Annotated in this window: 202 protein-coding genes, 8 tRNA genes, 2 pseudogenes and 2 riboswitches (2 of these 214 running past the window's edge); of the genes and pseudogenes, 113 read left to right on the top strand and 99 right to left on the bottom strand. The window is 58.6% G+C overall.

The genetic code is table 11. The features are described from left to right. The 4 genes from GKKCFE_RS19505 to rluB all read left to right on the top strand — a co-directional run. Positions 1-688, top strand: the 3' portion of a protein-coding gene (locus GKKCFE_RS19505; RefSeq protein WP_160893268.1) for a segregation and condensation protein A. The gene continues 11 nt to the left of window position 1, outside the view; only the last 688 of its 699 coding nucleotides appear in the window; its start codon lies beyond the left edge, outside the window; the stop codon is at positions 686-688. A gap of 11 nt (positions 689-699) precedes the next feature. Further along, positions 700-1659 carry an SMC-Scp complex subunit ScpB gene (gene scpB / locus GKKCFE_RS19500; RefSeq protein ID WP_139049333.1) on the top strand — a complete coding sequence of 320 codons (960 nt, stop codon included), beginning with the start codon at positions 700-702 and terminating at the stop codon, positions 1657-1659. Between the two features lie 135 nt (positions 1660-1794). Continuing rightward, the gene (locus tag GKKCFE_RS19495; RefSeq protein WP_047226978.1) at positions 1795-1986 is read left to right on the top strand and encodes a DUF1289 domain-containing protein; all 192 of its coding nucleotides are present in this window, start codon (positions 1795-1797) and stop codon (positions 1984-1986) included. Between the two features lie 142 nt (positions 1987-2128). Beyond that, complete coding sequence (gene rluB / locus GKKCFE_RS19490; RefSeq protein WP_047226977.1) at positions 2129-3364, top strand: 23S rRNA pseudouridine(2605) synthase RluB; 1236 nt, start codon at positions 2129-2131, stop codon at positions 3362-3364. A gap of 220 nt (positions 3365-3584) precedes the next feature. Here rluB and GKKCFE_RS19485 read toward each other — a convergent pair whose 3' ends face one another. Beyond that, on the bottom strand, positions 3585-4550 hold the full coding sequence (locus GKKCFE_RS19485) for a leucyl aminopeptidase (protein WP_139049334.1): 966 nt from the start codon (positions 4548-4550) through the stop codon (positions 3585-3587). Between the two features lie 90 nt (positions 4551-4640). Then, positions 4641-4778, bottom strand: a complete 138-nt coding sequence (locus tag GKKCFE_RS19480) for a hypothetical protein (protein ID WP_003178782.1) — start codon at positions 4776-4778, stop codon at positions 4641-4643. 647 nt (positions 4779-5425) lie between these two features. On the opposite strand from GKKCFE_RS19480, the gene GKKCFE_RS19475 reads away from it, so the two are divergent. Together GKKCFE_RS19475 and arfB are read left to right on the top strand one after the other, a co-directional pair. Beyond that, on the top strand, positions 5426-6847 hold the full coding sequence (locus GKKCFE_RS19475) for an amino acid permease (RefSeq protein ID WP_139049335.1): 1422 nt from the start codon (positions 5426-5428) through the stop codon (positions 6845-6847). Between the two features lie 222 nt (positions 6848-7069). Continuing rightward, the gene (arfB, locus tag GKKCFE_RS19470; protein ID WP_047226974.1) at positions 7070-7483 is read left to right on the top strand and encodes an alternative ribosome rescue aminoacyl-tRNA hydrolase ArfB; all 414 of its coding nucleotides are present in this window, start codon (positions 7070-7072) and stop codon (positions 7481-7483) included. Here the strand turns inward: arfB and GKKCFE_RS19465 are convergent. The 3 genes from GKKCFE_RS19465 to GKKCFE_RS19455 form a co-directional block, all read right to left on the bottom strand. Then, positions 7480-8679: an MFS transporter gene (locus GKKCFE_RS19465; RefSeq protein WP_139049336.1), complete on the bottom strand. Its 1200-nt coding sequence runs from the start codon at positions 8677-8679 to the stop codon at positions 7480-7482. The two genes, arfB and GKKCFE_RS19465, sit on opposite strands and share 4 nt — an antisense overlap. An 83-nt stretch (positions 8680-8762) precedes the next feature. Then, positions 8763-8972 carry a hypothetical protein gene (locus GKKCFE_RS19460; RefSeq protein WP_445576993.1) on the bottom strand — a complete coding sequence of 70 codons (210 nt, stop codon included), beginning with the start codon at positions 8970-8972 and terminating at the stop codon, positions 8763-8765. A 72-nt stretch (positions 8973-9044) separates the two neighbouring features. After that, positions 9045-9188, bottom strand: coding sequence for a hypothetical protein (locus GKKCFE_RS19455; protein WP_171061326.1), 144 nt, complete (start codon positions 9186-9188; stop codon positions 9045-9047). Positions 9189-9503: 315 nt separating this feature from the next. On the opposite strand from GKKCFE_RS19455, the gene GKKCFE_RS19450 reads away from it, so the two are divergent. Then, positions 9504-11129, top strand: coding sequence for a methyl-accepting chemotaxis protein (locus tag GKKCFE_RS19450; protein ID WP_445576992.1), 1626 nt, complete (start codon positions 9504-9506; stop codon positions 11127-11129). Positions 11130-11207: 78 nt separating this feature from the next. Here the strand turns inward: GKKCFE_RS19450 and GKKCFE_RS19445 are convergent, their stop codons facing one another. Together GKKCFE_RS19445 and GKKCFE_RS19440 are read right to left on the bottom strand one after the other, a co-directional pair. After that, positions 11208-11513 (bottom strand): PepSY domain-containing protein, encoded by a 306-nt coding sequence (locus tag GKKCFE_RS19445; protein WP_188251986.1) that lies wholly within the window; start codon positions 11511-11513, stop codon positions 11208-11210. Positions 11514-11594: 81 nt separating this feature from the next. Then, on the bottom strand, positions 11595-12722 hold the full coding sequence (locus GKKCFE_RS19440; protein ID WP_316912114.1) for a glycerophosphodiester phosphodiesterase: 1128 nt from the start codon (positions 12720-12722) through the stop codon (positions 11595-11597). A gap of 244 nt (positions 12723-12966) precedes the next feature. Between GKKCFE_RS19440 and GKKCFE_RS19435 the strand changes: the two genes are divergently transcribed. Further along, positions 12967-13293 (top strand): DUF2025 family protein, encoded by a 327-nt coding sequence (locus GKKCFE_RS19435; protein WP_076383729.1) that lies wholly within the window; start codon positions 12967-12969, stop codon positions 13291-13293. Positions 13294-13962: 669 nt separating this feature from the next. Here GKKCFE_RS19435 and GKKCFE_RS19430 read toward each other — a convergent pair. Continuing rightward, positions 13963-14277 (bottom strand): antibiotic biosynthesis monooxygenase family protein, encoded by a 315-nt coding sequence (locus tag GKKCFE_RS19430; RefSeq protein ID WP_445576991.1) that lies wholly within the window; start codon positions 14275-14277, stop codon positions 13963-13965. Beyond that, a complete protein-coding gene (locus GKKCFE_RS19425) occupies positions 14274-14984 on the bottom strand; it encodes a CTP synthase C-terminal region-related (seleno)protein (protein ID WP_445576990.1) in 711 nt (236 codons plus the stop codon). Before GKKCFE_RS19425 ends, GKKCFE_RS19430 begins: the two co-directional genes overlap by 4 nt. Before the next feature lie 14 nt (positions 14985-14998). Between GKKCFE_RS19425 and GKKCFE_RS19420 the strand changes: the two genes are divergently transcribed. Beyond that, positions 14999-15946, top strand: coding sequence for a LysR family transcriptional regulator (locus GKKCFE_RS19420; RefSeq protein WP_445576989.1), 948 nt, complete (start codon positions 14999-15001; stop codon positions 15944-15946). A 92-nt stretch (positions 15947-16038) separates the two neighbouring features. Next, positions 16039-16572, top strand: a complete 534-nt coding sequence (locus tag GKKCFE_RS19415) for a DUF1003 domain-containing protein (RefSeq protein WP_047228806.1) — start codon at positions 16039-16041, stop codon at positions 16570-16572. 25 nt (positions 16573-16597) lie between these two features. On the opposite strand, the gene GKKCFE_RS19410 is transcribed toward GKKCFE_RS19415, so the two are convergent. Then, positions 16598-17209, bottom strand: a complete 612-nt coding sequence (locus tag GKKCFE_RS19410; protein ID WP_047228799.1) for a TetR/AcrR family transcriptional regulator — start codon at positions 17207-17209, stop codon at positions 16598-16600. Between the two features lie 186 nt (positions 17210-17395). On the opposite strand from GKKCFE_RS19410, the gene GKKCFE_RS19405 reads away from it, so the two are divergent. Beyond that, positions 17396-18451: an MBL fold metallo-hydrolase gene (locus tag GKKCFE_RS19405; protein WP_047228798.1), complete on the top strand. Its 1056-nt coding sequence runs from the start codon at positions 17396-17398 to the stop codon at positions 18449-18451. A gap of 23 nt (positions 18452-18474) precedes the next feature. On the opposite strand, the gene GKKCFE_RS19400 is transcribed toward GKKCFE_RS19405, so the two are convergent. Both GKKCFE_RS19400 and GKKCFE_RS19395 read right to left on the bottom strand, forming a co-directional pair. Next, positions 18475-18792 (bottom strand): helix-turn-helix domain-containing protein, encoded by a 318-nt coding sequence (locus GKKCFE_RS19400; protein ID WP_047228797.1) that lies wholly within the window; start codon positions 18790-18792, stop codon positions 18475-18477. An 83-nt stretch (positions 18793-18875) separates the two neighbouring features. Further along, positions 18876-19652: an AraC family transcriptional regulator gene (locus tag GKKCFE_RS19395; protein WP_439125183.1), complete on the bottom strand. Its 777-nt coding sequence runs from the start codon at positions 19650-19652 to the stop codon at positions 18876-18878. Positions 19653-19765: 113 nt separating this feature from the next. On the opposite strand from GKKCFE_RS19395, the gene GKKCFE_RS19390 reads away from it, so the two are divergent. Continuing rightward, positions 19766-20578, top strand: coding sequence for a sulfite exporter TauE/SafE family protein (locus GKKCFE_RS19390; RefSeq protein WP_439125182.1), 813 nt, complete (start codon positions 19766-19768; stop codon positions 20576-20578). A gap of 5 nt (positions 20579-20583) precedes the next feature. Here GKKCFE_RS19390 and GKKCFE_RS19385 read toward each other — a convergent pair whose 3' ends face one another. The 7 genes from GKKCFE_RS19385 to GKKCFE_RS19355 form a co-directional block, all read right to left on the bottom strand. Further along, complete coding sequence (locus GKKCFE_RS19385) at positions 20584-21570, bottom strand: hypothetical protein (RefSeq protein WP_445576988.1); 987 nt, start codon at positions 21568-21570, stop codon at positions 20584-20586. An 863-nt stretch (positions 21571-22433) separates the two neighbouring features. Beyond that, positions 22434-24704: a TniQ family protein gene (locus GKKCFE_RS19380; RefSeq protein WP_445576987.1), complete on the bottom strand. Its 2271-nt coding sequence runs from the start codon at positions 24702-24704 to the stop codon at positions 22434-22436. Then, positions 24701-25633: a TniB family NTP-binding protein gene (locus GKKCFE_RS19375; RefSeq protein ID WP_052742326.1), complete on the bottom strand. Its 933-nt coding sequence runs from the start codon at positions 25631-25633 to the stop codon at positions 24701-24703. The genes GKKCFE_RS19380 and GKKCFE_RS19375 overlap by 4 nt, the downstream gene beginning before the upstream one ends. After that, positions 25626-27551 (bottom strand): DDE-type integrase/transposase/recombinase, encoded by a 1926-nt coding sequence (locus GKKCFE_RS19370; RefSeq protein ID WP_445576986.1) that lies wholly within the window; start codon positions 27549-27551, stop codon positions 25626-25628. Before GKKCFE_RS19370 ends, GKKCFE_RS19375 begins: the two co-directional genes overlap by 8 nt. A gap of 479 nt (positions 27552-28030) precedes the next feature. Further along, entirely contained in the window at positions 28031-28690 is a 660-nt protein-coding gene (locus GKKCFE_RS19365; protein ID WP_445576985.1) for a hypothetical protein, read from the bottom strand. A gap of 123 nt (positions 28691-28813) precedes the next feature. Then, complete coding sequence (locus GKKCFE_RS19360) at positions 28814-29209, bottom strand: hypothetical protein (protein WP_445576984.1); 396 nt, start codon at positions 29207-29209, stop codon at positions 28814-28816. Then, positions 29206-29805 (bottom strand): hypothetical protein, encoded by a 600-nt coding sequence (locus GKKCFE_RS19355; protein ID WP_445576983.1) that lies wholly within the window; start codon positions 29803-29805, stop codon positions 29206-29208. Before GKKCFE_RS19355 ends, GKKCFE_RS19360 begins: the two co-directional genes overlap by 4 nt. A gap of 248 nt (positions 29806-30053) precedes the next feature. On the opposite strand from GKKCFE_RS19355, the gene GKKCFE_RS19350 reads away from it, so the two are divergent. After that, on the top strand, positions 30054-30965 hold the full coding sequence (locus tag GKKCFE_RS19350) for a hypothetical protein (RefSeq protein ID WP_445576982.1): 912 nt from the start codon (positions 30054-30056) through the stop codon (positions 30963-30965). Between the two features lie 95 nt (positions 30966-31060). Here the strand turns inward: GKKCFE_RS19350 and GKKCFE_RS19345 are convergent, their stop codons facing one another. From GKKCFE_RS19345 to GKKCFE_RS19335, 3 genes and pseudogenes are all read right to left on the bottom strand, one after another. After that, a complete protein-coding gene (locus GKKCFE_RS19345) occupies positions 31061-32077 on the bottom strand; it encodes a DNA-binding protein (protein ID WP_445576981.1) in 1017 nt (338 codons plus the stop codon). A 127-nt stretch (positions 32078-32204) separates the two neighbouring features. Beyond that, positions 32205-32944, bottom strand: a pseudogene (locus tag GKKCFE_RS19340) (SIR2 family NAD-dependent protein deacylase). Between the two features lie 100 nt (positions 32945-33044). Continuing rightward, complete coding sequence (locus GKKCFE_RS19335) at positions 33045-33404, bottom strand: hypothetical protein (RefSeq protein WP_445576980.1); 360 nt, start codon at positions 33402-33404, stop codon at positions 33045-33047. A gap of 336 nt (positions 33405-33740) precedes the next feature. On the opposite strand from GKKCFE_RS19335, the gene GKKCFE_RS19330 reads away from it, so the two are divergent. After that, complete coding sequence (locus tag GKKCFE_RS19330; protein WP_423519627.1) at positions 33741-34643, top strand: site-specific integrase; 903 nt, start codon at positions 33741-33743, stop codon at positions 34641-34643. A gap of 117 nt (positions 34644-34760) precedes the next feature. After that, a complete protein-coding gene (locus tag GKKCFE_RS19325) occupies positions 34761-35249 on the top strand; it encodes an antitoxin Xre/MbcA/ParS toxin-binding domain-containing protein (RefSeq protein WP_445576979.1) in 489 nt (162 codons plus the stop codon). 40 nt (positions 35250-35289) lie between these two features. Here GKKCFE_RS19325 and GKKCFE_RS19320 read toward each other — a convergent pair whose 3' ends face one another. Together GKKCFE_RS19320 and GKKCFE_RS19315 are read right to left on the bottom strand one after the other, a co-directional pair. After that, positions 35290-35769, bottom strand: coding sequence for a lipocalin-like domain-containing protein (locus GKKCFE_RS19320; protein ID WP_445576978.1), 480 nt, complete (start codon positions 35767-35769; stop codon positions 35290-35292). Positions 35770-35778: 9 nt separating this feature from the next. Continuing rightward, positions 35779-36543, bottom strand: coding sequence for an SDR family oxidoreductase (locus GKKCFE_RS19315; RefSeq protein WP_445576977.1), 765 nt, complete (start codon positions 36541-36543; stop codon positions 35779-35781). A 102-nt stretch (positions 36544-36645) separates the two neighbouring features. Between GKKCFE_RS19315 and GKKCFE_RS19310 the strand changes: the two genes are divergently transcribed. From GKKCFE_RS19310 to GKKCFE_RS19300, 3 genes are all read left to right on the top strand, one after another. Then, entirely contained in the window at positions 36646-37581 is a 936-nt protein-coding gene (locus GKKCFE_RS19310) for a LysR family transcriptional regulator (RefSeq protein ID WP_445576976.1), read from the top strand. Between the two features lie 151 nt (positions 37582-37732). Beyond that, complete coding sequence (locus GKKCFE_RS19305; protein ID WP_445576975.1) at positions 37733-38842, top strand: alcohol dehydrogenase catalytic domain-containing protein; 1110 nt, start codon at positions 37733-37735, stop codon at positions 38840-38842. A gap of 103 nt (positions 38843-38945) precedes the next feature. Next, positions 38946-39950, top strand: a complete 1005-nt coding sequence (locus tag GKKCFE_RS19300) for an AraC family transcriptional regulator (RefSeq protein ID WP_445576974.1) — start codon at positions 38946-38948, stop codon at positions 39948-39950. Positions 39951-40371: 421 nt separating this feature from the next. On the opposite strand, the gene GKKCFE_RS19295 is transcribed toward GKKCFE_RS19300, so the two are convergent. The 5 genes from GKKCFE_RS19295 to srpA all read right to left on the bottom strand — a co-directional run bounded on the left by GKKCFE_RS19295 (position 40372) and on the right by srpA (position 46800). Next, positions 40372-40665 carry a LysR family transcriptional regulator gene (locus GKKCFE_RS19295; RefSeq protein WP_423519616.1) on the bottom strand — a complete coding sequence of 98 codons (294 nt, stop codon included), beginning with the start codon at positions 40663-40665 and terminating at the stop codon, positions 40372-40374. Then, entirely contained in the window at positions 40652-40972 is a 321-nt protein-coding gene (locus GKKCFE_RS19290; protein WP_039591830.1) for an antibiotic biosynthesis monooxygenase, read from the bottom strand. The genes GKKCFE_RS19295 and GKKCFE_RS19290 overlap by 14 nt, the downstream gene beginning before the upstream one ends. Before the next feature lie 114 nt (positions 40973-41086). After that, positions 41087-42499 (bottom strand): solvent efflux RND transporter outer membrane subunit SrpC, encoded by a 1413-nt coding sequence (gene srpC / locus GKKCFE_RS19285; RefSeq protein ID WP_445576973.1) that lies wholly within the window; start codon positions 42497-42499, stop codon positions 41087-41089. Then, positions 42489-45638 carry a solvent efflux RND transporter permease subunit SrpB gene (gene srpB / locus GKKCFE_RS19280; RefSeq protein WP_445576972.1) on the bottom strand — a complete coding sequence of 1050 codons (3150 nt, stop codon included), beginning with the start codon at positions 45636-45638 and terminating at the stop codon, positions 42489-42491. Before srpB ends, srpC begins: the two co-directional genes overlap by 11 nt. A gap of 13 nt (positions 45639-45651) precedes the next feature. Then, the gene (gene srpA, locus GKKCFE_RS19275; RefSeq protein WP_445576971.1) at positions 45652-46800 is read right to left on the bottom strand and encodes a solvent efflux RND transporter periplasmic adaptor subunit SrpA; all 1149 of its coding nucleotides are present in this window, start codon (positions 46798-46800) and stop codon (positions 45652-45654) included. A gap of 224 nt (positions 46801-47024) precedes the next feature. Here srpA and srpS point away from each other — a divergent pair, with 224 nt between their 5' ends. Both srpS and GKKCFE_RS19265 read left to right on the top strand, forming a co-directional pair. Continuing rightward, the gene (srpS, locus tag GKKCFE_RS19270) at positions 47025-47804 is read left to right on the top strand and encodes a solvent efflux transporter transcriptional repressor SrpS (RefSeq protein ID WP_039591833.1); all 780 of its coding nucleotides are present in this window, start codon (positions 47025-47027) and stop codon (positions 47802-47804) included. Positions 47805-47809: 5 nt separating this feature from the next. Further along, a complete protein-coding gene (locus GKKCFE_RS19265; RefSeq protein ID WP_039591834.1) occupies positions 47810-48460 on the top strand; it encodes a TetR family transcriptional regulator in 651 nt (216 codons plus the stop codon). An 18-nt stretch (positions 48461-48478) separates the two neighbouring features. Here the strand turns inward: GKKCFE_RS19265 and GKKCFE_RS19260 are convergent, their stop codons facing one another. The 9 genes from GKKCFE_RS19260 to mhpB all read right to left on the bottom strand — a co-directional run bounded on the left by GKKCFE_RS19260 (position 48479) and on the right by mhpB (position 59873). Further along, positions 48479-50122 carry an acetolactate synthase large subunit gene (locus GKKCFE_RS19260; protein WP_445576970.1) on the bottom strand — a complete coding sequence of 548 codons (1644 nt, stop codon included), beginning with the start codon at positions 50120-50122 and terminating at the stop codon, positions 48479-48481. Positions 50123-50316: 194 nt separating this feature from the next. Next, on the bottom strand, positions 50317-52065 hold the full coding sequence (locus tag GKKCFE_RS19255) for an FAD-dependent oxidoreductase (protein WP_039591836.1): 1749 nt from the start codon (positions 52063-52065) through the stop codon (positions 50317-50319). Positions 52066-52475: 410 nt separating this feature from the next. Next, on the bottom strand, positions 52476-53744 hold the full coding sequence (locus tag GKKCFE_RS19250; RefSeq protein WP_445576969.1) for an OprD family porin: 1269 nt from the start codon (positions 53742-53744) through the stop codon (positions 52476-52478). A gap of 41 nt (positions 53745-53785) precedes the next feature. Beyond that, positions 53786-55000: a 3-(3-hydroxy-phenyl)propionate transporter MhpT gene (mhpT, locus tag GKKCFE_RS19245; RefSeq protein ID WP_445576968.1), complete on the bottom strand. Its 1215-nt coding sequence runs from the start codon at positions 54998-55000 to the stop codon at positions 53786-53788. Between the two features lie 268 nt (positions 55001-55268). Further along, positions 55269-56279: a 4-hydroxy-2-oxovalerate aldolase gene (gene mhpE, locus GKKCFE_RS19240; protein WP_445576967.1), complete on the bottom strand. Its 1011-nt coding sequence runs from the start codon at positions 56277-56279 to the stop codon at positions 55269-55271. 11 nt (positions 56280-56290) lie between these two features. Further along, positions 56291-57229 (bottom strand): acetaldehyde dehydrogenase (acetylating), encoded by a 939-nt coding sequence (locus tag GKKCFE_RS19235; RefSeq protein WP_445576966.1) that lies wholly within the window; start codon positions 57227-57229, stop codon positions 56291-56293. A 13-nt stretch (positions 57230-57242) separates the two neighbouring features. Then, a complete protein-coding gene (gene mhpD, locus GKKCFE_RS19230; protein ID WP_445576965.1) occupies positions 57243-58037 on the bottom strand; it encodes a 2-keto-4-pentenoate hydratase in 795 nt (264 codons plus the stop codon). Between the two features lie 11 nt (positions 58038-58048). Continuing rightward, positions 58049-58906, bottom strand: coding sequence for an alpha/beta fold hydrolase (locus tag GKKCFE_RS19225; RefSeq protein ID WP_173880905.1), 858 nt, complete (start codon positions 58904-58906; stop codon positions 58049-58051). Positions 58907-58928: 22 nt separating this feature from the next. After that, positions 58929-59873 carry a 3-carboxyethylcatechol 2,3-dioxygenase gene (gene mhpB / locus GKKCFE_RS19220; protein ID WP_445576964.1) on the bottom strand — a complete coding sequence of 315 codons (945 nt, stop codon included), beginning with the start codon at positions 59871-59873 and terminating at the stop codon, positions 58929-58931. A gap of 325 nt (positions 59874-60198) precedes the next feature. On the opposite strand from mhpB, the gene GKKCFE_RS19215 reads away from it, so the two are divergent. Then, complete coding sequence (locus GKKCFE_RS19215; protein ID WP_445576963.1) at positions 60199-60864, top strand: GntR family transcriptional regulator; 666 nt, start codon at positions 60199-60201, stop codon at positions 60862-60864. Here the strand turns inward: GKKCFE_RS19215 and GKKCFE_RS19210 are convergent. The 4 genes from GKKCFE_RS19210 to GKKCFE_RS19195 form a co-directional block, all read right to left on the bottom strand. Continuing rightward, entirely contained in the window at positions 60859-61776 is a 918-nt protein-coding gene (locus GKKCFE_RS19210; protein ID WP_445576962.1) for a SphA family protein, read from the bottom strand. The two genes, GKKCFE_RS19215 and GKKCFE_RS19210, sit on opposite strands and share 6 nt — an antisense overlap. A 22-nt stretch (positions 61777-61798) precedes the next feature. Continuing rightward, positions 61799-62338 carry a cupin domain-containing protein gene (locus GKKCFE_RS19205; protein ID WP_445576961.1) on the bottom strand — a complete coding sequence of 180 codons (540 nt, stop codon included), beginning with the start codon at positions 62336-62338 and terminating at the stop codon, positions 61799-61801. A 45-nt stretch (positions 62339-62383) separates the two neighbouring features. Further along, positions 62384-63499: an alcohol dehydrogenase catalytic domain-containing protein gene (locus GKKCFE_RS19200; protein ID WP_423519589.1), complete on the bottom strand. Its 1116-nt coding sequence runs from the start codon at positions 63497-63499 to the stop codon at positions 62384-62386. A gap of 1059 nt (positions 63500-64558) precedes the next feature. Beyond that, positions 64559-65572, bottom strand: coding sequence for a hypothetical protein (locus GKKCFE_RS19195; RefSeq protein ID WP_445576960.1), 1014 nt, complete (start codon positions 65570-65572; stop codon positions 64559-64561). A 937-nt stretch (positions 65573-66509) separates the two neighbouring features. Here GKKCFE_RS19195 and GKKCFE_RS19190 point away from each other — a divergent pair. The 4 genes and pseudogenes from GKKCFE_RS19190 to tnpC all read left to right on the top strand — a co-directional run bounded on the left by GKKCFE_RS19190 (position 66510) and on the right by tnpC (position 70909). Further along, entirely contained in the window at positions 66510-68363 is a 1854-nt protein-coding gene (locus GKKCFE_RS19190) for an NACHT domain-containing protein (protein ID WP_445576959.1), read from the top strand. Between the two features lie 278 nt (positions 68364-68641). Continuing rightward, positions 68642-68974 carry an IS66-like element accessory protein TnpA gene (tnpA, locus tag GKKCFE_RS19185; protein WP_445576958.1) on the top strand — a complete coding sequence of 111 codons (333 nt, stop codon included), beginning with the start codon at positions 68642-68644 and terminating at the stop codon, positions 68972-68974. Further along, positions 68971-69306 (top strand): IS66 family insertion sequence element accessory protein TnpB, encoded by a 336-nt coding sequence (gene tnpB / locus GKKCFE_RS19180; RefSeq protein ID WP_445576957.1) that lies wholly within the window; start codon positions 68971-68973, stop codon positions 69304-69306. Before tnpA ends, tnpB begins: the two co-directional genes overlap by 4 nt. Before the next feature lie 61 nt (positions 69307-69367). Beyond that, positions 69368-70909: pseudogene (gene tnpC, locus GKKCFE_RS19175) on the top strand (IS66 family transposase). Positions 70910-70941: 32 nt separating this feature from the next. Here the strand turns inward: tnpC and GKKCFE_RS19170 are convergent. The 9 genes from GKKCFE_RS19170 to GKKCFE_RS19130 form a co-directional block, all read right to left on the bottom strand. After that, entirely contained in the window at positions 70942-71475 is a 534-nt protein-coding gene (locus GKKCFE_RS19170; protein WP_445576956.1) for an NUDIX hydrolase, read from the bottom strand. A gap of 92 nt (positions 71476-71567) precedes the next feature. Next, positions 71568-72419 (bottom strand): universal stress protein, encoded by an 852-nt coding sequence (locus GKKCFE_RS19165; protein ID WP_445576955.1) that lies wholly within the window; start codon positions 72417-72419, stop codon positions 71568-71570. 11 nt (positions 72420-72430) lie between these two features. Next, positions 72431-73918 (bottom strand): SulP family inorganic anion transporter, encoded by a 1488-nt coding sequence (locus GKKCFE_RS19160; protein WP_445576954.1) that lies wholly within the window; start codon positions 73916-73918, stop codon positions 72431-72433. A 530-nt stretch (positions 73919-74448) separates the two neighbouring features. Further along, the gene (locus GKKCFE_RS19155; RefSeq protein WP_445576953.1) at positions 74449-75210 is read right to left on the bottom strand and encodes a hypothetical protein; all 762 of its coding nucleotides are present in this window, start codon (positions 75208-75210) and stop codon (positions 74449-74451) included. A 728-nt stretch (positions 75211-75938) separates the two neighbouring features. Then, entirely contained in the window at positions 75939-76484 is a 546-nt protein-coding gene (locus GKKCFE_RS19150; RefSeq protein WP_445576952.1) for an ImmA/IrrE family metallo-endopeptidase, read from the bottom strand. A gap of 4 nt (positions 76485-76488) precedes the next feature. Beyond that, a complete protein-coding gene (locus tag GKKCFE_RS19145) occupies positions 76489-76863 on the bottom strand; it encodes a helix-turn-helix domain-containing protein (protein ID WP_342624495.1) in 375 nt (124 codons plus the stop codon). A 281-nt stretch (positions 76864-77144) separates the two neighbouring features. After that, positions 77145-78395 (bottom strand): ribonucleotide-diphosphate reductase subunit beta, encoded by a 1251-nt coding sequence (locus GKKCFE_RS19140; RefSeq protein ID WP_417695946.1) that lies wholly within the window; start codon positions 78393-78395, stop codon positions 77145-77147. A 489-nt stretch (positions 78396-78884) separates the two neighbouring features. After that, a complete protein-coding gene (locus GKKCFE_RS19135; protein ID WP_047228793.1) occupies positions 78885-79100 on the bottom strand; it encodes a hypothetical protein in 216 nt (71 codons plus the stop codon). Between the two features lie 29 nt (positions 79101-79129). Continuing rightward, positions 79130-79393, bottom strand: coding sequence for a DUF2790 domain-containing protein (locus GKKCFE_RS19130; protein WP_047228792.1), 264 nt, complete (start codon positions 79391-79393; stop codon positions 79130-79132). Positions 79394-79955: 562 nt separating this feature from the next. Between GKKCFE_RS19130 and acs the strand changes: the two genes are divergently transcribed. From acs to astE, 13 genes are all read left to right on the top strand, one after another. Beyond that, positions 79956-81911 (top strand): acetate--CoA ligase, encoded by a 1956-nt coding sequence (gene acs, locus GKKCFE_RS19125; protein ID WP_047228791.1) that lies wholly within the window; start codon positions 79956-79958, stop codon positions 81909-81911. Between the two features lie 710 nt (positions 81912-82621). Next, entirely contained in the window at positions 82622-83395 is a 774-nt protein-coding gene (locus tag GKKCFE_RS19120; RefSeq protein ID WP_188251976.1) for an ABC transporter substrate-binding protein, read from the top strand. A gap of 90 nt (positions 83396-83485) precedes the next feature. Beyond that, positions 83486-84175, top strand: coding sequence for an ABC transporter permease (locus GKKCFE_RS19115; protein ID WP_047228789.1), 690 nt, complete (start codon positions 83486-83488; stop codon positions 84173-84175). Further along, positions 84172-84870 (top strand): ABC transporter permease, encoded by a 699-nt coding sequence (locus GKKCFE_RS19110; protein WP_047228788.1) that lies wholly within the window; start codon positions 84172-84174, stop codon positions 84868-84870. The genes GKKCFE_RS19115 and GKKCFE_RS19110 overlap by 4 nt, the downstream gene beginning before the upstream one ends. A 56-nt stretch (positions 84871-84926) precedes the next feature. Next, positions 84927-85691, top strand: a complete 765-nt coding sequence (locus GKKCFE_RS19105) for an ABC transporter ATP-binding protein (RefSeq protein WP_047228787.1) — start codon at positions 84927-84929, stop codon at positions 85689-85691. Positions 85692-85804: 113 nt separating this feature from the next. Next, positions 85805-86785, top strand: coding sequence for a transcriptional regulator ArgR (gene argR, locus GKKCFE_RS19100; RefSeq protein WP_047228786.1), 981 nt, complete (start codon positions 85805-85807; stop codon positions 86783-86785). A 297-nt stretch (positions 86786-87082) separates the two neighbouring features. Then, entirely contained in the window at positions 87083-88303 is a 1221-nt protein-coding gene (locus GKKCFE_RS19095) for an aspartate aminotransferase family protein (RefSeq protein WP_047228785.1), read from the top strand. Between the two features lie 235 nt (positions 88304-88538). Next, positions 88539-89558, top strand: coding sequence for an arginine/ornithine succinyltransferase subunit alpha (aruF, locus tag GKKCFE_RS19090; RefSeq protein WP_047228784.1), 1020 nt, complete (start codon positions 88539-88541; stop codon positions 89556-89558). A 54-nt stretch (positions 89559-89612) separates the two neighbouring features. Continuing rightward, the gene (astA, locus tag GKKCFE_RS19085) at positions 89613-90638 is read left to right on the top strand and encodes an arginine N-succinyltransferase (RefSeq protein WP_076383737.1); all 1026 of its coding nucleotides are present in this window, start codon (positions 89613-89615) and stop codon (positions 90636-90638) included. After that, positions 90635-92104, top strand: a complete 1470-nt coding sequence (gene astD, locus GKKCFE_RS19080; protein ID WP_316913246.1) for a succinylglutamate-semialdehyde dehydrogenase — start codon at positions 90635-90637, stop codon at positions 92102-92104. The genes astA and astD overlap by 4 nt, the downstream gene beginning before the upstream one ends. Before the next feature lie 132 nt (positions 92105-92236). Beyond that, a complete protein-coding gene (gene astB / locus GKKCFE_RS19075; protein ID WP_076383739.1) occupies positions 92237-93583 on the top strand; it encodes an N-succinylarginine dihydrolase in 1347 nt (448 codons plus the stop codon). Positions 93584-93653: 70 nt separating this feature from the next. After that, positions 93654-93941, top strand: a complete 288-nt coding sequence (locus GKKCFE_RS19070; protein ID WP_047228780.1) for a hypothetical protein — start codon at positions 93654-93656, stop codon at positions 93939-93941. Positions 93942-93952: 11 nt separating this feature from the next. Further along, entirely contained in the window at positions 93953-94960 is a 1008-nt protein-coding gene (gene astE, locus GKKCFE_RS19065) for a succinylglutamate desuccinylase (protein ID WP_445576951.1), read from the top strand. Positions 94961-95082: 122 nt separating this feature from the next. Here the strand turns inward: astE and GKKCFE_RS19060 are convergent, their stop codons facing one another. Beyond that, a complete protein-coding gene (locus tag GKKCFE_RS19060; protein ID WP_173406647.1) occupies positions 95083-95592 on the bottom strand; it encodes a 6,7-dimethyl-8-ribityllumazine synthase in 510 nt (169 codons plus the stop codon). Between the two features lie 100 nt (positions 95593-95692). After that, a riboswitch (FMN riboswitch) is annotated at positions 95693-95860 on the bottom strand. A gap of 263 nt (positions 95861-96123) precedes the next feature. Between GKKCFE_RS19060 and ltaE the strand changes: the two genes are divergently transcribed. The 7 genes from ltaE (at position 96124) to GKKCFE_RS19025 (ending at position 102088) form a co-directional block, all read left to right on the top strand. Beyond that, positions 96124-97128 carry a low-specificity L-threonine aldolase gene (ltaE, locus tag GKKCFE_RS19055; protein WP_188251974.1) on the top strand — a complete coding sequence of 335 codons (1005 nt, stop codon included), beginning with the start codon at positions 96124-96126 and terminating at the stop codon, positions 97126-97128. A 146-nt stretch (positions 97129-97274) separates the two neighbouring features. Continuing rightward, a complete protein-coding gene (gene alaS, locus GKKCFE_RS19050) occupies positions 97275-99899 on the top strand; it encodes an alanine--tRNA ligase (protein ID WP_047228776.1) in 2625 nt (874 codons plus the stop codon). Between the two features lie 89 nt (positions 99900-99988). Continuing rightward, complete coding sequence (locus GKKCFE_RS19045) at positions 99989-101230, top strand: aspartate kinase (RefSeq protein ID WP_047228775.1); 1242 nt, start codon at positions 99989-99991, stop codon at positions 101228-101230. Positions 101231-101412: 182 nt separating this feature from the next. After that, complete coding sequence (csrA, locus tag GKKCFE_RS19040; RefSeq protein WP_003178872.1) at positions 101413-101601, top strand: carbon storage regulator CsrA; 189 nt, start codon at positions 101413-101415, stop codon at positions 101599-101601. Positions 101602-101663: 62 nt separating this feature from the next. Further along, a tRNA-Ser gene (locus GKKCFE_RS19035) sits at positions 101664-101754 on the top strand. 108 nt (positions 101755-101862) lie between these two features. Beyond that, positions 101863-101939: transfer RNA gene (locus GKKCFE_RS19030), tRNA-Arg, on the top strand. A gap of 72 nt (positions 101940-102011) precedes the next feature. Beyond that, positions 102012-102088, top strand: a tRNA-Arg gene (locus GKKCFE_RS19025). A gap of 19 nt (positions 102089-102107) precedes the next feature. Here the strand turns inward: GKKCFE_RS19025 and GKKCFE_RS19020 are convergent. Continuing rightward, positions 102108-102632: a SmpA/OmlA family outer membrane lipoprotein gene (locus GKKCFE_RS19020; RefSeq protein WP_047228774.1), complete on the bottom strand. Its 525-nt coding sequence runs from the start codon at positions 102630-102632 to the stop codon at positions 102108-102110. A gap of 322 nt (positions 102633-102954) precedes the next feature. Here GKKCFE_RS19020 and mgtE point away from each other — a divergent pair, with 322 nt between their 5' ends. Then, positions 102955-104397: a magnesium transporter gene (gene mgtE / locus GKKCFE_RS19015; protein WP_047228773.1), complete on the top strand. Its 1443-nt coding sequence runs from the start codon at positions 102955-102957 to the stop codon at positions 104395-104397. Between the two features lie 121 nt (positions 104398-104518). On the opposite strand, the gene GKKCFE_RS19010 is transcribed toward mgtE, so the two are convergent. Continuing rightward, positions 104519-104845 (bottom strand): Arc family DNA-binding protein, encoded by a 327-nt coding sequence (locus GKKCFE_RS19010; protein WP_047228772.1) that lies wholly within the window; start codon positions 104843-104845, stop codon positions 104519-104521. 525 nt (positions 104846-105370) lie between these two features. Between GKKCFE_RS19010 and GKKCFE_RS19005 the strand changes: the two genes are divergently transcribed. From GKKCFE_RS19005 to GKKCFE_RS18990, 4 genes are all read left to right on the top strand, one after another. Further along, a tRNA-Arg gene (locus GKKCFE_RS19005) sits at positions 105371-105447 on the top strand. 356 nt (positions 105448-105803) lie between these two features. After that, positions 105804-107510, top strand: a complete 1707-nt coding sequence (locus GKKCFE_RS19000; RefSeq protein ID WP_445576950.1) for a ShlB/FhaC/HecB family hemolysin secretion/activation protein — start codon at positions 105804-105806, stop codon at positions 107508-107510. Between the two features lie 39 nt (positions 107511-107549). Continuing rightward, positions 107550-115316, top strand: a complete 7767-nt coding sequence (locus GKKCFE_RS18995; protein WP_445576949.1) for a two-partner secretion domain-containing protein — start codon at positions 107550-107552, stop codon at positions 115314-115316. An 8-nt stretch (positions 115317-115324) separates the two neighbouring features. Then, positions 115325-115963 (top strand): hypothetical protein, encoded by a 639-nt coding sequence (locus GKKCFE_RS18990; RefSeq protein WP_047228770.1) that lies wholly within the window; start codon positions 115325-115327, stop codon positions 115961-115963. Between the two features lie 155 nt (positions 115964-116118). Here GKKCFE_RS18990 and GKKCFE_RS18985 read toward each other — a convergent pair whose 3' ends face one another. Next, positions 116119-116556: a hypothetical protein gene (locus GKKCFE_RS18985; RefSeq protein ID WP_047228769.1), complete on the bottom strand. Its 438-nt coding sequence runs from the start codon at positions 116554-116556 to the stop codon at positions 116119-116121. A gap of 435 nt (positions 116557-116991) precedes the next feature. Here GKKCFE_RS18985 and GKKCFE_RS18980 point away from each other — a divergent pair, with 435 nt between their 5' ends. The 5 genes from GKKCFE_RS18980 to GKKCFE_RS18960 all read left to right on the top strand — a co-directional run bounded on the left by GKKCFE_RS18980 (position 116992) and on the right by GKKCFE_RS18960 (position 122716). Beyond that, complete coding sequence (locus GKKCFE_RS18980) at positions 116992-117201, top strand: hypothetical protein (protein WP_223194580.1); 210 nt, start codon at positions 116992-116994, stop codon at positions 117199-117201. A 284-nt stretch (positions 117202-117485) separates the two neighbouring features. Then, the gene (locus GKKCFE_RS18975) at positions 117486-119093 is read left to right on the top strand and encodes a tetratricopeptide repeat-containing response regulator (RefSeq protein WP_139049353.1); all 1608 of its coding nucleotides are present in this window, start codon (positions 117486-117488) and stop codon (positions 119091-119093) included. Beyond that, on the top strand, positions 119086-119778 hold the full coding sequence (locus tag GKKCFE_RS18970; protein ID WP_445576948.1) for a sensor histidine kinase: 693 nt from the start codon (positions 119086-119088) through the stop codon (positions 119776-119778). Before GKKCFE_RS18975 ends, GKKCFE_RS18970 begins: the two co-directional genes overlap by 8 nt. 254 nt (positions 119779-120032) lie before the next feature. Then, positions 120033-121274, top strand: coding sequence for a glutamine synthetase family protein (locus GKKCFE_RS18965; protein ID WP_281460141.1), 1242 nt, complete (start codon positions 120033-120035; stop codon positions 121272-121274). A gap of 68 nt (positions 121275-121342) precedes the next feature. Continuing rightward, positions 121343-122716, top strand: coding sequence for an MFS transporter (locus tag GKKCFE_RS18960; protein WP_139049356.1), 1374 nt, complete (start codon positions 121343-121345; stop codon positions 122714-122716). A gap of 62 nt (positions 122717-122778) precedes the next feature. Here GKKCFE_RS18960 and GKKCFE_RS18955 read toward each other — a convergent pair whose 3' ends face one another. From GKKCFE_RS18955 to flgA, 4 genes are all read right to left on the bottom strand, one after another. Further along, positions 122779-123525 carry a flagellar brake protein gene (locus GKKCFE_RS18955; RefSeq protein WP_316912100.1) on the bottom strand — a complete coding sequence of 249 codons (747 nt, stop codon included), beginning with the start codon at positions 123523-123525 and terminating at the stop codon, positions 122779-122781. A gap of 89 nt (positions 123526-123614) precedes the next feature. After that, positions 123615-124082, bottom strand: coding sequence for a flagella synthesis protein FlgN (locus GKKCFE_RS18950; RefSeq protein WP_305388638.1), 468 nt, complete (start codon positions 124080-124082; stop codon positions 123615-123617). A gap of 48 nt (positions 124083-124130) precedes the next feature. Next, positions 124131-124445: a flagellar biosynthesis anti-sigma factor FlgM gene (gene flgM / locus GKKCFE_RS18945; RefSeq protein WP_047228762.1), complete on the bottom strand. Its 315-nt coding sequence runs from the start codon at positions 124443-124445 to the stop codon at positions 124131-124133. A 173-nt stretch (positions 124446-124618) separates the two neighbouring features. Continuing rightward, positions 124619-125383 carry a flagellar basal body P-ring formation chaperone FlgA gene (gene flgA, locus GKKCFE_RS18940; RefSeq protein WP_047228761.1) on the bottom strand — a complete coding sequence of 255 codons (765 nt, stop codon included), beginning with the start codon at positions 125381-125383 and terminating at the stop codon, positions 124619-124621. A 78-nt stretch (positions 125384-125461) separates the two neighbouring features. Here flgA and GKKCFE_RS18935 point away from each other — a divergent pair, with 78 nt between their 5' ends. From GKKCFE_RS18935 to flgE, 6 genes are all read left to right on the top strand, one after another. Further along, positions 125462-126388, top strand: coding sequence for a chemotaxis protein CheV (locus tag GKKCFE_RS18935; RefSeq protein WP_047228760.1), 927 nt, complete (start codon positions 125462-125464; stop codon positions 126386-126388). A 53-nt stretch (positions 126389-126441) separates the two neighbouring features. Continuing rightward, positions 126442-127269, top strand: a complete 828-nt coding sequence (cheR, locus tag GKKCFE_RS18930; protein ID WP_139049357.1) for a protein-glutamate O-methyltransferase CheR — start codon at positions 126442-126444, stop codon at positions 127267-127269. A 360-nt stretch (positions 127270-127629) separates the two neighbouring features. After that, complete coding sequence (gene flgB, locus GKKCFE_RS18925) at positions 127630-128037, top strand: flagellar basal body rod protein FlgB (RefSeq protein WP_047228758.1); 408 nt, start codon at positions 127630-127632, stop codon at positions 128035-128037. Between the two features lie 3 nt (positions 128038-128040). Further along, positions 128041-128484 carry a flagellar basal body rod protein FlgC gene (gene flgC / locus GKKCFE_RS18920; RefSeq protein ID WP_014339780.1) on the top strand — a complete coding sequence of 148 codons (444 nt, stop codon included), beginning with the start codon at positions 128041-128043 and terminating at the stop codon, positions 128482-128484. A 15-nt stretch (positions 128485-128499) separates the two neighbouring features. After that, positions 128500-129222 carry a flagellar hook assembly protein FlgD gene (flgD, locus tag GKKCFE_RS18915; RefSeq protein ID WP_316912099.1) on the top strand — a complete coding sequence of 241 codons (723 nt, stop codon included), beginning with the start codon at positions 128500-128502 and terminating at the stop codon, positions 129220-129222. Between the two features lie 30 nt (positions 129223-129252). After that, positions 129253-130560, top strand: coding sequence for a flagellar hook protein FlgE (gene flgE / locus GKKCFE_RS18910; RefSeq protein ID WP_339490984.1), 1308 nt, complete (start codon positions 129253-129255; stop codon positions 130558-130560). A 342-nt stretch (positions 130561-130902) separates the two neighbouring features. Here the strand turns inward: flgE and GKKCFE_RS18905 are convergent, their stop codons facing one another. Continuing rightward, positions 130903-133794 (bottom strand): ribonucleoside-diphosphate reductase subunit alpha, encoded by a 2892-nt coding sequence (locus GKKCFE_RS18905; protein WP_139049360.1) that lies wholly within the window; start codon positions 133792-133794, stop codon positions 130903-130905. Between the two features lie 793 nt (positions 133795-134587). Here GKKCFE_RS18905 and GKKCFE_RS18900 point away from each other — a divergent pair. After that, positions 134588-135310 (top strand): response regulator, encoded by a 723-nt coding sequence (locus GKKCFE_RS18900; protein ID WP_339490980.1) that lies wholly within the window; start codon positions 134588-134590, stop codon positions 135308-135310. Further along, a complete protein-coding gene (locus GKKCFE_RS18895) occupies positions 135307-136917 on the top strand; it encodes an ATP-binding protein (RefSeq protein ID WP_047228753.1) in 1611 nt (536 codons plus the stop codon). The genes GKKCFE_RS18900 and GKKCFE_RS18895 overlap by 4 nt, the downstream gene beginning before the upstream one ends. 113 nt (positions 136918-137030) lie before the next feature. Here the strand turns inward: GKKCFE_RS18895 and GKKCFE_RS18890 are convergent, their stop codons facing one another. Both GKKCFE_RS18890 and GKKCFE_RS18885 read right to left on the bottom strand, forming a co-directional pair. Continuing rightward, positions 137031-137756 (bottom strand): 4'-phosphopantetheinyl transferase family protein, encoded by a 726-nt coding sequence (locus GKKCFE_RS18890; protein WP_230682629.1) that lies wholly within the window; start codon positions 137754-137756, stop codon positions 137031-137033. 206 nt (positions 137757-137962) lie between these two features. Further along, positions 137963-138754, bottom strand: coding sequence for a dienelactone hydrolase family protein (locus tag GKKCFE_RS18885; RefSeq protein ID WP_047228751.1), 792 nt, complete (start codon positions 138752-138754; stop codon positions 137963-137965). Between the two features lie 153 nt (positions 138755-138907). Between GKKCFE_RS18885 and GKKCFE_RS18880 the strand changes: the two genes are divergently transcribed. The 3 genes from GKKCFE_RS18880 (at position 138908) to GKKCFE_RS18870 (ending at position 141635) form a co-directional block, all read left to right on the top strand. Further along, positions 138908-139507 (top strand): hypothetical protein, encoded by a 600-nt coding sequence (locus GKKCFE_RS18880; RefSeq protein ID WP_107321731.1) that lies wholly within the window; start codon positions 138908-138910, stop codon positions 139505-139507. Between the two features lie 107 nt (positions 139508-139614). Then, positions 139615-140292 carry a response regulator gene (locus tag GKKCFE_RS18875; protein WP_047228749.1) on the top strand — a complete coding sequence of 226 codons (678 nt, stop codon included), beginning with the start codon at positions 139615-139617 and terminating at the stop codon, positions 140290-140292. Continuing rightward, positions 140289-141635 (top strand): ATP-binding protein, encoded by a 1347-nt coding sequence (locus GKKCFE_RS18870; RefSeq protein WP_047228748.1) that lies wholly within the window; start codon positions 140289-140291, stop codon positions 141633-141635. The genes GKKCFE_RS18875 and GKKCFE_RS18870 overlap by 4 nt, the downstream gene beginning before the upstream one ends. Positions 141636-141790: 155 nt before the next feature. On the opposite strand, the gene GKKCFE_RS18865 is transcribed toward GKKCFE_RS18870, so the two are convergent. After that, positions 141791-142789 (bottom strand): AraC family transcriptional regulator, encoded by a 999-nt coding sequence (locus GKKCFE_RS18865; protein WP_445576947.1) that lies wholly within the window; start codon positions 142787-142789, stop codon positions 141791-141793. Positions 142790-143122: 333 nt separating this feature from the next. Here GKKCFE_RS18865 and GKKCFE_RS18860 point away from each other — a divergent pair, with 333 nt between their 5' ends. Then, a complete protein-coding gene (locus GKKCFE_RS18860; protein ID WP_047228746.1) occupies positions 143123-144457 on the top strand; it encodes a dicarboxylate/amino acid:cation symporter in 1335 nt (444 codons plus the stop codon). A 169-nt stretch (positions 144458-144626) separates the two neighbouring features. After that, the gene (locus tag GKKCFE_RS18855; protein WP_339490970.1) at positions 144627-145808 is read left to right on the top strand and encodes a CaiB/BaiF CoA transferase family protein; all 1182 of its coding nucleotides are present in this window, start codon (positions 144627-144629) and stop codon (positions 145806-145808) included. A gap of 120 nt (positions 145809-145928) precedes the next feature. Here the strand turns inward: GKKCFE_RS18855 and GKKCFE_RS18850 are convergent, their stop codons facing one another. Next, positions 145929-146423: a SprT family zinc-dependent metalloprotease gene (locus tag GKKCFE_RS18850; RefSeq protein WP_047228744.1), complete on the bottom strand. Its 495-nt coding sequence runs from the start codon at positions 146421-146423 to the stop codon at positions 145929-145931. 174 nt (positions 146424-146597) lie between these two features. Continuing rightward, positions 146598-147200, bottom strand: a complete 603-nt coding sequence (locus GKKCFE_RS18845; RefSeq protein ID WP_047228743.1) for a Yip1 family protein — start codon at positions 147198-147200, stop codon at positions 146598-146600. Positions 147201-147591: 391 nt separating this feature from the next. Between GKKCFE_RS18845 and ttcA the strand changes: the two genes are divergently transcribed. Together ttcA and GKKCFE_RS18835 are read left to right on the top strand one after the other, a co-directional pair. Then, positions 147592-148416: a tRNA 2-thiocytidine(32) synthetase TtcA gene (gene ttcA / locus GKKCFE_RS18840; RefSeq protein ID WP_047228742.1), complete on the top strand. Its 825-nt coding sequence runs from the start codon at positions 147592-147594 to the stop codon at positions 148414-148416. A gap of 81 nt (positions 148417-148497) precedes the next feature. After that, on the top strand, positions 148498-149172 hold the full coding sequence (locus GKKCFE_RS18835) for a DNA-3-methyladenine glycosylase I (protein WP_076383753.1): 675 nt from the start codon (positions 148498-148500) through the stop codon (positions 149170-149172). Positions 149173-149262: 90 nt separating this feature from the next. On the opposite strand, the gene GKKCFE_RS18830 is transcribed toward GKKCFE_RS18835, so the two are convergent. Genes GKKCFE_RS18830 through arsC form a run of 3 tightly spaced genes read right to left on the bottom strand, consistent with a single transcriptional unit; the run spans position 149263 to position 150636 of the window. Beyond that, positions 149263-149688 (bottom strand): DUF2069 domain-containing protein, encoded by a 426-nt coding sequence (locus GKKCFE_RS18830; protein ID WP_076383754.1) that lies wholly within the window; start codon positions 149686-149688, stop codon positions 149263-149265. Further along, positions 149681-150286 carry an NAD(P)H:quinone oxidoreductase gene (gene wrbA, locus GKKCFE_RS18825; protein ID WP_047228739.1) on the bottom strand — a complete coding sequence of 202 codons (606 nt, stop codon included), beginning with the start codon at positions 150284-150286 and terminating at the stop codon, positions 149681-149683. Before wrbA ends, GKKCFE_RS18830 begins: the two co-directional genes overlap by 8 nt. Beyond that, a complete protein-coding gene (arsC, locus tag GKKCFE_RS18820; protein ID WP_445576946.1) occupies positions 150283-150636 on the bottom strand; it encodes an arsenate reductase (glutaredoxin) in 354 nt (117 codons plus the stop codon). Before arsC ends, wrbA begins: the two co-directional genes overlap by 4 nt. Before the next feature lie 127 nt (positions 150637-150763). Here arsC and GKKCFE_RS18815 point away from each other — a divergent pair, with 127 nt between their 5' ends. After that, positions 150764-151231, top strand: coding sequence for a TlpA family protein disulfide reductase (locus GKKCFE_RS18815; RefSeq protein WP_445576945.1), 468 nt, complete (start codon positions 150764-150766; stop codon positions 151229-151231). Between the two features lie 101 nt (positions 151232-151332). Here GKKCFE_RS18815 and GKKCFE_RS18810 read toward each other — a convergent pair whose 3' ends face one another. From GKKCFE_RS18810 to GKKCFE_RS18795, 4 genes are all read right to left on the bottom strand, one after another. Continuing rightward, a complete protein-coding gene (locus tag GKKCFE_RS18810) occupies positions 151333-151737 on the bottom strand; it encodes an META domain-containing protein (protein WP_047228736.1) in 405 nt (134 codons plus the stop codon). Next, on the bottom strand, positions 151737-152171 hold the full coding sequence (locus tag GKKCFE_RS18805; protein ID WP_047228735.1) for a hypothetical protein: 435 nt from the start codon (positions 152169-152171) through the stop codon (positions 151737-151739). The genes GKKCFE_RS18810 and GKKCFE_RS18805 overlap by 1 nt, the downstream gene beginning before the upstream one ends. A gap of 169 nt (positions 152172-152340) precedes the next feature. Beyond that, complete coding sequence (locus tag GKKCFE_RS18800) at positions 152341-153330, bottom strand: 2-hydroxyacid dehydrogenase (protein WP_139049366.1); 990 nt, start codon at positions 153328-153330, stop codon at positions 152341-152343. Between the two features lie 79 nt (positions 153331-153409). Beyond that, entirely contained in the window at positions 153410-156160 is a 2751-nt protein-coding gene (locus GKKCFE_RS18795) for a response regulator (protein WP_445578057.1), read from the bottom strand. A gap of 295 nt (positions 156161-156455) precedes the next feature. Between GKKCFE_RS18795 and cysM the strand changes: the two genes are divergently transcribed. From cysM to GKKCFE_RS18770, 5 genes are all read left to right on the top strand, one after another. After that, entirely contained in the window at positions 156456-157358 is a 903-nt protein-coding gene (cysM, locus tag GKKCFE_RS18790) for a cysteine synthase CysM (RefSeq protein ID WP_047228733.1), read from the top strand. Continuing rightward, positions 157358-158728, top strand: coding sequence for a 23S rRNA (uracil(1939)-C(5))-methyltransferase RlmD (rlmD, locus tag GKKCFE_RS18785; protein WP_445576944.1), 1371 nt, complete (start codon positions 157358-157360; stop codon positions 158726-158728). Before cysM ends, rlmD begins: the two co-directional genes overlap by 1 nt. 100 nt (positions 158729-158828) lie before the next feature. Next, positions 158829-161075: a GTP diphosphokinase gene (gene relA / locus GKKCFE_RS18780; RefSeq protein ID WP_047228731.1), complete on the top strand. Its 2247-nt coding sequence runs from the start codon at positions 158829-158831 to the stop codon at positions 161073-161075. A gap of 171 nt (positions 161076-161246) precedes the next feature. Next, on the top strand, positions 161247-162080 hold the full coding sequence (mazG, locus tag GKKCFE_RS18775) for a nucleoside triphosphate pyrophosphohydrolase (protein WP_445576943.1): 834 nt from the start codon (positions 161247-161249) through the stop codon (positions 162078-162080). A 26-nt stretch (positions 162081-162106) separates the two neighbouring features. Further along, positions 162107-162646: a DUF2058 domain-containing protein gene (locus tag GKKCFE_RS18770; protein WP_030142404.1), complete on the top strand. Its 540-nt coding sequence runs from the start codon at positions 162107-162109 to the stop codon at positions 162644-162646. 123 nt (positions 162647-162769) lie between these two features. Here GKKCFE_RS18770 and GKKCFE_RS18765 read toward each other — a convergent pair whose 3' ends face one another. The 4 genes from GKKCFE_RS18765 to purM form a co-directional block, all read right to left on the bottom strand. Continuing rightward, a complete protein-coding gene (locus tag GKKCFE_RS18765) occupies positions 162770-162964 on the bottom strand; it encodes a hypothetical protein (RefSeq protein ID WP_047228729.1) in 195 nt (64 codons plus the stop codon). Positions 162965-163377: 413 nt separating this feature from the next. Further along, positions 163378-164091: a DUF3108 domain-containing protein gene (locus GKKCFE_RS18760; RefSeq protein WP_047228728.1), complete on the bottom strand. Its 714-nt coding sequence runs from the start codon at positions 164089-164091 to the stop codon at positions 163378-163380. A gap of 8 nt (positions 164092-164099) precedes the next feature. Continuing rightward, positions 164100-164762: a phosphoribosylglycinamide formyltransferase gene (gene purN, locus GKKCFE_RS18755; protein ID WP_047228727.1), complete on the bottom strand. Its 663-nt coding sequence runs from the start codon at positions 164760-164762 to the stop codon at positions 164100-164102. Continuing rightward, positions 164762-165820, bottom strand: a complete 1059-nt coding sequence (purM, locus tag GKKCFE_RS18750) for a phosphoribosylformylglycinamidine cyclo-ligase (protein WP_092457205.1) — start codon at positions 165818-165820, stop codon at positions 164762-164764. Before purM ends, purN begins: the two co-directional genes overlap by 1 nt. Before the next feature lie 365 nt (positions 165821-166185). Between purM and GKKCFE_RS18745 the strand changes: the two genes are divergently transcribed. The 5 genes from GKKCFE_RS18745 (at position 166186) to GKKCFE_RS18725 (ending at position 170772) form a co-directional block, all read left to right on the top strand. Next, positions 166186-167244 carry a DUF2066 domain-containing protein gene (locus tag GKKCFE_RS18745; protein ID WP_445576942.1) on the top strand — a complete coding sequence of 353 codons (1059 nt, stop codon included), beginning with the start codon at positions 166186-166188 and terminating at the stop codon, positions 167242-167244. Between the two features lie 31 nt (positions 167245-167275). Continuing rightward, positions 167276-168349 (top strand): AI-2E family transporter, encoded by a 1074-nt coding sequence (locus tag GKKCFE_RS18740; RefSeq protein WP_047228724.1) that lies wholly within the window; start codon positions 167276-167278, stop codon positions 168347-168349. A 181-nt stretch (positions 168350-168530) separates the two neighbouring features. Continuing rightward, positions 168531-169235, top strand: coding sequence for a DnaA regulatory inactivator Hda (gene hda / locus GKKCFE_RS18735; protein ID WP_003178999.1), 705 nt, complete (start codon positions 168531-168533; stop codon positions 169233-169235). Positions 169236-169446: 211 nt separating this feature from the next. Further along, complete coding sequence (locus tag GKKCFE_RS18730) at positions 169447-170073, top strand: C40 family peptidase (protein WP_047228723.1); 627 nt, start codon at positions 169447-169449, stop codon at positions 170071-170073. 165 nt (positions 170074-170238) lie between these two features. Continuing rightward, entirely contained in the window at positions 170239-170772 is a 534-nt protein-coding gene (locus tag GKKCFE_RS18725) for a C40 family peptidase (RefSeq protein ID WP_417695908.1), read from the top strand. A 100-nt stretch (positions 170773-170872) separates the two neighbouring features. Here GKKCFE_RS18725 and GKKCFE_RS18720 read toward each other — a convergent pair whose 3' ends face one another. Further along, the gene (locus GKKCFE_RS18720) at positions 170873-172183 is read right to left on the bottom strand and encodes a PQQ-dependent sugar dehydrogenase (protein ID WP_047228721.1); all 1311 of its coding nucleotides are present in this window, start codon (positions 172181-172183) and stop codon (positions 170873-170875) included. Positions 172184-172250: 67 nt separating this feature from the next. Beyond that, positions 172251-172835 carry a hypothetical protein gene (locus tag GKKCFE_RS18715; protein ID WP_047228720.1) on the bottom strand — a complete coding sequence of 195 codons (585 nt, stop codon included), beginning with the start codon at positions 172833-172835 and terminating at the stop codon, positions 172251-172253. Positions 172836-172994: 159 nt separating this feature from the next. After that, a riboswitch (cobalamin riboswitch) is annotated at positions 172995-173232 on the top strand. Between the two features lie 78 nt (positions 173233-173310). Between GKKCFE_RS18715 and cobO the strand changes: the two genes are divergently transcribed. The 13 genes from cobO to GKKCFE_RS18650 all read left to right on the top strand — a co-directional run bounded on the left by cobO (position 173311) and on the right by GKKCFE_RS18650 (position 184812). Beyond that, the gene (gene cobO, locus GKKCFE_RS18710; RefSeq protein ID WP_047228719.1) at positions 173311-173922 is read left to right on the top strand and encodes a cob(I)yrinic acid a,c-diamide adenosyltransferase; all 612 of its coding nucleotides are present in this window, start codon (positions 173311-173313) and stop codon (positions 173920-173922) included. Beyond that, complete coding sequence (locus GKKCFE_RS18705) at positions 173919-175313, top strand: cobyrinate a,c-diamide synthase (RefSeq protein WP_445576941.1); 1395 nt, start codon at positions 173919-173921, stop codon at positions 175311-175313. The genes cobO and GKKCFE_RS18705 overlap by 4 nt, the downstream gene beginning before the upstream one ends. Beyond that, positions 175310-175960, top strand: coding sequence for a 5,6-dimethylbenzimidazole synthase (gene bluB / locus GKKCFE_RS18700; protein ID WP_139049372.1), 651 nt, complete (start codon positions 175310-175312; stop codon positions 175958-175960). Before GKKCFE_RS18705 ends, bluB begins: the two co-directional genes overlap by 4 nt. Further along, a complete protein-coding gene (gene cbiB / locus GKKCFE_RS18695; RefSeq protein WP_076383759.1) occupies positions 175957-176865 on the top strand; it encodes an adenosylcobinamide-phosphate synthase CbiB in 909 nt (302 codons plus the stop codon). Before bluB ends, cbiB begins: the two co-directional genes overlap by 4 nt. Beyond that, entirely contained in the window at positions 176858-177850 is a 993-nt protein-coding gene (cobD, locus tag GKKCFE_RS18690) for a threonine-phosphate decarboxylase CobD (protein WP_316912090.1), read from the top strand. Before cbiB ends, cobD begins: the two co-directional genes overlap by 8 nt. After that, positions 177847-179298 carry a cobyric acid synthase gene (locus GKKCFE_RS18685; RefSeq protein WP_445576940.1) on the top strand — a complete coding sequence of 484 codons (1452 nt, stop codon included), beginning with the start codon at positions 177847-177849 and terminating at the stop codon, positions 179296-179298. Before cobD ends, GKKCFE_RS18685 begins: the two co-directional genes overlap by 4 nt. Before the next feature lie 133 nt (positions 179299-179431). After that, positions 179432-179953, top strand: a complete 522-nt coding sequence (cobU, locus tag GKKCFE_RS18680; RefSeq protein ID WP_188252294.1) for a bifunctional adenosylcobinamide kinase/adenosylcobinamide-phosphate guanylyltransferase — start codon at positions 179432-179434, stop codon at positions 179951-179953. Next, a complete protein-coding gene (cobT, locus tag GKKCFE_RS18675) occupies positions 179950-181005 on the top strand; it encodes a nicotinate-nucleotide--dimethylbenzimidazole phosphoribosyltransferase (RefSeq protein WP_445576939.1) in 1056 nt (351 codons plus the stop codon). The genes cobU and cobT overlap by 4 nt, the downstream gene beginning before the upstream one ends. Continuing rightward, entirely contained in the window at positions 181002-181586 is a 585-nt protein-coding gene (gene cobC / locus GKKCFE_RS18670) for an alpha-ribazole phosphatase family protein (protein ID WP_445576938.1), read from the top strand. The genes cobT and cobC overlap by 4 nt, the downstream gene beginning before the upstream one ends. Positions 181587-181588: 2 nt before the next feature. Further along, positions 181589-182326, top strand: coding sequence for an adenosylcobinamide-GDP ribazoletransferase (locus GKKCFE_RS18665; RefSeq protein ID WP_076383764.1), 738 nt, complete (start codon positions 181589-181591; stop codon positions 182324-182326). Between the two features lie 85 nt (positions 182327-182411). After that, positions 182412-182816: a MarR family winged helix-turn-helix transcriptional regulator gene (locus GKKCFE_RS18660; RefSeq protein ID WP_047228709.1), complete on the top strand. Its 405-nt coding sequence runs from the start codon at positions 182412-182414 to the stop codon at positions 182814-182816. 52 nt (positions 182817-182868) lie between these two features. Next, positions 182869-184077, top strand: coding sequence for an MFS transporter (locus GKKCFE_RS18655; protein WP_076383765.1), 1209 nt, complete (start codon positions 182869-182871; stop codon positions 184075-184077). Between the two features lie 183 nt (positions 184078-184260). Then, complete coding sequence (locus GKKCFE_RS18650; protein ID WP_417695897.1) at positions 184261-184812, top strand: glutathione peroxidase; 552 nt, start codon at positions 184261-184263, stop codon at positions 184810-184812. A gap of 90 nt (positions 184813-184902) precedes the next feature. On the opposite strand, the gene GKKCFE_RS18645 is transcribed toward GKKCFE_RS18650, so the two are convergent. The 3 genes from GKKCFE_RS18645 to GKKCFE_RS18635 all read right to left on the bottom strand — a co-directional run bounded on the left by GKKCFE_RS18645 (position 184903) and on the right by GKKCFE_RS18635 (position 187306). Continuing rightward, positions 184903-186177, bottom strand: coding sequence for an OmpP1/FadL family transporter (locus tag GKKCFE_RS18645; protein ID WP_445576937.1), 1275 nt, complete (start codon positions 186175-186177; stop codon positions 184903-184905). A 144-nt stretch (positions 186178-186321) separates the two neighbouring features. Further along, positions 186322-186804: a hypothetical protein gene (locus GKKCFE_RS18640; RefSeq protein ID WP_173406659.1), complete on the bottom strand. Its 483-nt coding sequence runs from the start codon at positions 186802-186804 to the stop codon at positions 186322-186324. A 277-nt stretch (positions 186805-187081) separates the two neighbouring features. Then, a complete protein-coding gene (locus GKKCFE_RS18635; protein WP_007898912.1) occupies positions 187082-187306 on the bottom strand; it encodes a hypothetical protein in 225 nt (74 codons plus the stop codon). Between the two features lie 966 nt (positions 187307-188272). Here GKKCFE_RS18635 and GKKCFE_RS18630 point away from each other — a divergent pair. Continuing rightward, positions 188273-188596 carry a hypothetical protein gene (locus GKKCFE_RS18630; RefSeq protein WP_076383767.1) on the top strand — a complete coding sequence of 108 codons (324 nt, stop codon included), beginning with the start codon at positions 188273-188275 and terminating at the stop codon, positions 188594-188596. Between the two features lie 178 nt (positions 188597-188774). Beyond that, positions 188775-190157 carry a DNA recombination protein RmuC gene (gene rmuC, locus GKKCFE_RS18625; protein WP_445578056.1) on the top strand — a complete coding sequence of 461 codons (1383 nt, stop codon included), beginning with the start codon at positions 188775-188777 and terminating at the stop codon, positions 190155-190157. Between the two features lie 58 nt (positions 190158-190215). On the opposite strand, the gene GKKCFE_RS18620 is transcribed toward rmuC, so the two are convergent. Both GKKCFE_RS18620 and GKKCFE_RS18615 read right to left on the bottom strand, forming a co-directional pair. Then, entirely contained in the window at positions 190216-193686 is a 3471-nt protein-coding gene (locus GKKCFE_RS18620) for a hybrid sensor histidine kinase/response regulator (RefSeq protein WP_445576936.1), read from the bottom strand. 252 nt (positions 193687-193938) lie between these two features. Continuing rightward, the gene (locus GKKCFE_RS18615) at positions 193939-194478 is read right to left on the bottom strand and encodes a TetR/AcrR family transcriptional regulator (protein WP_076383769.1); all 540 of its coding nucleotides are present in this window, start codon (positions 194476-194478) and stop codon (positions 193939-193941) included. Between the two features lie 103 nt (positions 194479-194581). Here GKKCFE_RS18615 and GKKCFE_RS18610 point away from each other — a divergent pair, with 103 nt between their 5' ends. The 4 genes from GKKCFE_RS18610 to GKKCFE_RS18595 all read left to right on the top strand — a co-directional run bounded on the left by GKKCFE_RS18610 (position 194582) and on the right by GKKCFE_RS18595 (position 199322). Continuing rightward, positions 194582-195766, top strand: coding sequence for an MFS transporter (locus GKKCFE_RS18610; protein ID WP_445576935.1), 1185 nt, complete (start codon positions 194582-194584; stop codon positions 195764-195766). A 37-nt stretch (positions 195767-195803) separates the two neighbouring features. Continuing rightward, positions 195804-196115, top strand: a complete 312-nt coding sequence (locus tag GKKCFE_RS18605; RefSeq protein ID WP_339490930.1) for a cupin domain-containing protein — start codon at positions 195804-195806, stop codon at positions 196113-196115. Positions 196116-196218: 103 nt separating this feature from the next. Then, complete coding sequence (locus tag GKKCFE_RS18600) at positions 196219-197367, top strand: TDT family transporter (RefSeq protein WP_445576934.1); 1149 nt, start codon at positions 196219-196221, stop codon at positions 197365-197367. Between the two features lie 80 nt (positions 197368-197447). Next, positions 197448-199322 carry an MFS transporter gene (locus GKKCFE_RS18595; protein ID WP_445576933.1) on the top strand — a complete coding sequence of 625 codons (1875 nt, stop codon included), beginning with the start codon at positions 197448-197450 and terminating at the stop codon, positions 199320-199322. Between the two features lie 145 nt (positions 199323-199467). Here GKKCFE_RS18595 and sugE read toward each other — a convergent pair whose 3' ends face one another. The 3 genes from sugE to rdgC form a co-directional block, all read right to left on the bottom strand. After that, entirely contained in the window at positions 199468-199782 is a 315-nt protein-coding gene (sugE, locus tag GKKCFE_RS18590) for a quaternary ammonium compound efflux SMR transporter SugE (RefSeq protein ID WP_047228696.1), read from the bottom strand. 118 nt (positions 199783-199900) lie between these two features. After that, positions 199901-200866, bottom strand: coding sequence for a bile acid:sodium symporter family protein (locus tag GKKCFE_RS18585; RefSeq protein WP_445576932.1), 966 nt, complete (start codon positions 200864-200866; stop codon positions 199901-199903). 145 nt (positions 200867-201011) lie between these two features. After that, positions 201012-201932, bottom strand: coding sequence for a recombination-associated protein RdgC (rdgC, locus tag GKKCFE_RS18580; protein WP_445576931.1), 921 nt, complete (start codon positions 201930-201932; stop codon positions 201012-201014). A gap of 160 nt (positions 201933-202092) precedes the next feature. Between rdgC and GKKCFE_RS18575 the strand changes: the two genes are divergently transcribed. The 4 genes from GKKCFE_RS18575 to GKKCFE_RS18560 all read left to right on the top strand — a co-directional run bounded on the left by GKKCFE_RS18575 (position 202093) and on the right by GKKCFE_RS18560 (position 202609). Beyond that, positions 202093-202168 (top strand) — tRNA-Val (locus GKKCFE_RS18575). Positions 202169-202188: 20 nt separating this feature from the next. Further along, positions 202189-202265 (top strand) — tRNA-Asp (locus GKKCFE_RS18570). A 174-nt stretch (positions 202266-202439) separates the two neighbouring features. Continuing rightward, positions 202440-202515: transfer RNA gene (locus GKKCFE_RS18565), tRNA-Val, on the top strand. A 17-nt stretch (positions 202516-202532) separates the two neighbouring features. Then, positions 202533-202609, top strand: a tRNA-Asp gene (locus GKKCFE_RS18560). Positions 202610-202768: 159 nt separating this feature from the next. Here GKKCFE_RS18560 and GKKCFE_RS18555 read toward each other — a convergent pair. Then, positions 202769-203278, bottom strand: coding sequence for an Lrp/AsnC family transcriptional regulator (locus tag GKKCFE_RS18555; RefSeq protein ID WP_047230462.1), 510 nt, complete (start codon positions 203276-203278; stop codon positions 202769-202771). A gap of 198 nt (positions 203279-203476) precedes the next feature. On the opposite strand from GKKCFE_RS18555, the gene GKKCFE_RS18550 reads away from it, so the two are divergent. Further along, on the top strand, positions 203477-204493 hold the full coding sequence (locus GKKCFE_RS18550; protein ID WP_047230463.1) for a 1-aminocyclopropane-1-carboxylate deaminase: 1017 nt from the start codon (positions 203477-203479) through the stop codon (positions 204491-204493). A 118-nt stretch (positions 204494-204611) separates the two neighbouring features. Here GKKCFE_RS18550 and GKKCFE_RS18545 read toward each other — a convergent pair whose 3' ends face one another. The 8 genes from GKKCFE_RS18545 to GKKCFE_RS18510 form a co-directional block, all read right to left on the bottom strand. Further along, the gene (locus GKKCFE_RS18545) at positions 204612-205076 is read right to left on the bottom strand and encodes a transketolase (RefSeq protein ID WP_339490922.1); all 465 of its coding nucleotides are present in this window, start codon (positions 205074-205076) and stop codon (positions 204612-204614) included. Between the two features lie 36 nt (positions 205077-205112). Next, on the bottom strand, positions 205113-206267 hold the full coding sequence (locus GKKCFE_RS18540; RefSeq protein WP_160894122.1) for a M20 family metallopeptidase: 1155 nt from the start codon (positions 206265-206267) through the stop codon (positions 205113-205115). Beyond that, positions 206264-207688 (bottom strand): M20 family metallopeptidase, encoded by a 1425-nt coding sequence (locus GKKCFE_RS18535; protein WP_173406660.1) that lies wholly within the window; start codon positions 207686-207688, stop codon positions 206264-206266. Before GKKCFE_RS18535 ends, GKKCFE_RS18540 begins: the two co-directional genes overlap by 4 nt. After that, positions 207685-208674 (bottom strand): ABC transporter ATP-binding protein, encoded by a 990-nt coding sequence (locus GKKCFE_RS18530; protein ID WP_047230467.1) that lies wholly within the window; start codon positions 208672-208674, stop codon positions 207685-207687. Before GKKCFE_RS18530 ends, GKKCFE_RS18535 begins: the two co-directional genes overlap by 4 nt. Next, positions 208671-209687, bottom strand: coding sequence for an ABC transporter ATP-binding protein (locus GKKCFE_RS18525; RefSeq protein ID WP_288913223.1), 1017 nt, complete (start codon positions 209685-209687; stop codon positions 208671-208673). The genes GKKCFE_RS18530 and GKKCFE_RS18525 overlap by 4 nt, the downstream gene beginning before the upstream one ends. A 22-nt stretch (positions 209688-209709) precedes the next feature. Next, positions 209710-210612 (bottom strand): ABC transporter permease, encoded by a 903-nt coding sequence (locus tag GKKCFE_RS18520; protein WP_047230469.1) that lies wholly within the window; start codon positions 210610-210612, stop codon positions 209710-209712. Positions 210613-210621: 9 nt separating this feature from the next. Further along, complete coding sequence (locus GKKCFE_RS18515) at positions 210622-211539, bottom strand: ABC transporter permease (RefSeq protein ID WP_047230470.1); 918 nt, start codon at positions 211537-211539, stop codon at positions 210622-210624. Positions 211540-211641: 102 nt separating this feature from the next. Continuing rightward, the gene (locus GKKCFE_RS18510) at positions 211642-213162 is read right to left on the bottom strand and encodes an ABC transporter substrate-binding protein (protein WP_047230471.1); all 1521 of its coding nucleotides are present in this window, start codon (positions 213160-213162) and stop codon (positions 211642-211644) included. A gap of 187 nt (positions 213163-213349) precedes the next feature. On the opposite strand from GKKCFE_RS18510, the gene GKKCFE_RS18505 reads away from it, so the two are divergent. Next, positions 213350-214267, top strand: coding sequence for a LysR substrate-binding domain-containing protein (locus tag GKKCFE_RS18505; RefSeq protein ID WP_139049386.1), 918 nt, complete (start codon positions 213350-213352; stop codon positions 214265-214267). 90 nt (positions 214268-214357) lie between these two features. Here GKKCFE_RS18505 and GKKCFE_RS18500 read toward each other — a convergent pair whose 3' ends face one another. Together GKKCFE_RS18500 and GKKCFE_RS18495 are read right to left on the bottom strand one after the other, a co-directional pair. Beyond that, a complete protein-coding gene (locus GKKCFE_RS18500; protein ID WP_047230473.1) occupies positions 214358-215494 on the bottom strand; it encodes a catalase family protein in 1137 nt (378 codons plus the stop codon). A gap of 31 nt (positions 215495-215525) precedes the next feature. Further along, positions 215526-217331: a di-heme-cytochrome C peroxidase gene (locus GKKCFE_RS18495; protein ID WP_445576930.1), complete on the bottom strand. Its 1806-nt coding sequence runs from the start codon at positions 217329-217331 to the stop codon at positions 215526-215528. A 271-nt stretch (positions 217332-217602) separates the two neighbouring features. On the opposite strand from GKKCFE_RS18495, the gene GKKCFE_RS18490 reads away from it, so the two are divergent. From GKKCFE_RS18490 to GKKCFE_RS18460, 7 genes are all read left to right on the top strand, one after another. Beyond that, positions 217603-218316 (top strand): FKBP-type peptidyl-prolyl cis-trans isomerase, encoded by a 714-nt coding sequence (locus GKKCFE_RS18490; RefSeq protein ID WP_076383781.1) that lies wholly within the window; start codon positions 217603-217605, stop codon positions 218314-218316. Positions 218317-218608: 292 nt separating this feature from the next. Beyond that, positions 218609-219064, top strand: a complete 456-nt coding sequence (locus GKKCFE_RS18485; protein ID WP_076383782.1) for a YkvA family protein — start codon at positions 218609-218611, stop codon at positions 219062-219064. A gap of 113 nt (positions 219065-219177) precedes the next feature. After that, positions 219178-219519 carry a helix-turn-helix domain-containing protein gene (locus GKKCFE_RS18480; RefSeq protein WP_076386572.1) on the top strand — a complete coding sequence of 114 codons (342 nt, stop codon included), beginning with the start codon at positions 219178-219180 and terminating at the stop codon, positions 219517-219519. Then, positions 219516-219887, top strand: a complete 372-nt coding sequence (locus tag GKKCFE_RS18475; RefSeq protein ID WP_003179080.1) for a hypothetical protein — start codon at positions 219516-219518, stop codon at positions 219885-219887. The genes GKKCFE_RS18480 and GKKCFE_RS18475 overlap by 4 nt, the downstream gene beginning before the upstream one ends. Beyond that, complete coding sequence (locus GKKCFE_RS18470) at positions 219888-220289, top strand: hypothetical protein (protein ID WP_047230478.1); 402 nt, start codon at positions 219888-219890, stop codon at positions 220287-220289. It begins immediately after the preceding gene. 213 nt (positions 220290-220502) lie between these two features. Beyond that, the gene (locus GKKCFE_RS18465; protein WP_445576929.1) at positions 220503-225302 is read left to right on the top strand and encodes an RHS repeat-associated core domain-containing protein; all 4800 of its coding nucleotides are present in this window, start codon (positions 220503-220505) and stop codon (positions 225300-225302) included. After that, positions 225299-225718 (top strand): hypothetical protein, encoded by a 420-nt coding sequence (locus GKKCFE_RS18460; protein WP_322833861.1) that lies wholly within the window; start codon positions 225299-225301, stop codon positions 225716-225718. The genes GKKCFE_RS18465 and GKKCFE_RS18460 overlap by 4 nt, the downstream gene beginning before the upstream one ends. Before the next feature lie 122 nt (positions 225719-225840). On the opposite strand, the gene GKKCFE_RS18455 is transcribed toward GKKCFE_RS18460, so the two are convergent. After that, positions 225841-227100: an IS256 family transposase gene (locus GKKCFE_RS18455; RefSeq protein WP_139051243.1), complete on the bottom strand. Its 1260-nt coding sequence runs from the start codon at positions 227098-227100 to the stop codon at positions 225841-225843. A gap of 198 nt (positions 227101-227298) precedes the next feature. Then, positions 227299-228871, bottom strand: partial view of a bifunctional diguanylate cyclase/phosphodiesterase gene (locus GKKCFE_RS18450; RefSeq protein ID WP_445576928.1) — the 3' portion only. The gene runs 209 nt beyond the window's last position; the window shows 1573 of its 1782 coding nt (coding positions 210-1782); its start codon lies beyond the right edge, outside the window; the stop codon is at positions 227299-227301.

Below are 228871 nucleotides of genomic sequence, written 5' to 3'. Positions count from 1 at the left end.
CCTTGAAGCCTTCGAAGGCCCGCTGGACCTGCTGCTGTACCTGATCCGCAAACAGAACATCAACATCCTCGACATCCCCGTGGCGGAAATCACCCGCCAGTACATGGGCTACGTCGAGCTGATGCAGTCGGTGCGCCTGGAACTGGCGGCCGAATACCTGGTGATGGCGGCCATGCTCGCCGAGATCAAGTCGCGAATGCTGCTGCCACGCTCGGCAGAGATCGAGGAGGAGGAAGACGATCCGCGCGCCGAACTGATCCGCCGCCTGCAGGAATACGAACGCTTCAAGGTGGCGGCCGAAGGCATCGATGGCTTGAGCCGGGTCGGGCGCGATGTGGTGGTGCCCAAGCTCGATGCACCCGAGGCGCGAGCGCGCAAATTGCTCCCGGATGTCAGCCTCGAAGAGTTGCTGATGTCCATGGCCGAGGTGCTGCGCCGGGGCGACATGTTTGAAAGTCACCAGGTCAGCCGCGAAGCCCTGTCCACCCGCGAGCGCATGAGCGATGTGCTGGAGCGGCTCAAGGGCGGCGGCTTTGTGCCCTTCGTCGAGCTGTTCACCGCCGAGGAAGGGCGGCTAGGCGTGGTGGTGACGTTTATGGCGGTCCTGGAATTGGTCAAGGAATCCTTGGTCGAGCTGGTGCAGAATGAGCCGTTCGCAGCGATCCACGTGCGGGCACGAGCCGAATAACGAGCAAATCAATGAATCTGACTGAACCCCGCGAGCTGGCGCCGTTGCTTGAAGCTTTCCTGTTGGCCTCGGGAAAACCGCAATCGATGGAGCGCTTGTTCGAACTCTTCGAAGAAGGTGAACGGCCCGAGCCGGCCGTGTTCAAGAAAGCCCTGGTGCTGCTGGGTAAGTCCTGCGAGGGGCGGGCGTTCGAACTCAAGGAAGTGGCTTCCGGCTACCGCCTGCAGATCCGCGAGAAATTTTCGCCCTGGGTCGGGCGTCTGTGGGAAGAGCGGCCTCAGCGCTATTCCCGTGCCATGCTCGAAACCATGGCATTGATCGCTTATCGCCAACCGATCACCCGAGGTGAAATCGAAGATGTGCGGGGCGTGGCGGTCAACAGCCACATCGTCAAGACGCTGCTTGAGCGCGAGTGGATCCGGGTCGTCGGCTATCGCGACGTGCCGGGTAAACCGGCGATGTTTGCCACCACCAAGGCCTTTCTCGATCACTTCAACCTCAAGAACCTTGACGACCTGCCGCCGTTGGCCGAACTGCGGGAGCTGGAACCCGAGCCGATGCTGGAGTTCGACGACGCCCCCGTGCCCCAAAGCTTGCAGGAGCTGGCCGACGCCAGCGCCGAGCCGGAGGAACCCAAGGAAGAAACCAGTTTCCATTCGTTGTTGCTGGAACTGGACACCATGGAAGAGGGGCTCAAGACCGATTTCGACGATCTGCTGCGTGAGGCAACGGAGCTTGACGGCGAAACGGATGAGCCCGCGCAACCGGGCAGCGAAGTTGAACTTCAGGCCGAACCTGACCCCGAACCAGAAGAAGACATTCTTGGCGTAGCCGCGGCCCGGGAAAAACTGCTGGCCGCCGTGGCCGCGCTCGAACCACGCGAACCCGAGCCTGAGCTCAGCGATGAAGAAGCCGAAGCCCGCGCCCTGGCCGAAGCGATTGAAAACGAACGACGCCAGTTCGACGATTGATCACGGCTGACACAGCGCCGCCCCATTGTGGGAGCGAGCCTGCTCGCGATGGCGGTCTGTCAGCCAACATCATTTTTGAAGGTGAAATCGCTATCGCGAGCAGGCTCGCTCCCACATTAAGTCATGCGGTGCACCATGAGTTCCACCAAAGACCCCTGCATCAGCCTCTGCAAGTTCGACGACGACATCTGCATCGGCTGTGGCCGCAGCAAGCGCGAGATCAAGGCCTGGAAGAAACTCGACAAGGATGACAAGCGCACGGTGTTGGCCGAAGCGGCCCTGCGCCTGATCAAACTGGGCGCCACCGGTCGGCGGAAAAAGCGCTGAAGGTTCGTCGATCAGCTAGTCTCTGATGCGCAAATGCCTTAACGAGCGTATGATTCGCGACCCTTTGGCGATCCCTTCGTCATAGACCCGTTTTCAAAGTGTCAGGCCACGCCTGACCCGACCACACCGGGAGGTGCCCAGAATGAAAGACCAAGACCAGAACGACAGCCAGGAAATCGGCCCAGCAGGCGAGAAACTGCAAAAAGTCCTCGCCCGTATCGGCGTCGGCTCGCGCCGCGACGTGGAAACCTGGATCACCCAGGGCCGGATCAAGGTCAACGGCAAAGATGCCACCTTGGGCCTGCGTGTCGACATGCATGACGCCATCACCATCGATGGCAAGGTGATCAAGCGCGAAGAGGCCGCCGAAACGGTGCGCCGCGTGATCATGTACAACAAACCCGACGGCGAGATCTGCACCCGTGACGACCCGGAAGGCCGTCCGACCGTGTTCGACAAAATGCCGCGTCCGAAAGAAGGCCGCTGGATCAACATCGGTCGCCTGGACATCAACACCACCGGTTTGCTGATGTTCACCACCGACGGTGAGCTGGCCAACCGCTTGATGCACCCGTCCTACGAGATGGACCGCGAATACGCCGTGCGTGTACGTGGTGAAGTCGACGACGAAATGATCGAGCGCCTGAAGGCCGGCGTTGTGCTGGAAGACGGCCCGGCGCGTTTCACCGACATCAAGCAGGCGCCCGGTGGTGAAGGCTTCAACCATTGGTACCACTGCGTGGTGATGGAAGGCCGCAACCGTGAAGTACGGCGCCTGTGGGAATCCCAGGGGCTGGTGGTCAGCCGCCTCAAGCGCGTGCGTTTCGGTCCGGTGTTCCTCAACTCCGACCTGCCGATGGGCCGCTGGCGCGAAATGAGCCAGTACGAAGTCGACATCCTGGCGGCCGAAGTCGGCCTCAAGCCGGTAGCGATGCCGCAGATGACCGCCAAGAGCAAGGACAAGCTGGAGCGCATGCAGCGTAAATCCTCGCGTCCGATGGGCAAGACCGAGCGCGTGCGTACGCTGCGTCCTGCCGCTGATGGCCCGGCCGCAGGTCCGCGTCCGTCGCGCGAGCCGCAGATCGAAGGCGAACGCCCGGCCCGCAAGCCTGCGCCACGTCAGGACGGCGAACGCGGCCCGCGCACGCCACGCCCGGCCAACGGTCGTACCGAGCGCGGCGAAGGTCGCGGTGCTCCGGCCGGTCGTGGTACGCCGGTAGCGGATCGCCCGGCCGACACCAAGCGTCCGGCCAAACCCGCAGCGAAAAAGCGCCCGGGCATCGTCCTGGTCGACCGCGACACGCCATCGGGCAAACGTCGCGGTGCCCCAGCGGGTTCGGGGCAGCGTCCGGGGTTTGGGCGTCGTAAGCCGGAGTGAGGCAGTTGTGAGGTTCTAGCTGCAAGAAAAAACGCCAACCCCTTGTGGTTGGCGTTCTTTTTGGCTTGGTTTTAGTGATGCGGTACAGATAGTCCGCCATCGCGAGCAAGCTCGCTCCCACACTGGGACGGTGTCGGTCGCAGATCTTCCATTCGCTGAAGCTCAACCGTGGGAGCGAGCTTGCTCGCGATGGCGGCATCAGCCTTACAGAAATCCCAACCTAAAGCACAAACCGCCCATCAAACATCGGCTCGTTATCCAACGCCAACACACCGCTCTCGAAAATCAGATCCAGATGATGGCTGCCCTTGGCCCCGCCACCCAGCCCCAGGTGCAGGCCGCAATGGCGCTCCTCGAAACCGGCATTGCGGGCATAGAGGCTCTTGACCCCTTCGTTGGTGCCGATGCCCAGTTCCTCGATACGCCGGTTGGACGGGTTGGCGTCCAGGTATTTATTGAAGTCGTGTTCCAGGCCCGGCACATCGCTGGCGATTTTCTGAATGGTGGAGTCTTCGATCCACAACTCCAGCGGCGATTGCAGTACGCCGTATTTGCGGGCGAACGGGATGGTGCTCAGGAAAGTGCCGACGAACTTCACCTGACCGTTAATGGTGTCGCTGTGGGTAGCGATTTCGCCGGGTGCCAGGTCGTAGTTGCCAACACCGTTGATGTCGGTCCATTTCTTGACGCTGTTGAGGGCCGTATCGAAATACGAACCGTGGTCATCCTGAAAACTCAACGTCGTTGCTTGGGACATGCGCCGGATCAGGTGACTGTTGAGCCCGGCGATGCGCTGAGGAATCACGCTGAAGGTGTCGTAGAAATAATCGCCGTAGTCCTTGAACAGCAGCGATTTCTTCCAGTTGTCCGCCATCACGCCTTGCAGCGCGCGAACAAAGTCCGGGCCGTCGGGGCGTGGGGTGGGCAGGGTGGAAGAGTCGTAGAAGAAAATGTACAGATCGCTGTCGGCAATCGCCTTGGACAGTCGCTCCGTGGATTCAAGGTCCAGGCGCATGGTGCTGAACCGGAAGGGTGAACCGCTGCCAGCCTGTTCGGCAATGGCCCCGGTCAGTGCTTCGTAGTCGGCGGTATGGCCGAGCAACACCTTGGCTGGCTGGATGCCGGCCAGGGCGGGATGATGTTCAAGGTAGTAAAGGAAATGTGAGATGGCTCGTTGCGTGTCCATGCTTATTCTTCCCTGACAGTGGTGTTTGGCTTCCCTGAAATCTGCAAAGTGGCGGAGCCGACCGGCCGGATCGCCTCCGCCGGGCGATGCTTACAGAGGCCACATCGCCGTGCCGAACGGAACAACGGCGTCGGCTTGCATCATTTCAACTGCGGCTTCGTGGGTCGGTGCTTCAAACCATTCGTCCAGTTGCAGTTCGGTTTCCAAGTCTTTGTCCAGTGCTTGCATAGTGAATCTCCTAGATGACTTTTACGGAAAATTGCGAAGTCGATTCCGCGATGGAGAACTGACCGGAAGCGGCTGCGCAAAACCTGCCGGCACGACGCCTTGGCAAGTCGCTGAAAACCTAGTCGAGGGTTTTTTGGAATGCAAAAAAATATTTTATTTTTTTCGTTTGAACTTTTTATTCCATTTTTACCGAAGAAATTAGTTATTCAAAAACAGTTGGCTGTGTAGTTTTTTGCTTAGGTAGCTAGCTACCGTCAATTTGCAGTCAGCTTACAGAAAATTCCCACACGGAAAGTTTGCGTTACGGTTTGTAAAGAAATGCTGACGATTTTTGCCTATCAAGCCGGTCTGTACCGGCGTTTGGCTGCGCTGTAAGAAAAAACTGCCGAGGAGGTCGATTTGACGGGGTTTCCGACACTTCGCAGCGCTTGTTTCAAACCGGCGGGACGGGTCAGATGCGCGGCAGACCTGAAGTACGGGGTGCGCAGGTGTCTGGTCGCAGTGGGGCAGCGGTGTACAATGCGCCGCGTTTTACTGTGACCCTTCGCGTACCCACGCATTTTCAAGGTTATCCGCCTTGTTCACTCCGCCACGCCACGAGCGTGTCGGGTTCGATTTCGTCACAGATAAAAACAAATAGGTGACGCATGACCGTTGTAGAAAATACGCATTCAGGCGAGCTGAAACGCGGCCTGAAAAATCGACACATTCAACTGATCGCCCTCGGCGGCGCGATCGGTACAGGCCTGTTCCTCGGCTCGGCGGGGGTGCTGAAGTCAGCCGGCCCGTCGATGATCCTCGGTTACGCCATTTGCGGCTTCATTGCTTTCATGATCATGCGCCAGTTGGGCGAGATGATTGTCGAAGAGCCAGTGGCCGGCTCCTTCAGTCACTTTGCCCACAAGTATTGGGGCGGTTTCGCCGGCTTCCTGTCGGGCTGGAACTGCTGGATTCTCTACATCCTGGTGGGCATGTCGGAACTGACCGCGGTCGGCAAGTACATCCACTACTGGGCGCCGGACATCCCGACCTGGGCTTCGGCGGCAGCATTCTTCGTCCTGATCAACGTCATCAACCTGGCCAACGTCAAAGTCTTTGGCGAGGCCGAGTTCTGGTTCGCGATCATCAAGGTCGTGGCAATTGTCGGCATGATTGCCCTGGGCAGCTATCTGCTGGTCAGCGGTCACGGTGGCCCACAAGCTTCGGTGACCAACCTTTGGGCTCACGGTGGATTCTTCCCCAACGGCGTGAGCGGTCTGGTGATGGCGATGGCGATCATCATGTTCTCCTTCGGTGGCCTGGAAATGCTCGGCTTCACCGCTGCCGAGGCCGACAAACCGAAAACCGTGATCCCCAAGGCCATCAACCAGGTGATCTACCGGATCCTGATTTTCTACATCGGTGCCCTGGTGGTGCTGTTGTCCCTGACCCCATGGGACAGCCTGCTGAACACACTCAATGCCTCCGGCGATGCCTATAGCGGCAGCCCGTTCGTGCAGGTGTTCTCGATGCTGGGTAGTAATACGGCGGCGCACATCCTCAACTTCGTAGTGCTGACCGCCGCGCTGTCGGTGTACAACAGCGGCACCTACTGCAACAGCCGCATGCTGCTGGGCATGGCCGAACAGGGCGATGCGCCCAAGGCCCTGGCCAAGATCGACAAGCGTGGCGTGCCGGTGCGTTCGATCCTGGCTTCTGCTGCGGTCACGCTGGTGGCGGTGCTGCTTAACTACCTGATCCCGCAGCATGCGCTGGAGTTGTTGATGTCGCTGGTGGTCGCGACCCTGGTGATCAACTGGGCGATGATCAGCTATTCGCACTTCAAGTTCCGTCAGCACATGAACCAGACCCGCCAGAAACCGCTGTTCAAGGCGCTGTGGTATCCGTACGGCAACTATGTCTGCCTGGCGTTCGTGGTGTTCATTCTTGGGGTGATGTTGCTGATTCCCGGCATCCAGATATCGGTCTACGCGATTCCGGTATGGGTGGTGTTCATGTGGGTGTGCTACCTGATCAAGAACAAGCGCAGTGCCCGGCAGGACATGGCTGTGGCCGCTGCTGCCAAGTAAGCATCCTTGAAATACAACAAACCCGGCACTTGGCCGGGTTTGTTGTATTCAGACTCATGCTGATCCCTGTGGAAGCGAGCCTGCTCGCGATGGCGCCAGCACATTCAGCATTGATGCAAGCTGACCCACCGTCATGGCGAGCAGGCTCGCTCCCACAAGGGTTGGTCGCTGTCTTGGGGATTCGCGGTATTCTGTGGGTCCTGATACCGGACCTCTTTTTCCATGCTGGCAATTTCCAACACTGTGCACATCCCGGACGCCGAGATCGAACTGACGGCCATCCGCGCCCAAGGCGCCGGCGGGCAGAACGTCAATAAGGTGTCCAGCGCCGTGCACTTGCGCTTCGACATTGCGGCCTCGTCCTTGCCCGATTTCTACAAGGAGCGGTTGCTGGCGCTGCGCGACAGTCGCATCACCAGCGACGGCGTGTTGATCATCAAGGCCCAGCAATACCGCACCCAGGAACAGAACCGGGCCGATGCCCTGGAACGCCTGACCGAGCTGATCCTCAACGCCACCAAGGTCGAAAAGAAGCGCCGTCCGACCAAACCGACCCTGGGCTCGAAGAAACGTCGCCTGGAATCCAAGACCAAGCGCGGTTCGATCAAAGCCGGGCGCGGCAAGGTGGACTTCTAGTTTTTCTCCCGCTCCTGGCGATGCTTCGGCGCCTGGCGGTACAGATAGAGACTCAGCAACAACCCGCCCAAGGCCGCCAGCGCGGCGAACAAAAAGATCGAAGCAAAACCGAAACCTGCGGCAATCGCACCGGCCAACGGCCCGGTAATCCCCAGGGACAAGTCAATAAACAACGAGTAGGCGCCCACCGCCGCGCCACGGCTGGAGGCGGGTACCAGGTTGACCGCTTCCACCCCCAGCGCCGGGAACACCAGGGAAAAACCGAAGCCGCTCAATGCCGCGCCGGCCAAGGCCCAGTGCGCATCAGGCGCCAGCCAGAGCAACAACAAACCCAGGGTTTCCACCGACAGGCAGGCAATCGCCACCCGGAAGCCGCCCAGGCGGTTGATCAAATTACCGAACAGCAAGCGCGCGCCGATGAAGCTGGCGCCGAACAGGCTCAGGCACAGCACAGCGTTGTCCCACTGCTGCGTGGCGTAATACAGGGTGATGAACGTGGCGATGGTGCCAAAACCGATGGAGCCCAGGGCCAGGCCGCAGCCATGGGGCAGGACGCGTCCGAGAACATGCATGAAAGGCAGCCGTTCGCCAGTGACAATGGGCGCCGCCGTTTTCGGCCAGGCCAGCGCCAGCCCCAGCAACGCCAGCAAAATAATGCTGACGCCCATGCTCCACAGCCCCAGGGATTTCACCAGCCACACCCCCAACGGCGCGCCAATCGCCAGCGCGCCGTAGCTGGCGATACCGTTCCAGGAAATCACCTTGGCGGTGTTCGCCGCGCCGACCCGGCCGATGCCCCAGCCAATCGATCCCGAGCCTACCAGGCTTTCGGCGCTGCCCAGCACCAGGCGGCCAATCAGCAGGCTGATCAGGCTCAGCGTCGGTAGGTTTGACGTCCAGGCAGACGCCAGCATGAACACACCGCTCAGCCCGCAACCGGCGAGGCCGAACATGACCGCGCGCTTGCTCCCCAGGTTGTCGATGATCCGTCCGGCATAAGGACGACTGAGGAGGGTGGCCAGGTACTGGACGCTGATTACCAACCCGGCGATCACCGCGCCAAAACCCAGTTCGCCGTGGACGAACCCGGGCAACACGGCGAGGGGAATGCCGATATTCAGGTAGCCAATGAAGGTGAACAGAACGATGGAAACGACTTGCAGCGTGACCGCCAAGGGGCGCTGGGTATCTGGCATGGGTAAAGAGTCCACGGAGCAGCAGGATAGATAGGCTGCTTATGATAGCGGTGCCTGCGACCGTGAAGCGTGGAAAAGTAAAACTATTTGCCGGTTGGCGCTGGGTTGCCGTCTTGTCCGGCCACCAGGTGGGTGGTGACCAATGCAGCGATGGCGTTTTCTTCAGTTTCGAAACGTGCCAGCAGGGCAGCTTGTTTCTCCGGGGAAAGGCGCGTCCAGATATCGACCATCTTTTCGGCGGTGCCGATCAGGACGCTGGCTTGGGCTTCGCTGAAGGTAGGGTCATCGGTCATGGGGGCTCAGGATTCAGGCAGTGTGGAAAGCGCATCTTAGCGCTTTCCACACGGTCTGGTCGTGCGGGTGAATCAGTCTTCGCTGTCGGCCTGGCGGCGTTCAGTGGCTTCTTTGGGCTCGGGTTGCTGGGCGTCTGGTTGCCCTCCGGCTTGTAGCGGGGTCGTCTGCTCAGTTTCGTGCAGGCTAGGGAAGGGGAGATTAGGAATCTCGTGCATATCGCGCTCCTCGCAAAGTCTGTTGGTAGATCTGGTAGATCCGCGCTTTTACAAAGCTTGGGCAGGATACAGCAGAAGAAATGACAAAAAGACTTTTAAGTTCCGTTGCGGCGACAAAAGGGCTTGTCTGGACAGGACATGTCCAATCATCAAACACCTGCTACCGGTCGTCGCGAAGGCTCAAGAATACGCCCCGCGGGTCGATGGCTTGTACATATCCCGCATTCGGTTGCGACACTGCAAACCACGAACATGGAGGTCGGGACGTGTCGTCCGTGAGCTTGGCTCTTTCTTCTTTTCAAGAGATTTCCCTCCATGTTTCTACAAAAATCCCTGAGAGCGCAGATTCTCGCCTTGCTCAGTGGCAGCCTGCTGGCGATGTTGCTGATTGCCCTGGCGTCTTTCCATTTCCTCTCCAACGGCGTCCAGAACTATCGCAACCTAATCGATGGCCCGTTGCGTGCGTCGCAGTTGATCGATGAGGCCAACCTGCAATTCAAGGTGCAGGTCCAGGAATGGAAGAACGTTCTACTGCGCGGCAAGCAGCCGGCAGACCTGGCTAAATACTGGAAGCAGTTCGAAGATCGCCAGCATGATGTCCAGGGCATTCTTGGCCAGTTGATCGCCCTTGAAGGGGTTGCGACACCCATCAAGACTCGGATCGAGGGTCTGCGAGACGAACACCGTCAATTGGGTGCGGCCTACCAGAAGGGCCGTGATGCGTTTGAGACGGCGGGCGGCGATGCGGCGGCGGGTGATGCGGCGGTCAAAGGTGTGGACCGCGCGGCCAGCGAGCAAATGAGTGCGCTGGTGGTGGAGTTGCGCAAGCTTGCCAGCGAACAATCGGCGCAGATCAGTGCCGGTGCCGATCGCACGATTATGCTGGGCACTGTGATCATGCTGGTTTCCGGCCTGCTGATCGGGCTGTTCAGCCTGTGGCTGGTCAATCGCAACCTGGTGCAGCCGATCCGCAACCTGATCGAATACGTGACCCAACTGAGTCGCGGCCGTTTCGCCGAGCGGGTAGTCAGCAACCGGCAGGACGAATTGGGTGACCTGGCGCTGGCCGCCAATACCCTGCGCGACTTTCTCGCCGAAACCTTCTCGCGTCTGCAGCGCAGTGCCACGGAACTGGACAGTGCCAGCGGCGAGCTTAATGCCATCGCCAGCCTGATGAGCCAAGGCACCAGCGAGCAATTCGAACGCACCGACCAGGTGGCGACGGCGATGAACGAAATGTCCGCCACCGCCCAGGAAGTCGCTCGCCATGCCGCCGACGCGGCACAGGCCGCCGATGACGCCGATCACTCGGCGCAGCAGGGCGAGAAGGTCATGCAAGGGACCATTCATACCATCACCCGCATGCGCGGTGAAATCGCCAACACGGCCACGGTCATCCGCCAGTTGGAAACCGATAGCGGGCGCATTGGCAAGGTGCTGGAAGTCATCCGCGGTATCGCCGAGCAGACCAATCTGTTGGCCCTCAACGCTGCCATCGAAGCGGCGCGGGCTGGCGAGGCTGGACGCGGTTTCGCGGTGGTTGCCGATGAGGTGCGCAGTCTGGCCCAGCGCACCGCCTCGTCCATCATCGAGATCAACCAGATTATCCAGACCGTGCAAACCGGTGCGGTGGACGCAGCCCAGGCCATCGAGAGCGGTCAGTCGCGCAGTGAAGAGAGCGTGGAGCAGGTGACTCAGGCCGGTGTGATGCTCGAACGCATTACCCAGGCCGTGGAAGCGATTCGCGACATGAATCGTCAGATCGCCACTGCCGCAGAAGAGCAGACCTCGGTGGCTGAAGACATCTCGCGCAACCTGACCGAAATCACCTGCATCGCCAGCACTAACCTGGACAATGTGCAGCGCACCGAAGCCGCGAGTCGGAACCTGCACGGTTTGTCGGGGCAGTTGAATGAAGTGACGGCGCGGTTGAGTGCCTGATCACTGTGAGAGTCAGTTGTTCGAAGACGTAAAAAAAGCCGCGCAACCTTAAGGTTGCGCGGCTTTTTTGTTGTTCAATCAAGTGTCCTGTTTGTTGGACAGAACTTTGCCGGTAGTGGCGTCGAAGTCAACATCAAACTCTTTGCCATCGGCGGTTTTCAGTTCAACTTCATATTCGTAACCGTTGAAGTGGTTGTCCAGGTCGGTGTCGGTGATGGTTGCGCCTGGGTGCAACTTCAGGGCTGCTTGGTTCATCTCTTCCAGCGGCTTGATTTTTTCGTTCTTGACCAACTCAGGAATCTGGTCGACTCGAACATCAGCCTGGGCCAGGCCAGCGGTGAGGGTCAGGGCTGCGGCGGTGAACAGGGCAGTCAAAGTTTTCATGTGTTCTTTCCTTGCTGTGATTAAGGGGTGTGTCGTTTAAGTGGCTTCAGATTAACTTTGGCAACTTAATTCACCCTTAATTCAGTAACCGTTGTTCTCCAGCACCTGCGCCACGCTGCCTGTTTCGGGACGCTTCAAGTATTTGAGCAGTTCGCTGGCGCGGTTGGTAAAGATGCCATCCACTCCGGCCTCCAGCACTTTTTTGAAGTCCACCGCTTCATCCACCGTATAAACGTGCACCAACAAACCCTGGTCATGGGTGTATTGGTTCATCCACGGCTGCACCAAGTCCGAATAACTCTGGCTGCCGCCTTGAGTCAACGCGGCGGACGGCCCGGTGCCGATAGCGCCTTGTGCCTTGGCAAATTGGACCCATTGTTCAAACTCGGCGTTGTCCTTGGGCTGCTGTTTGGCGTAATAGGCCGCCTTGTCCGTTTCGCCGGACTCGGCAAACGTCACCTTCGACTTGGCCTCGATGTAGCCATCGCCCACCCACAACAGCAGGACTTTTGGCACGTTCGGCATTTCTTTTTGCAGCAGTTCGAGGCTGCTCTTTTCGAAGGTTTGCAACACCACTTTACCTTTGCCCTGACCTACACCGGTGGCGCGTTTGGCGAGCTTGGAGCCCGACGGGCTCAACCAGCCGCGGTCCTGCAATTTATCCTTCAGGTCGCGCTCGATGCCGGGGAACAGCTTCGGCTCCTTGGTTTCGATGTACAGCCCCGGTTTGTGCAGCGGGTTGCCTTCGGCGATGTTGATGACTTCATCGAGGGTGAGGATTTTCAGGCCCACGAACGATGGGCGGGCGCGGTCCGGGTAGGCGGTGTTGAACCAACTGCCGGCATCGAGGGTTTTGAGTTCCGCCATGGTGAATTCGTTGGCGGTGCTGTCCTTGCGCTCGGGGAATTTGGTCGCGACATCGGTGGTGCGCAGCAGGCTGTCGTCGTGCAGCACGAACAGTACGCCGTCCTTGCTGCGTTGCAGGTCCAGTTCCAAGTAGTCGGCGCCCAGGTCGCGGGCCAGTTTGTAGGCCGCGGCGGTGGTTTCCGGCGCGTCAAACGAGGCGCCGCGGTGGGCGATCACCGCTGGGTGAGGAATGCCCTGAAGGGCCGCGAGGGACTTGGGGGGCGCGGCTTCGCCGGCCTGTGTCTGGCCGAAGCCAAGCAGCAGGCTCAGCATCAGGGCACTACGGGTGAAGGTGACAGGCATGCTCGAGATCCTTTCGTGGGTTTCGCAAAGACCTATCTTTTAACAACTGAACGTTCCTGGCGCTATCGCTATACCGACATAAAAATGCGCAAAGCAGATTTTTCCCACGCTTTTCCAGGTCGCTTTGCAGTACGCTTGGCCGCACCAGTTTCCCCGGCAGAGGGAAACCCGAAGACAGCATCCAATTGCCCTGCGTGTAAACCATCGATCAGACGTCCTGCGGGACGCATCCATGAGGTTTACCATGCGAACCACTTCGACATTCATCTGCCAGGCCGCCGACCAGCTCAAGGGTTTTGTCGGCCTGAACCGCAAAACCGGCCAGTACATCGTGCGCTTCAGCGAAGATGCCTTTGGCATGGACGTGGCCGACGACGGCATCATCCCCACCTGCGAATTTGTCTGGACTCCGGTGGCAGACGGCACCATGGCCTTGAGTCGCCAGCGCATCCAGCTGCTGCTGGACCAGAACATCGACGACCGGATCAACCTCACCGAACCGTTGCGGGTTTACATGGCCCGTAGCGACCTGCCGGAAATTGTTGCAGTGCGCCAGTTGGTGGAAGGCTAAAGCCACGCCGATTATGAATGGGCTGAAAAAAACTGTGGGAGAAAGGCTTGCCCGCGATGACGGCGGCACCTTCAGCATGGATGCAAGCTGACCCAGCGCTTTCGCGAGCAAGCTCGCTCCCACAAGGGATTTGCGGTGAGCACCGAATCGGTTAGCCCTGAAAAACCACTGTGGGAGCGAGCCTGCTCGCGATGACGGCGGCACCTTCAGCATGGATGCAAGCTGACCCAGCGCTATCGCGAGCAGGCTCGCTCCCACAAGGGATTTGCGGTGAGCACCGAATCGGGTAGCCACGAAAAATCACTGTGGGAGCAAGGTTTGCCCGCGATGGCGACGGCACATTCAACACTGATGCAAGCTGACCTGCCGCAATCGCGAGCAGGCTCGCTCCCACAAGGGATTTGAAGTGGACACTGAATCGGGTAGCCCTGAAAAACTAATGTGGGAGCGAGCCTGCTCGCGATGACGGCGGCACCTTCAGCATGGATGCAAGCTGACCCAGCGCAATCGCGAGCAGGCTCGCTCCCACAAGGGATTTGCGGTGAACACCGAATCGGTTAGCCCTGAAAAACCACTGTGGGAGCAAGGTTTGCCCGCGATGGCGGCGGCACATTCAGCATGGATGCAAGCTGGCCCAGCGCTTTCGCGACCAGGTTTTGTAGGCTGGCATCAGGTTTGGCGCTGGAAGGCATAGTCCCGTTCGACCTTGCACACCCGCGTGTGGCAATGGGCGTACCAGGTCGAGCGACCGCGTTCGCGGATTGCGCTGTGTTCGGGGTGCTGCTTCCAGGCCAGGATCGCCGCTTCGCTGCTCCAGTAGGACACGGTGATGCCCAAGCCGTCTTCGCCACGGGCCGATTCGACGCCGAGGAAGCCCGGCTGCTCTTGAACCAGAGTCAGCATGCGCTCAGCGGCTTGGGCGTAGCCCTGGTCCCCCGCAGTGCGCAGGGAGGTGAAAATCACCGCGTAATACGGGGCGCTCATGATGCTGTCCTCCGGCAAGCTTCGATAAACGCACTGACCAGCGACGGCACACGTCCTTCCAACGCTGCGCGCTCAGGCTGGAACAGGGTCGCGACAAAAAAAGGATGATCAGCCAGCTCCACGGCCCGTAAATTGCCAGCCGAATCCCGGGCCACGGCGTGCAAGCGGTCACTCAGCAAGTCCCGCTCAAACTGTGGATTGACCCCAAAGCTGCACCGATATCCTTCGGAAACCTTAAGGCGACCATAGGCCTTGGCAATCAACGAATCGGCGTCAAGCTCAAGACAGTCGATGGTTTCGATCAGCGCACAGCTTAACGGCGTCAGCAGTGCCCGTTCAGCCTCGGGAGCTGTTTCGCCATGGGCTGCGTCGGCCCAGCCCATCACATTGCGCGCGTATTCCAGCACGGCATGCTGAAAACCGCCGCAGGTGCCGAGGAAAGGGCGACGCTGTTCGCGGGCAAAACGAATGGCTTGCAGCGCGCCATTTTCGTTTCGGTAAGGGCTGCCTGGCACGCACCAGACTCCGTCGAAATCATTCAGGACGACGCTTTCGGTGATGAGGTCGGTGCCCAGCCATTGAAAACCAATGTGATGACCGGTTTGCTTGCTGACCAGTTCGAGTGCGATGGGGATGGCCCGATGGGCTGTTATTTGAGGGTCATAGTCGCCGACCAGGGCGATGTGCAAAGAACGCTGGTTTTCCATGAGAGGCTCGCCGCTTGTTGATTCCTGGTCGCCACTATAGATTGGCGTTCACGCAATCAATATTGGCGTTTGCCCAAGTGATCAATGCATCGACGCACTATCGTCTGGACTATCCCGATCTGTCCCTGATCTTGGCGCTGGTCCGTGGCGGTTCGCTGGCCCGAGCCGCGCGCTTGCTGCACGTGGATGTGTCCACGGTCTTCCGCTCGGTACGGCGGCTGGAGGCCGCCCTGGGCCAACCCTTGTTCGAAAAAAGCCGTGCAGGGTATTTGCCCACGAGCCTGGCCCAGGCGCTGGCTGAGCAGGCCGAGCGCGCCGAACAAGCGTTGGAGGCGGCGCGTGTCGGGGTGGAGCAGGGCGGTGAGGTCGTCAGCGGCACGGTGCGCCTGACCTGCACTGACTCGGTCCTGCAAGCATTGTTGCTGCCGGCTCTGGCGCGGTTCATGCCTGCTTACCCCGCGCTGTCCCTTGAGCTGAGCACCTCGAACGACTTTGCCAACCTGAGCCGCCGCGACGCCGACATCGCCTTGCGACTGACCCGTACGCCGCCGGAACATCTGGTCGGGCGGCATCTGGGTAATGTGGTTTATCGGGTATGTGCCGACACCCGCTATCTGCGTTCGGTAAATACGGATGATCTGGCCGCCATGACCTGGATCGCGCCGGATGACTTTCTCCCCGATCACCCCACTGTGGCTTGGCGCCGTCAGCATCTTCCTGGCGTGGTGCCGGCCTATCGCTGCAACAGCATGCTTTCGGTCACCGAGTTGGTTCGAGCCGGGCTGGGCGTGGCGGCGTTGCCGGACTTTCTAATCGGCGAAAACAAGGGCCTTACCCCCATTGGCGAACCGCTGGTGGGGTATGACACGGCCCTTTGGCTGCTGACCCGGCCCGACTGTCGCGCCTTGCGCTCAGTGGTGACATTGTTCGATGAACTCAGGTGCAATCTGCGCTTGCACTGACTTTTGTCCAACAGGGCGTTGATGGCTCAATCGAGGAGGATCTCCCGGCGGTATAGTGACTTGAGCCCCAGCCTCAGGCAGAGAACATCATGATGACAGAATCGTCGCAGCCCACTTCCACAGCACCTGTTGATCACTTGCGTTTTCATCGTCCCCACGCGCATTTGGGGCCGACCTTTGGTAATGACCGCTTTGCGCTACGCGCGGAGGCATTCGCGCGTTTTTTCGGGACACCCATGTTCCTGGGGGCGCAGACCTTGATCGTGTTGATCTGGATAAGCCTGAACATGTTGGGTGTGGTTCATTTCGATGCTTACCCGTTCATTTTGCTGAATCTGGCGTTCAGCCTACAGTCGGCCTACGCCGCCCCGCTGATCCTGCTGGCGCAGACACGCCAAGCCGCGCGGGACAAGGCCCAAGCCGAAGCGGATGCTCAACATCGCGAAGCACTGGCCATTGCCAACAGTGAGCGCCAGGCCCAGGCAGCACAGAACACGGCGCAATTGCTCGAGTTGTTGGAGCAGAACACCCGCCTGACGGAAATGACCAAGGCATTGACCGAGCGCATCGACTGCCTGACTACCGAGATGCACGAGAAATTCGTGAGCAAGCCATCGATGCCGTAATCCGTTTCTGCGGTGGTAGCGACACTCAGACCTGATAGCGGGCCAGGAACATGTCGAGGGCCGATTCAACCACCTGAGTCTGTTCATCCTGGGTCAGGCACGGCTGGCCCATGGAAATTTGAGGCCAGAAGGCGAACGTCTTGATCAGCCCGTGCATCTGTTGCGCCGCAAACGCCGGCTCCACGGCTTTCAACCGACCGTCGGCCTGGGCCTGGCGAATCCACACGGTCAAACCTTCTTCGCGCTGACCCATGCGCGCAACCATATCCTGGGCTCGCTCGGGCGAATGAATCGTCGCGGCAATGGCGATGCGCGCCAGATCGAGAAAATTATCGTCTGCCAGCATGTGCAATTTGGCTTGCAGCAGCTTTCGAAGCTGCTCACGCAGGGGCTGCTCCGGGCTGTAGGCCATGTCCTGTTCGGCGGTAATGCTGTTCCACAATCGATTCAGAATTTCCGCAAACAACTCCTCTTTGCTGGGGAAGTGGTTATACACCGTGCGCTTTGACACACCCGCCGTCGCCGCGATCTTGTCCATGCTGGTGATCTCGAAACCGCTGCTACGGAATTCGGCAATCGCGGCCTGGAGGATGGATTCGCGTTTTCGCTCGGTGAGGCGCTGCGGCGGTACGGTCATGGTTAATCATCATCTGGAGAAGGGAAGTTACACTTGGCAGTTTACTTGCTCTCGGGATTGCTGCAATCTACAAACTACACCGAGTAGTGTAGTTTTCAATCAAGCGGCTGAGCGTGCATGCAACGGCCATTAGCGTCCCACAACGGCGAAGCGCAATTGCGACGACGTCCTTGGAGTTTTCGCATCATGACCATTTTTTCCTCGACTGACAGCCCTGCGGTGCTTCCTTCATCCCAGCAGGAGCAAGGAAAGTACCGTAACCACGCCCCTACACCGCGCCAAGGGCTCGGCCAGATGCTACGCATCATGTGGAACATGATCTTCCACAAACCGCGCAACACCCGTCCTGCGGGCACCATCGAGGTACAACCGCTGACGCGCGCCGACCTGCTGGCCGCGCCGAACAACAGTGTTTTCCGCCTCGGTCATTCCACGGTGCTGCTCAAGCTGCGAGACAAGTTCTGGCTGACCGACCCGGTTTTTTCCGAGCGCGCTTCCCCCCTGCAATGGGCTGGCCCCAAGCGCTTCCATCAGCCGCCCATCAGCCTGGAACAGCTGCCGCCAATTGAAGCGGTGATTCTTTCCCATGATCACTACGACCATCTCGATCATCAGGCCATCCTCCAACTTGCCGCCAAGACACGGCATTTCCTGGCCCCTCTCGGGGTAGGCGACACCCTGATCAAATGGGGCATCGACGCCAGCAAGGTGCGTCAGCTGGACTGGTGGCAGAGCACCGAAGTGGACGGCATTGAATTCATCGCCACACCCTCCCAGCACTTTTCCGGTCGCGGGCTGTTCGACGGCAACAGTACGTTATGGGCCTCGTGGGTGATGATTGATGGCGCCACCCGAATCTTCTTCAGCGGCGACACGGGCTATTTCGACGGGTTCAAACGCATCGGCCAGCAATACGGCCCATTCGACCTGACGCTGATGGAAACCGGCGCCTACAACGTCGAATGGCCGCACATCCACATGCAACCGGAGCAAACCCTGCAGGCGCATATCGACCTCAAGGGCCGCTGGTTGCTGCCGATCCACAACGGCACGTTCGATTTGTCGATGCATGCCTGGTACGAACCCTTCGATCGCATCCTGGCCCTGGCCTGGGAGCGCAACGTCTGCATTGCCACCCCGCAAATGGGTGAAGCCTTCAGCCTCGCGCAACCGCAACGTGGCCGCGCCTGGTGGCTGGACGTGGAACCCTCGGCTTATCAAGACCAGCCCGATATGGCCTGACCCTCGACGCATCGATCATTCGATCATTCGATCATTGCGTAGTCTGGCCGCCCCATCGGATCCGGCGTGGCGCCTTTGATATTCATGCCGCGCCCAGGCGCAAAGCCCGGGAAGAACACCAGGCCTTCGGCTTCCAGCCGAAAGGCCAGGGCCAGGCGGGTGACATCAAGTAGCTCGCCCCCCGCTTCGAAGCGCCGGATGGCCTGGGTCGAGACTCCAGACTGCCGTGACAATTCCTCGACACTCCAGCCCAGCATGGCTCGAGCCTGCGCGCTGTGGGCAGGGGTGAATTGATAGACAGCGATGCGTTCCAGGGTGGTTTTGATTGCGAGCGAGGCCATGGGAGTTCTCCAAAGCTGTGGATTCAAAAAATACTGTGTTTTTGTACAGTTGTTTTGAATCCTGATCAATCTCATTTTTTTGATCAATGACCGGTGGTCTTTTCCAGCCAGGCACTCGGTGCGTGACCCAGCACCCGGCGAAACATGGTGGAGAACGCTGCGGGGCTGTCGTAGCCCAGATCCAGGGCAATACGGGTTACCGAATCGCCTACGACCAATCGAGACAGCGCCGACATCACACAGGCCTGTTGTCGCCATTGGCTGAAACTCAACCCGGTTTCCCGGCTGAACAGCCGATTGAACGAGCGCAGGCTGATAGGCAACTGTGCCACCCATTGCACAGGTGAGACGTGGGCGTTGGGGCGTTTCAGAAACTCCTGGCACAGGCCGAGCAGGCGTGGGTCCTTGGGCAGTGGCAGGTGCAACGGCAAATGAGTGCTGCGCAACAGTTCGTGCAGCAACAGATTGATCAGCGCGCCGTCGCGTCCGGCCTCGTCGTATTCCGGCGCAAGCTCCACGGCTTCCAGCAGCAACTGGCGCATCAGGGGCGACACGCTGATGACTTGGCAACGGGCGTCCATGGCCGTCACCGCGGCCGGTTCGATGTACACGCTGCGCGTGCTGACCCCCAGCATCAGCACCTCATGGGCAACCCTGGGCGGGATCCATACCGCCCGTTGCGGCGGCACCACCCAATTACCGTCTTCGGTGCGGACCTGCATCACACCAGTGGCGCCATACAGCAACTGCGCCCGGCGATGATGGTGCGAGGGCAGTAAATGTCCGTGGGGGTAGTCGGTGCCAATGGCGACGACAGCCCTGGGGATCGCATCCAATAAATCGATCGAAGTGTTGCGCATCGAGGGGCTACTCATCATTGGCGTAAACGCAAACATTATTGGCTTGTTTGCTAGAGCGGGCCAAGCTTCGCTTATCTAACGTGGGGCGCCTCCCATTTCACGGATTCGCCTCGATGTTCTATGTATTGCTTGCGTGCTTCGGCTGCCTGAGTGGCGTAACGGCGGTGTTGTTCGGCTTTGGCGGCGGTTTCGTCGTGGTGCCTTTGATGTATCGCATGCTGATGGCCCATCACTCGGGTGACGCCATCGGTGAATCGGCCATGCACATTGCCGTCGCCACCTCGACCTGCGTCATGATCGTCAACGCCCTGGTCGCCACCGGAAAACACCAGCGTGCCGGTCAACTGATTCGTCATTACCTGTGGCCGTTCGGCGGTTTCATTGCGCTGGGGGCGGTCTTCGGCGCAGCGGCCGCCACTTGGCTCAATGGCGAGATTATCCGCTACGCCTTCATGGCTTACCTGGGCCTGACCATCCTGGACTGCCTGCTGCGGCGAGGTTTTCTGACACGCGCCAGCGATGCCGTCCTACGCCCTTTGGCGCCAATGGAGACCGCGTTGGGCGGCACAACCATCGGAATCATCGCCACAATGCTGGGCGTCGGCGGCAGCGTCATGACCGTGCCACTGCTGCGCCGTTGTGGCCTGAGCATGTCCCAGGCCACGTCGATGGCCAATCCACTGAGCGTGCCCGTCGCGTTGGCCGGCACCGTCACCTACATGGCCTTGGCCAGCTTCACCGGGACAGACTTCGGCCCGTGGTTTGTCGGTTACGTAGACTTGCTGGCCTTTGTTGTGCTCACACTCGGCGCGCTACTGGGCATCCGCCTGGCAACGCCATGGATTGGGCGGATACCTGATCGGCTGCATGCGCGGGTGTATGTAGGGTTGTTGATGTTTGTGATGGTTGGGATGTGGCTGGGGTAGGGTAGCTATTGACCAGCCAACCCCGGTGCTTCCCGAATAATGAAGTGATCCAGGTTCTCGATATTGGCGCTGAACACCCCGAACGTCTGCTCGGGGTTTTTCTTGCTCGGCACCTGTTTCAGCTCCGGCGTCACGCCATAAAAGAAGCAATACAACGGCGCGTCACTCTCGATGGCGTGCTTGATCTCTTCCAGAAACGCTTTGCGCTTGCGGTAGTTGTCGATCAGCTTCTTGCTCAGGTAAACGTTGACCGAGTAAGGCTTCTTCTTCGCCTCGCCCGGTTGCTTGAACCAGACCTTTGCTTCGAAGTCGATGCGAAAGCTCTGGGTGTAATCCTTGATCTGCTTGATCTTGCCCCAGTAAATCAGCCCCTTGTTGTCCAGCAGGTACTCGATCTTCTTGAAGAACGATCCATAGGGCGCCGTGTGCTCGCCAATCTTCAGCGGCATGCGCTTGAGCAGTTCCCTGTCCGCGAAGTTCGACACAAAACACTCCACCGGATGGGCGAAGACGCTGGTCTTGTCCGGCGCTGAATCACGGCTCGGGTGCTCGACATGACTGGCGGCTGAAGGCTCTCGCTCATCGCGCAGAACGTCCGCCGCCACCGTCGGGCCGGATGGCTTGCGCACATACTCACGCCGAGTCAGCAATAATTCCGACGGAAAATGCTCCTCCGGACCGTCATCCGTTTCCCCGCCCTCCGTCTCCAGGCCTGATGCCGGAGTCTTCAGGCTGACATAAGGACAACTCTCGATATGCCGCGTGCTGGGGATGTTCTTGAAGTGCGGCGTGCGCACGTAATTCACGTTCTTGGCGTTGAACGTTCCCAACACATTCGCCGCATCAAACGCCGCCCGACAGGCATCGTTGGGGCATTGAAACTGTTCCTTCGCGGAATCGAACGCCACCGTCTCGTCAAAATTCAAATCGCGCACGTCATAGATCGACAGCTTGTCGTCGAGGCTGAGGCAGTAGGCGAGGTCGAATTTCATCGGGGCTCGGGTCCATGAGGGGGAAATGTATTAATAGCGAAGGGCAGGGCCGGTTGCACTCAAAGTTTCAGCACACCACCAAAAACTGTGGGAGCGAGCCTGCTCGCGATGCCCAAAATTCCCCGGCCATCAAGCCTGCCGATAACCTGTGACCTGACACCAACCCGTGGCGAGGGAGCTTGCTCCCGCTGGCTGCGTAGCAGCCCCAATTCCATATCACCAACAAAAAACCGCCGCCTGAACAACGGACAACGGACGACGGCTTCTGATGGAATCTCAAAACCCTCGCAAAATCCGAGAAGCTTTCCGCCACCAATGCGCAACGATTCTGAGTTTTTCCTAGGGCAAAGGTTGCTTGGCTGCCCTGAGTTAAACTCGATATCGGCTCTTATAGAAAACAAAAAACCCCGTTTTCACGGGGTTTTTATTTAAGCGTGCAGCCTGAGATTTTTCTTCGTAGCTTTTCAGCGCGCTTTGAAATGGTCGCCCCAGCCAGAAGGGGCGTCGAGACGCATTTTTCACTCTGCCTGAAATATATTTTCTGAGACGCTGGAAAACTGAAGGGAGCGTTCATACGACCTTGAACTTCGTGAGCTTAGATGAAGAGCTTCAATGGATGTGGGGGCGAATCCAAAATTCAGGGTATCAGCTTGAGGTTTTGAATCTAGATAAAGCAGCTATTCACATCGAAATAGTTTCCAGGGTATATAACTTGCGAATGCACGATATGCTCGCAGGCAAGGGGCCGCCAGAAGATCAGAGGAAGTTTGAGGAGAGAGATGATACGTAATAGGCCAGAATCGAGCTGTAACGAAAAGAAAAAACAGTTGCAGGGGGGGTGTTGGTCGTGGAATGAGGCTAATTTACTTGGTACTACCAGAGCGGACTTTTACTAGTGCTTCTAAGTCTTGCCTGCTCAACAGCGGTTGTGGGTGATCGTAGTCATAGGCTTGGTATGTCGAAATATTGTTCTCTTTGATGAGGAGGATCGCATGCTCACATGAGACACCCAGCATTTTTGCCGCTTGCTTACTAGTGCAATAATTTTCCATCAGATTGGTGAATTTCCAAGCGTCGGCAGGTGTAAGAAATTCTTGGTTCCGTAACCTGACGGGGCTAACAAAACCGGAAGAAGCAAAGCGTCGAGCAAAAACCCGGTGGGGCATGTTAAATTTTTGCAACAAATCAGATATGTTTGTGAGGTGAGAAAGTTTTTCTTTTAAGCTGTTGACCTCGTCAAATGAAAGCGACTCATGGTGCCTAAATTGCTCACTCCTAGTAGGGCGAATTTCGCGCACGGCTATTTTCCTTAAGTCGGTGTCCGTCAGTTCTAACGCTTTCGCTGCATTTCCTATAGACATGATTTGATTGCGTGAAAAGCAAATGCCATATGTGTCGCTAGTGGGATTTATGAGTGATGCCAAATTCGCAGGAAATTGTCTTCTGTCATACACGCTCAGACAGTGGCCATTGACAAGGGGGCCTGAGATAGCATGGATGTTATGAGATTCTAACGTGCGGGTTATTTTAGTGGCAGGCACGAATAGCTCTTTGGCAAGCAGGCTGGGTGTGGTAAAGCGCTTGTAAAAATTGATCACGTCGTCACGTACGAATACTCGGCTGTTGGCGGATGAACATCTGATAAGCCCGAGGTCGCGGTAGTAAATAACGCTACTGCGATGAATTTTAAGATCGGACGCTGCTTGTTCCAATGTGCACGTTGCTAGATTTGAAGTGTCACACTGTCTGATCATCTTCCAACCCTTCAGGGAATTGGTTTTGGACGGCAGGATCTTGAGTGATTGGGTTAATGCTTCGATATCCCTAGTGCGAATGAGGAATGGGTTTCCCGCGCGGTTGATCAACGGGTTGATCTTTTCGCAGCAGTTAAGCGCTGTCTGCAAGTGTATGTGGGTTACATCGAGTTGGGCAGCCAAAGCTCGCGTGCCGATAAAAGATTTTTGAAAGGTCTTGATGTCTTCCTTACGATAATACGGGCGAGTTCGAATCTTGATGAAGGGGGTTAGTAAATTTCTTTCCGCCATAACTGCACACTCCGCGCGAGATAAGACAAGAAGCTTACCTATCATTTGAAGTGAGTGGGAGGATGATATGGTCTCTGACTCGAGTAACTGTCTTAGCTCTTTTTTTACAGCTTTAAAGTTGTCAATTTTTTTCTTGATCTTTTCGATATCTTCAGCATTATACTCATTTTTGTTTTCGGTCGCACTGGCAGTCATGAACTCATCCCATGTCGTTGAACTGACCCCGAGCAGTAGTCTAATTCTGTTCGCGCTCAAAACTCGACCGCGTCTGATTTGCTTGGGTAGCAAGCTCACCAAGGGTGCGACGTTAGGGTGCTCTTTATTGATCAGTGTGCTCAATATTTCTGCTTGGACGGAATCAAGAGAGTTCCAGATGTCGGGAAGAGTGCGTTTCAGTCTCTGTAAGTCCCCGAAGACTACCGAAATGGCAGCGTCAAATACGCTGTGATCTAATGTTCTGACCGTATTTCTCGCGACGCCAAATGCACTGATCACTGACATAAGTGAGTCCAACTTTTGCTGATCTTGTTGCTCAAATATCTGCATCAAGCGCTGTTCAGGAACGCAGATGTCTCGGGAACATTCGGGTGAATCCAACTCTTTACCACAAACACAGTATATCCAACCTTGATTTCTCAACGTAAAGCGTCGGTTGCATTTGGGGCAGGCAAAAATCAATTCACGATGGTGTACAGGACAATACCGCGAGAGGCAAAGGTCGTGGATTAAAATCCCTTGGCCTGATTTTCGGCATTCGCTACACACGGGAAAATTTTTCGATCTCAACAACCGCCGTCCGACTTTTACGGCTCCGAGTAGAAAAGCACCAGACGGTGCATCTTGATCGGCCAGCGGATAGAACCCGCTCCGGATAGCCTGCCCTAAGGATGCGCCTACTTGAGCGAGCATTATAGATTGGTATCGATTTCCCTGTATCAGGGTACCTCCGGTTGCGGAGTAGCCATATCCAAGAAAGTATGCGCCGAATCTGGAAACAGTGGTGTAACCATTTTGGCTGGCCAGCCTGTAGAGGACACTGCTGGCACTTTCGCCAGGAAGAGGTAACGGGATAAAGTTGAGAGTTTTCATCTGGCCCTCTGGATTTTGTCATAGCAAGAAGCCAAGGTCATGGCAAACGGATCTGAGGTGATGCTTAACCTCAGGTCGATCAATTTGCTAGCCTGGTCAAAGTCGACCAATTCCAGCGTCTTTCGCTGATGTGCCAGCATGTGTTGGGCGGCGCCGTGAATGATCAGCCTGATATATTCCAAACTGCCGGATGTCGCTAGGTAGAGGCGCGTGGCGATATCTGAATCGGTAAGATGAGCGCCGGATTGAAGGAGTCCCTGCGCGTAAAGTTGCTGGTCAAGGCACCCTAGCAATACCATGAAATCTGAGCCGCTATCCTCACTAAAGGTGAGATACCGAAGTTCAATAACAAAAGGAAAGCGGCGGGCAAGAGCCGGGCGTTGATCTAACAGAAACTTGCATTCGGGAGCACCCGCCAGGACGAAGGATGTCATGGTGTCGTTCATCATGGTGATGAGCCAATCAATGGTAATCCCTCGGGTTTTTTCCGCTTCAGGCCTAGCCAAATGGTGAAACTCGTCCAATTCGCAGACTTCCACCTTGCAAGCCTTAAGTAACGCCATCACCCGATAGCTCAGCTCTACAGTATCCCCCCGCAAATCAGGCCCACCCAGTTCACGCACCAATTTCTTCGCGAAACCTTTCACGGTGACTGGTGAGGGGACGCTGCAATAGAACGCAGGTCGCACGGTGGTGATGCCGCCCGGTTCAATAAGCTCGTAAGGGGCGCCGAACGAATCTCTGAACAGCTTGAGAAGAGTCGATTTTCCGCTGCCTGTGGGGCCCACTACTAAGGCCGAGGTGGGAATTCCGCGCTGTCGCGCGGTCTCTACGCTCTTCTGAAGCATGGTGTAGGCGTGCAGGTAGGCTGGAAACAACACCAACTGTTGGGCAAAGTCTCGAAGCCATTGATTATCTGAATTAGTCATGGCGCACCTGAACCATTGTGCTCGGCCTGAGTGGGGTCCCTTCGAGCAGCGTGACTTCTGGAAGCTGTACAGGTGGGGTGGGCTGATTAGGTTCGTAAGTAAGCAATGTGGGTTGGAGATCTCTGGATTCCGCCGTGTCCGATTTCTGGCTTTCTGCCAACCGCGCCAGACGTTTATGTGCGGCTTTGCTTTTGTCGCTGCGCAGCGCCAGGATGAACTTGACTCGAAGATCGCGAGCGGTTTTGAAGTCGAAAGCTTTCCGTTCACTTCGCAGTTGTTTTTGCACCAAGCGATGCATTTGCATAGTGAGGCCGTTCTGATACTCCGGATCCACCGATTCAACGGGAAATAGGTCTTCGGGCCGGTCCGGATGGCAAATCCAAACGGTTCCCAAGTCACTGATGTCGAAGAACAGTGCGAGCCTTACTTTTTTCGGACCTCGGGTCGCCAGTGCGGGTACCGCAGGGCCGGTCCATTGAAGTTTTGCGAAGCCTACCCGGCCGTTAGAAGGAAGCACCGTGGTCTTGCTCAAAAACAGGCGCTGAATGTCCGAATCACTGTACCTTCTTGGCGGAAATTGTTTATCAACGCATTTGTTCCAAGTGTTGAGAGGGGAGTCGTTAAGAGACCGATGAAAATTCTGGTGATAAATCTCCAGAAATTTGCTGAATCCCTCTTGGAGCTCAACAATGGTATACGTCGCGTTTTTCTCCGAATTGTAATCCCCACGCTCCTCAGGGGCCGAAAATGTCGTGCCACTCAGGTGGTGGGCAAACTGAATATTTTGAGTTTTAAAAAAACGTTCGACGTGGGGCTTCTGGTCGGGAGTATAAGGCTCACAATAAATAACCCTCGCGCCCAAGAGTTGCATGATGTAGCCGATTTTTTTGCCTGCAAATTCACTACCGTTATCCATCACGTAGGTGGTTGCAAGACCGTTGCAGGGCAGATCTGATCGGAGCGACTGTTTAAGCGCACGGAGCGTCTTTTCGATGCAGGGAGGGTTGATGGAGATGTCCCACCCAATAATCATCCTGGACGTGACATCGATCAGCACTGTGAGCCAAGCTCGACCGATTACCTGGCCGCGCTTGTTGACTACTAGGACATCCAGCATTTGCGAGTCACATTCGACGCGCTCCAGCAGATGCGTAAGCGGCTGGGTTTTTCGACTGAATTTCTGTTTCTTGAGTGCTTTCTGATGCCCCAGCTGCGCGACGTCTTTTTCGTAGGTGTCGTACTGTTTAATGATTCGCCAGATGGTTGATTTACTTGGAATGCTCAGTTGGTCGGTCACCGGACGCTTACTGTTAAGGTCTTCCAGGCTGCACTGAATAACATCAGTGACCTCTACGATGCTGTGTGGCAATTCGATGAGGTAAAGCTCCTGCACCCAATTGTCGATAATCTCAGCCACGACGTTCGGTTGCAGGTCGATCAGCCGACGCCGACGTTGCAAGGGCGAGCGAATCAGCGCGATAGGATTTCCACCGGCCTGCCGATAGAGCTTCACCCAGCCATATAGGCTGGTGTAGCAGGGAGGATGGGGGTCTCCGATTTGTTCGCCGATATCACGGATCAGGGCTACAGTTGCTGGCCGCGGCAACCCCCTACCGAGATTCGCCTCGGCGGCGCGAACATATTCTAGGCGTTTGTCCAATTGGCGCCGCTGCTCTTCGCTCAGGTCTGCCACGATGCGTTGCACATTGTGTTCCAGAGGTGCGTCCTGCATGCGAAACAAATTTCCACGGTGAAATGCTTGACATAGGCGATCCAGCGTATGAATGGCAATGTGGGTGCGCCTTGCTATGCTCCGCAAGTGGGCCCGCTTATCGTCTACGGCGATGACCAAATACACCTCTGTATAGAACCGCCATTGCTCGCCTGCCTTCATGTTAAATTCGTTGAGAGTGGCCATGATCAATCCTCAATGAGTGTGGTCGGCGATCGCCAGGGTCGTTAGTCCTTGACACTAAAGTGCAAGAGGTCGCCATTGCTGCCTAAGTCGGAAGACGCTCCCTGTCAATTCGCAAATCTAAGGGTAGTGAACCGTAAAGCTCCAAAACCAAGTCATGCGCCCAAGTCGATAATTCTCGTTGCTTCCTGGTCTTTAAAGACTCCAGAAATATAAAGACCCGAATGACATGCCTAATGTGGTGTGCAAATATAATTTTGCTATCGTCGTAATTGCTCTGTGATAGAGGCAACGGCAGGTCGTAGGCTAATAATTCTTTGTGTGATAATAAATTAAATGCTTGTTTGCTTTGTGCCTCGATCGATAAAGAGCATTGCATGTTGCTGTACCTACGAATGGTTGATGAAAGGCGTCATGGTGAGCCCAATGGGGCTTGGCTGACCACGTGTTCACATTGAACAATGCCCAGGCTTAAGATTGGATTACTGGATCCACACCATTGTTTCGCCGGTGATGGGTTTTCGTAAGTTGCAATGAATCGCATTATAAAATAATGCGTGGGCGATAGCCGTAAACGGAAATGTATTAACCATTAGCTGCCGCAACGGTACTGAGCGCGGCTGCTGATGGAGATACTTCTGGATAGCGGCATCTGTTCGACCATCGTCGTTGTATGCGTGGTAATACAGGTATTCGAGGTTACCAGTCCGTGTGGTGTGAAAGAAATGGTGTAGTGGCAGACATTCCAGCAGGCAGTTCTGTTCTCCCAGTAATTCGACAATTTTTGACAAACGGATCCTGACGCGCTGGCACTCCATACTCTGATCATTCTTGACTTCAGCCAGCTGCTGTTCGCCGCTCACAAATGTGATCTCGAAATCGGGCGTGTAGCTGACCTTGATTGCCGCAATAGTTATCGTGTAAGGATGAATTAGGTAATAGAGGACGTCCCGCCTACGTTCCAGCTCTAAGCAGAATGCCGCTTCAAGTAACGACTCACACATCAGAGGTCGATTGTTTTTCCTCGAAGGAAAAATAGTCACGCGGCTGCCATGCCTGCCGTGGTGTGGCAAGCGGGTGGCGCTGAAAGTGGCAATATGAGCGAGCCGGTTCTGAATGGTTTCATGATTTGATGAGAGCATTTTTGACTCCAAATCAACAAGTCGCGTAAATTGGTTAATATTGCGTTTCAGAGCCTTCAGCACTCCAGAACATGGCTCGGTCGGGCTACGTGATATGTCGTACCGCTGTTCTAATTGGAAGTTTTAAATCTCTCGCTGATTGTCTGCGTAAATCCCTGGATTTGACTTCTGAGGTTTTTGGATCGCCTGAACACCCGCGCGCGTGGATAGAGCTATTGCAGGCTTGACTTCAACCAAGCGCTGCGAACCGTCTGAGAAACTAACCAAGTAATAGTTAATGCCAGTGAACTTCAATGTGAACGGTTGAGCTACATAGCGGTTGACGTCGGCGCCGCGCTGGCGTTTCAGCCAGAACGCGGCCTCAAGGGGCGTGGCGCACACCACGACCGAACGGTTTTTCCGCGATGCGAGTTTGGTCACTCGACTGCCCCTCCGCCCATGGCGCCGAGGTACTGTCTCGACAGCCGTGGCCACTTCGCTGAGCTGCTCAACCAACCCTGTTGTAATGAATGTGGTCATGGCTGCTTACCCAGGACATGCATGAACTGGGCTACCCAGGCCATATCAACTCTGGCATTGCGAGCGATGTTTGATGCTTTGATCAAATAGCCGAGCGTTGCTCTCAGTTGCCCGACGCTTCTCGCATGAGAGATACTGACGCCCCCTGGAAGAGCCCTCACTGGCAGTATGTCCTTCAGCCCCCGAGCCAGACCGGTAACAGTCGATTCTAGGGGCGATCGCGTTTCGATATCCGGGTGCGCCGGGTAAAACACCGCCCGCCAAAAAACTCCGTTCAACAGTTTACAACAGAACAGAGCTGGGTCAGCGCAGATGACCAAGCCAGGCTGCTGTAATAACGCGCGGCCTTGATGTGAAATAATCAAAGCGTTCAGCGGATCTGAAACCGATGGACACTTTAACGTGGTCGTGTAACAGAAAATCTGATTCGTAAGGCGGACCGCCATCACGGTCAGATATGGCCGCTGGTACGCGTATGGGCTGTAGGAGGGAACAGAAATATCCCGGACTAGAATATCCAGTTGAATGACATCGAATTCAATCACTAAAGAAGTCGGATAGGTATCCAGTTTGCCAAAGCCTGAGTACGTGTTCATGACGGCTCTCGTTAGTACAGTTGTATATATAAAGGAAGTCAGTTATTTCCAAAGCTTGTTAGTAAAAAAACTACATCTCCTAGCGTTAAGTATGTGCCTCTCCTTTTGCGTTGACCACGTTCAAAGTAACTGTCTAAAATAATCAACGCATTTACCGCGCAAGGCTTTAGACCGTGCCTTGCAACAGCGACATCAAAGATTAAAAACCGCGCATGTTGATAATGCCGATTCAGACAGGAGGTGGATCCATGCAAATGCCTCTACTCGATCGAACCATCCGGCAGCTTCGAGCTCGCGCGTTTTGCCATGCTGCGGCGGAAGTGAGCGGTTATGCGCACACTCCTTCTGCAATGGCAGTGCCTTATCGCCGATTGCACCCGAATATGGAGCGGGATTGGGCCAAGCAGTGGCGTCGTGCATTTGGCGGAACGACCATTGCCAGCGGGGTCCGAGAGGATTTTTTCAGCCGCTTCGCGGTACTCGAGCCGCTATTTTCCAATCCGCTGTGGAGAGTGATGTCCGAGTCGCCTGTAGCGGGGTATTGGGATCAGTTGGCCGATACCATTCGCGTAGATGATCGCCCATTGGATGGTGCCTCGGGCAAATTGACTAAGTGCGTATTCGACCGGGTGGACTGGTCATGCTTCTGCATTCATCTGGTGTTGCTCAGAACTCGCCACCGCCATTTTGAGATTTATCGCCAGTGGGAGGCGAAGAATTTTGTTCAAGCTTTAAGTTGGGTCAGTTTGCAGTCGCCTTTTGTGTTTATCGCGGACGCATTTATCGGCCCACTGCAGCCGTTATTCTGCGGCATGGAAGTCGATTTCGATTTGGTACGCAGTACCTCTTGGACAGCCTTATCCCGATTGCAGCAGGAAAATTTACGACTCCTTACACTCAGCAGTCTGGCTGGGTGGCTGTCGGCGCAGGATCAGCAGTTGGCATTGTTGTGGTGGAATCTCTCGCCCACACAGAGGTATGCCGAATTAGATAGGCTGTATGATTGCGGTGACGGTAAAGAGCGATTACCAGACGCGATGTCAAATGCCTGCTACCAGGCCTGGCGCAGAAAACGTCAATGCTGGCTAGACCATCCGGTGGCCTTGAACGGCTTTAACTGCGGTTTTCCACACGAGGGGCTGTTATATCGGGCGGCTTAATGTGCTGGGTATCCCAACTCGAACCGCGAACGCTTCAACTTCAAGGGGGGGGCATGAATGCGCGCATGCCGTGATCGGGGAGTTGACGTCCTGATTCATAGCCCATCGAAGTCTGCATCACAGCCCTTGCGTCCCGTAATAAGCGTCTCCAGCTGCGCCAATTGGCGGCTCATAGTACGCAAGTTGCGCAAGTCCTGCCGTCGATCCAGCACGCAGTGACGAGCTTTCTCGCGCATCACCGAAAGCTGCAGCTGGAAAGTCGCCGCTTCGGCTTGGGTAGTGTGGAGTTTGACCTGTAGCTCCTGATACTCGTTGACCCGATCATTCAGTTCTTGGGTGCGATTGCGCAGCGCCCTTTCAGAGAGGGTGTGCTCGGCACTGAGTCGTTCAAGGTCCCGATAGACGAGGCCGAGTTCATCCTGTTTGACCAGCAGTTGCTCCTGCAGTGACCGGAGTTCCTGCCGAAGCAGTGCCACCGTTGATTCATAGCGGGAAGCTTCGTCCTGGCGTTGCTGCCTGGCCTGCTCGCGAAAATGCAGCAAGCCGTCCCGGGCATGAGCCCGCTGCTCTTCCAGCGACCGCAGTTGTGAGGCCCGTTCCTCCAGCAGTTGCAGGTGGTGACTTTCAATCGCCAGCAGTCGCTGCCGTTCACCCTCGCTGTGCTGCATCTGATCGTTCAACTGGCGATGTTCCTCCCGGAGAGCCAGGAGCTCGGCCAGGACGTAATCCTTACTCTTCTGCAACTCGTCTTGGCGAGCCTGTTCCACCTCACGTTGGTGCTGGTAGGCCGCCTGTTGACGTTCGAGCCTCGCCCGGTCAGCGACGACGGCCTGTTGCGCCTCGTTTGCCAAGCGCTGCGCAAGGCTCCCGATGAGCGTCATAAGCTCCTCGCTCAGCGATACCTTGGAGGGATGGGGCTCTTCGTTGATCAGCTCTTTGAGAAAACGCTGAATGGTCGTCTTCGAGCCCGTATGACCGAGTTCCGCTCGGATTGCCTCAATGCTTGGGCGCTGTTCACGAGCGAGCAGGGCATCCCGTGCCCCGCGTACTATTGCTTTATTCACCCCAGAGCGAGCCATTGCAGACTCCGACAAGGCCGTTAAGTGATTCATTATGCTCGCCTGCCGTGGGCGCGGGCCCCAGACCGACGAAATGTCCTGCTTGGGTTAACGCGACTCAGGCCGCGAAGCTAGCAACCCGCGCCCTTCTGGTGCACCACGCTGCCACCTTCTCCGGCGATCACCCAGCGAGCATAACGTCGATCAAATGGGGTAGCAGTTGCCCAGCCGATCCCATCACTATCAGCTCTTTTGGCTGGTCCAGGCCCACATCGACTGGATTGATATGAATGATCGTGGCCCCGGCACCCAATGCAAGGTCGGGCAGGCCCGCGGCGGGCATGACGACGCCGGAAGTGCCAATGGACAGCATGACGTCACAACTGCCTCCACGCCGCCATGGGCAGGTCTTCTCCAAACCACGCCACGCCGGGCCGCAAGCGGCCGTTACAGCGTGCACAGCGAGGGGGTTCGACCAATTCGCCTTTTGCCAATATTGGCTGCAGGTCTGACGGCCGCTCAGCAGGACGATGACAGGCAAAACATTTCGGCGTCATCAGGCTCCCATGCAGGTGAACGACGTCTTGGCTGCGAGCACGCTCATGCAGATCATCGATGTTCTGGGTGATGACCGTGACTTGGCGTTCGCCCGTGGCGAGCCGCGGGATCGCCCGATGCGCAGCATTCGGTTTGGCCTGCATCATCTGTTGACGACGCCACAGGTACCAGCCCCACCAGTGGCGGGTTTTAGCGGAACGCCTTCGCCGCTTCCAGGCGCTCGGAGTTATGTTGCGCCCAGAACCCGGTCAATGGATCGCGGAAGGTTGGGATACCGCTCTCGGCCGAGATCCCTGCACCCGTAAATACTGCGATATGGCGCGCCTTGCGCAGAGCCCTGACGGCGTCTTGCACTGCATTCATACCCAAGTTCTCCTGAGGCGTGGCCTTGGCCCTCTTGGGGGCGGCCTGAGTGCTCGACCATACGCCTAAAAATGCATCATGGCGTGAGCCACCCTAGGTGTCAGCCGCCGTCTTGGAAGAAATCGTTGCGAATGATCAGGCCCAGCTCACCTTCGACCGATCCGGAGTCCGCCGCGAACCGACCTGCCGTCCGACGACCCTGACGGAGGTGGGCGAGGGTGGTAAAGAAGCAGCCTTCGCACAGATGCACTTCATAGCGTTCACCATCGTGAGCTGAGCCATACCCCCAATGCGCTGCGAGCGTCCCATATTGCAGGTTTCCGCTGGCCAGCCGTGTCGATTGTTCACACAGGTCACAGCGAACATCGGTGACGGCCTCTGTTTCCACGCGCCCTAGAATCTTCATCATCGTGCCCCAAATCAGATTGTTTCTATCAGCGTAGAGGTCAGTGGTGCCCACGTAGGTCAATCGGCCGTACGGGGTGCTGGCCTTTGGGCACGTTGTCTGATGCGCACTGGTGCTTGGCTAGACTCATAGATAGGTGAACGGTGCGTCGGCGTCCGAATCTCCGGAGGTCATGACAAGAGGGCGCCGGGCCGTACTGGGCGTACCGCACTACCGACGCGGTTACAGCCGATTATTTCGTACCGTTTGAGCAGTACGAAATTACAGGTGTACAGCTCCTTATATAGTCGCTGGACGAACACGATTCTGAGGTTTGAGAAGCCTGCATTCTCAAACTTCAGCCAAGAATACAGGCGCTTGGTGAGGTTTTTGCGGTACGGAGCTAGAGTCATGAGCGATCCCGAACACTATCGACAGGCGGCCCGGCGTGAGAGCACGGCCCGCCGTTATGCGCGAGTCATCGAACATTTCGAAGCGGAGTGGGGTGGCCTACTGCCGGCCAGCCAAGCCAGTGTCGGGCGCTACCTCGCTGAGCACGCTGATCGTTTTTCCCCCGGCACGCTGCGGACCCACTTGGCGGCACTGGCCCAGTGGCACTTGCAGCATGGTTTTGTCGATCCGACCAAAGCCTCTACCGTGCGCGACGTGCTTCGAGGGATTCAAGCGTTGCACACGCGGCCTGCCGTACAGGCCGAGCCGCTGCAACTGCAGGAATTGGAAGCCTGCGTTGAGGCGCTGACGCGAGAAGAACAGGGCGATCAGCCCGTGGTGCGGTTGCGTGCCTGCCGTGATCGGCTGCTGCTGTTACTGGGGTTCTGGCGCGCGTTGCGCAGCGACGAGCTCTGCCGACTGCGCATCGAGTTTATCCGGCTCGATGCGGCCAAGGGACTGACGCTGTTTCTGCCCAGCAGCAAGACTGATCGCGCCAACCTGGGCCGGCAACTCAGCGTCCCTGCACTCACTCATCTCTGCCCAGTGCAGGCTTACGAGGACTGGCTGGGTTGTAGCGGTTTGCTCGACGGCCCGTTGCTGCGCAATGTGGACCGTTGGGGGCGAATAGGTGAGGGCTTACACAGCTACAGCATCCCTCGGATACTCCGGCGGATTTTGCAACGTAGTGGATTGGAAGGAGAAGGCTATAGCGGACATTCGCTGAGAAGGGGCTTCGCCACCTGGGCCAGTGCCAACCAGTGGAGCTCCAAAGCCTTGATGGATTATGTTGGGTGGCGCGACGTGCAATCGGCGATGCGCTATGTCGATGCGGAGGCCCCCTTTGGCACGTTGCGGCGCTGAGGCACTGGAAGGTGTCCACCGAGGGTCGTAAACCACAGCGCAAACCACGAAGCATGCGGAGTGTGACAGAGTGGACATTGCAGCATTTGGGGAGCATTTCACTGGGAGCCCAGGGCCGTGAAACAGACGCGTTTATTTACTGCAGGTGCGCAGCTAGGTTCGGCGGAGCGCCAGGGCTGCAAGCCGACGGCGTATTTGATCGGGGATCAGCCGGTGCCGCCCAGCTCACTGCGGGTATATCTCATGGTGCGTGCCGGCTTCACATTGACGGATGTGAAAGCCATGATTTCCTCATCAGCTCTCTACTGCGATGCAGGCATTTTGAAGCGGGTGATGGGACGGTCAGTTCGCACGCTTCAGCGCAAGGCGCGGGAGAGTGATAATGCGCGGTTGAATGCTCAGCAAAGTGCGATCGCTTTTCACTATGCCCGTGTACTTGAGCATGCCACAGCGGTTTTCGGCTCTCAGCTACAGGCAGAAGCCTGGCTTGGGTGGCCATGCCGGCATCTTGAAGGCTACGTGCCGTTGGATATGGTGGAAAACGCGGTTGGCTTCCAGATTGTCGAGGCGTATTTGCAAAGGGTTGAGATGGGCGTCTACCAGTAAGGCTTACGCCCACAACGGCGAGCGTCTGATGTTGGGGGAGTCATCCCCGTTTCACCGGGGTTAATAGGGGAGTTGGCGGCTTCACCCTACGCCAGCGAATCCGAGCGTCTACGACTCGTCCGTTGGACCGATATTGACTGAAGTTACCCAGCTGCAAAATATCTCCAACAAGCTTCACCGTTCGGGGCTGCACCTGGCCTATCCAATTCGGGAACATTGACACTGCGATGGTGTGGGTGAGCTCGCCCGAGTCTTCGTTCACATTGAAGGGGCCACCATAGGAGATGTACGAGAGGCCTTGAGCGCGGTACTCCGCATCAGTGGCCGCAAACCAGTCACCTGAGGAAAACGGTGCCCGATTTGGCATGCTCAGCTGAGCCGACATATAGCCATCTGCTGTGTAGATTATGAAGCCTTCAGGATATTCGCCAAAGGGGTATACAGGGGCAGATCCGTCCACTGGGTATTCTGTGTAGGACTCGAGCACCCAGGTTCCAATCAGTTTTTCACGCATGCCCATGGTCGTACCTCACATCGTCTGCTGCATGTCGTTGTCGATTGGCAAAAGCTGTCCAGAGATGGACTTGCCTGCGTCCGACGCCAGAAAGACTGCTAGTTCTGCAATGTCCTTCGGGTCCACTAAGCGTTTGAGGGATTGAACCGAAAGCGCCTTGTTACGCTCTTCCTCCAACGAGTTACCGCTGAGATTGGCCCTACCTTTGAGCACGTTGTCGAAGCGTTCACCTTCGACAGCCCCGGGCAAAATGGCGTTGACACGAATCCCATACGCGCCGAGCTCACGTGAAAGGCTCTTGGTGAAACCAATCAGTCCCCATTTACTGGTGGAGTAGGGGGAGCGATCGGGATAGCCCAGTCGTCCCGCAACAGAAGACATGTTAATGATTGAGGGGTGGGATGAACGCTTGAGCGCAGGGACGGCCAAGCGCGTAACATTGAAGGTCCCATTCAAATTTATCTGCATGACCTTGTCCCACTCATTGGGATCAAGTTGCTCAACGGGAGCGGTGGGGCCGGATACCCCGGCGTTGTTGACGAGCACATCTAAACCGCCCATGGCTTCGATAATTTCTGAAATGCCGAGTTCGAGGCTGCTGCGATCAGCTACATCGCACACTGCGGTGCGGATAGAAGGATGCTCTAATTTAAGGCGGCTTAAGCCCTCAGTGTCGATGTCGACTACCGTGACGTCGGCGCCGCGGCTGTTGAAAGCGAGCGCGATCGCATACCCGATACCAGATGCTCCCGCCGTTATCAGTACTTTCTGCTTTGTCATGGTCGATCCCAATAGTGTAGGTCTGCCACAACATTAAAATCTTGCGAAGCTATCCATGAAATTGTTTATCGTTATGCGACCTATCATTAGGATGGATTGGTCATGGACCTATCGCGTATCGACCTCAACCTCTTGGTTTCGCTGGACACGTTACTGGCTGAACTGAACGTGACCAAGGCAGCTACACGCCTTCACATCAGCCAGCCAGCAATGTCTGCACAGCTGTCACGCTTGCGCGAGCTCATGGGCGATCCGCTGTTGGTCCCTATACAAAAAGGCCGGAGCATGACCCCTACTGCCCGGGCCTTGGCGTTGCGGGGACCTCTTCGCTCGGCATTGAAGACTCTCGGCTCAGTCATTCAAAGTGAGTTGGGTTTTGATCCTTGGAATGACAAGAGGGTCTTCCGGATAGCCGCCTGTGATACAGCCTTGAGCACCATCTGCGAGCCGTTGATCGCCTCACTCACCAAGCACGCAGGCACGCAGATTCAGGTGTCTCTCAATGCCGTTGATCCTGGACTCATAGGACGGCAAATGGAGGAGGGTTTTTTCGATCTGCTGATCGACTCAAGCCGCGGCGTTCCGCAGGGGGTAAAACTCACAGTACTGGGGAACGATGAGTTCGTCATGGCGCAGCGCAAAGATCACCCTCGTGGACGCGAGCCTCTTACCCTGGATGGATACTGTGAACTCAATCATCTTGTCGTATCGCCAGAACGGGAGAGTTTCAGGGGTTACATGGATGAGTATTTGCGCTCCGCTGGCATGAGCCGAAGGATCCATCTTACCGTGCCGACCGCTGGGATGGTCCCAGGGGTCCTGATGTCGACGGACTTGGTCTGTACGATGCCTCGCATGCTTATTCAGACCCAGCACGAAACCATCGAGACGTTTGAGTTGCCGTTTAAAAGCGAGCCTTTCCAACTCGTGATGGCTTGGCATCCGAGGGATGATGCAGACCCGGCTAATCGTTGGCTGCGTCAGTTGGCCCAAAATCTGGCTGCATCACCTCAACCCGCACCGAGCGACGCCATTTAATTTCGTTATCTGGATAGTGGCTACTGGGCCTGGATAGCCACGTTTGAAGTCGAGCGGATAATTAGAGCTGTGGCCGCCGATGCGCCGGTCACACCTTAACGGCTCCCAAGAGCCCCACAGCCCTGACAACGAAAAAAAGAGGGTTTGCTTCATGCCAGGTACGATGTTGGCCGCTCGCCTCCACGAAGTTGGTGGCAAATTTACCGTGGACGAAATTCCTCTTCCTGATGTTGGAGAGCATGACGTCCTGATCAAAACTGCCGCCTGTGCTGTTATTCCCAACCTGCGCAACGTCGTCACAAACTTCCCGGAGTGGTACCCGTTTCTACCGCTGCCTGAGCTGCCTGCTGTGTTCGGTTTGGACGCCGCTGGCACCGTGGTATCGGTTGGTCGCTCTGTGAAAGATTTCAAGGAAGGCGACCGGGTCTACGTCAATCCTGGATTGAGTTGCGGTACATGCAGACATTGCCTGGCCGGACTTCCGACGCGGTGCGCTAGCTATACCTTCATGGGCTATTTCGGATTCAGCCCGTCTTCGAAAGAGGTATTCCGCGAGTATCGCCATGCCGGGTACGCCCAATTTCTCCGAGCACCTGCGCGTAACCTGATCACTTTGCCTGACGACTTGTCATTCGAGCTAGCCACACGCCTTGGATACCTAGGTACTGCTTACTCTGCGTTGAAAAAGCTCGAACTCACGCCAGGTCAGAGCTTGCTGGTACTGGGGGCTTCTGGAACCTTGGGTATCGGTGCGACACTGGCCGCAGTAGCGATGGGCGTGACGGATATCATCGTGGCAGCACGAGATGGGACTGCACTCGAACGGCTCCGCCAACTGGCCCCAAAGCGCATTCGCACCCTGCAGATTACAAGTACCGATTTGCGTTCCAGCATTCGTGAAATGGCTCCGTGCGGAGTTGATGCAGTCGTTGATACGCTCGGCGCGAAGGCTCCGGCGGAGCTTTCTGTTTCGGCCATGAACGCCGTTACGTCGGGAGGGAAGATCGTACAGATCGGCGGAGTCAGCGGACCTATTCCTATCGATCCTCACCCGTTCATGTGTACACAGCTTCATTACATCGGCTCCCTGTGGTTCACCACCGCAGAAGCCCAGGAGCTGATGGCGTTGATCAGAGCGGGATTGCTCGACACCAATCAGTGGGCACCTCGAACCTACACACTGGATCAGCTCAACGAAGCCCTTGAAGACATCAAAGCCGATGGCAGCGGCTTCCTGAACTATCACATCGTGCACGGCTAATGGCGGAGCATGGCGACGATACAGATCGTCGCCATGCCGTTGTTCTCAGTTCCCTTTTGTTGCTAGGTTGCTCTTATAGCTCATTGCCTTTGAGGGGCTCTCCATGGCCTGGCCCAACGTCGCCCCATTTGTACCATCTGATAAGATTCTCGCGGATTTCAGCGTCTGCGAGTCGTCCAATCTTGAGGAGGCAGTGCTGTGCGGTGAGCGGATGTTTTGCAAGAACCGGCTTGAAAAAAAGGGAACCGAGTTCAAAGCTCAATTTTTTTATCGGTCGGCTGGCGAGGCTGGGGTTGCCAGAATGTCCTTTGGGGGAGAGGTCGCTATCCATCCGGGGAAGCTGGATAATTTCGTGCTGGTCCAGTCGGTACTCACTGGACATGAGCACGTGATCAGTGATCAGTTACGCCTCAGTTGCAACCCGGGGCATACCACCGTTTTCAACTACCACCGGCACTCCTTCTTCAATCATTTCCCTGGGACTGACAAGCTGCTCGTCCGTATTGATCGAACGCTGCTGGAATCGATGCTTCAACGTCAGTTGGGGAGGAGTATCAAGCAGGACATTTTCTTTCAGCCTCAGTTGCCAATGGATACCTTCGCTGGCCAGAATTGGCTGCAGACACTGGCGTGGGCTTACAGCCAGCTGTCGTCCAAGTCATTACATTCATCGCATCTACAAAACCTAATTGGTGAGGTGCTGGCCTCTTCTTTGCTCGAGTTCCATGAAAGTAATCACAGCCAGGCGCTGCGGGATTCGGCCGAAAAGAAAGTAGTCCCCGCAGTTATACGGATGATTGAGGAGTTCATGGAAGAGCATGCTCAAGAGCCCATCACGATCTCGCAGATTGCAAGGCACGCTGGCGTGACTGCTCGAACAGTTCAGCTGAGTTTTCAACGCTTCCGCGGACTGTCACCGATGCAATTCTTGAAGGAGATTCGCCTGCGGCGCGTTCGTGTAGAGCTCGAGACCACGCAGCATGCTCACGTTCAAGTGTCGTCCACCGCATTGAAATGGGGTTTTACCCATCTCGGTCGATTTTCCTCTGATTACAAGCAGCGATTCGGAGAATCACCTTCCATGACGATCAAGCGGAGAGGGGGATAAATGAGCTTTGTTCAGCGTCTGCTGATGGCGTAGTTCTATGATAAATTGTAGTTAAACAAGAAGAGTGGTGTTGGACGAAGAAGTCTATCGATAGTGACTATTAGGACATTTGATTTCACCGGTTGGAGGTTTTCCATTACTGTACATCTCGATGAAGTGAGGCGCGGTACCCCCTCCTAGTACCGAGCGAGTGTTCTTCATTGCCCTTTGGTGTTGCCGCTTGCCCGCAGGCGGATTTTTTACCAAAATTCTTTAAGTCGTTGCGTCTCAAATGAGCGCGTAGTGGCCTCCACGTTGGCTCCTTGGACGGTATAAATAACCTCCCTTTACTATGGCCGTCAGGCCATAGTTTTTTTACGTCTTCGATTTGGAATAGGGTGAGGCCACCTGGGGGAAGGTGGTTGAAGTATTGCATTTAAACTTACCGAGCTCTCTCTTTATCCACGCTGGCGAGTGCCTCCTGCAAAGTGTGGAGTGCAGGTCCTAGAGCAGTAGCGAGCTGGTCAGCACGCTCTGTTGGTATCCAAGGTCGCTTACCTAAAAAAAGCTCATCGCCAAATCGTTTGCGAAGCTTGGCTATGGTATTGCTGATGGCTGGCTGCTTTACCCCTAAGCGTTGAGATGCTCGTGTCACTCCTCTCTCTTGGTACACCACCAAGAAAGTGATCAAACTATTTAAGTCTGCATTCAATAAGATTTTTTCAAGGCTCTGCATGTTGGCTCCGTATTTCACTATCCATAAATAATGATCTGAAGCAGATGCTTCGGCAACTGGATGTCAAACACGCTATCAACGCGGCGAAACTCGAATTTGAAAAATGATTAATCATATCTTTTTCGTTGGTCCAGAAGCCGCTAATGATCATCGTGCTGAAGTATTTGTTTAGCGCGATTATCGAGTAGTTCATGCACCCCGGCTCGGTGCGGAGCACATTGACCAGTTCGTCTATGGCTAAAAGAACATCATCGTCAGGACGCTTGTCAAAGCGAACCTCTATCGCGCTTGCTGATGTCAACGACATTATTATTGCTCCCGATTTAAAATTAGCGTTAGCTCGCCACTTTAGGTCGAAGAATTTATTCAAGCATTCTCTTGAAAAGTAGGGCAGCACTTCTGCAAGCCGCTGCCCAGATTCTCAGTTTTGACTTACGCTCCAGCCGCCCCCAAGGGCTTTGTAAAGCTGGACTTCACTGTTGATTTGATCGAGCTGATCATTCAATAGCTTCTGTTGTGAGGCAAACAGTTCGCGTTGGGCATCCAGTACTGTCAAGTAGCTATCAATGCCCTGGTCGTATCGCTGCTGCGCTAAGCCAAAATACGATTTATAGTTATCAACCAATTCGTTCTGAGCACGAAGCTGCTTGCCATAAGTTCCCCTCGCAGCGAGGCCGTCGGATACCTCCCGGAAAGCCGTTTGGATACTCTTTTCATAAGTCGCAATACCCACATCTTTCTGAATTTCAGCGTAATCGAGATTGGCTCGTAGCTTTCCTGCATTGAAGATCGGCACACTGATTTGTGGAGCGAAGCTCCAGCTTTCAGATCCGCCGTTGAACAGTCCGTCCAGATCGCTGCTGGCTGAGCCCGCTGACGCTGTCAGGCTTATGCGTGGAAAAAATGCCGCACGAGCCGCCCCGATGTTTGCATTAGCGGCCATAAGTTGATGCTCGGCAGAACGGATGTCCGGTCTGTTTAGTAGCAGATCCGCTGGTAGCCCTGCTGGAACCTTCCCTATGGCACTCATGGCCAGCGGCAAGTTTTGTGGCAAATCAGTTGGAATCTTACTGCCCAGCAACAATTGCATTGCGTTTACATCCTGCGCGATACGCCGGGTGTACAAAGCCTGCTGTGCCTGGGCTTGGTTAACCAGCGTCCTCGCCTGTCGAACATCCAGCTCCGACGAAGTACCCGCCGCTGCACTGGACTCGATCATTGCCAAGCTTTCGACGTAGCTGGTCAGCGTCGCTTCGGTCAAATCCAAAAGTGCTTGGTCGGTTCGCCACAGAAAATAAGTGGTTGCCACATCGCCTATCAGTGCGATCTGAACGCTGCGTTGCGCCTCCTCAGTAGCCAGATACTTTTCAAGCGCTTGGCTAGACAAGCTTCGGATTCGGCCAAATAAGTCCAACTCGTAGGCAGTCACTAGGCCGACTTGGTACTGGCTATCGATCCGAGAATCGCCGGTGGGGGACAAATCATCAGGCAAGCGAGTTCGATTTCCAGATGCTTCGCCATCAAGTGTGGGAAACCGCTCCGCTCGTTGGATACGGTAAAGCGCTCTGTAGGATTCAACATTTTTGGCAGCGATTCGAAGATCTCTGTTGTTCTCCAACGCCGCATCGAGGAGGCGGACCAGCGCTGGATCTTTGAAGAAATTTTTTGCCTCGGGGAGAGCCGCCGCGATACTACGCTGCTCTCCCTGCCTGCCGTAGGCCTCGCCCGTTGGCCATTGCGCCTGCACAGGGGCGGCTGGCTGCTGGTAGTCGGGCATCAAGCTGCATCCGCTGAGCATCAGCAATGCAAAGACGGGGAGCGACTTAAACTTCATGAGTCACCTCCTTGACCGCTTTTGGCTTTCGTTTCATGAGCCCCTCGAAAAGCTTGACAACCACCACGTAGAACAGCGGAACAAAGAAGACGGCCAGCACGGTTGCTGTGATCATGCCTCCGACGACGCCCGTAGCAATGGAGTGCTGGCTCCCAGCGCCTGCGCCCGATGCAATGGCCATCGGCAGCACACCGAATGTGAATGCCAGCGAGGTCATCAATATCGGACGCAAACGCAGCTTGGCGGCCTCTATCGCAGCTTTGACGATCGGATAACCTTCCTTTTCATACAGCTCTTTTGCGAACTCCACGATTAGGATGGCGTTCTTGGCGGACAGGCCAACTGTCGTCATCAAGCCCACCTGGAAGTACACATCCGCCGTCAGGTCGCGCCAAAGCGTTGCCAGCACGGCGCCCAAAATACCCAGAGGAACAACCATGATCACCGAGACCGGTACCGACCAGCTTTCATACAGTGCGGCCAGGCACAGGAATACGATCAGCACAGTCAATGCGTAGAGCAACGGTGCTTGGTCGCCAGTCTGTATTTCTTCATAAGAGAGACCGGTGTAGCTCAGGCCGATGCCGGCAGGCAGCTTTTGCATGATTTCAGCGATGGCAATCATCGCGTCACCAGTGCTGTATCCAGGGGCTGGCTCGCCGAGGATGTTCAGGGAAGAAATGCCACCGTAGCGCTCCAGCTTCGGTGAGCCGTTCACCCACTCACCGGTTGCAAATGCCGAGAACGGAACCATCTGGCCAAGGCTATTTCGCACGTACCATTTATCGAAGTCTTCTGGAGAGATTCGCGAGATGTCTTCGCCCTGTACGTACACCCGTTTGACCCGACCGCGGTCGATGAAGTCGTTGACATACATCGAGCCCCAGGCTGCAGACATCGTTTCGTTGATAGACGCGATGCTTACCTGCAGCGCACGGGCCTTTTCGTCATCAATGTTCACCTGGAATTGCGGCTCGTCGTCCTTACCGTTTGGACGCACTGCTTGGAGTTTGGGGTTTTCGCTTGCCAGTTGCAGGAACTGGTTTCGAGCTGCCATCAATGCTTCATGACCAAGACCTAGGTTGTCCTGTAGATACAAGTTGAAGCCCATCGCATTCCCCATTTCCAGAATGGCAGGGGGCACGAACGCCATGACGCTGGCATCTTTGATCTTGGCAAAATGCTGATTAGCCCGTTGCGCGATGCTGAATACGTCTTGCCCAGCGCCGTGACGCTCCTTCCAATCCTTAAGAGTAATCAGTACCAGCCCCGAGTTCTGACCACGACCAGCAAAGTTGAAACCATTCACCGTCAGGAAGTGCTCAACCAACGCACCTTCATCATTGCTCAAGTAGTCTCGCACCTCTTGAAGCACACCCTCGGTGCGCTCCGCTGAAGCATTTGCCGGCGTTCGCACTTCGATCATCATCAAGCCCTGATCTTCGTTGGGCAGGAATGCCTTCGGGATCTGGGTGAACAGATAGCCGGTTCCTCCAGTGATCAGCAAGAACGCAAGCAGGTATCTACCGCGCCCCTTGAGCATTGCACCGACGCCTCGCTCGAATCGCAGAGTGCCGCGGTCGAAGATGCGGTTGAACCAGCCGAAGAAGCCCTTTTTCTCGTGGTGGGAAACGCCTTCCGGAGCTTTGAGGATGGTCACGCAAAGTGCTGGAGTGAACACAAGCGCGACAAAGATCGACAGCCCCATGCAGACCACGATGGTGATGGCGAACTGTTGATAGATGATGCCAGCGGATCCACCAAAGAAAGCCATCGGTACGAACACAGCCGACAGCACCATGCCGATACCCACCAGGGCCCCGGAAATCTGGTCCATCGACTTACGCGTAGCCTGAAGTGGCGTCAACCCCTCGTCGTGCATGAGCCGCTCAACGTTCTCGACCACGACGATCGCATCATCGACCAGCAAGCCGATGGCGAGCACCATGGCGTACATGGTGAGTACGTTGATACTGAGGCCGAAATAGGGCAGAAGTGCGAATGTGGCGAGCAGCACTACGGGAACTGCCAGGGTGGGGATCAGCGTGGCCCTGAAGCTCTGTAGGAACAGATACATAACCAGGAAGACCAGTACCACCGCTTCAAAAATAGTGTGTACTACCGACTCAATCGAGGCATCAACGACAGGTGTTGTATCGTAGGGGTAAATGACCTCCACGCCATCTGGCAGATAGGCCTTCTGCTCCTCCATCAGCTTCTTGACAGCTTCTACGGTCTCCAGCAGGTTGCCACCGGTGGACAAACGCAGCGCCAGGCTTGCGGTTGGGGAGTCCTTGTATTTCGCGGAAATGGCGAAGCTGTCAGCCCCCAGTTCGGCACGTCCGACGTCCTTCACTCGTACCTGTGAGCCGTCCGCGTTCACCTTGACCAAGATCTCATCGAACTGGCTAGGCGTTGTCATGCGCGTCTTGCCGAGAACGGTGGCATTCAGCTGGACGCCTGAGCGAGTTGGTAGTCCACCCAACTGGCCAGAGGACACTTGGACGTTCTGTTCCCGGATAGCATTGGCTACATCAGTAGGTGTCAGCTGATAGCTGTTGAGCTTGCCTGGATCTAGCCAGATACGCATTGCGTAAGGCGAGCCAAACAGCTGGAAATCACCGACGCCTGGAATGCGCGAAATGGGATCCTGAAGCTGTGAAGCGATCAGGTTGCCCAGGTCGAAGTTATCGAGCTTCCCCGAGCGATCCACCAAGCTCATGACCAAGAAGAAATTCATCTGGTACTTCACTACGCGAAGCCCCTGACGCTGAACTTCCTCCGGCAAACGAGGTGTCGCCAGTTGCAGCTTGTTCTGCACCTGAACTTGAGCGATGTCCGGATCGGTCCCCTGTTCAAAGGTCACGATGATGGTCATGCTGCCGTCAGAGGCGCTCTCAGCCGACATATATCGGAACCCATCAAGACCACTGAGCTGTTGCTCAATGACCTGAACCACCGTGTCCTGGACGGTTTGTGCAGAAGCACCTGGGTAGCTGACCTGGATCGAAACGGCGGGGGCCGCGATGTTTGGATATTGGCTAATCGGCATCTTGGCCAGCGAGAGCGCGCCGGCGAGCATGGCTACGATAGCGAGAACCCAAGCGAAGATCGGCCGGTCGATAAAGAAGCGAGACATTTACTGCACCCCCTCAGTTAGCCGAGGCTTCAGTGGTAGCGGCGAAGTCAGCTACCAAATCCACATTTTTGGCTTCTGCCGCATTGACGGCGATGCCGCTGCGGACACGTTGAACACCTTCGGTAACGATTCGCTCTCCCTGGGATACGCCTTTGCTGATCAGCCAGGCGTTGCCCACAGTTCGTAGGGTCTGGACCTCGCGAGCCTCAACAGTGTTGTCGGCCTTCACCACCCAGACACTTGGCACGCCACGCGTATCGCGGCTGATGGCTTGTTGTGGAACCAGGATCGCCGCCTGCTGCACACCTTCCTTCAGGAGGGCGTGAACAAACATGCCTGGAAGCAACTTGCGATTAGGATTCGGGAATTCGGCGCGAAGGGTTACTGAACCTGTAGTCGGATCAACGCTAACCTCAGAAAACTTAAGGGTGCCCGGGATTGGGTAAGCACTACCGTCATCCAGGGTCAGGCTGACTTCGGCCTGGTTCTCACCTGTTTTCTGAAGTCGCCCTGACTCCAATGCCTGTTGCAGGCCCAGCAGCTTCGTGATCGGCTGAGTGACGTCAACATAGATCGGGTCCAGCTGAGTAACAGTGGCGAGCGACTGTGCTTGACCGTTAGTAACGAGTGCACCCTCGGTAACTGTCGACCGTCCGATGCGGCCTGAGATCGGCGAAAGCACACGGGTGTACTGAACGTCGATACGAGCGACCTGATAGTCGGCCTCCGCCTGTTTCCATGCGGCAAGGGCATCGTCGTACTGCTGCTTGCTCACAGCCTTGGTTTTCAACAACGTTTCATATCGTCGCGCCAGGTTCTGCGCAGTAGTTCGATTAGCTTCTGCCCGACGCAATTGCGCCTCATAGGTACGCGGGTCAATTTGATAGAGCTGCTGACCCAGCTTGACCTCAGTCCCCTCAACAAAGAACCGCTTTTGAAGGATCCCCGATACTTGTGGGCGCACTTCAGCTACCCGGTAGGCCGAAGTCCTGCCGGGCAGGTCGGTTGTCAGAGTCAGAGACTGTGAGCGGACGGTGTATACGCCCACGTCAGGGGGAGGCGGGGCTGAGGCGATGTGGTCTTTTTCACCACAGCCGGTCACCAGCATCAGCGCCGTTAGGGGAATTGCATGTAATGCACGCGAGGATCGTATCTGTCTCACCGATTTGCTCCATCTCTGCCCCTAGGCCGGGGACTTGTAATTGCTGAATCACAATGTGGTTAAGTGTACCACTATGCGATACTATGAGTGCAAGCAAGCAGTAACAACCATCGGTCGAACGTTGGTGAGATAGATGTTCGGAACGTGTGACTGGCTAGGCGAGGCATGGAGCTCTAAAGTGGCGGCCATAACAGATGCTGCAGCGGTGCACGCTGAGGAGAAATATGAACCAATCAGACGAAGTCGGTGGAAAGGCGGGGGGTATTCAAGTCATCGCCAGAGCTGCCTCGATCATGCGAGCCCTTGGCAGTCATCCGAATGGCTTGAGCTTGGCGGCTATCGCGCAGTTGGTCGGGCTGCCGCGCTCGACCGTCCAGAGAATCATCAACGCCCTGGAAGAAGAGTTTTTGGTTGAGGCATTGGGCCCTAGTGGAGGCTTCCGCCTTGGGCCGGCGCTTGGCCAGCTCATCAACCAGGCACAATCAGACATTCTTTCGTTGGTAAAGCCGTACTTACGCTCATTGGCGGAGGAGCTTGAAGAGTCGGTCTGCCTGGCTTCTCTGGCCGGCGATAAAATCTACGTGCTGGATCGCATCGTGTCAGAACGAGAGCTGCGTGTGGTGTTTCCGATTGGCATCAATGTGCCCGCCGCTGCGACCGCCGCAGGTAAGGTCCTTTTGGCTGCGCTGCCTGAGGAGTCACTCCCAGCAGCACTCAGTGATCAACTTCCAGTGTTCACCCCAAACACGCTCGGACGACAGACGCTGATTAAGCAACTGAGTGAAATCAGGGCGAGCGGCATAGCAAGCGATCTGGATGAACATATCGATGGCGTTTGCTCATTCGCAACGCTTTTGGATACCTACCTTGGCTATTACTCCCTCGCAGTCGTAATGCCGAGTTCCAGAGCGAGTAAGCAGTCGGACACGATCAAAAAAGCTCTGCTATTGACCAAGCAGAATATAGAGCGCGCCATCGGTCGCGCGTCAAAGAAAGCGCCCTAGTTAAAATGGCCAGGAAGACGGTAGCCGAGGCTGAGGAAACACGACAGCGCATTATCGACGCGGCTGTCGAGGTGTTCGCTGTCCAAGGAGTTCCAGACGCTACGCTGGACCAAATAGCCCGAAAGGCAGGCGTCACTCGTGGCGCCGTTTATTGGCATTTCAATGGGAAGCAAGAAGTACTTCAGGCGGTGCTGACATCGCGGCAGCATCCACTTGAATTGGAGTTCTCCGCCGACGACGGAATCGAACTCTCCTGGGAAGCAGTGGTGACCGCCATGCTTGATGCTGTTAATAGCCCCCAGTCAAAGCGGTTCTCGGAAATCTTGATTTATCAGGGGGGGGACGAATCGGGTCTGATCCATAGCCGCATGGAGCAAGCGAGTAATCGATTCCTGCATTACATTCATCAGGTGCTTAGGCATGCGATTATTCAAGGTGAATTGCCGCAGACTCTGGACCTTCTCACTTCGATAGCCGTCTTCAAAGGGTTGATCACCGGGTTGCTTTATGAGGGCCTACGCAGCCAGCATCAACCGCCTCAAGTCATCAAAGCAGCGCTGAGATCATTCTTGGCGTTGCTCAAGGAGCCTCCTCGCCACTTATTGTGCGAGGAGGTTCAAGTTCCGCAAGCCTCAACAGAGTACTGCCAACAGTAGCGCCTTTTCTGCCACTGATTAGACCGCCAGCGCTCGCTCGCGCAGTTCGCTGTTCAGGATGCGGTCGTTCTCGCTGTAGTCGACTGGGCAGTCAATGACGTGAACGCCGGGGTTGGCAATACAATGATCCAACAGTGGCAGCAAAGCATCCGCGCTTTCCACCCTGTGTCCATTGGCACCATAGGCTTCGGCATATTTGACGAAGTCCGGATTGCCGTAGTCGAGACCGAAATCGGTGAAGCCCATGTTCGCCTGCTTCCAGCGGATCATGCCGTAGCCGTCGTCACGCAGGATTACCACGGTAATGTGCATGTTCAGGCGAACCGCGGTTTCCAATTCCTGGCTGTTCATCATGAAACCACCGTCGCCACACACCGAAATCACCGGGCGATCCGGGTACACCAAATGGGCGGCCATGGCTGACGGCAGGCCGGCGCCCATTGTCGCCAGGGCGTTGTCGAGCAGCACGGTGTTGGGCTTGTGCGCCTTGTAGTTGCGGGCGAACCAGATCTTGTAGATGCCGTTGTCTAGAGCGACGATGCCTTCGGACGGCAGCACGTGACGGATATCGGCCACCAGGCGCTGAGGATAGACCGGGAAGCGGTCATCGTCGGCGCCTTCGGCGATCTGGGCTTCGTTGGCTTCACGAATCGCCATGAGACGGGTGAAGTCCCAGTGCAAGGTGTCGCCCAGACCTTCAGCGATCTGCCAGACGGCGTTGGCGATGTCACCGATCACTTCGATCTGCGGGAAGTACACGGCGTCGACTTCGGCGGAACGGAAGTTGATATGGATGACTTCAGTGCCGCCACGGACCATGAAGAACGGCGGCTTCTCGATCACATCGTGGCCGATGTTGACGATGAGGTCAGCCGCTTCGATCGCACGGTGCACGAAATCACCGGACGACAACGCAGCGTTACCCAGGAAGCGCGGGCTGCGCTCGTCAACCACACCCTTGCCCAGTTGGGTGGTGACGAATGGGATACCGGTCTTATCGACTAGTTGCTTGAGGACCTTGGCGGTCATCTTGCGGTTGGCGCCGGCACCGATCACCAGGATAGGGCTGCGTGCGGTGCGCAGTTTCTCGATGGCAGCTTCGATGGCCACGTGCTCGGCCAGCGGACGGCGGTGCAGGCTCGGTGGAATTGGCAAGCTGTCGGTCTGCTCGGCGGCGATGTCTTCCGGCAGTTCCAGGTGCACGGCGCCCGGCTTCTCTTCTTCAGCCAGACGGAAGGCTTCGCGCATGCGTGCCGGGATGTTGTCGGCCGAGGCGAACTGGTGGGTGTACTTGGTGATGGGGCCCATCATGCCGCACACATCGATGATCTGGAAGCGGCCCTGCTTGGACTTCTTGATCGGCTTCTGGCCGGTAATCATCATCATCGGCATGCCGCCGAGATAGGCGTAGGCGCTGGCGGTCACCAAGTTGGTCGCGCCAGGGCCGAGGGTCGACAGGCTGACGCCGGTCTTGCCGGTCAGGCGACCATAGGTGGCGGCCATGAAGCCCGCGGACTGCTCGTGACGGGTCAGTACCAGCTTGATCTTCGACTTGCGCAGGGATTCCAGCAGGTCGAGGTTCTCCTCACCGGGAATGCCGAATACATACTCGACACCTTCGTTTTCCAGGCATTGCACAACGACATCGGCGGCCTTAGCCATAGTTCACCCTCATCGCACTCGAGGCAGTTTGGACCTTGGAGGAAGGCGCAGCAGCAGGTGCGCCACTCTCCCACGGGCTCTTATCGGTTGGTTTTTACATCTAGTGTTTGCAGCGCAGCGGCCGAGTGGCCTCCAGCGCAGTTGGAGCAAATAAAAAGAAGGCCCGGCATTGAGCCGGGCCTCTGAGGTAATGCTTAACCGAGGACGCTTTGGAGAGCCTGCTGCAGTTCTGAAACTGCTTCGTCGGCCGACCAAACAGCGTTGCTGTGCCGCCAAGCGACATAGCCATCAGGTCGAACCAGAAGCGCGCCTGCCTCGTGAATCTCACGAACCGATTGCCAATCGCAGTAGAGGTCCGCGGTCCCTTTTGCGCCTGTGACAACGGTTTTCAGGAATGGCTGGTTCAAGCTTTCTGCAGCAGCCACCCATGCCTGGCCGGCAAGGCCCGTGATAAGGGTCATTTGCCCTTTACCCACGACATCGAGTGTAGAAATCCGGTGGCCGTTTTCGTTAACCAGCCAAGCGTGAGGAAGCTTGGCACCAGGGCGAGTGGTAGCCTGCAGGTACAGTTCTTTGTCACGAGCCCAGAGTTCAACACCATCCCTAGGATCAGTTTTAACGGCAGAGGACACGTAGCGCTGGTTCAGCTCGACACCTTGAGCGTTGAATTCGCGACTCTTGATTTCCAGCGCCTTCTGCAGGTTCATGCGAACTTCCACACCAGCCGGGCTGGGGTCACGCATGCGATCAAGCAGCTTGGCGATGGTGTCCACGCCATTGCCAAAGTTGAAGCACTCTTTCAGCAGGGCATAGTCCTTACGCGACTGGTTGGCACGTGCCACGATCTGCTTGCCCACGGGGGCACGCTCTGCGGTGTAGCTTTCCAGCAGATTCGGATCGGCAAAGCCTTTAAGAACGTAAGCCAGTTTCCAGGCAAGGTTGAAGCCATCCTGCATACAGGTGTTGGAGCCCAGGCCGCTTGATGGTGGGTGACGGTGAACAGCGTCGCCGGCACAGAACACGCGACCACGGGAATATTCGGTAGCATGTGCCTGGTTTACATACCAGGTCGACATACGCTCAACTTGGACTTCCAACTTGGGGTCGCCTACCAAGAGACGGATCTTCTCTAAAACAGCTTCTGGGGATAGATCGGGTGTACCTTTGGTTATGTCGAAGCCCCAGCCCGCAATCCACTGATCCCACGGACGAATGGCGCGCAGCAAGCCCATCCCGATTTCACCAAAGCCCGCTTCGGGAGTAGCGATCCACTGAAGGATGCTCGGACGGTGTTCTACGTATTTGCTCAGATCTGCGTTGAAAATGACGTAGGCGGTTCCGGCTCTGGCCATCTCGCCAACGATCGGCAGATCGATCTCTTTGGCTACTTTAGAGTTGGCTCCATCAGCTCCCACTAGGTACTTCGCCCGGACTTCGTACTCGACGCCGGTCAAAACGTCTTTCATGCGAGCAGTCACACCTTCGGCATCTTGGACATGGCTCAGATACTCGGTGTTGAAGCTCAACTGGGCACCGCGCATTGCAGCATGCTTAAGAAGGATCGACTCCATCTCGGGCTGGATGAGATCCAGCATGGTGCATGGGCTGCCTTGGACGTAATCGCCCTTGCGTTTGTCGCCAGTGCCCCAAGTGCGCATACGAGCGATTTCTTCACCTGCTAGGCTGGTGGTGAATAGCGTATCGCCCATCTGATCCCACGGTGTGGCCGCTCTCATAACCTCGTCTTCCAACCCAAGATCACGCACGACCTCCATGGCGCGTTGATTCGTGATATGGGCTCGCGGTGAGTTCGCCAGCCAATTGAACATGGTGACCATTTTGACTCGCACACCATAGGTGGCCAGCGCCAAGGCAGTAGTTGCACCAGCAGGGCCAGTGCCGATCACCAGTACGTCGGTATCGAAGCTAGTGGAGGTAGTCATTTCTTATTCTCCAGGCATTACATGTTGATGCTCTGAACTTGCACGCAAGCCCGGAACACGTCCGACAGATCCCAAAGCCAGGCAGCACGAAGTAGCACCAGCCTGGCGTTCGAGACATTAAAAATTTAGAAATGGCAGGCTCTATTAGGACCCGCGGCTCGGGCGAGCGATGCGAATGGGGGGGAAGAGATTCATGGTACCTCCTGATCTTGTATTTTTTTTCAGGCCATCAAAGTGTCTAAACCAGCGGCATCAGCTGGCAGGCGAGATCACTCAATTCTTACTTGCATGCTAGCATGCAAGATGTGTTGTCGCAATCGTCTGGAAACGCCTTTCGTCACGCCAAAAAAAGCCACAGGGTAAGTCCGTGGCTAAAGGTGTAGCGCGTAGGGTGTGGAGCTAAGTCAGCTTCACCAAAGGGCAAAGGTGTAATCAATGTTCACACGAAGCTCATTGTCATCCCGGTGGGTAGCTCCAGGCCCGAAATCATTTCGATACCAAGCGTGTCTGACCCGAAACGCCACGTCCTTGAACGTGCCACTTTGAATCACGTATGAAAGCTCGACGTCTTTTTCCGATTCTTTGAGCTTGTTGCCCCCGAGGTTCGGAAGATCAATGTTGTCCCCGCTGACGTAACGCAACATGCCCTTCAGGCCGGGGACACCAACGCCGACAAAGTCGTAGTCGTACTTAACCTGCCAGCTTCTTTCCTTAGGGTTCAGGAACTCCGAGCTTAGGGTGCCTTCCGTGATCACCAGCGGTTCGGTACCAAAGAGATAGGGCATTGCAGTATCCCCAGTCAGCTGCATGTAGCCAGCGCCGAGACGATGCGCGCCGAGCTGGTAGGTCAGCATCAACGCTGTATTGCGGTTGTCTACCTTCCCAGCTTTTGCGGATCCGTTGTCCTTGGAATCATAGAAGCGGAAGTCGGAGATGAGCCGCCCTGGACCCAGCTCTCGGTTGTCCACGAAACCGAGGTAGTTCTTGTCGTAGATGTCTTCGAGCTCTGCGTAGTAGTACTTGAGCGTGAGGTTTTTCGACCACGCGTAATCGCCCCCCAGGAAGTAGAACGCATCAGACTCCGCTGCTCCGTTGAAGCGTCCGTTTGGAGCTGCAACGCGCATCTTTTGGTAGTCAGTCGAGTCACGCAGGTTGATTCGGTCCAACCAACCCGCGTGCAACGACAGATCGTTAATGTCTTGCGAGCGCAGGTAGGTACCGCGGAAGGTTTGTGGCAGCAGCCGTGTCGGACTTGCGAAAGCGATCGGTAAGAACGTGCTCACGGTGCCGTACTGAAGCTCAGTTTTAGAAACCTTGACCTTCGCTGTCAGCCCTAGCTCGGAGTAGTCCTTCGCTGGTTCCCGGGTGGCGGGAGAGAACGGCAATAGGCCGGTGCCGACACGATCTGGTGAGGAGTCAAGGCGAAACCCCATCATGGCTTGAGCATCCAGTCCGAAGCCCACCACGCCCTCGGTGAAGCCCGAATTGAAGTTGACGATGAAACCCTGGGCCCACTCTCGCGCTGCAGCTTGCGGTGTCTGGTTGATGTAATTGCGATCGAAGTAGTAGTTGCGCAGTGTTACCTTGGCTTTCGAATCTTCTATGAAACCTGCCGCCTGGAGTGAAGCAGCATGCGCAGCCAGCAGCCCTGCGAATGCAATTTTTCTTGATTTGCTCATGTCGTGTCTTCTTTATTGTTTTTGTGATGACGCAATGCCGGTCAAACCACTGAGGCACTCAGCTCGGGGCGTTTTTTCAGCGACGAGAGATAAAGCAGCGAGATAGCCGCCAGAACGATGCCCGGCGCTGACGCCAACATCACACCACCCGCACCGGCCCCCAGGACCATCATTTTTCCTACGACGAGTGGACCGGTCATTGCACCAATACGACCGATTGCGAGTGCTGCACCCGTCCCGGTAGCCCGGCCATTGGCGGGATAGAACTGAGGAGCAAGGGCGTAAAGCACGCACTGGCCACCCGTTGTGAAGATGCCGGCTAAAAATCCTGCACCGATCATGGTAGGAAGTGAGGCCGCCACGGTGAGGCAGGCTAAGGAAATCAAAATGCCCCCATACACCAGGGCCGACATGGCCCAGATTGGCAGGCGATCCATGGCAACGCCGAGCATCAACGTACCCATGGCCGCACCGAGCTGCATGGCCAGCACGACGACGCTTGCTTCACTCGGTTTGAATCCCTGCCCAATCAGGATGCTTGGCAGCCAGTTGATCAGGATGTAGGTGACCATCAGTGTGAAGAAGAAGCTAACCCACAGGAGCAGGGTTTTCTTCAGTGCACCGCCTTCAACCAAGATGGCTTTGGTGGAGGGAACTTCGATCGTGGTGGCTGCAATTGATTGCTTGTACACGTCGGGCAGGAAGAGAACCAGCAAGGGAACGATGACCAAAGGGACCACGCCGCCGACGTAGAAGACGAGCTTCCAGCCAGCCCCGAAATCCAGCAGCCCAATGGCGGCTGCCAACGCGGCCCCCAGCGGTACACCGCAGTACATCAAGCTCACTGCCGTGCCTCGCATGCGCTCACCAGCGGCTTCAGAGGCGAGTGCGATCAGGTTGGGCAACGATGCGCCCAGCCCCACGCCTGTCAGGAGCCGGGCGAACAGCAACGCGCTGAAGCTCCAGGCAACCGTAGTGACGAGGGAGAAAATGCCGAATAGTGCAACCGAGACGATGAGTACTTTCTTCCTGCCATAGCGATCAGCAAGGCGGCCGCCAATGAAAGCGCCTGGGAGCATACCAAGTACGCCAACACTGAAGACCCAGCCCATTTCCAGCTTATCCAAGCTGTAGTCGGCAGACATGCCGTGAGCCGCGATCCCTGGGGCTTGGAGATCCAAGCCTTCCATCAATGCTACGAGGAAGCAAAGCGCGATGGTAATGAAAAGTTTGGTCTTGTCAGTTTTGTCAGTCATAGCGACCCCCCTCCGAAGCCCTTGAAAGTTCTTCAGAAAACACGTGATTGTGGTTTTAGTAACGCCAGTGATGTGGAGCTACATCAGCTCAGTAATCACTCAGAAAAGAGTGAGTATGTGGGCTGATCACTGCGTGTTCGGGGGTGCTGCCAGTAGGGATTTTGCGAGGCATTCATGTCGGGTGATCTCTCTTATTGTTGTCTCATAGACCCCCTCCCTGACGGGAGGGGATTGTTGCAGACAGCTTGCGTGGAGCTGTCTGCGAACCTCAGCGCTTCAGCAAATCCAGTGCAACATCGACGATCATGTCTTCCTGGCCACCGACCATGCGGCGTTTGCCCAGCTCGACCAGAATGTCTACTGCTTTGATGTCATAGCGCGCAGCTGCAACTTCTGCATGGCGAAGGAAGCTCGAATACACACCGGCGTAGCCGAGCGCGAGAGTTTCCCGATCAACACGTACCGGGCGATCCTGGAGTGGGCGAACCAGGTCATCTGCTGCGTCCATCAGGGCGTACAGGTCAGTGCCGTGGTTCCAGCCCAGCTTGTCTGCTGCCGCAATGAACACTTCCAGTGGGGCATTACCAGCACCGGCGCCCATGCCTGACAGGCTCGCGTCGATGCGGTCACAGCCTTCCTCCACGGCGACGATCGAGTTGGCCACGCCGAGGCTCAGGTTGTGGTGTGCGTGGATACCGGTATGAGTGGCCGGATCAAGCACCCCTTTCACTGCGCGGAAGCGCTCACGAATGTCATCCATATTCATCGCGCCGCCAGAGTCGACGACGTAAATGCAGGTGGCACCGTAGCTTTCCATCAGTTTTGCCTGCTGCGCGAGCCCTTCGGGGGGCTGCATGTGGCTCATCATCAGGAAGCCAACCGTGTCCATGCCGAGCTTACGGGCGTATTCGATGTGCTGCTTGGAGACGTCTGCCTCGGTGCAATGGGTGGCGACACGGACGACGCGAGCGCCTGCGGTATAGGCCGCTTTGAGGTCGTGTAGAGTACCAATCCCGGGGAGCAGCAGTGTTGCAATCTTGGCGTGCTTCACCGCGTCGGCGGCAGCTTCGATCCACTCGATATCGGTGTGTGCGCCAAAGCCGTAGTTGAAGCTGGAGCCTTGAAGGCCGTCACCATGGGCTACTTCGATCGAATCGACCTTGGCGGCATCCAGTGCTCGAGCGATTGCCTGGACCTGATCCAGTGAGTACTGGTGACGAATAGCGTGCATACCATCACGCAGGGTCACGTCCGAAATGTAGAGCTTTTTACCGTTCATATCTGCGCTCCTCAGGCTTGGCTCATCGACTGTGCCATGCGCTCGGCGGTAGCCAACGCAGCAGAAGTCATGATGTCGAGATTGCCTGCGTACGATGGCAAGTAATGGGCAGCACCCTCGACCTCAAGGAAAACAGAGGTCTTCAGGCCACTGAATTTGCCCTGGCCGGGAATGTTCAGTGGGGTAGATTCAGGGATGACTTCAAACTGCACTTTCTGCTTGAGGCGGTAGCCGGGAACATACGCATTCACTGCGGCAACCATTTCTTCAATGGAGGCTTCAACCTGATCCTGGTCCGCTGCTTCAGACAACACGTAGACGGTGTCGCGCATCATCAGAGGAGGCTCAGCCGGGTTCATGATGATGATGGCTTTACCTTTGGCTGCGCCGCCAATGACTTCGATGGCTTTGGACGTGGTTTCAGTGAATTCGTCGATGTTCGCTCGGGTGCCTGGGCCCGCCGATTTGGAGGCAATTGATGCGACGATCTCTGCGTAATGCACTTTGGCAACACGCGATACTGCAGCGACCATTGGAATAGTTGCCTGGCCGCCGCACGTGACCATGTTCAGGTTCTGCGCGTTGACGTGTTCTTCGAGGTTAACCACTGGCACGCAGTAAGGGCCGATAGCTGCCGGAGTAAGGTCGATCACCCGGATGCCTGGCTTGCACTCACGCAGCATGGCGTCGTTTTTGACGTGAGCACCGGCACTGGTAGCATCGAAGATGAAATCGATGTCAGTAAACTCTGGCATTTTGACCAGGCCAGCGACACCTTCGTGAGTGGTAGCCACGCCCATTCGGCCTGCGCGAGCCAGGCCATCAGAAGCAGCGTCGATACCAACCATCACGGCCATTTCCAGGTGCTTGGCATTGCGCAGGATCTTGATCATCAAGTCGGTGCCGATGTTTCCGGAGCCGACAATGGCGACTTTGCGTTTTGTAGTCATTTCTTGATCTCCATCACTCGACACTGAACGACACGCCGACGCGGCCAAGGCCTTCGATTTCGGCTTCAAAATGATCACCTGCGCTTACGCCGACCATCGGTCCCAAGGCACCTGTGAGGATGATGTCGCCTGCTTTGAGAGGTTCACCAAACTCAGCCATTGTGCGAGCGAGCCAAACAGCTGCATTCAGCGGATTACCCAAGCATTCGGCACCACTGCCAGAGCTGACGACCTCACCGTTTTTGGAGAGCCGCATCGTTGCGCCGCGCAGGTCTAGACCATCAATGCGCTGTGCAGGGCCGCCGAGGACAAAACACCCGCTTGATGCGTTATCAGCCACGGTGTCGGCGAATTTGATGTTCCAGCCCTCAATGCGGCTGCCGACAATTTCAAGTGCCGGGAGAACCCAGCCAGTTGCGGCGATGACGTCTGCGAAGGTTGTGGAAGCGCTAGGCAGGTCGCGTGCCAGCACCAGTGCAATTTCTGCCTCGATTTTGGGCTGCAGAACACGTTCGAACGGAACCACTTCGTTGTCGCCGTACGCCATATCTGCAAACAGGCAACCGAAGTCCGGCTGGTCTACGCCCAGCTGGGCCTGGACCTTGGGGTTGGTCAATCCAATCTTGCGGCCAACCAGGCGTTGTCCATTTGCGATGGCATGGGCTTGGTTCAAGCGTTGAATCGCATAGGCGTTTTCCACGTTTGTGGCGCCGATCACGTCACGCAGTGGTCCAACAGGCTCGCCCTTTCCTTCAGCTCTGCGCAGATCAGCCGCCAAGCGCTCAAGGGTCTCTTGTGTAATGTTCATCGTGACCTCGATCAGTGGGTGAGGAAGTCGAGAACCATGCGGTTGAACGTGTCCGCGTGTTCCCATTGGGCCCAGTGGCCGCATTTGTTGAAGACATGCAGTTGAGAGTTGGGAATGCCGGCAACCAGGCGCAGGCCGGTGTCCATCGGGACAAAGCGGTCATTGCGACCCCAAACTACGAGGGTCTCGGCCTGAATCTCGCCGAGGCGATGGCTGAAGTCAGGGAACTGCTTGAGGTTCGCAGCGAGGCTCGCGGTGAAGTTTTCGAGGTGGTCTTTTCGAGCCAGCATGTTGTCCAGGCGCGCTTGGAACAGTTCCTCGGTGAGGTCGCTCGTGTCGTAGACGAAGATGTTCATCATCTTCTTGAGGTTTTCGATCGTTGGCTCGCGGTACAGGCCGTTGAGCAATTTGATGCCTTCAGTCGGCATTGATACGAATGGGCTGACCCCGCCGGTGCCTCCGCCCATAAGCACGAGTTTGCCTACGCGCTCAGGCCAAGTCAGCGTGAAGGCTACGGCTGTATGGCCGCCCATGGAGTTGCCGAGCAAGTGCACCTTGTCCAGGTCCAGCTTATCGACCAAACCTTTCAGAACGCGGGCATTAAGATCGGAGCGAGAGCCGGTGCTGACGATCGAATCACTTTTACTCCAGCCAGGGCAGTCCATGAGGATGACCCGGAAGCCAGCCTCTACCAGTGGCTCGATGTTGCGATTGAAGTTGGCCCAGCCGCTAGCACCAGGGCCAGAACCGTGCAGCATGACAACCGTTTCTTTGCCTTCACCGCAGTCGTTGTAATGAATATTCAGATCCAGCTCGCCGTCTTGGACGCGAACGAATTTGCTGGTGTCTTTTTCAGTAATTGCAGTCACGATTGATTCTCCGTGAAGGTTGTTAGCGCTGAGAGTGCGCACTGATAGAGCCGAAGCCTGCGATCCACTCTGGGATCTCTCGGTAGTAGCGATCTGTCGCGGTGTATGCGCCGTGGGCAGCGAGCGCTGAGAACGCAGCGACCCAGGCCTTGACCTCATGCGTGGATTTGCCGGCCAGTTCGGAAAGATGTGCGTTGGGGAGCTGATCCAGATCGCTCAACAGGTCCTGCTCAACAACGTCGAGGAAGTATTGATCCCACTCGGGGTTCAGCGGATGGAGGGTGTTCTGATCTTCGACAAATCGCTCAGCTGCGATGACCACGCGTTGGGTGCGAGCGGTGCGCTCGTCTTCTGGCAGGTTGCGGCCACTGCCCATGAGCCGATCAGCCATCCTGGCATCGACTTTGGCTAACTCCGGAACTGGCGGTTGGTGTGAAAGGCCCCCCGATCCCAGGAACAGCACCCGCTTGTTCAGGGTGCGCGTGAATCGACCGACCACATCACCCATCAATCTGACCCGCTCGAAGGTAGGCAGAGGCGGGGCCACACAGTTCACGAAGATCGGCAAGACCGGATACTTGTCCAGGCCGCCGAGAAGGAATTCGAGCGGTTGAGCGAAGCCGTGGTCGACCTGCATGCGATACGAAACAGGCATGTCGATACCATTGCTCAGCAGAGATTCAGCACAAGCTTCAGCGATGGATTTGGGGACAGACAGAGTGCCGGCGAGCGAACCGAAATCGCCGATGGCTTCTGCCGCCATGCCCAGGCAGAAAGGGGGCATGACATCGTAGAAGAAGCCGTTGTAATGGTCTGGAGCGAAAAGCACCACGAGTTCAGGATCGAAAGCGGCGATGCGTGCACGGGCGGCGCGGATCACCTCGTCTACTTCATCGAGCACGTTCTTAGGCGGATCGAAATGCCCAATGAGGGGCGTGTGCGATAGGCAATGCAGGTAAGCGTTCATAGATACGAAACCTTTACGTCGTGCCCCAGTGCAGGCCGCCTCGCACTGGGACGGCATGAGCGCTTTCCTCGATGCCTTACGGCAGAGGGGCGGCGCCATGCAGGTAGATTTGTTTTTGTCTGCCTGATAATCATGCACGCTAGAATGCTAGCATGCAAGCTTGGAGATGCCCGCTCATCGTCGAATGGATTCAAGCCTGGGGAATGGGTCGCGACGGATGACGAAGCGATAGGTGCCAAAATCTGGTTTACTATCCGAAATGCTAGTATGCAAGCCAGTTAGCGAAATGTTGAACCGCGCACTCAGTCCTAGGAAAATCACACCGATGCAAGTGGCAAACAAGAAGACCGCTATCTATCAGCACATTTTGGAACGTCTACTGAATCGTAGATATGCGTTCGGTGAAAAAATCCTGGTAAAGGAAATCAGCGAGGAAACGGGTGTCAGTCGTCAGCCAATCATGACCGCACTGAACAGCCTGCAGGAAAGGGGCTTTGTCGTGATCACTGCCCAGGTTGGATGTGAGGTTGTGCACCCTACACGTTTGGAAGTTGATGACTTCTACCAAATGTTTGCGAACAACGAAGCGCTTATCGCAGGGCTTGCTGCTGAGCGTGGCTCCCTTGGTGATGTACTGCGTATGTCCGAGATCAACGACAAAATTAGAAGCATCAATCCAGCTCACAGCGATGCTGCCGACAGTTATCGGAATTTGAACGTAGAATTCCACCGCGTGCTGCACTCAATGGCGAAATCGCCAATACTCTCGTCACGCCAAGTAGCAAATTTTGAGCTATCCGACTTTTTCATCGTGCAGACCTGCGGCTTCCAAGTGCATTTGGGGGCTGCTACTGATGAGCATGATGAGATTCTTGCAGCGCTGAAAACCAGGAACAAAAAGGCTGCAGCCAACGCGGCTGCGAGCCATATTCACAGTGTGGCGAAGGACGTCGTATCTAAAATGCCTGAGGATGAGAAGCTAGCCTCATAGCGGGAACGCGAACTCAAGCCATACCGAGTCGCCTTTGGGACCGTTCCTGACCGCGGTCTCACGCATCCACTTGAGCACGACCCCTGACTTCTGATCAAACGCATAGAAGATTTGGGGGCCAACGGCGAATTTACTCAGCCGGTTCCCATCATCGAGGTCACCATGGTCGTAGCGATCATCGGTGACCTGCTTGGTGTAATATCCCACCAAACCCAGCTGAACCTTGGGATTGGACTGCAGCCTGTAGCCGAGCAGGTAGTCGACGTTGAACACGTTGCCCGAGCGATAGTCGGTGTCGTCGTTCTTCGCATTGATGGTGAAGGTCGGTGCAATCGAGACCTCCCAGTTAGGGTGGGGGAACCAGGTTAGGTCAAATTCCTGGGTATAGCTCGCATAGCCTGGCGGGCTATTCGCTAACTTATTACCGTCATAGTTTCCCAATGGGACAAAGGCACTGAATCCCGTTAGCAAGTGCAAGTTTTCGGAAGGCGAATAGCCGACATACAGAGGAGTAAGGTACAGCTGCCTGAAGCCGGAGTCTGTATCACTGTTTCCGAATGCCTCAACCTTGATCTTGTTCGCTGACCCGATGATTCCGCTACTGAGAGTAACGCCGCTATCGAATTTCACGTCCCACGTGTGCACCACTCGAATAGCTTGAACAAAATTCTCCAAGCTGAACCCTGGGACAGAGGATTTGCCACTGTTGTCTTTAAAGCTATCCGCCTTGTAGTAGGCGGTATAACTGTACAAAGAGGTTTCACCTGGTGGGGGTAGGATTGCCGGAAGAACGGTCTGTACGCCTAGCGGCCAAACGGTATCTCCACTTTCAGTACCGTAACATAGCGAAGAAACGAGCAAAGAGCATCCGAACGCGCTAGCAACGCCGGCGCGTGTTACATAACTTTTCATTGTTATTATCCTATGTAATTTTTTACCGAGGGACGTGGGCGCCAATCAGGACGAATGTAACCAACGCAGGTTCGGTCCCGGGGTTTCGCCAAGCATGTATATTGCCTTGCTGCACCACGATGTCTCCGCTCGCGAGCTCCCTGATCTGGCCGTCGTCCAGTTCGAGAATGAGAGGGCCTTTGACCACAATGCCGTAGTCGACTGTCGGAGATGCGTGCATGCCTGGTCGCTCAGGGTCGAAGCATTCATACAGTCCAAGCAGGTGGCGTTGCTGCTCAGTATGGGCTTCCTCGGGATTGAAGTCCGAGGTCTGGAAGATTGAGTCAGGCGGGAAGCTCACCGCCAGACACTTGGTTTCTCCAGGCTGAGGCAGCAGTGAAGAGCTGGCTTGAACTGGATCGTCAAATACTTCAGGAAGGGACGGAGATGCCACCGTTTGCCATATTAAAGAAGTAGCGAATCCTGGAATATTTTTGTACTCATGGGTCTGAGGCGCGAAACCGTCGGCTAGGAATACAGCTTTACCATTCTGCGTGCCTGCAACTACTCGTCTCACTTTCATGTTGGATCTCCGACTGAGCGCCGCCCGATCGAGCGGCGCTGCGTTTCAGGTCAGGCTGGGATTGATTACAACGTTGGTGAAACCGCCTTTGCGGTCTGCTATCGCATCCATCGCCTCGTTCACCTGTTCGATGGCGAATACTTCCTGGTCGAATACCGACAGGTCCAAGGTGCCGGCGGCAGCCATCTCGGCCATGTCCTGACCTTCTGCCACGGTGAACCAGAGGGAGCCGATCACGCTGATCTGGAAGCACATGAGTTTGAACATCGGCACCGGCAAATCCTCAGACATCCCACCGATATCCACCATGCGGCCGCCACGGCGAAGCGCACCAATCGCCTCAACAGTCAGTTCATGCGGGGCCCCTGGACCAACCGCATCAATGAAGACGTCAACACCGAGCTCATCGGTATGCTTATGTACCCAATCACCCAGTGGCTCATCGCCGACGGAAATCGTGAAAATACGATCTGGGGCGAGAGCGCGAACTCGCTCCAAGAGTTGGCGGTTACGAGCCATCGCGAAGATTTTTGTAGCCCCCATGGCCAAGGCAAGTAGGACGGCCCCGAGTCCTAGCGTTCCGGTGGCGCCACTGATCAGCACAGACTGACCAGAACACACGCCTGCTTTTCGAAGGGCCGAATAGGCGGTGCCGAGATAGCCAAACCGGCATCCTTGCTCGAAGGATATCGCTTCAGGGAGCTTGACCAAGCCCGATGCCGGCGCGGTCATGTATTGGCACAATCCGCCGTAGGGGTAGTCTTCGAAGATTTCTTGGGAGCCTGGGCCAAACCCAAAGTAGCCCTGGAAGGTGAACGCGGTGCAGTTGATATGCTGACCGCGCAAACAGGCATGACAGGAGCCGCAGCTACGGCCGGGGTTCACGTACACGCGGTCTCCGACTTTGATGCCGTGCACACCTTCACCCACCTCTTTAACGATGCCTGCAGCGTCCAAACCGTAGACCGCCGGCAGCTTCGGAAGCGGGAGGTAGGGGAACCAGGTGGAGTAGCTCTCGATGACATTGCGAAGGTTAGGCACCAAGTTGCAAGCCTTCACCTCAATAACTACGTCATGTGCACGTGGTTTCGGGACCTCGATCGAGTCGAGCTGGAAGGTCGGACCAACCTTATGCAGACGGGCAGCTTTCATCATGCTCATTTCTATTTTCCTTATTTTCATTGGGCCAGAGGCCGTGGGCACAAAACAGGCAGACACCTCTAGCTCAAGAAAGCGAAAGGACTTAACTGCTTGGGAAAACGATTCGGATAAGACCTGCCATGATGGCGGCCTTTGGAGGATCGCTTCACGTGGAGGAATGACGTGAAGGTTGAGGGGGCTTTGCACGCAATGCTGACCATGATGGGCACCGCTTGTTTGTAGTTATGAACACATCATGCATTACTGGAATGCTAGCATGCAAGGTTTCTTTCGATGGACGGAGCCAGTCTCGGCTGCTCCTGTTCGGCGCGGGTATTCATGGTCTCGATGGCCAGCGAACTGCGTCGATGCGTATCACTGGAATAGTGCAGCCCTTTGGTCGCAGGTCGCCCATTTTCTGGCAGGGCTTCCTCACCCTATGGCTTCAATGGGTACAGCGCCATCAGTGGGTGCATGGCTGATAGTCTCAGAGGCACAGATTCTGATAACGCTGCCGCTCTCTGCGCCCAGTACAGCTGCTTCCATTTGCGAATGAAGCTCCCGGCAGAACCCCAATCTCGGGTTGCTGAAAGCTTCGGCAGGGAAATCATTAATATCACAGGACATCGACGAGCCGAGCTTGCTCAGTGTTGACTCTGTTTTCAGCTGGATCCGCTTGGCACAGCATCTACCTCTGAGGCACTGATCAAAGAAATCTCAAAAGGCTTGGAGCGGTCCGTCGGGATTACCGCGAGCGTCTATGTGAAGGAACGAGCGCCTGACCATGACCGTAAAACGTTAATGGGCGGGTAACGCTCTCAACACATGTCGCAGAGCATGAGGATTTGGTTGTAATGCCGCCTGCTGCTGCCTAGAACATGATCAGCAGGCTTATGGGCCCCTTTTTCCTGACGCCGGGGACATTCGGGTCGCACGGAGTGCAGTTGAGTCGACCATCCAGGTATATCTGGAAAAACAAAGTGCGTCTCATCAAAATGGAGTTGGTTTGTTTCGCCCCGAACTTAACGAAAATCCACGATCCGCTAGCAGCGCTTTGAAATTTTCGGTATCTACGCCGGGTCAGGCTTGAAAGTCGCGGGCGAGCATTGTCGAGGCGATTGATGGTTCAATTGCTTGATCCCCCGAAAATTTACGAGCAGCGTCGTATCCCTCCTTGCGGAAGCGAGCCAACATTCCATCATAATCTGTGAGCGACTGGGTATTGAAACGCAGACGGAGAGCGGTCCCTTGATACGATGTGACGCGATCCTGCTTTCCTGTCGCATCGAGCAGGATTCCGGCTTCATTACTAGCAATGAAAAAGCTCCCACCCGCCCGGCAGATTCGACTGGTCATGTACAAGCCGAAACCTGAGTTTTGCCATGCGTCATTGGGACGTTTTTTCACACCCCGAAACATCTTACCCGATACCCCTGGCAGTAATGCCAGATGCAGCGCGTCGCGATCACAGCTGATGTTTAGGTACGGATTGTGCCGCAAGCCATGGCGCACCCCGTTTCCAACGTCCAAGATCGCTACCTCCACCATATGACGACTTGGCCAGTACTGACCGCAGTACTCGATAAGATCCGACCCGGAGTGTTCAACGACATTACGCATGATTTCTCGGATAGAAAACGTGAGTGTGTCCACCAAGTTTCCTTCGCGCTGCCTAATGAGCAACTGAGCAATACGAGAAGCTTTTTCCTCCAAGATATCCCCTGGATTCAGCGCCCTTCTGGCGGCCTCTTCCTCAATGTCTGCCACGTTGAGAAGGGTTAGCGGAATATAGGTACTGCTACCGCTTGCCTGCCCAGGGGCGTTCCCATGATTAAGCCCGAAGGCCTTGAAGAAACCCATATGGGAAGGGTAGGTATGGTGCTGGAAGTTCAGAGCTGTGAAAGGAGTTCCTCCTTTGCTCTTGCGGAAACGTTTCATTTCATTAGCTACGTAAGCCATCGTGAACGGCTCAACCCTACCCATCCGATGAAAATCCAATTCGTACTTGGCGGCCTCTGGGGCTTCCCACAATCTGTTGCAGAAATTTATCGCCTCTGTGAGGGACATGTTCTGAGGCAGGGTGAAACAGGCCATGCATGCTCCTAGTGGTCTGTGGGGCAGGGTAATCATGTCTTGCATAGCAAGGTTGACGGTCAGCACGCACAGTAGAGCATTGCCAGTAACGAGCCGCGCCCTAGGCGGTCGGACAAATTTCACCGCTGATGCGGAGCCCAGTGTAGTGCAACAAACCCAACAGCAGTAGCTAGGCATGCTTGCTTGACATACATGAGCCCTGTGATGGTGCAGCGGTCCGAAAGGACTGAAAAAAATTTTAGGGTAGGTGAAAATCCACGTAATTTGCTTTCCTAGAGCGGCTTCTAGGGATCGTTCCCTGACTTGACATACTCGCCAGTATAATATTCGATGTGCACCTAGCGAAGGATTCATCGTACTGTGCCATGGTTCATCAATCGCTCTGACCGCTTAAGCAAACTGTTGCTAGCCTTCTTTGGCGAGGATACTGCCCCGCCTGTCGTGGCGCGTCCGGCTATTCGCGGCGGCGCTAACTTACGGCCCAGGAGCACCTAAACTGTTATCTTGAGAGAGCAGAAGTTGTGCGAAGATCCTATGCGCGGAACCGCCTGCGTACCTAATTAAATCGCTATAGTATTTTAACCTAACGGCACTCAATGACGTTCAGGATCTTTACGCTTTCAAGACCTATAGCAGCCTCCGGAAGTCGTAGGTCGTATGACCATTGGAGAGCTTGATTTCCGAAGAAATAATTCGCGTAGAGCCTGGTCGTTATATGTCTATCAGCAAGCCATCGCTGTGCTGAAACCATAGGGTAATAATTTACTGAAGTGTTTTTTTATTATTGGTCGGCGCTATTTTTTTTGGGTGTATGGCGCTGTCAATATTTGATGGTGTGTTCCAGGTGTGCAATGGCTTGATGTTTCGGTTTTTTTTCGCTAAATTGACATCATTGAGTGTGCTTCAGTGGCTTCGTTAGAATGGAGAGTAATTTGTTATGGAACCAATGGCTGCAGGTATTTCTGTGGTAAATGCCACCGGAGCTCCAAAAAAAATAGCTGAAAGTAAAATTGTATCCGATGTATTCGATTCGTTGGTTTTGAAATATAAGCTTTCGTCATTTTCGGACTTTAAAGATGGTTTTCTAAAGTCTTGTTCTGGGAATTTGCTAATCAAGACTATTGCATCGCCAGATAGTTATGTGCATGTGGATGAGATTTATGTTCCTTTAGAGCTTTCAGGGCATTCAAGGATTGAGGTTGAAAACGGGACGACTCTAGATAATTCAAGTCGAGCGTCATTGATTGTTGGTCTTGCTGGTCAGGGGAAATCGACAATTTTACGAAAGCTGCTCTCCAATAATATTTCCAAAATCAGTCGGTTGCCTTTTTTTTACGAGTTGAAGCATTATGCAGGTGGCGAGATTGAGGTCGCTATCTCGAATTATCTGTCTGCTCAGGGGATTGAGTTCAGCCCAGGTGGCTTGAAGAAAATCTTGAATGATAGCAATGTTCGGCTTTTTCTCGATGCCTTTGATGAGTGTCCCTCGGATCATAAAGCTTCTTTGTTTCAGGAGATTGACAAGCTTGTAAGGAAATATAATTGCAATATCATTTGTACAACCCGTCCGGACACTGAGCTTGATGCCTTGGTTGGGGTTGATATATATCGAGTGGAGTTTTTAAAGCCAAGGCAGATTCAATCGATTATTCACAAAACATGCAGTGATCCAACCAAGGCGGAAGAGTTGTGTGGTGCGCTAGAGAGAAGCCACTTCCATAAAGAAAGTGACAGTGTTTTGAGATCGCCGATTCTGGTGGTTCTTTTCTGTGTTAGCTATAATTTGGGGATATCGATACCTGAGTCGTTGTCTCAATTTTACAAGAATATCTTTGACACGGTTTTTTTGAAGCATGACAATTTAAAAGGTAGTGTTTCTCGGGTGCGTCACTGGAATGACGATAGAAGCATTTATCGCAATGTTTTTGATTATTTCTGCTTTATATCGCAGCGAAAATCATTGGCTAGTTTCAGCTTCTCTGAGTTGGCAGGTTTGATTGCAGAGTCGTTGGGTTACTTCAGCAAGGAGTCCACGGTTGCTGATGTCATTGCCTCCGAGTTGATCGAAATTACTAACTTGTTGATTAGGGATGGCTATGATGAATATAAATTCATTCATAAGTCGATACAGGAGTTTTATTGCGCATCCTTCTTGGCAGCTGGTTTAGATACGGAAAAGAAGCACGGCTTTTATCGTAAGTGTGCTGAGGAAATAGGGTTTTATAATATTTTCTCGAATACTCTGCTGTTTATGAAGGAAATTGACTCGTTTGATTATCTCGCATTCTTCGTGGCTCCAGCGGTAAGCAAGATGCTTGGGCTAGATATGCAGTTAATAAATGACGACTATATTGTTGGCCGGAGCCTTAAAGAAGAATACATGGCTAGCGTAATGTACGTCGTGCGATACGAGGAGGGCTTTGATCGGCGCGGTGGAGCAACCGTAATTGCGGAAGTGTTTTCAGCTAAGATTAGTCCTAATGTTAGGAATACGTTTACGTACAAGCTTTTCTCAACGGCATGTGACTTCATTCAGATGAAGCATCTGTCGGAGGGTTTGATTAAGATCATTGCTTCCCAGAGTAAAAGTCTTGGTGAAGGCCTCTACGAGATAGATCTTAAATCGATACTGCCTTTTATTGAGGTGGCTGAAGCCGATATCGAGCATGGCTTAATGCTGTCGTTGGGGGTTTTGTATCGGAGAGAATACAATTCAGCCATTGATTATATTGCAAACAGAAGTGCTCAGGTCTCAAAGCAGGGATATCTGGATTTTGATCTCGAGCAATAAATTTTTAACGCTATGGTCATACCATATGAGACTTTTTGAGCGCATTTGCTATTTGAGGTAACTGCCGTCTACCGACTTATAGTCTTCGGAAATCGGCTACGTCTGCCACTAATGCTTTCACCAAATAGTTTGAATGCGTGGTGAAAGCATTGGGTGCATGCCTCGCAGCATCTTAGTAACCGTCCGGCCAACTCACCTTCCTGACCCCGACGCCAAAGGCGATGGTGTCCACCTAATTTAAGTGGACACCATTTCTAGCCTTTTAAGCGGGTCTTTCCATGCAGTCACAACGCCGTTCCTATTCAAAATCCTTCAAGGCCCAAGTTGTCAAAGAGTGCGATCAGCCCGGCGCATCGATTGCCAGCGTCGCGCAGAAGCACAGCCTTAACGCGAACCTCGTCCATAAATGGATTAGGGTACTCACGAACAAAACCATGGCGCTGCAACCTGCTTTCATTCCAGTGCCCTTGCCGCTAGCCGGAGGACATTCGCAGGCAGCTTCATCGAGGATCAGCATTGAAATCCAGCACCCGCGTGGCACCGTCAAAGTGTACTGGCCGACCGAAAGCGCTGTCGCCTGTGCCACCTTTCTGCGAGACCTGTTGGTATGATTCGGATCGATGCCATCTGGCTTGCCACCGAGCCTATGGACATGCGTGCCGGCACTGAGACCGCGTTGGCCCGGGTGATCGCAGTGTTCGGTGTGGCGAAGCCGCACTACGCATACCTCTTCGCTAATCGCCGTGCCAACCGAATGAAAGTCTTGGTGCATGACGGTGTGGGCATTTGGCTGGCAGCGCGACGATTGAACCAAGGCAAGTTTCATTGGCCCGGCATCCGTCACGGATCGGAAGTCGAACTCGATAACGAGCAACTTCAAGCCTTGGTACTGGGTTTGCCGTGGCAGCGGGTCGGCGCAGGCAGCGCGATCACAGTGCTTTAGCCCCTGCCATTAGCCCATCGGTTTATCGCTGTTGACGACCTGCTCTGACACAATCAGCGGCATGACTTCCTCGCCCAATCTCGACCAGATGACACCGGAACAGCTGCGCGGCTTGGCCGAACAGGCTATGCAGTTGTTGTCCCAGGTCGACTCCATGAGCCAGAAAATCCAACGCCTCGAAACGGTCAACGAGCAACTGGCTCATTAAATCGCCATCCTCAAGCGACACAAGTTCGCCAAGCGCAGCGAGCAACTGAGCCCCGACCAAGGCAGTCTGCTCGATGATCTGCTCGATACAGATATCGCAGCTATCGAAGCCGAGTTGAAGGCAGCCAATCCGCCGGCCGCACCGGCCGAGCCACGTAATAAGCCCAAGCGTGCACCACTGCCGCCGCAGTTTCCGCGAACCGTAATCCGTCACGAACCAGAGAATACTCAGTGCGCGTGCGGCTGCCAGCTTCAGCGAATCGGCGAAGACGTCAGCGAGAAGCTCGATTACACTCCGGGCGTGTTCACCGTTGAGCAGCATGTGCGTGGAAAATGGACGTGCCGTCAGTGTGAAACACTGATCCAGGCGCCTGTACCGGCCCAAGTGATCGACAAGGGCATCCCGACCGCAGGCCTGTTGGCCCACGTGATGGTGGCGAAGTTCGCCGACCATTTACCGCTGTACCGGCAGGAGAAGATTTTTGGCCGGGCCGGACTGGCAATTGCTCGCTCGACACTGGCGCAATGGGTCGGACAGACCGGTGTGCAACTCCAGCCTCTGGTCGATGCGCTGCGTGAGCATGTGTTGGCCCAGGGCGTGATCCACGCCGATGAGACCCCGGTTCAGATGCTCGCACCAGGCGAAAAGAAAACCCACCGTGCTTACGTGTGGGCCTATAGCACCACGCCTTTCTCGGCCCTAAAGGCCGTAGTCTACGACTTCAGCCCCAGCCGTGCCGGCGAACATGCGCGTAATTTCTTGGGCACCTGGAACGGTAAGCTGGTCTGCGATGACTTCGCCGGCTACAAGGCCAGCTTCGAGCTGGGCATCACCGAAATCGGCTGCATGGCCCACGCACGCCGCAAATTCTTCGACCTGCATGCAGCCAATAAAAGCCAGTTGGCGGAGCAGGCGCTTCACTCGATTGGCGGGTTGTATGAAGTCGAGCGACACGCCAAGGAAATGAGCGACGAAGACCGCTGGCGATTACGTCAGGAAACAGCGGTGCCCATCGCTGAAAAACTGCATGAGTGGATGTTGGCCCAACGCGAACTTGTGCCCCAGGGTTCGGCCACGGCCACGGCCAGGGCCCTGGATTACAGCCTTAAACGCTGGGTAGCGCTGACGCGCTACCTGGAAGATGGTGCTGTGCCCATCGACAATAACCAGATAGAGAATTTGATCCGGCCGTGGGCGCTTGGGCGCTCGAACTGGTTATTTGCCGGGTCGCTGTGCAGTGGAAAAAGGGCGGCGGCAATCATGAGCCTGATCCAGTCGGCGCGTATGAATGGGCACGATCCGTATGCCTATCTCAAGGATGTACTGATGCGGCTTCCGACACAGCGGGCGAGCGAAATCACGCAATTACTCCCGCAGCATTGGATGCTTGCCTGATACAGGCTAAGTGGACTTCTCCAATAGTCAGCTCAAAGGCTGATTGGCATCAACAATTCGGAAGCGACTTTTCTCAGCATGTAGGTTTCGCGCAGAATTGATTGCCCCATCGAAGACTCGTGACGCTGCATCACGGCTTCATTGTGCGTTATGGCTTCATGCAGGTTGATCCAGACAGGCCGCATACCATTAGCGATTTCGTGGCTTTCCATTCTCACGGGCGCTAGCTGGGGCGCGACTTCGCATTGATAAAAATGCGAGGTCATGTGCATCAGATCGTACTGTGGCTTACAGTAGGGTCGGTACTCCTCGATGTAACCGTAGTGCTGGAGCACCTGTATTTGACGAGCACCAGTCTCTTCCTCCAGCTCACGCTTCAGGCCTGCGACAATGTCCTCGTCACCATCAAGACCGCCTCCAGGAAAGCTGAAGTCGTTATAGCGCTCGGTGAACAGCAACAGGATCTGTTCATCCCGCATCACGATGCCGCGTGCTGCATGTCTACGGAATACTCTGCCCTGCTTGGATTTCAGCTCGGGGTGAACAATTTCAGTTATGAGTTGCATGTGGTCTCGTTACGGCAAGATCAGTTAGTCATCGTCCAGGGTGGCCACGGTATTTCCGCAGTCATGGAAATACTGTGGCCAGTGGAACTGGCTCAGCGAAGCAGCAATACGGGTACAGTGGATGTACGCAGCATCGTCGTGGTCGTGCTGCCTATCAGAAACTGCCTGATGCGTGAGTGCCCGTACGCCCCCATGACCAAGAGGTCAATGCCGTGCTCTGCCTGATACGCATGCAGTACCGACTCTACTTCGCCTGGGCGGATCTCGGCATGCACCAGCGAGCCAAAAGAGGCAAGTGTGGCTCGTGCTTTCTCCAGCTCGTTCTGATTTTCTTCAGAGTCCGTACCAACCATGACGATATGAATTGGCAGGCCTTCGCACAGCGGGCTTGAAGCAAGCATCTGTAGGGTCTTGTGGCCTGTAGCGCTGCCGTCAAATGCCACCATGACCGTTTCAGGTTTCCTGAAATGGCTGGTTGTAATCAGGATGGGGCGGTGGATAGTTCGGACTACCGCTTCAATCTGGCTGCCAAGACTTTGGGCACTGCGCGTGCTGTCCTCACCGACTCTTCCAATCACCAGTAATCGAATATCGTCTTGGAGATCGCTCAGGCTCTCGACGAGATGGCCATGGCGCTGCTTCAGATCAGGTGACATGGCGCCAGAGAGGACTGTTCGCTCGCGAGCTTTTTCAAGCATGTGCTGCCCATGCTCCAAGGCCAGTTTTGCACGCTGCGCATCCAGCGTGGCCAACTCTTCCAGTAGATGTTCTCTGCTACCGAGACCGATATTGCCGCTGAGGTCAGCGGATGCAGGATATTTCTCCTTATCCAGCACATGAAGCAAGGTCAGGGGAGCGCTGAGTCGTTGCAAGGCCCATGCTGCGTAATCGCAGACCGCCAATGAGGATTGTGAGTTATCAATGCATGCCATTACGTGGGTCATTGTCGTTCTCCTTAGTGGCTCATGAGCTTGTCGATGGCACCGGGCTTGTCATGCACGCCGAAGCGGTCAACGATTGTTGCGCTGGCGTCATTAAGACCGAGCACTTCAACCTCAGCGCCTTCGCGTCGGAACTTGATCACGACCTTATCCAGCGCTGCGACAGCGGTAATATCCCAGAAATGCGCCTGCGTGAGATCGATGGTGACCTTGTTGAGCGCTTCCTTGAAGTCAAAAACTTCAGTGAACTTGTCCGCAGAGCTAAAGAACACCTGGCCCACGACGTGGTAAGTCCGATGCGATTTCGTCTCTTCCAGAGTGCTCTTGATATCCAGGTAGTGCCCGACCTTATTGGCAAAGAACAGCGAAGCCAGCAGCACACCTACCAGTACGCCGTAGGCCAGGTTGTGAGTGGCCACGACGACCACGACGGTCGCCACCATGACGAGGTTGGTCGACAGCGGATGCTCTTTCAGATTACGCAAAGAATCCCAGCTAAAGGTGCCGATGGACACCATGATCATCACAGCCACGAGTGCCGCCATAGGGATTTTGGAGAGCCATTCGCCAAGAAATACCACCATCAGCAGCAGGAAAACGCCGGCACACAATGTCGAGAGACGGGTGCGGCCACCAGATTTCACGTTGATGATCGACTGGCCGATCATGGCGCAACCTGCCATGCCGCCAAGCATGCCGGCAGCGATGTTGGCCACACCCTGGCCTTTGCACTCGCGGTTTTTGTTGCTGGTGGTATCGGTCAGGTCGTCGACGATGGTCGCGGTCATCATTGATTCGAGTAGACCCACTACTGCCAACGCAGCCGAGTACGGGAAAATGATGCGCAGGGTTTCAAAGTTCAGCGGCACTTCGGGCCAAAGGAAAATCGGCAACGTATCCGGCAGTTGGCCCATGTCACCGACGGTGCGAATATCCAAACCGAGGTAAATGGCGACGGCAGTCAGCGTCAGGATGCACACCAACGGTGACGGAATCAGCTTGCCGATCTTCGGTACGTATGGGAACAGGTAGATGATCCCGAGGCCCGCTGCTGTCATGGCGTAGACGTGCCAAGTGACATTCGTAAGTTCCGGCAATTGCGCCATGAAAATCAGGATCGCCAATGCGTTTACGAAACCGGTGACTACCGAGCGTGAAACAAAGCGCATCAACGAGCCAAGCTTCAGGTAGCCGGCAAGGATTTGAAGGACGCCGCATAGTAGAGTCGCGGCCAGCAGGTACTGGAGTCCATGCTCTTTTACCAGCGTAACCATCAGCAGTGCCATGGCGCCTGTCGCCGCCGAGATCATTCCTGGGCGCCCGCCGACAAAGGCGATGACAGCACAGATACAGAAGGAGGCGTAGAGACCGACTTTGGGATCTACCCCGGCGATGATGGAAAAGGCGATGGCTTCCGGGATTAGCGCGAGTGCGACCACCAGCCCCGCGAGCACGTCCGCACGGACGTTGGAAAACCACGTTTGTCTAAGTTTATGCAGCATAGAAATATCCAAGGCAAAGCATCGCGCACGCCAAGGAAAGGCGAGCGAATCGATACAAGTTCAAATTTTGAGGATTTTTTTGCTGTGTGCTTAAGGTGTAAACCAGGCGTACAGCAATGCGCACCCGCGAGCGAGGCTAGCGGAAGCAGGTTGTTGCGAGGGGGCGTAGCGCTAAGGCGGCGTAGGCTGCCAGTAGATCGTTTGGAGTACAGTCATGCTGATGTTCCTGTAGCTCAAGGGGTATGCGAAGCAGAAGTATACAATGAAGCCATCGTCGATTGCGACCCGCTGGCAGGCTCTGCATGAGCTACGTCAGATACAGGCTTATTTCAATGGGTATACCTGCGGGCAAGGCTTTGCTTTCCACTGGTTCTAGTCTGAGCTGGTCTGTGTGCTTAGAGGTGAGTTGGCCAGACGGTTACGCATCTTAGATGCTCTCCCAGGCCACATTCGAGACCAATTGGTTCTCGAAATCTCATATAGAGCCTGGGTGTTACCTAGGTAGGCCTTCCATATTGACTAAAAACGGCTTAGTAAGTAATCGGGGGTTGCTGCTCCTCGTAGCGTTTCATATCCTGAAGCGCTGCAAAAAGCTTACCTTTCTCATGTTCTGTCCAGCGATGGCCAGATTTCCCTATAGGGGCTGATAAGCGAGCGTCGCCGACATCCATAGCTGGAGAGGTGCCAATCAGCTCGCGGAAAGCTGTTTTCTCTTTGGTCGTGATATCCATAACGATTCCTCTCTCCATGAAAGCCTGCGTTGCTTCTCGCAGCGATGCTGAGATCTGCGACAGATTGTGCTGCCGTGTGCTCAGATCTATGAATTTCGTTTCGCCACCAGTGGCAGGGTCATGTTTACCAGCCGTTGCGACGGCCGTCTTGCAGCACCCGTTCTCAGCGTAACAGCTCATGGCGAACGAAGCGCCGCTACCTGCGAATGTCGCAGATTCACCGTGAGCAAGAAAATCTTCGGTCTCATACAAAATCTCGCATGAGGATGTCCTGATCAGACTAATGAGCACTGGTTCAGGTTCAAGATAACCTTCGATCTCACGTTCCACCGCTGGAAGATGCTCGAAATCTAGCGCTGGTTGAGTGAACCACTGCTTCCACTTTTCCACCAAAAGCCCGTCTCCGGCAAATACCATAGCGTGATTACCACGTATTGCCAGCTTGTCAAAGCCTGTGTCGTCCACGTAGGCGAGCAAATTTGGGGATCCGGGGAGGGCAAAGGACCAGCGTGAATCGCTGGCTAGCATTTTTTGCATGCGGCAAATTACATTCGTAGTCATCCCTGCCCACTTTGATTGCGTTCCAATGCGGGCATTATGATGAAAACGGGAGCGCAGTCAATTGGCCAGCATTGGGCTGCCGGCAATTGCTGGAAGCGAGGGAGGGGCGGAGGGCGCCATTTGGCGCCCATCCTAGCATTTAGCGTCTGCGTCGACGTCGGCAATGGGGGCGCACAACCTCGGTGCGTCCGCGGCGATGGCGGACGTACTGACGGACATGGACAGGCCGATTGATAGGGCAGGTTTTCATGAAAGCTTACCTTTGAAGAGCCTCCCTTCTAGTACGGTCGCCAATCGGTGTGCTAAGGTTGAAAACAGATTCCTTAAGAAACACCTGTTGTGCTGCGCTGCATCGAAGGTTTCACAGCGCTGGCGGCTAGAGATTAGGCTGCAACCTAACCTCATAGCTCGACCTTTATTAGTCCGCTCGTTTCTAGTCTACGAGCCGGTTGTGGTCATTTAGCCACGGACCAGGAAGGCCCAGGCTTCGTAACCGTACTCGTGTGCGTCGAGAACCCGATCAGAGTTTTTGACTCGACGGTAGCGAGTGAACACCCATTTGAACCCTGGGGGTGCTGGCTTACGTTCCATTCATAATTCACCTCCTTCCTGAAGGAAATTTTTCTTGCATTATGGGGTCAGTCAACTAGAATACCGCCCGCAAACGACGCGCAAGTGAGGGCCCCTTCAGGGATGCCCGCATCTACCATGATTCAGTGGCGACTGGGTCATGGGAGTTTTCTCATCAATCCCTTTTGGGAATAGATGCTGTTTTGGGTTTCCGCCGCTTTAACGGATACGCCGAAGAGCTGAGCTATTTCATTGATTGACGAACACTTTTTCACCTCCTCAAGTGGCATGAGAAGCGTACCGGCAAAGCTATCTGCCTGCCATTCGCTGCACCTGTATTTCGGTAGCCCTTGGCTACTTCGGTGAAATGTCAGATTCACCGAACCATGAAGTAGGAGGTGTCCTAGTTCGTGGGCGGCTGTGAACCTGTCTCTCCCGTGTCCGTCCACTGCGCGATCATAAACATCCTCTCGAAGCCAAATCTGTTTTTGGCTTGGGATCGTTAGGCCGTGGTTTGCCCCCATCTCCGCCTTCGTACCTTGAATGAATTCGAAGCCAGGCATCACCTCTGGTAGTACCCATTCAAGTATTTGAATAATCGGAAAGGACCCGTCCGGCGTTTTAAAGTAATCCCTAATCCCGCTGGACGAGCTCATGATGTTCATCAGGCTCAGGGGCGGCACCTCGTAAGATGGTCCGCTCATGCTCTTAACCTCGTGGTTTCTTGGCTGCCTTCAGAAGCGATAGGATTTTTTCCATGTCGTCTCCCTCCAGTTCGTTAAATTGACGTGCGAAAGCGAGTGCTGCCTGTTGCTTGAGTGGCGAGGCGCCTATGGTGCTTATCGAGACCTCACCTTTCGTGATCTGTGCGGCGTCGTACAATTCTTGGTATTCATCTGAATGGGTTGGATAGCCGAGGTATTCAGCTACTTTTGCAACGACGTCATCCGTGACCGCCTTTCTGCCGGTTTCAATGGCAGACAGGTAAGCCGAGCTAACGTCCAGGCCAGCGGCCATGTCCTTCAAAAGCATCCCGCGATCGATGCGGATCTTTCTAAGCAGCTTACCGAACTGTGTGAACATTTTCTTTTCTCCCGTAAACCTCTTATCAACCAGTTGCAGAGCGAGATTAACCTTCTCTGGTTAACTCGTCAACTGCAAGGTTAACCACGTCATGGCATTCACAGGATTTTACGTTGGGGCCTTGGCTAGGGGTTTGCGGTGAGCGAAAATTTCTGCAGATTGGGTGCACGGGCCCGGATAGGCTTGCCGTGCACTCAATCTGTATTGCTCGAACGGTGAAGCTTCAGTTCAGTGTTGGTGAAAAAATTTCAGGCGGTGGTGAAAACCTACGTTCTTTCGAATCAATCCCAGCTCAAAGCCCCACCCGTCTGATACTCAATCACCCGAGTCTCAAAGAAGTTCTTCTCTTTCTTCAAGTCCATGATCTCGCTCATCCAAGGGAACGGGTTCGTCGTCCCTGGATACTCTTCCTTCAGACCAATCTGCGACAGGCGACGGTTAGCGATGAACTTGAGGTAGTCCTCCATCATCGCCGCGTTCATGCCCAGCACGCCGCGAGGCATGGTGTCGCGCGCGTATTCGATCTCCAACTGAGTCCCTTGCAGGATCATCTGGGTCGCTTCTTCCTTCATCTCGGCATCCCACAAGTGCGGGTTTTCGATTTTGATCTGGTTGATCACGTCGATGCCGAAGTTCAGGTGCATGGATTCGTCGCGCAGGATGTATTGGAACTGCTCGGCGACGCCGGTCATTTTGTTGCGGCGGCCCATGGAGAGGATCTGGGTGAAGCCGCAGTAGAAGAAGATGCCTTCCAGAACGCAGTAGTAGGCGATCAGGTTGCGCAGCAACTCTTTATCGGTGTCCGGGGTGCCGGTTTCGAACTTCGGATCGGAGATCGAACGGGTGTATTTCAGGCCCCAGGCGGCTTTTTTCGCGACCGATGGGATCTCGTGGTACATGTTGAAGATTTCGCCTTCATCCATGGCCAGCGATTCGATGCAGTACTGGTAGGCGTGGGTATGAATCGCCTCTTCAAACGCCTGGCGCAGGATGTACTGGCGGCATTCGGGGTTGGTGATCAGGCGGTATACGGCCAGGACCAGGTTGTTGGCCACCAGGGAGTCGGCGGTGGAGAAGAAGCCCAGGTTGCGCATCACGATGCGGCGTTCGTCGTCGGTCAGGCCTTCCGGGGTTTTCCAGAGGGCGATGTCGGCGGTCATGTTGACTTCTTGCGGCATCCAGTGGTTTGCGCAGCCGTCCAGGTATTTCTGCCAGGCCCAGTCGTATTTGAATGGCACGAGCTGGTTGAGGTCGGCGCGGCAGTTGATCATGCGTTTTTCATCGACGGCGACACGGGCGGAGGCGCCTTCGAGTTCGGCGAGGCCTTCGGCGACGTCGAGTTTGTCGAGGGCGGCCTTGGCGCGAATGATCGCGGCCGAGTCGCTGGCCGTCACGGCCCGGGCTTCGAGGGCGGCGGCACCGCCGGCGCTGTCGAGGCGGTCCATGTTGGCTTCAGAAGCGTGGCCGGCGTTGGCGCCTTTTACAGCGACTTCGCCGTCGTCTTCTTTGTCGAATTCGTCCCAGCTCAGCATGACGTGTTGTCTCCTGCGTGAGGGCCAGATGCCCGATGAAGGCCTACTGGCCGCGGTGGATCTTGGAAAATCGTTTGTTGCAGCAGCTGACGCAGGCAATAAACAGAAAAATGTACGGGTCGTTCTGAAGCGGCTGTGTACGCGAGGAGGCGCCAGGCCTCTGCGTGGGCTTCAGGCTGGCTTGACTCCCTGTAAGGGAATATTGCAGGCCCGTTTAAGGCGGCATTATAAGGACTTTTTTGCCTACGTGCTGCGGCGAAATAGCCCACGGAGGAGGTCGCGGGCGGTATATCCGCGTGGGAGCAAGGGTTTACAAGGCTTTGGCCGCTGAAGATTTTTTTTGCATGGGTCGGGTGACGGTATTTTTTGATCAAAAAACGAGCGTTTTTTGAGGTTTTGCACTACATGTTGTGTTTGCAAGGGCTTTTTGATGGTTACAGACACAACCAAGCCCGATCAAAATCGGGCTATGGAAAATGCCATTTATGATCAACCGATATGTGCCGAACCGGTGTGGTCATAGCCATCTTCAGCGACAGTAGCGGAGCCGGTGCGGTCGTAGCCATCCTCGGCAACGGTGGCCGAACCGGTTCGGTCGTAACCGTCTTCAGCGACAGCGGAGCCGGTGCGGTCATAACCGTCGGCGGCAAAGGTCTGGGCGGCCAGGACGGACAGGGTCAAGGCGAGGATCAGTTTGGTTTTCATGGAGGTTGCTCCTGGTTCGTTTAAGTTGATCAGCCGTTGGAGCAGCCGGTGCCCATGACGCTGTAGCGCAGGATGTGGCGCTGGCCTTTGGAGTCGTCGTATTCCATCTTGGCCGGGACCACTTCGCAGACGTTCGGGATGTCGCTCATGGAGATGACTTTGGCGATGTCCAGGTGGGTGGAGTAGGTGTACTCCTCAATGGCTGGTTTTTGCTGTGCAACGTCGGTCGGGGCCTCATCTGCCATCGCGGTGACGCTAAGGCCAGCGAGGACCAGAACCCATAAAGCTTTCATCTGTTTCACCTTTTTTGAGGTCGAGTGGGGTCACGCAACCTTTTTGGGGCTGCGTGTGGAACAGGTTTTGGGAGTTGGATTAACGGCCTTCGTGGGGGCTGTGTTGCGTTAATCGTGTTTGCCGGTTGGCGAGGTGGATTTTAGGGGGTGGGGTTAATCGCAAAAAGACCGGGTTTTGATAAACACTGTTGGTTGATCTGGTAATAATCGTTGCAGGTGGCGGGTGTTGTCTGTTGCATCTATGTTGGATTTGCCGCCGCCATCGCGAGCAAGCTCGCTCCCACAATGGGTCTGTGGTGTGTATGGGATTTTCGTTTTATTGGAGATCCCTGTGGGAGCGAGCTTGCTCGCGATGGCGTCAGATCAGCCAGTAGCACTGTTGATTGACACACTGCTATCGCTAGCAGGCTCACTCCCACAGGAAAAGGCCAACTGGCAGGGTTTGCACGTTAGTACCGACATTTTGTAGGGACTTGTTACTACCATCGTCGAATGGTTCTATAGGCTCGCCCCGGCTACAACGGGTACATACAAAAACAACTATGTCACCGAGGTAAGAAAGATGAGTGCGGCTTCTCTGTATCCCGTTCGTCCCGAGGTAGCGGCTAACACGCTGACTGACGAGGCGACCTACAAGGCCATGTACCAGCAGTCGGTGGTCAACCCGGATGGTTTCTGGCGCGAGCAGGCCAAGCGCCTCGACTGGATCAAGCCTTTCACCACGGTGAAGCAGACGTCCTTCGACGATCACCATGTCGACATCAAGTGGTTTGCCGATGGCACCTTGAACGTTTCCTACAACTGCCTCGACCGTCATCTGGCCGAGCGCGGCGATCAGATTGCGATCATCTGGGAGGGCGATGACCCTGCCGAGAGCCGCAATATCACCTATCGCGAGCTGCATGAAGAAGTCTGCAAGTTCGCCAACGCCCTGCGCGGCCAGGACGTGCATCGCGGCGACGTGGTGACGATCTACATGCCGATGATCCCCGAAGCCGTGGTCGCCATGCTGGCCTGCACCCGGATCGGCGCGATTCACTCGGTAGTGTTCGGCGGTTTCTCGCCGGAAGCACTGGCCGGTCGGATTATCGACTGCAAATCCAAAGTGGTGATCACTGCTGACGAAGGTATTCGTGCAGGCAAGAAGATCCCGCTCAAGGCCAACGTCGATGATGCATTGACCAACCCGGAAACCAGCAGCATCCAGAAAGTCATCGTGTGCAAGCGCACGGCTGGCAACATCAAGTGGAACCAGCACCGTGACATCTGGTACGAAGACCTGATGAAAGTGGCCGGTACCGTTTGTGCGCCGAAGGAAATGGGCGCTGAAGAGGCGCTGTTCATCCTCTACACCTCCGGTTCCACCGGTAAGCCAAAGGGCGTGCAGCACACCACCGCCGGTTACCTGCTCTATGCGGCCCTGACCCATGAGCGCGTGTTCGACTACAAACCGGGCGAAGTCTACTGGTGCACCGCCGACGTCGGCTGGGTCACCGGCCACAGCTACATCGTCTACGGCCCGTTGGCCAATGGCGCGACCACGCTGCTATTCGAAGGCGTGCCGAACTACCCGGACATCACCCGTGTGGCCCAGGTCATCGACAAGCACAAGGTCAATATTCTCTACACCGCGCCGACCGCCATCCGCGCGATGATGGCCTCGGGCACCGCCGCTGTCGAAGGTGCCGATGGCAGCAGCCTGCGCCTGCTGGGTTCGGTGGGCGAGCCGATCAACCCGGAAGCCTGGGACTGGTACTACAAGAATGTCGGCAAGGAACGTTGCCCGATCGTCGACACCTGGTGGCAGACCGAAACCGGTGGCGTGCTGATCAGCCCATTGCCGGGTGCCACGGCGTTGAAGCCGGGTTCGGCCACGCGTCCGTTCTTCGGCGTGGTGCCAGCGTTGGTGGACAACCTTGGCAACCTGGTGGAAGGCGCGGCCGAAGGCAACCTGGTGATCCTCGATTCGTGGCCAGGCCAGGCGCGCACGCTGTACGGCGACCACGACCGCTTTGTCGATACCTACTTCAAGACCTTCAGCGGCATGTACTTCACCGGCGACGGTGCGCGTCGTGACGAGGACGGCTACTACTGGATCACCGGTCGGGTGGATGACGTGCTTAACGTCTCCGGCCACCGCATGGGCACGGCCGAGATCGAAAGCGCCATGGTTGCCCACCCGAAAGTCGCCGAAGCGGCGGTGGTGGGTGTGCCGCACGACATCAAGGGGCAGGGCATTTATGTCTACGTGACCCTCAATGCCGGCGAAGAAACCAGCGAGGCCTTGCGTCTGGAACTGAAGAACTGGGTGCGCAAGGAGATCGGTCCGATTGCCTCGCCAGACGTGATCCAGTGGGCCCCGGGCCTGCCGAAGACCCGTTCCGGCAAGATCATGCGCCGCATCCTGCGCAAGATCGCCACGGCGGAATACGATGGGCTGGGTGATATCTCCACCTTGGCTGATCCGGGTGTGGTGGCGCATCTGATCGAGACGCACAAGACCATGAACGTCGCCTGACGGTAACCCGTAACACCGAAAAGCCCTGCCCGGTTTTGCCGAGCGGGGTTTTTTATGGTCGCTAAGGCCAGGAGAGTTTGACGTGTGGTGCCTTTGTGGCGAGGGAGCTTGCTCCCGCTCGGCTGCGCAGCAGTCGTAAACCGGCCAATGCGGTATGACTGAACGACCGCTGTGCCTGGCTTTGGGGATGCTGCGCAGCCCAGCGGGAGCAAGCTCCCTCGCCACGGGTTCGATGGATGAATAAATATCGGCGTTTAAAGTAGGAGGGGGCTGAACGTTACCGGTGTTTCGGAATGTGTAACCAAAGGCGCCACAACGGGGCGATGTGAAACGCGAAGCCCCGTTATAGGGCGGTTCCAGGCGTCTTGGAAAACAAGGCGACACGCTGTGCTTGCCGGATTAGAAGGGTTTGCGAATAATGGGCCCGCAATTTGCAGCATAGATCGGTTTCCTTTCTTTTGCTCTTGCATGAATTTGCGGGGCTGTCAATGCGCTCAGGTCGCGTTTTCTGTGCTTCTGTAATTTGTTGTCGCATTGAAGAAATATCGGCTTCGGGCCTGTCGTTAGAATGCCGATCACTCGCTCGTCGTGAGCTGCGTTGAATTGACGCACGCTTTCTTAGGACGCAGCACTAAAGTTCGTTCCACCCATTCGCATATTGGGCTGTTGCTCACTCTGCCGTTTTTGCCCTTTCCCGATGGAGTCCCAAGATGAAGAAACTTGTGCTGCTTGGCGCCCTGGCACTGTCCGTGCTGTCCCTGTCGACATTCGCCGCAGAAAAGCCCCTGAAAATCGGTATCGAAGCGGCTTACCCTCCGTTCGCCTCGAAGGCCCCGGACGGCAGTATCGTCGGTTTCGACTACGACATCGGCAATGCACTGTGCGAAGAGATGAAGGTCAAGTGCGTGTGGGTCGAGCAGGAATTCGACGGCCTGATCCCGGCGCTCAAGGTGCGCAAGATCGACGCGATCCTGTCTTCCATGTCCATCACTGAAGATCGCAAGAAGTCTGTTGATTTCACCAACAAGTATTACAACACCCCGGCTCGTCTGGTGATGAAGGCCGGCACTCAGGTCAGCGAAGGCCTGACCGAGCTCAAGGGCAAGAACGTCGGCGTGCAGCGCGGTTCGATCCACGAGCGCTTCGCCCGTGAAGTCCTGGCCCCGCTGGGTGCCGAGATCAAGCCGTACGGTTCGCAGAATGAAATCTACCTGGACCTGTCCGCCGGCCGTCTCGACGGCACCGTGGCAGACGCTACCCTGTTGGATGACGGTTTCCTCAAGACCGACGCCGGCAAGGGCTTTGCGTTCGTGGGCCCGGCCTTCACCGACGTCAAATACTTCGGTGACGGTGTAGGCATCGCGGTTCGCAAGGGTGATGCCCTCAAGGACAAGATCAACGGCGCGATTGCCGCCATTCGCGAGAACGGCAAATACAAGCAAATCCAGGACAAGTACTTCGCCTTCGATATCTACGGCCAGTAACAACGTCCCGCCACTCGTGCGAAATGGCGCAAGCAACAGGATCTCTGCGGTTTGCGCCATTTTTTCATCCCACTCTCGAGGACCTGAATCATGTTGAAAGGCTACGGGGCTGTCATCCTCGATGGCGCATGGTTGACGCTTGAGCTCGCCTTGTCGTCCATGGCCCTGGCCATTGTCCTGGGGCTGATCGGCGTCGCGTTGCGCCTCTCGCCAGTGCGCTGGCTGGCGTGGCTGGGTGACCTGTATTCCACGGTCATTCGCGGCATTCCCGACCTTGTGCTGATCCTGCTGATTTTCTATGGCGGCCAGGACCTGCTCAATCGCGTGGCGCCGATGCTCGGTTATGACGATTACATCGACCTGAACCCGCTGGCGGCCGGCATCGGTACCCTGGGGTTCATCTTCGGTGCGTACCTGTCGGAAACCTTTCGCGGTGCATTCATGGCTATCCCCAAAGGGCAGGCCGAAGCGGGCATGGCGTATGGCATGAGTGGGTTCCAGGTGTTTTTCCGGGTGATGGTGCCGCAGATGATTCGCCTGGCGATTCCGGGGTTCACCAACAACTGGCTGGTGTTGACCAAGGCCACGGCGCTGATTTCGGTGGTGGGCCTGCAAGACATGATGTTCAAGGCCAAGCAGGCGGCGGATGCCACCCGCGAGCCTTTCACCTTCTTCCTGGCGGTGGCGGCAATGTACCTGGTGATTACCAGTGTCTCGCTGCTGGCATTGCGTCAACTCGAGAAGCGCTACTCGGTAGGCATAAGGGCGGCTGATCTATGATCTTCGACTACAACGTCATCTACGAAGCCTTGCCGCTGTACTTCAGCGGCCTGCTGACCACCTTGAAGCTGCTGGCCCTGTCGCTGTTCTTTGGTCTGCTGGCGGCGTTGCCCCTGGGGCTGATGCGGGTGTCCAAGCAGCCGGTCATCAACATGACCGCCTGGCTCTATACCTATGTGATTCGCGGCACGCCGATGCTGGTGCAGCTGTTTTTGATCTACTACGGATTGGCGCAGTTCGAAGCCGTACGCGAGAGCTTCCTCTGGCCGTGGCTGTCCAGCGCGACCTTCTGTGCCTGCCTGGCCTTTGCCATCAATACCAGCGCCTACACCGCCGAAATCATCGCCGGCAGCCTGCGCGCCACGCCTAACGGTGAGATCGAGGCGGCCAAGGCCATGGGCATGTCACGCTACAAGTTGTATCGCCGGATCCTGCTGCCATCGGCCCTGCGCCGGGCGCTGCCGCAGTACAGCAACGAAGTGATCATGATGTTGCAGACCACCAGCCTGGCCTCCATCGTGACCCTGATCGACATCACCGGTGCCGCGCGCACGGTGAATGCGCAGTACTACTTGCCGTTCGAGGCTTACATCACGGCCGGCGTTTTCTACCTGTGCCTGACTTTTATCCTGGTGCGCCTGTTCAAGCTGGCCGAGCGCCGCTGGCTGGGTTACCTGGCCCCGCGCAAGCACTGATAACGCATCGATCCGATCGACTGCTCAACGACTGACGTTTTGTGAGAACCGACCGCATGTACAAGCTCGAAGTCCAAGACCTGCATAAACGCTATGGCAGTCACGAGGTGCTCAAGGGTGTGTCCCTCAAGGCCGCCGCCGGCGATGTGATCAGCATCATCGGCTCCAGTGGCTCGGGCAAAAGTACCTTCCTGCGTTGCATCAACCTGCTTGAGCAACCCCATGCCGGCAAGATTCTGCTCAACAACGAAGAGCTGAAACTGGTGGCTGGCAAGGACGGTGCCTTGAAGGCCGCCGACCCCAAGCAACTGCAGCGCATGCGTTCGCGGCTGTCGATGGTGTTCCAGCATTTCAACCTGTGGTCCCACATGACCGCGCTGGAAAACATCATGGAAGCGCCGGTGCATGTGCTGGGCGTAGCCAAGGCCGAGGCGCGCGAAAAGGCCGAGCACTACCTGAACAAGGTCGGCGTGGCGCATCGCAAGGACGCCTACCCGGGCCATATGTCCGGCGGTGAACAGCAGCGCGTGGCGATTGCCCGGGCGCTGGCGATGGAGCCGGAAGTCATGCTGTTCGACGAGCCGACTTCGGCCCTTGATCCGGAACTGGTGGGCGATGTGCTCAAAGTGATGCAGGCCCTGGCGCTGGAAGGCCGGACCATGGTGGTGGTGACCCACGAGATGGGCTTTGCCCGGGAAGTGTCGAACCAACTGATCTTCCTGCACAAAGGCATCGTTGAAGAAAGCGGCAACCCGCGCGAAGTGCTGGTCAATCCGCAATCGGAGCGGCTGCAACAATTTCTTTCGGGCAGCCTCAAGTAATCGCTCCCGTTACGCACCTGATTCAGGTCATGCTGCGCATCGCGCGCCAGATGGTCTAATTTGGTTGCAGCCGCTTTTGGCTTTAACACTGTTTTCGCTTCGGATTGCCCACCATGACTGCCCATCGAATTGGTTTCCTGATTTGGCCCAGCACTAAAGCCTTGACGCTGGCGCTGGCCGAGGAGGCCTTGCGTGTTGCTCAGCGGGTGCATCCGGATGTCGTCTACGAATTGTCGTTTTTGCAGGCCGAGCCGCAGACCGAAGGCGCCTGGCAGCTACCGGGCGAACCCTGGGCCGGCAAGCTTGAAGGTTTCCAGAAACTGTTTCTGCTGGCTGACGAACCCCCGACCGCTCTTGCGCCGCCCCTGAGCAGCGCGCTCAAACAGCTGGTGCGTGCCGGTTGTGTGATTGGCGGTTTGTCCGCCGGTGTCTACCCGTTGGCCCAACTGGGTCTTCTCGATGGTTTCCGCGCCGCCGTGCATTGGCGCTGGCAGGACGACTTTTCCGAGCGTTTCCCCAAGGTCATTGCCACCAGCCATCTGTTTGACTGGGACCGCGATCGCCTGACCGCTTGCGGTGGTATGTCGGTGCTCGATCTGCTGCTGGCTGTGTTGGCGCGCGATCACGGCGCGGAACTGGCCGGCGCGGTCTCGGAAGAACTGGTGGTCGAGCGCATCCGCGAGGGGGGTGAGCGCCAGCGTATCCCGTTGCAGAACCGTCTGGGCTCCAGCCATCCGAAGCTCACCCAGGCCGTGCTGTTGATGGAAGCCAACATCGAAGAACCGCTGACCACCGACGAAATTGCCCAGCATGTGTGCGTGTCCCGTCGCCAGTTGGAGCGGATTTTCAAGCAATACCTCAATCGCGTGCCGAGCCAGTACTACCTGGAACTGCGTCTGAACAAGGCGCGGCAGATGCTGATGCAGACCAGCAAATCGATCATTCAGATCGGCCTGTCCTGCGGCTTCTCCTCGGGGCCGCATTTTTCCAGCGCCTATCGCAACTTCTTCGGCGCCACGCCCCGGGAAGACCGCAACCAGCGGCGCAGCAGCAGCCCATTCGAATTGTCGTCGGTGCCGTCCGAACGGGGCTAGGGCCGGCGCCTCCTCTGTAAGGACGGGGGTATGTAACCCTGTGGCGAGGGGATAAATCCCCTCGCCACAAGGTTTTGCATGGCCAGGGAAATGTAGAAGCCAACGCCTAAAATCCCGCGACAACGTTTAAACTGCGCCTTTGCGACGCTATTTGTCGCATTGCCATAAACCCGCTAAAAACGGGGGTTGGCGCTATAAGAAGTTGTCGCTTGGCGACAAGGCCGGGCTGAAAACTGTCCTTACAATCCCCTCATCGCTCGCCAGTTCCAGGCGGGTGTTCCTCTTCAGGAGACTCCGATGTCCGTTGAGCAAGCCGCCGTACAACGCGCCGATTTCGATCAGGTTATGGTCCCCAACTATGCGCCTGCTGCTTTCATCCCTGTGCGTGGCGCCGGTTCCCACGTGTGGGACCAGTCCGGTCGCGAACTGATCGACTTCGCCGGCGGTATCGCGGTCAACGTATTGGGGCACGCCCATCCGAAACTGGTCGCCGCCCTGACCGAACAAGCGAACAAGCTGTGGCATGTGTCCAACGTCTTTACCAATGAGCCGGCCCTGCGCCTGGCCCATAAACTGGTCAATGCAACCTTTGCCGAGCGGGCTTTCTTCTGCAACTCCGGCGCCGAAGCCAACGAGGCCGCCTTCAAGCTGGCCCGTCGCGTCGCGTTCGATCGTTTCGGGAGCGAGAAGTACGAAATCATTGCCGCGCTCAACAGCTTCCACGGCCGTACGCTGTTCACCGTGAACGTGGGCGGGCAATCGAAGTATTCTGACGGTTTCGGTCCTAAAATCACCGGTATTACCCACGTCCCTTACAACGACCTGGCGGCTTTGAAAGCGGCCATTTCGGACAAGACGTGCGCCGTGGTGCTGGAGCCGATCCAGGGCGAGGGCGGCGTATTGCCGGCCGAGCTGGGTTACCTGCAAGGTGCCCGTGATTTGTGCGATGCCCACGACGCGCTGCTGGTATTCGATGAAGTGCAGACCGGCATGGGCCGTAGCGGCCACTTGTTCGCCTACATGCATTACGGCGTGGTCCCGGACATCCTCACCAGCGCCAAGAGCCTGGGCGGTGGTTTCCCGATCGCGGCAATGCTCACCACTGAAGCGTTGGCCAAGCATCTGGTGGTCGGCACCCACGGCACCACTTATGGCGGCAACCCGCTGGCGTGTGCGGTGGCCGAAGCGGTGATCGATACCGTCAATACGCCTGAAGTGCTCGAAGGCGTGAAAGCCAAGCACCGCAAGTTCAAGACCCGCTTGGAGCAGATCGGCGAGAAATACGGCCTGTTCACCCAGGTGCGTGGTTTGGGGCTGCTGATCGGCTGTGTGCTGAACGACGCCTGGAAAGGCAAGGCCAAGGACATTTTCAACGCTGCTGAACAGGAAGGCCTGATGATCCTGCAGGCAGGTCCGGACGTGATTCGTTTCGCGCCGAGCCTGGTGGTCGAAGATGCTGACATCGATGCCGGCCTGGACCGCTTCGAGCGGGCCGCGGCGAAGCTTACGCAAGCCTAAGGCTGAGCCGGACCCCTTGTGGGAGCGAGCTTGCTCGCGATGGTGCCGGATCAGTCAGCATTGATGTTGACTGACACACCGCTATCGCGAGCAAGCTCGCTCCCACAGGAGTCTTGCAGCGGCTGAAAAATCGAAGACCGCCGCAGATGCAATGCGGGTCAGCGTGTCGTTTAGTTATTTTTCTGTGTATCGACCCTTCGGTCGAACCATTTATTTCAAGTAAAGGAGTGACACCATGCTGGTGATGCGCCCCGCACAAATGGCGGATCTGGGCGAGGTACAGCGTCTGGCTGCGGACAGTCCGATCGGTGTCACTTCCTTGCCGGATGACGTGGAACGCCTGAGCGACAAGATCGCCGCGAGTGAAGCCTCGTTTGCCGCCGAAGTCAGCTTCAACGGCGAAGAAAGCTATTTCTTCGTCCTTGAAGATACCGCGACCGGCAAGCTGGCGGGCTGTTCGGCCATCGTTGCCTCGGCCGGTTATTCCGAGCCGTTCTACAGTTTCCGCAACGAAACGTTCGTTCACGCCTCCCGTGAGCTGAAGATCCACAACAAGATCCACGTGCTTTCCCAGTGCCACGACCTGACCGGCAACAGCTTGCTGACCAGCTTCTATGTGGTGCCGGAATTGGTCGGTTCGCCCTGGTCGGAACTCAATTCGCGTGGGCGCCTGCTGTTCGTCGCCAGCCATCCGGAGCGCTTTGCCGATTCGGTGGTGACCGAGATCGTCGGCTACAGCGATGAAAATGGCGACTCGCCGTTCTGGGACGCCATCGGTCGCAACTTCTTCGACCTCAACTACGCTGCCGCCGAGCGCCTGTGCGGGCTGAAGAGCCGCACCTTCCTCGCCGAGCTGATGCCGCATTACCCGATCTACGTGCCGCTGTTGCCGGACGCCGCCCAGGAAGCCATGGGCCAGGTCCATCCGCGTGCGCAGATCACTTTCGACATCCTCATGCGCGAGGGTTTCGAGACCGATCATTACATCGACATCTTTGACGGTGGCCCGACTCTGCATGCCCGTGTCTCGGGGATCCGCTCGATTGCCCAGAGCCGGGTGGTGCCGGTCAAGCTCGGCGAGCCCGTCAAGGGCGCCGGCCGGCAATACCTGGTGGCCAACGCCCAGTTGCAGGATTACCGCGCCGTTCTGTTGGAGCTTGACTACGCGCCCGGCAAACCGGTGACCCTGGATATGGAAGCGGCCGAAGCCTTGGGCGTCGGTGAGGGTGCCAGCGTGCGCCTGGTGGCGGTTTAACGCCTTACAGCGAAGTTTCGCGGGTGGCGCAAGCGGCCCGTTTGAGGAGATAGCATGATCGTTCGTCCCGTACGCAGCAGCGATTTACCCGCTCTGATTGCCCTGGCCCGCAGCACCGGCACCGGCCTGACCACCTTGCCGGCCAACGAGGAGCGCCTGGCTCATCGGGTCGGCTGGGCCGAGAAGACTTTTCGCGGCGAAGCCGGACGTGGCGATGCGGACTACCTGTTCGTGCTCGAAGACGACGACGGCCGTGTGGTGGGCATCTCTGCCATCGCCGGGGCCGTTGGGCTGCGCGAGCCGTGGTACAACTTCCGGGTCGGCCTGACGGTCAGTGCCTCCCAGGAGCTGAACATCTATCGGGAAATCCCGACGCTGTTTTTGGCCAACGACCTGACCGGCAACTCCGAGCTGTGTTCGCTGTTCCTGCACGCCGACTACCGCACTGGCCTCAATGGCCGCATGTTGGCCAAGGCGCGGCTGCTGTTCATCGCCGAATTCCCGAACCTGTTTGGCAACAAGATCATCGCCGAGATGCGTGGCATGTCCGATGACCGAGGCCGCTCGCCGTTCTGGGAAAGCCTGGGGCGACACTTTTTCAAGATGGAGTTCAGCCAGGCCGACTACCTGACCGGCGTGGGCAACAAGGCTTTCATCGCTGAGCTGATGCCCAAGTTCCCGCTGTACACCTGTTTCCTGTCGGAGGATGCCCGGGCGGTGATCGGCCAGGTTCATCCCGACACGGAGCCGGCGCTGTCGATGCTCAAGAGCGAAGGTTTCAGTTACCAGGGTTACGTCGACATCTTCGACGCCGGCCCGGCCGTTGAATGTGAAACCGGCAAGATCCGCGCGATCCGCGACAGCCAGGCACTGGTATTGGCCATCGGCACGCCGGGCGACGACGCCACGCCGTTCATCATGCATAACCGCAAACGCGAAGACTGCCGCATCACTGCTGCACCGGCGCGCTTAGCCGCGGGCACCCTGGTGGTTGATCCGCTGACTGCCAAACGTCTTCAACTCAACGCTGGCGATCAGGTGCGCGCCGTTGCGTTGTCCGCTGCTCGGGAGTCGAAATAATGAAGTCGCTGTACATCGCTGGAAGCTGGCTGGAAGGTCAGGGTGATCTCTTTGAGTCGTTGAACCCGGTGACCCAGCAAGTGCTGTGGTCTGGCAATGGCGCCACGGCGGCGCAGGTGGAGTCGGCGGTGCAGGCCGCGCGTCAGGCCTTCCCGGACTGGGCCCGCCGTTCGCTGGATGAGCGTATCCAGGTGCTGGAAGCGTTTGCCGCTGCCTTGAAGAGCCACGCCGATGAACTGGCCCACTGCATCGGTGAAGAAACCGGCAAGCCGTTGTGGGAAGCGACCACCGAAGTCACCAGCATGGTCAACAAGGTCGCCATTTCGATTCAGAGCTACCGTGAGCGGACCGGCGAAAAAAGCGGCCCCCTGGGTGACGCCATCGCTGTGCTGCGGCACAAGCCCCACGGTGTGGTGGCAGTGTTCGGCCCTTACAACTTCCCCGGCCATTTGCCCAACGGTCACATCGTCCCGGCCTTGTTGGCGGGCAACACCGTGTTGTTCAAACCCAGCGAACTGACCCCGAAAGTCGCTGAGCTGACGGTCAAGTGCTGGGTCGAGGCCGGCCTGCCGGCGGGCGTGCTGAACCTGCTGCAAGGCGCGCGGGAAACTGGTATCGCCCTGGCGGCCAATCCGGGCATCGACGGGTTGTTTTTCACCGGCTCCAGCCGCACCGGCAACCTGTTGCATCAACAGTTTTCCGGGCGCCCGGACAAGATCCTGGCGCTGGAAATGGGCGGTAATAATCCGCTGGTGGTGGATGAGGTGGCGGACGTCGACGCGGCGGTCTACACCATCATTCAGTCGGCCTTCATTTCTGCCGGGCAGCGCTGTACCTGCGCGCGCCGCCTGTTGGTGCCCGAAGGGGCGTGGGGCGATGCCTTGCTGGCGCGCCTGGTGGCGGTCAGCTCGACGCTGGAAGTCGGCGCCTTTGATCAGCAACCGGCGCCGTTCATGGGCTCGGTGATTTCCCTGGCCGCAGCGAAGGCGCTGATGGACGCGCAGAACCATTTGCTCGGCCTGGGCGCCGTGCCGCTGTTGACCATGACCCAACCGCAAGCCCAGGCGGCGTTGCTGACGCCGGGCATCCTGGATGTGACGACGGTAGCCGAGCGTCCTGATGAAGAACTGTTCGGGCCGTTGTTGCAGGTGATTCGCTACGCGGACTTCGCCGCGGCAATCACCGAGGCCAACAACACCCAATATGGCTTGGCTGCAGGTCTGCTGTCGGATTCCCAGGAGCGCTACCAGCAGTTTTGGCTGCAGAGCCGTGCCGGCATCGTCAACTGGAACAAGCAACTGACGGGAGCGGCCAGCAGCGCGCCGTTCGGCGGTGTTGGGGCCTCGGGCAACCACCGCGCCAGTGCCTATTACGCAGCCGACTATTGTGCGTATCCGGTGGCTTCCCTGGAGACACCAAGCCTTGTCATGCCGGCTGCCCTTACTCCCGGCGTGAGCATGGTGTGAACCCCAATCGCGAGCAAGCTCGCTCCCACAAAGGATTGCGCAAAACCCTGTGGGAGCGAGCTTGCTCGCGATGGCCGCGCTGCGGTTGTTACTTGATGCCTATAAAAAACAGATTCTCGTGGAGCCTCGCTGATGAAATCCTATGAAGTCAACTTTGACGGTCTAGTGGGGCCGACCCACAACTACGGCGGGCTCTCGTACGGCAACGTCGCGTCCCAGAGCAATAGCCAGCAGTCCTCCAACCCCAAGGAAGCGGCGTTGCAGGGCCTGGCGAAAATGAAGGCGCTGATGGACATGGGCTTCCAGCAAGGTGTGCTGGCGCCACAGGAGCGTCCCGACGTGGCGGCCCTGCGTCGGTTGGGTTTTGCCGGCAGCGATGCCCAGGTCATTCAGCAGGCTGCCAAAGAAGCGATGCCGCTGCTGGTCGCCAGTTGCTCGGCCTCCAGCATGTGGGTGGCCAACGCCGCCACTGTCAGCCCAAGCGCCGACACAGCTGACGGCCGCGTGCATTTCACCGCCGCCAACCTGAACTGCAAATACCACCGCAGCATTGAACACCCGACCACCAGTCGCGTACTGGGGGCGATGTTTGCCGATCAGCAGCACTTCGCCCACCACGCCGCGCTGCCGGCGGTGGCGCAGTTCGGCGACGAAGGCGCGGCCAACCACACGCGTTTCTGCCGGACCTACGGCGAGGCCGGTGTTGAATTCTTCGTGTTCGGCCGCAGCGCCTTCGATACCCGTTTTCCCGCGCCGCAGAAGTACCCGGCGCGCCAGACCCTGGAAGCTTCTCAGGCAGTAGCTCGTCTGCATGGTCTGAGGGAGGAGGGCGTGGTCTACGCCCAACAGAACCCATCGGTGATCGACCAGGGCGTGTTCCACAATGATGTGATCGCGGTGGGCAACGGCGAAGTGTTGTTCTATCACGAGGATGCGTTTCTCGAGACCGACCGGATGCTGGCCGAGCTGAGCAGCAAACTCGCCAAGGTCGGTGGGAAATTTCAGTCGGTGTGCGTGCCGCGTTCGGCGGTTACCGTCGATGACGCGGTACGTTCCTACCTGTTCAATAGCCAGTTGCTGTCGCGTCCCGACGGCTCGATGCTGTTGATCGTGCCGGAGGAGTGCCGCGGCAACGAACGCGTCTGGCAGTACCTGCAAGGCCTGACGGGCTCTGGCGGGGTGATCGGCGAAGTGAAGGTCTTCGACCTCAAGCAAAGCATGCAGAACGGCGGTGGCCCGGCTTGCCTGAGGCTGCGCGTGGCCCTCAATGAAACCGAGCTGGCCGCCGTCAACCCAGGGGTTATCATGACCGCGCCGTTGTACGATTCGCTGACCCAATGGGTCGAGCGTCACTACCGCGATCGCATGACCGAAAACGACCTGGCGGACCCGCAGTTGCTGCTCGAATGCCGGGCGGCACTGGATGAGCTGACACAAATCCTTAAACTTGGCGCGGTTTATCCTTTCCAGATCAATTGAAAGCGCGCGCGACCTGACTACAGTCAAAGCAGGGCGCGTTGCCTTTTCCCCCCGACGAGAACGTAAAAACATGAGCGATACCTTGCAACTGATCCTTGAAGACACCGACGGCACCCAACTGGAAACCTCCTGCACCCGCGTTGCGGTCATGTGGCAGGGCAAAGAGTTGTGGATCCAGCAGGACGGCCGCGGTCAGTTGCTGATCGGCGTCGATGTCGAAGAAGGCGATGAGGAATACGCCAACCTGTTGTTGCGCCCGTTGGCGACCAACCTGGTGAGCCTGCAACTGGAAATGGAACCGGCCGACATGGGCGACGATGATCATGTCCATGGCCCGGATTGCGGCCACGACCATTAAGGAGCCGCGCTATGCTCGCCCTCGGCAAATTGCTTGAACTGACCCTCGCTGGCCGTGAACCGGCGGAGAAGACTCAACTGACTGTCGAGGGCGTACGGATGCGCTGGCTGAGCGAGGGCGCGCTGGAGGTCAAGCCGCCCCAGGCCCGGGACAATGGCCAGGACCTGTTACTGTCAGCCGGTATCCACGGCAACGAAACCGCACCGATCGAACTGCTTGATCGGTTGCTGCACGACATCGCCCGTGGGGATCTCAAGCCACGGGCACGCATTCTGTTTCTGTTCGGCAATCCCGAGGCGATTCGTCGCGGAGAGCGTTTTGTCGAGCAGGACGTCAATCGGTTGTTCAATGGTCGCCATGAGTTGAGCGGCGGCGCCGAGGCGTTGCGGGCTTGCGAATTGGAGCGGTTGGCCGCCAGTTTCTTCAGCGTGCCGGACCGCAGTCGCTTGCATTACGACCTGCACACCGCCATCCGGGGTTCGAAGATCGAGCAATTTGCCTTGTATCCGTGGAAGGAAGGTCGCCGGCATTCACGCCGTGAACTGGCGCGGCTGCGCGCCGCCGGCATGGAAGCGGTGCTGCTGCAGAACAAACCGTCCATTGTGTTCAGCGCCTACACCTATGACCAGTTGGGTGCCGAGTCTTTCACCCTGGAACTGGGCAAGGCCCGACCATTCGGGGAAAACGACGGCGTCAACGTCAGTCTGCTGGAAACCCGTCTGCAACAGATCATCGAAGGCACCGAACCCGAATCGGACGAAAGTCTGGACGGCCTGCAACTGTTCAGCGTCGCGCGGGAAATCATCAAGCACAGCGACAGTTTCCGCCTGAACCTGCCGGCGGACATCGAGAACTTCTCGGAGCTTGGAAAAGGTTATGTGCTGGCCGAAGACATTGCCCAGACCCGCTGGGTGATCGAAGAAGAGGGCGCCAGGATCATCTTCCCCAACCCCAAGGTGAAGAATGGTTTGCGGGCCGGGATCCTGATTGTGCCGGCGACGGACGAAAACCTGATCTGAAGTCCCCACAAAACCAATGTGGGAGCGAGCTTGCTCGCGATAGCGGTGTTTCAGTCAATCCTGAAAGTGACTGACACTCGGCTATCGCGAGCAAGCTCGCTCCCACAGTTTTTTTGCAGCTTTTAAACCGCTACCGCCCGCTGTTCGCTACGCCGCAACGCCCGGGTCTTGTGCAGGGTATCGGCACAGGTCTTCGCCGCTTCCTGGCCCTTGTGCACGAAATGCTCAAAGAAGAACTTCTGATGTTCTTCCCCAGCGTGGAAGTGATGGGGGGTGAGTACGACCGAGAACACCGGCACCTCGGTTTCCAGCTGAACCTGCATCAGGCCGCTGATCACCGATTGGGCGACGAATTCGTGACGGTAGATGCCGCCGTCCACCACCAGGCCTGCGGCGACGATGCCGGCGTAGCGGCCAGACTTGGCCAGCAGCTTGGCATGTAGCGGGATCTCGAAGGCGCCGCCGACTTCGAAGAAGTCGATATCGCTTTCCTGATAACCCTGACTGATCATTTCGGCGACGAAGCCTTTGCGGCTCTGGTCGACGATTTCCTTGTGCCAGCAGGCCTGGATGAACGCGACGCGCTCGCCCGGATGATGTTTGCTTTTGCTGTCGATTGCGGTGGGTTGCATGTTCTGGTTCCTGTTTGTGTAAAAAACAGGGCGTCATGAATCGAAGGGGATTCGAGGGTGCGTCGCGCGCAGACAGTCGCAGACGGCCCCTGGGTGCCGATCCCGTTCTCTCTTCATCCGGACTATGACCGTCGGCCCCGGAATCACACCGGGTCTGCTGACCTTGACGCTACACCGCAAAAGCCGTGTATCGCCAAGCGCTCGCGGGCTATGCACCTTGCGTGCAATTACCGCCGGTGGGGAATTGCACCCCGCCCTGAGAACGTTTCGCCGCCATGGTTTTTGGCGGCGCAGGATTTTTAACACATAACCCCTGTGGGAGCGAGCTTGCTCGCGATAGCGGTGGTTCAGATTGCATTGATGTTGGATGCGCTGCCGCCATCGCGAGCAAGCTCGCTCCCACAGGTGTTCTGAGAGATCTTCAGGTGCAGGTGATCTTTTCCTTCGACTGGTCTTGATTAATCGTCGCCATGACCGCAGTAATTGACCTTCGAAAGGGAATTCCCCCCACCCGCACCCGAGGCCAGATTCATGAGCGTTATCGATCTTCGCAGCGACACCGTCACCCAACCTTCCGCCGCCATGCTGGATGCGATGGCCAGCGCGCCGACCGGCGACGATGTGTATGGCGAAGATCCGACCGTCAATCGCCTCGAGGCCGAACTGGCCGGGCGCCTGGGCTTTGCCGCGGCGCTGTTCGTACCCACCGGCACCATGAGCAACTTGCTGGGGCTGATGGCCCATTGCGAGCGTGGTGATGAATACATCGTTGGCCAGCAGGCTCACACCTATAAATACGAAGGCGGCGGGGCGGCGGTACTGGGTTCAATCCAGCCGCAACCCCTTGACGTGCAAGCGGACGGCTCTCTGGACCTGGAGCAAGTTGCTGCCGCGATCAAAGCCGATGACTTCCACTTCGCCCGTACTCGCCTGCTGGCGCTGGAAAACACCATGCAAGGCAAGGTCCTGCCGCTGGACTATCTGGCCCGGGCCCGGCGTTTCACGCGCGAGCACGGCCTGGCGTTGCACCTTGACGGCGCGCGGCTGTACAACGCCGCGGTCAAGTTGAACGTCGATGCCCGGGAGATCACCCAACATTTCGATTCGGTGTCGGTGTGCCTGTCCAAGGGCCTTGGCGCTCCCGTTGGCTCGGTCCTCTGCGGCAGCGTCGAACTGATCGGCAAGGCGCGCCGGCTGCGCAAGATGGTGGGCGGGGGTATGCGCCAGGCCGGGATCCTGGCTGCGGCGGGGTTGTATGCCCTGGATCATCAGGTCCAGCGCCTGGCCGATGACCACGCCAATGCCCAGCGGCTTGCCGAGGGCTTGCGTGGGGCGGGTTACGAGGTCGAGCCGGTGCAGACCAACATGGTCTACGTGCAGATGGGCGAGCGGGCCGAGGCCATCAGGGCGTTTGCCGCCGAGCGTGGTATCAAGCTCAGCGCAGCGCCACGCCTGCGAATGGTGACCCACATGGATGTCAGCGCCGCGCAAATCGACGAAGTGATCCGCTCTTTCGTCGACTTTTCCCGTAACTGACCCGCCAAGCGGCCCAATTGACAGTTTCTATCGCATAAACACGCTGTACCCCACGCGAAGGGCCGATATAATGCGGCCCTTTGCCGTTGCTTCGTCTGTTGACGTTTTGCACAGGCCTTTGGCCGCAGCCTCCGTGGAAGAACCTAATGAAAAGCGCAGAAATCCGTGAAGCCTTCCTTCGCTTCTTCGAAGAGCAAGGCCACACCCGAGTAGCCTCCAGCTCTTTGATTCCGGGCAACGACCCGACCCTGCTGTTCACCAACGCGGGGATGAACCAGTTCAAGGACTGCTTCCTGGGCCAGGAAAAACGTGCCTACACCCGTGCCGTCAGCAGCCAGAAATGCGTGCGCGCCGGCGGCAAGCACAACGACCTGGAAAACGTCGGCTATACCGCTCGTCACCACACCTTCTTCGAAATGCTGGGTAACTTCAGCTTCGGTGATTATTTCAAGCGCGACGCCATCACCTTTGCCTGGACCTTCCTGACCTCCGACAAGTGGCTGAACCTGCCCAAGGAGAAGCTCTGGGTAACGGTCTACGCCAGCGATGACGAGGCTTATGACATCTGGACCAAAGAGGTCGGTGTCCCGGCTGAACGCATGGTGCGCATTGGCGACAACAAGGGCGCGCCATACGCTTCCGATAACTTCTGGACCATGGGCGACACCGGCCCGTGCGGCCCTTGCACCGAGATTTTCTACGATCACGGCGCCGACATCTGGGGCGGCCCACCCGGCTCGCCGGAAGAAGATGGCGACCGCTACATCGAGATCTGGAACAACGTCTTCATGCAGTTCAACCGCACCGCCGATGGCGTGTTGCATCCGTTGCCAGCGCCGTCGGTCGACACCGGCATGGGCCTGGAGCGGATCAGTGCGGTGTTGCAGCACGTTCACTCCAACTACGAAATCGACCTGTTCCAGAGCCTGTTGAGTGCTTCGGCCAAGGCCATCGGTTGCAGTAACGACAACCAGGCTTCGCTCAAAGTGGTGGCCGACCATATCCGTTCCTGCGGCTTCCTGATTGCGGATGGTGTGTTGCCGTCCAACGAAGGCCGCGGCTATGTGTTGCGTCGGATCATTCGTCGCGCCTGCCGTCACGGCAACAAGCTGGGCGCCAAGGGCAGCTTCTTCTATCAGATCGTCGCGGCCCTGGTGGCCGAAATGGGCGAGGCCTTCCCGGAACTCAAATCCCAGCAGGCCCACATCGAGCGAGTGCTCAAGGGTGAGGAAGAGCAGTTCGCCAAAACCCTGGAGCAGGGGTTGAAGATCCTCGAGCAGGATTTGGCCGAGCTCAAGGGCAACGTGGTACCGGGCGATGTCGTGTTCAAGTTGTACGACACGTACGGTTTCCCGATGGACCTGACGGGCGACATCGCCCGCGAACGCAACCTGACCCTCGACGAGGAAGGTTTCGAGCGCGAGATGGAAGCCCAGCGAGTGCGCGCGCGTTCCGCCAGCTCCTTCGGCATGGACTACAACAGCCTGGTCAAGGTTGACGTGGCCACCGAATTCACCGGCTACGCCGCCACGACCGGTTCGGCCAAGATCGTGGCTATCTATAAGGACGGGCAGTCGGTCGACATCCTGAGCGAAGGCCAGGAAGGGGTGATCGTGCTGGACCAGACGCCGTTCTACGCCGAATCCGGCGGACAGATCGGTGACAGCGGTTACCTGCAGGCCGGCAACTCGCGTTTCGATGTGCGAGACACCACCAAGACCGGCGGCGCATTCCTGCACCACGGCGTATTGGCCTCGGGCAGCCTGATGATTGCCGCTCCGGTAGCCGCGCATGTCGACGCCGAGGTTCGTCACGCCACCTCGCTGAACCACTCGGCTACGCACTTGCTGCATGCCGCGTTGCGTCAGGTACTGGGCGAGCATGTTCAGCAGAAAGGCTCTTTGGTGGACAGTCAGCGCTTGCGCTTTGACTTCAGCCATTTCGAGGCTATCAAGCCTGAGCAACTCAAGGCGCTGGAAGACATCGTCAACGCCGAGATCCGCAAGAATTCGCCGGTCGAGACCGAAGAAACCGACATCGAGACCGCCAAGCGCAAGGGCGCCATGGCGCTGTTTGGCGAGAAGTACGGCGACAGCGTCCGTGTGCTGAGCATGGGCGGCGATTTCTCCGTGGAGCTGTGCGGTGGTATCCATGCCAACCGGACCGGTGACATCGGCCTACTGAAGATCATCAGCGAAGGCGGTGTGGCTTCTGGTGTGCGTCGCATCGAAGCGGTCACCGGCGCGGCGGCCCTGGCGTACCTCAACGCCGCCGAAGAACAACTCAAGGAAGCGGCGAGCCTGATCAAGGGCAGCCGTGACAACCTGATCGACAAGCTCTCGGCTGTGCTGGAGCGCAACCGTCTGCTGGAAAAGCAACTCGAGCAGTTGCAGGCCAAGGCTGCCAGCGCCGCGGGCGACGATCTGTCGGCCCAGGCCGTGGACGTCAAGGGCGTGAAAGTGTTGGCCGCGCGCCTGGATGGCCAGGACGGCAAGGCACTGTTGGCGCTGGTCGATCAACTGAAAAACAAACTCGGCCGCGCAGTGATCCTGCTCGGCAGTGTCCATGAGGAAAAGGTCGTTCTCGTCGCAGGCGTGACCAAAGACCTGACTGGCCAACTCAAAGCCGGTGATTTGATGAAGCAGGCCGCTGCGGCAGTGGGCGGCAAGGGTGGTGGTCGTCCGGACATGGCGCAAGGCGGCGGCACCGACGCCGGCGCGCTGGACGCAGCACTGGCCCAAACCGTTGCATTTGTAGAGCAGGGTATTTAAGGCAGTGCTCCGGGGTCGTCGTCTAGTGACGACTCCGGTCGCTGTTGAGTGATTATTGGGCGCCCTTCATGGGCAGAGGCGGCTTTGAAATGGCTTTGATCGTACAGAAATTTGGAGGCACCTCGGTCGGTACTGTCGAGAGAATCGAACAAGTCGCCGACAAGGTTAAGAAATTCCGTGAAGCGGGCGATGACCTGGTGGTTGTGCTGTCGGCAATGAGCGGCGAGACCAACCGTCTGATCGATCTGGCCAAGCAAATCAGCGGCGACCAACAGCCGGTTCCGCGCGAACTGGATGTGATCGTTTCCACTGGCGAGCAGGTGACCATCGCCTTGCTGGCCATGGCGCTGATCAAGCGGGGTGTGCCGGCGGTGTCCTACACCGGCAACCAGGTTCGTATCCTGACGGACAGCGCGCACAATAAAGCGCGTATTCTGCAGATCGACGATCAGAAAATTCGCGGCGACCTGAAGGCCGGTCGCGTCGTGGTGGTCGCCGGTTTCCAGGGTGTGGACGAGCACGGCAATATCACCACTCTCGGCCGTGGCGGTTCCGATACCACGGGCGTGGCGCTGGCGGCGGCACTCAAGGCTGACGAATGCCAGATCTACACCGATGTGGATGGTGTCTACACCACCGACCCACGGGTGGTGCCTGTGGCTCAGCGCCTGGACAAGATCACCTTCGAAGAGATGCTGGAAATGGCCAGCCTCGGTTCCAAGGTGCTGCAGATCCGGGCCGTCGAATTCGCCGGCAAGTACAACGTTCCGCTGCGCGTTCTGCACAGCTTCAAAGAGGGTCCGGGCACCCTCATTACTATTGATGAAGAGGAATCCATGGAACAGCCGATCATTTCCGGCATCGCTTTCAACCGCGATGAAGCCAAGCTGACCATCCGTGGCGTGCCAGACACCCCCGGCGTGGCGTTCAAGATTCTCGGCCCGATCAGTGCCGCGAACATCGAAGTCGACATGATCGTGCAGAACGTCGCGCACGATAACACCACCGACTTCACCTTCACCGTGCACCGCAACGACTACCAGGCCGCTGAAGCGGTGCTGAAAAAGACTGCTGATGAGATTGGTGCCCGGGAAGTGGTGGGTGATACCAAGATCGCCAAGGTCTCGATCGTCGGTGTCGGCATGCGCTCTCACGCAGGCGTGGCCAGCCGTATGTTCGAATCCCTGGCCAAGGAAAGCATCAACATCCAGATGATCTCTACTTCGGAAATCAAGGTTTCCGTGGTCATCGAAGAGAAGTACCTGGAACTGGCCGTGCGCGCCCTGCACACGGCTTTCGAACTCGACGCTGCTGCCCGACAGGGCGAGTAAGGCGTTGTCTTGGGGCGCGGTTTACCGCGCCCTTTGTTTTTCTGAAAGGCGCGCTCCAAAACTGTTCTTTTGCTCGCGCTGGTCAATACTAGGCTTGTAGGCTGCGACCGTTTCGGTTCGTAGGGCCTACGCCTTTTTTTGCAGACTGTTGTCCCTGAACTGAATTGCGTGAGGAGAAAGGTATGCTGATTCTGACTCGTCGGTGCGCAGAGAGCCTGATTATTGGCGATGGCGAAATCACCGTGACCGTGCTCGGCGTCAAAGGAAATCAAGTGCGTATTGGCGTCAACGCCCCGAAAGAGGTCGCGGTGCACCGAGAGGAAATTTACCTGCGTATCAAGAAAGAGAAGGACGACGAACCAAGCCATTAATTTTTATCGTTTTTTATGTTTGCAAACGGGGATGAAGGTGGTTAATATACGCCCCGTGTTGCGGAGAGCTGGCCGAGTGGCCGAAGGCGCTCCCCTGCTAAGGGAGTACACCTCAAAAGGGTGTCGGGGGTTCGAATCCCCCGTTCTCCGCCATTATTTATTTAGTGCGACGTAATCTGGCTTTATCGGTAAGTTATTGAAATTACTGAAAAAAAGCGCTTTACAAAAAGATTCGGCGACCTATAATGCGCGGCAACAAATGCACTCGTAGCTCAGCTGGATAGAGTACTCGGCTACGAACCGAGCGGTCACAGGTTCGAATCCTGTCGAGTGCACCATTTAAGAGTTTTTTGCAGTGATGCAAATAACTTGGCTTCAACCAGTTGTGATCTGGTATAAAACCACAACTTGCACTCGTAGCTCAGCTGGATAGAGTACTCGGCTACGAACCGAGCGGTCACAGGTTCGAATCCTGTCGAGTGCACCAAACACCAAAAAGCCCGCGTTTAACGCGGGCTTTTTGCTGTCTGTGATTTGCCTTTCACGCACCCTTTCTCATCGAACACGATCTCTGCGCTGCGACCTTTTTTCGCTTTGTAGGTATATCGCGTGCTCGAATTCCTGATCTTGACCGAGTCGGGTCTGCCCAGGGCGCTTTCCACGTCCTGCTGGCTCATGCCACTGACGACTCGCCGGTTCATGATCGCTTCGCGGCGTTGTCTGGCATTGAGCAGGTTGCCACAGCGGTCTTCGAGTTGGCCGACAACAGTCGGTTCCTTGCGGTTGGCTTTGTTGCCGAATGTTTGCCGAAACTCTGCTTCGGGCAGCATGGCCTCTGTCATTGGCTCGGCCCTGCCCGGGCTGGTCGGATGTATCTGCTGAAGTGACAGGGTTTCTTCCGGTCGGCAACTCAGGGTGGTAAAGGTCACGTGCCCGGCGGTATTTTCGCAGCGATGCACGCTTTGCCCGGCAGCCCCCAAAGGCAGGCAGGGCAGGGCAGCGAGTAAAAACAGGTAGCGACTGACGAGCATCCTGACGTCCTCCTTGACGGTGAAGAAAAGAAGGTTAGCCGCTACATTTTTACCGGGGCGTGTGTTTTCTTTTCAGGATAAGTCGTCGTAGGCATAGAGGTTCAATCTGCGTTCAGGTATGTCTCGCAAGCGCTTGTTCTTGCCATGATTTTTTAACGTTTTAAAGCGTCAAGCGGTGTATGATTGCGCCCGTCAGCCCCGCCGGGGCTTGTGGAATATCCCATGGACTTACCCAGTAGTTACTCAATATCTCGTTTTACCAATCATGAACTGACTGATTGATCCTTCCGGCGTGCTCCACTGCTGGGAGTGGAGTTCGCCTATGACCGAAATAGAAGTAAAGAAAACGCAGGAAAGCCTTCAGGATCGCCTTGCTCAAGTCGTTGAGCTGCTGCATCGCCAGCGGGTGGTCGAAGACCTGACGCATCGCCAGGAAGGCCCGCATCACGACCTGGTCGAGAACCTGGTCCACCGGCAGAATCTCGTCGAGCTGCAACGCAAGCTCGATGACCTGCACTCCGCCGACGTCGCCTACATCCTTGAAGCCTTGCCGCTGGAAGAGCGTCTGACGGTCTGGCAGTTGGTCCAGGCGGATCGTGACGGTGACATCCTGCTTGAAGTGTCCGACTCGGTTCGTGAAACCCTGATCGCTGACATGGATGATCACGAACTGCTGGCGGCGGCCAAGGAAATGGACGCCGACGAACTCGCCGACCTTGCGCCCGAACTGCCACGGGACGTTATCCACGAACTGATGGAAACCCTCGATGGCCAACAGCGCGAGCGCGTGCGTTCGGCGTTGTCCTATGACGAGGAGCAGGTCGGTGCGCTGATGGACTTCGAGATGGTGACCATCCGTGAGGATGTCAGTCTTGAAGTGGTATTGCGTTATCTGCGCCGTCTCAAGGAGTTGCCGGGGCATACCGACAAGCTCTTTGTGGTGGACTACGACGGTGTGCTTAAGGGCGTGCTGCCTATCAAGCGATTGCTCGTCAATGATCCGGAAAAGCAGGTAGCCGAGGTCATGGCCAGTGATCCGGTGAGTTTTCATCCGGACGAAGATGCTTACGATGCGGCCCAGGCGTTCGAACGTTACGATTTGATTTCTGCGCCCGTTGTCGACAAGAACGGCAAGTTGATCGGCCGTCTGACCATCGACGAAATGGTCGACCTGATTCGTGAGGAGAGCGAAAGCGAAGTCCTCAACATGGCCGGTCTGCGCGAAGAGGAAGACATCTTCGCCTCGGTCTGGAAGTCCCTGCGTAACCGTTGGGCCTGGCTGGCGGTCAATTTGATCACGGCTTTCATCGCGTCCCGGGTGATCGGCTTGTTCGAAGGCTCCATCGAAAAACTGGTGGCCCTTGCGGCGCTGATGCCTATCGTTGCAGGGATTGGCGGCAACTCCGGCAACCAGACCATTACCATGATCGTCCGCGCCATGGCGCTGGACCAGGTCAGTACCGGCAATACATCGCGATTGATGCGCAAGGAACTGGCCGTGGGCTTGATCAACGGTCTGGTTTGGGGTGGTGTGATCGGCGTGGTGGCATACCTGCTGTATGGCAGTTGGTCGCTGGGAGTGGTGATGACCGCCGCCATGACGCTCAACTTGTTGTTGGCGGCCTTGATGGGGGTATTGATTCCCATGACCCTGGCTCGAATGGGGCGTGACCCCGCCATGGGGGCAAGCGTGATGATTACCGCCATGACCGACAGCGGCGGGTTCTTCATTTTCCTGGGATTGGCGACGATTTTCCTGCTCTGATTCGCGCTTCAAGAAAGCCCGCCAATTTGGCGGGCTTTTTCGTGGGCGCCGGAAATCTCTGTCACCAAATTCCAGGCAAAAAAAAGCCAGCACAAGGCTGGCTTCAATATCTTGGATGCTATCAGGACGCGTCTGCGGTCATTTCTACGTCATGGGCAATCAGCGAAACGAGAGCGTTTTGCTGGCGATGAGAGAGTTGTCGGAATCGTTGAAGCAGCTCGCGTTCATGCAGTGACAGCTCTGGGCTGTCCAGTCGCATGCTGAGCTCTTCACCCAACGCACCTTCCTGAATAAGGCTTTGCTCAAGGCGCGCGATGATTTCGGAGTTCATGCTGCGGTGATGATTGCGAGCCACCTCGGCAATGCGTTCCCGCATTCCGTCTGGCAGACGTACGACGAACTTGTCAGCCGTACGGCTGGAATAAATTGCCTGTTTCATTGGGCGCATATATTTAACCGGTTAGTTCAGGGGAGCGGTTCTCGGGATTGGCCGCAGGATGTCGATAGGACAAGCCCCTTAGCCAAATGTTCAACCTGAATTGTTAAGAGGCCCGCATCATGCCTCAAAATTGCCAGATCATTGGCGCCAATTCTGTGACAAATATTGATCCGCGTAAAGGCGTTATGCCAGTACCCTTCGTCAAAAATGCGGACTGGTTGGAAAAATTTCCAGGTCCGCATCTTGTGACCACTGCATCGTGTCGATGTGCCATACCGTCTGGCGGATAACCATGACGTAGGCGGCGGCGCGATGCTGTCCTTGTATTGTATAGGATAGTGGCGATTTGCCGATTTACTAGAATGAGCAGGGTGGGGCCAGATGAGCGGCGGTCCGGTCCGGGGGCTACGATGGGAGACTTGGCGAGCGGTACATTTGCCTACACTTAAAAAGCCATGGACGACATGACAAACGCCAGGCTGACCGTTAACATGCACGCCGTCCAACGCACCGCGTTTCTCGTGGTCGACTTGTGTCTCAGTAGCTCAATTGGATAGAGCATCCCCCTCCTAAGGGGAAGGTTGGCAGTTCGAACCTGCCCTGGGACACCATCATTCTCCAGCCCCCCACTGGTTTGCCTCTCTTGCGCCAAATCCCCTTGGTCGGTACGGGCGTCGGTTCCCTCATCGGGAAAAAATCCACCCCGTACAGGTCCGACAAGACGATTTATGTCGGTGGTTTCTAATGCGTCCTGTGAGACACGTCTCTTTTTTGAGCAGAAAGTTTCCCCTCCTTTGAACCGAAGGCGATATGCCGGGTCTGGTGTGCGCGTAGTTTTGCGCATTAGTAGCGTGAGTATTTTCGGAGTCAGCCTGGACTTTCCGGCGTTCCCCGAAATGAGAAGACCGATATCCGGTGCTTTGTCTGCTCGCCAGTTTGCTGCCATTTCCGTATCGAGGGATCGAACATGTTCTCACCCGCCCATTGGGCGAGGTCGTACCTGGCTTTGCTGTGCCTTTCTCCGCTAACACTTGCCTACGCTGCGCCGACACCCGGCGACACGGACCTGATCCGCGAACGCCAGGATCGCTTGCTCGAAGAGCAGCGTCGACGCCTGGAAGAACTCAAGGAATTGCCTGGCAAGGCGGCGAAGCCGACTCAGCCGACAGCGCCTGTGGATACCCGTTGCTTCCCCATCAAGACCATCGAAATCAAGGGCGCCGACAGTCTTTCGGCCAGTGAGCGCGAACAACTGCTCAAGCCCTATATCAACCAATGCCTGGGCGTGCCACAGCTTAATGAGCTGCTCAAGGTCATCACCGATTACTACCTGGAAAAAGGCCTGGTCACCAGTCGTGCCTATTTGCCGCAACAGGACCTGTCCAGCGGTCATCTGCAAGTGCTGGTCGTTGAGGGCCGGCTGGAAGGGCTGAAGGGTGCCGAGGGCAGTGGCCTGTCCGAGCGGGAACTGGCCATGAGCTTTCCCGGCAAGGCGGGCGATTTGCTCAATCTGCGGGACATCGAACAGATGGTCGACCAACTGAACCGTTTGCCATCCAATCGCGTGCAGATGGAGTTGGCGCCGGGACAGGATCTCGGTGGCAGTGATGTGCTGGTCAAAAACACCCCGCAAAAGCCTTGGCGCGTTGGCCTGGCGCGGCATAACGATGGCCAGAAGAGCACCGGCGAACAGCAATGGGGCACCTCCTTCGACTGGGACAGCCCGCTGGGCCTGGCCGATCAACTGGCCTTGCGCGGCGGCCACGATGCCGTCAGCGATCATCAGAAAACCTCGCGCAATGCCATGCTCTATTACAACCTGCCATTTGGCTGGTGGAACTTGAACTACAGCTACAGTCAGAGCGAGTACCGCGCCCTGGGCCAGGCCAACGGCTTCAATTTCAAGCAGAGCGGTGACAGTCAGAGCCATCAGGTGCGCCTGGAGCGGGTGGTCCATCGCGACGCGGTGAGCAAGACTTCGCTCAACACCGGCTTGGCGTACCTGCGCACTAACAACTTCGTCAACGACAGCAAGCTCGGTAACAGCAGCAATCGCATCAGCGAGACGCAGTTCGGCATCAACCATGGACGACGGGTCGGCAATGCATTCGTCAACCTGGACCTGGGTGTACAGCAAGGCATCGGCGCTTTCGATGCCCAGGGCGACGACGATCCGGGCCCCGGGCAGGCCGACGCCCGCTACCGCAAATACACCGCCACCCTCAGCTATTTGCAGCCCTTCATGCTGGGCGGCGAATCCTTCAGTTTCAGCAGCCTGATGACCGGCCAGCGCAGCGAGGATGCGCTATTCGCCTCGCAGCGCATGAGCCTGGGCGGACTGGCGTCGGTCCGAGGCTACAAGGACCAGACGCTGTCCGGCGACAGTGGTGGTTACTGGCGCAACGACCTGCGCTGGAGCCGCCCGGTGACGCTGGAGTGGCTGCGCCCGGTGTTCGCCGAATACGGCACTAGCCTCGGTTACGACCAGGGCGTGATTCGCGGTAATCGCTACAACGGCGACCAGCACGGGCGCATGTCGAGCAATTCGGTGGAGTTGTTCGCCCGCGGTGAGCACCTGACGGCCAGCGTGACCTTTGCCCACTCCTTGGAACGTCCGGATGCCCTGGCCGAGCGCGAAGCGCCGATCTATTTCCGCGTGGATTCCTTTTTCTAAATACAGCCTTTTTAAAAACTGCTGCAACGAGACTTGATCATGGACGACCGTCAATACGCCTTCCTGGCCCGCCAGCCTTCTGCTGCCGTGCAAACCCGCGAGCACTTCTGGGGCATGCCCAAGCGCGGCCTGGCATTCCTGTTGGCCAACGTCATGTTCTGGCAGCCGCTGTGGGCCCAGGCGGACGGGATCGTGGTCAGCGCGCCGGGCACCAGCCTCGGTCAGGCCGGCAATGGCGTGCCGGTGGTCAACATCGCCAAGCCCAACGACAGCGGCCTGTCCCACAACCAGTTCAAGGACTACAACGTCGGCAGCAACGGCGTGATCCTCAACAACGCCACCAACGCCGCCCAGTCCACGCAACTGGGCGGGATCATCCTCGGCAACCCGAACCTCAAGGGCACGGCCGCCAAAGTCATCCTCAACGAAGTCAACGGCGGCAACCCGAGCCAGCTGCGTGGCTACACCGAAGTGGCGGGGCAGTCGGCCCATGTCATTGTCGCCAACCCTTATGGCATCACCTGTAATGGTTGCGGGTTTATCAATACCCCGAAGGCGACCCTGACCACCGGCAAACCGATTATCGAAAACGGTCAGTTGAGTCGCTATCAGGTCGACCAGGGCAGCGTTGCGATCGAAGGCGCAGGCCTCAACGCCAACAACGTCGACCGTTTCGAAATCATCACCCGCAGCGCGAAGATCAATGCCGAGATCCAGGCAAAGAATCTGACAATTATTGCCGGTCGTAACGACGTCAACGCCGATACCCTCAATGCCACCGTCCGTGCCGACGACGGCAGCGCCAAACCGCAACTGGCCATCGACTCCTCGGCCTTGGGTGGCATGTACGCTGGCACCATCAAACTGGTGGGCACCGAGGCCGGGGTCGGGGTCAAGCTCGACGGCAAGATGGTCGCCAGTGGCGGTGATATCCAGCTTGATGCCAATGGTCATTTGAGCTTGGCGCAAACCACGGCGGCAGGCGCCGTCGAGATCAAGGCTCAAAGCCTGGACGCCCAAGGGACGATGTATGCCGGCAGCCATGTTCAGGTGACAACCAAGGGCGCTCTCAGCAACCAGCGCGCTATCGCGGCGCGCGAGAAGGTCACGCTGACCACCGACGGCCAGCTCAACAACCTTGGCATCATCGAAGCAGGCGTCAACGTCGATAACACCCGCAACCAGATTGGCGATGTCGTGCTGACCGCGGCGAACATCGACAATCGCGGGCAGAACGTGATCGCCAGTCGCGACTTGAAAGCCACGACCACGCAGACCCTCGACAATCGCGGCGGCACTTTTTCCGCCGGCAAGAGCCTGACGCTCGACAGCAAGGACATCGACAACCGCGCCGGCACGCTGGTCAGCCAAGGCAACATTCAAGCAGTGGCCACTGGAGCCTTGGATAACCGCGATAAAGGGATCATCGCCAGCGACGGCGAGCAGACTCTGATCGCCGGGACGCTAAAGAACAGCGCAGGCGTTATCAGCAGCAACAACTTCCTGAAGCTCGAAGCGCAAACGCTGGATAACAGCGGCGGCAAAATTGCGTCCGACGCCGCACTGACCCTTGGGGGTGGTAGCGCTGAAAATAGCGCAGGACAAATCACCAGCCAGGGTGATCTCGTTGCCACGCTGAAAAGCTTCAACCAGCAGGACGGCAAGGTGGTCAGCCAGGGGAAACTGACCCTGACCGCAGACCGCATCAACAACAGCGACGATGGCTATATCGCCTCGGTCAAGGCCATGAGCCTGACCGCTCACCAGCAACTGTTCAATAACAATGAGGCGATCATCAGCACCGAACAGGGGCTGACGATCAACGGCGGTGGTCTCGATAACACCAAAGGTAGCCTGCTCAGCCAGAGTGACCTGAAGGTCGATATCACCGGGGATTTCGTCAACCGGGATGGCAGCGCCATTACCCAGGCCGGGAACGTGGATGTCGAGGCGAACAGTCTCGATAACCGTGGCGGTGTTCTTGCCAGTGTTGGCGGTTGGCTGAAAGCTGAGTTGAACAAGGTGTTGGATAACGGCGAGTCGCTCACCTCCGCTGGCGAGGCCGGGTTGATCCAGGCGCAGTCCGTCAATCTCGATGCGAAACAAGCGGTGCTCAACAATGGTGGGCAAATCTCGGCCTTGTCCGGGAGCGCCGAGCTCACTACCGCTACGTTCGAGAACCGCAACGGTGCAGTGCTCGCCAAACAGGCCCTGACGGTGCGTGCCCAGGATCTGGACAACAGCGACGGACGCGCCGCGGCAAACACCGTTGATTTTGGTTTGACCGGGGCGCTGAACAACCAGCGCGGTCTGGTCGAAGGTTCCAACGGCCTGCTGATCACGGCCGTATCGATTGATAATCAGGGCGGCAAGTTGCGCTCGGTGGGCAAGCTGGGGACCGCGACGCTAACGGTTGATCAACTGCTGGACAACCAGGGCGGCGTCATTGAAGCGGCTACCCAGGACCTGTCCTTGCAGATGGCAGGCTTCAAGAATGCTGACGGCAATGTTCGTCATGTGGGCACCGGCACGTTAGGTGTGGACCTGGCCAGGTTCAGCAACATCGGCGGCAGCCTGATGACCTCAGGCACCCTGACCGTCGACGCGGCACGTTGGGACAACAGCTCGGATATCCAGGCCAATGTCCTGAACCTGAAGGTGGGCCAGCTCAATCAGACCAGCACCGGCAAGTTGATCGCCGTGCAAAGCCTGCTGGCCACGGGCGGCACCTGGAATAACGCGGGCACCATCAGCAGCGACGTTGATTTGGATCTGAAGCTGACCGGCGCTTATGTCGGTACCGAAAACAGCCGCCTCAGCAGTGTCGATCAATTCGATCTGAGCGCCGCCAGTATCGATCTCTCCAGTGGCGCGCGCCTGGCTGGCGGTGGCACCACCACCGTCACCAGTCTCGGTGCATTGAACAATGCTGGACGGATCACCGGCGGCGGCAAGTTCTCCCTGGCCGCCACGAGCCTGGTCAATACAGGCACGCTGGGCGGCGCCGACACCGTCGAACTGGTTGCCAACGAGGCGCTCAACGATCGCGGTCTGATCTTCAGTGGCGCGGACATGGCCCTGCGTTTCAACCGCTTCACCAACTATCGTGCGGACGTCTACAGCCTGGGGGCGTTGAATGTCGCGGCACGAGATGGCGTCGCTCGCAGCACGTTGCTGGAGAACATCTCCGGCACCCTTGAATCGGCCAAGGACATGTCGCTGCGCAGCGACACCTTGATCAATCGCAAGGACGTTTTCTCCACCACCGATGAGCTGGTGTCGGGCTCCATCAGTGTCAAATGTTATGACTGCGGTGGTGACCACCACAACGTCGACTATATAGCCCGGGAGACCTACCAAAGCGCAGTGCTTGAAGACTCGGTCAGTGCCACCCTGATGAGTGGGGCGAAACTGACCGTTGATGGCTCTGCGGTGACCAACCAATACAGCGTGATGGCCTCGGCTGGCAACCTGCTGATCACCGCAGACAACTTCGCCAACGCTGGCGCCGCCGCCGGGACCAGCGTCAGGACGCGGACCTGGAACACCGGCAGGGTCACGGATGGAACCGACGAGCGTTTCCGCGACAGATACATTGTCCCCTACAACGCCCAGGCTAATCCGAAACAGGTGCCGGTAGATGCGCTCAACTCCTTCCGTCAGGTAGGCGACATCACCACAGTGACGCCAGGGGAATCGCTAGCGCCCGCGGTTGTTCAATCGGGCGGCGACATCAGCATCCAGGCTACGCAGCGGCTGGAGAACAGCAGCATCGTGCAGTTCCAGGCGCCGCTGGCCGGAGCGACCAAGTCAGCGGCCACCGATGTGGCCGACGCCGCACAGCCAGCAGTCGTGGTGCTCAACCCGCAGCTACCGCCTGATCTGGCCCAACAACAAGTCAACCCGACCACCATGCCCGGGTTCACCTTGCCGACTGGCGAGAATGGCTTGTTTCGTGTCGTCGACAGCGCGGCCGCAGCGCAAAACAGTCATGACCAAAGCCAGGCCACTGTCCAGGGTTCGGCCGCCAGCCGGGTCATCATCGGCCCGAAATACCTGATTGAAACCAACCCCGCGCTGACCGACCTCAAGCAGTTCATGAGCTCGGACTACCTGTTGGGCAACCTGGGTTATGACCCCGACACCAGTTGGAAGCGCCTGGGCGATGGCTTGTACGAGCAACGCCTGATCCAGCAAGCCGTGATCGCCCGCACCAGCCAACGCTTTCTCGATGGCCAGACCTCCGACGAAGGCATGTTCAAGTACCTGATGAACAACGCCATCGCCAGCAAGGAACAACTGAACCTGGCCGTTGGCGTGACCCTGACTTCGCAACAAGTCGCCGCGCTGACCCACGACATCGTCTGGATGGAAGACCAGGTCGTCAATGGTCAACATGTCCTGGTGCCGGTGCTTTACCTGGCCCAGGCCAACAACCGGCTGATGGCCGATGGCGCGTTGATCCAAGGCAAGAACCTCACCCTGATTGCAGGCACCGACCTGAAGAACGCCGGGACGCTGCGTGCCAGCGAGAACCTCTCGGCGGCGGCCGGGAACAATCTGGTCAACACGCGCCTGGCCGAGGCTGGTGAGCGGCTCAAGTTGGTCGCGGGCAAAGACCTGGTCAACATGCAAGGCGGCATCCTCAAGGGCAAGGACGTCGAGCTGTCGACCTTGACCGGCGACATCCGCAACGACCGGACCATTAGCACCATCGAAAACAGCGGCAAGGGCTTCAGTTCGAAGACCTCCGTTGTCGACAATGCTGCGCGTATCGAGGCCGGTAACAATCTCACCATGCGTGCAGCGGGCGATTTGCTCAACGTGGGCGGCGCGATTACCGCGGGCAACAACGCGGACTTGAGCGCGGGCAACGACGTTGTCATCTCCGCGGCTCGCGAAGAAAGCGGCTCGATGCGCCAGGACAAACGCCACTTCTGGGAGCAAAGCCAGACCGTTCAGCACGCCAGTGAGGTCAAGGCGGGTGGCAACCTGAACGTCACCGCCGGCAACAACCTCACTGTTGTCGCCAGCCATCTCCAAGCCAAAGGCGATATCAACCTGAGCGGCAACGATGTCGCCCTGATCTCGGCGGCGAACGAGGAGTCCAGCGAATACCGCTACAAGCGCAGCGGCAAGAAGATCAACAAGGAAGAGGACCATGTCTCGCAGCAGGCGACCACCCTCGATGCTGGGGGGGATGTAAGGGTTGCTGCGCACAATGATCTGTTGATGGTCGCGAGCAAGATTGCGGCGGGTAACGCGGCCTATTTGGTGGCGGGGAAGCAGCTGAGTCTGTTGGCTGAGCAGAATCGTGATTACTCGCTGTATGACATGAAGAAAAAAGGCGGTTGGGGCAGCTTGAAGATGCGGCGCGATGAGGTGACACAAATCACCCATATCGGCAGCCAGATCCAGACGGGAGGCGACCTGACGCTCAAGAGTGGCGATGACCAGCGCTACCAAGTCGCCAAGCTGCAAAGCGGGAAGGACCTGATACTGGAAAGTGGCGGCGCCATCGTCTTCGAAGGCGTGAAGGATCTGCACGACGAAAGCCATACGAAGACCAATAACAATGCGTTCTGGAACTCCGCTAAGGGCAAGGGTAATACTGACGAAACCCTGCGCCAGACGCAGATGGCGGCGGCGGGCAATATCACCATCAAGGCAGTCGAAGGTCTGAAGATCGACATCAAGCATGTCGATCAGAAAACGGTCAGCCAGACCATTGATGCGATGATAAAAGCCGATCCGCAACTGGCCTGGATCAAGGAAGCCGAGCAGCGCGGTGACGTGGACTGGCGGCAAGTAAAGGAGATCCATGAGTCCTTCAAATACAACACGTCGGGCTTGGGGCCGGCTTCACAACTGATCATCGCCATTGCCCTCGCGGCCGTTATGGGGCCGATGATGGCTGGCATGAATACCATGGTTCAGGCCGGAGCAATCAGCGTCGCGACCAAGGCGACGGTCAGTACCATCGACAACCGAGGAAACCTCGGCGCGATTGCCAAGGACGTTACTTCCAAGGAGAGCCTGAAAGGGTATGCCGTCTCGATAGCTACGGCAGGGGTTGCCCAAGGGCTTGGCTATGACGCCAGCACGGTTGGCTTCAATGCCGAGAGCGTAAAGACAGTCGCTATGAAAGTGGCTGCGGATGCTGCGATTAAAACAGCGGTGTACGGAGGCAGTTACCAAGACAACTTAGCAACTTCGTTGGCTGGAACGGCGGCCAGCATTGGTGGAGCGTATGGCGCCGGAAAAATCGGCGACTTCGGTCTGGCCGAAGGCAGCTTGGAAGCGATTCTGCTTCATTCGGCCTTGGGCGGATTGATGGCGGAAGTCATGGGAGGAGACTTCCGTACAGGAGCAATAGCGGGCGGGGCAAACGAGGTTCTTATCGGTTTGCTGGGGGATACGCTCCTGCCCTCGCATCTGGAGCCCGGTACACCTGAATACACTCGGGCCCAAGAGAATCTGGTCGCACTTTCAAAAGTTGTCGGCGTACTAGGCGCTGCGGCATCCAATGGAGATCTGGACGTTGCCGCGCAAGTGGCGGAAAACGGCACGCGTTACAACTTCCTCGGAGACCACTCCCAAGCGGAGCGAGACAGAGCTCTCAAGGAGTATGAAGAAACCAAGAGCCTGGACGCCGCCAAAAAAATGATGGTGCTCCAAGGCTCGGACCAGCGTAGCGATGCGTTGTTGGAGCGTTTTCACACCGATCCCGCGTCGCTTTCTCCGGCAGAGAAAACAGAGCTGGGCGCTTATCTTCAGGTCTACGGCTACGAGCAAAGCCAGGAACACGGGGTGGAGGCTGCTCGCACGAGCATCAATAATCTGCTTAAAAACGGACCGGATCCATACCGAGACTACCCGTATGCGGGCGGTACTACCCAGGAGCGAATTGCCTACGCCGACGACCTGAGAGCTCGGGACGGCGTGTCGGTGGCCAACATCTTTTGGTCCAGGGACCAGAGCGCTAGCGAAATGCTGTACCGCGATGCTGAGGGTTACCTGCGCATCAATCGTGAAATGCAGGCGATGAGTGACGTGGGGTCACCTGCTCTGTATTTCCTGACCGGAAATCTCGGCACTACGATTCGGGTCGCAGCTGCGGCGAATGGTGCACTCCAAGCAGGACACGGTGCGGGCCAGGTCTACGATGGTGATACGTGGAATGGCATCGGCAACATTGTGGTCGGCGCTATGAATGCGGCGAGTCTTGGGGTGCCGAGGATTGGGGCATCTGGACGGGGTAGTGCGAGTCAAGGTGCTAAAGACTCTGGCAGTTCCAGTGTGCCTAAAGTTCCAGCCGACCCTGTAGTAGTGCGCAGCGACAATGATTTTTCTTTATCTGTGGGGGGAAATGGAAAGCCAAAGGCCTACATTAAAGAGAATGGCGATTTGGTACCCCCTAATCTTGAGGGGACAGGCAGCATTCAGACACATGTGCGCGGAGGCGGTTCTGAAAATTCTCCGTACATTTCTGTGACCGACCCGAGAGTGTCATCCAATCCTAAAGATTACGGCTCTCAAAAAATAGAAATCGACGTCAAGCGATTGCAGCAGGATATAGATTCTGGTGTATTACCAGACACAAAGTTTTTGAGCAATCGTGAGGTCGTTGCTGAGCTTCAGGCTAGGGTAAATGCCGCGCGGAATAAATACACAAGCAACCCCAGCCCAAAAAATGAGACTTCATTGAGCAGGGCGGAGTCAGACCTGGTGAACGTGATGCGTGATGGTGAGTGCTTGATCAAGGGTTGTGTACCGGCCGGCTATATTAAATTCATTCAGAAATAGGGTTCATTGTGGATCGGAAAACCTACGACCTACTCCACGGCATACCGGATCATGCTGATTATGCCGCCGAGGCAGGTGAGCTGGATGCCGAAGATATACCGCAGGAAAGAATGACTGCAGTGTTGGATTTGCTTCGCAATTCAGATGATGATGTTGTGCGCTTCGAAGCTGCAAAATTGTTGACTAGCTGGGGGATTTTCGAGGGGTTGGTTGCATTAAGCGAAAGCATGGAAAAGCCGGAACTTATCAAAAATACCTACCCCCACAGGTTGCATGGATACGATGATACTTATCGCCAGATCCTCATGGCTGTAACCATGTACTTCGCAAATATGGTCGACAGGGGACAAAGGGAAGTCGCTAGGGCTCAAGTTTTTTTACCACTGTCTACTATCATCGAGTTGGCAGGAACGGAACCCTTTGAAATATCTGACGCTTTCGCCTTCTTAAAGCGTGAGCGGTATCCGGAATACATCCCGTTTGTTAAACAGCACCTCAGCTCGATAATAGATCGCCCCGAAATACATCAATGGAAAATCTACGACGCTATGGAGTTTCTGATGGGGGTCGAGCCAGAATTCGTTATGTCTCTGCTGCAACTGAGAAACAAGAGCATCGAAGATTTTATGCCGCGGCAACGTAGCTGATTTAAGCGAGGCGTTGATGGCAGTAGAGGGGGCAGCTTGTTTGATAAGCGAAGGGGGGCGTGACATACCTATAGCGGCGCGAGGACTGCTTGCGCAGCCCTGCGGGAGCAAGCTCCCTTGCCACGAGAGCCAGTTGATTAATCAATTGGTGGAGGTTATAGCGGGCACCACGGGTCTTCCCCGTTTGCGCTTTCCAGGATCTTCGGAAAGTTTCGCGCGAATCCCCAGCCTGAAGCCACGGCGGTCATGGTGGTTTTGCAGGCGGGGTTCTTTTCCGAGACGATCAGGTTCATATAGAACTGGCTTCCGTAAATTGTTGGCGCCCACAGCACCATGTCACTTCTTTCGGCGTTCCGGTCGACTTTCAATTGAATGGTGTTGACGAGTCTTGCGCCGGTGTTGAGCTCGGTTACTTGGGGGTGGAAGCAGTGGTTCAGGTAGCCTTGCACGCGTTCTTCCACCACCGCCCGCTCTTGCGTCAGGCAATACTCGGGGCTGGTTGTGCCGGTGTTCAACAGCTCATCCTTGGAATATGGATGCAGCGAGCAGCCGCCCAGTAACAGAAAAACGACTCCTGTAAATCCCTTGTACAAATTCAAGCTCCTTCTAGAAACGGCGGTTTACCAAAGCGGATTGCGGCAAGGCGGCGGGCGGGACTATACGCAATTTTTTCGGCCTGGAACGACTAAACCAGCTCGCCGTAGGAACCGACGGAAAGAATATTCCCCATTGACTTGTAGGACATTTCCTAGAAAATTCCAGTCCCTTGCGCCTGCTGATTCCGGTGCCTAGTCTTTGTCCACCGCTGCCAATTAGCGGTCGGGTTTAGCAGCTCGGAATCACGTTAGGCGCATGGCAACTGCCTTCAATGCGGGCATTTTTGTTGCCCGAATTCTTATGGCAGCTATGCGCAGGGCATCCTCGGGTGCGCCGGTTTCCTAACGTACCGGTCTGCTAACCTGCGCACGGCTGCCACCCACTCGTTTAGCAGCGGACGTGGCGGCTCCCACTTACGTTAGGGGTATTCCATGGACAAACTCATACCAGACCCTCCCGTTCCCCCGCTGCATCTGGACATCGCAGCCGACGCCAACGCCGAGCGTGTCATCGATTCCTATCTGAACCCCAAGCCCGCCCAGCCTGACAAGAAGCCATCCCCCGACCAGCTATTCACTGTCGTGGAGGGCATTGATGCTGAGAGCCTACAGTCCCTAACCCAAGAGCTGGCCTTTTGTTAAGGGCTGAACCGCCCAACCAAGCTGTTCAAGGTCACGGCCAGGCAGAGGTTAACCATGTCCCCGGTCCACCTGTTCCATGCCCGGCAGGTAGCCGATGGGTCCCGGAACCACCTCACACAATCTCTTAACGGAACGCCATTTCCTGCCGATACTCTGACGAGCCCTGTTTTCTATCGCGTTTCGGCGCGCGAAAAAGGCTAGCAATATGCGCCACACCGGGCGGTGACACGGCGTTTCGTTGTTTTGCCATTGGGTGCATCTTTTTACTTGCCTGGACATCCTCGATGCTGGCGTACCACCAAAAAAGTTTTCTGATCGTCGATGATTTCTCGGATTTCCGCAGTTCCGTCCGGTCCATGTTGCGTGAGCTGGGCGTCAAGGACGTGGACACCGCTGATACCGGTGAAGTGGCGCTGCGCATGTGCTCGCAGAAGCGCTATGACTTTATTTTGCAGGATTATCACCTGGGCGACGGTCGCAAGAACGGTCAGCAGGTGCTGGAAGACCTGATGGTCGAGAAGCTGATCAGCCATGAAAGTGTGTTTCTCATGGTGACGGCTGAAAGCAGCCAGGCGATGGTGCTCAGTGCCTTGGAGCATGAGCCGGATGCGTACCTGACCAAACCGTTCAACCGCTCCGGCCTGGCCCAGCGGCTGGAACGGCTCGAGCAGCGCAAGACCCTGCTCAAGCCGATCCTGCAAGCCTTGGATCGTGGCAAGCCGATGGAAGTGCTCAATGCCTGTATCGCCCTGTGCAAGCAGGATCCGCGCTACGGGCCGTTGTGTCTGCGTTATCGGGCTGATGCGCTGCGGGACCTGAATCAGAATGAAGCCCTTGAGCGGCTGTACAACACCATCCTGGCTGACCGTCCTTTGCCGTGGGCCTATGCGGGGCTGGGGAAGTTGTTGTTCAAGCGTGGCCTGGTGGGGCAGGCCAAGGATGTTTATGAGAAGGCCTTGAAAGTATTCCCGATGATGCCGGCGTTGTATGACGGCATGGCTGAAGTGTTGGTGGCCGAAGGCGATACGAAGCAGGCGCAACACGTGCTGGAAGAGGCGGTTCGTCTATCGCCACTGGCGGTGCGACGGCAGTCGCTGCTGGGCAAGCTGGCAATGACCAACGAAGATTTCGAGACCGCGTCCAAGGCCTATCGCCAAGCGGTGGGGCAGGGCGCACAGTCGCGCTTCAAGGACCCGGAAAGCAACCTGGGCCTGGCTCATGCACTGATCAGCAAGGGCAGCGAAAAAGGCCTGGATACCCGCACTCGGCTGGAAATCAACACCACCCTCAGCGCCGTGGCCAAGGAAAATCTCAACGATCCTGGGTTGCAGGTGCGTGCGCGGTTGATGAAGGCCACGAGCCTGTTGCTCAACGATGCCGAAACCGCCGAAAAGCTCACCGAGCAGGCCTTGCAGCGCCTCGACGGCATGGAGCAGTTCATGAGCGCCGAGGCCGCGTTGCTAGTGGCCAAGCAGTTGCAGATGCTCGGCCAAACCAGCGCCGGCGAGTCGATGCTCAAGAACTGCGCGGAGATCTATGGCGATGATCCGACGGTGATGCAAGGCATCGCCAAGTTGACCGATGATCCGAATATCCTCAATCAAGGCAATGCCGCCGCCGAGCTGAACCGTGAAGGTGTGCGCGTCTACAAGACCGGCGCGTTGCCCGAGGCGCGAGAGCTGTTCCGTCGAGCCCTGAAGATGCAACCGAAGAACATCAGTATTGCTTTGAACATGGCGCAGTCACTGTTGCATGGCACCGATACCAGTGTGGAGTCGGAGCTGCTGCAGGAGTGCCGCGCCTGCCTGAAACTGGTGGGCATGATGCCCGACACCGATGCGCGTTTTGCGCGTTATCAGAAACTGCGAAGCAAGGCATTTGGCGATGAATGACAGCGAACAGGCTCTCGATTTTTCCACGGTGATCGCGTCTACCGTGCACGACATGAAAAACTCCCTGACCTTGCTCATGCAGGCTCATACCCAGTGGCTTGAGCGTTTGCCCGAATCCGAGCGGCAGACCTCGGAGCAGGGCGTCATGGAGTTCGAGTTCGCCCACCTCAATGGCCTGCTGGTGCAGTTGCTGGGGTTGTACAAGCTGGGGGTCAACCAGTTGCCGCTGCATCCGGCCTATCACGAGCTGGATGACTTTATCGAGGCGCAACTGGCCGGTCATCAGGACGTGTTCCGCAGTCGCGGGATCATGGTCGCCTACGAGGTCGACCCGCTGAGCCCCCTGGGTTTTTTCGATCGTGAGCTGATTGCGTCGGTGCTCGATAACAGCATCAACAATGCCATCCGCCACGCGCGCCAGGCGTTGCTGATCAGTGCGAGCGACGAGGCCGGGCAACTGGTGCTGACCATCAATGACGACGGCGAAGGCTACCCGGCCGAGATGATCGAGCGTCAGGCCGAGTATGTGCAGGGCATCAATCACAGCAGCGGCAGCACCGGACTGGGCTTGTACTTCGCCGCGCGGATTGCTGGGTTGCATCAGCGTGGCGGCGTGAGCGGGCGGACCGAGATTGCCAATGGCGGCGCGTTGGGCGGGGGCGTGTTCCGGATTTATCTGCCCTGAGCCTGCCCGGCACTCATAAATCTGTCGACACAACCCCACCCAGTATTCCAGGGCTTGTTGTTTATTGTCTTGGGCCGCTTGATATTCCGAACACCCGAAGCCTATTTTGTACGGGTTGCCGTTAGCGGCTCGCACATAACAAGGATTGCGTCATGACGACCGATGGCCAATGTTCACTCGCGCAGCGACTGACGGGCATTGATGAGATTGAGTGTGTCACCCCGGATTTGAATGGCGTGCCACGAGGCAAGGTGATGACTGCCGAGGGCTTCCTCGAGGGTCGACGGTTGCAGATGGCGCGGGGTGTGCTGTTGCAATGCATCATGGGCGGTTATCCGCCGTCGCGTTTTTATGGCAGCGACGACGGCGACCTGGCGCTGGTGGCCGACCCGAAACACATTCACCGCTTGCCCTGGAGCGAACAGCCGCGAGCCTTGGCGATTTGCGACGCTGATGAGCTGACTGGTGAAAGCTCCCGGCTCTCCACGCGCGGTCAGCTCAAACAGGTTATTGCTCGTTATGCCGCCCTCGGCTTGGCGCCCGTGGTGGCGACCGAGCTGGAATTTTTCGTGTTCGCCCCCAACCCGGACCCGACCCAGCCGTTCCAGCCCCCTGTGGGCCTGGACGGACGGCGTGAAGACGGTCACTCGGCGTTCAGCATCAGTTCCAATAATGGCCTGCGACCGTTCTTTAAAGAGGTCTATGCATGCATGGCGGCGCTGGGCTTGCCCCGCGACACCTTCATGCATGAAATGGGCGTGAGCCAGTTCGAGATCAATCTGCTTCACGGCGATCCTCTGTTGCTGGCCGACCAGACGTTCCTGTTCAAGCACCTGCTCAAGGAAGTTGCCCTCAAACACGGCCTGACCGTGGTCTGCATGGCCAAGCCCCTGGCCCATACGCCGGGCAGTTCGATGCATATTCATCAGAGCGTCGTCGAGCTGGACAGCGGCCGCAATGTGTTCAGCGATGAAGCGGGCGAGCCGACGGCGGCGTTCCGGCATTTCATCGGCGGGCAACAGGCTGGCATGGCGGATTTCACTGCGCTGTTCGCGCCGAACGTGAATTCCTACCAGCGCCTGTGTCACCCGTTTGCGTCACCGAACAATGCCTGTTGGTCCCATGACAATCGTTCGGCCGGGTTGCGGATTCCCGCCAGTTCGCCAGCGGCCCGTCGGGTCGAGAATCGCTTGCCGGGTGCCGATGCCAACCCCTATCTGGCGATTGCCGCCAGTCTGGCTGCGGGGCTTTATGGCATCGAAAATCGCCTGGAGCCGAGCGCCGCGATCCAGGGCGAATTCCAAGTGCCGGACAATCTTTCGCTGCCATGTACCTTGCATGCTGCCCTGGAACGTCTGAAGCGTAGTCATCTGGCGAAGGAACTGTTCGGTACGGAGTTCATCGAAGGCTACATCGCTTCGAAGACCATGGAGCTGACCAGCTTCTTTGATGAAATTACTCCCTGGGAGCGGCGTGTTCTAGCGGCCCAGGCATAACCAAACGTCGCATTCGGGCTATCTTCTAAATAGCCCGTACTCATCTCAAGGAGCCGCTCGGAACGCCGATGCGCCAAATCTGGAAACCTTTTCGAGCGCTGTATTTCGCCTCGCTGATGATGTTGATCGGCTCGGGCCTGCTGAGTACCTACCTGGCCTTGCGCCTGGCTGCCGACAATGTCGACAGCCTGTGGGTCGGTGCGCTGATGGCCGCCAACTATTTCGGCCTGGTGCTGGGGGGCAAGATCGGCCACCGGCTGATCGCCCGCGTCGGGCACATCCGGGCTTATTCGGCCTGCGCCGGGATTGTCGGTGCGGCGGTGCTGGGCCATGGCCTGGTGGATTGGCTGCCGGCCTGGATCGTGCTGCGGGTAATTGTCGGCCTGGGCATGATGTGCCAGTACATGGTGATCGAGAGCTGGCTCAACGAGCAGGCCGATGCCAAGCAGCGTGGCGTGGTATTCAGTGGTTACATGATCGCTTCCTACCTGGGCCTGGTGCTGGGTCAGTTGATTCTGGTCATGCACCCGGCCTTGGGGCTTGAGTTGCTGATGCTGGTGGCGCTGTGCTTCGCCTTGTGCCTGGTGCCGGTGACACTCACCCGGCGGATTCACCCTGCGGCGCTGCACCCGGCGCCCATGGAGCCGCGCTTTTTCATCAAGCGAGTGCCGCAGTCATTGAGTACGGTGCTGGGCTCGGGGCTGATCGTCGGTTCGTTCTATGGCTTGGCGCCGCTGTACGCTTCTCAGCAGGGGCTGTCGACCGAGCAGGTTGGTCTGTTCATGGGTAGCTGCATCTTTGCCGGATTGCTGGTTCAGTGGCCCCTGGGCTGGCTCTCCGATAGATATGACCGGGCGCTGCTGATCCGCTGCTTTGCGCTGGTGCTGACAGTCTGTGCGCTGCCGTTGGCGATATTGCCCACGGTGCCGTTGGAGGTGCTGTTCGTCGCGGGATTCTTCTGTTCGCTGGTGCAGTTCTGCCTGTATCCGTTGGCGGTGGCGTTTTCCAACGACCACGTCGAAGCTGATCGAAGGGTATCCCTGACGGCCATGCTGCTGGTGACCTATGGGGTTGGCGCCAGTATCGGGCCGCTGGTAGCGGGGGTGCTGATGAAGATGTTCGGCAGCCAGATGCTCTATGCCTTTTTTGCCTTCTTCGCCCTGGTGCTGGTGTGGCGAATCCGGCCGAAGGCGGTGACCAACCTGCATCAGGTCGACGACGCACCGCTGCATCACGTGGCAATGCCGGACAGCATGTCCAGTTCGCCTCTGGTGGCGTGCCTGGATCCCCGTGTGGACGAACAAGTGGTGCAGGAGCAGATGCACGTCGATCCTGTGCCGACGGAAGAACCGGCCGACGAAGAACCCGTCATGGAGGAAGTTGCCGCCGAAGAGGCCAGCGACGAGCCGTCGAGCCCCGATTTCACTCAGGCCAGGCCTTGAGCCAGTCATAAAAAAACGGGCAGTCACCGCAAGGGACTGCCCGTTTTTTTACGTGTCGAAAATCAGAGGTCGTCTTTGTCGAAACGACGGGCTTCGCGCTGTAGCTGATACACGAAACGCTCAACCTGCCGTTGCACCAGGCCGCTGATGTTGTGGAAACGTACGCCGGCGAAGGTGGTGTTGATCCTTTCTTCGAAATGCAGATAGCGCAGTTCGACCGGTGCGGTCATGTTGCCGAAGGGCAATGCCGCGATAAAGCGCTCGTAGACCTGGCCCAATTGCAGGCGTGCGGTAATGTCACCTTCGAAGCGCAACTTGCAGCCTGTGGCGGAAATATCCAGCAGCTTGCCGTCAACCGGTGACTTGAGTTTGTCACCGCCCAGTTCGACGCTTACCAGTTGCGCCAGCTTGAGGGCGGCGCGGAAGGCGTTGCGGCGTTGGTGGTAAACCACTTCATCAGGCAAGGCGCCGCGATAGCAGCGGCCGTCGCTGGACTCATCGATGGTCAAAGGGCCGTTGCTTTCCCACGCGATGCGCACGCCATCATGGAAACCCTCGACACGAAACGGCTCGCCCGCCAACAGGAAGCGTTCACCGTCCCGGGGGATCATTTCGTCCAGGGCGAGGACGTTACGCTCCCGGTCGACATCGACCAGATAGCTCTGGAAGCGCTGGCTGCGTTCGTGGAAGGTGATGATCAGCGGGTCATGGCTATCTTGCAGCATCCGCAGGTTGCCGGAAATTTCCAGGGGCGTGGCGAGGACCTTGGGCGGCTGCGGAGCATCATCCGCGTTTGAGGCATTGAACACGGTGGGTCAATCTCCAGGCAAAATACGACGAGTAGCCAGCATTTTGCCAGCATGTGTCGCGCGTTGATAGAGCGCCGGCACTGTTCGTTTCATGCCTGGCTGAGCGGGCGGTGCTTGACCATCTTGGCGGTCGAACCGCGAGCGTCATAGAGCGTCGGGATTTCACCGCCGTTGAGAATGCGCAACTGGTTGGCGGTGGCGGCTTGCTGAACCTGGATCGACTGTCCGTTGCGAGTGTTGGCGGCCTGGCATTGAGCGAGCAGGTCGTTGAGCACTTCACTTTGGGACAACAGTTGATCGCCCACCGACGACTGGCTGGCCAGCTGCTCAAGGCCATCGCGATTGGCGGGCAGGTTGAGGCTGGCGAGGATCTCGCTGCGCTTGCGGCCATGCTGATCGAGCAGAATGATCAATGCCTGTTTCTGCGCCAGGATATTCTCCAGCGACGGCATGTCGCGACCGTGCAATGCCAGGGACTCGGCCTGCAATAGCTCCAGCAATTGTTGCGCCGGGGCAAAGTCGTCGGTGATCAGTTGCAACAAATTAGTGTCGTGCATGGCTGGCCTTAGGTCTTAAGCGTCCAAAAGCCTGGCGCAGGCGTTGGCCTAGCGCTGGGCTTCGAAGTTGAGCAGTTTGCTGGCTACACGGTTGCTGTCGACTTTATAGCTGCCATCGGCGATTGCTGCTTTCAACTCGGCCACGCGGGCGTTGTCGACGACAGGTTGATCGCGCAGCTTGTCAGTGACCTTCTGCAACTGCTGAGCCTCATTGCTGAGGTGTACCGACTCCCCGTTGCTGACAGTGGCGGCTTGTTCGGCCGGCGCGGATTTGTCGGTTTCGACGGTTTCCTTGCTGGCGTTAGGGCGCGTAGTGCCTGTTAGCGGTGAAGAGCTGTTTAAACGATTGAAATCGATGACCATGGTAAAAAACCTCTGGGTATTTGGACGCTTGCCATGTTTTCGGCCATCCCCAAAAAAACTTTAGGCTCATTTATTCAATGAACGTGCGCAGGTCTGCGCTTGCCTTTGCGTAAGGCACAGTCTAGGGAACACCGTGGGCAAGCGCCAGCTCTCTACCCATTTCCACCCGATCGCTACATAGCCACTTCCACATGGCCTGGGGCCATTACCTGCGCCTTGATAACGCGTTGGGAATTAAGGTTTTTTACCCGAATCTGTTCTCGCATGCCGCCGTTGGACAAAGCCTCGCCCGGCATCCGCACGGCCAGGGTCCCGCTGCGGGCGGTGATGACCACCTGATCGCCCTTGCGCACCACTTCGGCTTGTTCCAGGTGGACCAGGGTAATGACCTGGTCGGCGACCATTGGTCGGACAAGTTTCTGACCGATGGCCTGATCGACGGAGGTCAGGAATCCCTGGTTGATCTGGCTGACATCCCGTTCACGCAGTGTCACGTCCTGAGGCTCGACGATCCCGGCCCGCTTGAGCGGACGGGTGGTGGTGACGATTTCGCGAAACAGGCGCACTTGAGCGGGCACGAACACCGTCCAGGGCGCGGCGCTGTCGCACCGCAGCTTCACCGTGACCCGGCCCAGTGGTCTGGCCGGGCTCTCCAGAGACGCAGTCAATTCCTTGTCACACATGGGCATGCGCAGGCGCGGGTCGAGCTGGTTGACTTCGATTTCGTAGCGACCTTCGGTTTGACTGGTTGCCAGGTAGTCTTCTACGGTGAATTCAAGAAAGCCCTGAGTGACGCCGATAAGGAGATCAGGCAAGGTAACCGGAACAGCACCAAAGGCAGGGCCGCCCAAAGCGAGCAGGCAGGCAGCCAACAGTGCACCGAGCCAGTGGCGGCAGTGAGTGGTCAGGCGTCGAAAAAATGTCGTTTGTGCGTTCATGCCGGTTCAATAGCAAGCCCCGTGCCGTTTAGTGATGAATGCGCGTCGGACACATTAGCGTTAGGTAGGAGTCAGGGCATGGCGGGAGTAATGGATTCGGTGAACCAGCGCACTCAGCTGGTCGGTCAGAATCGCCTGGAGCTGTTGTTGTTCCGTCTCGACGGCCAACAGATGTACGGGATCAACGTATTCAAGGTTCGCGAGGTGCTCCAGTGCCCGAAGCTGACCCTGATGCCCAAGTCCAGCCCCGTCGTGTGCGGTGTGGCCAATATCCGCGGAGCGACCATCCCGATTCTCGATCTGGCGATGGCGACCGGTTCGGGCCGGCTTCTGGATCAGAGCAATCCGTTCGTGATCATCACCGAGTACAACACCAAGACCCAGGGCTTCCTGGTGCGCTCGGTGGAGCGCATCGTCAACATGAACTGGGAGGAGATCCATCCGCCGCCCAAGGGTACCGGTCGCGATCACTACCTCACGGCGGTGACCCGGGTCGATAACCAGTTGGTTGAAATCATCGACGTGGAGAAAATCCTCGCCGAAGTGGCGCCGACCCCGGAAACGATTTCCGTGGGGGTGGTCGACGCCGAAACCCAGCACAAGGCGATTTCGCTGCGGGTGCTGACGGTTGATGATTCTTCGGTGGCACGTAAGCAGGTGACCCGTTGTCTACAAACGGTCGGTGTCGAAGTGGTAGCGTTGAACGACGGACGCCAGGCCCTGGATTACCTGCGCAAGCTGGTGGAAGAGGGCAAGAAACCGGAAGAGGAGTTTCTGATGATGATCTCCGACATTGAAATGCCGGAGATGGACGGGTACACCCTGACGTCGGAAATCCGCAACGACCCGCGCATGCAAAAGCTGCATATTGTCTTGCACACCTCGTTGTCCGGTGTTTTCAACCAGGCGATGGTCAAGAAGGTGGGGGCCGATGATTTCCTGGCCAAGTTCCGGCCCGATGACCTGGCTTCCCGGGTAGTCGAGCGCATCAAGGCTGCAGAATAAAGGTTGGGCGCGTTGTGCGCCCGGCAAGTCAATACGATGAAAGAGGCGGTATTTTGTCTACGGGTAATTTGGATTTCGAACAGTTCCGGGTCTTCCTGGAAAAAGCCTGTGGCATTTTGCTTGGTGAAAACAAGCAATACCTGGTGTCGAGCCGTCTCAATAAGTTGATGGAGCAACAGGGCCTGAAATCGTTGGGCGAACTGGTCCAGCGCATCCAGACCCAGCCGCGCAGTGGGTTGCGCGAGATGGTGGTGGATGCCATGACCACCAACGAAACCCTGTGGTTTCGCGACACCTATCCGTTCGAGGTGTTGAAGAACAGGGTGCTGCCGGCGGCCATCAAGGCCAGTCCGGGGCAACGCTTGCGGATCTGGTCGGCGGCCTGTTCGTCGGGACAGGAACCCTATTCGCTGTCGATGTCCATCGATGAGTTCGAGCGGACCAATATCGGCCAGCTGAAAATGGGCGTGCAAATCGTCGCCACCGATTTGTCCGGAACGATGCTCAACAACTGCAAGACTGGCGAATACGACAGCCTGGCCATCGGCCGCGGCCTGTCGCCTGATCGCCTGCAACGCTACTTCGACCCCAAAGGGCCGGGTAAATGGGTGGTCAAGGCGCCGATCAAGAACCGCGTGGAATTCCGCTCGTTCAACCTGCTGGACAGCTACGCCAGCCTGGGCAAGTTCGACATCGTGTTCTGCCGCAACGTGCTGATCTACTTCTCTGCCGAAGTGAAAAAAGACATCCTGCTGCGCATCCACAGCACGCTCAAACCGGGCGGCTACCTGTTCCTCGGCGCCTCCGAGGCATTGAACGGTTTGCCGGACCACTACCAGATGGTGCAGTGCAGTCCTGGGATCATCTATCAGGCGAAGTGATTTGCTTGGGTTGGGAAAAAAACGGGAGTCCGCAAAGGCTCCCGTTTTTTTTGCCTGCCGGTTTTTTCCAATGCACCACAGCCTCCTGTGGGAGCGAGCTTGCTCGCGATAGCGGTATTGCAGACGCCATCAATGTTGACTGACACACCGCTATCGCGAGCAAGCTCGCTCCCACATTTGATCCCCATTGCCTGGGTGAAAGCGGCAGAAAAGCGGCAGCCAGCGGAAACCGATTGCCGCTTTTCTGGCATTGCCGCTTTGCCGATGCCCGCAAAGCCCCGGTTTATGGGCTTTTTGAAAGTGGCACGACGCTTGCTATGTCCATCGTACGTAAATTCTGGTCACCCGAAGGTTTCCAACATGAGCATCAGTTTCGATAAAGCGCTCGGCATCCACGAAAAGGCCCTGAGCTTCCGAGCCCAGCGTGCCGAAGTCCTGGCCAACAACATCGCCAACGCCGACACCCCGAACTTCAAGGCTCGGGACCTGGACTTCTCCAAAGTGCTCGCCGAGCAGAACGAGAAGGCCAAGAACGGCCACTTCGCCCTGAACATGACCAACAGCCGTCACATCGAAGCCGAAGGCCTGGGCAATGCCGATGAGTCGCTGATGTACCGCACGCCGATGCAGCCTTCGATCGACCAGAACACCGTGGACGCTCAACTGGAACAGTCCAACTACACGGAAAACTCCGTGAACTTCCAGGCCAGCTTCACCCTGCTCAATAGCAAATTCAAAGGGCTGGTATCGGCCCTGCGCGGAGAGTAAGTCATGTCGATTGCGAGCGTATTCAACATTGCCGGCAGCGCCATGAGTGCCCAGACCACGCGTCTGAACACCGTCGCCAGTAACATCGCCAACGCCGAGACCGTGTCGTCGAGCATCGACCAGACCTACCGTGCCCGTCACCCGGTGTTCGCCACCATGTTCCAGGGCGGCCAATCCGGCGGCAGCGACTCGCTGTTCCAGGAGCAGGACGCCGCAGGGCAGGGTGTGCAGGTGCTCGGCGTGGTCGAAGACCAGAGCAACCTCGACGCACGCTACGAGCCGAACCACCCGGCCGCCGACGCCAAGGGCTACGTCTATTACCCGAACGTGAACGTCGTTGAAGAAATGGCCGACATGATTTCCGCCAGTCGTTCGTTCCAGACCAACGTCGAAATGATGAACACCGCCAAAACCATGATGCAGAAGGTCCTGACCCTCGGTCAGTGATAAGGGGCGAGTCACATGAGCGTCACCAACACCACCAGTGGTTTGAGCCTCAACGAGATTCTGGCCAACTCCTCGGTCAAGACCAACACCACCACCGATGGCCTGGCCTCGGCGACGAATGCGGCTACCGGTTCCAAGGAGCTGGGCAAGGATGCGTTCCTGCAATTGCTGGTCACCCAGCTGAAAAACCAGAACCCGCTGGAGCCGCAGGATAACGGCGAGTTCGTTGCCCAGTTGGCGCAATTCAGCAGCCTGGAAGGCATCACCACACTCAACGAAACCGTGAGCGGTATTGCCGGCAACTACAACTCGTCCCAGGCCCTGCAAGCCTCGTCACTGGTGGGCCGTTCGGTCATCGCCCCGGGTGACAAGGCTGTGGTCGACACCTCCAAGAGCCTCAACGGCACGGTGGTGGTACCGGCCTCGGTGTCTTCGCTCGCGATCAAGATCGCAGACAAGGACGGCAAGACCGTCCGTACGATCGAGCTGGGCAGCCAGAATGCCGGTAATTCGGCCTTCATCTGGGATGGCAAGAACGATGCGGGCACCACCCTTGAGTCGGGTACTTACACCTTCACCGCTTCGACCACTATCGACGATAAGCCCGTGTCGCTGATCACCAACCTGCCGGCGACCGTCAGCAGCGTGACGATCAGCCAGACGGGCGGTGAGCTGATGCTCAACCTGGCCGGGCTGGGCAGCATCGCCCTGTCCAAAGTACAAACTATTGGTATGTAGAGCCGACTAAACCGGCAAAAGGAGTGCAACATGTCTTTCAACATCGGCCTTAGCGGTCTCTATGCAGCCAACAAGCACCTGGACGTGACCGGCAACAACATCGCCAACGTGGCGACCACCGGTTTCAAATCGTCCCGTGCGGAATTCGAAGACGTCTACTCGGCCACCAGGCTGGGCAGCGGCACCAAGACCGTCGGTAACGGCGTGCGCCTGGCCAACGTCTCCCAGCAGTTCAGCCAGGGTGACGTCAACAACACCGGCAACGTGCTGGACATGGGCATCCAGGGTTCGGGCTTCTTTGTCCTGAGCAACGACGGTTCCCTGAGCTACACCCGTGCCGGTACGTTCAAGACCGACAAGGAAGGTTTCATCACCAACAGCGATGGCACTGCGCGTTTGCAGGGTTATGGCGTGGATGCCAATGGCAACATCCTCAACGGTATTCTGACCGACCTGCGTATCGACACTTCCAACCTGCCGCCGCAAGCGACCAGCCTGGTTTCGTCGACGATTAACCTGAATTCGACGGCGACGGCTATCAACCAAGCGGCTCCTTACGTGTTCGACCCGGCCGATACATCCACCTTCACCAAGCAATTCACCACGCCGGTCTACGATACCCAGGGTAACCAGCATTCCATGGACCAGTACATGGTCAAGACTGGCGACAATGAATGGGATGTCTACACGCTGATCGACGGTCGTAATCTGGACGGTAGCTCGCCAACCGCTGCCGCTACCCTGGCGGTCCCTTCGACCATGACCTTTGATGCGAACGGCAGGTTGTCCACGGTCACCACCCCACCAGCGAGCACCAGTAGCGATTTGGAACTGGACGATTGGATTCCTGGCACCGTTACCAACGGCGTGTGGACCGCCAATGGCGCTGATGGCGCCGATACTATTGTCATCTCCATGGCCAATACCACCCAGTTCAACGCCGACACCGCCCGGTCGATTCCTACCCAGAACGGTTACGCCACTGGCCAGATCACCAACCTGACCATCGACGGCAGCGGTGTGCTGCTGGCCAACTTCAGCAACAACCAGACCAAGCCGATCGGTCAGCTCGCCCTCGCCAGCTTCACCAACGAGCAAGGCCTGCAACCGGTAGGCGGCACCAGCTGGAAAGAAACCTTCGCTTCGGGCATCCCGGGCTACGACGCGCCGGAAACCGGGACTCTGGGTTCGATCGTCTCCAACTCCCTGGAAGAGTCCAACGTCAACCTGACCAACGAACTGGTCGAGCTGATCAAGGCCCAAAGCAACTACCAAGCGAACGCCAAGACCATCTCCACCCAGAGCACCATCATGCAGACCATCATTCAGATGGCTTGATATCGAAGGTCGCTTGAACGCTGCACAAGAAGCCCCTCGCAAGAGGGGCTTTTTTGTGGGTGGGTGTTTTCGGAGGGGCTGTCCCGGCCTCATCGCGAGCAGGCTCGCTCCCACAGGTGGACGCATTCCAATGTGGTCACTGGCTGAACCAAAGCCGCTCCCACAGGGATTTTCAGTGAGCGCAAATCTTGCGAACGAACCGGAACACATGTGGGAGCGAGCTTGCTCGCGATGGGGCGCGCCCAGTCGCTACTTTTCTCAAGGCAAAAGAAAACCCCCGATAAACCAGCGGTCTATCGGGGGCTTCTTTAGCAAGCGCCTTGCAGCGCCCACCCACTCAGCTTATTGGCAAGCTTCGCAATCCGGCTCATCGATCGCGCAGGCCTTTGGCACGGGTGCCGGGCCGGCTGGAGCGGCCAGGACCGAATCGTCACCGTGGTTGCCGCCGCTGGAAACAGCGTTCAGCTTGCCGGTGTTGATGGTCGACTTCTCGGTGCTGGTGGCAGCCAGGGCACGGAGGTAGTAGGTGGTTTTCAGACCACGGTACCAGGCCATGCGGTAGGTCACGTCCAGCTTCTTGCCCGAGGCACCGGCGATGTACAGGTTCAGCGACTGAGCCTGGTCGATCCACTTCTGGCGACGGCTGGCCGCGTCGACGATCCACTTGGTGTCCACTTCGAACGCGGTGGCGTAGAGCTCCTTGAGCTCCTGCGGGATGCGCTCGATCTGCTGTACCGAACCATCGTAGTACTTCAGGTCGTTGATCATGACCGAGTCCCACAGGCCGCGGGCCTTGAGGTCGCGAACCAGGTACGGGTTGATCACGGTGAACTCGCCCGACAGGTTCGATTTCACATACAGGTTCTGGTAGGTCGGTTCGATCGACTGCGACACGCCAGTGATGTTGGCGATGGTGGCGGTCGGTGCGATGGCCATGATGTTGGAGTTACGGATGCCTTTCTGTACACGGGCGCGAACCGGCGCCCAGTCCAGGGATTCGTTCAGGTCAACGTCGATGTACTTCTGGCCACGCTGCTCGATCAGGATCTGTTGCGAGTCCAGTGGCAGCACGCCCTTGGACCACAGCGAACCCTGGAACGTCTCGTACGAGCCGCGCTCGTCGGCCAGGTCGCAGGAAGCCTGGATCGCGTAGTAGCTGACCGCTTCCATGGACTTGTCGGCGAACTCGACCGCAGCGTCCGAACCGTACGGGATGTGCTGCAGGTACAAGGCGTCCTGGAAGCCCATGATGCCCAGGCCGACCGGACGGTGCTTGAAGTTGGAGTTCTTCGCCTGCGGCACCGAGTAGTAGTTGATGTCGATCACGTTGTCGAGCATGCGCACGGCGGTGTTCACGGTGCGTTGCAGCTTGGCGGTGTCCAGCTTGCCATCGACGATGTGGTTCGGCAGGTTGATCGAGCCCAGGTTGCAGACGGCGATCTCGTCCTTGTTGGTGTTCAAGGTGATCTCGGTGCACAGGTTCGAGCTGTGGACCACGCCCACGTGCTGCTGCGGGCTGCGCAGGTTGCACGGGTCCTTGAAGGTCAGCCATGGATGGCCGGTTTCGAACAGCATCGACAGCATCTTGCGCCACAGGTCTTTGGCCTGGACGACTTTGAACAGCTTGATCTTGTTGTACTCGGTCAGGGCTTCGTAGTACTCGTAGCGCTCTTCGAAAGCCTTGCCGGTCAGGTCATGCAGGTCTGGAACTTCGGATGGCGAGAACAGGGTCCACTTGCCGTCGTCGAAGACGCGCTTCATGAACAGGTCAGGGATCCAGTTGGCGGTGTTCATGTCGTGGGTACGACGACGGTCATCACCGGTGTTCTTGCGCAGCTCGATGAACTCTTCGATGTCCATGTGCCAGGTTTCCAGGTAGGCACACACCGCGCCTTTGCGCTTGCCACCCTGGTTGACCGCGACTGCGGTGTCGTTGACTACCTTGAGGAACGGTACGACGCCCTGGGATTTGCCGTTGGTGCCCTTGATGTACGAGCCCAATGCGCGAACCGGGGTCCAGTCGTTGCCCAGGCCGCCGGCAAATTTGGACAGCATGGCGTTGTCGTGGATGGCGCCGTAGATGCCCGACAGGTCGTCCGGTACGGTGGTCAGGTAGCAGCTCGACAGTTGTGGACGCAGGGTGCCGGCGTTGAACAGCGTCGGGGTCGAGGCCATGTAGTCGAAGGACGACAACAGGTTGTAGAACTCGATGGCGCGGTCTTCACGCTGCTTCTCTTCGATCGCCAGGCCCATGGCCACGCGCATGAAGAAAATCTGCGGCAGTTCGAAACGGATACCGTCCTTGTGGATGAAGTAACGGTCGTACAGGGTTTGCAAGCCCAGGTAAGTGAACTGCTGGTCGCGCTCGTGGTTGATCGCCTTGCCGAGCTTTTCCAGGTCGAACTCGGCCAGTACCGGGTTCAGCAATTCGAATTCGATACCCTTGGCGACGTAGGCCGGCAAGGCCTTGGCGTACAGGTCGACCATTTCGTGGTGGGTCGCGCTCTCGGCGACTTCCAGGAAGCTCAGGCCTTCGGCACGCAGGGTGTCCATCAGCAGGCGGGCGGTCACGAAGGAGTAGTTCGGCTCGCGTTCCACCAGGGTCCGCGCGGTCATCACCAGCGCGGTGTTGACGTCCTTGAGTGCGACGCCGTCATAGAGGTTTTTCAGGGTTTCGCGCTGGATCAGGTCGCCGTCGACTTCTTCCAGGCCTTCGCAGGCTTCGGTGACGATGGTGTTCAGGCGGCCCATGTCCAGCGGCGCGAGGCTGCCGTCGGCGCGTGCGATGCGGATCGAAGGGTGAGCCAGTACCGGGGCGTCGGCCGGGGTGCGGATGGCGCGTTCCTTGGCGCGCGAATCACGATAGATCACATAGTCGCGGGCCACTTTCTGCTCGCCGGCACGCATCAGGGCCAGTTCGACCTGATCCTGGATTTCTTCGATGTGGATGGTGCCACCCGACGGCATGCGACGCTTGAAGGTTGCGGTGACTTGCTCGGTCAGGCGGGCCACGGTGTCGTGGATGCGCGACGAAGCGGCGGCGGTGCCGCCCTCAACTGCGAGAAATGCTTTGGTGATGGCGACGGTGATCTTGTCATCGGTGTAAGGAACGACAGTGCCGTTACGCTTGATCACACGCAGCTGGCCAGGCGCGGTAGCGGCCAGATCCGAGTTCGAATCAGCGGCCAGCGGCGCGGTGCCCTGCGGGTTCTCGCGAGTTGTGTCGGTGTGCATGGGTGTCTCCACATTCTCTATGTTTGTTTGGGCACCATCACGGTGCCCACCGTTCCGTCCTGAAGCACTACAACCGACTGGCGCCGGGTATAACAACTTCGGGACAGTAGGAAGCAGGCCTGAATACCGCTTCCTTCCGAAGTTCTGGGCTTCGAGCCTGGGCTCGAAACCGGATTGCAGAGGTGCCTGCAATGGACTGCAACACCCGTACCGTTCTGGTCGTTTTGACCTTGAAACGATGGCCATCCGCAGGGGGCGGTCTGGTCTTGGGGGAATGCGGTGTTTCAGTCGGACAAAGGCAAGAAAAGCGCTTGAATTATCTGTCCGACTTGTGTTTGGTTTTTGGTCGAAAACCCTACATGTAGGGTTTTTTACGCGACGGGCTACAAGATAATGCGTTTTGGGGGATGAATGCAACGTGCTACCTGTGGATAAGCCTGTGCGTAATTTGTGTGCGAAACGTGGAACAGCTCTGTAGGCCGCGACCTTGCTGGAGTGGACCTTTTTTCATCGTTTTAACGATCCGAAAACAGCCCGATGGTTTTTGCGGGCGCGGACGTTACCACACAAGTCCCGCGCGACCGAACGCATTTGTCCGCTTGTTTTATGCAGGGCCGGCGTTTATACAATCGGCCCGTGCATGGGCATGCTTATCCTCCTTTAACATGACAAAAAGACGGGGATCTGGATTCTATATTTGGAGCGGACGTCTTGTGGCAAGGGAGCAAGCTCCCTCGCCACAAGTCAGGTGCCTATCCTTTCTTCTATATACACAACAAGACGAGGCCCCCCCGTGGAACAAGAAGCCTGGCAGGTATTGATCGTCGAGGATGACCAGCGGCTGGCCGAGCTGACTCGCGAGTACCTGGAAAGCAACGGCCTGCGCGTGGCCATTGAAGGCAACGGTGCGGTGGCGGCGGCGCGGATCATTGCCGAGCAGCCGGACCTGGTGATCCTCGACCTGATGCTGCCCGGCGAGGACGGCCTGAGCATCTGCCGCAAGGTACGCGAGCATTACGACGGGCCGATCCTGATGCTCACCGCCCGCACCGACGACACCGATCAGATCCAGGGCCTGGACCTGGGCGCCGACGATTACGTCTGCAAGCCGGTGCGGCCACGCTTGCTCTTGGCCCGCGTCCAGGCCCTGTTGCGACGCAGCGAACCGGAACCGGCCACGTCGCAAAAGCCACGGCGCTTGCAATTCGGCCCGCTGGTAGTGGACAACGCCTTGCGCGAAGCCTGGCTGCAAGACCACGGCATCGAGCTGACCAGTGCCGAGTTCGATCTGCTGTGGCTGCTGGTGTCCAACGCCGGGCGCATCCTGTCCCGGGAAGAGATCTTCACCGCCCTGCGTGGCATCGGTTATGACGGCCAGGACCGCTCCATCGACGTGCGCATCTCGCGCATCCGTCCCAAGATCGGCGACGACCCGGACCATCCACGGCTGATCAAGACCATCCGCAGCAAGGGTTATCTGTTCGTTCCTGAAGCTTGCGTAGACCCGACGCCGTGAACTCGATCTTCCTGCGCATTTACGGCGGCATGTGCGCGGCCCTGGTGCTGGTGGCGGTGCTCGGCGTGCTGGCCCTGCATTTGCTCAACCAGACTCGCAGTGAGCAGTACCGCGAGCGTCTGGCCCACGGCACGTTTTCCTTGATGGCCGATAATCTGCGGCCCATGAACGACACCGAGCGACGCCGGGCCCTGGCGGTGTGGGAACGCCTGCTGGGCATTCCCCTGGCGTTGCAGACTTACGCCCAGACCGATCTGGATCTCGGCCAGCGCACCCGTGTCATGCGCGGCCAGGCCCTGGTGGAGCAGACCGGGCCCCATGCGGCGAAAGTTTATCGGCTGGTCAGCGACGCTGAAAAACTGATGCTGGTCGGGGAAGTCCGCCAGATCAGCGAGCAACTGGCCCGGGCAACTATCTACCTGCTGGCCGATGAGTTGGTGCGTTACCCGGTGGCCGAGCAGCCTGAACGCCTGGCGCAACTCAAGCAGGAAAAAGGCTTCGGGTTTGACCTGCGGCTGATGCCCATTACGCAGGCGGACATGGACGAAGACCAGCGTCGGCGCGTGGCCGAGGGCGACACGGTCATGGCGCTGGGCAAGGGCGGTGACTCGATCCGGGTGTTCGCCGGCATGGTCGGTACGCCGTGGGTGCTGGAAATCGGCCCGTTGTACCAGATGAACCCTTATCCGCCTGAGTGGCTGGTGCTGATCGCGGCGCTGGGGTTGAGCCTGATCGGGCTGATCGTTTACCTGTTGGTGCGCCAGTTGGAGCGGCGCCTGCGTGGTCTGGAATCGGCCGCTACCCAGATCGCCCAGGGCAGCCTGGAAACCCGGGTGCCGGCTCGCGGTGCTGACTCGGTAGGGCGATTGGCCGCCGCGTTCAACGGCATGGCCGAACACTTGCAGCAGTTGTTGGCGATTCAGCGGGAGCTGGTGCGTGCGGTGTCCCATGAGTTGCGCACCCCGGTGGCGCGCCTGCGTTTTGGCCTGGAGATGATCGGCAGCGCCACCACGCCCCAGGCCCGGGACAAATACCTGGCGGGCATGGATCACGACATCGAAGACCTGGATCGGCTGGTGGACGAGATGCTGACCTATGCGCGACTGGAGCAGGGATCGCCGGCCCTGAACTTCCAGCGCGTGGATCTGGATGCGCTGGTCAATCAGGTCATTGAAGAGTTGGGACCGCTTCGGGCCGGGATTACGGTCGAGCGCGGCCTGTGCCTGTCTGCCGCTGATTGCGATGGCGCCTGGGTCGAGGCCGAGCCGCGCTTCCTGCATCGGGCCCTGCAGAACCTGGTGAGCAATGCGATGCGTCACGCCAGCTCCCGGGTGACGGTCAGTTACCAGGTGGGTCAGTTGCGTTGTCGGGTGGACGTCGAGGACGACGGGCCCGGCGTGCCGGAGGCGGCGTGGGAGCGGATCTTCAAGCCCTTCCTGCGCCTGGACGACAGCCGTGCCCGTGCTTCAGGTGGTCATGGGTTGGGGTTGTCGATCGTGCGGCGGATCATCCACTGGCACGATGGCCGGGCGTTGATCGGCAAGAGCAAGAGTCTGGGTGGGGCCTGCTTCAGCTTGAGCTGGCCGCGGCATCAGGACAGGTCTTGAAGGTGTGGCGCCTGTGCGGGCCTTATCGCGAGCAGGCTCGCTCCCACATTGAAATGCAGTCTCCTGTGGGAGCGAGCCTGCTCGCGATAAGGGCCTGAAAAACGCGACAAATCTCAGGCCTTGATCCCCACCAGACTCAACAACTGCCCATCCTTCACACCAAACTGCGCCGACAGTTCACTGCCATGACGCCACTCGGCCGACAGGTCGGTGAGCAACTGCAGCCGAACCTGTCCGCTGTGGGTCCATTCCAGCACTTGGGCATGTTCGAAATAAAAGCGCTGCCTGACGATCGGGTACAGCGCCTTGAACAGGCTTTCCTTCACGGAAAAGGTCAGGGTCACCAGCAATGCTCGGTCATCTTGCGCGGTCGCGGCCATGCGCAGCAGTTCCGGCGGGGTAAGGATTTCACCGGCCAGGCGCTCGGCCCGCTCGGGATCGAGCAGGTTTTCCAGGTCCATGCCCAGCCCTTGCCAGTGGTGTTTTCTGGCGACGATGGCCGCGGCCCGGCCGGTGCTGTGGGTGATCGAGCCACTGACATGGGCCGGCCATACCGGGGCGCGGTCGTCACCGATGGCCGGCACGCACGTCAGGCCGTCCAACTGATGAAGGGCCGCTCGGGCGCAGATCCGCCCGGCAAGAAATTCCGCCTGACGCTTGGCCACCGAACGCTGGATGCTCGCGGGCGGCTCGATGGCACTGTTCGGAAAATCATCAGCGCTTAGCAGCAACGGATCGAAGCGGGTGCTCAGCAGCAGGGTATCGGGCAGGACTTGAGGCAACAGCCATTGATCGTCCAGGGGCGTGCAGCAGGCGGGCAGGGCGGGGAGAGCGTTCATGCCCGGCATTTTGCCGGGTTGGCTTGAGGCTGGGTAGTGGGGCGTGGAGATTGTGAGCAGGTGAGGCTTTTGTGGCGAGGGAGCTTGCTCCCGCTCGACCGGGCTGGCGCTCCAGTGCGCAGCGCTCGCAGACTTTGGGTCTGCTTCGCAGCCCAGCGGGAGCTTGCTCCCTCGCCACAGGGGTTGTTTCAGCTGAAGGATGGGGTTCAGCCAAAAATCTTCTTGAAGAACTTCTGCATGTCCGCCCAGGACTTTTCATCGGCTTGTTTGTTGTAGCCAATATCCGGCCCGCCATGTTCGCCGTGACCCAGGCGGTCGGCGTCGGGGTTGCTGAAGCCGTGCTTGGCGCCTTCAAGGTTGACGAAGGTGTAGTCGGCACCGGCCTTGTCCATTTCGCTCTTGAACGCGGTGACGTTGTCCGGGGTGACCATGCTGTCCAGTGCGCCATGTTCGACCAGGACCTTGGCCTTGACGCTGCCCGGTGTTGCCGGGGTATTGGTGACCAGCGCGCCGTGGAAACTCACCACGCCGGCCAGTGGAACACCCTGGCGCGCCGCATCCAGCACCACTTTGCCGCCGAAGCAGTAACCGATGGCGGCGATTTTGTCCGGGTCGGTATGGGGTTGTTTCTTCAACAGGTCGAGGCCGGCCTGGAACCGCGCACTGGCCGCCTTGCCGTCCTTGAGAGCCGCCTGCATGAACGCCATGGCGTCCTTGGGGTGCTCGGTGTTCTTGCCGTCGCCGTACATGTCGATGGCCAGCGCGCTGTAGCCCAGGCCCGCGAGGTCACGGGCGCGGCGCTTGGAATAATCGTTCAGCCCCCACCATTCATGTACCACCACCACGCCCGGGCGCGGGCCTTTGACCGCGTCGTCGTAAGCGTAGTAACCCATCAGTTTGGTGCCGTCGGCACTGGTGTAGGGGATCTCCTGGGTCTGGATGGCGGCGTGGCTCGCAGCGCTAAAGGCCAGAAGTACAACAGCAAGCAACCTGTGCATGACGGATCTCCTTGATAAATGCAGGGGGTGAGACAGAACACTCTAGCCGATTCATTCAGCGCAGGTTCAGAGAACGTTCAAGGGCCATTCAGGGACGGTTGGTTAACGTGGCTGTGACTTCACAAACCACCCACGTTGCACAGGAGCTTGAACATGACTCACATGAAAACTCTGCTGTTGGCTTTCACGGTGCTGGGCGCCAGCGCCATGGCCCACGCCGATGACAACTTCGCCAGCCTGACCCTCGGCCAGACCAGCGACAAGGTCAAGAAGTCCGACGCGCTGAACGCTAACCTCAATCACCCGAACGCCGACGGTATCATCGGCAAAGACACCACCTATGGCGTCCGACTGGGCCGGCAAAACGACCAGGGTCGCTACTACGCCACGTACGACAACGTTTCGGGCACTCACAATGGCATCAAATTGCGCCAGGAAAACCTGCTGGGCAGTTACGATATGTTCTATCCGGTCACCGGCAGCACCAAGCTGTTCGGCGGCGGTACGGCGGGCCTGACCAAACTGACCCAGGACTCCCCCGGCTATAGCCGTGACAGCGATATCGGCTACGCGGTGGGCTTGCAGGCCGGCATCCTGCAGAAGGTTTCACAAAACACCTCGCTGGAACTGGGTTACCGTTACCTGCGCAGCAACGCCAGCACCGAGATGAGCCCCCACGCAGGTGGCAAGGTTGGATCGCTGGACCTGACCAGCAGTGCCCAGACTTATCTCTCGGCCAACTACACGTTCTAAGGCTGGAAGGTGAGCGTGGTCAGCCGGATCGGCCCAAGACGATCCGGCGCCGCTTCTCGTAAACCGATGTGCATGACTGGACTGTTCGATTTGCCTGGGAGAGCCCCATGAAATTACTGGTCGTCGAAGACGAAGCCTTGCTGCGCCATCACCTGCAGACCCGTCTGACCGACAGCGGCCATGTGGTGCAGGCCGTGGCCAATGCCGAGGAGGCCTTGTATCAGGTCGCGCAATTCAATCACGACCTGGCGGTGATCGACCTGGGCTTGCCGGGCATCAGCGGGCTGGAGCTGATCCGCCGGTTGCGCTCCCAGGACAAGACCTTCCCGATCCTGATCCTTACTGCCCGCGGCAACTGGCAGGACAAGGTCGAAGGTCTGGCCGCCGGTGCCGACGACTACGTGGTCAAGCCGTTTCAGTTCGAAGAGCTGGAGGCCCGCCTGAACGCGCTGTTGCGCCGTTCCAGTGGTTTCACCCAGTCGACCATCGTGGCCGGTCCGTTGCTGCTGGATCTCAATCGCAAGCAAGCGTCCCTGGGTGAGGAAGCGTTGGCGCTGACGGCCTATGAATACCGCATCCTTGAATACCTGATGCGCCATCATCAGCAGGTGGTCGCCAAGGACCGCTTGATGGAGCAGCTTTACCCGGATGACGACGAGCGTGACCCCAATGTCATCGAAGTGCTAGTGGGGCGTCTGCGGCGCAAACTGGAAGCCCCGGCCGGCTTCAAACCGATCGAAACCGTGCGTGGCCTGGGTTACCTGTTCAACGAGCGTTGCCAGTGATTCGTTCGCTACGGCTGCGGTTGATGCTGGCCGCCATGACCCTGGCGGTGTTGTTCATGCTGGCACTGCTGCCGGCCATGCAAGGCGCGTTCAGCCTGGCCCTGCAGGAGTCCATCGAACAACGCCTGGCGTCGGACGTGACCACGCTCATTTCCGCTGCCCGCGTGGAAAACAACCGCTTGAAGATGCCGGCGCAATTGCCCGATGAGCGCTTTAACCTCGCCGACGCCCGTCTGCTGGGCTACATCTATGATCGCGACGGGCGCTTGGTGTGGCGGTCCAAGGCCACTCGGGAAGAGAACATCAATTACACGCCGCGCTACGACGGCCAGGGCAATCAGTTCGCGCGTATCCGCGAAGACAACGGCCAGGAGTTTTTCGTCTACGACGTCGAAGTCAAACTGCTCGGTGGCCAGAGCGCGGCGTTCAGTTTCGTCACCCTGCAACCGGTGCGCGATTACGAAGTGACGCTCGACGGCCTGAGGGAAAATCTCTACCTGGGCTTCGGTGCTGCGCTGGCAGTGTTGTTGGCCCTGTTGTGGATCGGCCTGAGCTGGGGGCTTCGCGCGTTGAGGCGCCTGAGCCAGGAACTGGACGAAATCGAAAGCGGCAGCCGGGAAAGTCTCAGCACCGAGCACCCCCGGGAGCTGCTGCGCTTGACCGGTTCCCTCAACCGTCTGTTGCATGGCGAGCGGGAGCAGCGCAGCCGCTATCGTGACTCCCTCGATGACCTGGCCCATAGCCTGAAAACCCCGCTGGCGGTGCTGCAAGGCGTGAGTGAAGACATGGCCCGGCGCACCGAAGATCGTGGACAGGCCTGGGTGCTGCAAAGCCAGATCGAGCGCATGAGCCAGCAGATCGGCTATCAGTTGCAGCGCGCCAGCCTGCGCAAAAGTGGCCTGGTGCGCCATCAGGTGCGCTTGCGCCCGGTGCTGCAAAGCCTGTGCGATACGCTGGACAAGGTCTATCGCGACAAGCGCGTCCACGTCAGCTTCGATCTGCCGGAGCAGTGCCATGTGCCGATCGAGCAGGGCGCCTTGCTGGAAATGCTCGGCAATCTGTTGGAAAACGCCTATCGGCTGTGCCTGGGCGAGGTGCGCATCAGCGTGCATCAGACCCTCGGCGGCATTGAATTATGTGTCGAGGATGACGGGCCGGGTGTGCCGCCGGATCAGCGCGCGCGGATTCTGCAGCGTGGCGAGCGGTTGGATCGCCAGCATCCGGGGCAGGGCATTGGGCTGGCGGTGGTCAAAGACATCATCGAAAGCTACGGCGCCCGGTTGACCCTGGGGGATTCAGAGTTGGGCGGGGCGGCATTTCGGATTCATTTTCCGGTGCTTTGACTGCTAACGGATACCTGCTGGAATCAGACCTGTGGGAGCATGGCTTGCCCGCGATGGCAGTCTCTAAGGGCGCCATCGCGGGCAAGCCAAGCTCCCACATTTTGATCTGAGGGGCGCGCGGGTTGTGTGTCCACTGAAAATCAGCAGCCCCTCCATCAACTCTCCTGCTCCCGATAAGCCCCCGGCGTTACCCCCGTCCATTTCTTGAACGCCCGGTGAAACGCCGACGGTTCAGAGAACCCCAGATGTTCGGCAATCTGTTGCAACGACAGGTCCGCGCGCCCCAGATGGTAGATGGCGATATCCCGCCGCAGCTGATCCTTGAGTTCCTGGAAGCTGGTGCCTTCCTCCCGCAGATGCCGGCGCAACGTCTGCGGACTGATGTGCAGATGGGCGGCGACGGTGTCCAGATCCGGCCAGCGTGCGGCGTCGCGGCTGAGCAGGCGGCGTAGCTGGCTGCTCAGGCTGTTGCCATCGTCAGGGCGTGACAGCAGGTCGGCGGGGGAATGTTCGAGAAAGTGTTTGAGGGTTCGTTCGTCCTGCAACAACGGCATATCCAGGTAACGACTGTGGAACAACAGGCTGCAACGTTGCGCCTGGAACACCAGCGGGCAGGGGAACAACAGATCGTACTCGGCCCCATGGGCGGGCTTGGCATAGCTGAATGTCGCCTGTTCCAGACCGATCCGCTGGCCGATCAGCCAACTGCCGAGGCGATGCCAGATCACCAGCAGGCTTTCAGCCAGGAAATGGTCGGGGTCGCGCAGTGTCGTTTCATCCAGGTTCAAGCGCACCCGTTCCCCTTCGGCCTCAAGCGTCAGGCTCGGGGCGTCCGGGAAGAGGCTGTAGAACAACAACCCGCGCTGAAGTGCCTTGCCCAGGGTCCGGCAGTGGATCAACGCGTGACACATCATGGCAAACGTCCCGGGTTTACTGGGGGCCAGACCAAACCCCAGATACTCGTCCCCCAGTGCCAGCCGCAGGGCCTGCAACAGGCTGGCGAACTGCGCTGGTGCTATGCGTGCTCGCGGCTCGTCCAACAGCTCGGGGCTGATGCCCAGCTGTTGCAACAAGGGAACGTAATCGAAACCTTGCCGGCGCGCACCACCCAGGGCGGCGCGGGCGAAGTGGCTGGCGATGGTGCGTTGGCGCATGGCAGGAATCCGTTTATTGAGCTGCCGATGGTAGCAGGGGCCTTGCGCTCGACAAGGCGGATATCCGCCAAATCCCGGAGCGAGAACGGCCTTGTGGGCGGGAATCCGCCATCTGCGTCTGGCTGTTCAGGTCTGTTTACCCGCGTGTAGCCCTTGTAGCTCAGGGGGTGTAGGCATTTTCCGGAAAATGGCATGGGCCTTGCGATAGGCATCCGCAGGTCTGCCGCCGTGCAGCCGCCAAAACAAATCCCTCCAGTGCAGGAGGGTTCGCAATTGAGGTTTCGTGGACGACAGGTGGATGTTGTCACACGGGACGCTTGAGGAAGGTTTGCCATGACGACTCGTCAGCCACTGTACAAATCCCTGTATTTCCAGGTGATCGTAGCCATTGCCATCGGCATTTTGCTCGGCCACTTCTATCCGCAGACCGGCGTTGCCCTCAAACCGCTGGGTGACGGATTCATCAAACTGATCAAAATGGTCATCGCTCCCATCATCTTCTGTACCGTTGTCAGCGGTATTGCCGGCATGCAGAACATGAAGTCGGTGGGCAAGACCGGTGGCTACGCGCTGCTGTACTTCGAAATCGTCTCCACGATCGCCCTGTTGATCGGTCTGGTCGTGGTCAACGTCGTGCAACCGGGCGCCGGCATGCACATCGATGTGACGACCCTGGACACCAGCAAGATCGCCGGTTACATCTCGGCCGGTAAAGACCAGAGCATCGTGGCGTTTATCCTCAACGTGATCCCGAACACCATCGTCGGCGCGTTCGCCAATGGCGATATCCTGCAAGTGCTGATGTTCTCGGTGATCTTCGGTTTCGCCCTGCATCGCCTGGGTGCCTACGGCAAGCCGGTGCTGGACTTCATCGATCGCTTCGCCCACGTGATGTTCAACATCATCAACATGATCATGAAACTGGCACCCGTCGGTGCGTTCGGTGCCATGGCGTTCACCATCGGCGCCTACGGTGTCGGTTCGCTGGTGCAATTGGGCCAGTTGATGATCTGCTTCTACATCACCTGTGTGGTGTTCGTCCTGGTGGTGCTGGGCGCCATCTGCCGGGCCCACGGCTTCAGTGTCGTCAAGCTGATCCGTTACATCCGTGAAGAACTGCTGATCGTGCTGGGTACTTCCTCGTCGGAGTCGGCCCTGCCACGCATGCTGATCAAGATGGAGCGTCTGGGTGCGCAGAAATCCGTGGTGGGTCTGGTGATCCCGACCGGCTACTCGTTCAACCTCGACGGCACTTCGATCTACCTGACCATGGCTGCGGTGTTCATCGCCCAAGCCACCGACACGCCGATGGACCTGACTCACCAGATCACCCTGTTGCTGGTGCTGCTGCTGTCGTCCAAAGGTGCTGCCGGCGTGACCGGTAGCGGCTTCATCGTGCTGGCGGCCACCCTGTCGGCCGTGGGTCATCTGCCGGTAGCCGGCCTGGCGCTGATCCTGGGTATCGACCGCTTCATGTCCGAAGCCCGCGCCCTGACCAACCTGGTGGGCAATGCTGTGGCCACCATCGTGGTTGCCAAGTGGGTCAAGGAACTGGACGTAGACCAGTTGCAGAGCGAACTGGCTTCCGGCGGTCGCGGCATCTCCGACACCCGTGAAGAAGACGACCTGGGCGTGGCCGAAGGCCCAACCCCTGCTGCTGTGAAGTAACCTTTCGCTGCAATAAAAAACCCGCTTCGGCGGGTTTTTTTATTTGAGGGATTTTTCAGTCGAGGATGCTGTTGCTGAGCGCAATGGTCAGCCAGACTGACACCTGCGGTAATTGCTCCACCGCCAACCCCTGCCTAGTCTTGAGGGCATCACCACGCGGAGATCGCCCATGCAAGGCCCACTGGCATCGCTCAAGGTTCTGGACTTCTCGACCCTGCTGCCCGGCCCGTTCGCCTCGTTGTTGCTGGCGGACATGGGGGCCGAGGTGTTGCGCATCGAGTCGCCGACCCGCCCGGATCTGTTACGGATACTGCCGCCCCATGATCAGGGCGTCTCGGCCAGCCATGCCTACCTCAACCGCAACAAGCGCAGCCTGGCCCTGGACCTCAAGCAGCCGGCGGCGCTGGAGGTGATCAAGCAGTTGCTGGGCGACCACGACATCCTGCTGGAACAGTTCCGCCCCGGTGTGATGGAGCGGCTGGGCCTGGGGTACGAAGCCTTGAAGGCGATCAATCCCCGATTGATCTACGTGTCCATCACCGGCTACGGCCAGACCGGTCCCTACAAGGATCGCGCCGGCCACGACATCAACTACCTGGCCCTGGCGGGACTGGCCAGCCACACCGGGCGTGCCGACGCCGGGCCATTGCCGCTGGGCATCCAGGCGGCGGACATCGCTGGTGGCTCCCTGCACGGCGTGATCGGGCTGTTGGCGGCGGTGATCGCCCGTCAGCAGACCGGGCAGGGCCAGCATCTGGACGTGAGCATGACCGACTGCGTGTTCAGCCTCAACGCTTTGGCCGGTGCCGGTTATCTGGCCTGCGGCGTGGCACCTGAGTGGGAAAACCAGATGCTCAACGGTGGCAGCTTCTATGACTATTACCGCACCCGTGATGGCCGTTGGATGTCGGTGGGCAGCCTGGAGCCGGTCTTCATGCAGGCGTTGTGCGAGACCCTGGGACGGCCGGAGCTGGCGGCCCAGGGGCTGTCGCCCCATCCAGATCAGCAACGGCAGCTAAAGCAGCAATTGCAGGCTGAATTCCAGAAGCATGATTTCGCTGAGCTGTGCCGGTTGTTTGCAGGGGTTGATGCTTGCGTCGAACCGGTGCTGAGCCTGGAAGAAACACTCAGGCATCCCCAGTTAGCGGCCCGGGACGTCGTGACCCTGGTGCCTCGTGGCGATGGCTCGAGCCAGGCGCAGATGGCCTGTCCGTTGAAGTTCTCGCAGGGCTTGCCCGAGCCTCGGCATATTGGCGCGGGGCTGGGAGCGCACACGGATCAGGTGTTGGGGGAGTTGGGGTTTAGTGTTGAGCGGATTGCGCAACTGCGCGATGCCGGGGTGGTTTTGTAGCGTTCTTTCGGGCCTCATCGCGAGCAAGCTCGCTCCCACAGAGGTTCTGTGAGCGCTATAGATCCAGTGTGGGAGCGAGCTTGCTCGCGAAAGGGCCAGCCCAGACGCCACAAAAACCAGCTACTCCACCCGAGTCTCGCCACTGAACACCAAGGTATTGCGGCAACTGCGGCACAAATAGCGGCGCCCCTGACGTACCAGGCTGTGACGCTGGGCCGAGAAGGGGAAGTCGCTGCCGTCGCAGGGGCATTTGTAGATGTAGCGGGTCACGCTGCGGCGCTTGATCTCGTAGGTATGGCAGCGGTTGGGCGGCAGTTCGTACACGCCGCGCATGATCAGTTGCCACTCTTCACCATGAGGCTGAATGCGTTCGCCGAATAGCTGATGGGCAATCAGGTGCGCAACCTCGTGGGCGACGGTCTGCTTGAGAAAGTCTTCGGCGTTTTCCCGGTACAACTGTGGATTGAAGCGCAGCAGATTCTCATGCAGGTGCGCGACACCGGCCTTCTGGCCACGCAATTTGAAGCTGACCACGGGACGTTTGAAAGGACGTTTGAAAAAGGTTTCGGCTTGTTGGTAACACTCTTCGACGCGGGTATTGAGTTGCTCAAGCATGCTGTACGGGTCTCCAGAGGCTTGAGTATGCCGCAAGCGCCGGCCGTTGCGAATCGCCCAGACGCCCAGTGGTCGTTTCGCCAGCGCCAAACACAGGAAGGCCGCCTTGCGGCGGCCTGTATTGGCAGATATTGCTTTGTTTTCAGAAGGGAACCCTGAGCGGGTTCGAACCCTTCAGTTGGTATACACCGGACCGACGCCCAGCCCCCAGACAATCACCGTAAACGCCATGATAGCCACCAGCACCACCAGACCCACGGCGAGCACCGAACTGGAAAACAGAAAACCCTCGTCCTGAGGAATATTCATGAAAGTGGGCAGGCCCACATACAGCAGGTAGACGGTGTAGCAGATCGCTGCCGTACCGACGATCATCCCCAGCCACATGTGCGGATAGAGCGCCGCCAGGCCGCCGATGAACAAGGGGGTCGCGGTGTAGGTGGCGAATGCGACGCAGCGCGCCAGGCTCGGGTTGGCGTCATAGGTGCGAGCCATCCAGTGCACGAAGGCGCCCATCACCGCCACACCGCCCAACATGGCGAGGTACGACATGATGGTCATCCACAGCGCACTTTCCTGGGTCAGCATCACCGGAGGCCGGTTGCCGATGACCCATCCCACCTGCGTGGTGCCGATAAACGCCGATACCGCGGGAATGGCCGCCAGGATCAGCGTGTGGGTGAGGTACATGTGGCTGATGCTTTCCTCCTGATCGCCACGGATTTCTTTCCATTCTTGATCAGGGTGGGTAAAGAGCCCCACGACATGATGGATCATAGTCAGTCACTCCTTTGTTATTGCCATCGCCCCCCAACGGAGCGCCTACGGGCCAAACGGCCGAGTAAGTACAGGTCTGTAAGTGTGTGCGACCTTATGTCGCAGTATAGAAAGGAGTTCTCGCCAGGGGGATGGGGGGCTTAGAGCAAATCGCGCTGTAAAGGAGCAGGCTAATCGCGGCGTGATCTGTGAGCGCTTCCCATGGCCAAGAGATTTCCTGTGGCGAGGGAGCTTGCTCCCGCTCGGCTGCGAAGCAGACGCCAACAGACGAGCCCAGAGGGCTGCTTCGCAACCCAGCGGGAGCAAGCTCCCTCGCCACAGGGGCGGTGCCATATTCGGGATTTTTTGCGTAAAATGCCGGCCTTTCGTCACACCTCACGGATTTCGCGTCATGGGCACTCTTACGGTCAACCAGAACAAACTGCAAAAGCGCCTGCGCCGCCAGGCCGGTGAGGCGGTCGCTGATTTCAATATGATTGAAGACGGCGACAAGGTCATGGTCTGCCTGTCCGGCGGCAAGGACAGCTACACCTTGCTCGATGTGCTGATGCATTTGCAGAAGGTTGCGCCGATCAAGTTCGACATTGTCGCGGTGAACATGGACCAGAAGCAGCCCGGTTTCCCCGAGGATGTGTTACCGGCCTACCTTCAATCGCTGGGCGTGGAATATCACATCGTCGAGAAGGACACCTATTCGGTGGTCAAGGAACTGATCCCGGAAGGCAAGACCACCTGCTCGCTGTGCTCACGCCTGCGTCGTGGCACGCTCTACACCTTTGCCGACCAGATCGGCGCGACCAAGATGGCCCTGGGGCACCACCGTGACGACATCGTCGAGACCTTTTTCCTCAACATGTTCTACAACGGCTCGCTCAAAGCCATGCCGCCCAAGCTGCGCGCCGATGACGGGCGCAACGTGGTGATCCGCCCGCTGGCCTACTGCAGCGAGAAAGACATCCAGGCCTATTCAGACTTCAAGCAGTTCCCGATCATCCCTTGCAACCTGTGCGGCTCCCAGGAAAACCTGCAACGCCAGGTGGTCAAGGAGATGCTGCAGGAGTGGGAGCGCAAGACCCCGGGCCGTACCGAGAGCATTTTCCGCGGCTTGCAGAACGTCGTTCCGTCGCAACTGGCGGACCGTAACCTGTTCGACTTCACCAACCTGCGCATCGACGAAAGCGCCACGCCGCGATTCGTCAACGTGGTGAACCTCTGACGAACTCAGCGGCTCCTATTCACGGCGCTCGTGGCCAGGCCACTTAGAGCGCCGTTTTCATTTCCGACCCCAGGAGAGGGCATGCGCGATTACAAGTGGCTGCACGAGTATTGTCTGAACCGCTTCGGTTCGGCGGCTGAACTGGAAGCCCACCTGCCTGTTCCCAAGACCCCGGCCCAACTACGCAAGATCAGCGACGACCGCTACCTTTCGACCATGGCGCTGCGGGTGTTTCGCGCCGGGCTCAAGCACAGCCTGGTGGACGCCAAGTGGCCGGCGTTCGAGGAAGTGTTTTTCAAGTTCGACCCGGAAAAAGTCGTGCTGATGAGCGCCGAGCACCTGGAGCGGCTGATGCAGGACGCGCGGATCATCCGTCACTTGGGCAAGCTCAAGAGCGTGCCGCGCAACGCGCAATTGATACTGGACGTGGCCCATGAAAAAGGCAGCTTTGGCGCGCTGATCGCCGACTGGCCGGTGACCGACATCGTAGGCCTGTGGACCTACCTGAAAAAGCACGGCCATCAACTGGGCGGTCTGTCGGCTCCGCGTTTCCTGCGGATGATGGGCAAGGACACTTTTGTGCCCAGTTATGACGTGGTGGCGGCGCTCAATGCGCAGGACATCATCGACAAAGTTCCCACCAGCCTGCGGGATCTGGCGACGGTGCAGCAGGCCTTCAACCAGTGGCATGAAGAGAGTGGTGGAAGGCCCATGAGCCAGATTTCGATGATGCTGGCGTATACCGTCAATCATTGAGGCCGCATCGCGAGCAGGCTCGCTCCCACAGGGGATCTGTGAACGCCACAAATCTCATGTGGGAGCGAGCCTGCTCGCGATAGCCATCTATCAGGCGACGGAAATCTCGCCTTCTCCAGCCAACCGCCGGTTCAACTGAAACCGCCAGCGCACATACAGCAGCGCCGAGCAGAACACCGCCACGCTCGCCGCCATTTCCAGCAAACCGAACACCTGTCGGTTCGGGTCATAGGCCGCCAGCGCGCCTTTGATGAAGTACAGGTTTACCACAAAGCACATCCACGAATGCCCGCGGGGGCTGCCGCTGATCATGCCTGGCGCCAGTATCAGCAGCGGCACCAGCTCGATCAGCAGAATCACCCAGGGGCGCGCGCCGTGCAGGTCGGCGATCAGCAGGTAATACACACAGAGCAACCCCACCAGCCCGAAAAAGCACAGCAGGCTCAGGACCCGGGCGATGCGTACCCGCGGTTCCAGCCACTGAATGGGCGGCAGGATTTTCGGCTTCTTAGCCACGGCCGTTCTCCAGCAGTAGGGCGGTTTTTGCCAGGCGCAAGCCCAGTGCCCGGCACAGCGCCACTTCATGTTCGTTCAAGCCGCTTTTACCGTCGGCCCCGGCGTGATGGCTCGGGCCGTACGGCGTGCCTCCGCCCTCGGTTTCGATCAAGGCTGACTCGCTGTAGGGCAGGCCGGTGATCAGCATGCCGTGGTGCAACAGCGGCAGCATCATCGACAGCAAAGTGGTTTCCTGGCCGCCATGCAGGCTCGCGGTGGAAGTGAACACACCCGCCGGCTTGCCCACGAGGGCGCCGGTCAGCCACAGGTTGCTGGTGCCATCGAGAAAGTATTTCAGCGGCGCGGCCATGTTGCCGAAACGGGTCGGACTGCCCAGGGCCAGACCGGCGCAGTTTTTCAGGTCATCGAGGCTGGCGTACAGCGGGCCTTGTTCGGGAATGTCCGGCGATACCGCTTCGCACTCGGCGGAAATTGCCGGCACCGTGCGCAACCGCGCTTCCAGCCCGGCCTGCTCGATGCCCCGGGCGATCTGCCGGGCCATCTCGTTGGTCGAGCCACTGCGGCTGTAATACAACACCAGAATGTACGGTGTGCTCACGGCAGGATCTCCAGGATCTTCTCTGGCGGGCGCCCGATCACGGCCTTGTCAGCGGTTTCCAGAATCGGTCGTTCCATGAGTTTGGGGTGAGCGGCGATGGCGGCGATCAATTGGGACTGGCTCAGGTTTTCGTCGGCCAGGTTCAGGGTCTTGTATTCGTCCTCGCCGGTGCGCAGCAGTTGCCGGGCGGTGATGCCGAGCTTGGTCAACAGGCGTTCCAGCTGAGCTGCGTCGAGCGGGGTTTCCAGGTAGCGGACCACGGTGGGCGTCAGGCCACGGGCCTCCAACAGTTCCAGCGCACCGCGGGATTTGGAGCAGCGCGGGTTGTGATATAGCGTCAGATCGGTCATGAGCGGGTCGCATCTTGCGTAAGGTGGCGGCTATTCTACTGTGTCGCGAGGTACCAGGCACCTGAGACGGGCGCGTTCGAAAACGGTGGGCCGCGCCGACGTTCACATTCAATACAAGGATTGGCACATGGCAAGGCGATTGACGACGGCACTGGCATTCATGGGGATTGTGTTGCTCGCCGGCTGCGGGAATGACTACGGAGTTGACCAGAACGGCCAGGCTATCGCCTCAAAACGGCTGGACAAACAGTGGGTGGTGCTCAACTACTGGGCCGAGTGGTGCGCACCGTGCCGTACCGAAATCCCCGAGTTCAATGCCCTGGCCGAACAGCTCAAGGGCCGTAACGTGGGGGTGTTCGGGGTCAATTTTGATCAGGTGCAAGGTGAGGAGCTCAAGAGCGCGAGCGAGAAAATGGGCATCCGCTTCACCGTGCTGGCCCGGGACCCGGCCGACTTTTTTGATATCCCGCGCAGCGAAGGGTTACCGGTGACTTACATCATCGACAACCAGGGCAAGGTGCGCGAGCAGATGCTGGGGGAACAGACAGCGGCGGGGGTGATGGCCAAGCTTGAGGCGTTGCAGGCGTTCAAATAACCCCTCTTTGTGGCAATGGGCAAGGAGGCAAGGAGGCTTTTGTGGCGAGGGAGCTTGCTCCCGCGCCACGGGTGCAAGCTATGTCCGTGTTTTAACGGGTCTCAACCTTCCTCCAGCCACCACCGCAGGGGCTTGCCCTGGGCCGGCCAGAAGCGCATTTGCTCGATGGGCGAGATGTCCCAGCGTTCGACCTTTTCCAAGGCCTGCAAAAAGCGCGTCTCCTGCTCCATCAGCGCCGGGGCGCAGAGTTTGCGGGTGCTGCCGATCTTGCCGAAGCTCAATCGGTGGCCTTCCAGGGTGTAGGGCGCGAACCAGTGGTTACAGCCGCCGTTGCCGTAGGCCCGACCGTCGTCCCCGAGGGTGATGGTCAGGTTGCTGTAGTCCATCAAGGGCCGTTCGCCAATCCATTCCAGGATGTAGCTGCGGTTTTGCTGCAATTGCACCGGCTCGGCGGCGCAACCCATCAGGCCGGCGCCGATCAGCGCGGTCAGGGCCAGGCGTTTCATCAGGCGGCTTCCTGGCAGGTCGGGCACAGGTGTTTTTCACCGACGGTGGTCCAGCCCAGCTCGGCAATGCGCGCGGTGGCGGCCGGCTTCTGCGCCTTGACGCCGAGCTTGGCGTCGACGGCAAATTCAAAGCTCAGTTGCTTGGCGCAGCGGTCGCAGTTGACCTGCCAGGTGTGGATCGCCAGCTCCCCGAACACCGGGCCGGTGGTCATGGCGGTCCATTGACCCATGGGCTTGAGCAAGTGCCGAACGGTGTCCACGGTCAGGCGCATGGACAAATCCTTGCTGCCTTTGAGGGTGACGAGCAGCACATCGTTGGCCTGAATCGAACCGCCGTTGCCGGTGACCTGATAACGGCCCGGCGCCAGGGCGCGGACCTCGGTCAGGGTGTGTTGCGGGTTCATCAGGGTGTAGCGGAAATCGTGTTCGGCCATGGGTCCTCCAGATAGGCGCGATATGCTAGCACGGGCCATGGGTTGGGATGATCCAGGCGACGAAATCCCCTGTGGGAGCGAGCCTGCTCGCGATAGCGGGGCGTCAGTCGACGCCATGCTGACAGGCCCATCGTAATCGCGAGCAGGCTCGCTCCCACAAGGGTAATGCTCAGCTGTCCACCAGGTTTTGTGGGGTGCCGGCGGCCCAGGCGCCGATGTTGTCCAGGGTTGTCGCGGCGATGGCGGCCAACGCTTCATGGGTCAGGAAGGCCTGATGCGCGGTGACCACCACGTTGGGGAACGTCAGCAACCGAGCCAGCACATCATCCTGCAAGGGCAGGTCGGAGCGGTCCTCGAAGAACAGTTGCGCTTCTTCCTCATAGACATCCAGCCCCAAATAGCCCAACTGACCGCTTTTCAACGCCTCGATCAAGGCGGGTGTGTCCACCAGGCCGCCGCGTCCGGTGTTGATCAGCATCACGCCACGTTGCATGGCAGCCAATGAATCGGCGTTGATCAAATGTCGGCTCTGCTCGTTGAGCGGGCAATGCAGGCTGATGATCTGTGCTTGCGCCAGCAGATCGGCCAAGGGCAGGTAACGAGCGCCCAGGGCTTGGACCTGCGGGTTGGGGGACGGATCGTAGGCCAATAACCGGCAGCCGAAGCCGGCCATGATCCGCGCGAACGTCGCGCCGATCTGCCCGGTGCCGATCACGCCGACCGTCTTGCCCACCAGATCGAAACCGGTCAGCCCATGGAGGCTGAAATTGCCGTCCCGGGTGCGGTTGTAAGCGCGATGCAAGCAGCGATTGAGGGCCATGATCAGCGCCACGGCATGCTCGGCCACGGCATGGGGCGAATACGCCGGCACCCGGACGATACTCAACCCCAGCCGTTTGGCAGCGGCCAGGTCGACATGGTTATAGCCGGCAGAGCGCAGGGCGATCAGCCGCGTGCCGCCCTGTGCCAGCCGCTCCAGCACCGGGGCACTCAGGTCGTCGTTGATGAAGGCGCACACCACTTCATGGTGTTCGGCCAGGGCCACGGTGTCGAGGTTCAGGCGTGCCGGCTGATACTGCAGTTCAAGGCCAGCGGGCGCCGGGGTTTTGCTGAAACTGTCGCGGTCGTAGGTCTGGCTGCTGAAAAGAATCGCGCGCATGGCGGCCTCCTGGCACAAAAGATAAGCCTCTAGGCGTTTAGATTTTCCTTGATCCCGGGTTTTGGGCTATTGCCCTGGATCAGGCGCTGATGCGTGCCTCGTTAGCCAGGCGGTCGATGGCACGTTCCAGTTCCTGCAAAGCGGCCTCGGCCTTGGGGTCCTGTTGCTTGAGCAGGGTCTCGCTGCGCTGGCAGGCGGCGCGCAATTGCGGTACGCCGCAGTAGCGAGTGGCGCCATGCAGGCGGTGGACCCGTTCGATCAGGGCGTTGTGATCATTGGCCTCGCTGGCCTGGCGAATCGCTTCGCGGTCGGCTTCCAGGGACGCCAGCAGCATTGCCAGCATGTCCGCCGCCAGATCGGCCTTGCCGGCGGCCAGGCGCAGGCCTTCCTCATGATCGAGCACCAGCAGTTCGCTGCCGCCCTGAGCGTCGGTGCTCCGGTCCGGCGCCTGGTTACGCAGGGCCAGGCCGGTCCATTTAAGCACCACCTGGGCTAGTTGCCGTTCGCTGATGGGCTTGGTCAGGTAGTCATCCATGCCACTTTGCAGCAGGGCGCGTTTTTCGTTGGCCATGGCGTGGGCGGTGAGGGCGACGATTGGCAGCGGCGTGCAATGACGCTCGCTTTCCCATTGGCGGATCGCCTCGGTGCTCTGGCGACCGTCCATGCCGGGCATCTGGACATCCATCAGCACCAGGTCGAAGGTTTCCTTTTGCACGGCCTTGACCGCCGCATAACCGCTTTCCACCGCTAGCACCTTGGCGCCCATGTCTTCGAGCAGCGTTTGTACCAACAGCAGGTTGGCCGGGTTGTCGTCCACGCACAGCACTTTGGGCGCGCGGCTGCCCACCGGTTCGTTGGGTTCGTTGCGGGGCGGACGCGGGTTGACCAGGTCGGAAAGCGAGCGGCGCAACTTGCGCGTGCAGGCCGGCTTGGCCTGCAATTGGCTGTGGGGGTTGGGCACGGAGAGGTGGTACAGCGTCTGTTCAGTGGTGGGGCACAGCACCAGTACCTTGCAGCCCAGATGCTCAAGATCCCAGATGTGTTGGCTGAGGCGTTCCGGCGGCATGTCGTTGCTGGTGATGCCCAGCACCGCCAGGTCGATCGCCTGATCGGTCTGGTGGGCGACGGTCACACCGTTGGTCAGGTTTTCCAGGGTGTTGAACGGTGTCACCACCAGACCGCAGTCCTCGAGCTGGTGTTGCAGGGCCTGACGGGCCAGTTCATGGTTTTCCAGCACCGCTACGCGCCGACCCAGTAGCGGCGGGCCAGGCAAATCTTCGGCGTCGTCACGGGTCTTGGGCAGGCGCAGGCTGATCCAGAACTCCGAGCCTTCGCCCGGCGTGCTGTCCACGCCGATTTCGCCACCCATCTGCTCCACCAGGCGCTTGGAAATCACCAGGCCCAAGCCGGTGCCACCCGGTTGCCGGGACAAGGAATTGTCGGCCAGGCTGAACGCCTGGAACAGGGCCCGCACGTCCTGGTTCGACAGGCCGATACCGGTGTCCTGAATGCTGATGCGCAGTTGCACGCTGTCTTCGTGTTCGTCTTCCATCATGGCGCGGGCGATGATGGTGCCTTCGCGGGTGAACTTGATGGCATTGCTCACCAGGTTGGTCAGGATCTGCTTGAGGCGCAGCGGATCACCCACCAGCGACAGGGGCGTGTCCCTGTAGACCAGGCTCACCAGCTCCAGTTGTTTGGCGTGGGCTGCCGGGGCGAGGATGGTCAGGGTGTCCTGCAACAAGTCCCGCAGGTTGAACGGAATGTTGTCCAGCACCAGTTTGCCGGCCTCGATCTTCGAGAAATCGAGAATCTCGTTGATGATGCCCAGCAGGCTGTCGGCGGATTTTTCAATGGTGCCCAGGTAATCGAGCTGACGCGGGGTCAATTCGCTTTTCTGCAGCAGATGGGTGAAGCCGAGGATGCCGTTGAGCGGCGTACGGATTTCATGGCTCATGTTCGCCAGGAATTCGGACTTGATCCGGCTCGCTTCCAGGGCTTCCTTACGGGCCAGGTCCAGCTCGATGTTCTGGATCTCGATGGTTTCCAGATTCTGGCGCACGTCTTCAGTGGCCTGGTCGATGCTGTGCTGCAACTCTTCCTGGGCATTCTGCAAGGTGCTGGCCATGCGATTGATGCCCGACGCCAGCTCATCCAGTTCCTGGCTGCCCAGAGGCGGCAGACGGGTTTCCAGGTGACCGTCCTTGAGTTGCGCCACGGCTTGCTTGATCTGGCTCAGGGGTCGGTTGATCGTGCGACCCATACGCAACGCCAGCAGTGCGGTCAGGCACAGGCCGGCGCTGATCAACAGCAGGCTGGCGAACAGGCTGCGATAGCCGCGCAGCAACATGCCACTGTGGGACAACTCCAGTTCGACCCAACCCAGCAGCCGATCGGCTTCTTCGGGAATCAGCTCGCCGGCCAGGTTGCGGTGCTTGCCGAATACTGGCAGCAGGTAACGCGTGGCATCGTTGCCGGTGCGTTGCAGCAATTGGGCACTGTTGCCCTCCGGGGCTCGGTTGAGCATGGTCGGGCCGGCGTGGGCCAGCGATGTGCGATCAGGGGCCAGGAAGGTCACGGCGCGCACATCCGCTTGCTCGAGGGACTGGGTGGCGATCCGCTCCAGCAGATCGGTGTCCTGGTGGCTCATGGCCGGGGCGACCAGCGGCGCCAGCTGTTCGGCGATCATCTCGCCACGCTGCAGCAACTGGGCATGCAAGTCCGATTGCTGCATCCAGGTGAAGTAGCCGCCCAGGACCAGCGCCATCAGGCTGGTCGGCAACAGGGTCAGCAACAGCACGCGGCCTTTGATTCCCAGTTTCTTGAGCACACTTTTCTCCTGCATCCAGCGGTCTGTTTGAGCTTCGCGCGCATCCGGCACGCAATACCTGCGCAGTGTAGCGACTTGCGGGCAGGCAATCTTCGTAAAATTCATGTCGCCGTGCATCGGTCTCGCCGGTTGCCGTGCCTCGGCGATCCCTTCAATCAGGATTTCTGAGTTGCAGCTTGCAGCCCACTTTCGTTGCTTATTCCCATAAGCCATAACCACCACACTTTGCGTGATATGGCCGGGCAAGGTTTGCCGGTATGATAGGCGCCCCCGCAGTCCGGATTGCGAATACGCCATGACCGTGCAGTACCCCACTATCGCCGATTGCGTCGGCAACACTCCGCTGGTTCGTTTGCAGCGCCTGCCCGGCGTGACCAGCAATACGCTTTTGCTCAAGCTCGAAGGGAATAACCCGGCGGGTTCGGTCAAGGACCGGCCGGCGCTGTCGATGCTCACCCGTGGTGAATTGCGCGGGCAGATCCGCCCCGGCGATACGCTGATCGAGGCGACTTCCGGTAACACCGGCATCGCCCTGGCCATGGCGGCGGCGATCAAGGGCTACAAGATGATCCTGATCATGCCCGACAACTCCAGTGCCGAGCGCAAGGCCGCAATGACCGCCTATGGCGCCGAATTGATCCTGGTGAGCAAAGACGAAGGCATGGAGGGCGCCCGGGACCTGGCCGAGCGGATGCAGGCCGAGGGTCGCGGCAAGGTGCTCGACCAGTTCGCCAATGGTGACAACCCCGAAGCCCACTACACCACCACTGGCCCTGAGATCTGGCGCCAGACCGATGGCACCATCACCCATTTCGTCAGCTCGATGGGCACCACCGGCACCATCATGGGCACCTCGCGCTATTTGAAAGAACAGAACCCGAACGTGCAGATCATCGGCCTGCAACCGATGGAAGGCTCGGCCATCCCCGGCATCCGTCGCTGGCCCGAGGAGTATCTGCCGAAAATCTACCAGGCCGACCGCGTGGACCGCATTATCGACATGGCCCAGAGCGAGGCCGAGGACATCACCCGTCGTCTGGCCCGTGAAGAAGGCATCTTTTGCGGTGTGTCTTCGGGCGGTGCCGTGGCGGGCATGCTGCGCTTGTCCCAGGAAGTCGAAAACGCGGTCATTGTCGCGATCATCTGCGACCGCGGCGACCGCTACTTGTCGACCGGCATTTTCGACGCGCCCAACTGATGGCCAAGCAAGAAAGAGGTCTGCGCTTCCAGCCCAGCGGCGGAAGCCGGGCCCCGCAGGTGCCCACCGGAAAGAAGCAGCGCTTGACCATCGAACGCTTGGCCAACGATGGCCGGGGCATTGCCTTTCTGGACGGGCGCACCTGGTTCGTGATCGGCGCCCTGGCCGGCGAAGAGGTCGAGGCGCGGGTGCTGGGGGCCCATGGCAAAGTGGTCGAGGCCCGCACTGAGCGAGTGTTCCTGTCCAGTGAACTGCGCCGTGCGGCGCCGTGCGTGCATGCCGGTCGCTGCGGCGGTTGCAGCGTCCAGCATTTGCCCCACAACGAACAGCTCGCCCTGAAACAGCGCATGCTCGCCGAGCAGTTGTCGCGGGTCGCCGGCGTGCAGCCGGATGAATGGGCTGCGCCATTGAGCGGGCCGGAACTGGGTTACCGGCGTCGTGCCCGCGTGGCGGTGCGCTGGGATCAGAAGGCAAAAAAACTCGAAGTGGGTTTTCGTGCCGTCGGCAGCCAGGACATCGTGGCCATCGGCGATTGCCCGGTACTGGTACAACCCTTGCAGCCGATCATGAGTCGCTTGCCGGACATGCTCCGTCGCCTTAGCAAGCCCCAGGCGCTGGGACATGTGGAATTGTTCGCTGGCTCGTCCCTGGCGGTGTTGCTGCGGCACGTGTCGCCACTGTCGGCGCCTGACCTGACGATTCTCAAGGATTTCTGCGCCGCCCACCAAGCCCAGTTGTGGCTGCAGGGTGAGGGCGAGCCGCAACCGGTCGAACCGGGACAGACGCTGGGTTATCGCCTTGAGGCCTGGGACCTGGAGCTGGCTTACCGGCCGGGGGATTTCATCCAGGTCAATGCCGGGGTCAACGAGGCGATGGTGGCCCAAGCCCTGGAGTGGCTCGCGCCCCGAGCCGAGGAGCGGGTGCTGGACTTGTTCTGCGGGTTGGGCAACTTTGCCTTGCCCCTGGCCAAGGCGGTGCGCCAAGTGGTGGCGGTGGAAGGTGTACAGGCCATGGTTGACCGCGCGGCGGCCAATGCCGTCAGCAACAATTTGAATAACACTGCCTTTTTTCAGGCCGATTTATCCCAGCCGTTGTCGGGTGCCGAGTGGGTCGGCGAAGGCTTTTCTGCGGTACTCTTGGACCCACCCCGCGACGGTGCTTTCGAGGTGGTGCGCAAACTGGCATCCCTGGGCGCCAGGCGGTTGGTATATGTATCGTGCAACCCGGCAACTTTGGCCCGGGACACGGTCGAATTGATCAAGCAGGGCTACCGGTTAAAACGTGCCGGGATTCTCGATATGTTTCCTCAGACGGCACATGTCGAGGCCATGGCGTTATTTGAAGCGAGCCAGGATGGCTTGTCCGACTGACCCGTTCGTGCCAACCGCCACAGCCCTGGGCGGGGACACGGGCAACGAAGGTCAGCGTTATTGACGCATTGAATCTGCGTCATAGGGAAGGTATGTAAAGATGGTACAGGTGAGAGCACACCAGCCGATCAACACCGACGGCAGTATCAATCTCGAGGCTTGGCTCGATCACGCGGTCAGTATCGACACGGCACTGGATCGCGAAGCCTTGAAAGAAGCCTGCGAGTTCGCGCGTGAAGCGGAACAGCAGCACAACGCGGCGAAGAACCTCTGGTCCGAAGGCACCTCGAGTTTTCAGACGGGCCTTGAGATCGCCGAAATCCTTGCCGACCTCAAGCTCGACCAGGACTCCCTGGTGGCTGCGGTGCTATACCGCGGTGTGCGCGAAGGGCAGATCCAATTGCCGGTGGTCAGCCAGCGTTTTGGCACGGTGGTCGCCAAGCTGATTGACGGCGTGCTGCGCATGGCGGCGATCAGTGCCAGTCTCAGTCCGCGCCAGTCCATGGTCCTGGGCACCCAGGGCCAGGTGGAGAACCTGCGCAAGATGCTGGTGGCCATGGTCGACGACGTGCGCGTCGCACTGATCAAACTGGCCGAACGCACCTGCGCGATCCGCGCGGTGAAATCCGCCGACGACGAAAAGCGCAACCGCGTCGCCCGGGAAGTGTTCGACATCTACGCCCCCCTGGCCCATCGCCTTGGCATCGGCCATATCAAGTGGGAGCTGGAGGACCTGTCCTTCCGCTACCTGGAGCCCGACCAGTACAAGCAGATCGCCAAGTTGCTACATGAGCGGCGCCTGGATCGCGAGCGCTTCATCACGGATGTGATGACCCAGTTGAGGGAAGAATTGCAGGCCACCGGCGTGGAGGCCGACATCAGCGGCCGGGCCAAGCACATCTATTCGATCTGGCGCAAAATGCAGCGCAAAGGTCTGGAGTTCAGCCAGATCTACGACGTTCGCGCCGTTCGCGTACTGGTCCCGGAAATGCGCGACTGCTACACCGCGCTGGGTATCGTGCACACCTTGTGGCGGCACATTCCCAAGGAGTTCGACGACTACATCGCCAACCCGAAGGAAAACGGCTATCGCTCGCTGCACACGGCGGTGATCGGCCCGGAGGGCAAGGTGCTGGAAGTGCAGATTCGCACCCACGCCATGCACGAGGAAGCCGAGCTGGGTGTTTGCGCCCATTGGAAATACAAGGGCACCGACGTCAAGTCGGGCTCCAACCACTACGAAGAGAAAATCTCCTGGCTGCGTCAGGTGCTCGAGTGGCATGAAGAGCTCGGTGATATCGGCGGTCTGGCCGAACAATTGCGGGTCGATATCGAGCCGGATCGGGTCTACATCTTCACCCCCGACGGCCACGCCATCGACCTGCCCAAGGGCGCCACGCCGCTGGACTTTGCCTATCGCGTCCACACCGAGATCGGCCACAACTGCCGTGGCGCCAAGATCAACGGGCGGATCGTGCCGCTCAACTACAGCCTGCAAACCGGTGAGCAGGTCGAGATCATCACCAGTAAACACGGCACGCCGAGCCGCGACTGGCTGAACCCGAACCTGGGCTACATCACCACATCGCGAGCGCGGGCGAAAATCGTTCACTGGTTCAAATTGCAGGCCCGCGACCAGAACGTCGCCGCCGGCAAGACTTTGCTCGAGCGCGAACTCAGTCGCCTGGGCCTGCCGCAGGTGGATTTCGACAAGCTGGCCGAAAAGGCCAACATGAAGACCGCCGAAGACATGTTCGCCGCCCTCGGTGCCGGCGACTTGCGCCTGGCGCAACTGGTCAACCTGGCCCAGCAACTGGTGGAGCCGGAACGCGGCAACGAGCAGTTGGAACTGATCCCGCGCAAGGCCACCGGCTACAAGCCCGGCAAGCGCGGCGACATCCAGATCCAGGGCGTGGGCAACCTGATGACCCAGATGGCCGGCTGCTGCCAGCCGTTGCCTGGGGATGCGATCGTCGGCTACATCACCCAGGGCCGTGGGGTGAGCATCCACCGCCAGGACTGTGCTTCGGTGCTGCAACTGGCCGGCCGTGAGCCGGAGCGGATCATCCAGGTCAGTTGGGGCCCGGTGCCGGTGCTCACCTACCCGGTGGACATCATCATTCGCGCCTACGACCGTTCCGGCCTGCTGCGTGACGTGTCCCAGGTGTTGTTGAACGAGCGGATCAACGTGTTGGCGGTCAACACCCGTTCGAACAAGGAAGACAACACGGCGCTGATGTCCCTGACCATCGAGATTCCGGGATTGGATGCGCTGGGGCGGTTGCTGGGGCGGATTTCCCAACTGCCGAACATCATCGAGACCCGGCGTAATCGCACGCCGGGTTAAGCGCGGTCCAAATGTGGGAGCGAGCCTGTGGGAGCAAGCTTGCTCGCGATAGCGGTGGATCAGTTCCGACATACGTTGGGGCCACCACCTCAATCGCGAGCAAGCTTTGCTCCCACAGGCATACTCCCATTGGATTATTTCCCACAGGGTGATTTGTGATGAGTTGGATTGATGTACAGCCTTGAAGACCTGCTCCATCTGATGAACCGTCTGCGCGACCCGCAGTACGGGTGCCCGTGGGACATCAAGCAGACCTACGCGACCATCGTCCCCCATACCCTGGAAGAAGCCTACGAAGTGGCCGATGCCATTGAGCGTGGCGACTTCGATCACTTGCAGGGTGAGCTGGGTGACCTGTTGTTTCAGGTGGTGTATTACAGCCAGTTGGCGCGGGAGGAAAACCGCTTCGAATTCGCCGGCGTGGTCGATAGCATCACCCGCAAGCTGATCCGCCGCCATCCCCATGTATTTCCTACCGGTGACCTCTACGCGCCCGTGGACATCCCGCGCCTGAGCGAAGAACAGGTCAAGCAGCGCTGGGAAGAAATCAAGGCCGAGGAGCGGGCCGAGAAGGCCTCGGCACCGGAGCAGCTGTCGTTGCTTGACGATGTACCCGTTGCCTTGCCGGCGTTGTCCCGCTCGGCGAAGGTGCAAAAACGTGCGGCTCAGGTCGGTTTCGACTGGCCAGGCCCGTTGCCGGTGCTCGACAAGGTCCGGGAGGAGCTGGACGAAGTCCTCGAAGCGATGGCTGACAACGATTCGGTGGCCATCAGCGATGAGATCGGCGACCTGCTGTTCAGCGTAGTGAACCTGGCCCGGCACCTGAAAATCGACCCGGAAACGGCCCTGCGTGACGCCAATGGGAAATTCGAGCGACGTTTCCGATTTATCGAACAGGCATTGCGCGACACCCACCGTCCCATGGAAGATTGCACCCTCGAAGAGTTGGACGCCTTATGGGGCGAAGCCAAACGTCAGGAAAAGAATTTGCCCAGCTGTGGCTGAGGCTGTTGCCTAAGTGAGTAAGCACCATGAGCCTTTCCCTTCGCGACCAGTTGCTCAAAGCAGGGCTGGTCAACCAAAAGCAGGCCAAGCAGGTCGGCAAAGAGAAACAGAAACAGCAGCGCCTGGCCCACAAGGGCCAGATCGAACTGGATGACTCCCAGCAGCGCGCCGCCCAAGAGGCCATGGCCGAGAAGGTCAAGCGCGATCAGGAGCTCAACCGTCAGCAGCAGGAAAAAGCCGAGCAGAAAGCCCGGGCCGCGCAGATCAAGCAATTGATCGAAGTCTCGCGTTTGCCGAAGCTGACCACTGAGGATTATTACAACTTTGTCGACGACAAGAAGGTCAAGCGCATCTCGGTCAACACGCTGATGCGCAACAAGTTGAGCAGCGGCTCGCTGGCGATCGTCCATCATGCCGGCGGCTACGAAGTGATCCCGCGCGAAGCGGCCCTGAAAATCCAGGAGCGCGATCCCAAGCGCATCGTGCAGCTCAATACCCAGACCGAAGAAGTGGATGCTGATGATCCGTATGCGGCGTATCAGATCCCTGATGATTTGATGTGGTAAGGATGAACTGAACACTAAACTGTGGGAGCGAGCCTGCTCGCGATGGCGGTCTGTCAGCCAACATTGATGTCGCTGATCCACCGCTATCGCGAGCAGGCTCGCTCCCACAGGGATTCTTATCGTTCAGGATTCTGTCATTTCAGCCGAGCGCTGCCTTTCCTGGCATTCCAGCTCGGCTTTGTAGTTATGGGCATCCGTCTCGGAGTGGAACATCCCCACCAGCAGGTCCTGTTGGTGTACGTCCCAGATGCGGATACCGGCGGCAATACCTTCGTGGGACATATGAGCGTCATCGCGTTCAGTTACTTTCACAGTCATCTTGCAAGCTCCAATCTCTGTTATCTGCAGCAAGGCGTGTGCAGGACTTTGTTATAGATTTGGGTAGCCGGCTAAGTAAATGCCTGGGCCTGTTAAGAAAATTTCATGAAAAACTCAGCGATCCCGCAGGTCAGGCAATGCGCGGCATTCGGTCGCAGGGTGTTTTTCATGAAGAAGTTTTCATGTTTTGGGGGGGAATGTCGGGCAGTCACCTTGTGGGAGCGAGCCTGCTCGCGATAACGGTGTATCAGTCAATACCGATGCCGGCTGACCTAGCGCTATCGCGAGCAGGCTCGCTCCCACCGATTCATCTTCCACAGGTTAACTTTGTACGGGTGCAGTTTTAGTGTTCAGGAAATCCGCGCATAAAAAAGCCCCGCACTGGGCGGGGCTTCTCTTGATATCGGTGTGGATCAGCTGCCTTTGACAGCCTTGCCGTTGACCGTACCGTCCTGGAGCATGATGTTGTACTCCTTGCCGTCGGTCTCGACCTGTTGCAGGCGTACCAGCAGGTAATCCCAATCCTTGGCGAACCAGAGCACCGTGATGCGTTTGCTTTTTGTCGGGTCGCGCACGCGCTCGACCTTGATCGCGTCGATCTGGCCGGCTTTGGTATCGACCTTCTCCGGGCCCAGTACGCGGAAGTCGTAGGTGTCGATCTCGCCATCATCGACAACCTGATAACTCATGCTTTTCTTGCCGGCCGCCACGTCGTGCTGCAGGGCCAACTGATAAGTGGATTTATCGACCATGCCACGGTTGAGTGGCAGTTTGACCGGATCGCCGCGATCGGTACCGGTGACCATCTTCGTGTTCCAGTCGAAATCCAGATCGGCTTTCTTGGCCTTGCCCAAGCCGCCACGTTCAAAGTGGTAGGACTGTGGCAGCAGTGTGTCCTTGTCCAGGGTCAGGGTGCTTTCTTCCGTCAGGCTGGCGATCATCATCGAAGCCTTGAAGCTCAGCTTCCAGGTGCCGTTGGCCTCTTTGGTCAGGCTGCGCTCGGCGGTGCCGCTCATGGGCAGCTGTTTCCAGTCGGCGGTGTAGCTGGCGGAGAACGGTTGAAGGTCTGCGGCCTGTGCCAGGGGCAGGGCAAGCAGAGCGCAAGCGAAGAGCAGGGCGCGACGCATAAAATCTCCTAGTATCGAATCAAATGGCCGCTGGCGGCGAGCAACTGGCCGTCCAGTGAGGCACCGCGATCGTCGAGGGTCAGCCGGCCTTCGGCAAACCAACGCACGGCCATCGGGTAGATCTGGTGTTCCCGGGCGTGAACCCGTTGGGCCAGGCTTTGCGGCGTGTCGTGCAACTCTACCGGTATTACTGCCTGTACGACCAGTGGTCCGCCATCGAGTTCCTCGGTGACGAAGTGCACCGAGCAGCCATGCTCCGTGTCTCCGGCCTCCAGCGCGCGCTGGTGAGTGTGTAACCCTTTGTATTTGGGCAGCAGCGATGGATGGATATTGAACAGGCGGCCCTGGTAGTGACGCACGAAGCCGGCGCTGAGGATGCGCATGAAGCCGGCCAGGACCACCAGTTGCGGATTGAACGTGTCGATCTGTTCGATCAGCGCGGCATCGAAGGCTTCGCGGCCATCGAACGCTTTGTGATCCAGGACGCGGGTGTCGATACCCGCATCCCTGGCGCGTTGCAGGCCGTAGGCATCGGCGCGGTTGGAAATCACCGCGCGGATGCGGACCGGGCTATCGCCGGTCCGCGTGCTGTCGATCAGGGCCTGCAAGTTGCTGCCGGTGCCGGACAACAGCACCACGACATCACAGGTTGCAGACTTCTGTTCTTGCATCAGTGAGCCTTAAGGTTTTTCAGCTCGACCTGGGCAGCGCCTTCGGCGGCGGTACTGATCTGGCCGATGACCCAAGGTTGCTCGCCGGCTTCACGCAGTACATTCAGGGCCGTTTCAACGTGCTCCTGGGCCACGCAGATCACCATGCCTACGCCGCAGTTCAGCACGCGGTGCATTTCGGTTTCATCGACGTTGCCTTTCTCTTGCAGCCAGTCGAACACGGCCGGACGGGTCCAGCTCGCCACGTCAACCACCGCCTGGGCGCCTTTTGGCAGTACGCGCGGGATGTTGTCCAGCAGGCCGCCGCCGGTGATGTGGGCCATGGCCTTGACCGCGCCGGTGTCCTTGATCAGCTTGAGCAGCGGCTTGACGTAGATGCGGGTCGGGGCCATCAGCAGGTCGGCCAGTGGCTTGCCGTCGAGCTGGGTGTTCTCGATGTCGGCACCCGAGACTTCGATGATCTTGCGGATCAGCGAGTAACCGTTGGAGTGCGGGCCGGACGATGGCAGGGCGAGCAGGGCATCGCCAGTGGCGACTTTCGAACCGTCGATGATTTCGGATTTTTCCACGACACCGACGCAGAAGCCGGCCAGGTCGTAGTCTTCGCCTTCGTACATGCCTGGCATTTCAGCGGTTTCGCCGCCGACCAGGGAGCAGCCGGACAGCTCGCAGCCGGCGCCAATGCCGGTTACCACCTGGGCGGCGGTGTCGACGTTCAGTTTGCCGGTGGCGTAGTAGTCGAGGAAGAACAGCGGCTCGGCGCCGCACACCACCAGGTCGTTCACGCACATGGCCACCAGGTCGATGCCGATGCTGTCATGCTTGTTCAGGTTCAGGGCCAGACGCAGCTTGGTGCCGACGCCGTCAGTGCCCGAAACCAGCACCGGTTGCTTGTAGCCGGCCGGGATCTCGCAGAGGGCGCCGAAACCGCCCAGGCCGCCCATGACTTCCGGGCGCGCAGTGCGCTTGGCGACGCTCTTGATGCGTTCGACCAATGCTTCACCGGCGTCGATGTCTACACCGGCGTCCTTGTAGCTCAGGGAGGGTTGCTTGCTCATGATCCAGGCCTTTAGGGGGGATTTCTGGGTAACGACCGACCGCCGGGGCCATTGAATAACCGTTGTACGAATTATTCCGGGTGCCCAGCCATTGCCGGTCTGCGAAGGCGCGCGATTTTATCAGGCTTGAGGGGCAGCGGCCATCCTCGCGCCGACGGGCAGGGACATATCCTTGGAAAAAAACCGATATTTCTCCTATTGGTGCTGCGCGATGCGTCTGTATAAGGTGTAGCGGTAACCGGCTATGGTTATGACAGTGCGAAACTTCCAGCGGGTGTGTGAATGTTTTGCCAGGTGCTGTGGTCACAGCCATGCTCAATTTTCTTCACACGGCCTGTTCCAGCCGTTATGTCCGGGAATCTTCCATGCGTTTTTTCAAACTCTTGTCTGTGGGCTGCCTGTCGTTGATCAGCGTGGCGAGCCATGCCGAAAACCTCAATAGCCTCTATCAGGTGCTCGAGCCGGTCAGCAGCCAGGCCCCGCAAGAGCGTGACCAGGCGACTTTGCGCGCCCTCGACACGCTGGTGCTGCGCCTGACCGGCGATGCCAAGGCCGCGCAGAATCCCGGTCTGGCGGCGATCCGCAAGGACCCCCAGCAGATCATTCTTCAATATGGTTACGACGCCGGCCCGCCGGAAAGCCTCAAGGTGGATTTCGATCCAGCGAGCACTGACCGGGCCTTGCGCTCGGCGGGCTTGTCGCTGTGGGGCGCGAATCGGCCTGCGATCCTGGGCTGGTGGCTGAACGACTCGGCTGAAGGTTCCAACCTGGTAGGCGATGGCCAGGGCAGTGCCGAGCCACTGCGCCGCGCCGCCCAGCACCGCGGCCTGCCGCTGCACCTGCCCCTGGCGGATTTGAGCGAGCAGATCGTTGCTACCGCACCAAACCTGGAAGGCAGTGATCCGGCCCCGCTGCGCGAGGCATCGCAGCGTTATGGTGCAGACGCCTTGCTGGCGGTCCATGCCAAGGAAGAGGGCGGCCAATGGCAGGCGACCTGGCGCTTGTGGCAGGGTGACCAGCGCGAGCAGGGCAATGCCCAGGGCGCCGACCCTGCCGCCCTGGCTGATGCGGTGATGCTGGCGGTGAGTCAACGCCTGGCGCCGCGTTTCGTTACCAAGCCGGGCGTGGCCACCGAGCAGCTGCTGGAAGTGCAGGGCATGAACCTGGAGCGTTATGCGGCGCTTGGGCGTTTGCTCGAGCCGTTCGGTGGGCAGTTGCAGCGGGTTGAAGGGGACCGGATCATTTATCGGGTCAAGGGCAGCGCCGAACAGTTGAAAGCGCAATTGGCCCTGGCGAAACTGCAGGAAATTCCTGCCGGCGAAGCCGTCGCGCCAGTGCCAGTACCCCAGCCAGCCGCTGATGGCTCCATTCCGGCCGCCGCGCCAGCGCCAGCGCCGACCGCCAACCTGCAGTTTCGCTGGTAGTTTTTCTTTCTTATATAGCTAGGAGTGGTTCATGGGCGATACGCGGCGTTGGTTCTGGTTGGGTGGGGTCGCCCTGCTGTTTGTGTTCATCTATTTGCTGCATCCGATCCTCACGCCGTTCCTGGTTGCGTTGCTCCTGGCCTATCTGTTCGACCCACTGGTAGATCGCCTGGAAAAACTCGGCCTGTCCAGGACCTGGGGCGTGGTGTCGGTGTTTGGGCTGATCATCTTGATTGTCATTGCTCTGATGCTGGTGCTGATACCGATGCTGGCCAAGCAACTGATGCGCCTGTACGAGCTGGCGCCGCAGATGCTCGACTGGTTACAGCACACTGCCGTGCCGTGGGTGCAGTCGAGGCTGGGGTTGGCTGAAGGCTTCTGGAAGTTCGACAAGGTCAAGGCGGCCATCAGCGAGCATATGGGCCAGACCTCTGACATCGTCGGTGTGGTGTTGAGCCAGGCCACAGCCTCGGGGCTGGCGTTGATCGGTTGGCTGGCGAACCTGGTGTTGATTCCGGTGGTGGCTTTTTATCTACTGCGCGACTGGGACTTGATGATGGCCAAGATTCGCAGCCTGCTGCCACGCCATCGTGAAGAACGCATCATGACCCTGACCGGCGAATGCCATGAAGTGTTGGGGGCGTTTGTGCGAGGGCAATTGTTGGTGATGGTGGCGCTGGGCTTCATCTATGCGGCGGGATTGATGCTGGTGGGCCTGGAGCTGGGGCTATTGATCGGCTTGATCGCCGGGCTGGCGGCCATCGTGCCCTACATGGGCTTCGTCATCGGTATCGGCGCGGCGTTGATTGCCGGCTTGTTCCAGTTTGGCGGTGATCTGTACCCGATGGTCGGCATCGTGGCGGTGTTCATGGTCGGGCAAGCGCTGGAAGGCATGGTGCTGACACCGTTGCTGGTGGGTGATCGCATCGGCCTGCATCCAGTGGCGGTGATCTTTGCGATCCTGGCAGGGGGTGAGTTGTTCGGTTTTACCGGGGTCCTGCTGGCGCTGCCGGTGGCGGCGGTGATCATGGTGCTGGTGCGTCATATGCACGATCTGTACAAGGATTCAGACATCTATAGTGGCGTCGAAGACCCCGAGCTATAGCGCCAATGGCGGGCGCGGCGGTTGTCCCAGCGTCAGGGAAACCGTCGCTCCATCGTTCTGTCGCTGCAAACCTTTGATTTTGCTCGTGGTCCGGCGCATTGTGCGGTCCGCGTCACGGGTATAAACTTTGCGCACTTTACACAGAGGCCACTAACGGTTCTTTTGGAACTGTTCAGTCAGCATGAAACCGATTCAGCTGCCCCTAGGTGTGCGTCTGCGTGATGACGCCACCTTTATCAACTACTACCCAGGCGCCAATGCCGCTGCACTCGGCTATGTCGAGCGGCTTTGCGAAGCCGACGCCGGCTGGACCGAGAGCCTGATTTATCTGTGGGGCAAGGACGGGGTGGGGCGCACGCATCTGTTGCAGGCCGCTTGCCTGCGGTTCGAGCAATTGGGTGAGCCGGCGGTGTATCTGCCATTGGCCGAGTTGCTGGATCGCGGCGTAGAGATCCTCGACAATCTTGAACAGTACGAACTGGTCTGCCTGGATGATCTTCAGGCGGTGGCCGGCAAGGCTGATTGGGAAGAAGCGCTGTTTCACCTGTTCAACCGGTTACGCGACAGCGGCCGGCGTTTGCTGATTGCTGCATCGACGTCGCCGCGGGAGCTGCCGGTGAAGCTGGCCGATCTCAAGTCCCGTCTCACCCTGGCGCTGATTTTCCAGATGCGCCCGCTCTCCGATGAAGACAAGCTCCGTGCATTGCAGTTGCGCGCTTCCCGGCGTGGCCTGCACCTGACCGATGAGGTCGGGCACTTCATCCTTACCCGCGGCACCCGCAGCATGAGCGCGTTGTTCGAACTGCTCGAACGTCTCGACCAGGCGTCGCTTCAGGCCCAGCGCAAGCTGACCATCCCTTTTTTGAAAGAAACCCTTGGCTGGTAGAAGTCGCAGCAATAGTGGCTTATAGCCTGTTTCTACCACGGCACAGCCCGCGTCCCTTCTGGGCTGCAGGCTGCAGAGGGTTGAAAACGGTTGGGGCGCTTAGATGTAAACCTAAAACCGAGAAGTCACATTTGCATCGATTGAATTTGCAAATGAGCTTGATAGTGGGCATAGTCTCGCCATCTTTACAACTTCAGCCACGGTCGTGCCCATGCTAAGTCGCTTCGCACCCCTGGTGCCTCTCGCACTCGTTACCCTGTTGTTCGGTTGTGCTGCCCACTCTCCAGTGTCCCAGCAAGCGCAACAACCACAGGTTCAAAATTCCGTTACTGCCCAGTCTTCCTCTGTTGCACTTGAGGAAGAAATGGCCACCGACAAAGAGCTGGCAGACTTCGCCGGCAGCAAGCCTTATCAGCTTCCGGTGCTGGCTGACAGCATCCTGGAGCGGGGCATGTCCTTGATCGGTACCCGCTATCGTTTTGGCGGTTCCTCCGAGGCCGGCTTCGATTGCAGCGGTTTCATCGGGTATCTGTTTCGCGAAGAGGCTGGCATGAGCCTGCCGCGCTCCACTCGCGAAATGATCAACGTGAAGGCCCCGCTGGTTGCTCGTAACGAGCTTGAGCCGGGCGACCTGCTGTTCTTCGCTACCAACGGTCGTCGTGGTCGCGTCAGTCACGCCGGTATCTACCTGGGTGACAACCAGTTCATCCATTCCAGCAGCCGTCGCAGCGGTGGCGTGCGAATCGACAGCCTGGGCGACAGCTACTGGAGCAAGACCTTCATCGAAGCCAAGCGCGCACTCGCGATGGCACCGACCGTGGTCACTGCTCGCAAGTAAGCTCACAGTTTGTAAGGCAAACTTAAAGTCTTACTTGAAGTTTGCCTCATAGCCGCTAGAATCCATGATCATTGATTGATGGCAATCCGCCTGCGTACTCCGCAGGCGGCTTTGTTTTCATGCCCACGGCAGAAAAGCCGCATCCAGATCAGGATTGTTCTGCATATGTCGACGTCGGCCCGCCTCGCTCTCATGCTCCTTGCCGCGCTGCTCAGCGCTTGCGCCAGCCGTACCCCGCCACCTGCGCCAGTGCGGGCTCCGGTGGTATTCGCTCCCGCGCAAAGCTTTTCCCCGGTTGCCGAAGACGTGCTGTTCCGGGCGCTGGGGTTGGTGGGGACACCCTATCGGTGGGGCGGCAATACGCCGGATTCAGGCTTTGATTGCAGTGGCCTGATCGGCTATGTGTATCGCGATGCGGCCGGTATCTCGCTGCCGCGCTCCACCCGCGAGATGATTGGCATGCGCGCCCAGAGTGTCGATAAGGACGCATTGCAGACCGGTGATTTGATTTTCTTCGCCACCAACGGTGGCTCTCAGGTCAGCCATGCCGGGATCTATGTCGGGGAGGGGCGTTTCGTCCATGCACCAGCGACCGGGGGTACGGTCAAGCTCGATAGCCTGTCCAAGGCTTATTGGCAGAAAGCCTATCTGAGTGCCAAGCGTGTGCTGCAACCGGCGCATCTGGCGCGTAATCCCTGACGATTCAAGTTCGCTTTTTGCGCCGGCTCAGCAGAGCTCTTGTGGCGAGAGAACAATCCCTCGCCACAGGTTCCAGTGTTCAGGTCAGCTTCTTCAGCGGTTATTTAGCCCAAACCCGCCAAATCTTGTTCCCCACATCATCTGCCACCAACAGCCCGCCCTGTTTGTCGATCACCACACCCACTGGTCGGCCTTGGGCTTTTTCATCTGCATTCAGGAAACCGGTCAGCACATCCACCGGTTGCCCCACCGGCTTGCCGGCGTTGAAGGGGACGAAAATCACTTTATAGCCGCTGTGGGGTTTACGGTTCCATGAGCCGTGCTGCCCGATGAAAGCCCCTTCGGTAAACGGCGCTGGCAAGGTGCTGCCTTCGGCGAACGTCAGGCCCAGTGACGCGGTGTGGGGGCCGACGGCGTAATCCGGGGCGATGGCCTTGGCCACCAGTTCCGGTTTTTGTGGCTCGACCCGCTTATCGACGTGCTGCCCGTAATAGCTGTAGGGCCAGCCATAGAAGGCGCCGTCCTTGACTGAAGTGATGTAGTCCGGCACCAGGTCGCTGCCGATCTCATCGCGCTCATTCACCGCGGTCCATAGCGCGCCACTGCGCGGCTCCCAGGCCAGGCCGTTGGGGTTGCGCAGGCCCGAGGCGAAGATGCGGTGATTGCCGCTGGCACGGTCCACTTCCCAGATGGCCGCGCGGCCTTCCTCGGCCTCCATGCCGTTTTCCCCGACATTGCTGTTCGAACCGGTAGTGACGTACAGCTTGCTGCCGTCCTGGCTGGCGATCACGTTTTTGGTCCAGTGGTGATTGAGCGTGCCACCCGGCAGGTCGACGACCTTGGTCGGCTGCGCCTTGATTTGCGTATCGCCCTCTTTATAAGGGAAGCGAATCAGTCGGTCGGTGTCGGCCACGTACAGATCATTGCCCACCAGTGTCATGCCGAACGGTGAATTGAGGTTTTCCAGAAAGACCGTACGGGTTTCGGCGATGCCGTCATGATTGGCATCACGCAACAGGGTAATGCGATTGGGGCTGGGCACCCCCGCACCGGCGCGGCCCATGACTTTCTCCATGACCCAGCCACGAATGCCTTTGGAGTCGTCCGGTTTGGGCGGTGCGTTGGTTTCTGCCACCAGCACGTCACCGTTGGGTAGCACGTAGAGCCAGCGTGGATGATCCAGCCCTTCGGCGAATGCGCCCACTTGCAGGCCCTGGGCCGGGGTAGGTTTGGCGCCATCCGGCCAGCCGATAGCCTCGGCAATGTTGACGGTGGGGATCAGGGTCTTGTTCGGTTCCGGCAGTTTTGGCGAGGGGCCAGTGCCGTCGGAAACCTGAAGTGTGGAGGACTCGCCGCAAGCAACAAGCCCTGCGGCCAATGCGACGATCAGAAGGTGTGGTGGCTTGAGCATGCGGGCTTCCCTATGAGTGCATGGTGGTTATTCATAGAGAAGCTTAGACCCGCGATGGTTCAACCGGTCAGCCGTGGGCCTGCTTGAACAGCACGGCGATGCCCGGATGATACTGCCCGGCCTCATTGCGCAACTTGCGATAGGCATAAGGGAAGTACCAGGCCACGGCGCAGGTATTTTCCTTCTGCAGTTCATCGATCATGTCCTGCAGTTCTTCCGGCGTGGCGCTCTGCTGGGCCTTTTGCGGTGCGACGAACAGGCAGCCCAATCGCAGGTCACTGGAATAGCTGATACGTTTGGCGTCGCTGGTGATGTCGAGCAGCGGCTGGGTGAGATTGAGGTTCTTGACCTTCGGCCAGCGTTGAGTGGCCTGGATGAAAGCACGCTCCTCGGTGCCGGCGATGAACAGATCGGCGCTGACGTTGCGTTCGCCTTCTTCATTCTGTTTGCGAGTGGGGGTGTTCTGCAGCGTGACCATCTCGGCCATCCAGGCTGCGGCCGAGAGCAAGCCAAGATTGGCTTTTTCATCGAACCAGTAAGGTGTGTCGTTATCGCCGCGCACGGCGTTGTAACGGTCGATACAGTCAAACCAGCGTTCCAGCACCGGGCGCAGGAATTCCAGTTTTGGATTGCTGATGATCATGCCTTGCATGCTTTTGCCCTCTTGTTATTGTGATATCGGGTCGTGATGCCTATTTGATATCACTTGCCGCAGCATGGCACAAGATTGGCGTCATTTTATTGATCAGGGCCAATGTCCGCTGTTGAACCTGTGCCGGCTTTAATTGACGCTCCACCCCCAACCCTCTAACCTTCGCGGCTTGTTTCAGGTGCTCTGTGACCGGGCGATCGTTGGGTCGACAGAGTGAAACAGGGAAGCCGGTGAGTGCATACGAACCCGGCGCTGCCCCCGCAACGGTAAATGAGTCAACGCTGCGCCTGGCACTACACAGGCCACCAGCCACTGTGTCCGTACGACATGGGAAGGCGCGCAGCCCGGCATCACGCCGCTCATGAGCCCGGAGACCGGCCTGATTCATCCAACGGCATCACGGTGGGCGATGCCAGGCTTGTTGCCGTCTTTTTTGTGCCCGCCCGCCGTTATCCAATCCCAACGGAGAGCTCCCATGACCCACACCCCCGATCGCGACGAACGCCACCTGGCGCGCATGCTGCGCAAGAAAGCCGTGATCGACGAGCGCATCGCCAACTCGCCAAACGAATGTGGCCTGCTGCTGGTGCTGACCGGCAACGGCAAGGGCAAGAGCAGCTCTGCGTTCGGCATGCTGGCCCGGTCCATGGGCCATGGCATGCAATGCGGCGTGGTGCAGTTCATCAAGGGGCGTAACAGCACCGGTGAAGAGCTGTTTTTCCGTCGCTTCCCGGAGCAGGTGCGCTTTCATGTCATGGGCGAAGGCTTCACTTGGGAAACCCAGGATCGCCAGCGCGACATCGCCGCGGCTGAAGCGGCCTGGGCAGTTTCGCGTCAATTGTTGAGCGACCCGTCCATAGGCCTGGTGGTGCTCGATGAACTCAACATTGCCCTCAAGCACGGTTACCTTGACCTGGACCAGGTGTTGAGCGACTTGCAGGCCCGTCCGCCGATGCAGCATGTGGTGGTGACCGGTCGCGGCGCCAAGCCGGAATTGATTGAACTGGCCGACACCGTCACCGAAATGGGCATGATCAAGCACGCGTTCCAGGCGGGTATCAAGGCGCAGAAGGGCGTCGAACTGTGAGCGATGTTCCCTTGGCGAGTCGTCACTGCCCGGCGGTGCTGATCGCCGCTCCTGCTTCCGGGCAGGGCAAAACCACGGTCACCGCCGCCCTGGCCCGCTTGCACCGTAAGCAGGGGCGCAGGGTGCGGGTCTTCAAGTGCGGGCCTGATTTCCTCGACCCGATGATCCTGGAGCGGGCCAGCGGCGCGCCGGTCTACCAACTGGACATGTGGATGGTCGGCGAGCAGGAGAGTCGTCGATTGTTGTGGGAAGCTGCTGCCGAAGCCGACTTGATTCTGATCGAAGGGGTGATGGGGCTGTTCGATGGCACGCCATCGAGTGCCGATCTGGCCCGGCACTTCGGCGTGCCGGTGCTGGCGGTGATCGATGGCACGGCCATGGCCCAGACCTTCGGTGCCCTGGCCCTGGGCCTGGCGCGGTATCAGCCGGACTTGCCTTTCGCCGGGGTACTGGCCAATCGTGTCGGCACCTTGCGTCATGCGCAGTTGCTCGAAGGCAGCCTGACCGAAGGCCTGCGCTGGTACGGCGCCCTGTCACGGGAAACCGGTATCGAGTTGCCAAGTCGCCACCTTGGGTTGGTCCAGGCCAGTGAATTGAATGATCTGGACCTGCGCCTCGACGCCGCCGCCGATGCCTTGGCTGGCAGTTGTGAAGTGGCGTTGCCGCCGGCTGTGGAGTTCGTCGCGCCAGCGGTGATTGCCGCGCAGCCGTGGCTGGAAGGTGTGCGCATCGCCGTGGCCCGGGATGAAGCGTTCGCCTTCACCTATGGCGCCAGCCTTGATTTGTTGCGAGCGATGGGGGCGCAACTGAGCTTCTTTTCACCTATTCATGACAGCGAACTGCCGGAGGCGGACAGCCTGTATCTGCCCGGTGGCTATCCGGAATTGCACCATGTGGCGCTGGCGCAAAACGCCCCGATGCTGGCGGCGATCCGCGCGCACCATCAAGCAGGCAAACCCTTGCTGGCTGAATGCGGCGGCATGCTTTATCTGTTGGACTCGTTGACGGATGTGGACGGCACCCGTGCCGAGCTGCTTGGGTTGCTGGCCGGTGACGCGCAGATGCAAAAGCGTCTGGCGGCCCTGGCGCTGCAATCGGTGGAGTTGCCGGAGGGCACTTTGCGCGGGCATACCTATCATCATTCCCTCACCAGCACCGGGCTGGAGCCGATTGCCCGAGGTCATAGTCCCAATGGCGGGCGTGGCGCGGAGGCGGTTTTCCGGCAGGGTCGGATGACGGCTTCCTATGTGCACTTCTATTTTCCGTCGAATCCAAGGGCGATTGCCGCGCTGTTTGCACCTGATCCTGAGGCCGCTATCGCAAACAGGCTCGCTCCCACCTCCGATCACCTGACCCCTGTGGGAGCGAGCCTGCTCGCGAAGCGGCCATGACAGACACCGCTTTCTCTCAGGCCGAACGCGATGCCGTCTACCGGGCCATCGCCGAACGCCGCGACATGCGCCACTTCACCGGCGGCACCGTTGAGCCAGCGTTGCTGCGCCGCCTGCTGGAAGCCGCGCATCAAGCCCCCAGTGTGGGTCTGATGCAGCCGTGGCGGTTCATTCGCATCAGCGACCGCGCCTTGCGTGGGCAAATCCGTCAACTGGTGGAACAGGAACGCATCCGCACCGCCGAGGCCCTGGGTGAGCGCAGCGATGAATTCATGAAGCTCAAGGTCGAAGGCCTCAACGACTGCGCCGAAGTGCTGGTGGCGGCGTTGATGGATGATCGCGAGCGCTATGTCTTCGGTCGACGAACCCTGCCGGAAATGGACCTGGCCTCGCTGTCCTGCGCGATCCAGAATCTGTGGCTGGCCTCTCGCGCCGAAGGGCTGGGGATGGGCTGGGTTTCGCTGTTCGAGCCCCAGGCCCTGGCCGAGCTGTTGGGCCTGCCCGCCGGCGCCAAACCGCTGGCAATATTGTGCCTGGGGCCGGTCGAGGGGTTTTACCCGGCACCGATGCTTGCCTTGGAAGGCTGGGCGCAGCCGCGTGCGCTGGATGAATTGCTCTACGAAAACCATTGGGGAGTAAGCCCATGAGTGTGGCGTTGCTCAGTGCTGCCGCGGTGGCGCTGGATGCGCTGTTGGGCGAACCCCGACGCTGGCATCCGCTGGTGGCGTTCGGTCGCTTTGCCGATCGTATCGAACAGCGTTTCAACTCCGGCGGGCGTGGCTGGCGCAGCCATGGCGTGACGGCGTGGATCATCGCCGTGGTGCCGTTGACCCTGCTCGCGACGGCGCTGTCCTGGGCGCCGTTGGTGGGCTGGCTGGTGGAAATCCTGGCACTGTACCTTGCCCTTGGCCTGCGCAGTCTCGGGGAGCATGTCGAGCCGGTAGCCCGGGCTCTGCGCGGTGGAGATCTGGACGAAGCGCGCCGGCGGGTCGGCTACTTGGTCAGTCGTGAAACCGCCGAACTGGATGAGACTGCCGTTGCCCGTGCCGCCACTGAGTCGGTGCTGGAGAACGGCAGCGACGCGGTATTCGCCGCGCTGTTCTGGTTCGCCGTCGCGGGCGCGCCAGGTGTGGTGTTGTACCGCCTGAGCAATACCCTCGACGCCATGTGGGGCTATCGCAACGAGCGCTTTGAGCGTTTCGGCTGGGCGGCGGCCAAGATCGATGATGGGCTCAACTACATTCCGGCGCGCCTGGTGGCGCTGACTTACGCCGTGCTTGGAAAAACCCGCCTGGCGCTCAAGTGCTGGCGCACCCAGGGCCCGACCTGGGACAGTCCCAATGCCGGGCCCGTGATGGCCGCCGGCGCGGGTGCGCTGGGGGTCGAACTGGGTGGCGCGGCGGTGTATCACGGCCAATTGCATCAACGTCCACCCTTGGGCGAAGGCGCGCCGGCGAACGCCGACGCCATTGATCGCGGCTGGCAACTGGTCCAGCGTGGCGTATGGTTGTGGTTGCTGATTCTCTGCCTGGGAGCTGAGTTTTATGCTTGAGCACGGTGGGCGCCTGCGCAACGCGGCCCGGCAATACGCGATTGCCGAGGCGCACTGGCTGGATCTGTCCAGCGGCCTGGCGCCCTGGCCGTTCGACGTGCCGGCGATTGCACCGCGGGCCTGGGCACGCCTGCCTGAGACCGATGACGGGTTGGAACAGGCCGCCTGCGATTATTACGGCGCCATGCATGTGCTGCCGGTGGCGGGTTCGCAGATGGCCATCCAACTCTTGCCGCGCCTGCGTCGGGCCGGCAAGGTCGGCGTCCTCTCACCCTGTTACGCCGAACACGCCGAAGCCTGGCGCCGCAGTGGTTACATCGTGCGTGAAGTGCTGGAGCCGGAGGTGGACTTCTTCCTCGACAGCCTTGACGTGCTGGTGGTGGTCAACCCCAACAACCCCACGGGCTTGCTGTTGAGCCCCGAGCGCTTGCTGGACTGGCATGCCCGATTGGCCCAGCGCGGTGGCTGGCTGGTGGTGGATGAAGCGTTCATGGATGTCACGCCACAACTGAGCCTGGCCGCCCATGCCCATCAGGTCGGATTGATCGTGCTGCGTTCGTTCGGCAAGTTTTTTGGCCTGGCCGGGGCTCGCCTGGGATTTGTATTGGCCGAGCGCCACTTGCTCAAGTTGCTCGCCGAACAAGTCGGGCCGTGGGCCGTCAGCGGGCCGACCCGGGTGGTGGGCCAGGCGTGCCTGCTGGACACCGACGCCCAGGCCCGCCAGCGCCAACGCTGCGAAGACACCAGTCAGCGCTTGGCGCTGACGCTCGAACGCCACGGCTTCAAGCCTCAGGGCGGCTGTGGGTTGTTCCAATGGCTGGTCGCTGAACACGCCCAGGCACTTTACGATTTCATGGCCCAGCGCGGCATTCTTCTGCGCTTGTTTACCCATACCAGCAGCCTGCGCTTCGGGTTGCCGGCCGATGACGGTGAATTCCTGCGCCTCGAGCAAGCTTTCGAGGCCTACGCCAAGGACATCCAATGACCACTGTAATGGTGCAGGGCACCACGTCCGATGCCGGCAAAAGCACTCTCGTCACGGCGTTGTGCCGCTGGGTCAGGCGTCAGGGGGTGAGCGTGGTGCCGTTCAAACCACAGAACATGGCACTCAACAGCGCGGTAACGGCCGATGGCGGTGAAATCGGCCGTGCCCAGGCCGTGCAGGCCCAGGCGGCCGGTCTCCAACCGCATACCGACATGAACCCGGTGCTGCTCAAGCCCAACAGCGACACCGGCGCCCAGGTCATTATCCATGGCCGCGCCGTCACCACCATGAATGCCGTGGCCTATCACGATTACAAAGCCATCGCGATGCAAGCGGTGCTGGCCTCCCACGAACGTTTGAGCGCGGCGTATCCGGTGGTGATGGTGGAGGGCGCGGGTTCCCCGGCGGAGATCAATCTGCGCGCCGGTGACATTGCCAACATGGGCTTTGCCGAGGCGGTGGACTGTCCGGTGCTGCTGATTGCCGATATCAATCGCGGCGGCGTCTTCGCCCACCTTGTGGGTACCCTGGAGCTGCTTTCGCCCAGCGAACAGGCGCGGGTCAAGGGCTTCATCATCAACCGTTTTCGCGGCGACATCGCCCTGCTGCAACCGGGCCTGGACTGGCTTGAGGCGCGCACCGGCAAACCGGTGATTGGCGTGTTGCCGTACGTGATGGACCTGCATCTGGAAGCCGAGGACGGTCTCGATCAACGGCAGGCCGACAAGGCCGAGCAGGTGCTCAAGGTAGTGGTGCCGGTATTGCCGCGCATCAGCAACCACACCGATTTCGATCCGCTGCGCCTGCATCCGCAGGTCGATCTGCAATTCATCGGCCCAGGCCAGCCCATTCCCGCGGCTGACTTGATCATCCTGCCGGGTTCAAAGAGCGTGCGCAGTGACCTGGCCTACCTGCGCGCCAACGGTTGGGAGACGGCCATCCATCGTCACCTGCGTTATGGAGGCAAGTTGCTAGGCATCTGCGGCGGTTTGCAGATGCTCGGCCAGCAGGTCCACGATCCGCTGGGGCTGGAAGGGGGCGCAGGCTCCAGCACCGGGCTGGGCTTGCTGGCTTTCGAAACGACCCTGGAACACGAGAAGCAGTTGCGCAATGTGCGCGGTCGACTGGCCCTGGAAGAGGCCGAGGTCAGCGGGTATGAGATCCATGCCGGTGTAACCTCAGGCCCGGCATTGGAGAACCCGGCGGTGCAGTTGGATGACGGTCGCTGTGATGGCGCCCAGAGTCTGGATGGGCAGATTTTCGGCACCTATCTGCATGGGCTGTTCGAGTCACCGGCGGCCAGCAGCGCCTTGCTGCGTTGGGCCGGGTTGCAGAATGTGCAGGCGGTGGACTACCACGGGTTGCGCGAGCGGGACATCGAGCGGTTGGCGGATCTGGTGGAGCGGCATTTGGATACCGGGCTGTTGCGTGAGCTGTGTGGGATCTAGGGTGGCTGCACTGGCCTCATCGCGAGCAGGCTCGCTCCCACAAGGGACTTGTGTGCATCGCACAACCACTGTGGGAGCGAGCCTGCTCGCGATGAAGCCGGCAGCAACACCGCCAATTTGAAAGGTAAAAAACATGCTGCAACTGATCCTCGGCGGCGCCCGCTCCGGTAAGAGTCGCCTGGCCGAAAAGCTCGCCACAGACAGCCGGTTGCCCGTCACCTACATCGCCACCAGCCAACCTCTGGATGGCGAGATGAACGAACGGGTCGCCCAACACCGCGCTCGCCGTCCGGCCGAATGGGCGCTGGTGGAGGAGCCGTTGGCCCTGGCGCGGGTGCTGCGCGATAACGCAGGTTCAGGGCACTGCCTGTTGGTGGATTGCCTGACCCTGTGGCTGACCAATCTGCTGATGCTCGACAACCTCGAGCAGTTGACGGCCGAGCGTGACGCTTTGCTGGAGTGCGTTGGCGCGCTGCCGGGCGAAATCATTTTTGTCAGCAACGAGACCGGAATGGGTGTCGTGCCGCTGGGCGAGTTGACTCGCCGTTATGTCGATGAAGCCGGTTGGCTGCATCAAGCTTTGGCCGAACGTTGCCAGCGCGTCGTGCTGACCGTTGCCGGCTTGCCCCTGACTCTCAAAGGTACTGCGTTATGAATCATCGCTGGTGGCTGGACCCGTGCAAGCCCCTCGACACCCAGGCCCTGGAGCAGGCCGCGGTCCGTCAGCAACAACTGACCAAACCGGCCGGTTCCCTGGGGCGACTCGAGGCAGTGGCGGTGCAACTGGCGGGTTTGCAAGGGCAGGTCAAGCCGAGCCTGGATCAACTCTGGATCGCAATTTTCGCAGGTGATCATGGTGTGGTGGCCGAAGGCGTATCGGCCTATCCCCAGGAAGTCACCGGGCAGATGCTCCTCAATTTCGTCAGCGGCGGCGCGGCGATCAGTGTATTGGCGCGGCAACTGGGCGCCTCGTTGGAAGTGGTTGACCTGGGCACTGTGACGCCTTCGCTGGCGCTACCCGGTGTGCGGCATCTGAACGTGGGGCCAGGTACCGCGAATTTCGTGCAGGGGCCGGCGATGACCGTGACCCAAGGCGAGCAGGCATTGCTGGCCGGACGTGACAGTGTGCTGCGTGCTGTCGCCTCCGGAACGCAGCTGTTCATCGGCGGCGAAATGGGCATCGGCAACACCACGGCGGCCAGTGCCCTGGCCTGTGCCTTGCTTGACTGCCCGGTGACTCACCTGGTCGGGCCGGGCACCGGGCTGGACGCCGCGGGTGTCAGCCGCAAGGCTCAAGTCATCGAGCGCGCCCTGGCGTTGCACGGTGCACAGCGTAACGATCCACTGCAAACACTGTTCAACCTGGGCGGGTTTGAAATCGCCGCGTTGGCTGGCGCGTATCTGGCCTGCGCCCAGCAGGGCGTTGCGGTGCTGGTGGATGGTTTCATCTGCAGCGTCGCAGCACTGGTGGCGGTGCGTCTCAATCCTCAATGCAGGCAATGGCTGTTGTTCGGCCATCGCGGTGCCGAGCCGGGGCATCGGCACGTTCTGGAAACCCTCGGCGCTGAGCCGCTCATTGACCTGGGCCTGCGCCTGGGTGAGGGCAGTGGTGCGGCGTTGGCGGTGCCACTGTTGCGCCTGGCGTGTGATCTTCACGGGCAGATGGCGACGTTTGCCGAAGCGGCTGTGGCGGATCGCCCGGCATGACTTTGCACCTGGACCTGCTGCGCCACGGCGAGACCGAACTGGGCGGCGGGCTGCGTGGCAGCCTCGACGATGCCTTGACGGACAGGGGCTGGGAGCAGATGCGCGCGGCGGTCGCGGCGGTCGCGGCGGGCGGGCCCTGGGATCGGCTGGTGAGTTCGCCGTTGCAGCGTTGCGCCCGTTTCACTGAACAACTCGGCGTCCAGCTCGATGTGCCGGTGCACCTGGACAAGGATCTGCAGGAGCTGCATTTCGGCGCCTGGGAAGGCTGCAGCGCGGCGGCGTTGATGGACACCGACGCCGAGGCGCTGGGCCGCTTTTGGGCCGATCCCTACGCATTCACTCCGCCAGACGGCGAGCCGGTGCTGGAGTTTTCGAAGCGAGTCCTGGCGGCGGTTGAACGCCTGAGGATCGCGTATGCAGGGCAGCGCGTATTGCTGGTCAGCCATGGCGGGGTGATGCGCTTGCTGCTGGCGCGAGCCCGTGGTCTGCCTCGGGAGCAGTTGCTCAATGTAGAAGTGGCTCATGGCGCGCTGTTTTCTCTTCGGGTGTCGCCTGGTTCGGTGTTGAAGGAAGAGGGCTGAAGATGCTGGCGTTCTGGATCGCCTTGCAGTTCCTGAGCAGCCTGCCGGTTCGCTTGCCGGGCATGCCCGAGCCTGCGCAGTTGGGGCGTTCGTTGCTGTTTTATCCGCTGGTAGGTCTGTTGTTCGGAGGCTTGTTGTGGGGGCTTGATGCCCTGTTGCTTGGCACGCCGCTGCTGCTCCATGGAGCCCTGTTGCTCACCGCTTGGGTGCTGCTTAGCGGCGGCCTGCACCTGGACGGGCTGGCCGACAGCGCGGATGCCTGGCTCGGCGGTTTTGGCGATCGCGAGCGTACGCTGCTGATCATGAAAGACCCTCGCAGCGGACCGATTGCGGTGATTACGCTGGTGTTGGTGCTGCTGCTCAAATTCGCCGCATTGCTGGCGCTGATCGAGCAGCGACAAACCCTGGCATTGATCATCGTGCCGGTGTTGGGGCGTGGCGCGTTGCTGGGGTTATTCCTGACCACCCCATACGTGCGTGCCGGCGGGTTAGGGCAGGCGCTCGCCGACCATCTGCCGCGCCACAGCGGCTGGCAGGTATTGCTGGCCTGTGCGCTGGGGGGCGTGTTGGTGGCGGGCTGGGTTGGGGTAACGGCGCTAGTCATCGCCGTGGCGGTATTTATCGGGTTGCGCCAGATGATGTTGCGCAGGCTGGGAGGGTGTACCGGGGATACGGCAGGCGCCTTGCTGGAGCTGCTTGAAATGGTGGTGTTGGTGGGGCTGGTGCTGATCTGGAATTGAGCGCTACCTGTCTGGCTGGGGATTCAGTTTGAAATTTCCTGAATTAAAATTTGCATTCACTTAATCGCGGGTATATACACGCACTATGCTTGCCTCCCAATGTTTGTGCATCAACCTGCGTCGCGCCGCTCGGGGCGTCAGCAGGTATTACGACGGCGCCCTCGACGGCTTCGGGATCAACGTCGCCCAGTATTCCTTGCTGAGCAACCTGGCGCGCCTGGACCAACCGAGTATCTCTTCCCTGGCCGAGGCCATGGGCCTGGACCGCAGCACCCTGGGGCGCAACCTGCGGGTACTGGAAGGTGAGGGGCTGGTGGCGCTGGCCGAAGGTGAAGACTTGCGCAATCGCATTGTCGAACTCACTGAAGCCGGGCATGCCCGGCTGGCGGCGGCGTTGCCGGCCTGGGAAGCGGCGCAACAACGATTGATCGATAAGCTGGGCGCCGAAAAGCGCGCAACGTTGCTGGCCTTGCTGGATGAACTGGCGTGAAGCCGGTTCGTTCGAAGATAAGCGGGTATATACCCGTGACCGGAGAATAATAATGACATCGATGTGGCGTACCTGTGGTTGGGTTCTGGTGGGCGGCGCGCTGATCCTGGCGTTGTCCCTGGGTGTACGGCATGGCTTCGGGCTGTTTCTGGCGCCGATGAGCGCCGAGTTTGGCTGGGGTCGTGAGGTGTTTGCCTTCGCCATTGCCTTGCAGAACTTGATCTGGGGCTTGGCGCAACCTTTTACCGGGGCGCTGGCCGACCGCTTCGGTGCCGCGAAAGTCGTGCTCATCGGTGGCGTGCTGTATGCCCTCGGTCTGGTCTTCATGGGCATGGCCGACTCGCCATGGTCGCTTTCATTGAGCGCGGGTCTGTTGATTGGTATCGGTCTGTCCGGCACGTCGTTTTCGGTGATCCTCGGCGTGGTCGGGCGTGCTGTGCCGCCGGAAAAACGCAGCATGGGCATGGGGATCGCCAGCGCTGCCGGCTCCTTCGGCCAATTCGCCATGTTGCCGGGCACGCTGGGGCTGATTGGCTGGCTCGGCTGGTCTGCCGCGCTGTTGGCGCTGGGGCTGCTGGTGGCGCTGATCGTGCCGCTGGTGAGCATGCTCAAGGACACCCCTGCGCCGCTGACCGGTCATGAGCAAACCTTGTCCGAAGCGCTGCGCGAGGCCTGCAGCCACTCCGGCTTCTGGCTGCTGGCGGTTGGCTTTTTTGTCTGTGGGTTCCAAGTGGTATTCATTGGCGTGCATTTGCCGGCCTATCTGGTGGACCAGCACCTGGCGGCCAGCGTCGGCACGACCGTGCTGGCCCTGGTCGGCCTGTTCAATATCTTCGGCACCTACACCGCAGGCTGGTTGGGCGGTCGGATGTCCAAGCCGCGCTTGCTGACCGGGTTGTACCTGTTGCGGGCGGTGGTGATTGGCTTGTTCCTGTGGTTGCCGGTGACGACTACCACGGCTTACCTGTTCGGGATGGCGATGGGCTTTTTGTGGCTGTCGACGGTGCCTTTGACCAACGGCACGGTAGCGACGTTGTTTGGTGTACGAAATCTCTCAATGTTGGGTGGGATCGTGTTCCTGTTTCACCAGTTAGGTTCGTTCCTGGGGGGCTGGCTGGGTGGGGTGGTGTACGACCGAACTGGCAGTTATGACTTGATCTGGCAGGTGTCGATCCTGCTCAGTCTGCTGGCGGCGGCGTTGAACTGGCCAGTGCGTGAGCGTCCGGTGGCGCGGCTGCAAGTTCAGGCAGGTGCGGCATGAGCCGCGTAGGCCCGTGGTTGATTGCTGCCGGTGCCGGCCTGCTGCTGGTGGTCGCCTGGTGGGGGTGGCATCAGGGCGGGCTGGCGTTGATGCAACTGGGTATGGGCACCTGCTGAGCGGTGGACGGCGTCGGGTAGGGGGGAGTAACGTCGGGGTCTGACGTGCTTTCAAGGAGATTGCGACATGCTGATGCGCAGGCTTGCTGTACCCGCTCTGCTGCTGGCTTTGACCGGGCACGCATGGGCCGCTGACTGCCCACCCATGCTGGAGGGCTCGCTGCCCAAGTTGCGGGCCAAGGAAAACATCGATCTGTGCCAGCGTTTCGCCGGCCAGCCGCTGGTGGTGGTCAACACTGCCAGCTTCTGCGGTTTCGCCCCGCAGTTCAAAGGTCTGGAGGCACTCAACCAGCGCTATAAAGGTGACGGTCTGCAAGTGCTGGGGGTACCGTCCAATGACTTCAAACAGGAATCCAAGGACGGCGAAGAGACGGCCAAGGTCTGCTACGTCAATTATGGCGTGACCTTCACCATGACCGAGCCCCAACCGGTACGCGGCGCGGACGCCATCCCGTTGTTCAGGCATCTGGCCGAACAGTCCGGGGCACCGAAATGGAATTTCTATAAGTATGTCGTGGACCGCCAGGGTAAAGTCGTCGCCAGCTTCTCCAGTCGGACCAAACCCGACGATCCTGAATTCATCAAGGCGGTAGAAGCGGCCATCGCGTCCCGACCCTGATCGCCAGTCACGAAAAAGCCCCGCCTCTTTGCAGAGCGCGGGGCTTTTTTACGCTTCAGATGGCGAGGGGTTCAGGCTCGCCGTGAATCATCAGAAGCGGTAGGTTGCACCGACACCGAAGCCGTTTGCGCTGTTTTCGTATTCAGCGTTGTAGGACTGGCCTAGCGCATTGCTGCCGCCGACTTTGACTTTTTCTTCCTTGAGGTAGGAATAAGCCACGTCGATGGTCAGGTCTTCTGTCGGGCTCCAGCCGGCACCGACGCTGAAGATGGTCCGGTCGCCGGTCGGAATGCGTGGCGAGCGGTCCTGGTTGTTGGTCGGCGACTGGTCGAAGGTCAGGCCGGTACGCAGTACCCACTGCTTGTTCAACTGGTAGGAGGTACCGATGGCGTAGGCCCAGGTGTCATGCCAGTTTTGCTCTTCGGTGATGGTACCGAGAGCAGGGTTCAATAAACCGCCGCCAGTGCTGGTGCCTTCGTTTTCCACGGTGATTTCTTTCAGGCGGCTCCAACGCGTCCATGTGCTGCCGGCGTAGACGGTCCAGGCATCATTGATTTGTTGGGTGACCGAAAAGTCCACCGACTCAGGCGTGGTGATGTCCAGCGAAGCGTCGTAGCGACCGTTGTTGAGTAGGAAGGCAGGTGTGCCGGCGCCCGGGCTCACTTCAGTGTGGCCTTCGAGCTTGTACTTGACCTTGGAATGATAGGTCAGGCCGACACGAGTGGTGTCGGTTGCTTGGACCAGCACGCCGATGTTGTAGCCGTAGCCAATGTCGTCACCCTTGATTTCCACGCCAGCCTCGGGCAGGCCTGGTACGCCCAGTCTCGATTCCAGGGCGCCGGAAATACGGTTGATGGTTGGGCCGAAACCGATCGATACCTTGTCGTTGAAGGCATAGCTGACGGTAGGCTGGAACGTGACGACCTTCACTTCGCTCTTGCTGCCGAAACTCCGGCCCTGGAAGCCATTTTCGTAATCGGTGATCAGGCCGAACGGTGCGTAGACACCCAGGCCGAAAGCCCATTGATCATCGATAGGCTTGACGTAATAGCCCATCGGAACGGCAGTGAACGGCACCATGTCGCCCTTGTTGGTGCCCGATTGGCTACCGCTGGCGTCGTTGATGTCGGTGGACGCGTCGATAGCGGCCATACCGCCCGTAACTTGCTGGCGCTTGAGGCGCGACATGCCGGCCGGGTTGCCAAACACAGTGCTTGCATCATCGGCAGAGGAAGAACGCCCAGCGAAACCGGTGCCCATGCCACTGATGCTTTGTTCGTTCAAGGCAAAGCCACTGGCGAAAATCTGCGTGGATGCCAAGGTAACGGCAAGGCCAAGGGTGGTTTTGAGCATCATTTTTTTCATTGTTAGAACTCCAGGTGATCACCGGGGCGAAAATTACCAACATTTTCGTTTAAGCGCTATAGGCTGTATGGCTTGATTTAGAGCGGTTTTGTAGGACAATCAGACCAAATTCGCGGCTGTTGTAGGAACTTTCCAGATCTGACCTTAGCAGGCGACCTGATTCAGCGGCGAAACACAACTTTGCCAGGCGCAGGTGAAATCCCGCAGGCGCCCTTGAGGGTGAAATGTCTGGCGCCAGATCCGGGCCATGCCTAACAGGTCATCGGCGTCAGGAAGCGCGAGGTTCTGTTCCTCCACCAAAAGCCAGGCAATGGCGGTGGCGTAACGCAGATTGACGGTCAATTCCAGGTGCGGGCCGCTGAGAAAGGCGTGCTGGCTGGCCAGGCCCCGAACCAGGCTGGCTCGTTCCGGATCCAGAGCCAGGTAATGGTCCCAGAGCGCCCGGTGGCGGGGTTCGGGAATGCGGTACAGGCCGTGCCCGCGACGGTCATGCAGGGCTGATCCCAGGGCGGACTGGCTGGCGGCAATCCCCAGCAACAAGGATTCCGCCGTTGCACTGTGGCGCTCCAGGTACAGGAGCGTCGGGCGGATCACATATCGACACAGTTCGCTGGCAGCGATACCCATAAAACCCTCGAAACGTGAAAGGGGCAGAGCCTGAAATGGGTGTGGGCTTGGCAGCAGTGGTTCGGTTCAGGCTCCGCCGGAAGCGGATCATGCCGCTTGACTTGAAGTGTAGTGTCATATTCCCGCTGTAAAGGACTGTTTTTAAAACATCTTCGCCGAACGGTTATAACCGTTATATCCCCCGGTGCTTAAGCCGTTGCGCTTTATCGAGAAATTCTGGGCAATAAAAAACCCCGCTTTTGGGGCGGGGCCTTAGGGTTTCAGCCTTTGCGGCGTATCAGGCAACCAGTGCCTGACGGGTACGCTCGATCACGGCCTGCAGCGGTTCTGCGCTGGAGTACTGATCGGGGTACAGGCGTTCGCTGTGACGGGCGATGCCATGTTCGTTGACCAGCGTGAAGCTGAAGCAGCCTTTGCGAGCGGCCATGATCAGGCAGTTCATTGGGGCAAAAGCGTTGGTTAGGGTGCGGATGGCATCCTGTGTATGGATTTGAGTCGACATGTTATGGGTGTTCCTACAAATGACACGGTTAAGAACCGTGCAACGTTAAAACGTTCCAGTAACGTCGACCACCATTGGTCGAACGAAGAACCCGACTGGAACAAAGCAGCCAGTTTGAGCGCTATATAAAGTGCGCGCTTGGGCTGGCAGGTAGGTACTTAGGAGGGCAGGCAACACATCAAGGGCAAAGGTTCTGGGCCCGGGGTGAAGATCCTGATCAATTTTGCAGGCTGGTTCGGTCAGAGTAACGAGTCTGGCAACATCCTTTGCAATCGATCAAAGGCAGTGTTGACGCAAGAATTACCTGGAAACCATCGAGGGGGTCGGTCTCTTTTTGTCGGTGAGGCTTCTCTTGAAGAAGGCTGACCGTGGAGATGTATTCGACCCGGAATTGACTTTCAGCTTGGTACTAACGCCGCGGATAGTAACGGATCGAGTGGTCGAAGGGAAGGACGATGGGAAAAAAAGATCCTGCTTGGCCGCTGCCTGATCGTTTGTTTGCCCATAGGTGATCGGCCATAGCACAGGAACCGATCAATGGTTTTGCGCTTAGCCGACGGACAACGGCCCGCACGTCGTCAGGTTATCCCCAGGTTTTACCGCGCAAATGAGCCAAAACGGCGCAACCATATAACCATTTCACGTGTTACTTGTGCACACTCGATGCGGTGGTTGTCACCGTATTGTCATGTGGAAACAATCTGGGGTGGGTGCCTGTATCCAAAATTTAAGTCAATGAAAAACATCGCTTTTTTTTACTGGTGAAAAAATCGTCAGTTTGAGCGCAGGCCCCGTTCCACAGGGCTTACGGCGACTTCAGGGGGGGTTGTCCACTGAGTTATCCACAGCTTCTGTGGATTGTCCCAAGCGCTTGCTCTAGCACGGGCGTGCCGGATTTTTTCGACTTTACCCGTGCGAAAAAAGGAGTAGAGTGGCGCGCCTTCCTGATCTGTCCCACAGTGCTTTATGAAGTTTCGCTCAGTATCAAATCCTGTTACCTCCACACCCGCCGGTGTTACCCCACCCAAACGCATTTCGATGCGCGTGGCCGAATGGCTGCTCGACAGCCCGCGCCTTGGGGAAAACACCAGTGTCAAACACTTGGCCGGCCGTTTACTCAAGCAACCAGCCCGGGAAGGCGTGGTAGCTGCGCAAAGTCGCCTCGGTCAGCTGATGTGCCGTGAGTGCGGGAACGCGCGCGATCGCCGTATCGGCCAGGATCTGCTGCGTCAGGCTGCCAGGGCCGGGGATCATCGTGCGCGCCAGGCGCTGGGTGAAATCGAAGACTGAGCTGGGCATCCCCTGGCCGCTTGGTTAACCTGCGGGCTTTATTTCATCGGCGGGAATTGTCATGGCTATGGATTTGACCAGCCTGTTGTTTGGCCTGGCGGGTGCTGCGGTGCCGTTGCTCGCCCTGGCCTGGCACCTGCAACGCCAGGCCAACGCCGCGCAAACCGAACTCGCGTTAATGGAGGAGCGTCTGGCCACCGCCCACATGGCCCACGACGGCTTGAACGCCCAGCTCGATGCGTGCCGCGATGAAATCAGCGACTTGGGCCAGGCCAACGCCGCCCGGCAAGCCGAGCTTGCCGCCGCTTGTCGCGAAGTCGAGTTGTTGCAGATCGAACGCGACAATGCCCGAGACGCAGCCCACGCCTGGAACTTGGAGCGTGCCGGAAAAGAAGCGGAACTGCGGCGTCTCGATGCCCAGGCGGCTTCGTTGCATGCCGAACTGCGTGAGCAACAGGAGAGTCATCAGCAACGTCTGGACGACCTGCAAGGTTCGCGAGACGAGTTGCGGGCACAGTTCGCCGAACTGGCAGGAAAAATCTTCGATGAACGTGAGCAACGCTTCGCGGAAACCAGCCAGCAGCGCTTGGGGCAGTTGCTCGATCCGCTGAAGGAGCGCATCCAATCCTTTGAAAAACGTGTCGAGGAAAGCTATCAAGCCGAGGCGCGGGAACGCTTCTCCCTGGGCAAGGAGTTGGAACGGCTGCAACAGCTGAACCTGCGCCTGAGCGATGAAGCGACCAATCTGACCCGTGCCCTCAAAGGCCAGAAGACCCAGGGTAACTGGGGTGAACTGATTCTGGAGCGGGTGCTTGAGCACGCCGGCCTGGAGAAGGGCCGCGAGTATCAGACCCAGGTCAGCCTCAAGGGCCCGGACGGCGAACGGTTCCAGCCGGACGTGCTGATTTACCTGCCCGGCGACAAGCAGGTGGTGGTGGATTCCAAGGTCAGTCTTACGGCCTATCAACAATACGTGGCCGCCGAGGACGACAGCATCGGCCAACTCGCTCTCAAGCAGCACGTGGTGTCTTTGCGGGCCCACGTCAAAGGTCTGGCCGGCAAGGATTACAAGCGCCTGGATGGTTTGCACAGCCTGGATTTCGTGTTGTTGTTCGTACCGATCGAGGCCGCATTTTCTGCCGCGCTGCAAGCCGAACCGAACCTGTTCCAGGAAGCCTTCGACCGCAACATCGTGATCGTCAGCCCGACGACGCTATTGGCGACGTTGCGGGTGATCGACAGTTTGTGGAAACAGGAGCGCCAGAGTCAGAACGCCCGGGAAATCGCCGAGCGGGCAGGGTGGCTGTACGACAAGTTCGTACTGTTCATTCAGGACCTGGACGAAATAGGCAGCCGTTTGCAGCAACTGGACAAAGCCTACAGTGCTGCGCGCAACAAACTCACAGAGGGGCGCGGCAACCTGATCAGCCGCAGCGAACAACTCAAATTGCTCGGCGCCCGGGCCAGCAAAAGCCTGCCAGCCGAACTGCTCGAACGGGCAATGGCCGATGTCGATGGGCTGCCCGAACTGCCTGAAGAGACCGAAAAGCCTCAGGCTTGATGTAAAAACCTGGGCTTGATGCCAGGCAGTGTGTGCCTGACAGTGGGAAATCGATTCTCTACAACGGCAAATGCCGACTCAACAACGCCCTCAATGCGGCCGGTTTCACCGGTTTGGCCAAGTAGTCCAGACCCGCCGCATGCACCTGCGCCACCGTCTCGGGGCGGCCATCGGCGCTGATCACCACGCCTGGTATAGGTTCACCCATACGGCTGCGTAACCAGGCCATCAGCTCGGTTCCGGTTTCTCCATTGTCCAGGTGAAAATCCACCAGGGCCAGTTGCGGTCGGCCTCCCTCGCTGAGCAAACGCTCGCACTCCTGGCGGTTGCGCGCCGTCCACACCTGGCAGCCCCAGCGAGTGAGCAGGCTGTTCATGCCGATCAGAATGCTGTCTTCGTTATCGACACACAGCACCTGGGCGCCTTTTGGTAAATGACCGTTGAGTTCGGCAGCGGGTTTGGGCAAGACAGTCTGCGCCTGGGCCAGCGGTACGCTGACGCTGAAGACACTGCCGCGCCCCGGCCAGGAACGCACCCGCAAGGTGTGACCCAGCACGCGGCACAGCCCGTCGGCGATCGCCAGGCCCAGGCCCAGGCCTTTTTCCGCACGGGTCTGATGGCTGTCGAGACGTTTGAATTCTTCGAAAATGACCTGCAGTTTGTCTTCGGCGATGCCTGGGCCGCGATCCCACACCTCCAGGCACAATTCGCCATTGCGACGGCGAACGCCCAGCAGTACCGGGCCTTTGGCATAGCGGAAGGCATTGGTGAGGAAGTTCTGCAACACACGACGTAGCAACTTGATGTCGCTGTCGACCCGCAGCCGTGAGCCTCGCACCCGGAATTTGAGGCCTTGTTCCTGGGCCAGTACCTTGAACTCGGCGCCCAGGGTGTCGAACAGTTCGTTGAGGGCAAATGGATTGCGGTCAGGGTTGATCTTGCCGTTTTCCAGGCGGGAAATGTCCAGCAGATCGGTGATCAGGTCTTCGGCCGAGCGCAGCGAACTGTCCAGGTGGTGTACCAGTTGCCGGGCCTCGCTCGGCAAGGCGTCGTGCTGATGGGACAGCGCTGCGGAGAACAGGCGTGCGGCGTTGAGCGGCTGCATCAGGTCATGACTGACTGCTGCCAGGAACCGGGTCTTGGATTGGTAGGCCGACTCGGCGGTGCCTTTGGCTTCGGTCAGGGCCATGTTCAGTTGCGACAGTTCCCGGGTGCGTTCCGCCACCCGTTGTTCCAATCCTTCATTGGCTTCCGTCAGGGCCTGTTCGGCTTCGCGGAAAGCGGTGATGTCGGTAAAGCTCATGACAAAACCGCCGCCGGGCATGGGGTTGCCGATCAGCTCGATCACCCGGCCATTGGGAAACAGCCGTTCAGAGGTGTGTGCACGGCCCTGGCGCATCCAGTGCAGACGTCGAGCGACATGGACCTCTGCTTCGCCTGGCCCACATAGGCCGCGCTCGGCGTTGTAGCGGATGATGTCGGCGATGGGCCGACCCACACTGATCAAACCGTCCGGATAGTTGAACAGCTCCAGGTATCGGCGGTTCCAGGCCACCAGCCTGAGGGACTGATCGACCACGCTGATGCCTTGGGTGATGTTTTCGATGGCACCTTGCAGCAGTGCACGGTTGAATTGCAGCACTTCCGAAGCCTCATCTGCGATTCGGACCACATCCTCCAGCTGCATCTCCCGACCTTCAATTGCGGCTTTTACTACTGCGCGCGTCGACGAAGCTCCCAGCACACCCGCCAGGAGCCGTTCGGTGTGGGCGATCCATTCGCTGTCGGCATTCTGGTTCGGGTTGAAGCCTTTGCCCTGGCGGTAGGCAAAGCGAATGAAACTCTGGCGCGCCCGTTCTTCGCCAACGAAGCGCGCGGCCAGTTGCAACAGGTCATCTATGTGCACCGCCAGCATCGAGCGGGGGTTGGGGCGGGCGCTGATTTCCTGGCCGATGAAGCGTCCGGCCTGCCAGTGTTCCGACACGCGGGTGCGCGACAGCACGGAGATCCAGGCAAACAGGGTGAAGTTACCGGCCAGGGATAACACGACCCCTTGGGTCAGCGGTGAAATCGGCAGGTTCAAGGGGTTGCCATGCAGCCACGCAAGCCCCGGGAAACTGTTCAGCGACCAGCCCAGGCTGTGGGCCGCGATCGGCAACACCAAGGTGTAGAACCACAGGAAAATCCCCATGGCGAGGCCGGCGAACACCCCGCGACGGTTGGCCTGTTTCCAGTACAGCGCGCCGAGCATGGCAGGCGCCAGTTGGGTCACGGCGGCGAAGGCGATCTGGCCGATGGTCGCCAGGCTCGCCGTCGACCCCAGCAGGCGGTAGCTGACATAGGCCAGCAGCAGGATCACCACAATGCTCACCCGGCGAACCGACAGCATCCACTGGCGAAACACTTCAAAGGGCCGCTCGGCGTTGTTGCGGCGCAACAGCCAAGGCAGCAGCATGTCGTTGGACACCATGGTGGAGAGCGCGACACTCGCCACGATGACCATGCCGGTGGCCGCCGAGGCGCCGCCAATGAACGCAAGCACCGCCAGCGCCGGGTGGGCCTGGGCCAACGGCAGGCTGATGACGAATGAATCCGGCAGCACCGAGTCGGGCAGCATCATTTGCCCGGCGAGGGCGATGGGCACCACGAACAACGCCGCCAGGGCCAGGTAGGCGGGGAACACCCACTTGGCCAGGCGCAGGTCCTGAGGCTCGATGTTCTCGACCACGGTCACGTGAAACTGCCGCGGCAAGCAGATGATCGCCATCATCGCCACCCCGGTCTGCACCACCATGGACGGCCAGTTGATGGTTTCTTTCCAGTATTGTTCCAGCCGCGGCGCGAGCATCGCCTGGTTGAACAGATCGTCGAATCCGTCGTAGAGCCCGTACGTGACAAAGGCGCCAACGGCAAGGAAGGCGAACAGCTTGACCAGCGATTCAAAGGCAATGGCCAATACCATGCCTCGGTGGTGCTCGGTGGCGTCCAGGTTGCGGGTGCCGAACACGATGGTGAACAGCGCGAGGATCAGTGAAACGATCAGCGCCGTGTCCTGGGCGCGGGTGCCCGTGGTGTCGGCCCCGGCGCCGATGAGCAGGTTCACCCCGAGCACGATGCCCTTGAGCTGCAAGGCAATGTACGGCAACACACCCACCAGGCAGATCAGGGCAATCACAATCGCCAGGGACTGGGATTTGCCATAGCGGGCGGCGATGAAGTCAGCGATGGAGGTGATGTTTTCCTGCTTGCTGATCATCACCATTTTCTGCAAGACCCACGGTGCCAGCACCAGCAACAGGATCGGCCCGAGGTAAATCGGCAGGAATGACCAGAGTTGTTCGGCAGCCTGGCCCACCGCGCCAAAAAATGTCCAGCTGGTGCAATAGACCGCCAGCGACAGGCTGTAGACCCACGCCCGCACCCGAGGGGGCAACGGTGTGCTGCGCCGGTCGCCGTAGAAGGCGATGGCGAACAGGATGGCCATATAGGCCAGGGCAACAACGGCAATCAGCCCGCTGGACAACGACATGGAAGCTCCTGAACGAAAGATCCCGGGGGCAGTGCCCGGCAGAACAGTCTCGCATGCCCACTCGGGTTCGTCAGTGTCGACCAAGGTCGAGGCGTGTCGAGGTATCGCCGGTTGCGCTCAGCAATGGGGCATGGGGTGTGCTGGTCGGCCTCATCGCGAGCAGGCTCGCTCCCACACTGGATCTTCGGCGAAGATGGATTTTGTATTCACAACTGCTCAAATGTGGGGGCGAGCCTGCTCGCGATGGCGGTATTACTGGGCCAACGCGATATCCACCAACCGATACAACTCCTCAACCGCCAACGGCGCGGTGGCAAAGAGGATGCGAAACACCGTCGGCGCGACCACCACATTGATCAGTCGCTCGACCCCGGGGTTTGGCTCGTCGGGATAGCGATCCAGGATGGTCTGCAACTGGCCGCTGATGATTCCCACGCAATAGCCCGGCGTGGCGCAGGCCTGGATGTCGCGCATCATGTTGCGACCGGGCTCGGAGCTCATTTCGTCCAGGTACTGTTCGGCCCAGGCGCGCAGATCCCCGCGCAGGCTGCCGGTGTCCAGCGGTGCGCAGTCCGGGCGCATGCGGGCAATCGCGACGTCGCCCAGCAATGCCGGCAGGTCGCCCCAACGCCGGTAAATGGTGGATGGGGTTACGCCTGCGCGGGCCGCGATCTGCGGCACGGTCAGGGTGGCGCGGTCCTGCTCCTGGAGCAGGCTGCGAACCGCCGAATGAATCGACTCTTGTACCCGGGCGCTTCTGCCGCCGGGACGTAAACCTTCTTTAATAGCCATGGATCGGACCTTAACACAAAGAATTTGCTTTAAGCGCGCGTCGATAGCACACTCCGCAAAAGCAAAAAATTAGCTTTTGTGGATCGCCTTGTGGAGTGTGCCCATGTCCCGTCCAGCTTCGACCCGTGCCAGTCTGATATTCCTGGCGATCACCCTGCTCGGTTTCCTCGCAGCGTCCAGCGCGCCAACCCCGCTGTATCACCTCTACCAGGAACAGATGCAATTTTCCCCTGGGGTCCTGACGCTGATTTTCGGTGTCTACGCGTTCAGTCTGTTGGCGGCGTTGCTGACCGTGGGTTCGTTGTCGGATTATCTGGGACGCAAACCGGTGATTTTCGTAGCGCTGTTGCTCAACATGCTGGCAATGCTGCTGTTTATCAACGCCGACAGTATCGCCTGGTTGATCGGTGCGCGGTTGATTCAGGGCTTCGCGACGGGCATGGCCACCAGTGTGCTTGGCGCTGCCTTGCTGGACTTCGATCGTCGGCAAGGTCCGCTGATCACCAGCGTCGCGCCCTTGCTGGGCATGGCTTGCGGAGCATTTGGTTGCGGCATGTTGGCCGAGTTCGCGCCGTTGCCCCTGCAACTGACGTACTGGATTCTGCTGGGATTGTTCCTGATCCAGGCCATTTACCTCTGGTTTCTGGCCGAGAGCGTCAGCCCGCAGCCGGGTGCCTGGCGATCTTTGCGCCCCACCTTGCATGTGCCGATCCAGGCACGGCGCGCCTTGTGGCTGATACTGCCCTTGAACCTGGTGGCCTGGGCGGTGGGCGGTTTCTACTTGTCACTGGCGCCGTCATTGGTGCGGGCCGCAACCGGAACCACTTCCAACCTGATTGGCGGCGCGCTGGTGGCGGTGCTGACGCTCACCGGAGCGTTGAGTATCTACACGCTGCGCAACCAGGTGGCCGACAAAATGCTGCGCCTGGCCGCCAGCCTGTTGATGGTCGGTCTGGTGCTGGTATTGATCGCGGTTGACGTTGCTAGCTTGCCGTTGTTCTTTGTCGGCACGCTGGTCACTGGCAGCGGTTTCGGCGCGGGCTTTCTGGGAGCATTGCGCAGCATCATGCCGTTGGCCTTGCCCCATGAGCGGGCCGGGTTGATGTCAGCGTTTTATGTCCTCAGTTACCTGGCCTTCAGCCTGCCGTCACTGTTGGCGGGGAGCCTGACCCGGGTGTACGGGCTGATCCCGACCACCGATGGCTATGGCGCGGTGTTGATTGTGCTGTTGATCGTTGCCTTGCTGGGGCTGTCGCGTCAGGCGCGAACAGCGCCTGGTTTGGGTTAACATTGGCGCCTGTGTGTTTTCTTTGGGGCGATCTGAGTTGAACATCATCCGCAGTAAATCCTTCACTGGCGATCGCGCCTGGGCGGCGTTGGATATCGCCAACATGAACGGCATTACCACGCGCCTGCACTGGACCGATCAGCCCTACAAATGGCACATCAATGAAGGTGAGGAAGTCTTCGTGGTGCTCGATGGGCAAGTGCAGATGTGCTATCGGGAAGACGGTATCGAAAAGGATACCTTGCTGAGCGCGGGGGATATTTTCTATGCATCGGTGGGCACCGAACATCTGGCCAAGCCATTGGGAGAAGCGCGAATTCTAGTGATCGAGACCGAGGGCAGCGTCTGATCGATATTTGCATAATCGATAATATATAGAGAAATTACCCGTTATATAGATATTCGATTTGAATCTAGCATGGCTCTATCTCGTCCCAGAGCAGGAATTCGCCATGCCATGCTGTGCTGCAACCAACCGTTTGCGCCCACTCAGTCATTTGCCCAGGCCATTGGAAGCCATTCGCCAGTTCACGCCTAACTGGTTTGCTGTCGTCATGGGCACCGGCGTATTGGCTCTGGCCCTGGCGCAATGGCCGGGGGATGTCCCAGGCCTGCACCTCCTGGCCGAAGGGGTATGGTTGTTCAATGTCCTGTTGTTCGTGTTGTTCACGGGGCTGTACACCGCCCGTTGGGTGCTGTTCTTCGACGAGGCCCGGCGGATTTTCGGTCATTCAACGGTTTCGATGTTTTTCGGCACCATTCCAATGGGGCTGGCGACCCTCATCAATGGTTTGTTGGTATTCGGTTTACCGCGTTGGGGCGAGGGCGTAGTGCTGTTGGCTGAAACGTTGTGGTGGATCGACGTGGCGATGGCCCTGGCCTGCGGCGTGCTGATTCCGTTTTTGATGTTCACCCGCCAGGAACACCGAATCGACCAGATGACCGCCGTGTGGCTATTGCCCGTGGTGGCCGCTGAAGTCGCCGCCGCCAGTGGTGGGTTGTTGGCACCGCATTTGGCAGACGCTCATTCGCAACTGGTGATGTTGGTCACCAGCTACATCCTCTGGGCATTTTCCCTACCCGTAGCGTTCAGCATTCTGACGATTCTGCTGCTGCGCATGGCCCTGCACAAACTACCCCACGAAAACATGGCCGCCTCCAGCTGGCTGGCCCTCGGCCCGATCGGGACCGGTGCTCTGGGCATGTTGTTGCTGGGAGGCGATGCGCCGCTGATTTTTGCCGCCAATGACTTGCCGGGCTTAGGTGAGGTCGCCGCCGGCGTGGGGGTGGTGGCCGGTATCACCCTGTGGGGCTTCGGCTTCTGGTGGATGCTGATGGCGCTGCTGATCACCGCACGCTATTTGCGCACTGGTATCCCGTTCAACCTCGGGTGGTGGGGCTTTACCTTCCCCTTGGGCGTGTATGCGCTGGCAACGCTAAAACTGGCGAGCTTACTGAGCCTGGGTTTTTTTACCGTGTTCGGTTGTGTACTGGTGGCGATGCTGGCGGTGATGTGGCTGATCGTCGGCCGCCGCACGGTGCTCGGCGCCTGGCACGGTGAGCTGTTCGTGTCGCCATGCATTGCGGGGCTGGCGAAATAATCGTTAAAGACAGGTAATGTGTGGCCTGGATCGAAAAACCTCATTCCAATAAGCGACCACGCCACTCAGGAACATGGAAGATGAGTCACCCCTCGCAGTTCACCTTGCTCCGCACGCGGCGTTTCCTGCCGTTTTTCATCACGCAGTCCCTTGGCGCGTTCAACGACAACGTGTTCAAGCAGTCGTTGATCCTGGCGATTCTCTATCGGCTGACCATCGAGGGCGACCGCTCGATCTGGGTCAATCTGTGTGCGCTGCTGTTTATCTTGCCGTTCTTCTTGTTCTCGGCACTGGCAGGGCAGTTCGGGGAAAAATTCGCCAAGGATGCGTTGATTCGTCTGATCAAATTCGGCGAAATCGCCATCATGGCGATCGGCGCGGTGGGTTTCCTGTTCGATCACTTGTGGTTGATGCTGGCGGCGCTGTTCGCCATGGGTACCCAGTCGGCGCTGTTCGGGCCGGTGAAATATTCGATCCTGCCACAAGCGCTGCGCGAGGACGAACTGGTCGGCGGCAATGGCCTGGTGGAGATGGGCACATTCCTGGCGATCCTCTTGGGCACTATCGGCGCTGGGATCATGATGTCCTCGGCGCATTACGCGCCGGTGGTGGCGACGTCGATTGTCGTTATCGCCGTAGCCGGTTACCTGGCGAGTCGCGGCATTCCGCGGGCGGCGGCAGCTTCACCGCAGATGCGCCTGAACTGGAACATTTTCAGCCAGTCCTGGGCCACGCTTAAACTGGGCCTGGGACAAACCCCTGCGGTGTCCCGCTCCATTGTCGGCAACTCGTGGTTCTGGTTTGTCGGGGCGATTTATCTGACCCAGATCCCGGCCTACGCCAAGGACTGGATGCACGGTGATGAAACCGTGGTGACCTTGATCCTGACGGTGTTCTCAGTGGGGATCGCCGTGGGTTCGATGCTGTGCGAGAAGCTGTCCGGGCGTAAAGTCGAGATCGGCCTGGTGCCCTTCGGCTCGTTCGGCCTGACCGTGTTCGGGCTGCTGTTGTGGTGGCATTCCGGTGGAATTCCTGGCAGCGCCGAGGGCTACGGCTGGCTCGAAGTGCTCGGTTTCGCCCACGCCTGGCTGGTGCTGATCGACATCCTCGGGCTCGGTGTCTTTGGTGGTTTCTACATCGTGCCGCTGTACGCACTGATCCAGTCGCGCACCGCCGAGAATGAGCGGGCGCGGGTCATCGCCGCCAACAACATTCTCAACGCGCTGTTCATGGTGGTCTCGGCGATTGTCTCCATTGTCCTGCTGGGCCTGCTGGAACTGTCGATTCCCCAGCTGTTTCTGGTGGTGTCACTGCTGAACATTGGCGTGAATACCTACATCTTCAAAATCGTCCCTGAGTTCAGCATGCGTTTCATGATCTGGCTGCTGAGCCATTCCATGTACCGCGTGGAACATCGCAACCTGGATGCGATTCCCGATGAAGGCGCCGCGCTGCTGGTCTGCAATCACGTGTCCTTCGTCGACGCGTTGCTGATCGGTGGCGCGGTGCGTCGGCCGATTCGCTTCGTGATGTACTACAAGATCTACAACCTGCCAGTGCTCAATTTCATCTTTCGCACCGCCGGGACGATTCCGATTGCCGGGCGCCAGGAAGACATTCATATCTACGAAAGCGCCTTTACGCGCATCGCTCAATACCTGCAGAACGGCGAGTTGGTGTGTATCTTCCCCGAAGGAAAATTGACGGCCGATGGTGAGATCAATGAGTTCAAGGGCGGACTGACGCGCATTCTTCAGGAAACTCCCGTGCCGGTGATTCCCCTGGCGTTGCAGGGATTGTGGGGCAGTTTCTTCAGTCGTGACCCGAACAAGGGGCTGTTTCGCCGGTTGTGGTCGCGGGTGACGTTGGTGGCGGGGCCGGCGGTCGCCGTTGAGGTGGCGGAACCGGCGAAGTTGCAGGCGTTGGTGGGGGAGTTGCGCGGGGCTGTCAGATAACGAGAGACGCCTTGTGAAAGTAGGTATGTGAGAGCAAAGCTTGCTCGCGATAGCGTCCTTGAGACCGCCTCCCGGGCAAGCCTTGCTCCCACAGGTCCAGCCCTACAAGCCTCTGTGTCTACAGAGATTGTTCCTGCAGGTGAGTTCAGGCGCTGGCCTTAAGTCCGATCAACCCGGCAACGATCAACGCCACACTGGCTAGCCGAACCAGCGCCATGGATTCACCAAACAGAATGATTCCGGCAATCACCGTGCCCACGGCACCGACACCGGTCCAGATGGCATAGGCCGTGCCCAGGGGCAATTCCTTCATCGCAAGGCCCAGCAGGCCAAGGCTGATAGCCATGGCCGCAACGGTCAATACGGTAGGGAGCGGGCGGCTGAAGCCGTCGGTGTACTTCAGGCCGACAGCCCAACCGACTTCGAACAGGCCGGCAAAAAACAGAATGATCCAGGACATCACACACCTCCATCGATGGATGGGGTCGTCCCCGGATTTAGGTCGATCGAGTGGCGGGGTCGTCCCCGCGATGGGCATATAGATTGCCCATTATTGACCACTCGATCAAGTCTGTCTTTCAGTCCGCCGCTTGGCGGGCGAGCAGTTCACGGTCCTGCTTTTCGCTCATACGGCGGAAATACGTCGAGAGCAGCGCCCCGGAAATATTGTGCCAGACGCTGAACAGCGCGCTGGGCACCGCCGCCAGCGGCGAGAAATGCGCACTGGCCAGGGCTGCGCCCAAACCGGAGTTTTGCATGCCCACCTCCAGCGACAAGGTCTTGCGCTGAGCCAGTGGCAACCCGAACAGGCGAGCGGTGAAGTAACCCAACAGGTAACCGAAGCTGTTATGCAGCATCACGATCGCCATGATCAGCAGGCCGGACTCGGCGATCTTCGCCTGACTGGCCGCCACTACCGCCGCAACAATGATCACGATGCTCACTACCGAGATCAGCGGCAGCACTTCCACCGCGTGACGAACCCGTTGTCCCAGCAGGCGTTGAGCAACGATGCCCAGCACGATAGGCAGCAGTACGATCTGCAGGATCGACCAGAAAAGCGCCGAGAACGATACCGGCAACCAGGCGGAAGCCAGCAGCCAGATCAGCGCCGGGGTCAGCAAAGGCGCGAGTAGGGTGGTAATGGCCGAAAGCGACACGGCCAAAGCCAGGTCGCCGCGGGCCAACCAGGTCATGACATTGGAGGAGGTGCCGCTCGGACAGCAACCCACCAGAATCACCCCGACGGCAATCTCCGGTGGCAGGCTGAATACCTGGCAGAGCAGCCACGCCACGCCGGGCATGATGACAAATTGTGCAATCACCCCCAGGACCACCCGCCCTGGATGACGGCCCACTTCGGCAAAGTCCTCCAGCTTGAGCGCCAGGCCCATGCCGAACATCACCAGCCCCAGCAAGGGGACGATGGCGACTTTCAGGTCGACGAACCATTGCGGTAGTAAGAATGCCAGCACGGCAAAAAACAGCACCCAGTAAGCGAAGGTATTGCCGACAAAACGACTCAATGCAGCCAGTGCGCGCATGACCTGATCCTTATTATTAAGTAGCACCACAAAAACACTGTGGGAGCGAGCCTGCTCGCGATAGCGGAGTATCAGGCAACCTGTCGGTAACTGTCACTCTGCCATCGCGAGCAGGCTCGCTCCCACAAGGGTAATCATTGGGCTGTCAGATCCCCTGAGGCATCTCTTCACCACCCAACGCTTCTACCAGCGCCGGCAGGAACTCGCCAAACGTCAACATCATCAGCGTGAAGCTGGCGTCCAGTTGGCCGAGGGCCTCGTCGCCGCCGTCCTGTTCCGCCTGGTCCTGCAGCAAGTCTTCGAACTTCAGGCGCTTGACCACCATTTTGTCGTCGAGCACGAAAGACAGCTTGTCCTGCCAGGCCAGCGACAGTTGGGTCACCACCTTGCCGGTGTTCAAGTGCAACTGGATTTCGTCGCTGGTCAGGTCCTGACGTTTGCAACGCACAATGCCGCCATCTTCATGAGTGTCGCGCAGCTCGCATTCATCCAGCACGAAGAAATCGTCGGCGGCTTTCTGGGTCTTGACCCAGTCGGTCATGATGGCGGTGGGTGCGGTTTTCACGGTCAGTGGGCGCACCGGCAGCGAGCCGAGGACTTCACGCAGGGTGGAGAGCAGGTCTTCGGCGCGTTTCGGGCTGGCGGAGTTGACCAGGATCAGACCCTGTTTCGGTGCGATGGCGGCGAAGGTGGACGAGCGACGAATGAACGCGCGAGGCAAAAACGCCTGGATGATTTCATCCTTGAGCTGGTCCCGTTCCTTTTTATAGACCTTGCGCATTTGTTCGGCTTCGATCTCTTCGACCTTTTCTTTCAGGGCATCGCGTACGACGCTGCCTGGCAGGATGCGTTCTTCCTTGCGTGCGGCGATCAGCAGGAAATTCTGGCTGATGTGCACCAGAGGTGCGTCTTCGCCTTTACCGAACGGCGCGACGAAACCGTAAGTGGTCAACTCCTGGCTTGCACATGGACGCGCCAGTTTGCTGGCCAGTGCAGTTTCCAACGCCTCGGCATCAAAAGGCAGATCTTGGGTCAGGCGATAGATAAGCAGGTTTTTGAACCACATGGGGTGAGTCTCTCCTTTATACAAAGGGGGGCATTATTCTCTTCGCGGCGCCATAGGCCAACCCTTCGCTAAGCCTTTGGAAGGCCTGAAAAAATTAAATTAAAAAGTGCTTGCCAGCTTTGAGGACGCTCCGTAGAATGCGCGCCACACCGAAAGCGAAGGGTGATTAGCTCAGCTGGGAGAGCGTCTGCCTTACAAGCAGAATGTCGGCGGTTCGATCCCGTCATCACCCACCATTCGCTCCAAAGTGTTACGCGCAGCGGTAGTTCAGTCGGTTAGAATACCGGCCTGTCACGCCGGGGGTCGCGGGTTCGAGTCCCGTCCGCTGCGCCATATTCGGTAATCTGGAACACTGAACGCCAGATCACCACAGAAAGCCCGCTAACGCGGGCTTTTTGCTGTTTGCAGTTCCTGCGGTGCACGTTAATCACATTTTTTGCTGAATAGTTAATTAAATCAGCACGTTACGAAAATTTGTGAGAGAATGCGCCCCGCATCGAAAGTGAAGGGTGATTAGCTCAGCTGGGAGAGCGTCTGCCTTACAAGCAGAATGTCGGCGGTTCGATCCCGTCATCACCCACCAAGCTTTCAATGTTACGCGCAGCGGTAGTTCAGTCGGTTAGAATACCGGCCTGTCACGCCGGGGGTCGCGGGTTCGAGTCCCGTCCGCTGCGCCATATTCGCTTCCACTTAGGCCCACTGAACGCCTGGAAGCTACCGAATAAGCGGCCTTTGGCCGCTTTTTTCGTTTATGGCGTTTCATCGCAATCCATCAGCAGCCCAGCAAACGGCAAGGCCGTGATATAGCAGGTGCTGCCCCTCGGCGGATATGAGCATCAAATGGGTATGTGGGTCGTCGACAAGACCTGGCGCAACCCCATGAACGAGCGGATCTGCCGAACACCGGGCAGGTAAAGCAACTGTTCGGCATGCAGTCGATTGAAGCTGTGGCTGTCCTTGGTTCGCAGCAACATGAAATAGTCGAATTCTCCCGTCACCACATGGCATTCCATACAGCCGGATACCTTTTGTGCGGCCGCCTCGAAATCTGCAAAGGATTGCGGTGTGGAGCGGTCCAGTACCACGCCGATCAACACCACCATTCCCGCGTCCAGCGCCTCACTGTCCAGCAATGCGACGATGCCCTTGATCAGGCCGGCCTGCTTGAGCCGTTCGACGCGCCTGAGGCAAGCCGGCGCGCTCAGTTTCACCTTCTCTGCAAGCGCCACATTGGAGATGGAGGCATCGCGCTGCAGGGTCTTGAGAATCGCTCGGTCGGTTCGATCAAGCGGTTGCGGCGCCGCAGCTGTTTCTTCAGGCTTCTTGTGATTATTTGTTGCGCTCATCTCTCTTCCCGAACAACTAAAGTATGTTCTGTAATTGTTTTCGTAAATAATAGTTCTTTAAGTACCTTAAACTTGCAACACATATTTTTCATATTCTTCTTAATATTGAACTCATCGAAGCCCCCCTGAAATAGCCTGGAAGGCAGCCTTTGTCTTTCGGCCTGGTGCTTGGATATTCAATACACAAGGAGCAGAGTCATGAACCTGAATCGTTTCGAACGTTATCCGCTGACCTTTGGTCCCTCTCCCATCACCCCCTTGAAGCGTCTCAGCGAACATTTGGGCGGCAAGGTGCAGTTGTATGCCAAGCGTGAAGACTGCAACAGTGGCCTGGCTTTCGGCGGGAACAAAACCCGCAAGCTTGAATACCTGATTCCCGAAGCGCTTGAGCAAGGCTGCGATACCCTGGTTTCCATCGGCGGAATCCAGTCGAACCAGACCCGCCAGGTAGCCGCCGTCGCTGCTCACCTGGGTATGAAGTGCGTACTGGTGCAGGAAAACTGGGTGAACTACTCCGATGCGGTGTATGACCGGGTAGGCAATATCGAGATGTCCCGGATCATGGGTGCAGAGGTACGTCTGGACGCCGCCGGGTTTGACATCGGCATTCGTCCTAGCTGGGAGAAGGCCATGAGCGACGTGGTCGAGCGAGGTGGCAAGCCATTCCCGATCCCGGCGGGGTGTTCCGAGCATCCCTACGGCGGCCTCGGGTTCGTGGGTTTCGCCGAAGAGGTACGGCAGCAGGAAAAAGAACTGGGCTTCAAGTTTGATTACATTGTGGTCTGTTCGGTGACCGGTAGTACCCAGGCCGGCATGGTGGTCGGTTTCGCTGCCGACGGCCGCTCGAAGAACGTCATCGGTATCGACGCCTCGGCCAAACCGGAGCAGACCAAGGCACAGATTTTGCGCATTGCTCGGCACACCGCTGAGCTGGTGGAGCTGGGTCGGGAGATCACTGAAGAGGACGTGGTCCTCGATACGCGCTTCGCCTACCCGGAATATGGCTTGCCCAACGACGGCACGCTGGAAGCTATCCGACTGTGCGCGAGCCTTGAGGGCGTACTGACAGACCCGGTGTATGAAGGTAAATCCATGCACGGGATGATTGATATGGTGCGTCGTGGTGAGTTCCCTGAAGGCTCGAAAGTGCTTTATGCGCATTTGGGCGGGGTTCCCGCGCTGAACGCCTATAGCTTTCTGTTCCGCAATGGATGATTGCGCTTCAAGTCCGTAAAGCGTTGACGCTAGCGATGAGTAAGCTGTGGCGCGGGAGCACCTCCCTTGCCACAGGTTCAATGTCGCACTTGACCGACCAGCGTTGAACCTGGCCCCATCAGGCGCTATAGCGCTCTTGCAAGACACTTTTTGCCAGGTCCCTGGCCACCGACAAGATCTCCTCCACCTGCTTATCCATCGCGGCATCGGTTAACTCGACTTTACCCAGTTTAACGAAGCGCAATGTGTGGCCGCAGACAGATCCCAGCCAAGTCAGGCTGGGCAATGGGCTGACTTCGACATCAAGCAAGTAGCAGCCTTTCGATACTGAGCGCAGCAACTGGCTGGCATGACACAGGCTGGATGGATTCGATTCCGATGCCTCAGACCCGGCTCTGAGCCAGTCGAGCATGAACTCATGCGACTGCTTGACGACCAGATAGGCCACCTGGTCCCAGTCCTTGATCGCCAGCTGCAACGTGTCGATGAGGTATTCGGGCAGTTCGGCACTGGTGACAATAACGACCCCCACATCCGTTAATGGCGCTTTTATCCAGACTGCGGATTGCGAAATCGTATGCATGAAAGTACTCCCGGTGATGGGTAGAGGCTAATTGCCTCAACGGTTCTCGCCGACGGCCAGAATGGTTGCCACCAAGGCCTGGGCGCGTGGAACCAGCGTGTCCAGTTCCAGGTATTCACGATCGGTGTGGACTTTGCCACCCACCGGCCCGAGGCCACACAGGGTTGGAATGCCCAAGCTGGCGGTGAACCCGGAATCGGCGCAGCCGCCGGTGAATTCGCCCTCGACACTGAAGCCTAGCGCCAGTGCTTGTTGTTGATAGATGTGCAGCAGTTGCTCGCTGTGCCGTGCTTCCATCGGCAGGAAGGTCGTCGCTTCCTTGAGGATGGCGCTCGTGCCGGGCAGTTCCTCTTCAGCGACGATGCCTTGGATGGCGGCGAATATCTGCTCCCAGTGTTGCGACTCGATAAACCGTACATCCAGCTTGGCCGAGGCGTTGGGCGCGACAGTGTTGCTGGAGGTGCCGCCGGCGATCAGCCCGATATTGGTGGTGATGCCTGCGGGGTAATCGGTCAGGGCATGCAGTTTGACGATCTTTCGGGCCAGTGCCTCGATGGCGCTGGCCCCGTCGGCATGGTTGACGCCGGCGTGCGCAGCGCGGCCACTGACTTCGATGACCAGTGTAGCCCCGCCTTTACGGGCGCTGACCACATTGCCGCTGGCCCGTCCCGGCTCGGTATTGAGTACGGCGCGGGCTGATTTGGCGGCGCTTTCGATATGGCTGCGGGCGCTGCCAGAGCCGATTTCTTCGTCACCGGTATAGAGCACCTGCACCGGGCAGGGCAAAGGACCGGCGCGCTTGAGTGCCTTGAGGGCGAAGCAGTTGAGCACCAACCCACCTTTCATGTCGGCTACGCCGGGGCCGTAGGCGAGGTCGCCATCGCGGCTGAAGCCACGGGTGGTGGTCGTGCCCTTGGGGAATACCGTGTCGCGATGGCCCAGCAACAGCACCGGCTTGCCAGCCTCGCCGGGTACTTGGGCAAGCAGTACGTCGCCAAAACCTTCGACCGGCATACGCTTGAGCTCGATACCGTCGGCCTCTAGTTCCGCTGCGAGCAATGCGCCCACGGCATCGACCCCCGCCTTGTCATAGCTGTTGGAATCGGTATCGACCAGACGCTGCAACAACGACTCCATGGCGGGGCGCTGGCCGGCGAGCCAGTCCAGCGCCTGTTGGTGCGTTTCGCTCATTGCGCACGCTCCCGTGCCCGATGTTCCTCGCTCAGACGTGCCGCATCGTTGCCCAGGTCCCAGAACAGCCCGGCCATGATCTGCAGACTTTCTTTGACCACCGGTGCCAGCAAGTGCTCGTTGGGCGCATGTTGTGAACAGGCCGGGTACGAATGCGGCACCCACAAGGTCGGCAGGCCGAGCACGTCGGCAAACACGTCGTTGGGCAAGGAGCCGCCAAGGTTGGGCAGCAGCGCCGGTTTCTTTCCGGTGGTTTGCGTCAACGAGTCGAGCGCCCAGTTCACCCATGGGCTTTGCGGGTCCAGCCGGGTGGCGTGCATGACATCGATGCGGCTTTGCTTGACCTCGACATTGTTGAAACCATGGGCATCCAGGTGAGCGCGCACGGCGGGGATAAAGGTCGTGTAATCGCTGTTTACCACAAAGCGGATATGGCAGTGAGCGTTGGCCTTGCCGGGGATTGCATGCACCGGGGCGTCTGGATTGCCGGTCTTGAAGGCAATGACATCGAGGGTATTCCAGCCAAAGACTTTCTCGCTCAGCGACAGATCCGGGTGGCCCCAGTTGGCGTCGATTTGCGGATCATCCGGCCCGCCACCGACTTCGATGTCGGCCAGCGCCTGTCGCACCGAATCCGGCAGTGCGCTGGGCTGCAAGCCCTCGACTTTTACCCGGCCATGTTCGTCGATCATGCTGGCGATGGCGTTGGCCAGGATGATGCCGGGATTGGCCAGCAGCCCGCCCCAATTACCGGAGTGGTGTGCGCCTTCGCGCAGATTGACCGCCAGCTCGAAGTTGAACACCCCGCGTGAGCCTAGAAAAATGGTAGGCCGTGTTGCGGCCAGACGCGGGCCGTCCGAGGCGATGAATATATCCGCCGCCAGCTCCTTGCGGTGGGCGGCACAGAACGCATTGAGGCCGGGGGAACCTTCTTCTTCGCCCATTTCCAGCAGCAGTTTGACGTTGAAGCCGAGCTTGCCTTCGCGGGCCTTGAGGGTCTGCTCCAGCGCGGTGATGTTGATCAGGTGCTGGCCTTTGTTATCGGCGGTGCCGCGCCCGTACCAGCGATCACCTTCGACGGTGACTTGCCACGGTGACAAGCCTTCACGCCATTGCGCCGCATAGCCGCGCACCACATCACCATGACCATAGCTGAGTACGGTGGGCAGCCCCGGGTGTTCAATGCGCGTTGCGATCATGAATGGTCCGCGTTCCGCTACCGGGTTGTCGTAGATTTTTACGCTGAAACCCAGCGCTTCGACATGCGGAGTGATGAACTCGTTGAGGTAGCGATACAACTCAGGTTGGCTGTCTTGCGCCTGGCTTTCGGTGGGCAGGGCGACACTACGTTCGAGCAGGTTGAAAAAAGCACCGTTGTCGAACTGTTCGAGGGTGTTGCTGATGGCCTGGGAACGACTCATGAGTGGACAAGCTCCAGTGTTTGGGTGGGACTGTCGTGCAGGTGGCAACGTACGTTGCCGCCGATAATTGGATCGTTGGCCGGATAGGCCGTTTTGCAACGGTCCATGCAGTTCGGGCAGCGCGGGTGAAAGGTGCAGCCGGATGGCGGGGACATCGGGTTGGGGAAGGCGCCGTGCAGGCCGATGTCTGGAATGCCCAAGCGCGGATCGGGGGTCAGCACCGAATCCAGCAATGCGCGGGTATACGGATGGCCGGGTTCGGCGAACAGCGACTGGCGGGTGCGTTCTTCGACAATACGCCCCAGATACATCACGGCCACCCGATCGGCGAGGTGCTCGATAACCGCCAGGTTGTGGCTGATCAGCAGATAGGTCAGGCCGAATTCGCGCTTGAGGTCTTGCAACAGATTGAGGATCTGCGCTTGCACTGACACGTCCAGCGCCGAAGTCGGCTCGTCGCAGATCAACACATCAGGACGCATGACCAGCGCCCTGGCAATCGCCACGCGCTGGCGCTGGCCGCCGGACAACTGGGCTGGATAGCTATCGATCACGCGCTTGGGAAGGCCGACTACATCCAGCATTTGTTCGGTTTTCTTGCGTCGTTCGGTGGCGGTGCCGATGTCGTGGACGATCAACGGCAGGGTGATGATTTCGCGCAGGGTCTTGCGTGGGTTCAGCGACGAATACGGATCCTGGAAAATCGGCTGGATACGCCGGGACATTTCCTTGCGATCTGTCGCTGCCAGATGTTTGCCATTGACCAGCACGTCGCCTTGAGTGGGCTGTAGCAGGCCGAGCAGGATCTTGGCCAGGGTGCTTTTGCCGCAACCGGACTCACCCACCAGACCGAGGGTTTCACCGCGCATCAGGCGCAGTGATACGCCATCAACTGCTTTCAGTGTGGCGGCAGGTTTGAAAAAGCCTTTGCTGATGCGGAACTCGCGACGGATATCGCACAGCTCCAGAGCGATGTCTTTTTTCATGACCGGGCACTCTCTTTGATCAGTATCGGTTTCGGCCCAGAAGCCGCCAGTAGGCAGCGCGCCATATGTCCGTCCTGTTGCACTTCGGGCACGTCCCGGGCACACGCCTGGACGGTATGCTCGCAACGATTGCGAAAGGCACACCCGTGTTGTTCACCCACCAGGCTCGGCACCAGACCGGGAATCGAGCCCAGCGCTTCGCCCGGTTTGGTCCGCCCTGGAATCGGGATGCTGGCCAGCAGGCCACGGGTGTACGGATGCCGCGGGTTCTCGAAGAGTTGTTGCGCGGGAGCGCTTTCGACGATTTCCCCGGCATACATCACGGCAACCCGGTCGGCGATGCGGGCCACCAGGCCAAGGTCGTGGGTGATAAAGATCACCGCCAGCCCCAGTTCTTTCTGAATATCGCGGATCAGGCGCAGGATTTGCGCCTGAATGGTCACGTCCAGTGCGGTGGTCGGCTCGTCAGCGATGATCAGGTCGGGCTCGCACATCAACGCCATGGCGATAATCACCCGCTGGCGCAACCCCCCGGAGAGTTGATGCGGGTACTGACGCAGACGCTCGCCGGCATTGCTGATGCCGACTTTTTCCAGCATCTGCGCGGCGCGGGCCAGCGCATCCTTGCGCGACACCTTGCGGTGCCGGGTCAACACTTCACTGAGCTGGTCTCCAATGCTGTAGGCCGGGTTCAGCGCGGTCATAGGCTCCTGGAAGATCATCGCCAGACGGTTGCCGCGCAGGTCGCACATGCTTCGCTCGCTCTGGCCGAGCAGGTCGATGCCGTCCAGTGTCAGTCGGCTGGCGGTGCGCTTGGCCTTGCGGGGCAGCAGGTCCATGAGTGCCAGCGAGGTCAGGGATTTGCCGCAGCCGGACTCTCCGACAATGCACAGCATCTCGCCGCGCTCGACCTGGAAATCCAGGCCGCGCACCGCATGCAGCATGTCATCCGCAGTCGGGTTATGGCCCATGGGAATGTCCACCCGCAGGTTTTCAACATGGAGTAGTGCCATGTCCGGTACTCCTCTATCAGTCTCAGTTGCGGCCATCGGGCAGGATCAGATCGCGCAGGCCGTCGCCGACCAGGTTGATGCCCAGCACCAGAATCATCAGGGCGATGCCTGGGATGGCGATGACCCACGGGGAAAAGAACATGTAGGGTTTGCCCTCTGCGATCATCAGTCCCCAGGACGGCGTCGGCGGTTGTACACCCACCCCGAGGAACGACAGCGCTGACTCCAGCAGGATCGCGTGGGCCATTTCCAGGGTCGCGACCACGATCAGCGCGCCAACCAGATTGGGCAGGATTTCACTGACCAGAATGCGCAGGGTCGAACAGCCCAGGGCTTGTGCCGAGGCAACATATTCGGCATCGCGAATCTGTTGCACCGAGGCCCGAACCACCACGGCGAAGCGGTCCCAGAGCAGGCAACCGAGCAGAATGATCACCACCTTCAGCGAGCCGCCCATCAACGAGGCAGAGGCCAGGGCCACCATGACCACAGGCAGCGCCAGCCGAGTGGTGATCAGGTAGCTGATAAACGCATCCACCTTGCCACCGTAGTAACCGGCCAGCAGACCCATGACGGTACCGATGACGCCGGAAATCAGCGCCGCCGCAACGCCGATAAACAGTGAAATACGGGCGCCGTAGAGCAACCGTGAGAGGTAATCGCGGCCCAGCTTGTCGGTGCCCAAGACATATTCCCAAGTGCCGTTAGCCATCCAGACCGGAGGCTTCATGCGCAACATCACGTCTTGCGCATAAGGGTCATAAGGCGCCAGCCATGGCGCGAACAGCGCACCAGCAAAAATGATCAGCAGCAACGCACTGCCGATGGCGAAGCCGCGGTGGCGAAAGCTTTTGCCAAGCACCCGGCTCAGGCTGCTTGGTGGGGGCAGGTAGTCGTTGATTGCCAGGGTAACGGGGGTACTCATGAAGGGCTCCTAGCGCACGCGAATGCGCGGGTCGAGCAGTGCGTTGAGCACATCGGCCAGCAAGGTGAGGATGATGTAGATCACCGCAATCAGCAGGACCACGGCCTGGACTACCGGGAAGTCGTCACGGGCGATGGCGTCCCAGGCGAGTTGTCCGATGCCTTGCAGGGAGAACACGGTTTCGATCACCACCGAACCGCCGAGCATGAAGCCGAACTCCACCGCTGCCAGTGCGACGACCGGAATCAATGCATTGCGCAATGCATGCTTGAACAACACCTGCGCAGGACGTAGCCCCTTGGCGCGAGCGGTGCGGATGTAATCGCAACTGAGCACATCCAGCATGCCTGCGCGGGTCAGGCGCATGATGGCCGGCGTTGCGTAGTACCCCAAGGCAATGGCCGGCATGACGAAATGCAGCATGCTTGAGTTGCCGGAGACTGGCAGCCACTTGAGCGTCACCGCAAACACTACGATCAACATCAGCGCAAACCAGAAGCTGGGCATTGCCTGGCCCAGTACCGCGATGCTCAAGGCCAGTCGATCAACCCAGGTGTCGCGTTTGATCGCGGCCAGTACGCCCAGGGGAATCGCCACCAGCAAGGCGATTCCCAGCGCCATGGCACCTAATCCGAGAGTAATCGGCAAACGGCTGGCGACGAGGTTATAGACCGACTCCTGAAAGAAAAAGGAGTTACCCAGGTCCAGCCGCAGCAAACCGCCCAGCCAGTTGACGTACTGGGTGGGAAGCGGTTTGTTCAAGCCGTATTGCACACGGATCTGTTCGATCTGTTCGCTGGTGGCTTCCGGCCCGCCAATGGCCGTGGCCAGGTCGCCGGACAGATGCAACAGAGAGAAGCTGATCACCGACACGGTAATGGCGACGCAAAAAGCGATGCCCAGACGGCGTAGAAGGAACCCAAGCATGGCAAGTTTCCTCATGTTCAATGGATGACAGGTGGAGGTCGTGGCCGTGGGGGGCTGGCCCACGCGCCACGGAATCGCTCGCTCAATCCGTCCGGTTGCGGACTACTTCCAACTGGACTGAACGAAACGCGGCAGTTCATCCGGATACGGCGTGAATGCCAGTTCGGAGGTGTAGGCGTAGTTCATCGAGTAGTTGAACAGCGGGGCCCAGTACGCCTGTTCGCTGATGCGCTGCAACGCCTTGCGGTAGTTGTCCTTGCGCACTTGCGGATCGAGGGCGTTATCGGCGCTCTGCAACCAGTTTTGGACTTGCGGGTCTTTGATGTTGTCGTCCGGATTGCCCTTGAACCAGGTGCCGGCCGACGCCGAGGTGTCGAGGATCGAGAACGAGCCCCAGGCCTGGAACGACATGGGCACCTTACCGCCACGTTGCTGATCACGCAGGGCGGCGTACTTCAAGTAGCGCAGCTTGGCGTTGATGCCCACCGCGCGCAGGTTACCGATGATGGCTTCGACGTAATCACGGTCGCGATAAGCGAATATTTCAGTCTCGAAGCCATTTGGGTAACCGGCCTCGGCGAGCAGCGCGCGGGCTTTGGCCGGGTCAAAGTTGTAGACAGTGGCCGCAGAGGTATCGCAACCGAACTGGCGTGGATAACACGCAACCTGTAAGGGCTTGGCTTCGCCACCCACCAACTGCGTCGCCAGTGCCTCGCGGTTGATTGCATGGTTGATCGCTTGACGCACCTTGAGGTTTTTCATGGGCGAGTTTTCGCTGGAGGTGCCTCGAGCATCAAGAATCAGGAAACCGATGCGCATGGTTTCGGCGCTGGTCACGGTGAGGTTCGGTATACCTTTGAGGTCGATTGCCTGATCCGAGGTGACGCGCCAGATCCAGTCGACACCGCCGGTCATCAACTCGGCCAGGCGAGTTTCTGCATCCGGAATTACCCGAAACTTGAGGTGAGCGATATGTGGCTTGCCTTGTGGGCTGTCCGCAAAGTAGTCCTTGTTGATCGCCATGCTCACGCCTTCGCCGGCCACCACCGACAGGGCCTTATACGGTCCGGTGCCCACTGGCTTGCGACTGAATTCGGCCAGGCCGACCTTCTCGAAGTATTGCTTGGGGAACATCGGAACGGCGTTGGACAGGTATTCCAGCGCAGGAGGGAAAGGCTTCTTCAAATACAGGCGGACACTGTAGTCACCGGTTTTTTCGGCGCTCTTGATCCAGTCTACGTTTTGCACGGTCACGACTTTCGCTTCGGGCGACACCACGTAGTTGAGGGTGAACACCACGTCGTCGGCGGTGAAGGGGTCGCCGTTGTGAAATTTGACGCCTTTGCGCAGCTCAAGGTCGATGGTGGTGTCGTCGACCTGTTTCCAACCGGTGGCCAGCATGGGCTTGTATTCGCCGCTGGTGGGATCGCGGTAGATCAGGTTGTCCCAGATCAGCCGGCCGAGAATCACTCCTTCTCGGAGATCGTTGTGATAGGGGCTGACGTTTTCAGGTTCGCTGTCGGAAGCGTAAACCAGGGTGTCGTTGGCTTTGTCGGCATGAGCCGCAAAGCTGTTGATCAAACCCATCAGCGCGATACTGCAGGCGAAACCTTTGATGCCCATGCCGTCGTCTCCGTTGGCGAGAGTGGTTGAATCAAAGGGCAGCGAATCGCAAATGCGGTAAATGAGGAGGAGAAGCTCAGGCGATGTTTTTTTTGGTCTGGACACGAATGTAGGGAAAGGCTATCAATGCCACAAGTACAATCTTTCGATACTTTCTTTGCCAAAAAGGCAATGCTCGGAGGTTCCGATGCAGCTGTATGGCGTGCAGTCCACGGCATTGCGCTATTTCCTGGAAGTAGCCAGGTGCGGATCGGTCAGTGAAGCTTCGCTGCGGCTCAATGTTGCGGCGTCAGCGGTGAGCCGACAGATTTCCAAGCTTGAGTTGGCTCTGGATGCCAGCCTGTTTGAGCGTCGTGCCCGAGGCATGGTGCTCAGCGAGGCCGGGACGCGATTGGCGGCATATGCGCGCAAGTCGCAACTTGAGGCAGAGCAGGTGGTGCTGGAAATTACCGAGCTGCATGGCTTGCAGCGGGGGCATGTGCATGTCGCCTGCTCGGAAGGTTTTGCATTGGAGTACATGCCCAGGAGCATCAGCGCATTCAGGCGTGAGTACCAGGGCATCCATTTCACATTGGAGGTTTGCGCGCCTGCGCAAGCGACTGAAAAAGTACGTTCCGGCGAAGCCGATCTGGCGATGACCTTCAGCCTGTCACCGCAGAAGGAAATCAAGGTTGAACATGTCTTGAGCGGGGCGATTTTTGCGGTGGTTTCCAATTCCCACCCCTTGGCCGGGCGTGAAGCGGTCAGCCTCGCCGAGTTGCAACCCTGGCCCATTGCGTTGCCCAAGGCCGATACCACGATACGGCAACTGTTCGACATTTGTTGTGGTGTACAGGGGTTGTTGTTCGATCCGGTACTGACCACTAATTACGTGGCCGCGCTTTACAGCTTCGTCCGCGAGGAAGGCGTCATTAGCCTGGCCAGCGAGATGACCTTGCACAAACAGGTGGCGGACAAGCAGTTGCAGTGCCTGCCAATCCTGGATGAAGGGATGCAGGCACGGCGCATCGAACTGCAAAGCATGGCTGGACGCAATTTGCCGGCGGCGGTTTCTGCGTTCAGGGATTTTCTGATCGCAGAACTGGTGAACACCAAGCACGGTTGAAGTGGCGAGGCAACGGCGCAAGGTTGTTCGCTTATCCCCGATGGGCTGCGCAGCAGCCCCAAAAAAAGATTGAATCCCACGCCCCGTTATTTACTGCTCGGCATTGCGGCTATGACGGTAATCGCTGACCGCCTCATACACCGCTTTACGCAAACGGTTGATGCCGCCGATGGGGCGATGGGCCTCAATGCCGAACCACGGGTTGAAGGACTGGTTGTCGCAGGCCAGGTTCAGCTTGGGCGTATCGAAATCCTGGGCCGGCACGGTGATTCGCGCCACTGTCTCGAACGGTGCGTCACTTTCTCGCCATTCAATACTGGTGTCTTCGATCGGCATGAACTTGCTCGGGTCCTGGCGCTGGATCTGCAGGACAAAACACGCCGGTATCCGGTCTGTGGATAACTGTTGCGTCAGTGCACTTCGCAAGAAATTCGGCAGTGCCTGGTTTTGTGCGGGCAGGGTGTAGCTCGGGCAGTTATCCGGGTCGGGCGCTACGCGAAATTTCGCGTTGGCCTCGCCAAACTTGTAGGGCGATACCGAAAAATACGTGGTCTGGGTCGGGCTGTCAGGGGCCGGTGAAAGTGTCTCCAGGGCGATGAACAGGTGGCGGATCTGCCAGCTCCGGGGATCCAGGCTCGGAAAGAACGCCATCGCCTTTTTTCCATCGGCCTGGGCGGCTACATTCTGACGATATTCGGCGACATCGCTGACGAAGAAGTTCGGATGATTGAACATCACAAAATCCTGTTCACCTTGTGACTGTCGGTCCCCCAGCAATTGTTTGCCCGGCACGCCCAGCAGCTTGATCGCCATCCCTCGCGCATCGCGCAGGCTGTCGAACTGTGGGTAGGCGTTGCCGTTGGACAAGCGAATCGTCGCTTGCCAGACCTTCCCCGGCTCGGCAAATACACCCTGGCGCAACGGTGCTGGCAGATTGTCCGGCACCTGCACTTGCGCCATGACGCAGCCGTGGGCTTTGGCATGGGCATCGCGCAGGTAGCGCGTGCCTTCGCGGTGCTGATCGACGATACGGATGGCGGTCTGGATGATGTCCTGGGTCATGGCCGCTTCGCCGGGTGGAATCTGCTCTTTATCCGAGACCGGCCCGCTGTGTTGCCAGGCGAACCAGGCCGTGGCCAGCGCCCAGCCGAGCAGCCCGATGCCCAGCAACCACAGGAGCGTCTTGCCCAAAAAGGCGCCGAGGCGCAGCCAGAGCGTAATCAGCATGGGTCAATCCTTTTGCCTGAGGGGTTCATCATCACAGTTGCGACTCCAGCGGCCCGCCCAGTACCTTGAGGTACTCCAGCAACGCCCAGCGTTCTTGTGGCTGCAGCAGCCGACCGATCACGCCATTACCCCGCTCACCAGCGCGAAACTCATGACCACTGTTGTGGTTGCCGGTAATCCGGGTGTCGAACAAAAAGCCATTCGTGAAGGCTTCTGTGCGATAGCCCAGGTGCCGTGGGTCGTATTCGAAGCTGCCTTTATAGAAGGTGATCGCCCGTTCGTCCTGAGGGGACAGCAACTGATAGATCGTCGGCACCGAGCCGTTATGCAGGAAGGGCGGCGTGGCCCAGACGCCAGCCAGGGGCCGGGCTTTGTAGGCGCGCAGCTCGCGCACGCCGATGGGCAGGCCAAAACCGTCCAGCGCCGGGCGCTCCAGCGGTGTGACGCCCGCGTCACGGTAAGCCCGCTCTTCCACGAACGCGGTAACGTAGGCCAAGCCTTTGGCGACTGAAACCTGGCTCAAATCCAGCGGCGTCGTCGGGGTCGGATGCAGTTGTACGTCCAGTTTGGCCAGTTCGGCCGGATCCCATTGCAGGCTGGTCAGATCGAAACGGTGGTCGGCAATGTTGTTAGCGGTACCCGGATCGGTGCCGATCACCTTCACCGGCAACATGTTCAGGTGCTGGACGGGCCTGTCAGGACCTTGAACCACGTTGGGGACATGGCAGCCGGCACAGTTTTCGACGAACAGCGCCCGGCCTTGTGCGGCCAACGGCATATCGATAGCGCCAAGCAGTTCCTGAGGCCACTCCGGGGCCTTGAGCAACTGCAGGGTTTCTTCAATCTTGTGCAGATCGCGAACGCGCACGCTGGAGGGGTATCGCGCATCACCTTGCAATGGTTTGCCCTGGGCGTCGAAGAAGTTCAACGTGGCGCCGACACCCAGTGCTTCGCCGACGTTGCGGGCCATCGGTTGCTGGGCCGAACCGTTCCACTGCACCCAGTCGAATGTCCATATGTCCCACAATTGCGGGTAATCCACAGGTGCGTTGGCGACCCGGTAATTCTTGTCGGAGATGGCATCGCCGAAGCTGGCATTGGCAATCCGTCCAAAGGCATCTGTACGGCCAGGTCCTTCTTCGGTGGGGTAGAGGCCGCGATGAGTGTCGTTCCAGGCCACACGCAGGAACGTATCCAGAGAGGCTTTGAATGATTTGCGCAGCTGTTCATGGCGGGCGTCGTAGTCCTGCCCCAGGACCTGGCGTGCAAAGCGTTCGAATTTCCAGGGGTTGTAGTAGGTCGAGGCCAGGCTGGCGACCAATGCTTGTCCGAAACTGCCACCGCGTAATGTAGGAACGCTGGAAGGCAGGACGTGCTGGGCCGAGCCCCCGTCGATCCGTATCGCCTGGCCCTTGAAGCGCAGCTCACCGGTGTGACAGGCGGCGCAGGTGATATCCAGGAACTGATCGGCGCTGCCCGGATTCTGGTGGCGGGTGAAACCTACGGGCAGATTGCCGGGATTGTCCGCCGAGGGTTTCTGCGCCGGGTCCACCAGAAAGCCGAATCGAGCCAGGTATTCAGGCGAAGCGAAGCGCTGTTGCGAGAACGGCAATTCGAGGGCGGTGAACCAGTCGTAGCGCAGGCCTTTGACTTGAGTGCCCTGAGGGGTGAAATAGTACGTCTGGCGTTCGGCGGCGCTCCATTGATCCAGATAATGCACCTGTTCCACCGGTGTATAGGTCGGCAGACGAGGATTGGCAACGTAATAGAGCACCACGGCCACGGCGATGACGAGCAGCGCAAGGAGCAACAAGAGAAGGCGGGATAGCAGGCGCACAGTAACGTCCTTGTTTTTTTTGATATGCCCTTATGCCTCAGTGCCGCGTGGCCGGCAAGTGGCCATTACCGATGGGGCTGCGGGGGAGTGGCAATTTGTCCCTGTACGTAATAGATGACAGATGCTTCATCCGCCCAGGATTAAAAAGCGTTTGGGACCGTGAACTTATCAGTGCTTTGCTGCTCACATGCCGGTAGCCATTGGTCGTGGCCGCCTGATAAGCTCGCGGCTTTACTCGATTGCCCTTTTGGCGCATGAACAAGGAAATAGCATGAAACAGCATCGGTTGGCGGCGGCGGTGGCCCTGGTTGGCCTGGTACTCGCGGGTTGTGACTCGCAGACCAGCGTAGAGCTGAAAACCCCGGCGCAGAAAGCTTCCTACGGCATTGGCCTGAACATGGGCAAAAGCCTGGCTCAGGAAGGTATGGATGACCTGGACTCCAAAGCAGTGGCCCAGGGCATCGAAGATGCCGTCGGCAAGAAAGAACAGAAGCTGAAAGACGAAGAACTGGTCGAAGCCTTTGCCGCACTGCAAAAACGTGCCGAAGAGCGTATGGCCAAGATGAGCGAAGAGTCGGCAGCCGCCGGCAAGAAATTCCTCGAGGAAAACGGCAAGAAGGAAGGTGTTACCACCACCGCTTCCGGCCTGCAGTACGAAGTGGTCAAGAAAGCCGACGGCCCTCAGCCTAAGCCGACTGATGTCGTGACTGTTCACTACACCGGTAAGTTGACTGACGGTAAGGTGTTCGACAGCTCCGTGGAGCGTGGCAGCCCGATTGACCTGCCGGTCAGCGGTGTGATCCCGGGTTGGGTCGAAGGCCTGCAACTGATGCATGTCGGCGAGAAGTACAAACTGTACATCCCGAGCGAACTGGCCTACGGCGCCCAAAGCCCGAGCCCGGCCATCCCCGCCAATTCGGTTCTGGTATTTGACCTGGAACTGCTGGGGATCAAGGATCCGGCAAAAGAAGACGCAGCCAAGTAACCGCGGCTGCTATAACGACAACGCCTCGCTTATGCGGGGCGTTGTCGTATCCGGGCGTTGGTAAACGGCAAAAAACCGAACGCTCGGCGCGGGTTATAGTCATAGGCAATACAGACGCTGTGCTAGACCCAGTCGGGCCGTCAAGTCAATGAAATATTGGGTTTTTTTATGTGAGTAAAAAACGCCCGATCTGACTGGGGGCCTTATTTGACGGGGGCTTCAGCGCGTAAATGCAGCTCTGTTCACAAGGTTATCCACAATTTGTGTGGATAACATTTCAGTGGGAGAAAACATGAAGGCTCCGTGGAATTTTGCGCGTTTTCTGCCGCTGGCAGGACGACTGCTGGCCCGCGGTCGATTGCCGACGTTGTTGTTTGCCGTCGCCAGCAAAGGCGCCCGAGAGGGCGGTCGGTTAGGCAAGCTCAAGGAGGATCTGCGTTTGCTGCAGGCCCTGTGCCTGGCCTACTGGCGTGGCGAATATCGGGCCGTCAGCGCCAAGTCGCTGCTGTCGATCGTGGCCGGACTGATGTACTTCCTCAGCCCCCTGGACGCGATTCCGGATTTCCTGCCCATGTTCGGCATGTTTGACGATATCGCCGTACTGGCGTGGATCATGAAGACCCTCGACAGTGAACTCGAAGCCTTCCGCGCCTGGCGTTATCGGCAATCCCCCGAAAAGCTCGCTCAAGTCGAGCGGCTTCCCGACACCCCGGAACAGCTCCAGCTCCAAGGGCAGAAAAAGCACTGATCCGGTTGTGTTTGCCTTATGAGATTGATCGCCCCGCGACCTTAGCCGCTATTAGGATTACACTTCCAAGGAAAAAGCTGACTCGCTAAGTGTTGTTGTCCTACGGGGTAGACATGGATATTCAAATAATCACACGCGACGGAGAGCCCGAATACGCGGTTTTACCGTGGGATCAGTACCAGTCGCTATTGAAGGCAGCCGGCATCAATCAAGCTCCGCCGCAGGAAGCCACAGTCCGTCATGCGGCGGCACCCGGCCAGGTTCTTCCTGGTCTGGATCAACTACGCAGTTTGCGCGAAGGGAAGGGCATCGCCATTGAGGCGTTGGCCCGCACAGTAGGTATAAGCCCGTCTTATCTGGCCATGATCGAAAGTGGCGAGCGTCAGCCCGATGCCGCGATTCGGCGCAGTTTGGCCTGGGAGTTGACGGTGCCGGGTTGGAGGGATCAATCGTGAGTGTTCGTATCAGTCGGCAGCATTGGGATGGGTTGTTGGGTGAACTGGATCAGGCGCGTCGCCAGCGCCATTTGTTGACGTACCGGGCCTTGCTGGAGCGTTTGCAGCTTCCCAGCCCGGCCATGCAGACCTTGACTGCGGCCCTTGAACACTTGGCAGCACTGGATGCCCGGGCTGAACAGCCGCTGCGAAGTTCGTTGGTCATCAGCCAGGGGGCAAGCCGGTTGCCGCGTACCGGCTTCTTCGAGTGCGTTGAGCGTCTTGGGCGCTTTTCCGGGCCTTCCGATGGTGTCGCGGCCGCTTCCTGGCACGCCTCGGAAGTGGTCCGGGTATTCGAATACGAGTACCCCGAATCAGCGGAGGCCTGAATGCTCTGGCGCATCAAGGCGCGGGCCGGTTACTGGCTGGCGCGTCGATTGTTTCATTGGTCCTGGTTTGTTCGACAACCCCGTGGCTGGTCCTGGCTGGAAGGTCAATTTGCCCGCATGGCGAACCTGGGGGACGTCGGCGCGCAAAGTTTCTATGGGCATATCCTGACGTTCCGCGGCCAGGGCCTGGGTGCCCGGGAAGAAGGTGTTCGCCTGTTGCGCCTGGCGGCACTGGCCGGTGATGGCAAGGCTGCCTATCAAGTCGGTGTGATCAGCCTGGCCGGTTCCGCCAGCAAGGCGCCGGATCCGATAGAAGCGGCGCGCTGGTGGGGTTTGGCGGCAAAAGCCGGCCATCCGTTGGCGGAGGTCAAGCTCAAGGCGCTCGAAGGCTACGACCAGTAGTTTTATCCACAGGCATTTTTGAACCCTTCTTTCCTTTCGGCTTTTCGTTTGTCGAGTGGGGCTATTTAGCGAATCGCCCTACATTCACCGCCTCCTTACCTGACTTATTTCCCCAGGCATCCCCGGCAAAGTCTCGCGCTCCCTGAGTGCTGCGAGACGTCTGCCCATGTTCGATCGTTTTTCCCTGCCGGCCCCTGATCGAGCCGTGTCCTGATGGATCAGGTGCACCGTATCGAGCAGGAACTCGACAGCTTCAAAGACACCCTGACGCTCTACCGCGAGCAGCTCGAACGCTGGTATAGCCAGACGGCGGACCGCGCCAGTCATGCGGCCGACCTGCCTTCGCTGATGGGCATGGAGCGGCTGATTCGTTTCGGTGACAGCAGTACCGCTGTCAGCATCGGCGACGATGATTTCCTCTCCACCGTCGTCCAGTGCCCCTCGGCTGGGCCGATGACCATCGAGAGCAAGCTGGAGTCGGTGTACGACATTCCGCTGGGCGGCATCATGGTGGATGTGGTGGCCGTGGACAGCGGCGAGGTCACGCCCGTCACCCTGAATGCCGAGGGCCTGGGGACTTTCCAGGGGACGGCGGGTAAGTCCTATCGGGTTCACGTCCAGGACAAAGTGTCCCCCCAGACAATCGCCGACCTGTTTTCTTCCTACGACGGCTTGAACAACGATCTGACGCAGTGGCTGCGCGGGCAGTGGCAGGGCTTCAAGCCGCAGTGGGCGCAGCAATCATTGGCGACTTCGGCGGCCGCGGTGGGCAATGGCTTGCTCGCAGGCAGTTGGGCGGCGATTGAGGGGGTGTGGGACAGCATCAGTCTGCTGTCGGACATCCTCAAGAACCCTGGCGAGTTTGTAGACCGGCTGGGCGAAAGTGCGGATCAGCTAAGCGCCATGGCGGAAAAAACGCCGTTGCTCATGGCCAGGCTGCAATTGCTGGCCAGCGACGAAGCGGCGTTGTGCCTGCTGGTGCGCACCGCCAGCCTCTGGCTGGAGATGCTGCCGCCCAGTGAGGTTGCCGGTGAAACCGCTGAAGCGCTCGCTACGGCGGTGGTGCAACTGGTGATCGACTTGCTGATCGGCGTCGTCCTGACCTTCGCCGGGGCGGGGACCGGTGTTGCTTACCTGGCCATGCGTCTGGGCCAGGTTGGCGGGCGTCTGCTGAGCGCCGCGCAGCGATTCATCAACGCGATCTTCGCGGTGGTCAACGGTTTCATCATCTATGTGGACCGCTACAAAACCGTGGCGGCGCGGGGGATCGCGGCTGGAGTGAAGAAGGGCCGGATGCAACTGCGCTGGGACGCGCAGCGCAATACCACACTGAAAAAGGACGAATCCTACGACGACGCCCCCAACCAATCGAAAAACCCCAACGGTGACAGTGCCGACACCGCGGCCCTGACCCAGACCAGCGGCTGCCCGGTGTCGATGGTCACCGGCGAGGAGCTGCTGACCCTGGACGACGGCACCCTCGATGGCCGACTGCCGTTTGTCTTCACCCGCTTGTACCGCACCAGCGCGGTGGACCTGGACATCGGCCTGGGCCGCGGCTGGAGCCATGCCCTGGCGCATCGCCTGTTGCTTGAAGGCGAGCAGGTCATCTGGATCGACCAGGAAAACCGCCGTACGACGTTTCCGCTGCCCACCGAGCAACGCCCGGCGATCCACAACAGCCTGGCCCGCGCGGCGATTTACCTCGGAGTGGAACCGGACGAACTGATCATCGCCCAGCCGGGCGAAGACGCGCCTTTCCTGCACTTTCGCGACGGCCATCTGACCGCCCTCAGCGACCGCTACGCCAACCGCCTGACGATCAAGCGCAACATCCACGGCGACATCAGCCGCCTGGACAACGGCGCCGGACGCGCCCTGCGCTTGCGTTATGAGCAACGTCATCTGGTCGCCATCGACTACCAGAGCTTCCACCCGGCCCTGACCCTGGACGACGCCTGGCGCACCGAACAGACCCTGGTGGCTTACCGCTACGACGCCCGCTGGCGACTGATCGAGGCGACCAACGCCGCCGGCGAAAGCGAACGCTACGACTACGACGACCAGCACGTCATCCTGCAGCGGCAACTGGCCGGCGGTGCGAGTTTCTTCTGGGAGTGGCAAGGGGCAGGCCGCGCAGCCCGCTGCGTGCGGCACTGGGCCTCGTTTGCGCAGATGGACAGCCGCTACACCTGGGGCGAGGACGGGCAGGTCACGGTCCAGCATCTGGATGGCAGCCAGGAGGTGTACGTCCACGACGAGCGGGCACGGCTGGTGCGCAAGATCGAGCCCGATGGCGGCGAGCACCTCAAGGCCTATGACCCCCAGGGCCGGCTGATCGCCGAACAGGACCCGCTGGGCGCCGTCACCGAATACCGCTACGACGAAGCCGGACGGCTGGTGGCACTGATTCCGCCGGACGAGGAACCAACGTCCTACGAATACCGCCACGGTTTCCTGCACGCCCGCTCGCGCGGCAAAGCCGTGTGGCAATACCGGCGCAACACCCAGGGCGATGTAATCGAGGCCATCGATCCGCACGGCCAGAGCACCGGCTATGACTACGACGCCCAAGGACAATTGCTGGCGATCCGTTACCCCGACGGTGGCGAGCATCGGTTTACCCGCAATCAGCTGGGCCAACTGACCGAAGAAACCCTGCCCGACACGGGGCGCCGGTGTTTTTCCTACGACGCCCTGGGGCGTTTGCTGACCCGCCAGGACGAACACGGCGCCCTCACGCACTACCAGCGGGATGCGGTGGGCCGGCTGCTCGAAACTACCTTGCCGGGTGGTGCGACCCGCGCCTGGCACTACAACGCCTACGGCAAGGTCACCGCCGAGCGCGATGAGCTGGGGCGGACCACCCGCTATGAATACGCCGACGACCTGCACCTGATCAGCCGTCGGCTCAACCCCGACGGCAGCGAACTGAAGTATCGCTACGATTCGGCGCGGCTGTTGCTGACTGAAATCGAAAACGAATCCGGCGAAAAATATCAGCTGGACTACACGCCGAACGGATTGATCCGACAGCAGATCGGCTTTGACGGCCAACGCACCGCCTACGCCTACGACCTCAATGGCCACCTGCTGGAGAAAACCGAGCACGGCGCGGACGGCGCCCAATGGGTCACCCGCTACCAGCGCGACGGGGCCGGGCGGCTGCTGGTCAAGACCTTGCCCGACGGCCAGGCCATCGAATACCGCTACGACGGGCTGGGCCGGCTGGTCCACGTCAACGACGGCACCGATCACCCGCTGGCCTTCGAATACGACGCCCAGGACCGGCTGATCAGCGAACACCAGGGCTGGGGCACCCTGCGTTATCGCTACGACGCTTGCGGGCGCCTCAACCACCTGCGCCTGCCGGACAACAGCCAGCTCGACTACCACCACGCCCGGGGCGGCGCGCTGACGGCCATCGACCTGAACGGCTCACGCCTCACCGAACACCAGCTCAGCGGCGGGCGCGAACGCCAGCGCCGCCAAGGCCTGCTGCTCAGCCAGTACGACTACGACGAACAGGGCCGGCTCAAGGCCCAGACGGTGTGGCAGAACCAGCAGCAACTGTTCTGGCGCGATTATGCCTACAGCGCCAATGGCAACCTGCAGTCCATTTCCGACAAGCGCAACCGCCGCCATTACCAATACGACCCGCTGGATCGCCTGATCGGCATCGACTATTCCCACAGCGAGCCGCCGGAACACTTCGCCCACGACCCGGCCGGCAACCTGCTGATGCAGGACCGCCCCGGCCCGACGACCCTCAAGGGCAACCGCCTGCTGATGGAGGGCGACCGCCACTACGACTACGACGCCTTCGGCAACCTGATCCGCGAACGCCGGGGCAAGGCCCAGTGCCTCGTCAGCGAATACCGCTACGACAGCCAACACCGACTGATCGGCGTCACCACGGCGCACGGGCGCGAAACGTCCTACCGCTACGACGCCTTCGGCCGACGCATCAGCAAGACCGTGGACGGCCTGACCACGGAATTTTTCTGGCAAGGCGACCAGGTCGTCGCTGAAAGCAGCCCGCGCCACCACCGCAGCTACGTCTACGAACCGGGCACCTTCCGCCCACTGGCCCTGCTCGACGGCAAAGGCCCGAACGCCTGCCCGTTCTACTACCACCTCGATCACCTGGGCACACCCCAGGAACTGACCAACTACGGCGGCACCATCGTCTGGTCGGCACGCTACAGCGGCTACGGCAAAACCACCGAACTGGTCCACGGCGGCGGCGAACAGCTGGAACAACCGTTGCGCTTCCAGGGCCAATACTTCGACCCCGAAAGCGGCCTGCACTACAACCGGCACCGCTACTACAATCCGGAAACCGGCCGCTACCTGACGCCTGACCCGAGCAAACTGGCGGGCGGCCTCAACGGGTATCGCTACACCCTGAACCCGACGGGGTGGGTGGATCCGTTGGGATTGGTGGATTGTCCGGGGAAGGGTGGGTGCCGGTCGGCGGTTGGTAGTCAGGATCCGGCGGCTAAGGTTGGGGTGGATGAGGGTGAGCCGGCGCTGCCGATGACGGCGGAGCAGCGGCGGGCGCGGATTGACGCGTTTGGGGAGGCAAATGCTAAGAGACGGGTGGTTGCTATGGAAGAAAAATACCGTATGCATACTGTTGAAAAACACAGTTCGGAAATATCAGACGTAGCGCTAAAACAGCGTGCCATTAACGGTGCGAATCCGCACACGGGTGAAGTTCCCAAGGGAGCTAATGGAAGCCTAAGCTCCCAATTCAGCAACTGGCGAATTCATTTGAATGCGCTAAATAAAGCTATGACAAGAGAAAAGCTTGGACTGGATCCGTTTACTGGCGTGGACCACAAAAACGATAGAGTTGTCAGGCAGGAGTTGTCGGGAGCAGGGCGTGGCTACAAACCAAATAAAAAAGATAAGCAAAATCCTAAGTTGAACGAGGATTTAAATTGGTTTGAAGTGAAGTTTAGTAAAGATGGCGTACCTTACACTGGATTTCCTACGGAGAAAAAATGATGCTGATGCACCCTTTTATAAATGAGGAGTTTGTTCCTGATCTGACGTGGTTTATTGGTCGATTTGATGTGTATGACCGTGAAGAAACACTCGGGGCAATACTAGAAGTCTACAATCCTGAGAATAAGCGTGACAGATCAGAGTTGATTGTTAAATATGGCCTGGATTTAGAGTGCCTGTCCTATAGGCATAAATATGTATTGGTGAGTTTTTTGGGTGACAAGCTTAATGATCCGGATTTTGACTTTAAAAGTTTGTTTGAGATAGACGAAGATTGCGCGGGTAGCTGGCCTCGAGGGGAATGGTACAACTTAAAAAGTCCTAAAGAATTTCTTCAGGATGTTTATGTGTTGGCAAAAGAAACTTGGAAAGAAGATCTCAGAAAAGCCGCCCTTGAAGATCCATCTACGTGGTAGGTCACAGGGTTAACGCCAGGCGTTCGGGCCGTGGTGAAGGGGGATGCTCCCGCTGGCTGCGAGGGAGTGTCAGATTTTTTGTGTGCGGGCCGGTAACGGCCTGCCGTTAGGCAGACCTTCATTTACCACGTCGGCCTGATGAACCGATCCCCGTACAGGATCGCGAACTGATTCATCGCACTTTTCCAATCATGGGCCGCACTGCCCCAGTTTGCTGTGATATTGCGCAAGCCCAGCCAGATCAGCTTCGTGGCAGCATCATCGGTTGGAAAGTGTCCCCTCGTTTTGATGATCTTTCGCAGTTGAGCGTTGATGCTCTCGATTGCGTTGGTCGTGTAAATCACTTTCCGGATGGCGGGTGGGAAGACAAAAAACGGGATAACTCGATCCCAGGCGCGTCGCCAGGCAGCCACGACGGTCGGGTACTGCTTGCCCCACGGCCCGGTTTCGAATGAGTCCAGAGCCACTTCGGCGGCCTCGGCGTTGATCGCTTGATAGATCGGCTTGAGAGCCTTGGCCAGCTCCCGACGTTTGTCCCAGGCTGCATAGTCGAGGCTGTTGCGGATCAGATGCACGATGCAGGTTTGCAACGTCGTCTCAGGAAACACCGCGCTCAGGGCTTCTGGCATGCCTTTGAGGCCATCGGTCACGGCAATCAACACGTCTTCGACGCCGCGTGTCTTGAGGTCATTGAAGACCTTCATCCAGAACTTGGCGCCTTCCGTTGTCTCGATCCAGATGCCCAAGATATCGCGGGTTCCGTCCGGTAGTACGCCCAAGGCCAAGTAGATTGCCTTATTGCGGACCAGACCTTCTTCCCTGATTTTGACCCGCAGCGCGTCGAAGAAGATGACCGGGTACATCGGCTCAAGCGGTCGTTGCTGCCAAGCGCCGATCTCTTCCATCACCGCGTCGGTGACTGAGCTGATGAAGTCGTGCGAGACATCCGTACCGTACTGTTCCAAGAGAAATGCGCGAATCTCGCGAACCGTCATGCCCCGAGCGTACATGGCGATGATCTTGTCATCGAAACCGGTAAAGCGCCGCTCATGCTTGGGAATCAGAATCGGCGCAAAGCTGCCATCGCGATCTCGGGGAATCTCCAGACGAAGCGGACCGTCGTCTGTCAAAACGGTCTTGCCACTTTTACCGTTGCGCTGGTTATTAGACTCCTCAGGGCGCTCCGCGCCCTGAGGATAGCCAAGATGGTGGCCCAGCTCTGCGCCAAGGGCTCGCTCGATAAGCGCCTTCTTGAAGGCCATCGACGCATCCTGAATCGCCTCGGCAGTCATTGGGCCTTTGACGAACTGATCAATCAGCTCCTTCGGGATCGAAGGAAGCTCGGTTTTGGCCTCCAAGGCCGTCTTCTTTTTGGTTGGCATACATGCACCTCTTCAGCATGTTATGCCCGAACACAAAATTTCTGACAGTCCCGGCTGCGAAGCGGCCCTAAAACAGCCTACTCGATCAACCAGGCACACCGAGGTGTGTGCAGAAGGGGGCTGCTGCGCAGTCCAGCGGGAGCAAGCTCCCTCGCCACAGGGGTTATCGCCAGGCGTTCAGGCCAATGCGGGACTCACTCACACCGACAACCCCACCACAGCCTCCCGCCCAGCCAAACCATCAACCAAGTACACGCTCCCCCCCAAAATCTCCTTGGCATGATGCTTGGCCTGCGAAGCCAGTTCCGCCAACTGGCTGGCATCCAGTTCCCCACAGGCTTCAGCCCGCAAATGCACCACCCCAATCGACAGCGACAGCAAGGCAAATTCCTGTCGAACGCCCTGCCGATTCAGCGCGGTGAAGCAGCCGGCTTCCAGATGCTCGGGGCGGTAGAAGCGGCGGCAGTGGGTCTGGAAGTCGCTCAGTAATTGATTCAGGCGTTTGCGCCAGTCTTCCGGACCGAGGACCAGCAGGAAGTCGTCGCCGCCGATGTGACCGACGAAGTCGCGGCTGGGATCGATGCGTTCGTTCAGGCATTGGGCCAGGCACAGCAGGACTTCATCGCCGCGGCCGTAGCCGTAGATGTCGTTGAAGGGTTTGAAGCTGTCGATGTCCACGTAGCAGATCACTGATTCCTGTCGTTGTTGCAGCAGGCGTGTCAGGCATTGTTGGATCGGCACGTTACCCGGCAGCAGGGTCAGCGGGTTGGCGTAGCGGGCCTGTTGGATTTTCAGTTCGGTGATGAGCTTGAGCACGTCGATCACCCGGCCCAAGCCCAGGTAACTGCCGTTGAGGGTGATGATGAAGTCTTCTTCGATGCGTTGTCGGGCGCGGCTGGTGATGAGGCGGCTAACCTGTTGCAACGATTGGTTCAGTTCCACCGCCAGGAAGTCATCGCTCATCAGGCGGCTGATGGGTTTGCGGGCGAACAGGTCGGTGGCGAAGGGTTTGAGCAAGGCATCCGAAAGGGAGTGACGATGGACGATGCCGCAGGGCTGGTCCTGATCGTCCAGTACCGCCAGGGAGTTGAGGTTGGCCTGGCGTCGAAACGCCTCCAGCACGGTGGCCGTCGGCGTGTCGTGGGCCACCGCCGGTTGTTCGTTGAGCAGCGCCCCGAGGTCGTTGACTTCGTCGGTCAATGCCACCGCGCCGGCGTCCTGCCGGGGCATCAGCGCCCTGGCGTCACGGGAGGGCTGCTCCTGTGGGCGAGCGAGCAGATAACCCTGAACCAGGTCGACTCCCATCTCTATCAATACCGCCAGTTCTTCCGGCAGTTCGATTCCCTCGGCAATCACCTGGGCGCGGGAAGCCCGGGCGATTTTCAGGATCGAGCCGACAAATTCGCGCTTGAGGGCGTCCTGGTGAATACCGTCGATGAAGTGCCGGTCGATCTTCACATAATCGGGGCGCAATTCGGACCACAGCCGCAGGCTCGAATACCCGGCGCCCAGATCGTCCAGAGCGATGGAGAAACCCATGGCCCGATAATGATGCAGGGCGGTTTGCAGGAGTTGGAAGTCGTCGATCGGCGTTTGTTCGGTCAGTTCGATCACCACCTGACTGGGCGGGATGCCGAAATCTTGCAGCAGTTGCAAAGTGCGTCCGGTCTGGTGGGCGGCTTCGAGCAGGGATTCGGGCGAGACGTTGAGGAACAGCTTGCCCGGCAGTTTCTGCTCATTGAAACGTTGGCAGGCGCTGCGTCGGCAGGCC

The sequence above is a fragment of the Pseudomonas sp. E141 genome (genome assembly GCF_052659885.1).
This window is presented reverse-complemented; position numbering and strand designations above follow the sequence as displayed.

Excerpts from the sequence above, each read along its gene's own strand:
- scpB (WP_139049333.1), top strand. The coding sequence starts at position 700 with ATGAATCTGACTGAACCCCGCGAGCTGGCGCCGTTGCTTGAAGCTTTC.
- GKKCFE_RS19495 (WP_047226978.1), top strand. The coding sequence starts at position 1,795 with ATGAGTTCCACCAAAGACCCCTGCATCAGCCTCTGCAAGTTCGACGAC.
- rluB (WP_047226977.1), top strand. The coding sequence starts at position 2,129 with ATGAAAGACCAAGACCAGAACGACAGCCAGGAAATCGGCCCAGCAGGC.
- GKKCFE_RS19485 (WP_139049334.1), bottom strand. The coding sequence starts at position 4,550 with ATGGACACGCAACGAGCCATCTCACATTTCCTTTACTACCTTGAACAT.
- GKKCFE_RS19480 (WP_003178782.1), bottom strand. The coding sequence starts at position 4,778 with ATGCAAGCACTGGACAAAGACTTGGAAACCGAACTGCAACTGGACGAA.
- GKKCFE_RS19475 (WP_139049335.1), top strand. The coding sequence starts at position 5,426 with ATGACCGTTGTAGAAAATACGCATTCAGGCGAGCTGAAACGCGGCCTG.
- arfB (WP_047226974.1), top strand. The coding sequence starts at position 7,070 with ATGCTGGCAATTTCCAACACTGTGCACATCCCGGACGCCGAGATCGAA.
- GKKCFE_RS19465 (WP_139049336.1), bottom strand. The coding sequence starts at position 8,679 with ATGCCAGATACCCAGCGCCCCTTGGCGGTCACGCTGCAAGTCGTTTCC.
- GKKCFE_RS19460 (WP_445576993.1), bottom strand. The coding sequence starts at position 8,972 with ATGACCGATGACCCTACCTTCAGCGAAGCCCAAGCCAGCGTCCTGATC.
- GKKCFE_RS19455 (WP_171061326.1), bottom strand. The coding sequence starts at position 9,188 with ATGCACGAGATTCCTAATCTCCCCTTCCCTAGCCTGCACGAAACTGAG.
- GKKCFE_RS19450 (WP_445576992.1), top strand. The coding sequence starts at position 9,504 with ATGTTTCTACAAAAATCCCTGAGAGCGCAGATTCTCGCCTTGCTCAGT.
- GKKCFE_RS19445 (WP_188251986.1), bottom strand. The coding sequence starts at position 11,513 with ATGAAAACTTTGACTGCCCTGTTCACCGCCGCAGCCCTGACCCTCACC.
- GKKCFE_RS19440 (WP_316912114.1), bottom strand. The coding sequence starts at position 12,722 with ATGCCTGTCACCTTCACCCGTAGTGCCCTGATGCTGAGCCTGCTGCTT.
- GKKCFE_RS19435 (WP_076383729.1), top strand. The coding sequence starts at position 12,967 with ATGCGAACCACTTCGACATTCATCTGCCAGGCCGCCGACCAGCTCAAG.
- GKKCFE_RS19430 (WP_445576991.1), bottom strand. The coding sequence starts at position 14,277 with ATGAGCGCCCCGTATTACGCGGTGATTTTCACCTCCCTGCGCACTGCG.
- GKKCFE_RS19425 (WP_445576990.1), bottom strand. The coding sequence starts at position 14,984 with ATGGAAAACCAGCGTTCTTTGCACATCGCCCTGGTCGGCGACTATGAC.
- GKKCFE_RS19415 (WP_047228806.1), top strand. The coding sequence starts at position 16,039 with ATGACAGAATCGTCGCAGCCCACTTCCACAGCACCTGTTGATCACTTG.
- GKKCFE_RS19410 (WP_047228799.1), bottom strand. The coding sequence starts at position 17,209 with ATGACCGTACCGCCGCAGCGCCTCACCGAGCGAAAACGCGAATCCATC.
- GKKCFE_RS19405 (WP_047228798.1), top strand. The coding sequence starts at position 17,396 with ATGACCATTTTTTCCTCGACTGACAGCCCTGCGGTGCTTCCTTCATCC.
- GKKCFE_RS19400 (WP_047228797.1), bottom strand. The coding sequence starts at position 18,792 with ATGGCCTCGCTCGCAATCAAAACCACCCTGGAACGCATCGCTGTCTAT.
- GKKCFE_RS19395 (WP_439125183.1), bottom strand. The coding sequence starts at position 19,652 with ATGCGCAACACTTCGATCGATTTATTGGATGCGATCCCCAGGGCTGTC.
- GKKCFE_RS19390 (WP_439125182.1), top strand. The coding sequence starts at position 19,766 with ATGTTCTATGTATTGCTTGCGTGCTTCGGCTGCCTGAGTGGCGTAACG.
- GKKCFE_RS19385 (WP_445576988.1), bottom strand. The coding sequence starts at position 21,570 with ATGAAATTCGACCTCGCCTACTGCCTCAGCCTCGACGACAAGCTGTCG.
- GKKCFE_RS19380 (WP_445576987.1), bottom strand. The coding sequence starts at position 24,704 with ATGAAAACTCTCAACTTTATCCCGTTACCTCTTCCTGGCGAAAGTGCC.
- GKKCFE_RS19375 (WP_052742326.1), bottom strand. The coding sequence starts at position 25,633 with ATGACTAATTCAGATAATCAATGGCTTCGAGACTTTGCCCAACAGTTG.
- GKKCFE_RS19370 (WP_445576986.1), bottom strand. The coding sequence starts at position 27,551 with ATGGCCACTCTCAACGAATTTAACATGAAGGCAGGCGAGCAATGGCGG.
- GKKCFE_RS19365 (WP_445576985.1), bottom strand. The coding sequence starts at position 28,690 with ATGCTCTCATCAAATCATGAAACCATTCAGAACCGGCTCGCTCATATT.
- GKKCFE_RS19360 (WP_445576984.1), bottom strand. The coding sequence starts at position 29,209 with ATGACCACATTCATTACAACAGGGTTGGTTGAGCAGCTCAGCGAAGTG.
- GKKCFE_RS19355 (WP_445576983.1), bottom strand. The coding sequence starts at position 29,805 with ATGAACACGTACTCAGGCTTTGGCAAACTGGATACCTATCCGACTTCT.
- GKKCFE_RS19350 (WP_445576982.1), top strand. The coding sequence starts at position 30,054 with ATGCAAATGCCTCTACTCGATCGAACCATCCGGCAGCTTCGAGCTCGC.
- GKKCFE_RS19345 (WP_445576981.1), bottom strand. The coding sequence starts at position 32,077 with ATGAATCACTTAACGGCCTTGTCGGAGTCTGCAATGGCTCGCTCTGGG.
- GKKCFE_RS19330 (WP_423519627.1), top strand. The coding sequence starts at position 33,741 with ATGAGCGATCCCGAACACTATCGACAGGCGGCCCGGCGTGAGAGCACG.
- GKKCFE_RS19320 (WP_445576978.1), bottom strand. The coding sequence starts at position 35,769 with ATGGGCATGCGTGAAAAACTGATTGGAACCTGGGTGCTCGAGTCCTAC.
- GKKCFE_RS19315 (WP_445576977.1), bottom strand. The coding sequence starts at position 36,543 with ATGACAAAGCAGAAAGTACTGATAACGGCGGGAGCATCTGGTATCGGG.
- GKKCFE_RS19310 (WP_445576976.1), top strand. The coding sequence starts at position 36,646 with ATGGACCTATCGCGTATCGACCTCAACCTCTTGGTTTCGCTGGACACG.
- GKKCFE_RS19305 (WP_445576975.1), top strand. The coding sequence starts at position 37,733 with ATGCCAGGTACGATGTTGGCCGCTCGCCTCCACGAAGTTGGTGGCAAA.
- GKKCFE_RS19300 (WP_445576974.1), top strand. The coding sequence starts at position 38,946 with ATGGCCTGGCCCAACGTCGCCCCATTTGTACCATCTGATAAGATTCTC.
- GKKCFE_RS19295 (WP_423519616.1), bottom strand. The coding sequence starts at position 40,665 with ATGCAGAGCCTTGAAAAAATCTTATTGAATGCAGACTTAAATAGTTTG.
- GKKCFE_RS19290 (WP_039591830.1), bottom strand. The coding sequence starts at position 40,972 with ATGTCGTTGACATCAGCAAGCGCGATAGAGGTTCGCTTTGACAAGCGT.
- srpC (WP_445576973.1), bottom strand. The coding sequence starts at position 42,499 with ATGAAGTTTAAGTCGCTCCCCGTCTTTGCATTGCTGATGCTCAGCGGA.
- srpB (WP_445576972.1), bottom strand. The coding sequence starts at position 45,638 with ATGTCTCGCTTCTTTATCGACCGGCCGATCTTCGCTTGGGTTCTCGCT.
- srpS (WP_039591833.1), top strand. The coding sequence starts at position 47,025 with ATGAACCAATCAGACGAAGTCGGTGGAAAGGCGGGGGGTATTCAAGTC.
- GKKCFE_RS19265 (WP_039591834.1), top strand. The coding sequence starts at position 47,810 with ATGGCCAGGAAGACGGTAGCCGAGGCTGAGGAAACACGACAGCGCATT.
- GKKCFE_RS19260 (WP_445576970.1), bottom strand. The coding sequence starts at position 50,122 with ATGGCTAAGGCCGCCGATGTCGTTGTGCAATGCCTGGAAAACGAAGGT.
- GKKCFE_RS19255 (WP_039591836.1), bottom strand. The coding sequence starts at position 52,065 with ATGACTACCTCCACTAGCTTCGATACCGACGTACTGGTGATCGGCACT.
- GKKCFE_RS19250 (WP_445576969.1), bottom strand. The coding sequence starts at position 53,744 with ATGAGCAAATCAAGAAAAATTGCATTCGCAGGGCTGCTGGCTGCGCAT.
- mhpT (WP_445576968.1), bottom strand. The coding sequence starts at position 55,000 with ATGACTGACAAAACTGACAAGACCAAACTTTTCATTACCATCGCGCTT.
- mhpE (WP_445576967.1), bottom strand. The coding sequence starts at position 56,279 with ATGAACGGTAAAAAGCTCTACATTTCGGACGTGACCCTGCGTGATGGT.
- GKKCFE_RS19235 (WP_445576966.1), bottom strand. The coding sequence starts at position 57,229 with ATGACTACAAAACGCAAAGTCGCCATTGTCGGCTCCGGAAACATCGGC.
- mhpD (WP_445576965.1), bottom strand. The coding sequence starts at position 58,037 with ATGAACATTACACAAGAGACCCTTGAGCGCTTGGCGGCTGATCTGCGC.
- mhpB (WP_445576964.1), bottom strand. The coding sequence starts at position 59,873 with ATGAACGCTTACCTGCATTGCCTATCGCACACGCCCCTCATTGGGCAT.
- GKKCFE_RS19215 (WP_445576963.1), top strand. The coding sequence starts at position 60,199 with ATGCAAGTGGCAAACAAGAAGACCGCTATCTATCAGCACATTTTGGAA.
- GKKCFE_RS19210 (WP_445576962.1), bottom strand. The coding sequence starts at position 61,776 with ATGAAAAGTTATGTAACACGCGCCGGCGTTGCTAGCGCGTTCGGATGC.
- GKKCFE_RS19205 (WP_445576961.1), bottom strand. The coding sequence starts at position 62,338 with ATGAAAGTGAGACGAGTAGTTGCAGGCACGCAGAATGGTAAAGCTGTA.
- GKKCFE_RS19200 (WP_423519589.1), bottom strand. The coding sequence starts at position 63,499 with ATGAGCATGATGAAAGCTGCCCGTCTGCATAAGGTTGGTCCGACCTTC.
- GKKCFE_RS19195 (WP_445576960.1), bottom strand. The coding sequence starts at position 65,572 with ATGGCCTGTTTCACCCTGCCTCAGAACATGTCCCTCACAGAGGCGATA.
- GKKCFE_RS19190 (WP_445576959.1), top strand. The coding sequence starts at position 66,510 with ATGGAACCAATGGCTGCAGGTATTTCTGTGGTAAATGCCACCGGAGCT.
- tnpA (WP_445576958.1), top strand. The coding sequence starts at position 68,642 with ATGCAGTCACAACGCCGTTCCTATTCAAAATCCTTCAAGGCCCAAGTT.
- tnpB (WP_445576957.1), top strand. The coding sequence starts at position 68,971 with ATGATTCGGATCGATGCCATCTGGCTTGCCACCGAGCCTATGGACATG.
- GKKCFE_RS19170 (WP_445576956.1), bottom strand. The coding sequence starts at position 71,475 with ATGCAACTCATAACTGAAATTGTTCACCCCGAGCTGAAATCCAAGCAG.
- GKKCFE_RS19165 (WP_445576955.1), bottom strand. The coding sequence starts at position 72,419 with ATGACCCACGTAATGGCATGCATTGATAACTCACAATCCTCATTGGCG.
- GKKCFE_RS19160 (WP_445576954.1), bottom strand. The coding sequence starts at position 73,918 with ATGCTGCATAAACTTAGACAAACGTGGTTTTCCAACGTCCGTGCGGAC.
- GKKCFE_RS19155 (WP_445576953.1), bottom strand. The coding sequence starts at position 75,210 with ATGACTACGAATGTAATTTGCCGCATGCAAAAAATGCTAGCCAGCGAT.
- GKKCFE_RS19150 (WP_445576952.1), bottom strand. The coding sequence starts at position 76,484 with ATGAGCGGACCATCTTACGAGGTGCCGCCCCTGAGCCTGATGAACATC.
- GKKCFE_RS19145 (WP_342624495.1), bottom strand. The coding sequence starts at position 76,863 with ATGTTCACACAGTTCGGTAAGCTGCTTAGAAAGATCCGCATCGATCGC.
- GKKCFE_RS19140 (WP_417695946.1), bottom strand. The coding sequence starts at position 78,395 with ATGCTGAGCTGGGACGAATTCGACAAAGAAGACGACGGCGAAGTCGCT.
- GKKCFE_RS19135 (WP_047228793.1), bottom strand. The coding sequence starts at position 79,100 with ATGAAAACCAAACTGATCCTCGCCTTGACCCTGTCCGTCCTGGCCGCC.
- GKKCFE_RS19130 (WP_047228792.1), bottom strand. The coding sequence starts at position 79,393 with ATGAAAGCTTTATGGGTTCTGGTCCTCGCTGGCCTTAGCGTCACCGCG.
- acs (WP_047228791.1), top strand. The coding sequence starts at position 79,956 with ATGAGTGCGGCTTCTCTGTATCCCGTTCGTCCCGAGGTAGCGGCTAAC.
- GKKCFE_RS19120 (WP_188251976.1), top strand. The coding sequence starts at position 82,622 with ATGAAGAAACTTGTGCTGCTTGGCGCCCTGGCACTGTCCGTGCTGTCC.
- GKKCFE_RS19115 (WP_047228789.1), top strand. The coding sequence starts at position 83,486 with ATGTTGAAAGGCTACGGGGCTGTCATCCTCGATGGCGCATGGTTGACG.
- GKKCFE_RS19110 (WP_047228788.1), top strand. The coding sequence starts at position 84,172 with ATGATCTTCGACTACAACGTCATCTACGAAGCCTTGCCGCTGTACTTC.
- GKKCFE_RS19105 (WP_047228787.1), top strand. The coding sequence starts at position 84,927 with ATGTACAAGCTCGAAGTCCAAGACCTGCATAAACGCTATGGCAGTCAC.
- argR (WP_047228786.1), top strand. The coding sequence starts at position 85,805 with ATGACTGCCCATCGAATTGGTTTCCTGATTTGGCCCAGCACTAAAGCC.
- GKKCFE_RS19095 (WP_047228785.1), top strand. The coding sequence starts at position 87,083 with ATGTCCGTTGAGCAAGCCGCCGTACAACGCGCCGATTTCGATCAGGTT.
- aruF (WP_047228784.1), top strand. The coding sequence starts at position 88,539 with ATGCTGGTGATGCGCCCCGCACAAATGGCGGATCTGGGCGAGGTACAG.
- astA (WP_076383737.1), top strand. The coding sequence starts at position 89,613 with ATGATCGTTCGTCCCGTACGCAGCAGCGATTTACCCGCTCTGATTGCC.
- astB (WP_076383739.1), top strand. The coding sequence starts at position 92,237 with ATGAAATCCTATGAAGTCAACTTTGACGGTCTAGTGGGGCCGACCCAC.
- GKKCFE_RS19070 (WP_047228780.1), top strand. The coding sequence starts at position 93,654 with ATGAGCGATACCTTGCAACTGATCCTTGAAGACACCGACGGCACCCAA.
- astE (WP_445576951.1), top strand. The coding sequence starts at position 93,953 with ATGCTCGCCCTCGGCAAATTGCTTGAACTGACCCTCGCTGGCCGTGAA.
- GKKCFE_RS19060 (WP_173406647.1), bottom strand. The coding sequence starts at position 95,592 with ATGCAACCCACCGCAATCGACAGCAAAAGCAAACATCATCCGGGCGAG.
- ltaE (WP_188251974.1), top strand. The coding sequence starts at position 96,124 with ATGAGCGTTATCGATCTTCGCAGCGACACCGTCACCCAACCTTCCGCC.
- alaS (WP_047228776.1), top strand. The coding sequence starts at position 97,275 with ATGAAAAGCGCAGAAATCCGTGAAGCCTTCCTTCGCTTCTTCGAAGAG.
- GKKCFE_RS19045 (WP_047228775.1), top strand. The coding sequence starts at position 99,989 with ATGGCTTTGATCGTACAGAAATTTGGAGGCACCTCGGTCGGTACTGTC.
- csrA (WP_003178872.1), top strand. The coding sequence starts at position 101,413 with ATGCTGATTCTGACTCGTCGGTGCGCAGAGAGCCTGATTATTGGCGAT.
- GKKCFE_RS19020 (WP_047228774.1), bottom strand. The coding sequence starts at position 102,632 with ATGCTCGTCAGTCGCTACCTGTTTTTACTCGCTGCCCTGCCCTGCCTG.
- mgtE (WP_047228773.1), top strand. The coding sequence starts at position 102,955 with ATGACCGAAATAGAAGTAAAGAAAACGCAGGAAAGCCTTCAGGATCGC.
- GKKCFE_RS19010 (WP_047228772.1), bottom strand. The coding sequence starts at position 104,845 with ATGCGCCCAATGAAACAGGCAATTTATTCCAGCCGTACGGCTGACAAG.
- GKKCFE_RS19000 (WP_445576950.1), top strand. The coding sequence starts at position 105,804 with ATGTTCTCACCCGCCCATTGGGCGAGGTCGTACCTGGCTTTGCTGTGC.
- GKKCFE_RS18995 (WP_445576949.1), top strand. The coding sequence starts at position 107,550 with ATGGACGACCGTCAATACGCCTTCCTGGCCCGCCAGCCTTCTGCTGCC.
- GKKCFE_RS18980 (WP_223194580.1), top strand. The coding sequence starts at position 116,992 with ATGGACAAACTCATACCAGACCCTCCCGTTCCCCCGCTGCATCTGGAC.
- GKKCFE_RS18975 (WP_139049353.1), top strand. The coding sequence starts at position 117,486 with ATGCTGGCGTACCACCAAAAAAGTTTTCTGATCGTCGATGATTTCTCG.
- GKKCFE_RS18970 (WP_445576948.1), top strand. The coding sequence starts at position 119,086 with ATGAATGACAGCGAACAGGCTCTCGATTTTTCCACGGTGATCGCGTCT.
- GKKCFE_RS18965 (WP_281460141.1), top strand. The coding sequence starts at position 120,033 with ATGACTGCCGAGGGCTTCCTCGAGGGTCGACGGTTGCAGATGGCGCGG.
- GKKCFE_RS18960 (WP_139049356.1), top strand. The coding sequence starts at position 121,343 with ATGCGCCAAATCTGGAAACCTTTTCGAGCGCTGTATTTCGCCTCGCTG.
- GKKCFE_RS18950 (WP_305388638.1), bottom strand. The coding sequence starts at position 124,082 with ATGCACGACACTAATTTGTTGCAACTGATCACCGACGACTTTGCCCCG.
- flgM (WP_047228762.1), bottom strand. The coding sequence starts at position 124,445 with ATGGTCATCGATTTCAATCGTTTAAACAGCTCTTCACCGCTAACAGGC.
- flgA (WP_047228761.1), bottom strand. The coding sequence starts at position 125,383 with ATGAACGCACAAACGACATTTTTTCGACGCCTGACCACTCACTGCCGC.
- GKKCFE_RS18935 (WP_047228760.1), top strand. The coding sequence starts at position 125,462 with ATGGCGGGAGTAATGGATTCGGTGAACCAGCGCACTCAGCTGGTCGGT.
- flgB (WP_047228758.1), top strand. The coding sequence starts at position 127,630 with ATGAGCATCAGTTTCGATAAAGCGCTCGGCATCCACGAAAAGGCCCTG.
- flgC (WP_014339780.1), top strand. The coding sequence starts at position 128,041 with ATGTCGATTGCGAGCGTATTCAACATTGCCGGCAGCGCCATGAGTGCC.
- flgD (WP_316912099.1), top strand. The coding sequence starts at position 128,500 with ATGAGCGTCACCAACACCACCAGTGGTTTGAGCCTCAACGAGATTCTG.
- flgE (WP_339490984.1), top strand. The coding sequence starts at position 129,253 with ATGTCTTTCAACATCGGCCTTAGCGGTCTCTATGCAGCCAACAAGCAC.
- GKKCFE_RS18905 (WP_139049360.1), bottom strand. The coding sequence starts at position 133,794 with ATGCACACCGACACAACTCGCGAGAACCCGCAGGGCACCGCGCCGCTG.
- GKKCFE_RS18890 (WP_230682629.1), bottom strand. The coding sequence starts at position 137,756 with ATGAACGCTCTCCCCGCCCTGCCCGCCTGCTGCACGCCCCTGGACGAT.
- GKKCFE_RS18885 (WP_047228751.1), bottom strand. The coding sequence starts at position 138,754 with ATGCACAGGTTGCTTGCTGTTGTACTTCTGGCCTTTAGCGCTGCGAGC.
- GKKCFE_RS18880 (WP_107321731.1), top strand. The coding sequence starts at position 138,908 with ATGACTCACATGAAAACTCTGCTGTTGGCTTTCACGGTGCTGGGCGCC.
- GKKCFE_RS18875 (WP_047228749.1), top strand. The coding sequence starts at position 139,615 with ATGAAATTACTGGTCGTCGAAGACGAAGCCTTGCTGCGCCATCACCTG.
- GKKCFE_RS18865 (WP_445576947.1), bottom strand. The coding sequence starts at position 142,789 with ATGCGCCAACGCACCATCGCCAGCCACTTCGCCCGCGCCGCCCTGGGT.
- GKKCFE_RS18860 (WP_047228746.1), top strand. The coding sequence starts at position 143,123 with ATGACGACTCGTCAGCCACTGTACAAATCCCTGTATTTCCAGGTGATC.
- GKKCFE_RS18855 (WP_339490970.1), top strand. The coding sequence starts at position 144,627 with ATGCAAGGCCCACTGGCATCGCTCAAGGTTCTGGACTTCTCGACCCTG.
- GKKCFE_RS18850 (WP_047228744.1), bottom strand. The coding sequence starts at position 146,423 with ATGCTTGAGCAACTCAATACCCGCGTCGAAGAGTGTTACCAACAAGCC.
- GKKCFE_RS18845 (WP_047228743.1), bottom strand. The coding sequence starts at position 147,200 with ATGATCCATCATGTCGTGGGGCTCTTTACCCACCCTGATCAAGAATGG.
- ttcA (WP_047228742.1), top strand. The coding sequence starts at position 147,592 with ATGGGCACTCTTACGGTCAACCAGAACAAACTGCAAAAGCGCCTGCGC.
- GKKCFE_RS18835 (WP_076383753.1), top strand. The coding sequence starts at position 148,498 with ATGCGCGATTACAAGTGGCTGCACGAGTATTGTCTGAACCGCTTCGGT.
- arsC (WP_445576946.1), bottom strand. The coding sequence starts at position 150,636 with ATGACCGATCTGACGCTATATCACAACCCGCGCTGCTCCAAATCCCGC.
- GKKCFE_RS18815 (WP_445576945.1), top strand. The coding sequence starts at position 150,764 with ATGGCAAGGCGATTGACGACGGCACTGGCATTCATGGGGATTGTGTTG.
- GKKCFE_RS18810 (WP_047228736.1), bottom strand. The coding sequence starts at position 151,737 with ATGAAACGCCTGGCCCTGACCGCGCTGATCGGCGCCGGCCTGATGGGT.
- GKKCFE_RS18805 (WP_047228735.1), bottom strand. The coding sequence starts at position 152,171 with ATGGCCGAACACGATTTCCGCTACACCCTGATGAACCCGCAACACACC.
- GKKCFE_RS18800 (WP_139049366.1), bottom strand. The coding sequence starts at position 153,330 with ATGCGCGCGATTCTTTTCAGCAGCCAGACCTACGACCGCGACAGTTTC.
- cysM (WP_047228733.1), top strand. The coding sequence starts at position 156,456 with ATGACCGTGCAGTACCCCACTATCGCCGATTGCGTCGGCAACACTCCG.
- rlmD (WP_445576944.1), top strand. The coding sequence starts at position 157,358 with ATGGCCAAGCAAGAAAGAGGTCTGCGCTTCCAGCCCAGCGGCGGAAGC.
- relA (WP_047228731.1), top strand. The coding sequence starts at position 158,829 with ATGGTACAGGTGAGAGCACACCAGCCGATCAACACCGACGGCAGTATC.
- mazG (WP_445576943.1), top strand. The coding sequence starts at position 161,247 with ATGTACAGCCTTGAAGACCTGCTCCATCTGATGAACCGTCTGCGCGAC.
- GKKCFE_RS18770 (WP_030142404.1), top strand. The coding sequence starts at position 162,107 with ATGAGCCTTTCCCTTCGCGACCAGTTGCTCAAAGCAGGGCTGGTCAAC.
- GKKCFE_RS18765 (WP_047228729.1), bottom strand. The coding sequence starts at position 162,964 with ATGACTGTGAAAGTAACTGAACGCGATGACGCTCATATGTCCCACGAA.
- GKKCFE_RS18760 (WP_047228728.1), bottom strand. The coding sequence starts at position 164,091 with ATGCGTCGCGCCCTGCTCTTCGCTTGCGCTCTGCTTGCCCTGCCCCTG.
- purN (WP_047228727.1), bottom strand. The coding sequence starts at position 164,762 with ATGCAAGAACAGAAGTCTGCAACCTGTGATGTCGTGGTGCTGTTGTCC.
- purM (WP_092457205.1), bottom strand. The coding sequence starts at position 165,820 with ATGAGCAAGCAACCCTCCCTGAGCTACAAGGACGCCGGTGTAGACATC.
- GKKCFE_RS18745 (WP_445576942.1), top strand. The coding sequence starts at position 166,186 with ATGCGTTTTTTCAAACTCTTGTCTGTGGGCTGCCTGTCGTTGATCAGC.
- GKKCFE_RS18740 (WP_047228724.1), top strand. The coding sequence starts at position 167,276 with ATGGGCGATACGCGGCGTTGGTTCTGGTTGGGTGGGGTCGCCCTGCTG.
- hda (WP_003178999.1), top strand. The coding sequence starts at position 168,531 with ATGAAACCGATTCAGCTGCCCCTAGGTGTGCGTCTGCGTGATGACGCC.
- GKKCFE_RS18730 (WP_047228723.1), top strand. The coding sequence starts at position 169,447 with ATGCTAAGTCGCTTCGCACCCCTGGTGCCTCTCGCACTCGTTACCCTG.
- GKKCFE_RS18725 (WP_417695908.1), top strand. The coding sequence starts at position 170,239 with ATGTCGACGTCGGCCCGCCTCGCTCTCATGCTCCTTGCCGCGCTGCTC.
- GKKCFE_RS18720 (WP_047228721.1), bottom strand. The coding sequence starts at position 172,183 with ATGCTCAAGCCACCACACCTTCTGATCGTCGCATTGGCCGCAGGGCTT.
- GKKCFE_RS18715 (WP_047228720.1), bottom strand. The coding sequence starts at position 172,835 with ATGCAAGGCATGATCATCAGCAATCCAAAACTGGAATTCCTGCGCCCG.
- cobO (WP_047228719.1), top strand. The coding sequence starts at position 173,311 with ATGACCCACACCCCCGATCGCGACGAACGCCACCTGGCGCGCATGCTG.
- bluB (WP_139049372.1), top strand. The coding sequence starts at position 175,310 with ATGACAGACACCGCTTTCTCTCAGGCCGAACGCGATGCCGTCTACCGG.
- cbiB (WP_076383759.1), top strand. The coding sequence starts at position 175,957 with ATGAGTGTGGCGTTGCTCAGTGCTGCCGCGGTGGCGCTGGATGCGCTG.
- cobD (WP_316912090.1), top strand. The coding sequence starts at position 176,858 with ATGCTTGAGCACGGTGGGCGCCTGCGCAACGCGGCCCGGCAATACGCG.
- GKKCFE_RS18685 (WP_445576940.1), top strand. The coding sequence starts at position 177,847 with ATGACCACTGTAATGGTGCAGGGCACCACGTCCGATGCCGGCAAAAGC.
- cobU (WP_188252294.1), top strand. The coding sequence starts at position 179,432 with ATGCTGCAACTGATCCTCGGCGGCGCCCGCTCCGGTAAGAGTCGCCTG.
- cobT (WP_445576939.1), top strand. The coding sequence starts at position 179,950 with ATGAATCATCGCTGGTGGCTGGACCCGTGCAAGCCCCTCGACACCCAG.
- cobC (WP_445576938.1), top strand. The coding sequence starts at position 181,002 with ATGACTTTGCACCTGGACCTGCTGCGCCACGGCGAGACCGAACTGGGC.
- GKKCFE_RS18665 (WP_076383764.1), top strand. The coding sequence starts at position 181,589 with ATGCTGGCGTTCTGGATCGCCTTGCAGTTCCTGAGCAGCCTGCCGGTT.
- GKKCFE_RS18660 (WP_047228709.1), top strand. The coding sequence starts at position 182,412 with ATGCTTGCCTCCCAATGTTTGTGCATCAACCTGCGTCGCGCCGCTCGG.
- GKKCFE_RS18655 (WP_076383765.1), top strand. The coding sequence starts at position 182,869 with ATGACATCGATGTGGCGTACCTGTGGTTGGGTTCTGGTGGGCGGCGCG.
- GKKCFE_RS18650 (WP_417695897.1), top strand. The coding sequence starts at position 184,261 with ATGCTGATGCGCAGGCTTGCTGTACCCGCTCTGCTGCTGGCTTTGACC.
- GKKCFE_RS18645 (WP_445576937.1), bottom strand. The coding sequence starts at position 186,177 with ATGAAAAAAATGATGCTCAAAACCACCCTTGGCCTTGCCGTTACCTTG.
- GKKCFE_RS18640 (WP_173406659.1), bottom strand. The coding sequence starts at position 186,804 with ATGGGTATCGCTGCCAGCGAACTGTGTCGATATGTGATCCGCCCGACG.
- GKKCFE_RS18635 (WP_007898912.1), bottom strand. The coding sequence starts at position 187,306 with ATGTCGACTCAAATCCATACACAGGATGCCATCCGCACCCTAACCAAC.
- GKKCFE_RS18630 (WP_076383767.1), top strand. The coding sequence starts at position 188,273 with ATGAAGTTTCGCTCAGTATCAAATCCTGTTACCTCCACACCCGCCGGT.
- rmuC (WP_445578056.1), top strand. The coding sequence starts at position 188,775 with ATGGAGGAGCGTCTGGCCACCGCCCACATGGCCCACGACGGCTTGAAC.
- GKKCFE_RS18620 (WP_445576936.1), bottom strand. The coding sequence starts at position 193,686 with ATGTCGTTGTCCAGCGGGCTGATTGCCGTTGTTGCCCTGGCCTATATG.
- GKKCFE_RS18615 (WP_076383769.1), bottom strand. The coding sequence starts at position 194,478 with ATGGCTATTAAAGAAGGTTTACGTCCCGGCGGCAGAAGCGCCCGGGTA.
- GKKCFE_RS18610 (WP_445576935.1), top strand. The coding sequence starts at position 194,582 with ATGTCCCGTCCAGCTTCGACCCGTGCCAGTCTGATATTCCTGGCGATC.
- GKKCFE_RS18600 (WP_445576934.1), top strand. The coding sequence starts at position 196,219 with ATGCCATGCTGTGCTGCAACCAACCGTTTGCGCCCACTCAGTCATTTG.
- GKKCFE_RS18595 (WP_445576933.1), top strand. The coding sequence starts at position 197,448 with ATGAGTCACCCCTCGCAGTTCACCTTGCTCCGCACGCGGCGTTTCCTG.
- sugE (WP_047228696.1), bottom strand. The coding sequence starts at position 199,782 with ATGTCCTGGATCATTCTGTTTTTTGCCGGCCTGTTCGAAGTCGGTTGG.
- GKKCFE_RS18585 (WP_445576932.1), bottom strand. The coding sequence starts at position 200,866 with ATGCGCGCACTGGCTGCATTGAGTCGTTTTGTCGGCAATACCTTCGCT.
- rdgC (WP_445576931.1), bottom strand. The coding sequence starts at position 201,932 with ATGTGGTTCAAAAACCTGCTTATCTATCGCCTGACCCAAGATCTGCCT.
- GKKCFE_RS18555 (WP_047230462.1), bottom strand. The coding sequence starts at position 203,278 with ATGAGCGCAACAAATAATCACAAGAAGCCTGAAGAAACAGCTGCGGCG.
- GKKCFE_RS18550 (WP_047230463.1), top strand. The coding sequence starts at position 203,477 with ATGAACCTGAATCGTTTCGAACGTTATCCGCTGACCTTTGGTCCCTCT.
- GKKCFE_RS18545 (WP_339490922.1), bottom strand. The coding sequence starts at position 205,076 with ATGCATACGATTTCGCAATCCGCAGTCTGGATAAAAGCGCCATTAACG.
- GKKCFE_RS18540 (WP_160894122.1), bottom strand. The coding sequence starts at position 206,267 with ATGAGCGAAACGCACCAACAGGCGCTGGACTGGCTCGCCGGCCAGCGC.
- GKKCFE_RS18535 (WP_173406660.1), bottom strand. The coding sequence starts at position 207,688 with ATGAGTCGTTCCCAGGCCATCAGCAACACCCTCGAACAGTTCGACAAC.
- GKKCFE_RS18530 (WP_047230467.1), bottom strand. The coding sequence starts at position 208,674 with ATGAAAAAAGACATCGCTCTGGAGCTGTGCGATATCCGTCGCGAGTTC.
- GKKCFE_RS18525 (WP_288913223.1), bottom strand. The coding sequence starts at position 209,687 with ATGGCACTACTCCATGTTGAAAACCTGCGGGTGGACATTCCCATGGGC.
- GKKCFE_RS18520 (WP_047230469.1), bottom strand. The coding sequence starts at position 210,612 with ATGAGTACCCCCGTTACCCTGGCAATCAACGACTACCTGCCCCCACCA.
- GKKCFE_RS18515 (WP_047230470.1), bottom strand. The coding sequence starts at position 211,539 with ATGCTTGGGTTCCTTCTACGCCGTCTGGGCATCGCTTTTTGCGTCGCC.
- GKKCFE_RS18510 (WP_047230471.1), bottom strand. The coding sequence starts at position 213,162 with ATGGGCATCAAAGGTTTCGCCTGCAGTATCGCGCTGATGGGTTTGATC.
- GKKCFE_RS18505 (WP_139049386.1), top strand. The coding sequence starts at position 213,350 with ATGCAGCTGTATGGCGTGCAGTCCACGGCATTGCGCTATTTCCTGGAA.
- GKKCFE_RS18500 (WP_047230473.1), bottom strand. The coding sequence starts at position 215,494 with ATGCTGATTACGCTCTGGCTGCGCCTCGGCGCCTTTTTGGGCAAGACG.
- GKKCFE_RS18490 (WP_076383781.1), top strand. The coding sequence starts at position 217,603 with ATGAAACAGCATCGGTTGGCGGCGGCGGTGGCCCTGGTTGGCCTGGTA.
- GKKCFE_RS18485 (WP_076383782.1), top strand. The coding sequence starts at position 218,609 with ATGAAGGCTCCGTGGAATTTTGCGCGTTTTCTGCCGCTGGCAGGACGA.
- GKKCFE_RS18480 (WP_076386572.1), top strand. The coding sequence starts at position 219,178 with ATGGATATTCAAATAATCACACGCGACGGAGAGCCCGAATACGCGGTT.
- GKKCFE_RS18470 (WP_047230478.1), top strand. The coding sequence starts at position 219,888 with ATGCTCTGGCGCATCAAGGCGCGGGCCGGTTACTGGCTGGCGCGTCGA.
- GKKCFE_RS18465 (WP_445576929.1), top strand. The coding sequence starts at position 220,503 with ATGGATCAGGTGCACCGTATCGAGCAGGAACTCGACAGCTTCAAAGAC.
- GKKCFE_RS18460 (WP_322833861.1), top strand. The coding sequence starts at position 225,299 with ATGATGCTGATGCACCCTTTTATAAATGAGGAGTTTGTTCCTGATCTG.
- GKKCFE_RS18455 (WP_139051243.1), bottom strand. The coding sequence starts at position 227,100 with ATGCCAACCAAAAAGAAGACGGCCTTGGAGGCCAAAACCGAGCTTCCT.